The sequence below is a fragment of the Pseudoteredinibacter isoporae genome (genome assembly GCF_011602085.1).
Classification (GTDB): Bacteria; Pseudomonadota; Gammaproteobacteria; order Pseudomonadales; family Cellvibrionaceae; genus Pseudoteredinibacter; species Pseudoteredinibacter isoporae.
This window is the reverse complement of sequence record NZ_JAAONY010000002.1, coordinates 1,496,937-1,727,622: the sequence shown is the minus strand read 5'-3', so window position 1 is coordinate 1,727,622 and position 230,686 is coordinate 1,496,937. Positions and strand designations below refer to the sequence as shown.

General features: G+C 50.6%; 203 protein-coding genes and 2 tRNA genes (2 of these 205 only partly in view). 122 read left to right on the top strand and 83 right to left on the bottom strand.

The annotated features are described in order from the left end of the window. The 6 genes from mltB to lipA all read left to right on the top strand — a co-directional run. A protein-coding gene (gene mltB, locus G8768_RS16015) for a lytic murein transglycosylase B (RefSeq protein WP_166843237.1) crosses the window boundary here: on the top strand, positions 1 to 23 show its 3' portion. It extends 994 nt beyond the left edge of the window; only the last 23 of its 1,017 coding nucleotides appear in the window; its start codon lies off the left edge, out of view; its stop codon occupies positions 21 to 23. 9 nt (positions 24 to 32) lie between these two features. Beyond that, positions 33 to 893, top strand: a complete 861-nt coding sequence (locus G8768_RS16010) for a septal ring lytic transglycosylase RlpA family protein (protein ID WP_184679389.1) — start codon at positions 33 to 35, stop codon at positions 891 to 893. A 24-nt stretch (positions 894 to 917) separates the two neighbouring features. After that, positions 918 to 2,060, top strand: coding sequence for a D-alanyl-D-alanine carboxypeptidase family protein (locus tag G8768_RS16005; RefSeq protein ID WP_166843238.1), 1,143 nt, complete (start codon positions 918 to 920; stop codon positions 2,058 to 2,060). Between the two features lie 124 nt (positions 2,061 to 2,184). Next, the gene (locus tag G8768_RS20865; RefSeq protein WP_166843239.1) at positions 2,185 to 2,457 is read left to right on the top strand and encodes a YbeD family protein; all 273 of its coding nucleotides are present in this window, start codon (positions 2,185 to 2,187) and stop codon (positions 2,455 to 2,457) included. Further along, positions 2,458 to 3,120, top strand: a complete 663-nt coding sequence (lipB, locus tag G8768_RS16000) for a lipoyl(octanoyl) transferase LipB (RefSeq protein ID WP_166843240.1) — start codon at positions 2,458 to 2,460, stop codon at positions 3,118 to 3,120. It abuts the gene before it with no gap. A gap of 7 nt (positions 3,121 to 3,127) precedes the next feature. Further along, positions 3,128 to 4,111 (top strand): lipoyl synthase, encoded by a 984-nt coding sequence (gene lipA, locus G8768_RS15995; RefSeq protein ID WP_166843241.1) that lies wholly within the window; start codon positions 3,128 to 3,130, stop codon positions 4,109 to 4,111. Between the two features lie 27 nt (positions 4,112 to 4,138). On the opposite strand, the gene G8768_RS15990 is transcribed toward lipA, so the two are convergent. After that, the gene (locus tag G8768_RS15990; protein ID WP_243749511.1) at positions 4,139 to 4,918 is read right to left on the bottom strand and encodes a glycerophosphodiester phosphodiesterase; all 780 of its coding nucleotides are present in this window, start codon (positions 4,916 to 4,918) and stop codon (positions 4,139 to 4,141) included. A 296-nt stretch (positions 4,919 to 5,214) separates the two neighbouring features. Here G8768_RS15990 and G8768_RS15985 point away from each other — a divergent pair, with 296 nt between their 5' ends. The 3 genes from G8768_RS15985 (at position 5,215) to G8768_RS15975 (ending at position 9,933) form a co-directional block, all read left to right on the top strand. Next, positions 5,215 to 6,129, top strand: coding sequence for a hypothetical protein (locus G8768_RS15985; RefSeq protein WP_166843242.1), 915 nt, complete (start codon positions 5,215 to 5,217; stop codon positions 6,127 to 6,129). A gap of 17 nt (positions 6,130 to 6,146) precedes the next feature. Continuing rightward, a complete protein-coding gene (locus tag G8768_RS15980; protein ID WP_166843243.1) occupies positions 6,147 to 7,565 on the top strand; it encodes an SLC13 family permease in 1,419 nt (472 codons plus the stop codon). 88 nt (positions 7,566 to 7,653) lie between these two features. Next, positions 7,654 to 9,933, top strand: a complete 2,280-nt coding sequence (locus G8768_RS15975) for a putative bifunctional diguanylate cyclase/phosphodiesterase (protein WP_166843244.1) — start codon at positions 7,654 to 7,656, stop codon at positions 9,931 to 9,933. 50 nt (positions 9,934 to 9,983) lie between these two features. Here G8768_RS15975 and G8768_RS15970 read toward each other — a convergent pair whose 3' ends face one another. The 6 genes from G8768_RS15970 to G8768_RS15945 form a co-directional block, all read right to left on the bottom strand. Beyond that, positions 9,984 to 11,126 (bottom strand): methyltransferase, encoded by a 1,143-nt coding sequence (locus G8768_RS15970; RefSeq protein ID WP_166843245.1) that lies wholly within the window; start codon positions 11,124 to 11,126, stop codon positions 9,984 to 9,986. A gap of 21 nt (positions 11,127 to 11,147) precedes the next feature. Beyond that, positions 11,148 to 12,197 (bottom strand): DNA polymerase III subunit delta, encoded by a 1,050-nt coding sequence (gene holA, locus G8768_RS15965; protein WP_166843246.1) that lies wholly within the window; start codon positions 12,195 to 12,197, stop codon positions 11,148 to 11,150. A gap of 3 nt (positions 12,198 to 12,200) precedes the next feature. Continuing rightward, positions 12,201 to 12,716 carry an LPS-assembly lipoprotein LptE gene (locus G8768_RS15960; RefSeq protein ID WP_166843247.1) on the bottom strand — a complete coding sequence of 172 codons (516 nt, stop codon included), beginning with the start codon at positions 12,714 to 12,716 and terminating at the stop codon, positions 12,201 to 12,203. 21 nt (positions 12,717 to 12,737) lie between these two features. Beyond that, on the bottom strand, positions 12,738 to 15,362 hold the full coding sequence (leuS, locus tag G8768_RS15955) for a leucine--tRNA ligase (RefSeq protein WP_166843248.1): 2,625 nt from the start codon (positions 15,360 to 15,362) through the stop codon (positions 12,738 to 12,740). Positions 15,363 to 15,469: 107 nt separating this feature from the next. Next, positions 15,470 to 16,393: an LpxL/LpxP family acyltransferase gene (locus tag G8768_RS15950; RefSeq protein WP_166843249.1), complete on the bottom strand. Its 924-nt coding sequence runs from the start codon at positions 16,391 to 16,393 to the stop codon at positions 15,470 to 15,472. A gap of 155 nt (positions 16,394 to 16,548) precedes the next feature. Beyond that, a complete protein-coding gene (locus G8768_RS15945) occupies positions 16,549 to 17,604 on the bottom strand; it encodes a methyltransferase domain-containing protein (RefSeq protein ID WP_166843250.1) in 1,056 nt (351 codons plus the stop codon). A 136-nt stretch (positions 17,605 to 17,740) separates the two neighbouring features. Here G8768_RS15945 and G8768_RS15940 point away from each other — a divergent pair, with 136 nt between their 5' ends. From G8768_RS15940 to G8768_RS15905, 8 genes are all read left to right on the top strand, one after another. Beyond that, positions 17,741 to 18,874 (top strand): MalY/PatB family protein, encoded by a 1,134-nt coding sequence (locus tag G8768_RS15940; RefSeq protein ID WP_166843251.1) that lies wholly within the window; start codon positions 17,741 to 17,743, stop codon positions 18,872 to 18,874. A 705-nt stretch (positions 18,875 to 19,579) separates the two neighbouring features. Then, on the top strand, positions 19,580 to 32,821 hold the full coding sequence (locus G8768_RS15935) for a retention module-containing protein (protein WP_167202786.1): 13,242 nt from the start codon (positions 19,580 to 19,582) through the stop codon (positions 32,819 to 32,821). A gap of 167 nt (positions 32,822 to 32,988) precedes the next feature. Beyond that, entirely contained in the window at positions 32,989 to 33,468 is a 480-nt protein-coding gene (locus tag G8768_RS15930) for a glutathione peroxidase (RefSeq protein ID WP_166844919.1), read from the top strand. Positions 33,469 to 33,500: 32 nt separating this feature from the next. Beyond that, positions 33,501 to 33,959, top strand: coding sequence for a MarR family winged helix-turn-helix transcriptional regulator (locus G8768_RS15925; protein WP_166844921.1), 459 nt, complete (start codon positions 33,501 to 33,503; stop codon positions 33,957 to 33,959). Positions 33,960 to 34,305: 346 nt separating this feature from the next. Continuing rightward, complete coding sequence (locus G8768_RS15920) at positions 34,306 to 35,841, top strand: 2-isopropylmalate synthase (protein WP_166844923.1); 1,536 nt, start codon at positions 34,306 to 34,308, stop codon at positions 35,839 to 35,841. Positions 35,842 to 35,985: 144 nt separating this feature from the next. Beyond that, positions 35,986 to 36,879, top strand: coding sequence for a hypothetical protein (locus G8768_RS15915; RefSeq protein WP_166844925.1), 894 nt, complete (start codon positions 35,986 to 35,988; stop codon positions 36,877 to 36,879). Positions 36,880 to 36,891: 12 nt separating this feature from the next. Further along, positions 36,892 to 37,347, top strand: coding sequence for a ribosomal protein S18-alanine N-acetyltransferase (gene rimI / locus G8768_RS15910; RefSeq protein WP_166844927.1), 456 nt, complete (start codon positions 36,892 to 36,894; stop codon positions 37,345 to 37,347). Positions 37,348 to 37,514: 167 nt separating this feature from the next. Further along, entirely contained in the window at positions 37,515 to 38,741 is a 1,227-nt protein-coding gene (locus G8768_RS15905; RefSeq protein ID WP_166844929.1) for an acetyl-CoA acetyltransferase, read from the top strand. 126 nt (positions 38,742 to 38,867) lie between these two features. On the opposite strand, the gene G8768_RS15900 is transcribed toward G8768_RS15905, so the two are convergent. From G8768_RS15900 to mobA, 9 genes are all read right to left on the bottom strand, one after another. Then, entirely contained in the window at positions 38,868 to 40,055 is a 1,188-nt protein-coding gene (locus tag G8768_RS15900) for a pyridoxal-phosphate-dependent aminotransferase family protein (RefSeq protein ID WP_208020191.1), read from the bottom strand. Positions 40,056 to 40,114: 59 nt separating this feature from the next. Next, the gene (locus G8768_RS15895; RefSeq protein WP_166844931.1) at positions 40,115 to 41,080 is read right to left on the bottom strand and encodes an asparaginase; all 966 of its coding nucleotides are present in this window, start codon (positions 41,078 to 41,080) and stop codon (positions 40,115 to 40,117) included. Positions 41,081 to 41,288: 208 nt separating this feature from the next. Further along, the gene (locus G8768_RS15890) at positions 41,289 to 42,704 is read right to left on the bottom strand and encodes an aldehyde dehydrogenase family protein (RefSeq protein WP_166844933.1); all 1,416 of its coding nucleotides are present in this window, start codon (positions 42,702 to 42,704) and stop codon (positions 41,289 to 41,291) included. 134 nt (positions 42,705 to 42,838) lie between these two features. Next, positions 42,839 to 43,711 carry an MOSC domain-containing protein gene (locus tag G8768_RS15885; RefSeq protein ID WP_166844936.1) on the bottom strand — a complete coding sequence of 291 codons (873 nt, stop codon included), beginning with the start codon at positions 43,709 to 43,711 and terminating at the stop codon, positions 42,839 to 42,841. Between the two features lie 26 nt (positions 43,712 to 43,737). Further along, positions 43,738 to 44,031, bottom strand: a complete 294-nt coding sequence (locus G8768_RS15880; RefSeq protein ID WP_166844938.1) for a DUF1244 domain-containing protein — start codon at positions 44,029 to 44,031, stop codon at positions 43,738 to 43,740. A 53-nt stretch (positions 44,032 to 44,084) separates the two neighbouring features. After that, positions 44,085 to 44,459 carry a VOC family protein gene (locus G8768_RS15875; RefSeq protein ID WP_166844940.1) on the bottom strand — a complete coding sequence of 125 codons (375 nt, stop codon included), beginning with the start codon at positions 44,457 to 44,459 and terminating at the stop codon, positions 44,085 to 44,087. 39 nt (positions 44,460 to 44,498) lie between these two features. Next, positions 44,499 to 45,014: a molybdenum cofactor biosynthesis protein B gene (gene moaB, locus G8768_RS15870; RefSeq protein ID WP_166844942.1), complete on the bottom strand. Its 516-nt coding sequence runs from the start codon at positions 45,012 to 45,014 to the stop codon at positions 44,499 to 44,501. A gap of 29 nt (positions 45,015 to 45,043) precedes the next feature. Then, positions 45,044 to 46,021: a GTP 3',8-cyclase MoaA gene (gene moaA / locus G8768_RS15865; RefSeq protein ID WP_166844944.1), complete on the bottom strand. Its 978-nt coding sequence runs from the start codon at positions 46,019 to 46,021 to the stop codon at positions 45,044 to 45,046. Between the two features lie 63 nt (positions 46,022 to 46,084). Then, on the bottom strand, positions 46,085 to 46,723 hold the full coding sequence (gene mobA, locus G8768_RS15860; RefSeq protein WP_166844946.1) for a molybdenum cofactor guanylyltransferase: 639 nt from the start codon (positions 46,721 to 46,723) through the stop codon (positions 46,085 to 46,087). A gap of 111 nt (positions 46,724 to 46,834) precedes the next feature. Between mobA and pdxH the strand changes: the two genes are divergently transcribed. Next, the gene (pdxH, locus tag G8768_RS15855) at positions 46,835 to 47,482 is read left to right on the top strand and encodes a pyridoxamine 5'-phosphate oxidase (protein ID WP_166844948.1); all 648 of its coding nucleotides are present in this window, start codon (positions 46,835 to 46,837) and stop codon (positions 47,480 to 47,482) included. 21 nt (positions 47,483 to 47,503) lie between these two features. Here the strand turns inward: pdxH and G8768_RS15850 are convergent, their stop codons facing one another. Then, positions 47,504 to 49,024 carry an FMN-binding glutamate synthase family protein gene (locus tag G8768_RS15850; RefSeq protein ID WP_166844950.1) on the bottom strand — a complete coding sequence of 507 codons (1,521 nt, stop codon included), beginning with the start codon at positions 49,022 to 49,024 and terminating at the stop codon, positions 47,504 to 47,506. A 150-nt stretch (positions 49,025 to 49,174) separates the two neighbouring features. On the opposite strand from G8768_RS15850, the gene G8768_RS15845 reads away from it, so the two are divergent. From G8768_RS15845 to G8768_RS15835, 3 genes are read left to right on the top strand one after another with little or no spacing between them, the layout of a single operon-like run. Then, on the top strand, positions 49,175 to 50,161 hold the full coding sequence (locus tag G8768_RS15845) for an NAD(P)H-quinone oxidoreductase (protein WP_166844952.1): 987 nt from the start codon (positions 49,175 to 49,177) through the stop codon (positions 50,159 to 50,161). Positions 50,162 to 50,185: 24 nt separating this feature from the next. Next, the gene (locus G8768_RS15840) at positions 50,186 to 51,271 is read left to right on the top strand and encodes a rhomboid family intramembrane serine protease (RefSeq protein WP_166844962.1); all 1,086 of its coding nucleotides are present in this window, start codon (positions 50,186 to 50,188) and stop codon (positions 51,269 to 51,271) included. 17 nt (positions 51,272 to 51,288) lie between these two features. After that, complete coding sequence (locus tag G8768_RS15835) at positions 51,289 to 52,473, top strand: CaiB/BaiF CoA transferase family protein (RefSeq protein WP_166844964.1); 1,185 nt, start codon at positions 51,289 to 51,291, stop codon at positions 52,471 to 52,473. Positions 52,474 to 52,610: 137 nt separating this feature from the next. Here G8768_RS15835 and G8768_RS15830 read toward each other — a convergent pair whose 3' ends face one another. Continuing rightward, complete coding sequence (locus G8768_RS15830) at positions 52,611 to 53,087, bottom strand: Dps family protein (RefSeq protein ID WP_166844967.1); 477 nt, start codon at positions 53,085 to 53,087, stop codon at positions 52,611 to 52,613. A 368-nt stretch (positions 53,088 to 53,455) separates the two neighbouring features. On the opposite strand from G8768_RS15830, the gene G8768_RS15825 reads away from it, so the two are divergent. Then, positions 53,456 to 54,919: an NAD-dependent succinate-semialdehyde dehydrogenase gene (locus G8768_RS15825; protein WP_166844969.1), complete on the top strand. Its 1,464-nt coding sequence runs from the start codon at positions 53,456 to 53,458 to the stop codon at positions 54,917 to 54,919. Positions 54,920 to 55,016: 97 nt separating this feature from the next. Here G8768_RS15825 and G8768_RS15820 read toward each other — a convergent pair whose 3' ends face one another. Further along, positions 55,017 to 55,940 carry a LysR family transcriptional regulator gene (locus G8768_RS15820; protein ID WP_166844970.1) on the bottom strand — a complete coding sequence of 308 codons (924 nt, stop codon included), beginning with the start codon at positions 55,938 to 55,940 and terminating at the stop codon, positions 55,017 to 55,019. After that, positions 55,918 to 56,826, bottom strand: coding sequence for a LysR family transcriptional regulator (locus G8768_RS15815; RefSeq protein ID WP_166844972.1), 909 nt, complete (start codon positions 56,824 to 56,826; stop codon positions 55,918 to 55,920). The genes G8768_RS15820 and G8768_RS15815 overlap by 23 nt, the downstream gene beginning before the upstream one ends. Positions 56,827 to 57,015: 189 nt before the next feature. On the opposite strand from G8768_RS15815, the gene speB reads away from it, so the two are divergent. The 3 genes from speB (at position 57,016) to G8768_RS15800 (ending at position 59,290) form a co-directional block, all read left to right on the top strand. Then, the gene (gene speB, locus G8768_RS15810) at positions 57,016 to 57,978 is read left to right on the top strand and encodes an agmatinase (protein WP_166844974.1); all 963 of its coding nucleotides are present in this window, start codon (positions 57,016 to 57,018) and stop codon (positions 57,976 to 57,978) included. Between the two features lie 102 nt (positions 57,979 to 58,080). After that, positions 58,081 to 58,587: a shikimate kinase gene (locus G8768_RS15805; RefSeq protein ID WP_166847386.1), complete on the top strand. Its 507-nt coding sequence runs from the start codon at positions 58,081 to 58,083 to the stop codon at positions 58,585 to 58,587. 91 nt (positions 58,588 to 58,678) lie between these two features. Then, positions 58,679 to 59,290 (top strand): DUF2799 domain-containing protein, encoded by a 612-nt coding sequence (locus G8768_RS15800; protein ID WP_166844976.1) that lies wholly within the window; start codon positions 58,679 to 58,681, stop codon positions 59,288 to 59,290. A gap of 78 nt (positions 59,291 to 59,368) precedes the next feature. Here G8768_RS15800 and G8768_RS15795 read toward each other — a convergent pair whose 3' ends face one another. Then, a complete protein-coding gene (locus G8768_RS15795) occupies positions 59,369 to 59,749 on the bottom strand; it encodes an HU family DNA-binding protein (protein WP_166844978.1) in 381 nt (126 codons plus the stop codon). 408 nt (positions 59,750 to 60,157) lie between these two features. On the opposite strand from G8768_RS15795, the gene G8768_RS15790 reads away from it, so the two are divergent. The 26 genes from G8768_RS15790 to minE all read left to right on the top strand — a co-directional run bounded on the left by G8768_RS15790 (position 60,158) and on the right by minE (position 84,120). Next, positions 60,158 to 60,400 (top strand): FmdB family zinc ribbon protein, encoded by a 243-nt coding sequence (locus G8768_RS15790; RefSeq protein ID WP_166847390.1) that lies wholly within the window; start codon positions 60,158 to 60,160, stop codon positions 60,398 to 60,400. 58 nt (positions 60,401 to 60,458) lie between these two features. Next, complete coding sequence (aspS, locus tag G8768_RS15785) at positions 60,459 to 62,234, top strand: aspartate--tRNA ligase (protein ID WP_166844980.1); 1,776 nt, start codon at positions 60,459 to 60,461, stop codon at positions 62,232 to 62,234. Positions 62,235 to 62,486: 252 nt separating this feature from the next. Further along, on the top strand, positions 62,487 to 63,230 hold the full coding sequence (locus G8768_RS15780; protein ID WP_166844982.1) for a YebC/PmpR family DNA-binding transcriptional regulator: 744 nt from the start codon (positions 62,487 to 62,489) through the stop codon (positions 63,228 to 63,230). Between the two features lie 142 nt (positions 63,231 to 63,372). After that, a complete protein-coding gene (ruvC, locus tag G8768_RS15775) occupies positions 63,373 to 63,903 on the top strand; it encodes a crossover junction endodeoxyribonuclease RuvC (RefSeq protein ID WP_166844984.1) in 531 nt (176 codons plus the stop codon). A 50-nt stretch (positions 63,904 to 63,953) separates the two neighbouring features. Then, positions 63,954 to 64,586, top strand: coding sequence for a Holliday junction branch migration protein RuvA (gene ruvA / locus G8768_RS15770; protein ID WP_166844986.1), 633 nt, complete (start codon positions 63,954 to 63,956; stop codon positions 64,584 to 64,586). 12 nt (positions 64,587 to 64,598) lie between these two features. Further along, positions 64,599 to 65,621 (top strand): Holliday junction branch migration DNA helicase RuvB, encoded by a 1,023-nt coding sequence (gene ruvB, locus G8768_RS15765; RefSeq protein WP_166844988.1) that lies wholly within the window; start codon positions 64,599 to 64,601, stop codon positions 65,619 to 65,621. A 156-nt stretch (positions 65,622 to 65,777) separates the two neighbouring features. Further along, on the top strand, positions 65,778 to 66,200 hold the full coding sequence (ybgC, locus tag G8768_RS15760; RefSeq protein ID WP_279546033.1) for a tol-pal system-associated acyl-CoA thioesterase: 423 nt from the start codon (positions 65,778 to 65,780) through the stop codon (positions 66,198 to 66,200). Positions 66,201 to 66,277: 77 nt separating this feature from the next. Further along, complete coding sequence (gene tolQ, locus G8768_RS15755; RefSeq protein WP_166844990.1) at positions 66,278 to 66,967, top strand: protein TolQ; 690 nt, start codon at positions 66,278 to 66,280, stop codon at positions 66,965 to 66,967. 9 nt (positions 66,968 to 66,976) lie between these two features. Beyond that, entirely contained in the window at positions 66,977 to 67,417 is a 441-nt protein-coding gene (gene tolR, locus G8768_RS15750; protein ID WP_166844992.1) for a protein TolR, read from the top strand. After that, complete coding sequence (tolA, locus tag G8768_RS15745; RefSeq protein ID WP_166844994.1) at positions 67,407 to 68,240, top strand: cell envelope integrity protein TolA; 834 nt, start codon at positions 67,407 to 67,409, stop codon at positions 68,238 to 68,240. The genes tolR and tolA overlap by 11 nt, the downstream gene beginning before the upstream one ends. Beyond that, the gene (tolB, locus tag G8768_RS15740) at positions 68,240 to 69,556 is read left to right on the top strand and encodes a Tol-Pal system beta propeller repeat protein TolB (RefSeq protein ID WP_166847396.1); all 1,317 of its coding nucleotides are present in this window, start codon (positions 68,240 to 68,242) and stop codon (positions 69,554 to 69,556) included. The genes tolA and tolB overlap by 1 nt, the downstream gene beginning before the upstream one ends. A 265-nt stretch (positions 69,557 to 69,821) precedes the next feature. Further along, positions 69,822 to 70,340, top strand: a complete 519-nt coding sequence (locus G8768_RS15735) for an OmpA family protein (protein ID WP_166844998.1) — start codon at positions 69,822 to 69,824, stop codon at positions 70,338 to 70,340. Positions 70,341 to 70,349: 9 nt separating this feature from the next. Then, complete coding sequence (locus G8768_RS15730) at positions 70,350 to 71,120, top strand: YbgF trimerization domain-containing protein (RefSeq protein WP_166845001.1); 771 nt, start codon at positions 70,350 to 70,352, stop codon at positions 71,118 to 71,120. 100 nt (positions 71,121 to 71,220) lie between these two features. Next, a complete protein-coding gene (gene queE / locus G8768_RS15725; RefSeq protein ID WP_166845005.1) occupies positions 71,221 to 71,871 on the top strand; it encodes a 7-carboxy-7-deazaguanine synthase QueE in 651 nt (216 codons plus the stop codon). A gap of 104 nt (positions 71,872 to 71,975) precedes the next feature. Continuing rightward, positions 71,976 to 72,788 (top strand): hypothetical protein, encoded by an 813-nt coding sequence (locus tag G8768_RS15720; RefSeq protein ID WP_166845009.1) that lies wholly within the window; start codon positions 71,976 to 71,978, stop codon positions 72,786 to 72,788. 31 nt (positions 72,789 to 72,819) lie between these two features. Continuing rightward, positions 72,820 to 73,497: a 7-cyano-7-deazaguanine synthase QueC gene (queC, locus tag G8768_RS15715; protein WP_166845023.1), complete on the top strand. Its 678-nt coding sequence runs from the start codon at positions 72,820 to 72,822 to the stop codon at positions 73,495 to 73,497. 107 nt (positions 73,498 to 73,604) lie between these two features. Next, positions 73,605 to 73,680, top strand: a tRNA-Lys gene (locus G8768_RS15710). Positions 73,681 to 73,746: 66 nt separating this feature from the next. Then, positions 73,747 to 73,822 (top strand) — tRNA-Lys (locus tag G8768_RS15705). 280 nt (positions 73,823 to 74,102) lie between these two features. Next, positions 74,103 to 75,035 (top strand): alpha/beta fold hydrolase, encoded by a 933-nt coding sequence (locus tag G8768_RS15700; RefSeq protein WP_166845025.1) that lies wholly within the window; start codon positions 74,103 to 74,105, stop codon positions 75,033 to 75,035. Positions 75,036 to 75,181: 146 nt separating this feature from the next. Continuing rightward, positions 75,182 to 76,240, top strand: a complete 1,059-nt coding sequence (nadA, locus tag G8768_RS15695) for a quinolinate synthase NadA (protein ID WP_166845027.1) — start codon at positions 75,182 to 75,184, stop codon at positions 76,238 to 76,240. Positions 76,241 to 76,419: 179 nt separating this feature from the next. Then, positions 76,420 to 80,043, top strand: a complete 3,624-nt coding sequence (dnaE, locus tag G8768_RS15690) for a DNA polymerase III subunit alpha (protein ID WP_166845029.1) — start codon at positions 76,420 to 76,422, stop codon at positions 80,041 to 80,043. Positions 80,044 to 80,304: 261 nt separating this feature from the next. Then, a complete protein-coding gene (locus tag G8768_RS15685) occupies positions 80,305 to 81,261 on the top strand; it encodes an acetyl-CoA carboxylase carboxyltransferase subunit alpha (protein WP_166845031.1) in 957 nt (318 codons plus the stop codon). A 67-nt stretch (positions 81,262 to 81,328) separates the two neighbouring features. Further along, the gene (locus G8768_RS15680) at positions 81,329 to 82,060 is read left to right on the top strand and encodes an SDR family oxidoreductase (RefSeq protein ID WP_166845033.1); all 732 of its coding nucleotides are present in this window, start codon (positions 81,329 to 81,331) and stop codon (positions 82,058 to 82,060) included. Between the two features lie 158 nt (positions 82,061 to 82,218). Beyond that, positions 82,219 to 83,052: a septum site-determining protein MinC gene (gene minC / locus G8768_RS15675; protein WP_166845035.1), complete on the top strand. Its 834-nt coding sequence runs from the start codon at positions 82,219 to 82,221 to the stop codon at positions 83,050 to 83,052. Between the two features lie 8 nt (positions 83,053 to 83,060). Further along, positions 83,061 to 83,867, top strand: coding sequence for a septum site-determining protein MinD (gene minD, locus G8768_RS15670; RefSeq protein WP_166845037.1), 807 nt, complete (start codon positions 83,061 to 83,063; stop codon positions 83,865 to 83,867). Between the two features lies 1 nt (position 83,868). Continuing rightward, entirely contained in the window at positions 83,869 to 84,120 is a 252-nt protein-coding gene (gene minE, locus G8768_RS15665; protein ID WP_166845039.1) for a cell division topological specificity factor MinE, read from the top strand. 71 nt (positions 84,121 to 84,191) lie between these two features. Here minE and G8768_RS15660 read toward each other — a convergent pair whose 3' ends face one another. The 4 genes from G8768_RS15660 to G8768_RS15645 form a co-directional block, all read right to left on the bottom strand. After that, positions 84,192 to 85,697 carry a parallel beta-helix domain-containing protein gene (locus G8768_RS15660; RefSeq protein WP_166845042.1) on the bottom strand — a complete coding sequence of 502 codons (1,506 nt, stop codon included), beginning with the start codon at positions 85,695 to 85,697 and terminating at the stop codon, positions 84,192 to 84,194. A 2-nt stretch (positions 85,698 to 85,699) separates the two neighbouring features. Then, entirely contained in the window at positions 85,700 to 86,908 is a 1,209-nt protein-coding gene (locus tag G8768_RS15655) for a cytochrome-c peroxidase (RefSeq protein WP_166845044.1), read from the bottom strand. Between the two features lie 9 nt (positions 86,909 to 86,917). Beyond that, positions 86,918 to 87,544, bottom strand: a complete 627-nt coding sequence (locus G8768_RS15650) for a c-type cytochrome (RefSeq protein WP_166845046.1) — start codon at positions 87,542 to 87,544, stop codon at positions 86,918 to 86,920. 137 nt (positions 87,545 to 87,681) lie between these two features. After that, positions 87,682 to 88,764, bottom strand: a complete 1,083-nt coding sequence (locus tag G8768_RS15645; protein WP_166845048.1) for a helix-turn-helix domain-containing protein — start codon at positions 88,762 to 88,764, stop codon at positions 87,682 to 87,684. A 397-nt stretch (positions 88,765 to 89,161) separates the two neighbouring features. Here G8768_RS15645 and G8768_RS15640 point away from each other — a divergent pair, with 397 nt between their 5' ends. The 6 genes from G8768_RS15640 (at position 89,162) to G8768_RS15615 (ending at position 96,152) form a co-directional block, all read left to right on the top strand. After that, on the top strand, positions 89,162 to 91,708 hold the full coding sequence (locus tag G8768_RS15640; RefSeq protein ID WP_166845050.1) for a TonB-dependent receptor: 2,547 nt from the start codon (positions 89,162 to 89,164) through the stop codon (positions 91,706 to 91,708). A gap of 206 nt (positions 91,709 to 91,914) precedes the next feature. Continuing rightward, entirely contained in the window at positions 91,915 to 93,519 is a 1,605-nt protein-coding gene (locus G8768_RS15635; protein WP_243749510.1) for an alanine/glycine:cation symporter family protein, read from the top strand. Between the two features lie 77 nt (positions 93,520 to 93,596). Continuing rightward, on the top strand, positions 93,597 to 94,010 hold the full coding sequence (locus tag G8768_RS15630) for a GFA family protein (protein ID WP_208020190.1): 414 nt from the start codon (positions 93,597 to 93,599) through the stop codon (positions 94,008 to 94,010). Positions 94,011 to 94,029: 19 nt separating this feature from the next. Continuing rightward, a complete protein-coding gene (locus G8768_RS15625) occupies positions 94,030 to 94,389 on the top strand; it encodes an MmcQ/YjbR family DNA-binding protein (RefSeq protein ID WP_166845054.1) in 360 nt (119 codons plus the stop codon). A 122-nt stretch (positions 94,390 to 94,511) separates the two neighbouring features. Beyond that, positions 94,512 to 94,937: a helix-turn-helix transcriptional regulator gene (locus G8768_RS15620; RefSeq protein WP_166845056.1), complete on the top strand. Its 426-nt coding sequence runs from the start codon at positions 94,512 to 94,514 to the stop codon at positions 94,935 to 94,937. Between the two features lie 60 nt (positions 94,938 to 94,997). Further along, positions 94,998 to 96,152 carry an RDD family protein gene (locus tag G8768_RS15615; protein ID WP_166845059.1) on the top strand — a complete coding sequence of 385 codons (1,155 nt, stop codon included), beginning with the start codon at positions 94,998 to 95,000 and terminating at the stop codon, positions 96,150 to 96,152. Between the two features lie 34 nt (positions 96,153 to 96,186). Here the strand turns inward: G8768_RS15615 and G8768_RS15610 are convergent, their stop codons facing one another. Together G8768_RS15610 and G8768_RS15605 are read right to left on the bottom strand one after the other, a co-directional pair. Next, positions 96,187 to 97,761: a transglycosylase domain-containing protein gene (locus G8768_RS15610; protein ID WP_166845061.1), complete on the bottom strand. Its 1,575-nt coding sequence runs from the start codon at positions 97,759 to 97,761 to the stop codon at positions 96,187 to 96,189. 16 nt (positions 97,762 to 97,777) lie between these two features. Then, positions 97,778 to 98,176 carry a BlaI/MecI/CopY family transcriptional regulator gene (locus G8768_RS15605; RefSeq protein WP_166845063.1) on the bottom strand — a complete coding sequence of 133 codons (399 nt, stop codon included), beginning with the start codon at positions 98,174 to 98,176 and terminating at the stop codon, positions 97,778 to 97,780. 173 nt (positions 98,177 to 98,349) lie between these two features. On the opposite strand from G8768_RS15605, the gene G8768_RS15600 reads away from it, so the two are divergent. Then, positions 98,350 to 98,745: a hypothetical protein gene (locus G8768_RS15600; protein WP_166845065.1), complete on the top strand. Its 396-nt coding sequence runs from the start codon at positions 98,350 to 98,352 to the stop codon at positions 98,743 to 98,745. Positions 98,746 to 98,882: 137 nt separating this feature from the next. Here G8768_RS15600 and G8768_RS15595 read toward each other — a convergent pair whose 3' ends face one another. The 4 genes from G8768_RS15595 to G8768_RS15580 all read right to left on the bottom strand — a co-directional run bounded on the left by G8768_RS15595 (position 98,883) and on the right by G8768_RS15580 (position 103,102). Next, a complete protein-coding gene (locus tag G8768_RS15595) occupies positions 98,883 to 99,989 on the bottom strand; it encodes a phosphoribosylaminoimidazolesuccinocarboxamide synthase (protein WP_166845068.1) in 1,107 nt (368 codons plus the stop codon). Positions 99,990 to 100,228: 239 nt separating this feature from the next. Continuing rightward, positions 100,229 to 100,468 (bottom strand): HP1242/YdcH family protein, encoded by a 240-nt coding sequence (locus G8768_RS15590; protein WP_166845070.1) that lies wholly within the window; start codon positions 100,466 to 100,468, stop codon positions 100,229 to 100,231. Between the two features lie 219 nt (positions 100,469 to 100,687). Further along, positions 100,688 to 102,184, bottom strand: coding sequence for a Na+/H+ antiporter NhaC (gene nhaC / locus G8768_RS15585; protein WP_184679387.1), 1,497 nt, complete (start codon positions 102,182 to 102,184; stop codon positions 100,688 to 100,690). A gap of 81 nt (positions 102,185 to 102,265) precedes the next feature. Beyond that, the gene (locus G8768_RS15580) at positions 102,266 to 103,102 is read right to left on the bottom strand and encodes a 6-carboxytetrahydropterin synthase (protein ID WP_166845072.1); all 837 of its coding nucleotides are present in this window, start codon (positions 103,100 to 103,102) and stop codon (positions 102,266 to 102,268) included. 97 nt (positions 103,103 to 103,199) lie between these two features. Between G8768_RS15580 and G8768_RS15575 the strand changes: the two genes are divergently transcribed. Next, on the top strand, positions 103,200 to 103,520 hold the full coding sequence (locus G8768_RS15575; RefSeq protein ID WP_166845074.1) for a YqfO family protein: 321 nt from the start codon (positions 103,200 to 103,202) through the stop codon (positions 103,518 to 103,520). 1 nt (position 103,521) lies between these two features. On the opposite strand, the gene G8768_RS15570 is transcribed toward G8768_RS15575, so the two are convergent. Together G8768_RS15570 and G8768_RS15565 are read right to left on the bottom strand one after the other, a co-directional pair. Next, on the bottom strand, positions 103,522 to 104,142 hold the full coding sequence (locus G8768_RS15570) for an NUDIX hydrolase (RefSeq protein ID WP_166845076.1): 621 nt from the start codon (positions 104,140 to 104,142) through the stop codon (positions 103,522 to 103,524). 139 nt (positions 104,143 to 104,281) lie between these two features. Then, positions 104,282 to 104,629 (bottom strand): DUF3135 domain-containing protein, encoded by a 348-nt coding sequence (locus G8768_RS15565; protein WP_166845079.1) that lies wholly within the window; start codon positions 104,627 to 104,629, stop codon positions 104,282 to 104,284. Positions 104,630 to 104,983: 354 nt separating this feature from the next. On the opposite strand from G8768_RS15565, the gene G8768_RS15560 reads away from it, so the two are divergent. Beyond that, the gene (locus G8768_RS15560; RefSeq protein ID WP_166845081.1) at positions 104,984 to 105,586 is read left to right on the top strand and encodes a CoA pyrophosphatase; all 603 of its coding nucleotides are present in this window, start codon (positions 104,984 to 104,986) and stop codon (positions 105,584 to 105,586) included. A gap of 56 nt (positions 105,587 to 105,642) precedes the next feature. Here the strand turns inward: G8768_RS15560 and G8768_RS15555 are convergent, their stop codons facing one another. Further along, on the bottom strand, positions 105,643 to 106,389 hold the full coding sequence (locus G8768_RS15555) for a hypothetical protein (protein WP_166845083.1): 747 nt from the start codon (positions 106,387 to 106,389) through the stop codon (positions 105,643 to 105,645). Positions 106,390 to 106,607: 218 nt separating this feature from the next. Here G8768_RS15555 and G8768_RS15550 point away from each other — a divergent pair, with 218 nt between their 5' ends. The 11 genes from G8768_RS15550 to G8768_RS15500 all read left to right on the top strand — a co-directional run bounded on the left by G8768_RS15550 (position 106,608) and on the right by G8768_RS15500 (position 120,504). Next, on the top strand, positions 106,608 to 107,132 hold the full coding sequence (locus G8768_RS15550) for a gamma carbonic anhydrase family protein (RefSeq protein WP_166845085.1): 525 nt from the start codon (positions 106,608 to 106,610) through the stop codon (positions 107,130 to 107,132). Beyond that, the gene (locus G8768_RS15545) at positions 107,132 to 107,335 is read left to right on the top strand and encodes a DUF1289 domain-containing protein (RefSeq protein WP_166845088.1); all 204 of its coding nucleotides are present in this window, start codon (positions 107,132 to 107,134) and stop codon (positions 107,333 to 107,335) included. The genes G8768_RS15550 and G8768_RS15545 overlap by 1 nt, the downstream gene beginning before the upstream one ends. Before the next feature lie 24 nt (positions 107,336 to 107,359). Continuing rightward, positions 107,360 to 108,562 carry a formate-dependent phosphoribosylglycinamide formyltransferase gene (purT, locus tag G8768_RS15540; RefSeq protein WP_166845090.1) on the top strand — a complete coding sequence of 401 codons (1,203 nt, stop codon included), beginning with the start codon at positions 107,360 to 107,362 and terminating at the stop codon, positions 108,560 to 108,562. A gap of 101 nt (positions 108,563 to 108,663) precedes the next feature. Continuing rightward, entirely contained in the window at positions 108,664 to 110,793 is a 2,130-nt protein-coding gene (locus G8768_RS15535; protein ID WP_166845092.1) for a TonB-dependent receptor, read from the top strand. Positions 110,794 to 110,932: 139 nt separating this feature from the next. Beyond that, positions 110,933 to 114,865, top strand: a complete 3,933-nt coding sequence (gene hrpA / locus G8768_RS15530) for an ATP-dependent RNA helicase HrpA (RefSeq protein ID WP_166845094.1) — start codon at positions 110,933 to 110,935, stop codon at positions 114,863 to 114,865. A 425-nt stretch (positions 114,866 to 115,290) separates the two neighbouring features. Then, a complete protein-coding gene (locus G8768_RS15525; RefSeq protein ID WP_208020189.1) occupies positions 115,291 to 115,785 on the top strand; it encodes an HvfA family oxazolone/thioamide-modified RiPP metallophore in 495 nt (164 codons plus the stop codon). Between the two features lie 168 nt (positions 115,786 to 115,953). Next, positions 115,954 to 116,844: an HvfB family MNIO-type RiPP peptide maturase gene (locus G8768_RS15520; RefSeq protein WP_166845096.1), complete on the top strand. Its 891-nt coding sequence runs from the start codon at positions 115,954 to 115,956 to the stop codon at positions 116,842 to 116,844. Then, positions 116,837 to 117,592, top strand: coding sequence for an HvfC family RiPP maturation protein (locus tag G8768_RS15515; RefSeq protein ID WP_166845098.1), 756 nt, complete (start codon positions 116,837 to 116,839; stop codon positions 117,590 to 117,592). Before G8768_RS15520 ends, G8768_RS15515 begins: the two co-directional genes overlap by 8 nt. Positions 117,593 to 118,125: 533 nt before the next feature. Beyond that, positions 118,126 to 119,052 carry a porin gene (locus tag G8768_RS15510; RefSeq protein ID WP_166845100.1) on the top strand — a complete coding sequence of 309 codons (927 nt, stop codon included), beginning with the start codon at positions 118,126 to 118,128 and terminating at the stop codon, positions 119,050 to 119,052. A 129-nt stretch (positions 119,053 to 119,181) separates the two neighbouring features. After that, positions 119,182 to 119,595, top strand: coding sequence for a hypothetical protein (locus G8768_RS15505; protein ID WP_166845102.1), 414 nt, complete (start codon positions 119,182 to 119,184; stop codon positions 119,593 to 119,595). A 177-nt stretch (positions 119,596 to 119,772) separates the two neighbouring features. Then, entirely contained in the window at positions 119,773 to 120,504 is a 732-nt protein-coding gene (locus tag G8768_RS15500; protein WP_166845104.1) for an MlaA family lipoprotein, read from the top strand. 80 nt (positions 120,505 to 120,584) lie between these two features. Here G8768_RS15500 and G8768_RS15495 read toward each other — a convergent pair whose 3' ends face one another. After that, positions 120,585 to 122,231, bottom strand: a complete 1,647-nt coding sequence (locus G8768_RS15495; RefSeq protein WP_166845106.1) for a dipeptidyl-peptidase 3 family protein — start codon at positions 122,229 to 122,231, stop codon at positions 120,585 to 120,587. A 191-nt stretch (positions 122,232 to 122,422) separates the two neighbouring features. After that, positions 122,423 to 123,700, bottom strand: a complete 1,278-nt coding sequence (locus tag G8768_RS15490) for an aspartate aminotransferase type Ic (protein ID WP_166845108.1) — start codon at positions 123,698 to 123,700, stop codon at positions 122,423 to 122,425. 127 nt (positions 123,701 to 123,827) lie between these two features. Between G8768_RS15490 and G8768_RS15485 the strand changes: the two genes are divergently transcribed. Beyond that, the gene (locus G8768_RS15485) at positions 123,828 to 124,100 is read left to right on the top strand and encodes a TMEM165/GDT1 family protein (protein WP_166845110.1); all 273 of its coding nucleotides are present in this window, start codon (positions 123,828 to 123,830) and stop codon (positions 124,098 to 124,100) included. Between the two features lie 13 nt (positions 124,101 to 124,113). Here the strand turns inward: G8768_RS15485 and G8768_RS15480 are convergent, their stop codons facing one another. The 4 genes from G8768_RS15480 to pdxR all read right to left on the bottom strand — a co-directional run bounded on the left by G8768_RS15480 (position 124,114) and on the right by pdxR (position 128,388). After that, the gene (locus G8768_RS15480) at positions 124,114 to 124,536 is read right to left on the bottom strand and encodes a GFA family protein (protein ID WP_279546007.1); all 423 of its coding nucleotides are present in this window, start codon (positions 124,534 to 124,536) and stop codon (positions 124,114 to 124,116) included. A 334-nt stretch (positions 124,537 to 124,870) separates the two neighbouring features. Next, positions 124,871 to 125,410, bottom strand: a complete 540-nt coding sequence (locus G8768_RS15475) for a response regulator transcription factor (protein ID WP_166845114.1) — start codon at positions 125,408 to 125,410, stop codon at positions 124,871 to 124,873. Then, a complete protein-coding gene (locus G8768_RS15470; RefSeq protein WP_166845116.1) occupies positions 125,407 to 126,732 on the bottom strand; it encodes an ATP-binding protein in 1,326 nt (441 codons plus the stop codon). The genes G8768_RS15475 and G8768_RS15470 overlap by 4 nt, the downstream gene beginning before the upstream one ends. A gap of 213 nt (positions 126,733 to 126,945) precedes the next feature. After that, positions 126,946 to 128,388, bottom strand: a complete 1,443-nt coding sequence (pdxR, locus tag G8768_RS15465) for a MocR-like pyridoxine biosynthesis transcription factor PdxR (RefSeq protein WP_166845118.1) — start codon at positions 128,386 to 128,388, stop codon at positions 126,946 to 126,948. A 147-nt stretch (positions 128,389 to 128,535) separates the two neighbouring features. Here pdxR and G8768_RS15460 point away from each other — a divergent pair, with 147 nt between their 5' ends. Further along, a complete protein-coding gene (locus G8768_RS15460; protein ID WP_166845121.1) occupies positions 128,536 to 129,210 on the top strand; it encodes a pyridoxamine 5'-phosphate oxidase family protein in 675 nt (224 codons plus the stop codon). A gap of 58 nt (positions 129,211 to 129,268) precedes the next feature. On the opposite strand, the gene G8768_RS15455 is transcribed toward G8768_RS15460, so the two are convergent. Beyond that, complete coding sequence (locus G8768_RS15455; protein WP_166845123.1) at positions 129,269 to 130,189, bottom strand: LysR family transcriptional regulator; 921 nt, start codon at positions 130,187 to 130,189, stop codon at positions 129,269 to 129,271. Positions 130,190 to 130,477: 288 nt separating this feature from the next. On the opposite strand from G8768_RS15455, the gene G8768_RS15450 reads away from it, so the two are divergent. Further along, positions 130,478 to 130,762 (top strand): hypothetical protein, encoded by a 285-nt coding sequence (locus G8768_RS15450; protein WP_166845125.1) that lies wholly within the window; start codon positions 130,478 to 130,480, stop codon positions 130,760 to 130,762. 99 nt (positions 130,763 to 130,861) lie between these two features. Here the strand turns inward: G8768_RS15450 and G8768_RS15445 are convergent, their stop codons facing one another. Together G8768_RS15445 and G8768_RS15440 are read right to left on the bottom strand one after the other, a co-directional pair. Continuing rightward, positions 130,862 to 131,764 carry an alpha/beta hydrolase gene (locus tag G8768_RS15445; protein WP_166845127.1) on the bottom strand — a complete coding sequence of 301 codons (903 nt, stop codon included), beginning with the start codon at positions 131,762 to 131,764 and terminating at the stop codon, positions 130,862 to 130,864. A 194-nt stretch (positions 131,765 to 131,958) separates the two neighbouring features. Next, on the bottom strand, positions 131,959 to 132,591 hold the full coding sequence (locus G8768_RS15440) for a thiopurine S-methyltransferase (protein WP_166845129.1): 633 nt from the start codon (positions 132,589 to 132,591) through the stop codon (positions 131,959 to 131,961). A gap of 133 nt (positions 132,592 to 132,724) precedes the next feature. On the opposite strand from G8768_RS15440, the gene G8768_RS15435 reads away from it, so the two are divergent. Together G8768_RS15435 and G8768_RS15430 are read left to right on the top strand one after the other, a co-directional pair. After that, entirely contained in the window at positions 132,725 to 134,086 is a 1,362-nt protein-coding gene (locus G8768_RS15435; protein ID WP_166845131.1) for an MATE family efflux transporter, read from the top strand. A 67-nt stretch (positions 134,087 to 134,153) separates the two neighbouring features. Further along, positions 134,154 to 134,516, top strand: coding sequence for a YbaN family protein (locus G8768_RS15430; RefSeq protein WP_166845133.1), 363 nt, complete (start codon positions 134,154 to 134,156; stop codon positions 134,514 to 134,516). A 51-nt stretch (positions 134,517 to 134,567) separates the two neighbouring features. On the opposite strand, the gene G8768_RS15425 is transcribed toward G8768_RS15430, so the two are convergent. The 4 genes from G8768_RS15425 to G8768_RS15410 form a co-directional block, all read right to left on the bottom strand. After that, complete coding sequence (locus G8768_RS15425; RefSeq protein WP_166845136.1) at positions 134,568 to 137,660, bottom strand: efflux RND transporter permease subunit; 3,093 nt, start codon at positions 137,658 to 137,660, stop codon at positions 134,568 to 134,570. Further along, positions 137,657 to 138,784 carry an efflux RND transporter periplasmic adaptor subunit gene (locus G8768_RS15420; RefSeq protein ID WP_166845138.1) on the bottom strand — a complete coding sequence of 376 codons (1,128 nt, stop codon included), beginning with the start codon at positions 138,782 to 138,784 and terminating at the stop codon, positions 137,657 to 137,659. The genes G8768_RS15425 and G8768_RS15420 overlap by 4 nt, the downstream gene beginning before the upstream one ends. A 30-nt stretch (positions 138,785 to 138,814) precedes the next feature. Next, the gene (locus tag G8768_RS15415) at positions 138,815 to 139,537 is read right to left on the bottom strand and encodes a TetR/AcrR family transcriptional regulator (protein ID WP_166845140.1); all 723 of its coding nucleotides are present in this window, start codon (positions 139,535 to 139,537) and stop codon (positions 138,815 to 138,817) included. Between the two features lie 239 nt (positions 139,538 to 139,776). Continuing rightward, a complete protein-coding gene (locus G8768_RS15410) occupies positions 139,777 to 140,877 on the bottom strand; it encodes a helix-turn-helix domain-containing protein (RefSeq protein ID WP_166845142.1) in 1,101 nt (366 codons plus the stop codon). A gap of 186 nt (positions 140,878 to 141,063) precedes the next feature. Between G8768_RS15410 and G8768_RS15405 the strand changes: the two genes are divergently transcribed. The 12 genes from G8768_RS15405 to G8768_RS15350 all read left to right on the top strand — a co-directional run bounded on the left by G8768_RS15405 (position 141,064) and on the right by G8768_RS15350 (position 157,588). After that, the gene (locus G8768_RS15405; protein WP_166845143.1) at positions 141,064 to 142,509 is read left to right on the top strand and encodes an NAD(P)-binding domain-containing protein; all 1,446 of its coding nucleotides are present in this window, start codon (positions 141,064 to 141,066) and stop codon (positions 142,507 to 142,509) included. A gap of 316 nt (positions 142,510 to 142,825) precedes the next feature. Beyond that, on the top strand, positions 142,826 to 143,257 hold the full coding sequence (locus G8768_RS15400; RefSeq protein ID WP_166845145.1) for a hypothetical protein: 432 nt from the start codon (positions 142,826 to 142,828) through the stop codon (positions 143,255 to 143,257). A 155-nt stretch (positions 143,258 to 143,412) separates the two neighbouring features. Continuing rightward, complete coding sequence (locus G8768_RS15395) at positions 143,413 to 148,614, top strand: RHS repeat-associated core domain-containing protein (RefSeq protein ID WP_166845147.1); 5,202 nt, start codon at positions 143,413 to 143,415, stop codon at positions 148,612 to 148,614. Between the two features lie 14 nt (positions 148,615 to 148,628). After that, entirely contained in the window at positions 148,629 to 148,841 is a 213-nt protein-coding gene (locus tag G8768_RS15390; protein WP_166845149.1) for a DUF871 domain-containing protein, read from the top strand. 326 nt (positions 148,842 to 149,167) lie between these two features. Then, positions 149,168 to 149,401 carry a hypothetical protein gene (locus tag G8768_RS15385; protein WP_166845151.1) on the top strand — a complete coding sequence of 78 codons (234 nt, stop codon included), beginning with the start codon at positions 149,168 to 149,170 and terminating at the stop codon, positions 149,399 to 149,401. A 645-nt stretch (positions 149,402 to 150,046) separates the two neighbouring features. Then, positions 150,047 to 150,370, top strand: a complete 324-nt coding sequence (locus G8768_RS15380) for a hypothetical protein (protein ID WP_166845153.1) — start codon at positions 150,047 to 150,049, stop codon at positions 150,368 to 150,370. A gap of 475 nt (positions 150,371 to 150,845) precedes the next feature. Further along, positions 150,846 to 152,003, top strand: coding sequence for an acyl-CoA dehydrogenase family protein (locus G8768_RS15375; protein ID WP_166845154.1), 1,158 nt, complete (start codon positions 150,846 to 150,848; stop codon positions 152,001 to 152,003). A gap of 74 nt (positions 152,004 to 152,077) precedes the next feature. Next, positions 152,078 to 153,277, top strand: a complete 1,200-nt coding sequence (locus G8768_RS15370) for an acyl-CoA dehydrogenase family protein (RefSeq protein ID WP_166845156.1) — start codon at positions 152,078 to 152,080, stop codon at positions 153,275 to 153,277. Positions 153,278 to 153,287: 10 nt separating this feature from the next. Further along, entirely contained in the window at positions 153,288 to 154,418 is a 1,131-nt protein-coding gene (locus G8768_RS15365) for an acyl-CoA dehydrogenase family protein (protein WP_166845158.1), read from the top strand. Between the two features lie 181 nt (positions 154,419 to 154,599). Beyond that, positions 154,600 to 156,288 carry a peptide chain release factor 3 gene (locus tag G8768_RS15360; protein ID WP_371315443.1) on the top strand — a complete coding sequence of 563 codons (1,689 nt, stop codon included), beginning with the start codon at positions 154,600 to 154,602 and terminating at the stop codon, positions 156,286 to 156,288. 47 nt (positions 156,289 to 156,335) lie between these two features. Further along, positions 156,336 to 156,929, top strand: coding sequence for a 1-acyl-sn-glycerol-3-phosphate acyltransferase (locus G8768_RS15355; protein WP_243749508.1), 594 nt, complete (start codon positions 156,336 to 156,338; stop codon positions 156,927 to 156,929). 23 nt (positions 156,930 to 156,952) lie between these two features. Continuing rightward, positions 156,953 to 157,588 (top strand): TetR/AcrR family transcriptional regulator, encoded by a 636-nt coding sequence (locus G8768_RS15350; RefSeq protein ID WP_166845162.1) that lies wholly within the window; start codon positions 156,953 to 156,955, stop codon positions 157,586 to 157,588. Here the strand turns inward: G8768_RS15350 and G8768_RS15345 are convergent. Next, on the bottom strand, positions 157,585 to 158,433 hold the full coding sequence (locus G8768_RS15345) for a DUF6279 family lipoprotein (protein ID WP_166845164.1): 849 nt from the start codon (positions 158,431 to 158,433) through the stop codon (positions 157,585 to 157,587). The two genes, G8768_RS15350 and G8768_RS15345, sit on opposite strands and share 4 nt — an antisense overlap. Positions 158,434 to 158,724: 291 nt before the next feature. On the opposite strand from G8768_RS15345, the gene G8768_RS15340 reads away from it, so the two are divergent. After that, positions 158,725 to 159,120: a hypothetical protein gene (locus tag G8768_RS15340; protein WP_166845166.1), complete on the top strand. Its 396-nt coding sequence runs from the start codon at positions 158,725 to 158,727 to the stop codon at positions 159,118 to 159,120. Here G8768_RS15340 and lnt read toward each other — a convergent pair. The 3 genes from lnt to G8768_RS15325 are packed head-to-tail and all read right to left on the bottom strand — an operon-like array spanning position 159,106 to position 161,342. Then, positions 159,106 to 160,626 (bottom strand): apolipoprotein N-acyltransferase, encoded by a 1,521-nt coding sequence (gene lnt / locus G8768_RS15335; protein WP_166845168.1) that lies wholly within the window; start codon positions 160,624 to 160,626, stop codon positions 159,106 to 159,108. The two genes, G8768_RS15340 and lnt, sit on opposite strands and share 15 nt — an antisense overlap. Before the next feature lie 6 nt (positions 160,627 to 160,632). Then, complete coding sequence (gene yciH, locus G8768_RS15330; RefSeq protein ID WP_166845170.1) at positions 160,633 to 160,956, bottom strand: stress response translation initiation inhibitor YciH; 324 nt, start codon at positions 160,954 to 160,956, stop codon at positions 160,633 to 160,635. 2 nt (positions 160,957 to 160,958) lie between these two features. Beyond that, positions 160,959 to 161,342 (bottom strand): hypothetical protein, encoded by a 384-nt coding sequence (locus G8768_RS15325; RefSeq protein WP_166845172.1) that lies wholly within the window; start codon positions 161,340 to 161,342, stop codon positions 160,959 to 160,961. A 167-nt stretch (positions 161,343 to 161,509) separates the two neighbouring features. On the opposite strand from G8768_RS15325, the gene G8768_RS15320 reads away from it, so the two are divergent. Next, positions 161,510 to 162,361, top strand: coding sequence for an ion transporter (locus tag G8768_RS15320; RefSeq protein ID WP_184679392.1), 852 nt, complete (start codon positions 161,510 to 161,512; stop codon positions 162,359 to 162,361). A 21-nt stretch (positions 162,362 to 162,382) separates the two neighbouring features. On the opposite strand, the gene G8768_RS15315 is transcribed toward G8768_RS15320, so the two are convergent. Beyond that, a complete protein-coding gene (locus G8768_RS15315; protein WP_166845174.1) occupies positions 162,383 to 163,201 on the bottom strand; it encodes a UDP-2,3-diacylglucosamine diphosphatase in 819 nt (272 codons plus the stop codon). Between the two features lie 195 nt (positions 163,202 to 163,396). Here G8768_RS15315 and G8768_RS15310 point away from each other — a divergent pair, with 195 nt between their 5' ends. Both G8768_RS15310 and G8768_RS15305 read left to right on the top strand, forming a co-directional pair. After that, positions 163,397 to 164,551, top strand: a complete 1,155-nt coding sequence (locus G8768_RS15310; protein WP_166845176.1) for a serine hydrolase — start codon at positions 163,397 to 163,399, stop codon at positions 164,549 to 164,551. 16 nt (positions 164,552 to 164,567) lie between these two features. Continuing rightward, positions 164,568 to 164,813 carry a SlyX family protein gene (locus tag G8768_RS15305; protein WP_208020187.1) on the top strand — a complete coding sequence of 82 codons (246 nt, stop codon included), beginning with the start codon at positions 164,568 to 164,570 and terminating at the stop codon, positions 164,811 to 164,813. Between the two features lie 66 nt (positions 164,814 to 164,879). Here the strand turns inward: G8768_RS15305 and G8768_RS15300 are convergent, their stop codons facing one another. Beyond that, positions 164,880 to 166,334, bottom strand: coding sequence for a M48 family metalloprotease (locus tag G8768_RS15300; RefSeq protein WP_166845178.1), 1,455 nt, complete (start codon positions 166,332 to 166,334; stop codon positions 164,880 to 164,882). 167 nt (positions 166,335 to 166,501) lie between these two features. Here G8768_RS15300 and G8768_RS15295 point away from each other — a divergent pair, with 167 nt between their 5' ends. The 5 genes from G8768_RS15295 to G8768_RS15275 all read left to right on the top strand — a co-directional run bounded on the left by G8768_RS15295 (position 166,502) and on the right by G8768_RS15275 (position 173,314). Further along, positions 166,502 to 166,747, top strand: a complete 246-nt coding sequence (locus tag G8768_RS15295) for a sulfurtransferase TusA family protein (RefSeq protein ID WP_166845180.1) — start codon at positions 166,502 to 166,504, stop codon at positions 166,745 to 166,747. 50 nt (positions 166,748 to 166,797) lie between these two features. Next, positions 166,798 to 167,886, top strand: a complete 1,089-nt coding sequence (locus G8768_RS15290; RefSeq protein WP_166845182.1) for an AI-2E family transporter — start codon at positions 166,798 to 166,800, stop codon at positions 167,884 to 167,886. A gap of 272 nt (positions 167,887 to 168,158) precedes the next feature. Beyond that, entirely contained in the window at positions 168,159 to 170,822 is a 2,664-nt protein-coding gene (gene aceE, locus G8768_RS15285) for a pyruvate dehydrogenase (acetyl-transferring), homodimeric type (RefSeq protein WP_166845184.1), read from the top strand. Positions 170,823 to 170,834: 12 nt separating this feature from the next. Then, on the top strand, positions 170,835 to 172,472 hold the full coding sequence (aceF, locus tag G8768_RS15280; RefSeq protein ID WP_166845186.1) for a dihydrolipoyllysine-residue acetyltransferase: 1,638 nt from the start codon (positions 170,835 to 170,837) through the stop codon (positions 172,470 to 172,472). 155 nt (positions 172,473 to 172,627) lie between these two features. Then, a complete protein-coding gene (locus G8768_RS15275; protein WP_166845188.1) occupies positions 172,628 to 173,314 on the top strand; it encodes an SIMPL domain-containing protein in 687 nt (228 codons plus the stop codon). A gap of 32 nt (positions 173,315 to 173,346) precedes the next feature. On the opposite strand, the gene G8768_RS15270 is transcribed toward G8768_RS15275, so the two are convergent. From G8768_RS15270 to G8768_RS15260, 3 genes are all read right to left on the bottom strand, one after another. Further along, on the bottom strand, positions 173,347 to 173,967 hold the full coding sequence (locus tag G8768_RS15270) for a class I SAM-dependent methyltransferase (protein WP_166845190.1): 621 nt from the start codon (positions 173,965 to 173,967) through the stop codon (positions 173,347 to 173,349). 119 nt (positions 173,968 to 174,086) lie between these two features. Next, on the bottom strand, positions 174,087 to 175,361 hold the full coding sequence (locus G8768_RS15265; RefSeq protein ID WP_166845192.1) for a DUF3383 domain-containing protein: 1,275 nt from the start codon (positions 175,359 to 175,361) through the stop codon (positions 174,087 to 174,089). A 16-nt stretch (positions 175,362 to 175,377) separates the two neighbouring features. Next, a complete protein-coding gene (locus G8768_RS15260) occupies positions 175,378 to 175,950 on the bottom strand; it encodes a MiaE family protein (RefSeq protein WP_166845193.1) in 573 nt (190 codons plus the stop codon). Positions 175,951 to 176,178: 228 nt separating this feature from the next. On the opposite strand from G8768_RS15260, the gene fabV reads away from it, so the two are divergent. From fabV to G8768_RS15210, 10 genes are all read left to right on the top strand, one after another. Then, entirely contained in the window at positions 176,179 to 177,366 is a 1,188-nt protein-coding gene (gene fabV, locus G8768_RS15255; protein ID WP_166845195.1) for an enoyl-ACP reductase FabV, read from the top strand. Between the two features lie 110 nt (positions 177,367 to 177,476). Next, positions 177,477 to 178,364, top strand: a complete 888-nt coding sequence (locus tag G8768_RS15250; RefSeq protein ID WP_243749506.1) for an MBL fold metallo-hydrolase — start codon at positions 177,477 to 177,479, stop codon at positions 178,362 to 178,364. A gap of 51 nt (positions 178,365 to 178,415) precedes the next feature. After that, on the top strand, positions 178,416 to 179,462 hold the full coding sequence (locus tag G8768_RS15245) for an NADP(H)-dependent aldo-keto reductase (RefSeq protein WP_166845197.1): 1,047 nt from the start codon (positions 178,416 to 178,418) through the stop codon (positions 179,460 to 179,462). Between the two features lie 261 nt (positions 179,463 to 179,723). Continuing rightward, positions 179,724 to 180,593 (top strand): 4-hydroxy-tetrahydrodipicolinate synthase, encoded by an 870-nt coding sequence (gene dapA, locus G8768_RS15240; RefSeq protein WP_166845198.1) that lies wholly within the window; start codon positions 179,724 to 179,726, stop codon positions 180,591 to 180,593. Between the two features lie 123 nt (positions 180,594 to 180,716). Beyond that, positions 180,717 to 181,940, top strand: coding sequence for an outer membrane protein assembly factor BamC (gene bamC, locus G8768_RS15235; protein WP_166845200.1), 1,224 nt, complete (start codon positions 180,717 to 180,719; stop codon positions 181,938 to 181,940). Positions 181,941 to 181,953: 13 nt separating this feature from the next. Then, entirely contained in the window at positions 181,954 to 182,763 is an 810-nt protein-coding gene (locus G8768_RS15230; protein ID WP_166845203.1) for an MBL fold metallo-hydrolase, read from the top strand. Between the two features lie 109 nt (positions 182,764 to 182,872). Then, complete coding sequence (locus tag G8768_RS15225; protein ID WP_166845205.1) at positions 182,873 to 185,458, top strand: intermembrane phospholipid transport protein YdbH family protein; 2,586 nt, start codon at positions 182,873 to 182,875, stop codon at positions 185,456 to 185,458. Positions 185,459 to 185,556: 98 nt separating this feature from the next. Beyond that, complete coding sequence (locus G8768_RS15220) at positions 185,557 to 185,742, top strand: YnbE family lipoprotein (protein ID WP_166845207.1); 186 nt, start codon at positions 185,557 to 185,559, stop codon at positions 185,740 to 185,742. A gap of 10 nt (positions 185,743 to 185,752) precedes the next feature. Further along, positions 185,753 to 186,076 (top strand): YdbL family probable chaperone protein, encoded by a 324-nt coding sequence (locus tag G8768_RS15215; protein WP_166845210.1) that lies wholly within the window; start codon positions 185,753 to 185,755, stop codon positions 186,074 to 186,076. Between the two features lie 295 nt (positions 186,077 to 186,371). Then, a complete protein-coding gene (locus G8768_RS15210; protein ID WP_166845212.1) occupies positions 186,372 to 186,647 on the top strand; it encodes a PilZ domain-containing protein in 276 nt (91 codons plus the stop codon). Between the two features lie 8 nt (positions 186,648 to 186,655). Here the strand turns inward: G8768_RS15210 and G8768_RS15205 are convergent, their stop codons facing one another. After that, positions 186,656 to 187,102, bottom strand: coding sequence for a hypothetical protein (locus tag G8768_RS15205; protein WP_166845214.1), 447 nt, complete (start codon positions 187,100 to 187,102; stop codon positions 186,656 to 186,658). Between the two features lie 161 nt (positions 187,103 to 187,263). Here G8768_RS15205 and G8768_RS15200 point away from each other — a divergent pair, with 161 nt between their 5' ends. Next, entirely contained in the window at positions 187,264 to 188,529 is a 1,266-nt protein-coding gene (locus G8768_RS15200; protein ID WP_166845216.1) for an HDOD domain-containing protein, read from the top strand. Positions 188,530 to 188,575: 46 nt separating this feature from the next. On the opposite strand, the gene G8768_RS15195 is transcribed toward G8768_RS15200, so the two are convergent. Further along, the gene (locus tag G8768_RS15195) at positions 188,576 to 189,970 is read right to left on the bottom strand and encodes a substrate-binding domain-containing protein (protein WP_166845218.1); all 1,395 of its coding nucleotides are present in this window, start codon (positions 189,968 to 189,970) and stop codon (positions 188,576 to 188,578) included. 188 nt (positions 189,971 to 190,158) lie between these two features. On the opposite strand from G8768_RS15195, the gene G8768_RS15190 reads away from it, so the two are divergent. Beyond that, positions 190,159 to 191,088, top strand: a complete 930-nt coding sequence (locus G8768_RS15190; protein WP_166845220.1) for a class I SAM-dependent methyltransferase — start codon at positions 190,159 to 190,161, stop codon at positions 191,086 to 191,088. A 33-nt stretch (positions 191,089 to 191,121) separates the two neighbouring features. Here the strand turns inward: G8768_RS15190 and G8768_RS15185 are convergent, their stop codons facing one another. After that, positions 191,122 to 191,418, bottom strand: a complete 297-nt coding sequence (locus tag G8768_RS15185; protein ID WP_166845222.1) for a hypothetical protein — start codon at positions 191,416 to 191,418, stop codon at positions 191,122 to 191,124. 261 nt (positions 191,419 to 191,679) lie between these two features. On the opposite strand from G8768_RS15185, the gene G8768_RS15180 reads away from it, so the two are divergent. Beyond that, positions 191,680 to 192,258 (top strand): hemerythrin domain-containing protein, encoded by a 579-nt coding sequence (locus G8768_RS15180; RefSeq protein WP_166845224.1) that lies wholly within the window; start codon positions 191,680 to 191,682, stop codon positions 192,256 to 192,258. Here the strand turns inward: G8768_RS15180 and moaE are convergent. The 8 genes from moaE to G8768_RS15140 form a co-directional block, all read right to left on the bottom strand. Beyond that, entirely contained in the window at positions 192,255 to 192,731 is a 477-nt protein-coding gene (gene moaE, locus G8768_RS15175) for a molybdopterin synthase catalytic subunit MoaE (protein WP_166845226.1), read from the bottom strand. The two genes, G8768_RS15180 and moaE, sit on opposite strands and share 4 nt — an antisense overlap. Positions 192,732 to 192,733: 2 nt before the next feature. Continuing rightward, the gene (gene moaD, locus G8768_RS15170) at positions 192,734 to 192,982 is read right to left on the bottom strand and encodes a molybdopterin converting factor subunit 1 (RefSeq protein ID WP_166845228.1); all 249 of its coding nucleotides are present in this window, start codon (positions 192,980 to 192,982) and stop codon (positions 192,734 to 192,736) included. Next, a complete protein-coding gene (moaC, locus tag G8768_RS15165; protein ID WP_166845230.1) occupies positions 192,979 to 193,482 on the bottom strand; it encodes a cyclic pyranopterin monophosphate synthase MoaC in 504 nt (167 codons plus the stop codon). The genes moaD and moaC overlap by 4 nt, the downstream gene beginning before the upstream one ends. A 107-nt stretch (positions 193,483 to 193,589) precedes the next feature. Beyond that, a complete protein-coding gene (gene hemN, locus G8768_RS15160; RefSeq protein ID WP_166845232.1) occupies positions 193,590 to 194,993 on the bottom strand; it encodes an oxygen-independent coproporphyrinogen III oxidase in 1,404 nt (467 codons plus the stop codon). A gap of 491 nt (positions 194,994 to 195,484) precedes the next feature. Continuing rightward, positions 195,485 to 196,687 carry a TonB-dependent receptor gene (locus tag G8768_RS15155; RefSeq protein WP_166845234.1) on the bottom strand — a complete coding sequence of 401 codons (1,203 nt, stop codon included), beginning with the start codon at positions 196,685 to 196,687 and terminating at the stop codon, positions 195,485 to 195,487. After that, positions 196,684 to 197,169 carry a type 2 periplasmic-binding domain-containing protein gene (locus G8768_RS15150; protein WP_166845236.1) on the bottom strand — a complete coding sequence of 162 codons (486 nt, stop codon included), beginning with the start codon at positions 197,167 to 197,169 and terminating at the stop codon, positions 196,684 to 196,686. Before G8768_RS15150 ends, G8768_RS15155 begins: the two co-directional genes overlap by 4 nt. Beyond that, entirely contained in the window at positions 197,144 to 200,089 is a 2,946-nt protein-coding gene (locus G8768_RS15145) for a bifunctional diguanylate cyclase/phosphodiesterase (RefSeq protein ID WP_166845239.1), read from the bottom strand. Before G8768_RS15145 ends, G8768_RS15150 begins: the two co-directional genes overlap by 26 nt. 364 nt (positions 200,090 to 200,453) lie before the next feature. Next, entirely contained in the window at positions 200,454 to 201,314 is an 861-nt protein-coding gene (locus G8768_RS15140; RefSeq protein ID WP_166845241.1) for a methyltransferase domain-containing protein, read from the bottom strand. An 88-nt stretch (positions 201,315 to 201,402) separates the two neighbouring features. On the opposite strand from G8768_RS15140, the gene G8768_RS15135 reads away from it, so the two are divergent. Beyond that, complete coding sequence (locus tag G8768_RS15135; RefSeq protein ID WP_166845243.1) at positions 201,403 to 202,149, top strand: PEP-CTERM/exosortase system-associated acyltransferase; 747 nt, start codon at positions 201,403 to 201,405, stop codon at positions 202,147 to 202,149. 83 nt (positions 202,150 to 202,232) lie between these two features. On the opposite strand, the gene G8768_RS15130 is transcribed toward G8768_RS15135, so the two are convergent. Beyond that, positions 202,233 to 202,751: a TrmH family RNA methyltransferase gene (locus G8768_RS15130; protein WP_166845245.1), complete on the bottom strand. Its 519-nt coding sequence runs from the start codon at positions 202,749 to 202,751 to the stop codon at positions 202,233 to 202,235. Further along, on the bottom strand, positions 202,748 to 203,713 hold the full coding sequence (locus G8768_RS15125; RefSeq protein WP_166845247.1) for a tRNA dihydrouridine synthase: 966 nt from the start codon (positions 203,711 to 203,713) through the stop codon (positions 202,748 to 202,750). The genes G8768_RS15130 and G8768_RS15125 overlap by 4 nt, the downstream gene beginning before the upstream one ends. Positions 203,714 to 204,081: 368 nt before the next feature. Between G8768_RS15125 and G8768_RS15120 the strand changes: the two genes are divergently transcribed. The 3 genes from G8768_RS15120 to G8768_RS15110 are packed head-to-tail and all read left to right on the top strand — an operon-like array spanning position 204,082 to position 207,508. Continuing rightward, the gene (locus G8768_RS15120; RefSeq protein ID WP_166845249.1) at positions 204,082 to 204,324 is read left to right on the top strand and encodes an OadG family protein; all 243 of its coding nucleotides are present in this window, start codon (positions 204,082 to 204,084) and stop codon (positions 204,322 to 204,324) included. A gap of 59 nt (positions 204,325 to 204,383) precedes the next feature. Further along, entirely contained in the window at positions 204,384 to 206,174 is a 1,791-nt protein-coding gene (gene oadA / locus G8768_RS15115; RefSeq protein WP_166845251.1) for a sodium-extruding oxaloacetate decarboxylase subunit alpha, read from the top strand. A gap of 17 nt (positions 206,175 to 206,191) precedes the next feature. Continuing rightward, positions 206,192 to 207,508 carry a sodium ion-translocating decarboxylase subunit beta gene (locus tag G8768_RS15110; RefSeq protein WP_166845253.1) on the top strand — a complete coding sequence of 439 codons (1,317 nt, stop codon included), beginning with the start codon at positions 206,192 to 206,194 and terminating at the stop codon, positions 207,506 to 207,508. A gap of 77 nt (positions 207,509 to 207,585) precedes the next feature. On the opposite strand, the gene G8768_RS15105 is transcribed toward G8768_RS15110, so the two are convergent. Both G8768_RS15105 and G8768_RS15100 read right to left on the bottom strand, forming a co-directional pair. Beyond that, positions 207,586 to 208,851, bottom strand: a complete 1,266-nt coding sequence (locus G8768_RS15105; protein WP_166845255.1) for a sensor domain-containing diguanylate cyclase — start codon at positions 208,849 to 208,851, stop codon at positions 207,586 to 207,588. Positions 208,852 to 209,024: 173 nt separating this feature from the next. Beyond that, positions 209,025 to 210,038: an isoaspartyl peptidase/L-asparaginase family protein gene (locus G8768_RS15100; RefSeq protein ID WP_166845257.1), complete on the bottom strand. Its 1,014-nt coding sequence runs from the start codon at positions 210,036 to 210,038 to the stop codon at positions 209,025 to 209,027. Between the two features lie 138 nt (positions 210,039 to 210,176). Here G8768_RS15100 and G8768_RS21300 point away from each other — a divergent pair, with 138 nt between their 5' ends. Next, on the top strand, positions 210,177 to 211,769 hold the full coding sequence (locus G8768_RS21300; protein WP_166845259.1) for a methyl-accepting chemotaxis protein: 1,593 nt from the start codon (positions 210,177 to 210,179) through the stop codon (positions 211,767 to 211,769). Positions 211,770 to 211,853: 84 nt separating this feature from the next. Here G8768_RS21300 and nadC read toward each other — a convergent pair whose 3' ends face one another. Together nadC and G8768_RS15085 are read right to left on the bottom strand one after the other, a co-directional pair. After that, a complete protein-coding gene (gene nadC / locus G8768_RS15090) occupies positions 211,854 to 212,705 on the bottom strand; it encodes a carboxylating nicotinate-nucleotide diphosphorylase (RefSeq protein ID WP_166845261.1) in 852 nt (283 codons plus the stop codon). 130 nt (positions 212,706 to 212,835) lie between these two features. After that, positions 212,836 to 213,354 (bottom strand): retropepsin-like aspartic protease family protein, encoded by a 519-nt coding sequence (locus G8768_RS15085; protein ID WP_208020186.1) that lies wholly within the window; start codon positions 213,352 to 213,354, stop codon positions 212,836 to 212,838. A gap of 304 nt (positions 213,355 to 213,658) precedes the next feature. Here G8768_RS15085 and G8768_RS15080 point away from each other — a divergent pair, with 304 nt between their 5' ends. Then, on the top strand, positions 213,659 to 215,920 hold the full coding sequence (locus tag G8768_RS15080) for a DUF1631 family protein (RefSeq protein WP_166845263.1): 2,262 nt from the start codon (positions 213,659 to 213,661) through the stop codon (positions 215,918 to 215,920). A gap of 44 nt (positions 215,921 to 215,964) precedes the next feature. Here the strand turns inward: G8768_RS15080 and G8768_RS15075 are convergent, their stop codons facing one another. Then, positions 215,965 to 216,441 carry a peroxiredoxin gene (locus G8768_RS15075; RefSeq protein ID WP_166845265.1) on the bottom strand — a complete coding sequence of 159 codons (477 nt, stop codon included), beginning with the start codon at positions 216,439 to 216,441 and terminating at the stop codon, positions 215,965 to 215,967. Between the two features lie 136 nt (positions 216,442 to 216,577). Here G8768_RS15075 and G8768_RS15070 point away from each other — a divergent pair, with 136 nt between their 5' ends. Then, positions 216,578 to 217,765 carry a sterol desaturase family protein gene (locus G8768_RS15070; RefSeq protein ID WP_166845267.1) on the top strand — a complete coding sequence of 396 codons (1,188 nt, stop codon included), beginning with the start codon at positions 216,578 to 216,580 and terminating at the stop codon, positions 217,763 to 217,765. Between the two features lie 485 nt (positions 217,766 to 218,250). Here G8768_RS15070 and G8768_RS15065 read toward each other — a convergent pair whose 3' ends face one another. The 4 genes from G8768_RS15065 to G8768_RS15050 all read right to left on the bottom strand — a co-directional run bounded on the left by G8768_RS15065 (position 218,251) and on the right by G8768_RS15050 (position 221,257). Next, positions 218,251 to 218,856 (bottom strand): NADPH-dependent FMN reductase, encoded by a 606-nt coding sequence (locus tag G8768_RS15065; protein ID WP_166845269.1) that lies wholly within the window; start codon positions 218,854 to 218,856, stop codon positions 218,251 to 218,253. Between the two features lie 84 nt (positions 218,857 to 218,940). Next, positions 218,941 to 220,155, bottom strand: coding sequence for a BaiN/RdsA family NAD(P)/FAD-dependent oxidoreductase (locus G8768_RS15060; protein ID WP_166845271.1), 1,215 nt, complete (start codon positions 220,153 to 220,155; stop codon positions 218,941 to 218,943). 34 nt (positions 220,156 to 220,189) lie between these two features. Then, the gene (locus tag G8768_RS15055) at positions 220,190 to 220,459 is read right to left on the bottom strand and encodes a GNAT family N-acetyltransferase (RefSeq protein ID WP_166845274.1); all 270 of its coding nucleotides are present in this window, start codon (positions 220,457 to 220,459) and stop codon (positions 220,190 to 220,192) included. Positions 220,460 to 220,564: 105 nt separating this feature from the next. Beyond that, positions 220,565 to 221,257, bottom strand: a complete 693-nt coding sequence (locus G8768_RS15050; protein ID WP_166845276.1) for a Crp/Fnr family transcriptional regulator — start codon at positions 221,255 to 221,257, stop codon at positions 220,565 to 220,567. 175 nt (positions 221,258 to 221,432) lie between these two features. Here G8768_RS15050 and G8768_RS15045 point away from each other — a divergent pair, with 175 nt between their 5' ends. Next, complete coding sequence (locus tag G8768_RS15045; RefSeq protein WP_243749505.1) at positions 221,433 to 222,980, top strand: acetolactate synthase large subunit; 1,548 nt, start codon at positions 221,433 to 221,435, stop codon at positions 222,978 to 222,980. A gap of 58 nt (positions 222,981 to 223,038) precedes the next feature. On the opposite strand, the gene G8768_RS15040 is transcribed toward G8768_RS15045, so the two are convergent. Next, on the bottom strand, positions 223,039 to 223,854 hold the full coding sequence (locus G8768_RS15040) for an HDOD domain-containing protein (protein ID WP_166845278.1): 816 nt from the start codon (positions 223,852 to 223,854) through the stop codon (positions 223,039 to 223,041). A gap of 169 nt (positions 223,855 to 224,023) precedes the next feature. Between G8768_RS15040 and G8768_RS15035 the strand changes: the two genes are divergently transcribed. The 4 genes from G8768_RS15035 to G8768_RS15020 all read left to right on the top strand — a co-directional run bounded on the left by G8768_RS15035 (position 224,024) and on the right by G8768_RS15020 (position 227,155). Continuing rightward, the gene (locus G8768_RS15035) at positions 224,024 to 224,872 is read left to right on the top strand and encodes a TSUP family transporter (protein WP_166845280.1); all 849 of its coding nucleotides are present in this window, start codon (positions 224,024 to 224,026) and stop codon (positions 224,870 to 224,872) included. Between the two features lie 81 nt (positions 224,873 to 224,953). Continuing rightward, entirely contained in the window at positions 224,954 to 225,292 is a 339-nt protein-coding gene (locus G8768_RS15030; protein ID WP_166845282.1) for a hypothetical protein, read from the top strand. Between the two features lie 24 nt (positions 225,293 to 225,316). Then, positions 225,317 to 226,417: an AI-2E family transporter gene (locus G8768_RS15025; protein ID WP_166845284.1), complete on the top strand. Its 1,101-nt coding sequence runs from the start codon at positions 225,317 to 225,319 to the stop codon at positions 226,415 to 226,417. Between the two features lie 57 nt (positions 226,418 to 226,474). Beyond that, on the top strand, positions 226,475 to 227,155 hold the full coding sequence (locus tag G8768_RS15020) for a class I SAM-dependent methyltransferase (protein WP_166845286.1): 681 nt from the start codon (positions 226,475 to 226,477) through the stop codon (positions 227,153 to 227,155). Between the two features lie 63 nt (positions 227,156 to 227,218). On the opposite strand, the gene G8768_RS15015 is transcribed toward G8768_RS15020, so the two are convergent. From G8768_RS15015 to G8768_RS15000, 4 genes are all read right to left on the bottom strand, one after another. Then, positions 227,219 to 228,313, bottom strand: a complete 1,095-nt coding sequence (locus G8768_RS15015) for an aminotransferase class V-fold PLP-dependent enzyme (RefSeq protein ID WP_166845288.1) — start codon at positions 228,311 to 228,313, stop codon at positions 227,219 to 227,221. Positions 228,314 to 228,315: 2 nt separating this feature from the next. Continuing rightward, entirely contained in the window at positions 228,316 to 229,488 is a 1,173-nt protein-coding gene (locus tag G8768_RS15010; RefSeq protein WP_166845290.1) for a monodechloroaminopyrrolnitrin synthase PrnB family protein, read from the bottom strand. Positions 229,489 to 229,633: 145 nt separating this feature from the next. After that, positions 229,634 to 230,218, bottom strand: coding sequence for a BON domain-containing protein (locus G8768_RS15005; RefSeq protein ID WP_166845292.1), 585 nt, complete (start codon positions 230,216 to 230,218; stop codon positions 229,634 to 229,636). After that, a protein-coding gene (locus G8768_RS15000; RefSeq protein ID WP_166845294.1) for an SIS domain-containing protein crosses the window boundary here: on the bottom strand, positions 230,211 to 230,686 show its 3' portion. Its footprint extends 121 nt past the window's final position; only the last 476 of its 597 coding nucleotides appear in the window; the start codon falls outside the window, past its right edge; the stop codon is at positions 230,211 to 230,213. The genes G8768_RS15005 and G8768_RS15000 overlap by 8 nt, the downstream gene beginning before the upstream one ends.

Here is a 230,686-nt window from a genome sequence, read left to right as displayed (position 1 = left end):
ATGCGGCCAATAAGCAAGCATAAGGCCTAATGATGATGCACGGTTTTCAGGGCAAGTATTTCACAAGAGTTGCGCAGCTGCTTATGGTGCTTGGCCTGTGTGCCTGCAGTCAGCAGGAAATCAAAGACAGTGGCCCTTCGCGTCCACTGGATTTTTCCGGCTCACCTGATGCTATTCCCAAACAGGAAAACCGGACCCGTGCTGGTAATAAAAGCCCCTACGTTATTTTTGGCAAAACTTATCGTGTTCTGTCGGATTCCCGGGGCTTTCGCCAGCAGGGTGAAGCTTCCTGGTACGGGAAAAAATTCCATGGACGTAACACCTCCAATGGTGAGGTTTATGATATGTACGCCATGACGGCGGCCCACAAAACCTTGCCGATTCCCAGCTATGTCCGCGTTACCAATCACAGTAACGGTCGTTCCGTTGTTGTGCGAGTGAACGATCGAGGGCCATTTCATGGCAATCGGATAATCGATTTAAGCTATGCGGCAGCGAGTAAACTGGGTTTTGCTGAGAGAGGAACGGCTCCGGTTTCTGTTGAAGCTATTGATACTGGAAACCCGCCATTGCGTCACGCGGGTGTGGTACATCCTGGCACCGCAGAGCCGACACAGGAAATCGTGCGGGCTCCAAGCCCGTCATCGGGGAATCGCAATGCCCACCTCGGTAAACAATCGTATTTGCAAGTGGCGGCCTTCAGTCAGCGCCAATCCGCCGAGCAGTTGCTGGCACGTTTGCGCAGCAGCATCAGTGAGCCTATGCGTTTAAACCAGGCCAAGGGTTTATTCCGGGTTCATATTGGCCCACTGACCAAAGTGAATGATATCGCGGCGGTACGAAAGACTTTGCAAGCTTTGAGCCTGGGCTCGGGCTTTGTAGTGAATGAATAATTTTACATAGGACAGTCCAGACTCATGAGAGCTATCGTTTCCTTTTTCATTTTGTGCCTAACGGTGACCTCGGCTTTTGCCCAGCAATTGATTCCGGCACCACCACAGTTAGCTGCGACCGCCTACTTGCTGTTGGATGCCGAAACCGGTGAAGTTCTTGTTGAACACAATGCCGATGAAATGTTGCCGCCGGCCAGTCTGACCAAAATGATGACCAGCTATATCGTGTCCAGTGAAATGGAACGAGGCAATGTTGGAGCCGATGACGAGGTAAACATTTCTGTACGGGCCTGGAAGATGGGTGGCTCGAAAATGTTTATTCGCGAGGGTACTCAGGTCAGCGTAAAAGACCTGTTGCGCGGTGTGATTATCCAATCTGGTAACGATGCGAGTGTGGCATTGGCGGAACATATTGCTGGCAGCGAGGAAGCTTTTGCCGATGTTATGAATCAGCAGGCGGCAATTCTGGGTATGACCAGTACGCAATACCTCAACGCAACTGGCTGGCCTGCGGAAGGGCATTACACCACGGCTCGTGATCTGGCGATTTTGGCAAAAGCCATCATTAACGATTACCCGGAACACTATAAAATTTATGCGGAGCGTTCCTTTACTTACAACGGCATCGATCAAATGAATCGCAACCGTTTGCTGTTTTTGGACAAGTCCATTGACGGTTTGAAAACCGGGCACACAGAAGAAGCCGGTTTCTGTCTGGTGGCTTCGGGCGTTAAGCGTGGTATGCGTTTGATCTCTGTGGTTATGGGCACCAAATCCGATAAAGCCCGCGCCGCAGAATCTCAAAAGTTGCTGGCTTATGGTTTCCGTTACTATGAAACTCATCAGGCTCTGGAGGCCGGTCAGCAATTGGCGACTCAGCGCGTGTGGGGTGGTCAGGTTAAGGAAGTGGCCGTTGGCGTAGACAAAGCCTTGTCGCTCACCATTCCTCGCCGGGGCGAAGAACGTATTAAACAAACTGTGAAGTTGGATGATGTTCTGGAAGCGCCAATTTCAGAAGGCCAGGAGTTGGGCCGTTTGAGTCTGGAACTGGATGGCAAGCAGATTGCTGAGGTGCCCCTGGTGGCGCTGGAGCCTGTACAGGAAGCAGGTTTCTTCGCCCGCCTGTGGGACACAATTAAGCTATTTGTCTTCAATCTCTTCGCTTAACTCCCATTTCAAGCAGTTTTTGCGGCGAATTTGGTACATATCGCTGAATTCGCCAGCTGCTCTCTCTCCGGCTGGCTTTGCGGTATAATGCCGCCATTCCATGAGTGAGACCGGTACCGCAAACATGAGCCAGCCAGACGCCCCTAAAATTGAATTCCCCTGTGAAAATTACCCCATTAAAGTTATGGGTGATTCAGGTGATGAGCTGCAGGCTTTGGTAATGGAAGTCTTTTCCAAGCATGCTCCGGGTTTTGATCCCGAGCGCATTCGTCTGAAGGACAGCAGCAAAGGCAGCTTTCAATCTATTACGGTATTTATTACGGCAACTGGCGTGGATCAGTTGGAAGCCCTGCACAATGATTTGCGCAGCAGTTCTCTGGTAAAAATGGTTCTGTAAATGGCAGCCATCAATATTCGTGATTTGGGATTGATGGAGTATGAGCCGGTTTGGCAATCCATGTCCCACTACACCGACCAGCGTGACGCCGACAGTCCCGATGAATTCTGGTTGGTGCAACATCCCCCGGTGTTTACTCAAGGTCAGGCTGGCAAAGCTGAGCACCTTCTCATGCCGGGTGATATTCCTGTCGTTCAGGTGGATCGAGGTGGCCAGGTGACTTATCACGGTCCGGGGCAGCTGGTGTTGTACCCCTTAATCAATCTGCGTCGTTTGGGCATTGGTGTCAGAGACTTGGTGACGGCCATTGAAACTGCCTTGGTGAATACCCTGGCGAGTTTTGGTTTGGACGCCTATCCCAAAGCTGACGCACCGGGCGTTTATGTGAATGACGCCAAGATTGCCTCGCTGGGTTTGCGCGTGCGTAAGGGCTGCAGTTTCCACGGTTTGAGTTTGAATGTGGACATGTCCCTTGAGCCTTTCTTGCGAATCAATCCCTGTGGCTATCAGGGATTGCAGATGGTGCAAATGGTGGATTTGTTGGACGAGAGTCCCGATTACAAAAAAGTAGAAACAGAGTTAGTTCGTTGCTTAATGGCGCAACTGGGCTACGATATTAAAAATGAAGTGGCAGGCCTGCCTTCTGTAGAGACCTGCGAGTGAGAACAACGTGAGCGAAAGACCTGAGAACATTCCTGTAAAGCGCACCCGTCGCCATAAGGCCGGTGAAAAACTTCGCGACGCCGATAAAGTCGAACGTATTCCCGTTAAAGTCATAGCCAGCGATGAAGTGAAGCGTAAACCTGATTGGATTCGTGTGCGTATGAGTGCGTCTCCGGAAGTGGATCGCATCAAAAAAATTCTTCGCAAAAATGGTTTGGCCAGTGTCTGTGAAGAGGCCAGTTGCCCGAATCTGGGGGAGTGCTTCGCCGGTGGCACGGCAACCTTTATGATCATGGGTGAGATTTGTACTCGTCGCTGCCCGTTCTGTGATGTTGGCCACGGTAAACCATTGCCTCTTGATCAGAGTGAACCCCGTAATCTGGCAGAGGCTATTGCGGAAATGCGTTTGAAGTATGTGGTGATTACTTCGGTAGATCGTGATGATTTGCGCGATGGTGGCGCCCAACACTTTGCCGATTGTATTCGCGAAGCGCGTGAATTGTCCCCTACATTGCAGGTTGAAATTCTGACGCCGGATTTCCGTGGTCGCATGGACAAAGCTTTGGATATTCTGGAAGCCGAAGCGCCGGATGTTTTTAATCACAATCTGGAAACGGTGCCGCGTTTGTATCGTCAGTCACGCCCCGGCGCCAATTACGCCTGGTCGCTGAAATTATTGAAAGAATATAAAAAGCGTCGCCCGGATGTTTTGACCAAGTCGGGTCTGATGGTGGGGCTGGGTGAGAACAAAGAGGAAATCTTTGAGGTCATGCGCGATATGCGAGAGCACGATATCGACATGCTAACCATCGGTCAGTACCTGCAACCCTCCAAAAGCCATCTGGCCGTGGACCGCTATGTGCATCCGGATGAGTTCGATGAATACACTGAGATGGCCAAAGAGCTGGGTTTTACCCATTCCGCTTGTGGTCCTCTGGTTCGGTCTTCTTATCATGCCGACAAGCAGGCACACGGTGAGAGCGTAAACTGAGTTTGTAATCTGCAGGGTTGGGCCATATTAGAAGTGGCCACCTTCAACCTTGGGGTGGCGTTGACGAAATTCCTCGTTCAGCGCCAATACCTTTTCTGGAAAGTCGGTAAACACACCGTCGACCCCCATTGCGGCCAGATGGCCCATGTCCTCTTCGTGATTCACTGTATACACCCAGGTTTTGAATCCTCTCGCGCTGGCGTCATCGATTAGGCCCTGGCGCAAAAAGCCGATGCAGGCGTGCAGGGAATAGGCATTGAGTTGCTCACAACAAGCGGCATAGTCCAGGGGCACGCCGGCAAACAATGCGCCGCGTTTGACTTCGGGCAGGCGCTGACTGAGCTTGTGCAACTGGACATGATCGAAGCTTGAGATCAAATAGGACTCGTAGCTTCCCTGGCCATATTGCACATATTCTTCGATCTGATGACTCACCGCTTTCACGCATCCGGGGCCCTTTAGCTCAATGTTCAGCAATGCGCGATCTCCAATCAGTTCCATTACCTCCAGGAGGGTGGGAATGTGTTCGCCACAGGGCAAGGCGGTTTGCCGAAGGAGTTTGGGGTCCTGCTGGACGAGCAGGGCATCCTGAAAGGGGGCATGGGACAGCCGGCGGTCATGAAAGACCAGCAGTTCCCCACGGACATTCCAGACATCGATTTCAATGGCATCGACGCCAAGCTTGAGTGCTCGTTCAATGGCGCGCAAGGTGTTCTCATATCGCTGAGAGCCTCCGCGATGGGCAATACAAAATAGTGGCTTATCCAGTTCCATAAGTGCCTGTCGCTGCTGACGATAAATGCCCATATTTTAATCGTTGTCGGCCAATTCGTGAGCAGATTGTTAAGGTAAAGTGTGACATTTATATGTATTAGAGTAATAAGGGGCTACCCCTTTACCTAGATTATTTATTTCTAACAGCGGTTTCAGGGGTGGAATATTACCATGTTTGTAAGTGCTTGCTATTTATAAAGGTCTTGTGCCAAGGTGGGCGGGCTGAAAAGAAGACCTGTTTGACGCGCCAATTACTAAATTAACGGATTTTTTCATAAGCATTGATAGCCAGCATCAGCTGGGTAGAATAGAGGGCTCGATTTCACGATATGGATGCGCATTGGATGTTGCAAGGCATAGGTAAATTAAAAACCTTACTGATGGTGGCGGTTCTATTGCCCCTTTCAGTGCTATGCCTGCCGGCCCACGCTGATGGCACGACCGTCATTCTGGCGCCCGCGCCCGTCGTCACAGGTTTCAGGGATTTTACAGCTGGCCGCCAATTGAGCGATATCAGAGATTACCGTTTCAACTCCGAATACACCGCCAAGCATCAAGACCCGTTTACCAACCTCGAAGTGATTGAACTGGTTCTGTTGGTGCAGGCTCTGCAACTGGGTGGTGTGAAAGGTGAGATCAAAATCAAATCCGCTCCCAGTTTCAGTATTCTCTCCAAGGTAGAAAAAGGCGAGGCATTGTTGGGTGGTGTTTCCATCTGGCGAGAGCGAACGCAAAGCCGAGCCAAATCCCTTTGGGTGAGTGACCCGATCATTCGCCAAGGGGAATTTCAACTGGGTTTGTATAGCTGTGGTCGTCCGATGTCGATTATCGACTTGTCCGGTTTGCAACAATTCAGATTAAGCTCCCACGCCAATTGGCCAATGGTAACTGAATTACTGCAATCCCTTGAGGTGGCCGATCTTTCCCTGAGCAACGACTGGAATCAAATTGCCAAGCAATCCTGTGCGGGTGCCAGTGATTTGATTGCCGCGCCGTTTACCGCGTCGGCCGATCGCCCACTGCAATACCTTGAAAAGTTGTTATCGCCAGTCCCAGGCGTGAAGCTGAAAGTCAGCGGGACGAGACATTTTATTATCAGTCGTCTGCACCCAAAGGGTAAGCGCACCTATTTCTCGCTCCAGAGAGGTATGCGCAAATTGCGAGTCAAAGGCAATATTGCCCGTGCCATGCGACAATCCGGTTTCCTCCCCCAGGCAACCGCAAATTGGACCTTCCTCAACTAAATCAAGAATAAAAATCTATGTCTGAAACGACGCAGTCCGTTCCGGTCTTGGCACTGGTCAAGCGTAATATGATTTGGCTGGCTCCGGTGCTGGCTTGTATTTTGGGTGTGTTGATGTGGCAGAGTGGCTGGCCTGTCAATGCGGCTATGACGGCAGCGCTTACCTTGCTCTGTGCTCTATGGTGGATGTTTGAACCCATTCCGATTCCAGCAACGTCCTTGATTCCGTTAGGTGTGTTTCCCTTGCTGGGTATTCTGAGCCCTAAAGATGTGGCGCTGGCCTATGGCAGTCCGTTGATTATTCTTCTGATGGGCGGTGCGATGTTGTCCAAGGCGATGGAAAAAAGCGGGGCTCATCGCCGGGTTGCTCTGGGCATGGTGGGTTTGTTTGGTGGTGGCTCCCAGCGTCGTTTGGTGTTGGGTTTTATGGCGGCTTCCGCCTTGCTCTCCATGTGGATTTCCAATACCGCAACAACCTTGATGTTGTTGCCAGTCGCTCTGGCGGTTCTCGAAAAGAGCGATGATCGTAAATTGATGATCGCCTTGCTTCTCGGGATCGCCTATGCCGCCAGCATTGGCGGTTTGGGCACGCCGATTGGAACCCCGGCTAATGTGATTATGATGCAGGCTTATCAGGACGCTACCGGGGTTGAGCTGACGTTTGTGGATTGGATGCAGTGGTCCTTGCCGGTGGTGATACTTCTGGTGCCTTTGGCCGGTTTTTGGCTAAGCCGAAAGCTGGGTACCGATACCAGTATGCTGGAATTGCCCGAGCTGGGCGGCTGGCGCAAGGCTGAGCGTCGAGTGATGCTGATCTTTGCTCTCACGGCTCTGGCCTGGATTACGCTGAAAGGCCCGTCCGGTGGTTGGGGGCAGTGGCTGCCAACGGCGAACTACGGCTCTGTGGCTCTGTTTGCTGTATTGGTTCTGTTTATTATTCCGGACGGAGAAGGTGGGCGTCTGTTGGATTGGCAAAGCGCCAACCAGATTCATTGGGGTGTTCTGCTGTTGTTTGCAGGTGGTATTGCCATTGCCAAAGCGTTTACCGCGACTGGCTTGAGCCAGGCCATTGGTGAAGCGTTGGCGGGCTTTAATCAATTGCCGGTTTTGCTGCTACTGGTTTTGCTGGGTCTGGGGGTGGCCTTCCTAACAGAAGTCACCAGTAACACCGCAACAGCCACACTATTGATGCCGATTCTTGCGGCCACGGCAATCGCCGCAGAAATGGAGCCCGCATTAATTATGTTGCCTGCCGCGCTGGCATCGAGCTGTGCCTTTATGTTGCCAGTGGCAACTGCGCCCAATGCGATCGTTTTTGGAACCGGCCAGGTGCGTATTGCCGACATGGTGAGCAACGGTTTTGCCATCAACCTGATTGCAGTGCTCGTCATCAGTGGCTGCAGTTTCGTGCTGTTGACGCTGGGCGCCTTCGGCTAACAAATTAAAGTTTAAGCGCCACACGCCGCTAGCCTATCTACTGTGTTATTCCCCAATGAATGGGGAAGTAGTGGTTTAGGATGGTGAGATGTCTAAGCAGTTAGCCGCCGTTGATCTCATGCGGCGCTTTTATCAGCTGGTGGTCAGCAAACCACATCGAGAACTGGTTCTGTGGCTGCTGAAAAGCTGGAGCGAGCTGCCCTCGGTTGCCCGAGTTGTGCTGCTGACTTGCGAGTCTGGGCAACATTGGGTGCGCGGCACCGCGATTAATGACAGTGTCACTGTCCTGAATACCGACCTTCTGCATTTCCGTAAAATCTCCCCTGAACTGGTACAGCAGTGTCACAGCTCGGCAAGCGCCCGACTGTGCAAGGCTGACGATCCTGTGGTGCAGGATAAAATTCTGCGGGACGAGTGCCAGAGTATTGCCTGTATCCCCATCGGTGAAGAGTCAGACCCCATTGGGCTGATATACCTGGAACTGAGCCTCTCGAAAAAAGAAGCCAAAAAACTGTTGGGCGATTGCCAGCAGCTTGAGGTGTTTTGTGGTTTGGTGTTGCAGCACCTGACCATCACCTGGCGGCATCATCAGCAGTTGGAAAAAGCCAAGGTGGCTGAGCAGGCTCTGTGGGCCAGTGAGGTGTATTTACGTTCCATTCTTGATCATTCCCCGGTATTTATTTCCGTGGTGGATTTGGATGGCAATGTCATTTTAAGCAGTGATCATCACCTCAATGATGAATTATCTGAAGCCGCAAATACCCGCTACAACGGGCATCATGTTTACTCTCTGTTCCCAGATACCATTGCACAGGCCCTCTGGCAGGGTCGCCCGGAATCGGAAGATGAAGTGAATGCGGATTGGGAGTTCTCATTCGAATCATCCGAGGGCAAAAGCCAATACTATTGGATCAATCGTTTTCCTTTGCTTGATCAACAGGGGAAACTGTTTGCCAGTTGTGCGATCTGTACGGATATTACCGAACGCAAAGAATCCGAAATTGCCATGCAGGAACAGCAAAAGCGACTGAACCATCTGGCATTTCATGATGAGCTTACCGGCCTGCCCAATCGAACACTTTTTCACGAACGCCTGTTGCACAGTCTGGCGAGGGCACGACGCAATCATTCTCAAGTGGCGATTATGCTGCTGGACGTGGATCGTTTTAAATACGTAAACGATAGCTTTGGCCATGATGCGGGTGATGCTCTGCTGAAAATTATCGCAGAACGTTTAGTTTCTTGTGTGCGCCAGGTCGATACCGTTGCTCGTCTCGGGGGGGATGAGTTTGTACTGGTGATTGAAGATATTCACAGTCATGAAGACGTTACACTGGTGACAGAAAAGATCCTTGCGATTGGGGCAACACCTTGCGAGTTGCGCGGTTATGACATTACCAGCACATTAAGCATTGGGGTAAGTGTTTATCCCGAGGATGGTGACGATAGCGAAACCCTTCTCAAACATGCGGATGTGGCAATGTACCGCGCAAAAGCAGAAGGCAAAAATACCTATCGCCTGTTCAATCACTCCATGAACGATAAAGCGGTTGAATCCTTGTTGATTGAAAATGATCTGCGCAAGGCCATTAAATATGACAAGCTACGCTTGGTGTATCAGCCTAAGATCGATTTGCACGATGGCCGAATTATTGGTGTGGAAGCTTTGGTGAGATGGGATCTGGATAACGGCGAAGTGATGTCGCCTGGTGAATTTATTCCTATGGCTGAAGAAACCGGTCTCATTGTTCCTCTGGGAAAATGGGTTCTGGATGAGGCCTGTCGACAACAGCGTCTTTGGTTGGATCGCGGCTTCAAAGTGGGCTCGGTAGCCGTCAACCTGTCACCGCGACAGTTTCTCCAGATAGAGTTTCCTGATTTCATTCAATCTGTATTGGATAAGCATCAATTGGAACCTTCCTGTTTGGAGTTGGAAATCACAGAGTCCTCAGCCATGGAAAATGCCCAGCAATCCGTGCAAATGTTGAAACGTTTGCATTCCATGGGGGTTGCTTTGGCTATGGATGATTTTGGGACGGGCTATTCTTCACTCGCCTATTTGAAACGTTTCCCGATTGATACGCTCAAAATTGATCGCAGTTTTATTCGCGATATTTATCACGATTCCAATGACGCTGCGATAGCCAAATCGATTATCGACCTTGGCCACAATATGGGGTTGAAAGTGGTGGCAGAAGGCATCGAAAGCAGTGATCAGAAACAATGGTTGAAAAAACAGGGCTGTGATTATGCCCAGGGCTTTTTCTTTTCCAAACCAATTTCGGCAAACGAAGTTGAAGAGAGTTTTTGTCATATCCGAAGAAAGCTCGAATTGGTCGCCTCCAATGATATCGGTCATGGCATTTAAAGCTCTTATTCAGAGCTTTACTCCATGAATTCTTTTGGCCTCAATTCGGTTTAGCGATTTTTTCGTGCTTTTAATATGACAAACTTGCTGTTGCTGTGAGCGACCTTCTGATTGCCAAACAAGGCTTGTAAGTCCTTGTGGTAGCCAAGGTGTCGATTGGCAACGACCCATAACTCTCCCCCTTTTCTTAGCGTCTTCCAGCTTTGACGAAACATCTGTTTGGCTATGTGGCTGGAAATGCTGTGTTGTTGGTGAAAAGGAGGGTTGTTTAAGATCAAATCGGCGCTGTTAGGTGTTGCTTGTTCCAAACAGTCGCCGTGAACAAAGCGTAAGCGCTCGTTGCTCAATTGGTTCTTCTCAGCGTTCAGCTGAGCACTGGCGATGGCCGAGTGGGATTCGTCGTAAAACTCAAGCTTTGCCTCGGGGTACAATTGTGCGGCTCGCAGGCCCAGCAATCCATTGCCACAGCCGAGGTCAATAATTGTCTCGCAATCTTCTTTCTCCGGAAAATGCTCAAGCAGGAAAGCGGTGCCGATGTCCAGTTTTTGTTGGGAAAACACAGCGGCGTGATTAAAAACATCCAGTTGATATTCACTCAGAGAGTAGTGTTTAGGGTAGGGTGAGGCGGCTGGTGTCAGATGCTCAGCTTTGGCAAACAGCAGGCGAGCTTTCTTTTTGGCCAGCGATGTGTGGCTCTCACCAATCAGTTTTTCAAACAGTTTGATCGTTTGGCGGTGCAGATTTTTGGTCATGGCACTGGCAACGATTTTGCTCTCGGAATGCAGACAGCTTTTCAGACGATAGAGTTGGTCTTCGAGTTGGGCATGACTTTTAGGAAGTTTGATCAGCACCCAGTCGAAGGTGATGTCTGGCCAGCTCAGGCTGTTGTGGCAGTTTAATGTGGCTTCTACGCCATGATTTTCTTGCACGTTCTGTCGGCAAGCTTGTTCGCTGATAAAGGAGTCGTTGATCCAATGCACGTTATGGTCGGCAAGTACAGTGGCTAATGCACCAAAGCCATCGTTTAGAATCAGAACTGTCTCATTTTGCTTAATACTGCCAGCAACTTCTTGCAGCAATAATTCATCGGCGGCATCCCAGGCGCGTAGAGTCTCGTGTTTGCGAAAGGGAAAGCGTTTTAGGCTCCAGCTTTTGTCGTGGAGGCTGAATTGGGTTTCGGCGACTTGGGGCATGTGCTGTTGTGGTTTTGAGAACTAAAGACTGAGTGACAAACGTTGCAAACTGGGGTGCAGGCTGTTTTGGCCACAGAGGCAAAGACATAAATCCATCAGCTCACTCCAGGCATCGGCTTTGCGCATGCCTTTCGCCGCTTTATCAATGCCGTTGGCCTTGCGCAGCAGTAATTCCAGTTGAGCTTTGTTGAGACGTCTCAGAGCGGCGCCGACTAAAGGTTTACGTTTGTCCCACACACCTGCATTTTTTGCGGCCCAATCAAAATTTTGACCTTGATCCTGAGCATGGGCTATTTGATTCAAGCTGCGGATTTCGCGCGCTAATGCCCACAGCACGGGAATGGCATCAGTACCTTCGCTTTTTAAGCCTTGCAAGGTTCGGGTGCAGGCTTGGGCGTCGCCCATCAATGCCTTGTCGGCGAGATCAAAAATATCATAGCGTGCGCTATTGGCGACAACGCTGTTCATCAGGTCGCTGCTGATGTGTTGCTCTTCAGCAAGCAGCTTAAGCTTTTCAATTTCCTGCGCGGCGGCGAGCAAGTTGCCTTCCACTCGGGCACAGAGAATTTCAATGGCCTGCGGATCGGCGCTAAGTTGTGCCTGCTGTAAACGCTGTTTGATCCAATGGGGTAATTGAGCGGCTTTGATGGGCCAGATTTGAACACAGTGCCCCAGCTTTTCCAGGGCTTTGAACCATTTACTGCGCTGCTGGCTTTGATCGAGTTTGCCGCTGTGGATCAGCAGAATATTATCGTCGTTGGCGTTGTCGCAAAACTGAACCAGCGCCTTGCTGCCTTCAGTGCCAGGTTTGCCGCCGGGCATATTGAGTTCGATAATTTTCTTTTCGGCAAACAGCGACATGGCATTGGCGCTGTCGAGAAGAAGGTTCCAGTCGAAACTGCGGTCAACATGCAACACTTCACGTTCCGTAAAACCCTGCTTTCGCGCGCTGGCTCGCACTTCGTCAGCGAGTTCCTGAGCCAGCAGAGGTTCTTCTCCGCTGATCAGGTATACCGGCTTAAGTTCTTTTTTTAAGCTGGCTTGCAGTTGCTCGGCGCGCAGTTTGGCCATGGCCTAGTCTTCGTTGCTCTGGCTGATCAGGGCCAGGCGGCGCAAAATTTGTTGCACGATTTCGCTGCGCATTTCACGGCGTAGCTGGCGTTCTTCCTGATCTTTGCCCAGGGTGTTGTTTGGATCGTAGGCGTAGCTGCGAATGGTGCTGGCACGAGCGCCGTCTACATAAGGCTTTTTGCCTTCTTCCGTTTTCAATTGCGCGATTTGGTAATCGACCTGCATATTCAGCTCGTATTCGGCGGCCAGAATCTGGCTGCCGACAGCGGCTGTGCGACGGTCAAAGCGCATGGTTTGCAGGCTGAGATTGTAGTCAGCCTCGGCGTTGCTGTCGCTCAAGGCAATATCGTTGCGGCGCAGGGCTTGTTTCAGATCTCGCAGGAGCTCGGCGTCGGGCGAGCTGACATACAGCGTGCCAATATCTTTCCCAAGCTCAACCTGACCGCGCAGTTGCCAGCCGCAGGCGGCCATTAACAATACCAGTCCGGTGATCATGCTGACTTGCACAAAGCTTTTCATTGTAATTATTCCTGTGAACGCTTATTTAACGGCAAAAGTGACCAGTTTGTTGGGGATCACTTTGCACATTTTGATTTCTTTATCTGCCAAAAACTTCGCGACATTGGAATCGGCTTTGGCGGTTTCGATAATGCTGCTTTCTTCGGCGTCGGCGGCGACGGTAATTTTGCTGCGCACTTTACCATTTACCTGAACAACCAACATGATATTGGATTGTACCAGCGCACTTTCATCTGCCTGAGGCCAGCTTGCGTCAATCACATCGTCGCCGTTACCCATGGCAGCCCACAAGTGCTGAGAGATATGCGGCGTTACCGGGGCCAGCAAGAGTACTGCGGCTTCCAGAGCTTCACGTTCTACCGCTAAGTGCTCAGGTGTTGAACGGTCGGCTTGACGGGTTACTTCATTCATCATTTCCATTACCGCTGCAATCGCGGTGTTGAAAGTTTGGCGGCGACCATAGTCATCGCTGACTTTCTTGATGGTACTGTGAACTTTGTGGCGCAGGGCTTCCTGTTGTTCATTTAAACCGCTGCCTGGAATCTTACCAGCTTCACCGGCTTGCAGATGCGAATAGACCGTCTTCCAGAGACGACGCAGGAAGCGGCTGGCACCTTCTACACCGGCGTCGCTCCATTCCAGAGTCTGTTCCGGTGGCGCGGCAAACATGGTGAACAAGCGCACGGTATCGGCACCGTACTGATCCACAGCGGTTTGTGGATCTATGCCGTTGTTTTTGGACTTGGACATTTTGGTCATGCCGCCAGCGATCAGGCTTTCACCTGAGTCAGACTTGGCAGAAATCACTTTGCCTTTCTCGTCTTTTTCCAATTGAACATCAGCCGGGTTAAACCAGATTTTGCTGCCGTCTTCATTTTGCTGATAGAAGGAGTCGGCCAGAACCATGCCCTGACACAGCAGGCGCTTGAAAGGTTCGTCGGAATTAACCAGACCTTCATCGCGCATCAGCTTGTGGAAGAAGCGCGCGTATAAAAGGTGAAGAATTGCGTGCTCGATACCCCCCACATACTGATCCACTGGCAGCCAGTAATCTGCTTTGGCGGGATCCAGCATGGCATCTTCCAGATTCGCGCAGGTGTAGCGAGCGTAATACCAGGAAGACTCCATAAAGGTGTCAAAGGTATCGGTTTCGTGTTCCACCGCTTGACCATCGTGTTCGGCTTTGCGCCATTCCGGGTCGGCTTTAATCGGGCTTTGAACGCCATCCATCTGTACGTCTTCCGGCAGTAATACAGGAAGCTTTTCCAGAGGTACCGGGATTTCACCGCCTTCAGGCAAGTTAAACATCGGGATGGGAGCGCCCCAGTAACGCTGACGGGAAACCCCCCAGTCGCGCAGGCGGAAATTGGTTTTCAGTGTACCTTTGCCCAGCTCAACCAGCTTGTCAGCGGCAGCATCGAAGGCCGCCTGAAAATCCAAGCCGTCAAGTTCGCCGAAGTGTTCGCCTGAGTTCACGGTACGGGTATCGTTTTTGCGTGCGTACCATTCCTGCCAGTTGCTGCTGTCAAAGGCGGGATCATCCGCCAGGGTGCTGGCGATAACTTGCTTGATGGGCAATTGGTAGCTGTTGGCAAAGGCGAAGTCGCGCTCATCATGACCCGGTACGGCCATTACCGCGCCGGAACCGTAATCCATCAGCACGTAGTTCGCGACCCAGATGGAAACTTCCTCACCGCTGATCGGGTGAATGGCTTTCAGGCCGGTATCCAGGCCTTTTTTCTCCATGGTTGCCATATCGGCTTCGGCCACAGAGTTGCTTTTGCATTCCTGGATAAAAGCGGCAAGCTCGCTGTTACGCTCTGCCAGCGCCAAGCTGATGGGGTGTTCGGCGGCAATGCTCACATAGGTTACGCCCATGATGGTATCCGGACGAGTGGTGTACACGTCAATATCGCTTAAACCGGCAACCTCGTTCTGGAGGGCAAAGCTCATTTCCACACCGGTGCTCTTGCCGATCCAGTTGCGTTGCATGGTTTTTACCTGCTCTGGCCAGTCAGGTAACTGATCCAGACTGCTCAGCAATTCTTCGGCGTAGTCGGTGATTTTGATAAACCACTGCGGGATTTCCTTACGCTCTACCAAGGCGCCGGAACGCCAGCCACGACCATCGACAACTTGCTCATTCGCCAGTACGGTCTGGTCAACGGGGTCCCAGTTCACGGTGGCCATTTTCTTGTAGACCAGGCCTTTCTCGTACAAGCGGGTAAAGAACCACTGTTCCCACTTGTAGTAGTCGTTGCGACAGGTTGCCAGTTCACGGCTCCAGTCAAAGCCAAAACCGAGAGATTTCAGCTGACCTTTCATGTATTCGATATTGCTGTAGGTCCACTTGGCGGGTGCCGTCTTGTTCTGAATGGCGGCATTTTCAGCGGGCAGGCCGAAAGCATCCCAGCCCATCGGGTGCAGAACGTTCTTGCCCTGCATGCGCTGATAGCGGGAAATGACATCGGTAATGGTGTAGTTGCGCACATGCCCCATATGCAGTTTGCCACTGGGGTAGGGAAACATCGCCAGGCAGTAAAATTTCTCTTTGTTCGGGTCTTCGCTTACTTCGAAGCTTTGCTTGGACTCCCAATGCGTTTGGGCGTGTTGTTCGATGTCTCGTGGGAGGTATTGCTCTTCCATATCTCTCTATCAACCGGGGTGGCAAAAAGGACAGATTATACTGCCCCAACGCCCCGGCTGTCAGGTGATTTTGGCTCAGCAATAGCAGGCGATTGGGCCTGGGAAGCTTATTTTTTCTTGTACAGGCACTCTTCACCTTCGGGGCGGGTCTTAAATCGGCGATGCATCCAAATATACTCGCCCGGGTGCTCGCGAACATGGGCTTCTACCAGTGCGCTGAAACGTACGATATCGGCTTCGATATCGTCGCTGGGGAAGTTGTCGAGGGGCTTGATCTCGATGGTGTAACCCGTCTCTGTACGATAACCACAACTGAAGACAACTTTAGCGTCACTTGCGCTGGCCAGGGTGCTTGGCGTCGTGACAGTGGCGGTTTGAATACCAAAGAAAGGGACGAAGATACTGTTTTTGCGCCCCAGGTCGTGATCAGCAGCAATCAAGCCGGTTTCGCCTTCGCTTAGGTGCTGAACAAATTGCCCAACCCGCTTGTTGGAGATTAGAGTCAGGTTATAGCGATTACGGCCTTTCTGGGCGACATATTCCCAAAACGGGTTGTTATGAACTCGAAACAGAATCTTCATGCGGTGTTGCAAGGCGAGGGGGCCATAGGTCATCTCGAGACAGGCGTTGTGCATGCCCAGCATGAGAATGGCCTGGCCGGGCTCACGTTCCAGATGCTCCAGGCCAATAATCTTGTGCATTTTGCGCATACGCGAATGGCTGCCAAACCAAATCAAGCCGGACTCCCAAAGTGCCATGCCGCCACTGGCGAAGCTGTCTTTGGCAATTTGTTCACGTTCCTGCCCGGACTTTTCCGGGAAGCACAATTCCAGATTACGCAGGGTGACCCGGCGTCGGCTTTTCGCGACTTTGTACACCAGCAGACCGGTGCCGGTGCCCAGTGCGCGAATTGCCACCAGGGGCAAACGTCCAACCAGCCACAGCAGGCTAAACCAAAGCCACAGGGGCCAGAACTTGGGGTGTAGGTAATACCCGCGAAATTGATCCAGATTTTCGTGTCGACGTGACATGTTGGCGATACCGGCGCTAGCAAAAGGCAGCGATGGTACCCCAGACGCCACCTGATGTGGAGTGGCGTGCCAGGGGAATAGGCCAAAACACCTTGCGGCTTTGACCGTTACAGGAAGTCTTTGCTGGAAGTGTTAACTGCGTCTAAGCGCCGGGCCTAGCAGCAACCGCCTCCCGAATCGCTTTCATTGGGGGCCGCGACCCGATCATAGGGCAGGCTGCTTCCGCAACCTTCGAAAATGCCGAAGTGCTGATCCCAGCTGCCATAGAACTCAAAGTACTTGGCGAAACGGCTTTCATTGAGCATTCGATAGGTGTTTCCGCAAACCGGGAACAGTCGACCTTTTTCAATAAGGTGGTGCTTGTCCAGTGTGAACTGTTGCTCCTGTTCCTCAATACCACCGAGGTATTTTACGGCCTGGCCGTAATCTTCGCAGGCGGGCTCCAAGTCATCGATCTTAAACAGGCGATAGGTTGCTGAGTAAAAGCCAATGTGGCCAATACGCTCGATTACGGAGTCGTTGTTGAGGCCTAATGGTCGATCTTCAACCAAGCGGGGGTCAGCAAAACCGCAGTTTTTAGCGAGGTTATGGAAATCATTCCAGTACAGAGCACCGCTCAGGCATTCGCCATACAGCTCCGGGTCCTGCCGCAGGGATTCTGGCACGCGACGGTCGCTGTAGACATCCGAGAAATACATTTCGCCGCCTTCCTTGAGCAGGCGATGGCAGTGTTTCAAAACCGCTTCTTTGTCCTGACAGAGATTGATCACACAGTTTGATACGATCAAATCAAAACTGCCGGGCTCCAGATTCAGCTCGTCGAGTTGCTCTAGATAGCCTTTGTGGAATTCTACGTTGGATTGCTCATAGCCAAAGGCTTCGGCATGGTATTCGCGATGGCGGCGAGCGATGGCCAATTGCTCGTCGGTCATGTCAACGCCGACAATATAGCCGCTTTTGCCCACCATAGCGGACAGCGTGTACACGTCCATGCCCGAGCCCGAACCCAGGTCGAGAATTCTAAGGCCATTGATTTCCTGGGGAATAATCAGGCCACAGCCGTAATAATGGCCTGAAACCTCAGGGTGGATCTTCTTTTGAATCTCCCGGATATTTTGAGGGGGAGCTTCCAGGGTGCAGCAGGCATCGGTTTTCAAATCCTCGCTGCCAGCCAGAGTTTTTCCGTAATACTCTTTAACGTCTTCGCGCATTGGTGCATACCTTTCGCATTCTGCAATAATGGCAGGCACCATAGCCCTACTGCTTGCCCTGTGCAAGACGGTAGCCCTATGATTTGTGTCATTCTTTACTCACAAAATTATCACTGGCATCGCTATAAGGCTCGTAATGACTTCAGTATTTGATACCCGGATTGAAAGAGACCCAAAACATTCCATGAAGTGGAAACGCTACGACGGCAGAGACATTATTCCCTGTTGGGTCGCCGACATGGATTTCGCCGTCCCGGCTTCTGTTCAGGAAGCAATGATGGATTTTAATCAACATGGGGTATATGGCTATTTAAATCCGGAGGATTATGAAGAGGGGCGGGCGGCTATTGTGGATTGGTTGGAATATCGCCACGGTTGCCGAATACCGGAAGAATGGATCGTCTGGATGCCGGGTGTGGTTCCGGGCTTTAATATTGCCTGCCGAGCATTCACCGAAGCCGGAGAGGGAATTGTCGTGCAGACGCCTAATTACCCGCCCATTTTAAACGTTCATAAAAACCATCAGCTTGAGAGTCTGACGGTTCCTGTTGTGCAAGATGAACATGGGCCAGCATTGGATTTTGAGCGGCTATCGCAACAGGCGGCGAGCAAGCACTGCAAGATGATGATTTTGTGTAATCCAATGAATCCCAATGGCAAAGTGCTGAGCAAGGAGAGTTTGCAGCAGCTTGCTGACATTTGTGAAAAAAACGATTTGGTTTTAGTCAGTGATGAAATTCATTGTGACTTAATTCTTGAGCCGGACGTACAACACACACCCGCGTTCAGTCTGGACTCTTTACAAGAGTGTTCGGTAACTTTGATGTCCGCAGCTAAGACATTCAATATTGCCGGTTTGGGCGTGTCCTTCGGGATTATTCCAAATGCACGTTTGCGCCGACGCTTTTTGCAGGCAGCTAATGGCTTGGCGCCCTGGGCAAATGTATTAGGGCTGTTGGCGACAACGGCGGCCTTTAATGGCGGGCGTGAATGGCATGCCGAGCTGATCAATTATTTACGTGTAAATCGCGATTATTTGTTCGATGCCGTTGGACAACTTCCTGGATTATCAATGCAAAAATCGGAGGCAACCTTCCTGGCTTGGTTGGACGCCCGAGGTCTGAATGCCGATAACAATCAGCAATGGTTTGAAGAGCGGGGTGTTGGACCTTCTCCCGGTGTGGATTTTGGTGCCGCCGGATTTGCCCGAATTAATTTTGCCTGTCCTAAAAGCCAGCTTGAAAGGATTGTGGAAAGGTTGCAGCCTTAAAACCAATGGTCTCTAATTGGAAAATTTTGTCTTTTAATGTGCAGTGATTGCTCTGAAATCACTGCATGTTTTTCTCGATCTACTAACGGCAACTATTGTTGTAGCATTTAAAATCCACACTCCAAACTCTAGTCAAAAGTGCTAACTCAATTCGTCGCTTTGGTCCTTTCGCCTTGTCCAAATCTACCATTTATATTTAGCTCTGGTAGCTTCGTATGGTTTTCATGCGGAGCTACTTGAACCTGTCCGGCCACTTAATATGATTCGATTGCCGGCGTGGTACATATCACGTTCGCGGTTGGTCCAAGGAGTTAAAACAGCATGGAATTTTGCAGTAAAAGAAGCCCTTAACATGCAGTGTTATCAAGTCTCGTTTCTTTTAGTGCAACAAGTGGATAGTTCTCGTTAGTCATCCAGCCTTTCCCCTTTCCTTGCTGGCTTTTATTCAGTTTATGTTCATCAGCCGATCCGGTTTCCGGTGCGCAGAAATTACGAATCCGCACAAATTATTTCAGCTTTGCCCAATGTTGGTGCAAGGGCTGTTGGAGTTGCTGCAAGGCCATTGTTGAAATTCGGTCGACACAAACCGTTTGTCAGCTCGCTTTGCTCAGGGAGTGCAGTTGCCAGAAAAAAGCAACTGCTTTTGGCTGTACCGCACTATGCGGGCAGAGAGTAAATCATTATTAGAGCATTCAGGAAGCTGTCATGGTTGATCTATCCATTGGGGTTAGCGCCCAAAACCTTTCATCAGCAGGCGTTGTTGTTGCCATTCAAGGAGCTGTCGACAACCTGACAAATGGAGAGTCTCTGCAACTGGGTGTACCGATACACCTTGGTGATTCGCTGCACACTTCCGACAATGCCAGCGTTGTCGTGCGTTTTCTTACCGGTGGCGCTTTAGCGCTGGGGGCCAACCAGTCGGTATTGATTGATGAGAGCTTAATCGAACGGCTGAAGCAACAAGGCAGCCAAACGCCTGATCAAGAAGAAAGTATCGACTTTGCGAGTTTGATTGAAGCAATCGAACGTGGCGAGAGTATTGAAGAACTGCTTCCTCCGACAGCTGCGGGTGATGATGGCGGGGCGGGTGGCAGCGCTTTGGCTGGCGGTGTACGTTTTGAATATACCGGTGGCCAGGTTTTACCCGTAACTGGGTTCGATTCATCTTCGGCTTCCCAGTTCGACAGCAATGCGGCAACGAGTATTGATAACTCAACGGATGATTTGGGTATTCCGGCGCCGGGTGCATTGGGTTTTATTACCGTTGTGCAGGATATCAATGGCGACGGCTTTATCAACGTAACTGAAAATGATGGCCAAGTAACGGTAACTATCGAATTGCCAGATAATTTGTTCCCTGGTTCGACGGTTGTTGTAAATGGTGTTGAAGCCGATATCACACAGGCGGATATTGACGCTGGAAGCATATCGGTCAATCTGCCGCTCCCTGCAGATGGCGAGACGATCGATATTATTGCGACGCCATTCAATCCTGCGGGCACTGCCGGTGACTCGGTCAGTACCACTATCACTATTGATATTTCTGAGCCGCTGCTCACTATTGATCCGCTTCCACCAGGAAATGACACGGCGCCAACAATCAGTGGTACCGGAGAGCCGGGGAATGTCGTAACGGTAACGGACCCGGATGGTAATGTGATTGGAACCACTACGGTTGATCCTGAGGGTGGCTGGCAGGTAACACCTGCGAATCCGATTGAAGAGCCTGGAACTCAAATTACCGTTACAACCGAAGATCCTGCGGGTAATTCAACCACCTTGGTTGAAGACATCGTAATTGATACCACCGCTCCAGGAGGCGGTACCGAAAAGCCAACCGTCTCAATTCCCGAAGCGCAAGACGGCGTGAATAAAGAAGAGTTTGATGATGGCATTCAGGTCCAGGTTGGATTGCCTTCAGGTACTGAGCCCGGTGATGAAATTATTGTCACCGTAACGACTCCAGATGGCGAAACTACCGAAATGACGTTTCCGGTAAACCCTGACGGGGCTGGCAATCAGGAAATTACCATTCCAGTGAACGCGTTGCCGTCACCTCCTGATGGGAATTACACGATTGAAGTCACAGTGGTTGACCCAGTTGGCAACGAAAGTTTGCCGAGCGATCCGGTCAGTATTTCAGTGGATACCACTGCCCCTGGAGAAATAGCCCCTGGCGTGCCTGGAGACATTCCAGCGCCAATCGTAACAATTCCAGAAGCTGTTGATTCGGTTGATGAACAAGAGCTGGCAGATGGCGTACAGGTGCAAGTGGTACTGCCAACGGGTACCGAACCCGGTGATACCGTCACTGTTTCTGTGAGTTTGCCCGACGGCAGTACAGAAACCATTGACTATGCGGTCAGTCCAAATGATGGGGCATCGGTTGAAATTACCGTTCCTACAAATATTCTCCCCGAACCCCCGGATGGTGATTATCAGGTTACGGTAGTTGTTACTGATCAGTCGGGTAATGTGGGGGAAAGCAGTGATACTGTTCCTTTCACTGTAGATACTGTCGATCTCACGGCACCGCCATCGCCGCAAATTTCTTTTGTGGAAGACACCAATAAAGACGGTTACGTCAACTTCGAAGAATCAAGTGCAAATACAGATGGTGAGGTAGACGTTGTTATTACCTTGGCTTCGGGGACTCCGCTTGGAAGCACATTGTTGGTCATCATTGATGGCAATGAAGCCTCCATTCCCGTAACGGCTGTGATTTTATCGCAAGGGCAAACGACGATAACGGTTCCCCAGCCTGATGATGGTAGCGAGTTAACAGTATCAGCCCGCGTTACAGCTCCCAACGGTGTTGATAGTCCTGAGGTTGAAGGCTCCCTTCTGATTGACGTCACGGACTTTAAAGGTGCGAGTCCCGCCTTGTCGGTGGAATTGCTTACAGATGCGAATGATGATGGTTCAATCACATCGAGTGAACTTCTGTCTTCAAATCAGACGGGTACTGTTGAAGTTCTCATTAATTTACCCGAGGGCAGTCGTGCTGGTGACAAATTAATTATCTCAGCAACTGGGCAGTCGCCACGAGAAATTATTGTTTCCGATGCAGATATCAGTGCCGGGCGTGTTGAGATTGCTGTCGATGCTTTAGATCATGGTCAAACTTTAGAAGTTACCGCTCAAATTTTTGATGCGGCAGGTAATCAAAGTGATGAGGTTCGCGATTCAGCGACCATGGACTTGCAGCCAATGGGTGCTCCGCTCGTTGTTTTTGTGGATGACAGCAGCGGCAATGGTGAAGTGAATAATGACGAGGTCGCCGGAAAAACTGAGCTCACCGTTGATATTATTCTGCCTTCGGATGTGGAGCCGGGCGATAAAGTTATTGTTGATGTTAATGGCGTTGAGACAGAAGTTCCGCTGACGCAGCAAATGGTCGATGATAAAAAAATCACGGTTATGGTGCCGACACCTGATGATGGTGAAACTGTAACAGTTAAAGCGAAAGTGGAAGATGCAGCGGGTGAGCAGGGCCCTGAAGGGGAAAATGAAGTCACCGCTAAAACACCGGATCTTAATACTGGTTTGTCAGTTTCGGTCGTTGAAGACAGCGATGACGACGGTGTTTTAACTCAGGCAGAGTTAGGTGGAGCAAGCATCATTACAGCAGACGTTCAATTGCCACCGGATGCAAGCGAAGGCGATACGCTGGTTCTTGAGGTCAATGGTAATCCTCGCACGATTACACTCACCAACAATGATATTCAAAATGGCTCGGTAGCGGTTGAAGTACCTGCACCAGCACCAAATCAAACGGTAGAGTTTTCTGCTGAAATTCATGACGACGCAGGCAACAGCTCGGATCCTGTCAGCGATAGTGTGAATATGGAATCTGTTACTGTCGCAGGTGCACCATCGATTAAGTTTATCGATGACAGCGATGGTGATGGTTATTTGAATGAAGACGAAGCCAATGGGCTTAGTGACTTGAGTGTTGAGTTCACATTACCTTCGGGTTTGTCAGCCGGTGATGAGCTTGTGCATCAGGTGGATGGCGGCACTGAAGTGAGAACAACGCTGACTCAAGCAGATATTGATGCGGGTCTAGTGAGTGTTTCCATTCCTGTTCCTCAGGATGGTCAGACCTTGGAGGTTGCTGCTTACGTCGAGCAGTCAGGTGTAGCAGGCCCAAGCACTGAAGCGTCGATCAGCGTTGATACTTCTGATTTGTCGAACGGCCTTGATGTGACCATTGTTGAAGACAGCAACAATGATGGCCGACTGAGTGCTAGCGAGGCACAGGGTTCGCTCAGCGTTCGAGTTGAATTGCCTGCCGATGCTGAAGCTGGCGATACATTAGTGCTCAATGATAACAACGGTGCTCCGCGTGTTGTGACAGTGAGTGATGCGCAGATTGCCGCAGGAGAGGTACTGGTTGACTACCCGATGCCTGCAGAAGGCACTTTGTTTGAAGTGACTGCGAAACTCAATGATGCGGCTGGTAACACCTCCCTTGAAGTAAATGATTCGGTTGAGGTGGATACCAATGGTTTGTCTGCACCACAAATCCGTATTGTCGATGATAATGCGCCTGACGACGGTGTATTGAATGATGCGGAGTTAAGCGGAAAGAGTGATATTACCGTTGAAGTCACTCTGCCTATCGGTGTAGAAGTTGGTGATACCTTGGTGTATCAGGTCGATGGAGGGCCAGAACAGAGTCAGGTGATTACCCAGGATCAAATTGATGCAGGTCTTGTTGAAGTCAGCTTGCCGGTGCCACCTGATGGTTCCACTCTGGAGCTTGAAGCTTCGGTCACAGATTCAGCCGGGAACCCGGGTGAAAAAAGTAATTTGGAAGTGACAACCGATACCAGTGATCTAAATACCAATTTGTCGCTCACTATTCTTGAAGACACTAACAATAACGGTGTGATCAGTATTCAAGAGCAAAATGGTGCCATCGATGTTCGAGTTAATCTGCCGCTTGGCGCGCAAGCGGGCGATAGCCTTCGAGTGGAAGCTGCCGCAAATACACCGACGCTGGTCACATTAACGGCGGAACACATTGCGGATGGCTATGTCGATCTCGCCTTGAACTCAGTGAGTCAGGGCAACGATTTTGTGGTGTCAGCGAGTGTGAGTGATGCCGCAGGTAATGTTTCTGACCCGGTTACGGCTACAGCACTTGTCGAAGGGCAAACGCAAGCGAAGCCCAGTATTCGCATTGTTGAAGATGCCGATGGCGACGGCAAGATTACATTGAATGAAATTCAAGGGCAGGTCGATGTAGAGGTTACGCTTCCAGCGACCGTGCGAGTTGGTGATTCAGTTGTTCTTAAAGCGAGTAACGGTGAAGAGTTTTCAGAGGTGGTCTCTCAGGCGGACCTTGATCGTGGCTCCATCACCTTTGAAGTAAGTCCTGTTGCGGACGGTGAAACCTTAAGTCTTGAATCCTATATTGAAGATGCCAACGGCAGTGCTGGGGAATCAGCAAACGAGTCTGTTGAGTTTGCTACGTCTGCCAGCGCTGCTCCCGTTGTTACCGGTATTGTTGATGACGTGGAACCTGTGGCAGGAACATTACAGAGTGGTGAGACAAGTAATGACAGCCGTCCCGTATTGGAAGGCTTGGGAGAGAGCGGCGATACCATTAATGTATTCCAAGATGGGAACCTTATTGGCAAAACAACCGTTCAACCGAATGGGACGTGGCAATTCGAAGTGCCTGAACTCAGCGACGGTGATTTTGTATTTACGGCGAGCAGTACTGATCAGAATGGCAATGAAAGTTCGCAGACCGCACCGTTTGAATTTACTCTGGATACTAGAACTCCAAGCGTAATTGAAAACTTTGTTGGTACCGATGATGTCGGCCGAGTGACGGGCCCGATTGCAAACGGCAGCACAATCGATGATGCCGCACCAACCTTCAGCGGTGAAGTACAAGCGTCCGAACAAACCGCTGGTTCTACGGTGACCCTGATCGTTCGTGATGAGAACGACAATATTGTTCAGACCATTGAAGATATTCCATTAACTCAAGGTGCGAATCCAGGCGATCCTGCAACGTGGGAAGCCACGCCTGAGCCTGCTTTGGCCAATGGCAATTATAAAGTCTCCGCTGAAGTGGTTGACCCAGCGGGCAATACTTCTTCGGAAACCGCCCCGATTGAATTTACAGTGGATACTACAACGCCGGGTGCGCCGAGCATTGTTCGAGTTATCGATAACGAACCGACGGGCGAAGAAGAGATCAGCCATCAGGGTATCACCAATGATACTACTCCGACCGTTGAAGGTACCGGCCCCAATAATGCCAAAGTGACCTTGTACAGTGCAGACCCAAGTGGTTTGACCGACGCCGAAAAAGCCGCGATTACCTTGGGCAGTTTCGACACCGGTTCAGATGGCAACTGGTCGATCACCCCATCAGCATTGCCGGATGGTAACCACACCTTCTACGCCGATGCCGAAGCGGCCAACGGAGAAATCAGCCCGGCTACCGGTCCGTATTCAATCGAGATTGATAGCAGCATACCGACCCCGCCCGATGTGGGGGCTCCAGGTGTGTTAATTGCCGAAGACGACCAAGGTGCTGTCACCGGCCCAATCAACAATGGCGACACCACCGACGATTCCAATCCACGTTTGCACGGTCAGGTGTCTGAACCAAACGGTCAGGTCACAATCATTATTGATGGGGGTACCCCGAACGAAACAACGGCGACCGTTGATGCCGATGATCAAGGCAACTGGGAGTACACACCGAGTCTCGGTGATGGTGAACATACTGTTCAAATCGCGGTGACCGATGAAGCGGGCAACGGCCCCAGTGCGCCAAGTGATCCATTGACGTTTACGGTTGATACCAGCGGCGTAACGGTCAGCATTGATAAAGCCGTTGATGATGTGCCGACACCAGGTGCACCGGCCAACAGCACGGAAGACATAAGCGACGGTGGTCTCACAAACGACAACATGCCGATGATTGTGGGCTCCGCCAAAGTGGGCGCCGAAGTGACCTTGGAAGTAAATGGCCAAACTTATGGCCCGGTTACCGCTGATGGTAATGGTCAGTGGCAAATTCAAATCACCGATGCATTACCGGAGGGGCAAGTTACTTTCACCGCAACCGCTCAAGATGCAACGGGCAACGACGTTATTGATACGTTTGTTTTGGATGTCGATACTACGGCGAGTGCAGAACCGATCATCAACAATGCACAAGATAACGTCGGTGAAGTACAGGGCGTACTTAACGATGGCGATTCCACCGACGATAACGTTCCTCAATTAAACGGTACCGGCACGCCGGGTGAAACCATCCGTATCCACCAAGACGGCAACGTAGTCGATGAAGTGACAGTTCAGCCGGATGGTTCCTGGACGTACACACCAACCACCGCATTGCCCGAAGGCGAGTATGAGTTTACCGCCACCACGGTTGATGAAGCGGGTAACGAATCGAACCCAAGTGATGGTTTCACTGTTATTGTGGATCGTACTGCACCGGAGCCGATTGAAAACTTTGTCGGTACCGATGATGTGGGTCGAGTGACCGGCCCAATTGCTAACGGCAGCACAATCGATGATGCGGCGCCAACGTTCAGTGGCGAGGTTCAGGCTTCTGAAGCGGATGCAGGCTCGACAATTACTTTGATCGTTCGCGATGAGAACGACAATATTGTTCAGACCATCGAAGACATTCCATTAACTCAAGGCGTGAATCCAGGCGATCCTGCAACCTGGGAAGCCACGCCCGAACCGGCACTCACCAATGGTGGCTACAAAGTCTCCGCCGAGATTGTTGATCCAGCGGGCAACACTTCTTCGGAAACCAGCCCGATTGAATTTACAGTGGATACTACCACGCCGGGTGCCCCGAGCATTGTTCGTGTCATCGATAACGAGCCGACGGGCGAAGAAGAGATCAGTCACCTCGGCATCACCAATGACACCACACCAACGGTTGAAGGTACTGGCCCGAATAATGCCAAGGTTACGCTGTATAGCGCAGACCCAAGTGGTTTGACCGACGCCGAAAAAACCGCGATTACCTTAGGCACTTTCGATACCGGAAGTGATGGCAACTGGTCGATCACCCCGTCAGCATTGCCGGACGGTGATTACACCTTCTACGCCGATGCCGAAGCGGCTAATGGTGAGATCAGCCCATCAACGGGACCTTACAGCATTACTGTGGACAGCAGTGTTCCGACGCCACCAGACGTAGGTACGCCCGGTGTGTTAATTGCCGAGGATGATCAAGGTGCTGTCACCGGCCCAATCAACAATGGCGACACGACCGACGATTCCAATCCACGTTTGCACGGTCAGGTGTCTGAACCAAACGGTCAGGTCACAATCATTATTGATGAAGGCACGCCGAACGAAACAACGGCCACCGTTGATGCCGACGATCAAGGCAACTGGGAGTACACACCGAGTCTCGGTGATGGTGAACATACTGTTCAAATCGCGGTTACTGATGAAGCGGGCAACGGCCCGAGTGCACCAAGTGATCCATTGACGTTTACGGTTGATACCAGTGGTGTAACGGTCAGCATTGATAAAGCGGTGGATGATGTGCCGGCGCCAGGAGAGCCTGCCAACAGCACCAGCGATATCAGTGATGGTGGCTTGACCAATGACAATATGCCATTGATCGTGGGCTCAGCGAAGATCGGTTCGGAAGTGACCTTGGAAGTGAATGGCCAAACCTACGGTCCGGTCACCGCGGATGGTAATGGTCAGTGGCAAATCCAAATTACCGATGCATTACCAGAGGGTCAGGTTACCTTCACCGCAACTGCTCAAGATGCAACCGGTAACGACGTTACTGATACGTTTGTTTTAGATGTCGATACCACTGCAAGCACTCAGCCTGTTATCAACAATGCACAAGACAATGTCGGTGAAGTGCAAGGCGTTTTAAATGACGGTGACTCCACCGATGATAATGTGCCTCAGTTAAACGGTACCGGTACGCCGGGCGAAACCATCCGTATTCACCAAGATGGCAATGTTGTGGATGAAGTCACGGTTCAACCGGATGGGTCTTGGACCTACACACCGACAACGGCGCTACCTGAAGGTGAGTACGAGTTTACCGCCACCACTGTAGATGAAGCGGGTAATGAATCGGACCCAAGTGACGGTTTCACCGTTATTGTGGATCGTACTGCACCGGAACCAATCGAGAACTTTGTCGGCACCGATGATGTCGGTCGAGTGACTGGCCCCATCGCAAACGGCAGCACAATCGATGATGCGGCCCCAACCTTCAGTGGTGAAGTGCAGGCTTCTGAGGCGGATGCGGGATCGACGATTACTCTGATCGTTCGCGATGAGAACGACAATATTGTTCAGACCATTGAAGATATTCCGCTTGTTGCCGGTCCGACTTCTGGTGATCCCGCAACTTGGGAAGCAACGCCTGAGCCGGCTCTGACCAATGGCAATTATAAAGTGTCTGCCGAAGTGGTTGACCCAGCGGGCAACACCTCTTCGGAAACCGCCCCGATTGAATTTACGGTGGATACCACCACACCGGGTGCGCCGAGCATCGTTCGAGTTATCGATAACGAACCGACGGGTGAAGAAGAGATCAGTCACCTCGGCATCACCAATGATACTACTCCGACCGTTGAGGGTACCGGGCCTAATAATGCCAAAGTGACGCTTTATAGTGCCGATCCGTCAGGACTCAGTGATGCCGAAAAAGCCGCGATTACCTTGGGCACTTTCGACACCGGTTCAGATGGCAACTGGTCGATCACTCCGTCAGCATTGCCGGACGGTGATTACACCTTCTATGCCGATGCCGAAGCAGCTAATGGTGAGATCAGCCCATCAACGGGACCTTACAGTATTACTGTGGACAGCAGTGTTCCGACGCCACCAGACGTAGGTAGTCCCGGTGTGTTAATTGCCGAAGACGACCAAGGCGCCGTCACCGGCCCAATCAATAATGGCGACACCACAGACGATTCCAATCCGCGTTTGCACGGTCAGGTGTCTGAACCAAACGGTCAGGTCACGATTATTATTGATGGGGGTACCCCGAACGAAACAACGGCCACCGTTGATGCCGATGATCAAGGTAACTGGGAATACACACCGAGTTTGGGCGATGGCCCTCACACCGTTCAAATTGCGGTGACCGATGAAGCGGGCAATGGTCCGAGTGCACCAAGTGATCCATTGACGTTTACGGTTGATACCAGTGGTGTAACGGTCAGCATTGATAAAGCGGTGGATGATGTGCCGGCGCCAGGAGAGCCTGCCAACAGCACCAGCGATATCAGTGATGGTGGCTTGACCAATGACAATATGCCATTGATCGTGGGCTCAGCGAAGATCGGTTCGGAAGTGACCTTGGAAGTGAATGGCCAAACCTACGGTCCGGTCACCGCGGATGGTAATGGTCAGTGGCAAATCCAAATTACCGATGCATTACCAGAGGGTCAGGTTACCTTCACCGCAACTGCTCAAGATGCAACCGGTAACGATGTAACCGACACCTTTACGCTGGAAATCGATACCACTGCAAGCACTCAACCTGTTATCAACAATGCGCAAGATAACGTCGGTGAGGTGCAAGGCGTTTTAAATGATGGTGATTCCACCGACGACAACGTGCCTCAGTTAAACGGTACCGGTACGCCGGGCGAAACCATTCGTATCCATCAAGACGGCAACGTAGTCGATGAAGTCACGGTTCAACCGGATGGGTCTTGGACCTACACACCGACAACGGCGCTTCCCGAAGGCGAGTATGAATTTACCGCCACCACGGTTGATGACGCCGGTAACGAATCGGCCCCAAGTGATGGCTTCACCATTATTGTGGATCGTACGGCACCGGAGCCGATTGAGAACTTTATCGGTACGGACGACGTGGGTCAGGTTACGGGTCCGATTGCGGACAACAGTACTATTGATGATGTAACGCCAACGTTCAGTGGTGAAGTGCAGGCTTCTGAAGCGGATGCGGGATCGACGGTGACCCTGATTGTTCGTGATGAGAACGACAATATCATTCAAACCATCGAAGATATTCCATTAACTCAGGGGGCGAATCCAGGTGATCCGGCAACTTGGGAGGCGACACCTAATCCGGCATTAGATAGTGGCAGCTATAAAGTGTCCGCCGAAATTGTTGATTCAGCCGGTAATGTTTCGCCTGAAACGGCACCGCTGAATTTCACTGTGGATATCAGCAGTGTCAGTGTGAACATTGAGAAAGCGGTTGATGATGTTCCAGCGTCGGGTCAGCCAGCTGGCAGTACGGAAGACATCGGTGATGGTGGTTTGACGAATGACTCGACGCCATTGATTGTTGGTACAGCAAAAGCGAACTCCGAAGTTACCTTATTGGTGGATGGTGTCAGCTACGGTCCGGTAACGGCCGATAGTAATGGGCAGTGGCAGATTCCGGTGACGACGGCATTGCCAGACGGTACTGCAACATTTACCGCAACCGCGAGAGACAGCGCGGGCAATGAAGCGAGTGATACCTTTACCTTGGAAATTGATACCACTACGCCTGCTGCGCCGCTTACTTTGCAAGGATACGATGATCAAGGTGTGGTGACCGGCAATATCGTTCAAGGAAGTACTATCGATGATGCCGCCCCGGTTTTCAGCGGCCAAGCCGAACCGGGTGCCACCGTTCATATTTACAACAATGATCAAAATGGGAATCAAGTTCGACTGGGCACAACAACGGCCGATGCGAATGGTGATTGGTCCTTGGAAGTTCCATTGCATTTTGAAGCCAATGTTGAAATTCCTTACAGCATCACCGTTACGCAAGTTGATGAAGCGGGTAACGGAGAAAGTGATCCGAGTGCTGCGCTTAACTTCATTCTGAAAGGTGAAATCGATATTGGCATTGGTGGAGACTTTGGTGTTAATGATATCGACAATGACGAGAACACGGTCAGCAGTGAAGGTGTTAGTGGTGATAACGTTGGTATTACCGCGGCACCCGAGAACCTGGGGACGGGTGATGTTGTCATCCAATACTCATTGACGGCGGGCAATACTAACGGCTTGTTCCAGATTCATAATCCGACGGGCGTTGTCAGTTTGGCTCGTGATGCAACTGATGCCGATATTGGTACTTATGAGGTGAGCATCACGGCGCTTACCTTGCAAGGAGAAACGGCAACCGACACCTTTACGATTAATGTAACTGGTAACACCGTTATTGATATTATCGGAGCGTTGGAGCTTAGAGATCGTGATGACACGGCAAATGTCATTACGGATGCTGAAAACGCCGGTGATGGGGTGGGCATTACCGCGACGGTTGATCGGGTGCAAAACGGCGAAGTGCCGATTGGCTATACCTTGACATCGAATCCGAATAACCTCTTTGAAATTGCGCCTAACGGCGAAATAACGTTGGCACGCGATGTGAGCGCTTCGGATGTGGGCAGTTACGACATCGAAGTTAATGTCATCACCAATCAGGGGCGTCAGGCGAGCGAAACCTTCACCGTAACCGTTAATGGTAATACGACGTTAGAACCACTCAGCGATAACGATACTGACAGTAATGCGGTCTATAGTAATGCCGCTGCCGGTTCTCTGGTTGGCTTGACGGCCATCGCTAATGACCCGGATAGCAATCACACTGTGAGTTACCAGCTTGGTGACAATGCAAACGGTCTGTTCGAAATCGATAGCGAAACCGGTGTGGTGACGTTGAGCCGCAGTGTGGAAAGCTCGGACTTGGGTGATCAGGTCATTACTGTCATTGCGGAGTCTTCCGATGGCAGTTCCCAGCAGGAAGATTTCACGATCAACGTTGCAGACCCAACGTATGAAACTTCCAGTAATGTGCTCAGTGGACAGTGGAGTGGGGATGCTGTTGCAAATGGCAGTGCCCAAACTCTTGCCGGCGGTAGTGAAACTTCTGGAACAACAAGCTTCACGGCTGTCGCTGGTCAAAACTATGATCTCAGCGCAACACTTTCCGTGAATGAACAGACGGGGGCGATCGATGTTGCACAGGTTGAGGTTCTTGATCCAGACGGAAATGTTGTTGAAAGCCAGGCTTTGCAATTTAACGGCAATGCCGAGAGTACGGTAAACATTTCAATTGCAGCTGACAGCGCGGGTGAGTACACCGTTCGCGTCAGAAATACCGCTGCTAACAACGGGCTTGATCGTGATCTTTCGATCGACACCATCGCTGTTGCTGGGGCGGATGCAAGCAGATTGATTACACCTCTGGTTCTTGATTTGGATGGAGACGGCACAGAAACCTTATCCATGGCAGAAGGCGTTCGCTTCGATATGAATGCGGATGGCAAACTGGACGCGACAGGTTGGGTGGCCAGTGATGATGCTCTACTGGTTTACGATCGTAATGGCGACCAGATGATTAATGATGGATCGGAATTGTTCGGTGCCGCCACACGCAAAGCAGACGGCTCATTGGCTCGCGATGGTTTTGAGGCGTTGCGAGAATTGGATTCCAATGCAGATGGTGTTTTTGATGCTGCCGATGATCATTATTCCAAACTTCAGCTTTGGCAAGATCTGAACAGTGATGGTCAGGTTCAAAATGGTGAGTTGTTGGCTCTGGAAGACGCTGGTGTGATTAGCATAAACCTGGATGCGAACAGTAACGGTACTGTAGATCACGGCAATATCATTGGTTTGAGTTCAAGTTACCGCGATGCAGATGGTAATGAGCATCGTGTGGATGATGTCTGGTTTGCCTATGATTCCGGGATTTCTGATTCCGTGGTCTCTCCGGGGGCAGGGAGCCTCGATATTCAGGATCTGGTGGCTAACGGTGACAGCGATATTCTCCCAGAGAGCCATAATTCTATTGCTGATATCGAAAATGCAGGCTTCATAGCTCCTCAAGAATCGGCAGATATAGAAGGGCTGATGACTATGGAAGGCTTCGATTCCACAGTGTCAAATCTGGAGGACGCACAAAAAATATTGCTAGATTTCTGATGTTCAGACCCGCGCTCCATGGGTCTGAAGAAAGCAGCTTAGCCCGGCATGCTGGTGTCGGGCATTTTTATGTGATTTAATATTGTGAACAATATAATTGTTGGCTATTTAGTTTTATGCGGAATCGTTGAGATTCACAGAATTATTACGAGTTGGAGGAATTTGCAATGTCTGAGGTTTATCAACACAGTCTGGAAGTCGCGGGTGGTGAAGCCCTGAAACTGTCTGACTATGAAGGAAAAGTTTTGCTGATTGTTAACACCGCAAGTAAATGCGGTTTTACCCCCCAATATAAGGGACTGGAAGCTTTACATCAGGAATATAAAGATAAGGGCTTGGTGATTATTGGTTGTCCGTGTAATCAATTCGCCGGTCAGGAACCCGCCTCAGATCAGCAGATCAATGAATTCTGTGAGTTGAATTTTGGTGTTAGTTTTCCGCTTGTGGCCAAGCTGGACGTCAATGGTGAGCAGGCGCATCCTCTATTCAATGATTTAAAACAAGCTGCACCGGGCATTCTGGGCACTAAAAAGATAAAATGGAATTTTACCAAATTCCTCGTTTCAAAAGATGGCAAAACCGTAAAACGCTTTGCCCCCAAAGATAAGCCTGAATCCATGCGTACAGCTATTGAGGCCCTTTTGTAATGGGGCTACATGCCTCCTGAATAACTACGTTTATGTCCGATTCAATACAAGATGCCGAGCTGCTTTATCTTGATCAGCAGCTTTGCTTTCGCTTATACACCGCCTCCCGCTTGGTGATTAGGGCGTATCAACCCTTGCTCAGGGAGTTGGATATTACCTATCCGCAATATCTGGTTCTGATGCTGATGTGGGAGTGGCGTGACAAAGACCAGAGCTCTGGCACAGTTGGCCAACTGGGGAAACGCCTTCAACTCGATTCCGGTACGCTGACGCCGTTACTGAAAAGAATGGAAAGTCGTGGCCTGGTTCAGCGTCGCCGTGGTGAAGACGATGAACGTGAACGTCATATTGAGCTTACCGATAAAGCCATTGTCATGCGCAAGCAGGCATCTGACTGGATGAGACTTGCCAAAGAGAGTGGCAAGGCTGGGGGTATCGACCTTGAGAGCTTATCCCGAAACCTGGACCTTCTTGTGGAATCATTTTCCTAGAAAATGCTATTTTTTGTGATGTGTATTTTGCGTTAAGCCTTTTTTGTGTATCTTTTTGCAAAATTATCCTAAATTAACTCAATATTTAGGATGGCTATTGATGTGTTTGTGGGCGGCTTGTACTATAAGTGGCAGCTGCAATGGGCAGCCTACAAATTCTATATTAGCCATGAATAGCATTGACCATCCTACAGTTCGCCAAAGCTCCCTGAAGCTATCTTCTCTGCACCTATGGCTGCAGCGACTGCCGCTGCGCGGCTAATATTCTCTCCCCCCGACGTTTACAACATATTTGATCTATTATTTTATTTGGCCCAAGGCCAGGATTTCTTTGGAGTGATTTGCCATGTCTAAGGACAAGTTGGTTATATTTGATACGACCTTGCGCGATGGGGAGCAGAGCCCAGGCGCATCCATGACAAAAGATGAAAAAATTCGTATCGCTAAAATGCTGGAAAAGATGCGAGTTGATGTAATTGAGGCCGGTTTTGCGATTGCCAGCCCCGGTGATTTTGAAGCCGTAAAGGCCGTTGCAGAAACCGTAAAAGATTCCACAGTGTGCAGCTTGGCTCGAGCCATGGGGCCGGACATTTTGCGTGCCGGTGAGGCGCTTAAGAACGCTAACGCTGGGCGCATTCACACCTTCATTGCCACTTCGCCCATCCATATGAAATACAAATTGCAGATGGAGCCCGAAGAGGTGCTGGCCCAGGCGATTGATGCCGTAAAGCGCGCTCGCCAGTTTACCGACGATGTGGAATTCTCTCTGGAAGACGGTTCCCGAACCGAGTTTGAATTTGCCAGCCGTATTATCGAAGCGGTAATCGATGCAGGGGCGAGCACCATCAATATTCCCGATACCGTTGGTTACGGTGAGCCAGCGGAGTATGGTTTGATGTTTAAGCGTCTGATTGAAAATGTGCCGAATTCCGACAAGGCCATTTTTTCCACCCACTGTCACAATGACTTGGGACTCGCGGTCGCCAACTCATTATCTGCCGTCATGAACGGTGTGCGTCAGGTTGAATGTACCATCAATGGATTGGGTGAGCGCGCAGGTAATGCTTCATTGGAAGAGTTGGTGATGGCGGTACAAACCCGACACGATGTTATGCCAGTGCATACCGATATCGACCCGGTTCACATCGTGCCAACCTCCCGCCTGGTTTCAAGTATTACCGGTTTCCCTGTGCAGCCGAACAAAGCCATTGTGGGTGCTAATGCTTTTGCCCACGAGTCGGGTATCCATCAGGACGGTGTTTTGAAGCATCGTGAAACCTACGAAATCATGAAAGCTGAAGATGTTGGCTGGAACACCAATAAGCTGGTGCTTGGCAAGCACTCCGGTCGTGCAGCCGTAAAAGCGCGCTATGAGGAATTGGGCATTCAGTTTGAGGAGCATGGCGAGTTCAATCAGATCTTTCAGGCCTTTAAGCAGTTGGCGGACAAGAAACACGAAATTTTCGATGAAGATTTGCAGGCGCTTGTAGGTGAAGCCCAGGAAGTGGAAGAAACCTATGGCTTCGAAGCGATGGAAATTAGCTGTAAAACCGGGCAAGCACCTCATGCCAAATTGGCAATCCGTGTGGGGGAGCAGGTGATTGAAACCGATTCTGAAGGCAGCGGCCCGGTGGATGCCGTATTTAAAGCCATCGAGAAACAATTCCAGAGCGGTGCCGATTTATTGCTGTACTCGGTAAACGCTATCACCCAGGGTACCGAGGCGGTAGGTGATGTGACCGTCCGACTGGAGCGCAATGGCCAGCTGGTCAATGGGGTCGGCGCGGATACCGACGTGGTGGCCGCGTCGGCCAAAGCTTATCTGCAGGCCTTGAATATGCTGGAGTCCGGTGTTCGTTCTCACCCTCAGCACGGCGTTTGATCGTTAAGCGTCCACTGTTCAAAAGGCTTGGGTCCGGGCCTTTTCCGATAAACCCCGGCATGGAACTCTGTCGGGGTTTTTTCTTGGTTTTCGTCGATTACGGATCGAGTTAGAATAGCGGCTACGAAAATAATCTGTGTTGTTATGTTTGAAACCACCCGCCACCAATACCTCTCTGCTATGGGGATCGACAGCTATATGCCACGCTGTCTGTTACCTAATGCGCCTGTTCCTCAGGAGTGCGAGTGGCCTGTTTCTGTAATAGGTGCAGGAGTGGAACCTGTAGCCGCGGGGGCGCCAGAACAGGCATCACCAATGCCTCAGCTGCAGCAGGCTCCGAGAATGGCTGCGGCTTCAGATCCTGCAACCCAGATGGCCCCAGCAAATCCAACCGCCATTGACGCACCTTCGGATCGAAGGGCAGCTGCGGTAGGGGCGGCAGAGTTATTGGCGGATTTTGAGCCGGAAAAAGCTGCGAAAAAATCTCGACCAGCGCCTGCGGACAAGGCTTCCCTTGATGAAGAAACAAATGCCGAGCCAGTTGAAGCTCTGAATTTCAGTTTGAGTGTCTGGCGTTTTGACGACCTGCTTGTTGTCGACAGCCGTCATAGCGAAAAAGCCCTGCCAACAGAAAAGCTTCTCTTGAGTATGTTGCAAGCTTACGGCTTAAAGCTTGGCAATCTATCCAAAGCACAAGTGTTGCAGTGGCCAATGTTCGACATGCCCCAGGCCGATACCGGTGCTGAGGCGGCCCGTGAAATGCTGGGGGCTTTTCTGGAAACACTGCTCGAACGCCCCGTCGCTAGCTGGTGGTTGATGGGTGAGGATGCGTTTCACTTGTTGCCTGCGGGTATTGTGCCTGAACAGAACAATGGCTTTGGGCACCTGATCAAAACTGAACAGCTGGCGTCGGCCAGTGTGAGTCCGGCCGAACAGCTGATTACCATGCCGAGTTTGGCAGAGATGTTGGAGCGTCCTCGGCTCAAGGCCAGTGCCTGGCGTGCTATGCGCCAGACATTAGCCCGTCACACTGAGTAACGTACTGAGCAAATGTCTGAATTAATTCGTCCGATTCTTGAAAGTGATCTGGCCTCTTTAATTCAGATCGAGCAGCAGGCCCACAGCCACCCTTGGCCAGTGAATCAGTTTTCCAGACGCCTCAATTGCGAACGCCATCTACACGCCTCGCTCGAAATTGGTGGTCAGCTAGCCGGCTACTATGTGGCTTCCCAAATAGCCGATCAGGCTGAGTTATTGAATATTGCTGTGTCGCCTGAGCACCAGGGAAAAGCTTATGGCGCACGTTTGCTGAAACATCTCATTGCGCAGCTTGATCCCAGCATTCAGGAAATTTTTCTTGAGGTGCGGGCGTCAAATGGTTCCGCGATCGGGCTTTATGAAAAGCTTGGCTTCCATCAGCTGGGTTGTCGCCCAAACTATTACCCTTGTCAGAAGAATGGGCGTGAAGACGCTTTACTCTACGCACTGACGTTGAACGTTTCCTGATCGCTGCTGGCTACTCTGAGAAAACTCGACGAATAAAGCCACCTTTTTGTCATCAGATGGTGCTTGCTGGCGTGGCGGCTTTCCGATAATCTTAAGTCTCATAATAAAAGTTATTACTTGGAAGCCTTTTTCAGCCCTTGGGGAACTGAACAATCGGGAGATACAAAATGCCAAACGATGTTTTTATTCTAGGTGGAGCCCAGAGCGACTTTGCCCGCAACTGGTCACGCCAGGGCTTGGAAATTGGTGACATGATGGAGGAGGTGGTGCGCGATGGTCTCAGCGACAGCCAGCTCAATGCTGAGGATATTCAGTGTGCCCATGTCGGTAATTTTGTGGGTGAGCTGTTTTGTGGCCAGGGAATGCTCGGTGGCGTTCTCGCACAAAAAATTCCCGAATTTCGAGGGTTGCCCATTTCTCGCCATGAAGCCGCCTGCGCCTCAGGCAGTATGGCCATTCTTGCCGCAATGGCAGATATCGAATCCGGTCGTTACGAGAGCGCCTGTGTGCTCGGTGTCGAATACATGCGAAATGTCCCCGGTGATAAGGGCGCTGAGTACCTTGGTTCCGCAGCATGGACTGGGCATGAAGGACAGGGGGTCACTTTTATGTGGCCGCATATGTTCAGCGAATTGACGCTGGAATATGAAAAGCGTTATGGCATTGATTACGCGCACTTGGGTGAAATTGCCCGAATCAATTATGACAATGCACGGCTCAACCCCAATTCACAATCTCGCGCCTGGGAATTTGCGGAAGGTGCCTTCGGTGAAAACGATGAATTAAACCCTGTTATCAGTGGTCGTGTTCGCCGAAATGACTGTGGGCAAATTACCGATGGTGCGGCGGTGGTATTTTTGGCCTCAAAAGGTTTCGCTGAAGATTATGCAAAACGAAACGGCTTGGCTCTGGATTCCATTCCGCGTATTAAAGGTTGGGGGCATACGACGGCAGGCATTGCATACGCTGACAAGATTACTGCCAGTGCAGAGCAACAATTGGTATTCCCCCATGTGAATCAGGCCATCCAGCAAGCGTTTAAGCGCGCGAATGTTGAGCTTGAAGCGATCGATGCAATTGAAACTCACGATTGCTTTGCTATGACCGAATATATGGCCATTGATCACTTTGGTATTACCCCTCCGGGTGAATCCTGGAAGGTCATTGAAGCTGGTGATATTGCTATGGGTGGTCGTTTACCGATAAACCCGAGTGGTGGATTAATTGGTTTGGGGCATCCGGTTGGCGCAACCGGTGTGCGCATGATGTTGGATGCCTACAAACAAAGCAGCAATCAGGCCGACAGCTACCAGGTAGCAAACGCAAAAAATATTGCCACGCTAAATATCGGCGGCAGTGCGACAACAACGGCGAGTTTTGTGGTGGGGGTCTAACTCAAGTAAAAGCATTTAGATGAATACGCTTTTTCTTGTTTTTGATGCTTGCTTGTTTTGAAGCTTATGAGTTAAACAGTTTCAAAGCCTCGGATGCGCCCGAGGCTTTGAGGGCACAGCGTTACGTTACTGCTGAACTGTATCGTAGTGTGCCATAGCGGCTGCAACGGCGGCACCGCGCTCATGATTCGCTCCTTGTGCTGCCAGTACATTGTCCAATGCGCTCAAGCACAACAAAACATTTTCCTGGTAACAGGCTTGGCCCATGAGGCCGATGCGCCATGCTTTGCCAACGAAGGCACCAAGGCCAGCACCGATTTCCAGATCGTATTGCGACAGCAGTGCTGAACGTACTGCAGCGTCTTCAATGCCCTCTGGAATTTGTACCAAATTCAATTGTGGTAAACGGCAAGACTGGTCAACCAGCATGTTCAGGCCCATGGCCTCCAGCCCTTTTACCAAAGCTTCATGGTGGAACATATGGCGTTCAAAGGCTAAATCCAGGCCTTCTTCCTCCAGCATCAGCAGTGATTCGTGCAGGGCATACATCGCATTTACCGGTGCGGTATGGTGATAAGCACGTTTGCTATCGCCACCCCAATAGCCCATAACCAATTGCATATCCAGGAACCAGCTCTGCACCTTGTGCTGACGGTTTTGAATGGCTTCAACGGCTTTCGGGCTGAAAGTTACCGGTGAAATACCGGGTACACAGGACAAGCATTTTTGTGAGCCAGAATAGACGGCATCTGCGCCCCACTCATCCACTTTTAATTCGATACCACCCAAAGATGTTACGGCATCCATAATGCTCAGCGCATTGTTATCGGCGGCAATTTTACACAAAGCCGCCGCGTCACTTTCAACGCCGGTTGAGGTTTCCGCGTGAACAAATGCCAGAACTTTGGCATCCGGATGTGCAGCAAAAGCGGCGCTAACTTTATCGACACTGACTGGTGTGCCCCAGTCGTCTTCCACCATGATGGCGGTAGCACCACAACGCTCTACATTTTCTTTCATACGGCCGCCAAACACACCGTTTTGGCAAACGATGGCTTTATCGCCAGGGGCCAGCAGATTGACAAAACAGGCTTCCATACCGGCTGAACCCGGTGCGGAAATGGGGATGGTGAGTTGATTGTCCGTTTGAAAAGCCATTTGCAAAAGGCCTTTGATTTCGTCCATAAGCGTGACGAATTCCGGGTCGAGATGGCCAATGGTTGGGCGGCCAAGTGCCGCTAAAACTCGAGGGCTAACATCGGAAGGGCCTGGGCCCATCAAGGTTCTTTGCGGAGGATAAAAGGTTGTTGCCATGGTGTTTCCTATTGTCTTTATCGTACTTGATGTATTCAGTTCTTTTTATGGCAGCGGCATTATTCGCTGCGTATTTCGCCGGCCAGATTTTCGCACATCGCGTCACCCAGCGTTTCACCTTCAAGCCCTTGCGCCAGAAGGATATGGGCCTTCGCAAAGGCGGCTTCCAGATTGATATCGCCAGCGTGTCTCACGCCGCAACGACTGAGAATACTGCCTGTGGCATAGCAATCCTGTTGCACACCTCCGTGACGGCATTGGCTGATATTGAACAGGCAAATGCCTCGCGCTTTGGCGCTCTCCAGTTCGTTCACCAGTGCCGCGTCGGCGGCGGGTATATTACCTGCCCCAAAGCTCAGCAACAAAACTAATTTGAGCTTGTCTGTGGCCAGGCTTTGGCGGATAGCCTGTGCACTAATACCGGGGTAGAAATAAATAATACCAACGCTTTCGTGTTGCTCCTGGGAAATGGAGCCGGTGTATTGAAAGGCTTTGTTGGGAGCTTGTCCTTTGCCGTTATCATTCACAAAAGCGTGAAAATCCCGACTGCTGGCTTTGTGGCAGCGGTTTGCAGGTAACAGTTCGCCACCAAAATACAGGCCGACTCCTGAGTAGCCCGCATCCCGGCTGCGCAATGCACCGATAAAGTTATCGACAGCATCGTTTTCCGGCAGTAGTAAAGGAACTTGTGATCCGGTAAAAACAATGGCCTTGTCACTGCCCGCGAACATATAGGACAGGGCGGCTGCCGAGAAAGCCATGGTGTCAGTGCCATGAAGAACAATATAGGACTGATAGTCGCGATGCTGGCTAATCGTATCGGCCAGTCGCTGCCAGTCACTGGGGGTGGCGTCTGAGCTGTCGATCAGTGGTCGCAGGCTCAGAAAGTCGAAATCGGCCATTTGTTCATGGGATGCCAGAGCGTGACGCAAATTGCTTTCCAGTTCCTCGTTCGGCGCTAAGCCGTCGGGTCCCGGCGCCATACCAATGGTGCCGCCAGCGTAGATTACAAGCGTATGGTGCATAGTCAGATTCCTAATGTAGGCCGGGTTTGGGAAGTGCATTTAAACAAGGCAGATTTTAGCATTGCTGGCGCAAGCTTGCCGTTACTCAGATCAGCGAAAGATTAAAAAAAGAGACAAGGAAGAGGAGGGGAGGAAAATCAGGCCACAGGCAGACGCCGTGGCCCGAACTTACAACATAAGTGCACCAGGGACGGTGCAGTAGAGAAACTTACAACTGAATCGCCTTGGTTTCTACGAACTCATGCAGACCTTCGTCACCCCATTCACGGCCATTACCGGACTGCTTGTAGCCACCAAACGGAGCATCGTAGTTAAAGCCGCCACCATTCACATAGCACTGGCCGGCACGCATGCGGCGAGCGATGGCAATTCCATCTTCCTTGGTTTTGGCGTATACGCCGCTGGACAGGCCGTAAGGTGTGTCATTCGCAATGGCAACGGCATCTTCCAGATCCTGATACGGGATCATGACCAGAACCGGGCCGAAGATCTCTTCGCGAGCGATGCGCATGTCATTGTTCGCATCACTGAAGATGGTTGGTTTAACGTAAAAGCCTTTCTCCAGGCCTTCCGGTGCGCCCAAGCCGCCGGTCAAGAGGGTGGCTTCTTCCATGCCAATTTCGATGTAGCGCTGAACGGTGTCACGCTGACGGGCAGAAGACATTGGGCCAACATAGACCTCTTCATTGTCATAGCCGACAGTGAGAGATTCAGTATGAGCTTTCGCTATTTGAGTCGCTTCCTCGTAGCGGCTGGCAGGTACCAACATGCGGGTCAGGGCGGTGCAGGTTTGACCGGTGTTGATCATAACGTCGTCAACACCGCAGCGTACCGCCGCGTCCAGATCGGCATCTTCAGTGATGATAAAGGCCGATTTGCCGCCAAGTTCCTGGGTGACACGCTTTACGGTCGGAGCTGCCGCTTCGGCCACCAGAATGCCGGCGCGGGTTGAGCCGGTGAAGGACACCACATCCACTTCCGGATGGCTGGAAAGGGCTGCTCCCACTTCATGACCCAAGCCAATAACCAAATTGAACACACCAGCGGGGAAGCCAACTTCATCCAGCACTTCAGCAACGATAATGTCTTGCAGAGGGGTTTGCTCGGAAGGCTTAACCACCATGGTGCAACCCGCTGCGAGGGCCGGGGCGATCTTGCCCATCAATTGGTTTAGGGGGTAGTTCCATGGGTTAATGAAAGCGCAGACGCCGGCCGCTTCTTTTACTACCAAAGAGTTGTTCACTTCTCTGACTTTTTCCATATCGACACAGCGATCAGCGTAGCCTTCAAAGGCGCTAACAGGGCCGTCGATTTGCAGCCAGGGTGTGATGTGCGGAGGGCAGCCCATGGACTGGGATACCGCAGTAACCAATTCTTCGCGGCGCTCGCGCAGACGGGCAGCGGCTTTGCGAATCAGTTCTGCGCGGAACTCAGCACTGCTGGTGCTCCAGCTGTCAAAGGCGGCGCGTGCGGCGCTGATGGCGGCATCGACATCATCTTGATTGCCCAGGGCAACTGTGGCGACCACTTCTTCTGTGGCGGGGTGGATCACGTCGTGGCGACCCTGGCCCTTGGCGTTTTGCCACTGGCCATTGATGTAAAACTTGTCGTGTAATTTGCTCATTATTTTCTCCTCGTCTGCAGCGCAGAAAAGCTATGCGGTGCCCAGGGGGTAGACCTCAAAACTGGTAGATTTGTTCACAGTGGCGGGCACAGTACGACAGAATGTGCGGGGCGTATATACCCTATTAGGGTTGGTTATTCCGACAGTTCCCGGTCGATCGAGAGCCAGTCTCCAACACCGATATTCTGTCCATCTCCACGCAGAAGGCTGGCGTTTTCGCCAAAGGCTGCGGCTTGGGGTTTGTCGGGCATGTGGTTGAACAGGGCAAGGGTACGATAGGGCTCCTGTTCGGCGTATTTCTCGGCGGTATCCGGATTAATGCCAATCATGGTGCAGCGCTCGCAGCGATCGTGTAGCTGCAGAGTGTATTCACCTCCGGAGCTGTGCAGACGCACATAATCGTGTTCGCTGAAGGGCTCCAGGCCGGCGACCACAATATTGGGGCGGAACTGTTCGATGCAGGCCGTGGCCTTGTCTTCGGCGACCAGCCTTTGGTTGAGGACTTCCAGCGAATCACGATTAGCAATCAGGTAAGGTGCGGCATCGGCAAAGATGGCCGCTTGATCCCCGAAACGGTCGGTCTTGCTTTGCAGACGTTTAAAATCCGGCGCCATAGCAACCAGGCGCAGGGGTTTGGGGCTGTTGAGAGCTTCTGTCAGCCATTGCCCGGCTTCATCGCCTGCATCCAGAACCCGGCATTCGTCGCTCCAGACCTGAGCTTTCATTTCGTTCTCGACGGGGAGGTTGAAAGGAATGTGAATCTCGGGATTCCCGGGCATCAGTGGCTGGCTCTTCAGGCTCAGGTGATGCTCGCCAATGCCGGTGCTGACTAGGCACATCTTGGGCAGCTGACGCTGGGAGACAAACTGCCCATTATCAGCGCGAACCACCATCCAGCTCCGATCATGCAGCAGACCGGTATAGGTCAAACTGGACTGGCTCAAAGCAATACCGCGCAGGGATTTAACCGGGTAAATAAAAATGTCGGTGACTCTAACGCGTGGCATGCACTTTCCTTATTCGCCGGAGGGGTTTATTTGTTTTGCAGTTTAGCAAAAGCGGCCAGTTGCTCGGGAGTGGCTTCCTGTTGATGATTGGCCTTCCACTCAGCATAGGGCATACCGTAGACAATGTCTCGCGCTTGTTCAGCATCAAGCTCGATATCCCGCTCATCGGCAGCGGCCTTATACCATTTGCCGAGGCAATTGCGACAAAAGCCCGCAAGGATCATGAGGTCAATGTTTTGTACATCTTTGCGTTCGTCGAGGTGTTTGAGCAGACGACGAAACGTCGCAGCTTCAAGCTCGGTTTGGGTTTGCTTGTCCATGGTGGTCTCTTTGTGTTCAGTGTCGTGGGGAGCAGGGCTTCCCGCAAAGCTTGTCAGTTTACCCGCCAGGGAGGATTTTTGCGATTCTCACCACCCCAGAATAAGCAAACCTGATTGTCACTTGGGTCGTAAAGGCGAGCTTCCCGCCACAGCCAGCGTTGGTCAGTTGGCGCCTGAATAAAATCGATGCCGGCATCAAGCAAACGTTGGTACTCGCGATCAAGTCCGGCGCACTCAAAATAAATAATGGTGTCGTTAATCGGCGGTTTTTGATCCACTTTGTGCAATGAGAACGTCGATTCACCGTCCGGGCATTCGAAGCGGGCGTAGTGGGGCGTATCTACAATCAGTGTCAGCCCGAGCTTTTGGTAAAAGGCTACGGACTTGGGCATGTCATGGGCAGCAACGGTTACTTGATTTAAGTTCATGGCTCTGCCCTCCGGGAAAGTAAATGTATCGGGCGCCGTTTAGCTGAGCAGCCCAACAAAGTTGCAGGGTTTTTGGCGGCTGTCGAGCTGCTCACGAAGGATGCCTTCCCAGGCTGTTCGACAGGCGTTATTGGAACCTGGTAAGCAAAAGATCAGAGTTTTGTTTACCAAGCCGCCCATGGCGCGAGATTGAATCGTCGAGCTGCCAACTTGCTCCAGAGAAATATAACGAAACATTTCTCCGAAGCCGATGACTTCTTTATCGAGCAAGGGGCGCACGGCTTCGGGTGTGCTGTCGCGGCCAGAAAAACCGGTGCCGCCGGTTATTAACACTACCTGCACTTCAGGGTCGGCAATCCATTGAGAGCAGACCGCACGAATCTGGTAAATGTCGTCTTTGACCAAATCTCTCTGTTGTAGCTGGTGACCAGCTTCTTGCAAAAGTTCAGTCAGTAAATCACCAGAGGTATCATTGCTGCTGCCGCGGGTGTCAGAAACAGTAAGTACAGCGATGCGTAGCGGGATGGCTTCACTGCTGGGTGTTGGTTTGCTCATGATGCTGTCTGTCTTTTCCTTGGCTGTTACTAACCGCCCGTGGTATTCATAAAACGGACGATTTGAGTTTCATTGATGTCGAAGTGATGGCGCTCGGGTTTATTACTCATGGCGGCTTCAATGCTGTCTCGCAAGCGAGCGTGATCACCTGGGTAACGTCGCATGATGGCTTTTAAATCCAGGGAATGTTCGTTGCCCAGACAGAGTAACAGGCGCCCCTCGGCTGTCACGCGCAAACGATTACAACTCGCGCAAAAATTATTACTGTGCGGTGAAATAAATCCAATCTGACTGTTGCCGATTTTCCAATAGCGCGATGGGCCACCGGTTTGGTATTGACTCGATTCCAGTGTCCAACGCTGCGCAAGCCGGGTTTGAATATCAGCCGAACTGATAAATTCTTCGCCGCGTTGGTGGTCATCGATATGGCCAAGAGGCATGGCTTCGATAAAGGAAAGGTCGAAACCTTCGCTGAGTGCGAAGTGCACCAGATCTTCCACTTCGTCGGCGTTGCGATTTTTGAGAATAACGCTATTGAGCTTAATCCGCTTAAAGCCAGCAGCTTTGGCGGCTTGCAAGCCGGCAAGCACTTTTTCAAGTTTCCCCGTGCGGCTGAGTTCTTTGAAACGGATAGGGTCAAGGGTATCCAAGCTGACATTAATGCGATCGAGTCCGGCGCTTTTTAATTTCGGAGCCAACTCTTCCAGTCGCGAGCCATTGGTCGTCAACAGTAACTCTTCGAGACCGGGAATTTTCTTCAGTGTGGCCATGAGTTCAACGGCGCCGTTACGCACCAATGGCTCGCCGCCAGTAAGGCGAACTTTCTTTACCCCCAGTTTTACGAAGGCTTTTACCAGCGTTTCACACTCTTCCAGGCTGAGTACCTGGGCGCGGGGTAAAAACTGCATATCCTCGGCCATACAATAGACACAGCGGAAGTCACAGCGATCTGTCAGGGAAAGCCGCAAATAATCAATATGTCTGCCAAAGGAATCTACAAGTGCCATGCTGGGATATTAACCCAAGTGGCCGAAGCTTCCAGTGCTGAAATGGTCAAAAAGTGTTAATCCTCAGGAAGACAGGTCTTCGGGGCTATTGATATTTCGGAACGCTTCTGAATCGGGAAAGGCCAACCGTTGAACGCCAAAGTGTTCGATAAAACCCATGACCCGGCGTTCACCCCTGTCTAAATATCGTCCAAGGCTATGATGGGCGCGGACCGGCCAGAGGCTGTGCAGAGGATGCGTACGCCCCCTGCATTCGCTGACGATGATTTGATCGCCCTGGGCATGGACGGCATTCAGGAGTTGAAGGCCCAGATCAGGAGGTTGTTTGGGGGTGTCGACCGGGGACACCAATAGGTACTGGCAGTCGGGTCTGTGCTGGATGCAATATTCCAGTCCACTCAAAATACCCGCCAGTGGCCCAAGGTGCTGTTCCGACCCATCGTTTAAGGGTTTACAGGCAATCGGACTATTGTCCAGAACGGTCTGTATGGCGTGTTGTGGTGCTTTTGAATGGGACTCGCTATGGGGTGGGCCGCAGCTGATCAGGACAGCATCGTTCTGGGGGATTTGCTTGTCCAGAGCGTGCTCGATCAGGGGCCGCCCATTAAATATTGCCAGCGCTTTTTGGGAATACGCAGGCGCCATTCGGCGGCCTTCACCACCGCATAAAATCAATTGGGCGTAGTTCGAGTTCTGTCGCATTTCTTGCTCTTTAGGGCTAGGCCGCGCAATCCGGTATGGCTCTGGTTTGCTCTGGTTTATACTAGGGCCTGATGTTTTCAGAAGTTTAAAAGAGTTGCGGAGATTAGCACAGTGTCAGAATTATCCATTGATCAGCTCAGACGGGAGTACTTGCAGGGCGGTTTGCACCGTGAGCATTTAAAGGACTGTCCGATTGCTCAATTTGAACACTGGTTAAAACAAGCGGTTGATGCCGGCTTGCAAGATCCTACAGCAATGACGGTCGCCACGGTGGATGCCAGTGGGCAACCGAGCCAGCGTATAGTATTGCTAAAAGCGGTTGATAAAGACGGTTTTGTTTTCTACACCAATTACGGTTCACGCAAAGCTCAGGATATAGCGGCCAATTCAAAAGTCAGTTTGCATTTTCCCTGGCATGCGCTGGAGCGCCAGGTGAAGATTGCTGGCGTTGCTGAAAAAGTCAGTCAAAAAGAATCCCTGCAGTATTTTCTCTCCAGACCTGAAGAAAGTCAGTTGGCTGCCTGGGCTTCGGAACAGAGTCGACCGGTTTCATCGCGTGAGCTGTTAATGCAACAGTTTGCATCAATGAAACAAAAATTCTCAGCAGGCAAAATTCCACTGCCGGATTTTTGGGGCGGTTTTCGAATTAAACCGGTACGTATCGAGTTTTGGCAAGGTGGTGCCAATCGTTTGCACGATCGCTTTGAATACCAATTGCAGGACGATGGCGACTGGGATACTCAGCGCTTGGCGCCGTAGCGCCAACGCTGTGTCGAACGATCATTTCTGATATTCAGATTTGGGCGTGGCTTCCGGGAACACCAGCTCCATGGGCTCGGGTAAACCGTGTTCATTAATAATTTGCGCATGACTGCGATTTAAATGCCGAACATTTTCAACACCGCAGGAATGTGCAATCACATCCAGTTCTTTCAACATGTTTTTTGCGAAGTGAGCAACGCGATTGGCTTTGTTATGGGGGTCCAGTCCTTCCTGTAAATCCGGGTCATGGGTGGTGATGCCGGTGGGGCAGGTATTTTTGTTGCACTGTAAGGCCTGAATACAACCCAGGGAAAACATAAACCCTCGGGCAGAAACGACGACATCGGCGCCCACGCATAAAGCCCAGGCGACATTGGCCGGGTTGATCAGCTTGCCCGAAGTGATGACACGTATGCGTTCGCGCAATCCATACTCCAGCAGTGTGTTGACTACTATAGGCAAGCTGCGTTTGATAGGCAGCCCCATAAAATCAATCAAGGATTGCGGCGCGGCGCCGGTACCGCCATCGCCACTGTCGATGGTGATAAAATCCGGAGCGTAATCCAGGCCCTTTGCTTGAATCAATTCGCAGAGTTCACGTAACCAGTGACTTTGACCGATAACGGTTTTAAATCCTACGGGCAGGCCGCTCACGGATCTAATGTGATGAATTTTATCCAGCAGTTGTTCCAGACTTTCAATGTCGGTGTGACCGTTGGGGCTTAGCGATGCTTTACCTTCTGGAATGCCTCGAATGGCGGCAATTTCAGCGGTTACCTTTTCGGCGGGTAGAATGCCGCCCTTGCCGGGTTTTGCACCTTGAGCCAGCTTCAGCTCAATCATTTTGACTTCCTGATGAGCCGCGATTTCCTGAAGTTTATCGTCGCTGAGATTTCCTTCTTCGTCACGCACTCCGTATTTGGCGGTGCCGATTTGAAAGACAATATCGCAGCCGCCAGACAAGTGGTAAGGCGAGAGGCCACCTTCGCCTGTGTTCATCCAAATGCCGGCTTGCTTCGCGCCGTTTGATAATGCGCGTACCGCCACAGAAGACAGTGAGCCAAAGCTCATCGCCGAGATATTAAAAACACTGGCAGCGGCATAGGGTTCTCTGGCATAACCTTCGCCGAAACGCACCGGCTCTGCATTTTTGAATTCATGTTTCAGTTTTGGGAACAGGGCATTGAGGAAAACGATATCGCCGGCCTGATTGAGAGGGCGAGTTGAACCGAAAGCGGTCGTGGTATCAATATTTTTGGCAGCTTGATACACCCAGCTGCGTTGAGCCCGGTTGAAGGGCAATTCTTCGCGATCCATTGCGAAAAAGTATTGCCTGAAGAATTCACCCAGATGCTCGAACCAATAGCGAAACCGCCCTATTACCGGGTAATTGCGTCGAATAGCATGACGTGTTTGGCGTACATCGACGATGTACATATAGATAATGACGCCGATCAGAGTAAGCAGTAAAAGCAACAAGAGCAGGGCGGCGTAATCAATAATTAGCGCGGCCGTGCCGTGCAGAATATCGCTGAGCATCGTGATTTTCCTTCAGGCTGTTATACGTTAGGATGCAATTCATTATAAACCTCGTCTTATACAGGGCTACTGTTAAAATTCAGTGGCGTGATAGCGCTGGATAGGATTCATTCCAGCCCGACGAGACACTTATTCCGGGAGAGCAATAATATGAGTGTATGGGGTATCGGCTTAACAGAAGCTGGCGCAGCTGAAAATATGGTTTGGCAGGAAATCGGCGAAGTCGTCCCCAAGCCCGGAGAAGTCCTTATTCAAGTTGCCTATGCCGGGGTTAATCGCCCGGATGTCTTCCAGCGCATGGGTTTGTATCCGCCACCGCCGGGAGCCAGCCCGATTATGGGACTGGAGGTGTCCGGCGAAATCATTGCCCTTGGGGACGGAGTGAGTGACTGGCAAGTCGGCGATAAGGTTTGTGCTCTCTGTAATGGCGGAGCCTATGCACAGCAGGTGGTCGTGCCAGCGGGTCAGTGCTTGCCGATTCCAGAAGGACTAGGCATGGCGGAGGCCGCCGCATTGCCGGAAACCTGTTTCACGGTGTGGACCAATGTCTTTGATCGCGGTCGGCTGCAGGCCGGTGAACGTTTTCTGGTCCATGGTGGTGCCAGCGGCATTGGTACCACAGCCATCCAAATGGCCAAAGCCATGGGTGCTGAGGTTTATGCCACTGTCGGCAGCGAAGCCAAGCAGAAAGCCTGCCTGGAGTTAGGGGCTGAGCAAGTGTGGAATTATCAGCAGGATGATTTTGAAACGGCCTCCTTCGAAGCCAGTGGGGGCAATGGAGTCGATGTTATTCTGGATATGGTGGGTGGAGACTACATTCAGAAGAACCTCAAAATGGCCGCCAAAGACGGTCGAATTGTAAGTATTGCCTTTTTACGTGGTGCGAAAACAGAAGTCGATTTCCGGGCAATGATGATTAAACGCTTGACGCTGACGGGTTCGACGCTAAGACCTCAGAGCGATGAAGAAAAATCAGCGATCGCTCAAAACTTGCAGAAGCACATCTGGCCACTTATCTCAGCGGGTAAATTCAGGCCGAAGATGGCAGCAGAGTTTTCCATCAAAGATGTTGCCGACGCGCACAAGCTGATGGAATCCCATGATTTGATCGGCAAAATTGTTCTGGCTCTGGATTAACCGGATTGAATCCGAGAGATGCCCATGGCTGATAAAAAATGCCCGCGCTGCCCTGAGGAAGTACTGATACAGCATCGCTATGAGCGACAGGAGCTGGACTTGTGTCGCACTTGTGGCGGCCTCTGGTTTGACAAGGACGAAGTTAATGCGGTGATACGGGCCAAGAATCCTGATATTGAACTCAGTTGTTTCAAGGAAAGCTTCGGACAGAGTTTGGGTGAATCGGATATAGAATGTCCGACTTGCCAGCTCAATATGCAGCGTCACCACCTTCTGGAGCACTTTCATCTGGAAATCGATATTTGCCTTCACTGTGAAGGCAGTTGGCTGGATCGAGGGGAGTTGCCTCCTGTTGAACAAAGCCCCGAGCTGGAATCTCATCTCCAGGAATTAAATAAAGGCTTGAGTTGGAAAACCTATTTTTTCCAGCTGCTGCTGCAAATGCCCGTCGAGTTCAATGCCAAGGCAAAGTGTATCCCCTGGGTGAATTACAGTTTGCTTGCCTTAAATATTCTGATTTTCCTGGCCTACTTTTTTAACGATACCAGTTATAACTGGGTTTTGAATAATTTTGCGATGACGCCCTCAGTTGTCGCGGAGGGCAACCAATTGTGGGCGCTAATGAGCTGTGTTTTTTTGCACGGCTCGGTCTGGCATTTGGGTGCGAACATGTATTTTCTCGCCATCATTGGAGACAACCTTGAAGATACTTTAGGGCATATTTCCTATTTACTGCTGTATTTGGCTTGCGGCCTGTTGGCATCGTTGGGCACGATGATATGGCGTCTGGGGTCCGATATTCCATCCATTGGCGCCAGTGGTGCGATTGCCGGATTGTTTGCGATGTATATGATCTGGTTTCGCCACGCCAGCCTGAGTTTTATGTTTATTCTTTATCAGAAAAAGCTTTCAGTGGTTTGGTTTTTCGCCCTGTGGGTAGGCTTGAATATTTTCGGTTTATTTTTTCTCGATGATGGTATGGATTATCCTGCGCACATCGCGGGTTTTGTGGCGGGGCTAATGTTCGCTTTTCTCTTGAAAGACTGGATACACAGAAAGAATCCTTTGCTGAGCATATTGAGGCACGAATCCATCCAGCTAAAGCGCTAGTTTTATCGGAGTTGATTATGGCAAAACCTCTCGATGGTTTGCGGGTTATTGAAGTTGGCCAATTGCTGGCAGGGCCCTTCGCGGGTTCCATGTTGGCGTACTTTGGTGCAGAGGTCATTAAAGTTGAACCTCCTGGGGGAGACCCTATTCGCGGTTGGCGTGAACTCAATCAGGGCACATCCTTTTGGTGGTATAGCCTGGCGCGCAATAAGAAAAGTGTTTGTATCGATTTAAAACAGGAAGATGGCCGAGCCATTTTGAAAGAACTGCTGGGCGATGCTGATGTTCTGGTGGAAAACTTTCGTCCTGGTGTAATGGAAGATTGGGGGCTCGGCCCGGACGACATCAAATCCATCAATCCTGGCTTGGTATACGCGCGCATTTCTGGTTATGGGCAAGACGGCCCTAATGCGACGAAGCCGGGGTTTGCGTCGGTGTGCGAAGCTTACTCAGGCTTTCGCCACGTGAACGGTTTTCCCAACGAAGCACCAGTACGTCCTAACCTGAGTATTGGCGACACCATTGCAGGAATTCATGCGGCATTGGGTATTGCCTTGGCTTTGTTGGAGAGGCAAAAATCGGGTGAAGGCCAGACCATCGATGTGGCATTGTATGAAGCCATGTTTAATCTGCTTGAGGCCGTTGTGCCGGAATACTCGGGTGCGGGTGCCGTGCGAGAAGCCTCGGGTACAACAGTCACTGGTATTGTACCGACCAATACCTACCGCTGTGGTGATGGAAAGTTTGTGGTGATTGGTGGCAATGGTGATTCTATTTTCAAACGCTTGATGACCGGAATCGGTCACTCGGATCTCGCGGAAGATCCTCGTTTGGCGAATAATGCCGGCCGTGTGGAACATGAAGAAGAGATTGATCAAATTCTTTCCGGTTGGTGCTCCGCACGGCCCATTGCCGATGTGCTTTCTGTGATGGCGGAGCAACGGGTACCCGCAGGGCCAATCTACAATGTAGAAGATATGTTGGAAGATCCTCACTATCAGGCACGTGGTATGTTTGAGCGCGTGGAAATCGACGGCAAACCATTGGATATCCCGGCCATATTGCCCAAGCTTGGACGTACTCCCGGTCGCACGGAATGGGTGGGCCCTGAATTGGGGGCTCATAATCAGGAAGTGTTGCAGGGGCTTGGGAAGAGTGCTGACGATATTACGCGCTTGCAAAGCGAAGGCGTTGTCGGCTAGAAATAGTTAAAGTGGCTGTGTCGTTTGTTTTTAATTTCTTCTGAAAAGTAGTCAGAACTTCAAAAGAAAATAGATCGAAGAAACGGGCGCTTTCTTTCCGTGAAAGCACCCGTTTGAGGGGATTTTTTAAGTCCTGCTTACAACATGCTGCGCAGCATCCAGGCGGTTTTTTCGTGAATCACCATGCGATCAGAAATCAGCGACGCGCTGGATTCATCATCGGCTTCCTGAGCCTTGCCCAAAACCTCACGGCAGGTACGTACCACCTGTTCATGGGCTTCGGTTAACAGCACCAGCATTTCGGTCGGGGCCGGTACACCATCAACTTCCTTGATCGAGCTCAGCTCCGCAAAGGCTTTGTATGTCCCTGGGGCCGGGTAGCCTAAGGTGCGAATACGCTCGGCAATTTCATCCACGGCGGTGGCAAGTTCGGTGTAGTGTTCTTCGAACATCAAATGCAGCTCGCGGAACTGGGGGCCGGTCACATTCCAGTGGAAGTTATGGGTTTGCAGATAAAGAGTGTAGCTATCCGCCAGCAAATGGCTGAGGCCTTGTGCAATGGACGCTCTGTCTTGATCGCTGATACCGATATTGATGGTTCTGTTCTGGCTCATAATCCTTTCCTTAACGAGTTCAGTGGAATGGTTCAATATATGTGCTTCAATGTGTGTTGTTCAATGAAGTATGGTGTAACTATAGTCGGGTCATGTGGTTAGTTAAAATTAATTAAATGAATCGGGCTTATAGTTTTTGGATATCTTTGTTTGTGGAATACTGGGGCAAGCTACTTAGGTTGGACTTTTCTAACCTTAAGTCTAATAAATTAGACTTTTACGAACATAGCCTTTGGTGCAAACTAGGCTTATCTTCACAATTTAGCAAAATCTCTGCGGGATTGGCGGTTTAAGTCTCCCGTTATGCTGAAATTGCCTATTATAGTAGTACGGCTTTGCCGACACTCAGCAACTTTAAGGAGACACCTATGCTTGAGCTCAAGCGTCCCGATTTACTGCGTACCCAATCTTATATTAATGGTCAGTGGGTCGATGCCGACAATGGCGCGACTGTTGAAGTTCGCAATCCCTCTACCGGTGATGTTGTTGCAACCGTTGCCAGTTTAAGTGAGGTCGAAACTCGCCGTGCTATCGAGTGCGCTGAGGAGGCAATGAAAGCCTGGCAGAAGGCGAGCTGTAAAGAGCGTGCCAAAGTTCTGCGTACCTGGTATGACCTGATCATGGCCAACCAGGAAGATCTGGCGAAAATCCTGACGGCTGAGCAGGGCAAACCACTGGCAGAATCAATGGGTGAGATTGCCTATGGTGCTTCTTATATGGAATGGTTTGCTGAAGAAGCCAAGCGTATTGACGGTGATGTGATCCCCGCGCCTTCCAACGACAAGCGCATTGTGATCATTAAACAGCCGGTAGGTGTGGTGGCGTCCATTACGCCATGGAACTTCCCGAATGCCATGATTACCCGAAAAGTTGCGCCGGCCATTGCAGCAGGTTGTACGGTTGTTGGTAAACCGGCTACGGAAACTCCGCTGTCTGCTCTGGCCTTATGTGTGCTTGCCGAAGAAGCGGGTGTACCGGCGGGCGTTATGAATATGGTTGTGGGTTCAAGCTCACGTGCGATCGGCGGCGAAATGACGTCCAACCCGATCGTCAAAAAAGTTACCTTCACGGGTTCTACCCCGGTGGGCAAAGTGTTGATGGAACAGTGTGCCGGCACGGTTAAGAAGACCTCGATGGAGCTGGGTGGTAACGCGCCGTTTATTGTTTTTGATGATGCGGATTTGGATGCGGCTGTGGCAGGTGCTGTTGCATCCAAGTATCGCAATGCGGGTCAAACCTGTGTGTGTTCAAACCGTATGCTGGTGCAGGAAGGTATTTACGATGCCTTTGTTGAAAAACTGGCGGCGGCGGTTGCTGAATTCAATGTGGGCGACGGTTTTGGTGATGGCGTTACCATGGGTCCATTGGTAAATGCCAAAGCGGTAAACGATGTCGATGCTATGGTACAGGATGCTGTTGATAAAGGTGCAACACTGGCTGCGGGTGGTCAGCGTTCCGATTTGGGCGATTGCTACTACGAGCCAACCATTCTGACTCAGGTAAGTCAGGACATGCGCGTGTTCAGTGAAGAGATCTTTGGCCCGGTGGCTCCGATATTCAAGTTCAGCACCGAAGAAGAAGCTATCGCGATGGCGAATGACACTGAGTTCGGTTTGGCCGCGTATTTCTATACTCGCGATGTCGGCCGAGTATGGCGTGTGGGTGAAGGCCTGGAGTACGGTATTGTTGGCATCAACGAAGGCATTATTTCTAACGAAATGGCGCCATTCGGTGGTGTGAAAGAATCCGGTTCCGGTCGTGAAGGTTCCAAGTACGGTATGGACGATTACCTGGAATTGAAGTACATGTGCATGGGCGGCATCGACAAGTAATCCTTATCCGAAAGCAGTGTTGAGCTGTTGAATAAAAAAGGCCGAGCATTTACATGTTCGGCCTTTTTTATTGTTCCTTTTTTCGTTTCTGTTTATTTTATTCTGCACTTTTTAAATTGTAGGCTTCCTGCAGATGCTGACAAAAAACGGACAGAGCTTTGTTGCCACTGTTGTTTTTAAAGCAGGCAGCAATGTTTGCCTGGTAGCCGAAACGCTGTGCATTTAAGCGTTTTAGCTCCCCTTGTTCTACCAGTTCGCTGGCATAGTGTTCCGGGAAATAACCAATGTATAAGCCGGTCTGCAGTAAGGCAAGGCGGGCCTCATAGTGGTAAGCCGTCGCACGGCGTTGCAGTTTGTTGATGACCTGGCTGGCTTGAGGATTGGTTTGGATGCCCGGGTGAACAAAGCGTTGTTGTTTGATGGTGTCTTCGCTGATGGCGTCGCTTGCGGTTTCAAAAAGCGGATGTTCTTTGCCACAGTACAATTGATATTGTTCCTGATAAAGTGGCAGATAACTCACGGAACCGAGTTCGCGATGACAGGGAATAAAGCCGATATCGGCACGTCCGGCCAAGAGTGCACGTTCAATTTCTGGCAGTACTTCCGTTGCGATAGAAATTTCCACATCCGGTGCTTGTTCGGCGAAGCGACGTAAAATTTCAGTGAGCAAAAAGTTTTCTTTGTCTCCGAGAATTGCATCACTGCAGAGAATTTTCAGTTCACCACTCAATTGATTGTGCAGAGCGCTGATCTGGCTGCGAAAACCTTCGAGAGCAGACAGAAGTTGCAAGCAGGCCTGGTACACCTGTTTGCCATCGTCGGTCAGTGCAAATCCGCTGCGCCCTCGACGGCAAAGAATCAGGCCTAAACGCGCTTCCAGATCAGCCATGTGCGTACTGATGGTCGAGCGGGCGATATTCAATTCGGTTTCGGCGGCGCTAAAGCCTCCGCACTCGGCGACGGCCTTAAAAATTCTTAATAAGCGAACATCGACATCATTAATTTTTCTTTGCAGGGGCATGGTATTGCTCTTTCAATAAGGCCAAAAACAAAGCCAGTAAACGATCGCTCAGGGCGTCTTTGCGGTGAACTGCACTGATATCGCTGTGATAAAATTTATTGCGGGCTTTGAGTGTACGAAGTTTTCCCGCCTCAACCAAGGGGGCGGCAAAGTGTTCGGGTAAAAATCCGATATAAGCGCCCGACAAAATTAATTGGGCTCGGGATTCCATATGGCCTGCGCTCGCCCGGCCATTAAAATTCTGGGTCAGTTTTTGAATCTCGGGGTTAAGCTGATAGCCGGCGTGTACAAAAGCCTGCTCGGCCAGTTGTTCTTCCGTAATATGGCGGTCATTTTTTTCAAACAGAAAGTGATTTTCAGCGCAGTAAAGGAGATGTTGTTCTTGATATAAGCGGTGGTACTGAAAATCCGGCAGGCTGCGGTGGTGAGCGATAATACCGAGGTCGATTTCCTTTTTGGCGAGCTGGTGTTCAATGTCTCGCTGGCTTGCGCTACTGAGTTTCAGGAATACATTTTTGGCTTTGTTCTGAAACTGGGCGAGGGTTTTATTGAGTTTCAGGTTTTTATCGTAGAGCGTGCCATCGGTAATGGTCAGCCGCAACTCACCACTCATATCGGCATGCTTGAGGCTGTCGATATGGCGATCAAAGGCCTCGGCGCTGGCCAGTAAGTTCAGGGCTTCGCGATAGACAGACTCACCCGCGCTCGTCAGTGCAAAGCCGGCCCGGCCCCGGCGGCACAAGCTCGTCCCCAAGCGGTGTTCCAGTTCCGCCATATGGTTGCTGATGGTGGATCTGGCGAGGTTCAATTCCCTCTCCGCTGCGGAAAAACCACCGTTGTCCACCACAGTGACGAAGATTTTCAGTAATTTGATGTCGGCGTTCATGGTGATCTGGGCTTGATGTTAATGATTTTTTAGTTCGAAAATATCAACCTATGTGTTGAATTGTAGGGGTTTATCGAATTGATGTCTCGTTTAAACTACAGGTCCTGAAGATGAATTTGAACGCCCCCGCAGTGGTGGCGAAAAACATCGATCCCCGTCGATTGATTACGATAAAGAAACAGGTGAGATATGACTGATAAGGTTTTGTACGAGCCACTGGGTGGCAATGATATGCCCCGTTTTGGTGGCCCTGCGACGTTTATGCGTTTGCCCGCCGTAGATCTGGATGAGCATCTGGATGTGGCCTTTCTGGGGGTGCCGTTGGATATTGGCACTTCAAACCGTCCAGGTGCACGCCTGGGGCCTCGTGAAATTCGCGATGAGTCTCGTATGTTGCGTCCGTTTAACGTGTCTACCGGTGCCGCACCTTTCGACAGTTTAACCATCGCTGACAGCGGTGACGTGCCGATTAATACATTCAACTTGCAGAAAAGTATCGACATTATCGAAAACTTTTACGATGAGGTGATGGCCAAAGACATTATGCCGCTCACTATGGGTGGTGATCACACGATTGCTTTGCCGATTCTCCGCGCCCTGAAAAAGAAACATGGTCCGGTTGGCTTGGTGCATGTGGATGCTCATGCGGACATTAATGACCATATGTTTGGTGAGCGCATTGCCCATGGCACGCCTTTTCGTCGCGCAATGGAAGAGGGCTTACTGGATGGTGAGCGCGTTGTGCAAATTGGATTGCGTGGCACGGGTTATTCTCCGGATGAGTATCAGTGGTCTCGCGATCAGGGATTCCGGGTGGTGCAGGCCGAAGAGTGCTGGCACAAGAGTCTGGACCCATTGATGGCGGACGTTCGCGAGCAGTTGGGTGATGGTCCGGTCTATATCAGTTTTGATATTGATGGTCTGGATCCGGCCTATGCACCGGGTACTGGAACCGCTGAGGTCGGCGGTCTGACGGTGCACCAGGGTTTAGAGATTGTGCGTGGTTGTAAAGGTCTGAATGTCGTAGGTGGTGATTTGGTTGAGGTTTCACCGCCGTTTGATACCACTCACAATACATCGGTTGTTGCTGCGAATCTGCTGTATGAAATGCTTTGTGTCCTGCCAGGTGTGGAATACCACGAGTACAGCTAAGCCTTTTTATTGCCGGCTTTTATCTTTTGCCGGTGGCTCTGGCATAATGCCCCTTTTTTACTGCGGTCAACGATCCGCAGCAGTCGTGAAGGGGCCATTATGCTGGACGGTAAGAGCGTTGTTTTAATCGGTATGCCTGGCGCAGGCAAGAGCACTATTGGCGTGATGCTGGCGAAAGAGCTGGCAAAAGATTTTATCGATACCGATATTCTTATCCAATCCAGTGAAAATGCCACATTGCAGGAAATCATGGACGAAGGTGGTTATCTGCATCTCCGCGACATCGAAGCCGATGTCATTCAAAATGCCCATTATCACAATCACGTGATTGCCACTGGTGGCAGTGCGGTCTACAGCGAGGAGGCGATGAAGCATTTGGCCACTTTGGGACCGATTGTGTACCTGGAAGCGAGCCTGGCTGAATTGCGTCGTCGTATTCACAACTATGAAAGCCGTGGCATCGCTCGACGTGAAGACCAGAGCTTCGAGGATGTCTTCGACGAACGCACTTTGCTGTATCGACGTTATGCCGACATCACCATAGATGGTGATGGCCGCAGCCAGGGCGCTGTGCTAAAAACGACCGTTGAAAAGTTATTGGCCCTGTAGCTGAGGCGAGGTATTCGTTTTACCCTCGTCTAAGCTATTGTCTTGATTATTGTGGTAAATGTTACCGCTACAACACGATAAGGAATCTTATATGGCGCGAATTCTGTTGATCTGCAGTGTATTGGTCCTGGCGTCTTGTTCGGGTTTGTCGAAAGAAGAGTGCCAAACCGCGGATTGGGAAGCACTGGGCTTTGAAGATGGTGTCGTGGGCAAAAGCCTGGAAACCATCGGCGATTATCGGGAAAGCTGTGCCAAACATGGTGTGCGTATTGATCTGGAGCGCTACAAGTACGGGCGTACTGTCGGTCTTAAGGACTTCTGTCAGCCAAGCTCTGCTTACCAGGCCGGGCGACGCGGTTACGTTTATAAAGGCGTCTGTCCGAGCGATCTTGAGGATGCGTTTGTAGGGCCTTATGAAGAGGGCCGTACTGTTTATCTGGCGGAATCCCGACTGCGCAGGGCAGAATCCGACTTAAATTCAGCGGAAAACACCATCGATCGTATTGAGCGCGATATTCGCAACCGCGAGAAGGTGTTGTTGGATGACAAAACCGAGGGTGATAAGCGTCGTCAGATTTACAATCAGATTGAAGATTTGAAGCGTGATCTGTATCGGGAAAAACAGAAGATTCGCGATTTGCACGAAGAGGTGTATCAGGCACGTCGTGATTTCGAGGATGTGCAGGCCCAATACGGACGGTAAGCCTGAAGAGAGAAGGCTCTATTGAGCTGGATCAGGAAACAAAAAACCCGGCCTTGGCCGGGTTTTTTAATGAGTGGCTTATTCGGCCATCTCTTTCAGCTTCTTCAATGGGCGAATCTTCACCTGAATTGAAGCGGGCTTGGCTTTGAACATGGTCTCTTCACCAGTGAACGGGTTGATACCCTTGCGCGCTTTTTTCGCAGGCTTTTTCACAGTGGTGATTTTCATCAGGCCAGGCAGAACGAATTCGCCACAGGCACGCTTTTTGATGTGGCCTTCGATAACCGCTGATAGCTCTTCCAGTACAGCAGATACCTGTTTTTTGCTCAGCTCGGTATTTTCGGCGATCTGATTCAGCATTTGAGTTTTATTGTAGCGTTCCTTCACCGCTTTAATTTTACGCTCTGGCGCTGCAGCTTTTTTCGCTGGAGCCTTCTTAGCAGGTTTACGAGCAGCCATAATCCGTTCCTTTATAATATTTGGGTATCGTGTTTATCAATAAGGTTCTCCGCTCTTCTAAGAAAAGTCTCAGTGAGCAAAAAAACCTATATATACAGTCTTTCAAGCACCGCTTAAACGGCTGAGCCTATGTATATAGTATTTAAACGACCCTAGCAACCAAAAATGTGCTTAAAATCCCAATTATTTGTGATTCCTTGATTTCCTCCAAAACCCGGATTGAGCCGCCTGAACCAAGGGTGAATATTTCCCCCAAATGAGTGCATTTGGGTGTTTGTCAGCGGGCGAGGCTGGGGTATAATTGCCGGCTTTTTGAGCGGGGCAGGCCAAGGCTGAGCCCGGCCGATGAAAACACCGCGAGATAGCAATGAAGAGGAAGTCGGCCCCGGCGCCGATGAAGACGATTTTATGCCGATTTATGAATACCAGTGCCAGGATTGCGGCCACCAGATGGAAGCATTGCAGAAAATTAGCGATGAACCATTACAAGACTGCCCCGCCTGCAATCAACCCCAGCTGCAGAAGCTGATCTCAGCCGCAGGTTTCCGCCTGAAAGGCAGTGGTTGGTACGAAACGGATTTTAAATCGGGCAATAAAAAGAACCTGGCCGGCGATAGTGCCCAGTCCTCCGGTTCTAACAGCGGCAGCTAAACCGCCAAGTTCACAGCAATTTAACGTAGGCCAAAAGCCGAATTAACAGGAAAGCAACATGCGTTCTATCTACGGAGGCACTTTAAACGCCTCACACATTGACCAAGAAGTAACCTTGTGTGGCTGGGTAGATACCCGCCGTGACCACGGTGGCGTTATCTTTATCGACCTGCGTGATCGCGAAGGTATCGTTCAGGTTGTATTTGATCCGGATGGCCAGGATGATTTCAGCCGTGCCGAGCGTGTTCGCAGTGAGTTTGTTCTGCAGGTGAAAGGCAAGGTTCGCGCTCGTAGCGCCGAAACCGTAAACAGCAATATGGCGACCGGTGAGATCGAGGTTTATGGCACAGAGCTGGAAATCCTCAACGAATCCGCACCGGTACCTTTCCAGATGGACGAATATACCAATGTGGGTGAAGACGTTCGTTTGAAGTATCGCTACCTGGATTTACGTCGTGATGAAATGCAGAACAATCTGCGTCTGCGTTCAAAGGTCACCACGGCGATTCGTAACTATCTGGATGACAACGGTTTCCTGGATATAGAAACCCCGATTCTGACTCGTGCTACGCCTGAAGGTGCCCGTGATTATCTGGTGCCATCACGTACTCACGACGGTAAGTTCTTTGCTCTGCCGCAATCACCTCAGTTGTTCAAGCAGTTGCTGATGGTATCCGGTTTTGACCGTTATTATCAGATCGCCAAGTGCTTTCGTGATGAAGATCTGCGTGCTGATCGTCAGCCAGAATTTACCCAGATCGATTTGGAAACCTCTTTCATGAGTGAAGAGGAAATCATGGCGGTTACCGAAGGCATGATTCGCAAGTTGTTCCAGGAAATTAAAGGTGTGGATCTGGGTGACTTCCCGCGTATGCCGTTTGCCGAAGCCATGGAAAAATACGGTTCCGACAAGCCAGACTTGCGTCTTCCCCAGCAGTTGGTCGAAATCAAAGACCTGCTGAAAGACATCGAGTTTAAAGTCTTCGCTGGCCCGGCTAATGATCCGAGCTGCCGCGTAACTGCATTGAAAGTTGACGGTGGTGCTCAGCTGTCTCGCAAGCAAATCGACGAATACACCAAGTTCGTCAGCATCTACGGTGCGAAAGGTTTGGCCTGGATCAAGGTTAACGAGATTGAAAAGGGCATCGAAGGTCTGCAATCCCCAATCATTAAATTCCTGGGCGACGAAGTGACCATGGCGGTTATGGAGCGCACCGGTGCGAAGAATGGCGACATCGTGTTCTTCGGTGCTGACAAGGCCAAGGTCGTGAGTGAAGCGCTGGGTGCTTTGCGTTGTAAGCTGGGTGAAGATCTGGATCTGTACACCTCTGAGTGGGCGCCATTGTGGGTGGTTGATTTCCCGATGTTCGAAGAGATCGACGGCGGTTGGACGGCATTACATCACCCGTTTACCGCACCTTCTTGTACGCCGGAAGAGCTGAAGGCCAACCCGGGTACAGCTTTGTCCCAAGCCTACGATATGGTACTGAATGGTACCGAGCTGGGTGGTGGTTCTGTTCGTATTCACCGCCAGGACATGCAACAAACGGTATTCGAAATTTTGGGTATTGAAGAAGCTGAGCAGGAAGAGAAGTTTGGCTTCCTGTTGGATGCACTGAAGTATGGTGCGCCGCCGCATGGTGGTTTGGCATTTGGTTTGGATCGTCTGATCATGTTGATGACCGACTCAAGCTCCATCCGTGATGTCATTGCTTTCCCGAAAACCCAGACAGCGGCCTGTGTCATGACTGATGCCCCGGGCGCAGTAAATACCCTTCAGCTCAATGAATTGAACATTCGTTTGAAGCAGAAAGAAAAGCCTGCTGAAGAATAAGCGGATATTACAGCCCATGGTATCTGCGATGGGCTGTTTTCTTTGGCTGATTTTTCTTGTTGCTTTGCAGTGGCCATACCTTTATTTAAGGTCATAATAACTGTACAAAGATCCTCTCTTGTCAGTCATCTCTTTATTTCTCGTTATAATAATTTCTATATTTTGATCAAATCCAGCCTCTCTGGCGCTATGTTATAGTGCAATCCAAGCAAGTCTTTTGACATATCTCTTTCGAGCAACATCGGAGTTTTTATGGCCGGTCACAGTAAGTGGGCGAATATTCGTCATCGTAAAGCGGCTCAGGATGCCAAGCGTGGCAAGGTGTTTACCAAGCTGATTCGCGAGCTGGTGGTCGCTGCCAAGGGTGGGCCAAACCCGGAAGACAACCCCCGTTTGCGAGCGGCTGTTGATAAAGCTCTGGGCGCAAACATGAAACGCGACACCATCGACAAAGCTATTGCACGTGGTGCAGGCAATGCCGACGGCGATAATTATGAAGAGCTTACCTATGAAGGTTACGGTGTATCCGGGGTGGCGATTCTCGTTGAATGCATGACTGACAATAAAAACCGTACAGTCGCTGAGGTGCGTCATGCGTTCACTAAGCGCGGCGGAACATTGGGAACTGATGGTTCTGTGGCCTATTTGTTTTCACGCACTGGGCAGATCCATTTCCCGGCCGGGGTTGATGAGGAAGATTTGATTGATGCGGCTCTGGAAGCTGGTGCGGAAGATGTGCAAACCCACGATGATGGTTCTTTCGAAGTGCTGACTTCCTTCGAAGATTATCTCCAGGTCAAAGACAGCTTGCTTGCCGCCGGATTTGAGCCTGAGCATGCTGAAGTGGCCATGGTGCCATCCACTACCGTACCTCTGGATAAGGGTGCCGCTGAAAAGACGCTGGCCCTGATTGATATGCTGGAAGAGCTGGATGATGTTCAGAATGTCTATTCAAACGCAGAATTCTCAGCGGAAGTGATGGAATCCCTGGGCTAGCCCTTTGCTTCAAGAGCTTTGGCTCTGGGGCTATGGAAAGGCCTGACTTGGTAGGGATTGGCCCCTTGACCCCGGGGCTGGCATCGGCCAAACTACTGGATAAATTCACAGTTGTTTGATTTGTTCGATATTCTGGCAGGCTATGACCGACACTCTACGGGTTCTGGGGATCGACCCCGGTTCATTAAAGACAGGCTTTGGCGTGATCGATGTGCATCGTTCGCGTAATGCCTATGTTGCCTCCGGTGTTATTCGCCTGCCGTCTGAGCGCCCCCTGCCTGAACGTTTGAAAATTATCTTTGATTCCATGCTGGAGGTGATTGATGAATATCGCCCCCACGAGATTGCGGTCGAGCAGGTCTTTATGTCCAAGAGCGCCGGGTCCGCGTTAAAGCTGGGCCAGGCCCGTGGTGCTGCTATTGTGGCAGGCACGTTTCGAGATATCCCCATTGCTGAATATGAAGCCAAGAAGGTTAAGCAGTCGGTAGTGGGCAGTGGCGCCGCCGATAAACAACAGATGCAACAGATGACCAAGACCCTGTTGAAGCTATCGGATGTCCCTCAGGAGGATGCGGCCGATGCTTTGGCGGTCGCGCTATGCCATATCAATTCACGTCGGCACTTCTCCCAGTTGGGGGATGTGCGCCAGTATCGACGTGGCCGGGTAGTGTAAGCGACCCTGTACAAACAAACTCTCTATAAAGAACGAAGAAAGGAAAGATTATGATTGGTCGCTTGAGTGGGCGAATTCTGGAAAAGCAGCTGCCCATCGTGCTGTTGGATGTGCAGGGCGTTGCCTATGAAGTCCAGGTTCCCATGACCAGCATTTATCGCCTGGGTGCAGTGGGTGACTCCGCCGTGCTGCATACGCATTTGTCGGTCAGCGAAACCGCACAGCAGCTGTTTGGTTTTGCCGAGAAAAAAGACCGTGAGCTGTTCCGGATTCTGATCAAAATTAACGGCGTTGGCCCCAAGATGGCGCTGGCTATTCTCTCCGGTATGGAAGCCAGTGATCTGGTGAATTGCGTGATGAGTGACAATGTGACGGCCTTGGTTAAAGTGCCGGGTGTGGGCAAGAAAACCGCCGAGCGTTTAATCATCGAACTGCGCGATAAACTCAAGGATTGGGAGTTGCCCAGCATGCCGTTGGCCGAACTGGAAGCGGCCAGCGCAGCCAAGGTGTCCAATGCGGCTCAGGAAGAGGCCGAAAGCGCCCTCGTTGCTCTCGGTTACAAACCAGCCGATGCGAGCAAAATGATATTGGCAACCAGCAAACAGTTTGCCGAGGAAATTTCCGGCGCCGAGGATTTGATTCGTCTGGCTCTGAAACGTACCTTGAATCTACCCGCTGCCTAACAGGTTGTAGCCATGATCGAAAAAGACGACTTACAGGCTGAACGCATCATTTCTCCTCAAGCTCGTGTGCAGGAAGAGGTGGTTGACCGCGCTGTGCGCCCCAAAGCTTTGGCGGATTATGTGGGGCAGCCGGTGGTGCGAGAGCAGATGGAGATCTTTATCGGCGCCGCCAAAAAGCGCGGTGAAGCTCTCGATCATACGTTGGTGTTTGGTCCGCCTGGCCTGGGTAAAACCACATTGGCCAACATTATTGCCAATGAAATGCAGGTCGACCTGAAAACCACCTCTGGCCCTGTGCTGGAAAAGGCGGGCGATTTGGCGGCATTGATGACCAATCTTGAACCCGGCGATGTGCTCTTTATTGATGAGATTCACCGATTGAGCCCTATGGTAGAGGAAGTGCTTTATCCGGCGATGGAAGACTATCAGCTGGACATTATGATCGGTGAAGGTCCGGCGGCGCGCTCCATTAAACTGGATTTGCCGCCGTTTACGCTTGTGGGAGCGACGACACGAGCAGGCTTGCTGACTTCGCCCTTGCGCGATCGCTTTGGCATTGTTCAGCGCTTGGAGTTTTACAGTGTTGAAGACCTTAGCAGCATCGTTGCGCGCTCGGCTCGCTTGATGGGTATTGAGATGGATTCAGAGGGTGCCCATGAAGTGGCTCGCCGCAGCCGTGGTACGCCGCGTATTGCCAATCGCCTGCTGCGCAGGGTGAGAGACTATGCCGAGGTACGTGGTGATGGTCGAGTGAGCAAGGACATGGCCGACAAGGCATTGAACATGTTGAATGTTGACCATCATGGCTTTGATCATATGGATCGACGTTTACTGCTCACCATGATCGAAAAATTCACCGGCGGACCGGTTGGGGTCGATAATCTGGCGGCTGCGATTAGTGAGGAGCGGGACACCATTGAAGATGTTCTTGAGCCTTACCTGATTCAGCAGGGCTATATGGTGCGCACGCCACGAGGTCGAATGGTAACCGACCTTGCCTACAAGCACTTTTCTATTGCACCTCCCGAGCGCTAAGACGCATTTTTCGAATCTGTCGGGCGGCCCGCGCAGGCTGCCCGTTGAATCAAACGGCTAGACCTCAATAACACTTTTCTCCCCTACTCAGAGCCTTCCCATTGGGCTACACTGCGGCCTTTTGCTTTGGCTTTTGCCCAACAACGTGGAGGCATTTTGAAAGAAGCCCAAAAAGGGGAATTTTCCCTGTCCGTACGCGTCTATATCGAAGATACCGACGCCGGTGGCATTGTCTATTACGTCAATTACCTGAAATTTATGGAGCGCGCCCGTACTGAGATGATGCGTTCTTTAGGCTTTGACAAGGCCGCTGTTGGGGGTGATGGCCAGCTAATGGTGGTACACTCGGCGGCGGTGAATTATCGCAAGCCCGCGCGTTTGGATGACGAGCTTCGAGTGAGTGCCAAAGTAATTCAGTGCCGCCGCAGTTATCTGGTGTTTCGCCAGGAAGTTCGTCGAGCGGGCAGCGAAGAATTGCTTTGCGAGGGTGAGATTAAAGTGGCCTGTGTCGATGGTCAGACCATGAAGCCCAAAGCCATGCCAAAGGCCATTACTGAAGCACTGAATACAGAGGAGTGATTGTCCGTCTCACGATGGTAATCTCTGACACTCAAACTATTGCACGTTTACATAAGAAATAAGGAAACTGAAACAAGATGCATAATGCCGAACCCTTATCCATTTGGGGCCTGATTGCCAATGCCAGCTTATTGGTTCAGCTAGTAATGGCGCTATTGTTTTTAGCCTCTGTTGTGTCCTGGGCCATGATTGTTCAGCGCGGTCTTTATCAGAGCAAAGCTAAAAAAGCCCTGGTTCAGTTTGAGCGCGAATTCTGGTCCGGTGTCGATCTCAATCAATTGTTCCGCCAGAGCAACAGCCGTTCTGCCAATGGCAAAGTGGATGGTGTTGAAAGCATTTTTCGCGCGGGCTTTAAAGAATTTACTCGATTACGCCAGCAGGTCAGTGCTGACCCGGATGCGGTGATGGAGGGTACCCAGCGTGCCATGCGCGTTGCCCTGGCTCGTGAAGAAGAAAAACTCGAACAGAGCCTGCCGTTTCTGGCCAGTGTGGCTTCGGTGAGTCCGTATATCGGCTTGTTCGGTACGGTTTGGGGCATTATGAATTCCTTCCGGGGCTTGGCCAATGTCCATCAGGCGACTTTGGCGACCGTTGCACCGGGTATTTCCGAGGCGCTGGTTGCGACCGCCATGGGCCTGTTTGCAGCGATTCCGGCGGTACTGGCTTACAACCGTTATTCGGCTCGTGCTGAAACCCTGAGCAATAGTTATGAAACTTTTGCGGAAGAGTTTTCTTCCATTCTGCATCGCCAAGTTCACGCCAAATAGGTATTGCCCATGAGTTGGAAACGCAGGGTAAAAAAGAAACCCATGGCGGAAATCAACGTTGTACCTTATATCGATGTGATGTTGGTGTTGTTGGTGGTGTTCATGGTGACGGCGCCTTTGTTGATGCAAGGTGTAAAAGTCGATCTTCCCCAGGCGCCATCTGCCCCGTTGGATGAAAAACAGGATGAGCCTTTAATTGTCTCTGTCGACAAAGCGGGTCTCTATTACCTGAATCTTGGAAAAGACGAAAAGGTCGCCAAGCCGATTGCTGAAATCACCGATACCGTTGCGAAGGTTTTGCGCCAAAAACCAACAACGCCTGTACTGGTGTGGGGTGACCACAGTGTTGATTATGGTCTGGTTGTTGGTCTGATGACCCAGCTACAAGCTGCCGGTGCGCCATCGGTGGGATTGGTGACCGAAGCCCCAAGGGAGAGCAATGCGCGCTAATCAAAAGGGCTTGGATAACCATCAGGCAGGTTTTGGTGGCGTTGGTATTTTGGTCAGCGTGCTGCTGCACGCCCTGTTGCTTGTGGCCGTGCTTTGCGGCTGGGAGAGCAGCGAAGAACCTCAAAAACGCCGGGTAACGCCAAAATATGTTCAGGCCAAGCTGGTTGAGGTAAAGCCGAAAAGCAAACCCAAGCCAGCCGCTAAGCCCAAACAAAAAATTATTGATCTGACGAAAAAGCGCAAAGAGGCGGAACGTCGCAAGCGCCTTGAGCAGGAAAAAGCCAAAAAACTCGCACGTGAAAAGGCCGAGAAGGATCGTAAGGCTAAAGCGGCTCGTGAAAAGGCGGCCAAGGATAAGGCCGCGCGAGAAAAGGCTGCACGGGAGAAGGCGGCAAGAGAAAAAGCCGCCAAAGAAAAGGCTGAGCAAGTTGCCCGCGAACAGGAATTGCAGCGTCAGATTGATCAGGAAATGCAGGCCGAACGTGAAGCTCTTCTGGCCGAACAGCAAGCCGAAGAAGACCAAATGGTGGCCCAGAGTTTTATCGGTTTGATTGCTCAGCGCGTTGAAAACAATTGGTCGCGCCCGGCTTCTGCCCGTAAAGGTATGCAGGTCGAATTGCGCATTCAGTTAGTGCCTACCGGGCGAGTCATTAATGTGACCGTTGTAAAATCCAGCGGTAATGCGGCTTTTGATCGCTCTGCCGAACAAGCGGTTAAAAAAGCCGAGCAGTTTCCTGAGTTGAAAAAATTACCGCCTGCGGTTTTTGAACGTAATTTCCGCCAGCTGCGTCTGGTGTTTAACCCTAAGGACTTGAGATTGTGATGACCATCCATCAACACATTAAATCATTGGCTTTGCTGTTGTTGCTGAGTGTCAGCAGTATGGTGAAAGCCGAATTGACCATTGAGATTACCCAAGGGGTAGACAACCCGGCGAAAATCGCGATTGTGCCGTTTTCCTGGTCGGGCAGTGGTCCCTTGCCTGAAAATGTTGCGGGAATTGTGGCTGCGGATTTGCTGCGCAGTGGTCAGTTCGAACCTATTCCGGAAGAAGATATGTTGTCTTTTCCGCAGGATGAATCGGAAGTGTTGTTTCGTGATTGGGCGCGCCTAGGAACTGAGTTCCTACTAATCGGCTCGATCAAACCCAGTTTATCTGCCATGGGCACCAGCGGTTATCGCCTCGACTTTCAATTGTTTGATGTGCTTGGCCAGCGCCGTATGCTGAATAAAAATGTCGTGGTGACTTCCAAAGGTTTACGCGATATGGCGCATTTTGCCAGTGATGAAGTTTACCAGGCGGTTACCGGAATTCGCGGTGCTTTCTCTACCAAGATGATTTACGTTGAAGCCAATCGCAATAGCCAGGGTAAATTGATTTATCGCCTGAATCGCGCTGATGTTGATGGTGCTCGCCCAAGCTTGCTATTGGAATCTGATGATCCTCTGTTGTCTCCAGCCTGGTCACCGGATGGCCAGCAGGTTGCTTATGTTTCTTTTGAAACCGGTCGCCCGGCGATTTTCCGTCAGGAGTTGGCCACCTCAAAGCGTGAACAGCTGACAAACTTTAAAGGTTTGAATGGTGCACCAGCCTGGTCACCGGATGGCAAAAGGCTGGCCATTACCTTGTCGAAAGACGGCAACCCTGAAATTTATATTCTGGAAATCGCCAGTCGTCGACTGACCCGTGTAACCAACCATTTTGCAATTGATACCGAGCCGAGCTGGACAGCGGATGGCAAGGGCATCATCTTTACGTCCAATCGCGGTGGCAAACCCCAGATTTATCAGAAGACTCTAGCGTCCGGTCGTGTTGAGCGTTTGACCTTCCTCGGAGATTATAATGCCCGTGCGCGTTTGTCGCCGGATGGCAAAACGCTGGTGGTAGTGAATCGCCAAAACGGTGTATTCCACATTGCGGCTCAGGATCTGGAAACGGGCGACCTAAGAATTTTGACGGAAACTCGTCTGGATGAATCTCCAACGATTGCACCAAATGGCGCCATGCTGATGTACGCGACCCGACATCGTGGCAAGGGAATATTGGCAGCTGTTTCTCTCGATGCCGGGGTGAAGTTCAGGTTGCCATCCCAGCGTGGTGATGTTCGAGAGCCGGCCTGGTCGCCATATTTTAATTAATATCGACACCTTTATGGTCGCTTTATGCTCCAGACCTTGACCTAGGCCCGCGAAGCCGGTATTCATAGGAAGATTTGGAAGCTATAATCGAATCGTAATAGTGGCGGGGTTTAATATCCAATTGTCTGATATCTGACAAATGGGGCGCCTCGCCAAGATTGAGCGGCTTGAGCCCGATTGCAAGACAATATTTTGTAGTATTTTGCGGTACCTAAATTGACTGATTTTTGCGCAGCGAGCGTATAAAGATTATTGGGAGTTAACTATGACACTTAAAACAATTAAAAATAGCTTGGGCTTGGCCTTTATTCTGGCAGCTATGGCCGGCTGTAGCAGCACAGGCACCAGCGAAGACGCTAATGCCAATGCCAACGGCTCTGCCAATGGTGCTGATTCCGGCGTTGCCACAGGTACTGCTGACAGTAACGGTTTAAGCAGCGGCGACAACAGCGATGCTTACGCTGAGTTAGACACCGTATTTTACTTCGATTTCGATCAAAGCCTGCTGCGTCCTGAGTCTCGCACCGCGTTGACTGGCCACGCCGCTCGTTTGAAAGCATCTGGCGACAACGTTCGTCTGGAAGGTCACGCTGATGACCGTGGTACCCGTGAATACAACATGGCTCTGGGTGAGCGTCGTGCCAACGCCGTACGTGACTTCCTGTTGCTGCAAGGCGTAAACGCCAGCCAACTGGAAACTGTCAGCTACGGTGAAGAGCGTCCAGCTCAAGACGGCACCAGCGATTACGCTCGTGGCCAAAACCGTCGTGTTGAATTGAAGTAAGTTATTTCAATGAAAGCTCCATTTTATACCGCTGCTTTTGCAGCGGTTTCTTTATCTGCTTCCCAACTGGCCTTCGCTCAGGCTCAGGTTGTTGATACCCAGCCGATTGTTGATAATCGCAGCCCAGCCATTTCCCAGGCGGCGCCTGCCACGGCGAACAGCCAGGCCCAGGTTTTTTATCAACTGCAGCAGCTACAGCAGGAAGTTCTTCAGCTGAGAGGTTTGGTTGAAGAGCAGGCTTTTGAAATCAAGCGTTTGAAGCAGCAACGCATGGACGACTATCTGGATCTGGATCGTCGCCTGGCGGCAGTATCGAAAACGGTCCCCAGTGCATCTCCAGGTGCAGCCATTAACCCGGCGGCAACCGTTGCCAACACGGTTTCAGCCGCGACTCAGCCTGCGTCCGCAGGAGATCTACAAGATTACCGCACCGCGATTGATCTGGTTTTGCATAAGCAAGACTACGATCAGGGCGAACAACTCCTGCTGCAACACATCAGTAACTATCCCAACAGTAAGTTCTTGCCGAACTCACAGTACTGGTTGGGCCAAATCTATCTGATCAAGCGTGATTATGAACAAGCGAAGCAGCGCTTCCTGATCGTAAAAGAGCAGTTCCCCAATCACGATAAGCATATCGATGCTGTATTCAAGCTGGGCAAGGCATATCACCTGCTGGGTGACAACGCCAACGCTATGCCTAATCTTCAAGAGGCCGCTAAAGACCCTGGTTCGGTAGGGAATTTGGCGAAGAAATACCTCGATAAGAACTTTCGCTAGTACTCGCTTCATTTAGCCAAGCGGCTCTGGAATAGGGGCGCCGAATTCTGTAGAATCGGCGCCCTTTGTTTGTCTGGCCAAAAAATGCACAGTGAGAAGTATGGACTCCAAGCAGCTTAGAATCACCGAAATCTTCCACTCTCTACAGGGGGAGGCGATCAGTGCGGGATTGCGCACGGTATTCGTTCGCCTGACCGGCTGTCCGCTGCGCTGTAACTATTGTGATTCGGAGTATGCTTTTTTTGGCGGCGAAAAAATGAGCCTGAAGGCTATTGTTGAAAAGGTGACATCCTACGACGCCGAGCATGTCTGCGTTACGGGTGGAGAACCCTTGTCTCAGCCGAACTGCCTTCCTCTGCTAAGTGCGCTGTGCGATGAAGGATTTGCGGTATCACTGGAGACCAGCGGTGCGATGCCGATAGATAGTGTAGATTCTCGCGTATCGAGGGTGATGGATCTGAAAACTCCGGATTCCGGCGAGGCTCACCGCAACCGCTATGAAAACATCGAATTGCTCAATCAGCACGACCAGCTCAAATTCGTGATTTGCAGCCGAGCGGATTACGAGTGGGCTCGATTTAAATTAGAAGAGTATAATTTAACCCAGAGGGTCGCTGAAGTGCTGTTTTCAGCGAGCCATGAAGAGTTACCGCATCGGGATTTGGCCGACTGGATTGTGGCAGATCGATTGCCCGTACGCTTTCAAATGCAATTGCATAAGATTTTGTGGGGGGATCAGCCGGGATTCTAAGCCCTGTCCCCCTGCCGGAAGCCAGATGATTTATTGGCGCTGGATGAGTGCGGTTTGCTGCCTTATTCGGCCTGTCGATGCCCACGCTTCAGGTTAAACGTAGTATGAAGATCAAGCTCACACGAATCATTGTCGCCAGTTGTTTCCTTCTTATGGCCATGAAGGCCTGGTCTCAGGATTCCAAAGACACACCGCAAGGCCATGAGCTGTTGCAAATGGTGGTGACCAATATCGCCCCTTGGGGTTCCTTGAACAAAGGCATGCCCGAAGGTCTGTACGTAAATTTACTCCAGGACATTGGACGAGAGTGGGGCAAAGCCTACCAGTTGAAAGTCATGCCTTATGCGCGGGTGGTGCGCGATATTGAAATGGGCAAGGCGGATCTCAGTGTATTGTTTGACTCGCCCGGAGCAGAAGCAGCGGGGCATCGTATTCTTCCTCTGCCGCCCGTCGATGTCATCGTCGTTATGCGTGATGACCTGGAGTTGAAAGATCTTGAAACCCGTCCGGAAATTAAAATTGGCCGCTTGCGCTTGGGTTTTTATGGTGAGAAGAGCTTGCGGGTCAGAGAAGAGCAATGGTTGAGCATTAACTCCATCGCCCAAGGTGTTGGAATGCTTGAGCGTAAAAGGTTGCATATGTTGGTGACGACGGCGCCGGCCTATAAATACGCGTTGAGAAGATTGAACATAGACGGTGTCGATGGGGTGAGAGCTGTTCACGTCGACAGTGTGCGCGGCTCAATATTTCTGTCGCGCTTGAGTGAACTGCCTCTTGAGAGGGTAAAAGCGGCGGCGAAACGGGCAATGGTGAGGCATTGGGATGAGTTGCAAGCCATCAGCCAGCTTCACAATGCCAGCAATGTTTTGCATGATGCTTCGCTGGATTATGAGACGCCGACATTGGCTGGCCGTTAAGGCCATTTAAATAAAAGAACTAAGGTTTGTTATGACTGCAAAAAAGGCCGTGATTCTTGTATCCGGTGGCCTGGATTCCACAACGGTTTTAGCGATTGCGAAAAGCCAGGGGTATGAATGCTATACCCTGAGTTTTGATTACGGTCAGCGTCACCGTGCAGAGTTGGACGCAGCTGAGCGCACTTCCCGGCTGATGGGTGCAGCCGAGCACAAGGTGGTGAGCCTGGACCTTGGGACAATTGGTGGCTCGGCGTTGACCGATACGTCCATCGATGTACCGGAGGATGAAAGCGAGGGGATTCCGGTCACTTATGTGCCTGCGCGCAACACCGTGTTTTTATCCATTGCACTGGGCTGGGCCGAAGTGTTGGGTGCTCAGGATATCTTTATCGGTGTCAACGCCGTGGATTATTCGGGGTATCCCGATTGTCGTGGCGAATACATTCAGGCCTTCGAGCAGATGGCCAACCTGGCAACCAAAGCGGCGGTGGAAGGTCAGCAGGTTCGAATTCAGACACCATTATTGGAGCTGACTAAGGCTGAAATTATCCAGCAGGGCACGGAACTTGGGGTGGATTATCGCACTACAGTATCCTGTTATCAGGCAGACGAGCGGGGACATGCCTGCGCGGTATGTGACAGTTGCCGCTTGCGTCGACAAGGTTTTGAAGACGCCGGCGTTGAGGACGCCACACTCTATCAGGCCTGAAGTCGAGGTTTTGTATAAGCAGTTGTTTTGTGGTGAAAAAAATCTCAATTTTCTCAAAAAAAGGCCTTGTCTTTTGCCATTAAATCATTAAGATATGCGCCTCTTTTGGGTCGTTAGCTCAGTTGGTAGAGCAGTTGGCTTTTAACCAATTGGTCACTGGTTCGAATCCAGTACGACCCACCATATTCAGATTTGAAGTTTTAACTGAGCGGCTTTAAATCAAACAGAACTTATATACCACGAGTTTACGGGTCGTTAGCTCAGTTGGTAGAGCAGTTGGCTTTTAACCAATTGGTCACTGGTTCGAATCCAGTACGACCCACCATATACAAAAAAAGCCACCCAGTCGGGTGGCTTTTTTTGTATGGGTCGGGCCACATTAAAACAAGGTATCTCAGGTCGCTTTGGCTGAATTTTAATAAATATTCGTCCAGACTTTTCTCACGGCGGAGAGCAGCTCCAGTAGCCTCATTCCCTAAATACAATCCTGCCCCTGATCAAAACCGCCTCGGCTCGGGATCGGGAATCCGCCTCTTCCCCCTGCCGCAACAGCCCTTTATAGTATGCTTCTCATTTCGTCTGCAATAACAATAAAAGGCATATCAGTGAGCCAAGAAACTCTGTTTGAAGAATGGCAAAAGGAAATCCCCGGCGACAAACTTTACCGCTGCAGTTGGCGCATAGAAAAGCCAAAAGCGATTGTTCAACTCGCCCACGGCATGGGGGAGCATATCGGCCGCTATGATGGCTTTGCCCGCTTCCTCAATGCGCAGGGTTATAGCGTATACGGTGCTGACCACCGTGGCCACGGGAAAAGCTCGATCCCAAGCAGCTATGGCCATATGGGTAAAAAGGGCTGGGAAGGCTGTCTTGACGATATGGCGGAAATCGCGGACAAGGCGCGAGAGCAAAACCCGGATATCCCATTGTTTCTCTTTGGCCACAGCATGGGAGCGGCGTTATCCCAGCAGTTAATTACCGATATTGAGATTCCTTACGATGGGGTGATCCTGTCTGGTTCTCCAGGTTTTGTGAGCCCCTTGCTGGCTAAGCTTGGGCGCGCGGTGTCGCGCTTTGAAAGCTGGCGCAGAACCGACGCTGGCAACAGTGGTGTGCTGAAGGCGCTGGTGTTCGATGGCAATAATAAGGCGTTTAAAAATGATGGCGACAGCGGCTATGAATGGCTGAGCCGGGACGAGGCCCAGGTTCAAGCTTATGTGGATGATCCTGCTTGTGGGTTTGTCTTAAGCAATGGCAGCATGGCGGAGTTCTTTAATGGACTGCTGGAAGGTCAAAAAGCGGAAGCGGTAAGGGCCATCCCGACAAGTATGGCTATGCTGATTTTGTCGGGCAGTGCCGACCCGGTTCACCAGGACACCAAAAACCTGCGTACTATGCGCCTGGCCTATGAGCAGCAAGGCTTGAACCCCGACTACACCCTCTATCGTGGCGGCCGCCATGAAATGCTCAATGAAAGCAATTCGGAGCAGGTTTACAGCGACATTTTGTCCTGGTTAGACGCTAAAGTTGACGCCTAAAGCATTAAGTTTGTATGTGCTTACTATCGTAGTAAGGTCTTATATATAAGACCTTACGATTCTTCATTTTCTAAGTCAGACAGTGTTGCTGGGCCTAAGGCGATTTATGGTAGAATCGCCCTCCGATTAGCCAGTTGGATAAATGCATGACCATTGTGAGCGATAGACATTCCAAGGATGTCTATGACTTAGTTAAAGACCATATCGCCAACCTTAGCCAGACCCCCAAGTATACTCCCGAGCAGCAAGCGGCCTATAAAGAAAAAATCAAAGCCAAGCTAGAGGAGCACAATGCGGTGCTGGTGGCCCACTATTACACCGATCCCATAGTGCAGGCCCTGGCGGAGGAAACCGGTGGCTGTGTCTCCGATTCCCTGGAGATGGCCCGTTTTGGTCGCGACCATGATGCCGACACCTTGATTGTGGCGGGCGTTAAGTTCATGGGTGAGACGGCAAAAATCCTCACACCCCACAAGCGCGTATTAATGCCAACTCTGGAAGCGACCTGTTCGCTGGATCTGGGCTGCCCGATTGACGAGTTTTCCGACTTTTGTGATCAGCACCCGGATCGCACCGTTGTTGTGTACGCCAATACCTCGGCGGCGGTAAAAGCACGTGCTGACTGGGTAGTGACCTCTTCCATTGCTCTGGATGTTGTTGATCATCTGGATGCCGAAGGTGAGAAAATTATCTGGGCACCGGATAAACACTTGGGGACGTATGTCGCCGATCAAACCGGTGCGGACATCATTCTGTGGGACAGTGCCTGCATTGTGCACGAAGAGTTCAAGGCCAAGGGTATTGAAGACCTGAAAGCCTTGTATCCTGATGCGGCAGTATTGGTGCACCCCGAATCACCGAAAGCGGTGGTCGATCTGGCCGATGTTGCGGGTTCAACTTCACAGCTGATTAATGCCTCGCAAACCCTGCCGAACCAGCAGTTTATCGTGGCGACCGATCAGGGCATCTTCTACAAGATGCAGCAGCTGAGTCCCGAGAAGGAATTTTACATTGCGCCGACTGCCGGTTCAGGTGCCACTTGCCGCAGTTGCGCCAACTGTCCATGGATGGCAATGAACGAACTGGATGCGCTGGCGTCCGTGTTCGACAAGCCGGAAAATGAAATCTTTGTGGATGAGGCCCTGATTCCAGCGGCCATGAAACCACTGCAGCGTATGCTGGATTTCGCCAAGGCAAATCAATAAGAAAAACACCTGTATCACTCAAACGCCCGCTGTTGCGGGCGTTTTTGTTTTTAGACATTAAAGCGCTTGCCATTCAGGGCCAGTAATGTCTGAATATGGGATGCTTCGGTTAGCCGTCACTTAAATGTGTTAACTGGAACATCCAATCGAAAAGCTCTTAAGAAAAACAGCGAGACTCCATGTCCACCTCATTTATTCACTTGCGTCTACACACGGAATACTCCCTGGTAGACAGTATCGTACGCATTAAGCCCCTGGTTGCGAAAGTTGCCGAAATGGGAATGCCTGCGGTCGCGGTAACCGACCATTGCAACTTTTATGGTTTGATCAAGTTTTATAATGCTTGTCATGGAGCTGGTGTGAAGCCAATTGCTGGAGCGGATTTCTGGGTGGCACCGGAAGATGGCGAGGGCAAGCCGACCTTGCTGACCTTATTGGCGATGGGGCCGAAAGGCTATCGCAACATTACCGAGTTGATTTCCAAGGCTTATCAGGAAGGCCAGGTGCATGCGCACCCCTATCTCAAGCGCGAATGGCTGAGCGAAAAAAATGAAGACATTATTGCTTTGTCGGGAGGCCGGCTGGGTGATATTGGATTATCACTGGTAGCGGAACGACGTGCTCAGGCAGAAGCGTCCCTGCAACGCTGGATGCAGGATTTCCCCGATCGTTTTTATCTTGAGTTACAGCGCACCGGGCGCGAAAACGAAGAAGATTACCTGCATGCCGCTGTTGATTTAGCAACGGCGGCTCAATGCCCGGTTGTCGCCACCAACGATGTTCGTTTTTTGGATGCTGAAGAGTTTGAAGTGCATGAAGCACGAGTTTGTATCGGTGAAGGTATGGCTCTGGACGACAAACGTCGCGAGCGTAAATATTCCGACCAGCAATACCTGCGCAGCCCGGCTGAGATGGAAGAATTGTTCAGCGATATTCCTGAAGCTCTGCAGAACTCGGTAGAAATTGCCAAGCGTTGCAGTGTGGATATTGAATTGGGTACCTATTACTTACCGGATTACCCAATCCCCGATGATTTTGAATCGGATCCATTTTTCAAAGAACGCATTCCCTACGACACCCTTCAGGGATGGGCGGCGAAAGCCATGCAGGAAAAATGGGCTGGACGTGAAGGCGAAGCTGAATATGCCGCGATGCTGCAGACCAACGTCTTCTTTGAAAAAATTTCTTACGAAGGTTTATTTGAACGTCTGGATATTATTCTGCCCGATACGGAAGCGGATGATTACCCGGCGCGTTTGAAGGAATACACAGATCGCCTGCAGTTCGAACTCGATATTATTATGCAGATGGGATTCCCAGGGTACTTCCTCATCGTAATGGACTTTATCCAGTGGGCGAAAGATCACGATATTCCCGTGGGGCCGGGGCGTGGTTCTGGTGCGGGGTCTTTGGTGGCCTATGCCCAGAAAATTACCGACCTCGATCCATTGGAATACGATCTGCTGTTCGAGCGATTCCTGAACCCGGAACGGGTTTCGATGCCCGACTTCGACGTTGACTTCTGCATGGACAACCGAGATCAGGTGATCAGCTATGTGGCCGACACCTATGGTCGTGATGCGGTAAGTCAGATTATTACCTTCGGTACCATGGCCGCAAAAGCTGTGGTGCGCGACGTGGCTCGTGCCCAGGGCAAGTCCTACGGCTTGGCCGACAAACTCTCGAAACTGATTCCGGCCGATCCGGGGATGACTCTCGCTAAAGCCTATGACGGCGAAGAAGCCCTGAGAGAATTTTTGGCGGACGATGCTGATGGTCAGGAAATCTGGGACATGGCCAAGCAGCTCGAAGGTGTGGCCCGTAACGTGGGTAAGCACGCCGGTGGTGTTGTTATTGCGCCCACCAAACTGACCGACTTTGCGCCGCTGTACTGTGATGAAAGCGGTGCGGGCCTGGTAACCCAGTACGATAAAAACGATGTGGAATCAGCGGGTCTGGTGAAGTTTGACTTCCTGGGGTTGCGTACCCTGACCATCATCGACTGGGCGAAAAAAATGATCGACAAGCGACTGCTGGCCAAAGGCGAGCCCGAGCTTGATATTGCGGCCATCCCCCTAGACGATGACGAAACCTTTAAGCTGCTGAAAAGAGCCGAAACCACAGCGGTATTCCAGTTGGAATCCCGAGGTATGAAGGATCTGATTAAACGCCTCCAGCCCGATAATATTGAAGACATGATCGCACTGGTGGCGCTGTTCCGTCCGGGCCCTTTGGATTCGGGCATGGTTGATGACTTCGTAAACCGTAAGCACGGTCGAGCGGAAGTGGCTTACCCGGATGCAAAATATCAGCACGAAAAACTGGAACCGATTCTGAAGCCCACCTACGGGGTTATCGTTTACCAGGAGCAGGTCATGCAGATCGCTCAGGAACTCGCGGGTTACACCCTTGGTGGTGCGGACATGCTGCGTCGAGCCATGGGTAAGAAAAAACCCGAGGAAATGGCCAAGCAGCGTTCAACCTTTGAGGCAGGCGCCATCGAACAGGGCATTGATGGCACCCTGGCGATGAAAATTTTCGACCTGGTGGAAAAATTCGCGGGTTACGGTTTTAACAAATCCCACTCGGCTGCCTATGCGGTAGTGTCTTATCAAACGGCCTGGTTAAAGGCCCATTACCCCGCCCAGTTTATGGCGGCCACCATGTCTTCGGATATGGATAAAACCGAAAAGGTGGTGACCTTTATCGAGGAGTGTCGGGAGATGAAGCTGAAGCTTCTGCCGCCTGATGTCAACCTCGGAGAGTTCCAGTTCTCGGTCAATGATGAAGATGCGGTTGTTTATGGTTTGGGCGCGATTAAAGGTTTGGGTGAAGGCCCGGTAGAAGCCATTTTGAAAGCCCGCGAAGAAGGGCCTTTCAGCGATTTGTTTGACTTCTGTGCCCGAGTCGATTCACGCAAGGTAAACAAACGCGCGTTGGAAGCTCTGGTCAGTTGTGGCGCATTAGACAGCATCGGTCCGCAAGCCGATCTTGATTTATCCCGATCGATTTTGATGGATGCTATTCCGGAAGCGGTTAAAGCGGCTGAGCAGGCAAACGCGAATGCTAATGCTGGCATGGTCGATTTGTTTGGCGAAGTGGTTCCCCAGGCGTCTGCGGGTGATGTTTATGAAGAATTTGTCGAGCGTACCCGTCGCTGGAGTTTGAAAGAACGTTTGGAAGGCGAGCGTTCTACTCTGGGGCTCTATCTCACCGGCCACCCGATTGATGAATACCACGCCGAGATGAAGCACCTGGTCAGCTCGCGCATCAGTGAGTTACGCGCGGACAAGGAATCCCAACAAGTGGGTGGTCTGGTTGTCGACATGCGAGTGATGAAAACCAAGAAGGGCGCTTCCATGGCCATCGTGTCGCTGGATGATCGTACCGGTCGTATTGATGTGGCGATCTTTCCCGAGGCCTTTGAAAAATTCAAAGATCTACTGGCGAAAGACAATTTGCTGATTCTTACCGGCAAGGTCAGTCATGACGATTATTCCGGTGGTTTGAAGATGAGCACCGACGCCGTATCGAGCTTGACTCAGGCCCGCCAGCAACGTGCCAGGGGTTTAAAATTACAGATCGATAACACCAGCATGCCGAAAGACTTCATATCCCAGCTTGCAGGCGTTTTCAACCCGCATCTCAATGAGCAAGGTTGTCCATTGTTGGTGGAGTACAGTCGTCAGGACGCCCAGGCCGAGCTGGTTTTGGGGTCTCGCTGGCGAGTCGCTCCGAATGATGAGTTAATTGATGAGCTGAAGGCCAGTCTGGGCAGTGAGCGAGTCAGCCTGGTGTATTGATCGACGAGTGTGGATGCTGCGGACTGTAGGGGATCAACACGGGCAAATTGGCGCCTTAATTGGCGAGTTTGTCCGTCTCTCAAGACTGATTTATAGTCGACTCGGAAGGCGCTTTCGCGTATCGTTACGCCTATTTAAATGGTAGCGGAGTCACCGGCATTTGCGCGCTAAAGCTAGCTGTACAGGCGCTGAATATTTGCTGGTTTTTTGTACAGAGCTCCGTTCGGACCCCCATTAGAGAGCAAAGGCGCCCAAGCACCTATGAACCCAAATTACCTGGATTTTGAGCAGCCCATTGCCGACCTGGAAGCCAAGATTGAAGAGCTTCAGTTGGTAAGTGCGGATAACGATCTCAATATTACTGAAGAAATCAGCAAGCTCCGCGAAAAGAGCAATAAGCTGACCGAGAGTCTGTATTCCAATTTGAGTCCTTGGGACATCGTAAAGGTCGCTCGCCATCCACAGCGCCCTTACAGCTCAGATTATATTGCTCGAATTTTTGATGATTGGGATGAGTTGCACGGTGATCGTCACTTCGGAGATGACAAGGCCATCATTGGTGGTGTTGCTCGTCTGGAAGGCAAGCCGGTTATGGTTATCGGTGAAGAGAAAGGCCGCAGCGTAACCGAAAAAGTAAGCCGTAACTTTGGTATGCCCCGTCCAGAGGGTTATCGTAAAGCTCTGCGTTTGATGGAAATGGCCGAGCGTTTCAAAATGCCGGTTCTGACGTTGATCGACACTCCGGGGGCCTATCCGGGTATCGATTCGGAAGAGCGCGGTATTTCTGAAGCTATTGCCCAGAACCTGGCTGTCATGTCTCGCCTGCGTACGCCCATTATCTGCACCGTGATCGGTGAAGGTTCTTCCGGTGGTGCCTTGGCGATTGGTGTGGGTGATCAACTGAATATGTTGCAGTACTCCACTTATTTTGTAATTTCTCCGGAAGGCTGTGCCAACATTATCTGGAAAACCGTTGAGAAAGCGCCGCTGGCTGCCGAAGCCATGGGGGTGACTTCTGATAATCTGGAAAATCTGGGCATTGTCGATACGACAATTCCAGAACCACTGGGCGGTGCTCACCGGGATATCGATACCATGGCCGCGAGCTTAAAAACTCATTTGGTCGAGCAGGTGGATCGTCTGGCAGAGGTGCCCATCGAAGAGCTTCTGGAAAAACGCTACGAGCGTTTAATGAGCTACGGCAACCCGGACGCCTAAAACAAAAAGCCCGCGCAAGCGGGTTTTTTTATGCCTGAAAAAACATTCAACTCGCAATGAGGTGACGATGGACAAGCTGGTTTTAATCACGGGCGCTGGTCGAGGAATCGGTGCGGCAACGGCGAAACATTTGGCTGGCCAGGGGTATCGGGTCATTATTAATTATCGCCGCGATATACACAGTGCCGAAACCCTGCGTGACAACATCCTTGCCGGAGGAGGTCAGGCATATATCGCGCAGGCCGATATTGCCGATCAAACTCAGGTGAAAGATCTTTTCGAAATCATCGATCAGGAACACGGCCAACTCAGTCACCTCGTTAACAATGCTGGAATTCTGTTTAAGCAATGTGGCTTTGGGGATATTGACGCCGATCGTTTTAAAACCATTCTGAACACCAATGTGCTGGGCAGTTTCTATTGCTTGCAGGAGGCCATTAAGCGCATGGCGTCGGGGGCGGCTATTGTGAACGTCTCCTCTCTGGCGGCGATAACGGGTTCACCTTTTGAGTACATCGACTACGCCGCTTCAAAAGGTGCTCTGGATTCCATGACGGTAGGGCTGGCCAAAGAATTGGCGGGAAAAAATATTCGTGTGAACGGTGTGCGTCCGGGTTTAATTTATACCGAGATGCATGCCGACGGCGGTGAACCCGGGCGGGTTGATCGCCTTGCGGATCAGATCCCCTTACAGCGTGGCGGTGAGCCGGAAGAGGTGGCTCAGGCGATTGCCTGGTTGTTGTCTGAAGAGGCTTCGTTTGTCACTGGAAGCTTTATTGATGTCGCAGGTGGGAAGTAATCAGTATTTCGATCTGGTTGAAAATTGATCGTTTTAATCTTCCTGCTCCGCTCAATACGTAGCCTTGCCTTTTCTCTCGACTTTTCCGCTACCTTTTCCTCCCAAAGGCGGTAAACTAGGCACTTTGGCGAGTTTTTATATAAGGCCCATTGGCAGTAATGAGTTCATCTGAAGTGTGCTTCCAACTGAAAGGAAGCAATATCACCTCCATCGTGCTGGAGTTGAAGCAGTACCCCTCCACGGAATTTTTATCCCAATTGCAGGACAAAGTATCGCAGGCCCCGCAATTATTTGCGGATTCGGCTGTGGTCATCAGTCTTGAAAAATTCAGCCCTGAACATACCCACGTCGATTTTAAGCCGCTGATTGCCGATTGCTTTGAGGCCGGTTTGCATCCAATGGCATTTCGTTCTGTCGATGAAGCGTTGCTGGAATCGGTGAAAACTACGGGATTGCCGGCTTTGCCGGGGGCTGCACGCTCAGCGTCTGTTCATGCGGTTGAAGCAGATAATACCCCTGCCGCGGAATTGCTTCCCAATGGCGACGGTGAGCAGGTGGAGATGACACTTGAATCCCCGCGTGAGGAAGAGGCGGTAGAAGAAGCGGTCACAACGATTATTGAAACTCGTGTTGAAATTCAGGAAAAGCTGGTACATAGACCCGCAAAAATCATCGAGCGACCAGTACGTGGCGGCCAGCAAATTTACGCCGAAGGTTGCGATTTGATTGTGTTGGCCCAGGTGAGTGAAGGTGCCGAGGTGCTGGCGGACGGGAACATTCATATTTATGCGCCTTTACGCGGCCGTGCTCTGGCCGGTGTGAAAGGCGACAGCAATGCGCGAATTTTCTGCCAGCAGCTTGAAGCTGAATTGGTTTCAGTGGCGGGCATATTTATTTTAAGTGATGAGCTGAAGGACAAAGCCTGGAAGCAGGCAGCTCATATTCAATTAAAAGACGAGCGATTGACCATCGCTCAGATTAATGACAAGTAGGTGAACGAGTGGCAAAAATTATCGTAGTAACTTCAGGAAAAGGCGGTGTGGGTAAAACCACCACCAGTGCTTCCATTGGAACCGGCCTGGCCCAGCGCGGCCACAAAACCGTCATTATCGATTTCGATGTGGGCCTGCGTAATCTGGATTTGATTATGGGTTGTGAGCGTCGTGTGGTTTACGATTTTGTTAATGTAATTAATGGCGAAGCCAATCTGAAGCAGACCCTGATCAAGGATAAGCGCGTCGACAATCTGTACATCCTGCCGGCGTCCCAGACTCGCGATAAAGATGCCTTGACCCAGGAAGGCGTTGAAAAAGTTCTGGATGAGCTGAGCGAAGATTTCGACTTCATTGTTTGTGATTCCCCTGCCGGTATTGAGCGTGGTGCACAAATGGCCTTGTATTTTGCCGACATGGCAGTGGTTGTGACCAATCCTGAAGTCTCCTCCGTGCGTGACTCCGATCGTATTCTGGGTATTTTGCAGAGCAAATCCCGTAAGGCGGAAAAGGGCGAAGTGGTGGAAGAAAAACTGCTGTTGACCCGCTATAACCCAGAGCGTGTTGAAGAAGGCGAAATGCTCAGTGTTGAAGATGTGAAAGAAATTCTGGCCATTGAGCTTCTGGGTGTGATTCCTGAAAGTGAAGCCGTTTTGAAAGCCTCTAACCAGGGTAGCCCGGTAATTCTGGATTCGGATTCCAATTCCGGTCAGGCCTATGCTGATGCGGTTGGTCGTCTGTTCGGAGAAGAAATTGAGCACCGTTTCCTGGATGTCGAGAAGAAAGGATTCTTCAAGCGTTTGATGGGAGCGTAAGATGAGTATTTTTAGTTATTTCAGGTCTCAGAAAAAGCCGAGTTCGGCTTCCGTAGCGAAGGAACGTTTGCAGATTATTGTGGCCCACGAGCGCAATAAACGCGAGCAGCCTGAATACATCGAAAAAATGCAGCAGGAAATTCTCGCTGTTATCCGCAAGTATGTGGAAATCGATGATGAGCAAGTGAAGGTGAATCTGGACAATAATGACGAGTGTTCAATTCTGGAGTTGAATGTTACGCTACCAGAATAAACTTCTTTTCGACTTGCAACAAAAAAGGGCAGAGTTTTTACTCTGCCCTTTTTTGTTGGGTCCTGCTAATTCTAGTTGGTTCGGCTAAGCATGTACTCCGCTACGGCCAGACGAGTTTCTTCATCCAGATAATTTTGTGGCGGCATTTCCGGATAGTCGTCACGCTTTTTCACAGGGTTGGCAATGTAATCGGCCAGACCTTGAGGATTTTCCATGTACAGTGCTTGAATCAGCTGTACTGGTGGCCCAACGATGCGACCAGTGTAGCTGTGACAGCCGGTGCAGATACCCAGGTAAGCAATTTTACCTTTGTTCTCCGCAGTGATTTCACGCGGTGGCACAGGTTCGTCCAGTAGGTAAGTCACAACATCTTTGGTGTTGTTAAATTCACAGTCTTTGAAGTCATTAATGCCAACGGTGATGTAACGGTGACGGTTGTAAATGCAGCTATCGTTACTTTTACCAGCGCGAACAATATCCGGGTTGCCGGTTTTTAATTCGGTCAACATCAGGGCTTTTACTTCATCGATGGTGTCGTAACCGTTGCGCAGCATCAGGTTATCCAAAATAGCAACCTGATCGGGGTAGGGGTCAGAGCCTTCATCGATGGTTGTGTTCGGCGCATTGTAGTGATCGGTAATCATAATGCCGGCGGTTTTATTATCGGTGATGATGTTGTTTTCAATCACAACTTCATCGGCCGCCATTACCAGAATACCAGTGCCAGGTGGAATGCCTGCTACAGTCGAGCCAGGTGCACCAAAGTTTTTATGGTTGTTGCCCACAACAAAGTTGTTACGAATGATGACATCGTAGGTGGTTTTGATGGGCAGGCCCGGAGTAATAAAGGCCAGGATGCCGCCGGTGTTATTGTGAACATAGTTGTTTTCAACAATGCTGTGGCGACTGTTTTCAATTTCAATGCCGGCAACGGAGTCGAATACCTCATTGTGCGCAACGTGAATATTATCGCTCATGCCCACATAAATAGCGGCATCTTCAATGCCGGAAATAATATTGTGAGACACAATGCCATTCTTACCGAGCTGGGGGAAAATGCCGTAAACGCCGGTATCAACAATCACATTACCGCGGATCTCAAAATTGTTACCGGCCTGGCCCATAATGCCATTGCCTTTGTATTTTGTGATCAGAAAGTTTTCGACGGTGATGTTGTTACCAGAATACAAAATCGCATCGTTGAGTTCGCCTCGACCGTTCAGTTCGGCACGTTGACCTTCCTGAATCACACCGATTAAACGAATACTGTCTTTATCAATGTAAATAGTTTCTTCATATTTTCCGGGCATGACCATGATGGTATCGCCAGGCTTGGCGGCAATAACCGCATCCTGGATTTTCTGGCCGGGGTTCACCGTAATGGTGTCGCCGCTGCCGGGTAAAACCACATCGGCATTGCTCTTCAGTGTGTCGTCTTGCTTGGCTTCATAACCGCCAGCAAAACTTTTATCGGGTTTGTTGGCTTTAATGACAGGGGCATTGTCCTTGGCCAGGTATTGGCCGAGTCCAAAGCCAACTGCTAAGGTGATGGCCGCAAGTAAAAGGCTTTTGTTCATTGTTATCGTCTCATGGCTGTCTTCGGGATGGATTGATCAGATTTACTATGCTTTGCCTGCATTTCGCTCTTGCTCTTTGCGTCCAGTGCGGGTGAGGATTCCTGCACATCGGCAAGCACTGCAAGGCCAGAGGGCACTTGCTTGGGTGTTTCAGGTTTAAAGGTTTCGTCGCTCAGGGTTTTCATAAAGCTGACAATTAAATCCAGCTCTTCTTCTTTCAGATCGGGTTCCCAAATGTGCCAGTGGATTTGCATCTCCACGCCATTGGGTACCGCATGACCCCGGCCTTTGTTGTAAAATTCGGTCGCTTCACGCAACGTTGGAAAAACCCCTGAATGCATGTACGGGCCGGTAAATTCAATGTTTCTCAAAGTGGGGACTTTGAAGCCACCTTTCAGTACCGACGTGCCGAAAGTTTTTTCCGCGCCGATATCCAGCTCCATGCCCTCCGGTTCCGGCGTGCCGATGACGGCAATTTGATTGTTGGTAAACAGCGGCGGGGTGTGGCACTCACTGCAGCGAGCGACGAAGGAACGAAAAACGTTCATGCCTGCGATTTCTTCTTCATTCAGGGCGCTGTGGTCACCATGGGCGTAACGGTCATAGCGACTGTTTAGGGAAATCAATGAAGCCTGGAAGGCGGCCAGGACCGTTAAAACATTGGATTCGACGATTTCCTTGCTTCCCGGAAAGGCCTCTGAAAACAAACGACGATAATTGTCATTGGCGTTCAACCGTTGCAACAGTGCTTCGGGTGTGTTGTTCATTTCCGCGGCGGCGTACAGCGGCCCTTTAGCTTGCTCTTCCAGGGTTTTTGCTCGGCCGTCCCAAAAGAAACGATCCAAAAAAGCGCTGTTCCACAAGGTAGGTGCAGAGCGCGGCAATAGCTCGCCATCAAAGCCCACCGAGCGACCGTGGCCATCACTGAAGCCTTTGTCGGGTTGGTGGCAGCTGGCACAGGACTGCACCTGATTGGCCGACAGAATCGGATCAAAAAACAAATAGCGTCCCAAGTCGATTTGCTGCGGGCTGTAACCGTCGACGTGGGCAGGCAAGCTGGTTTGCGTACCCCCTACGCCCCGGTTTTGCAGTGAATCGTAGAACTGGTATACGGTACGCAGTTCACAACGGCTGCCACCGACAAGCTCAAAGCCTCTGGGGCATTCGGCACTCAGGGTAATTCCTGCGGCTAGGATAAGACTGCTAATCATCGTAACGCTCTACAGGGTTGAAATAAATTTGCTCACCAGAGCGATGTCATCGGCATTTTTTAGCGTGTTGGCCATCATCTGCATTTGCTTTGCGTAGCGACTGCTGCCACCGCGTTTACCGCTTTTGAAGTGTTCCAACTGGCGCTGCAGATAAGCGGCGTCCATGCCCGCAAGGCGAGGTGAATTAAGTGCTTTATTGCCTTCCGCTTTTACGCCATGGCAGCCGCCGCAATTGGCTTGGTAGAGACGATAGGCTGCGTCGCTGCTGCGGTTGGGCACCTGGATATCTTTGGTTTTCAGACTGCTGAGATAAGTCACAATGGCGTTGCGTTGTGCTTCGTTTTGCAACAAGCCAGACATGGCAGACATTTGCTGGGCATAGTGATCTTCTTTGCCTCGTTTGCCGCTCGCGAACTCCGTCATGGCGCGTTCGAGGTAAGAGGGTAATTGGCCGGCCAGGGGTGGAGCGCCGAGTGCTTTCTGGCCCTCTGCATCCTGACCATGGCAGCTGGCACAACTCTGAAAAAGCTGCTTGCCCTGTTCAATGGAATGGGCGTTTGGGGTTGAGTCCTGGGCATGTATTGGCCCGCTCATCATGCTGGCAATTAGGCCGCTCAGAAAAAAACGCTTTATCATGGCTGATCACTCACTGCTGTTATTGTTGTAACAGCTTGAGAATGCCGCCATTAAAAGGCTAAATCTCAGTGATTTTAAAATTCGGCAGCGAAAGCTATTCGGGATATTGCCTCAGTTGAGAATATTTCAGCCTGGAGTTATTGGGCTTGTTCCAGCCGACTTTTGCGAAACGCCGTAGGGGTTAGGTTTTGGCTGTCTTTGAAGGCCTTATTGAATGAGCTTAATGAGCGAAAACCGGCATCCAGTGCGATATTCAACACGGCGGTTTCTTGTTCCGCAGGGTTGGAAAGACGCTCGCAGGCTTCGCGTACGCGATAGCGATTGAGGAAGTCGTTGAAGTTTCTGTGGCCCAGACCGGCATTAATAATGCGTCGCAAGCGATATTCCTGAATATCGACCTTCTCGGCAAGCTGTCCGATGGTTAATCCCATTTCACGATAGATTTTTTCATTTTCCATCAGCTCCGAAATGGTTTCCAACACCTCTTCGGGAATTTCTTCTTGCTCTTTTGTCTCAGTTTCCGGGGCTTTATGGTCTTCTGCGCTGGCCTCTTGTTGTTGCTGTTCAGCGGCGGGGTGGGTGGCTTGCAGAAAGATGTCGGGCTTGAATTCCAATAACACGCAATTGCACAGGAACAGCATCAGGCCAGCTGGCGCATACTGCCATATTTCCAGCCACTCGGCGCTGGGGAAAAGCAGTTGCTGGGCAGCAATCAGCGCAAAGATATAGAAGCCAATAAAAGCTGAGAACCAAATCCTCAGGTTCCGGCGATTCTCCAGTAGATCATCCTGCCAGTGTTGCAAAATAACCCGCAGGGCCCAAGTAAGCAGAACAAATTCACTGAATTGGGGAATTTTAAACCAGAACATTCCTGATAAACCTGAATCGCTCATGTCCAGTGCTGACCCCAAGGTCGGTAGCAGCACCGTAATAATGAAGGGGATGGCCTGCCAGGGGCGCAAACGAAAATGGTCATCAAACAAGCTGTAACTGAACAACCAGAACAGGGCGGGTACCATGGTTTGCGCTGGATAAAGAATAGCCTTGGCCCAATCAGCGCTGACCCAGGGAATAATCAAGTACGCCGCATCGGCGAGCAACAGGGCGATAAATAATTTTTCACTTAAGGAATGTGCCTGGGGCCGGCGAAGCAGTAATACGGTACACAGTAATAACTGGGAAAGGGAAAAGCTGATAAAGATATCAATCAGATTATTCACGGCTAAAACGGTGTCCTCGCGCCTGTTTTTGCAGGTCGGCGTTTATTCTTGTTCGAGCTGGACAGTTGCGGCGTCGCTTATAGCAATGGCCATAACTAACGCTGTCTCAGCTGTGCGGGTTTTCCCGCTTTTAAGGCTAGTCTACCGGCTTGTTTCTCATGGCGCCAGATTTCACCATTATTCAGAAATCAGCCCCGGCAGGCTTCCGAATTTCAAAAAGGCTCAACACCGGAGTGAATTCACTATTCATCATGTGCAGTGGCTAACGTTATTTTTCAACAATCAATGACGATTTTTGAAAACGCTAAGCAAGTGATTTAAGAATCTGGCAGATTGCTCTCTCAAAGCTATAACAACAAGTGATAACTATAATAAATGTCATAAGACGGAGAGCGTTATGTCGCAATACTCACCATACAAGCCGGCTATTCTCAGTCTGGCTATTAGTCAGATATTAATTTCCAATGCTACGGCGCAAAGCAGCGAACCCAAGTTCGCCCTGGAAGAAATCGTCGTTACTGCTCAGAAGCGTGAGCAGAATGTGATGGATGTCCCCATTGCCATCGACAACTATTCCTCCAAAGACATCGAGAACACCGGTGCCTTATTGCTGGAGGATATCGCGGACTACATTCCGGGCTTTGAAGCCGGTGGCGCCTTAACCCAGAGCACGCTGACCATTCGTGGTGTCGCCAGCTCCAATATCAGTTCCGGGGGGGACGCATCGGTTGCGACCTTCTATGACGGCGTTTATCTGCCCCGTTCAGCGACCACGATCTCCTTTTCGGATATGGCTCGAATTGAAGTTTTGAAAGGCCCTCAAGGAACTCTGGCTGGCCGCAACGCTGCTGCGGGTGCGGTGAACATTGTGCCTAACCGTCCTCAGCTGGATGAGCAGGAAGGCTTTATTAAGCTGAAAGCGGGTAATTATGACTTCCAGCGTTGGGAGGCCATGGTTAACCAGCCCTTATCGGATAAGGTCGCGGTGCGTGCCAACCTGATGCTGAACAAGCGCGATGGCTATATTGATAATGTGCACACTGGCGGTGCGGATGTTGACGCCAAGGACATGCTCACCGGTCGTGTAGCCTTGTTGTGGGAAGTCAGCGATGACACCCGCTTGCAATTGAACGCGGATTTTGACGATTCCGATAATGGTCCAGCGCCTTCGATTGGCTACAGTGATTTTTCACACAACCGCCTGCCAACCAGCGGTGTGATTGCCAATGACGTAATCAATGGCCAGGAAACTCGCGATATGTATTCCGTAGGCTATCGCCTGGAACACGATATTAATGAGGATTGGTCGCTGGCCTGGTGGACAAACTATCGTGATCTGGACACCACCAATCGCCAGGACGAGGACGGTACCAATCATATTAATCGCTATCTGGATACCGATAACATCGAAACCAGTGAGCTGCTCTATACCGAGTTGCAGGTGAACTTTGCCAATGATCGTTTCAAATACGTAGGTGGCTTTACCTACTCCAGCGAAGATAAGAGCCAAGTTACCCAAATTAACACCAACGCTGATACCGGTGCGAATTTGGCCACCCAGGTGTCCAATGGTCTGCTTGCTGCCGCCGGCGCGGGTTTCAGCATTGACAGCATTTGGGATCCGCAGGGCTGGGCGATGCTAACCGGTGCCCTGAACCAGCTATCAGGCGGCGCACTGGGTGGCCCGCTGGACCAGTCTTCCGCATCCTACAACGGTGTGCTGGGCTTTTTGTACGCCAGCCCCTTTGCAGCACAGATTCAGCCTTTCAGTCCTATTCTGGCCGCAGGATTCGTTGCGCCGAGTTATTCCGGTCAGCTGTTTACCGAGGAGGTGCGTAACACGGGCGAATTTGTGAACTGGGGCATCTACAGTGATATCGACATCAGCGTTACGGATAACTTCAATCTGATTTTCGGTCTGCGCTACAGTAAAGATGAGAAAGATTTCACCTGGTTTAACGGCACGGCACCGCTGGCCACGGCTCTGAATCAGGAACGTGCCGCCCTCGCAGCAGCGGGCTTGCCGGTTGCAGCCTTGATTCCCCAGGCGACCAACTTCCTCAGCCCATTGAGCCAGCAGGGCGTAGGTCTGGTGACCGATCGCGTTGTGCAGGCTAATGACAGCTGGAGCAAAACCACTGGTCGTGCCATTGCGCAATATCGCCTGACAGACAAAGCCATGGTGTTTGCATCCTACTCGACGGGCTACACATCGGGTGGCTTCGACAGCTTTGTTGTAAACACTGCCAGCCAACCTCTGGCACCGGAAGAGGTCAGTAATATCGAACTGGGTGTCAAGGCCGACTGGTTAAATGATCGCCTGCGTACCCGTCTGAACTTCTTCGACATGAGCTTTGATAATCGTCAACGCTCGGTTTTCTCGGCTGATCCAAACATTCCGGGCTTTTCAGCACCGATCATTATTTCCGGCGATGAAGACATTGATGGTTGGGAGTTGGTGATGCAGTGGCTGCCAACGGACAACCTCCAGCTAGGCTTGGTAACCACGCAGCGCGAAACCAGCAGCCGTTATGCTGAGTACATCGATGCCAACGGGAATACTCGTGGCGGCGATCAGGAAACCGCAGATACCCTGGATGAATACACCTTCACCTTGGACTGGGCTTGGGATCTCGCCGAGGGCCAGATGAATCTGCACGTTGATTATGTCTTCAAGGAGCAGCAATTCGACGCCAATGACCCGGGTTATCTACCTGAATATGAAATGATCGAAAACTTCGGGGATGATCGTAAATTCCTGAATGCCCGCATTGCTTGGCGTAGCCAGGATGACCGTTACGGCATCGCATTGTGGGGACAAAATCTGCTGGATAACCGTTACACCAGTATCCCGGGCGGCCTGGCGGCTTCAAGCCTGGCGGCACCAACCGTTTCCCTGACTGAGCCGAGAACTTACGGCATTGACCTGGAATACCGCTTTTAAGCGGGAGTAGGACCCGATTGGCATCCGTCATGGGATGCCAATCGGTTATTTTGATTTCATATCCTCTATCTCCTTTGATTACGGGGCCCCAGCCCCTCTTTTTTCGGGTTTTTCCCACCCCACTCGTTCTTTATAGTGATATTTGAGGTCAGAGCCGTTACCCTGACCACCCGCTATTCCCTATAAATCATAAGAAAGGTTTCCTCATGTCAGAGACCCCAGAAACTGTAGCCGAACAGGCGGCTCAGGCAGCGGAAGCTGCTGTTGCAGCCACTGCTGATTCCGGCACTTCCTTGCAGACCATTGTTGATGCCATTAATGGCGTTGTGTGGAGTCCCGCTTTGATTTACACCTGCCTGGCTGCAGGTTTGTTTTTCAGCATCATGACGCGCTTTGCCCAGCTGCGACTGTTTAAAGAAATGATCCGCTTGTTGTTTTCCGGCGGAGCCTCAGATCGGGGAGTGTCTTCCTTCCAGGCACTGGCGGTTTCCCTGTCGGGACGCGTAGGTACCGGTAACATTGCCGGTGTTGCTGCGGCGATCGGTTTTGGTGGCCCGAGTGCGGTGTTCTGGATGTGGGTGGTGGCCTTTCTTGGAGCCTCGACCGCCTACGTAGAATCCACTCTGGCACAGATTTATAAAGAAGAGCACGAAGGCCAGTATCGTGGCGGTCCGGCTTTTTATATTGAGAAAGCCACTGGCCAGAAATGGTATGGCATTCTGTTCGCTACCGCGACGATTCTGGCGTGTGGTGTATTGCTGCCAACCGTTCAATCGAATGCTATTGGCAATGCAGTTGATGTGGCTTTTGGTAGTGGAACAATGCTGGATACAGCCCTTGGGCATATTAGTTCCACTAAGGTCATTGTCGGCGCAGTAGTGGTCATGATTCTAGGTTTCATTATCTTTGGAGGTCTCAAGCGAATAGCAAAGTTTGCGGAGTTTGTGGTCCCATTTATGGCCCTGTCTTATATTATCGTTGCCTGCGTAGTATTAGTGCTCAATGTCGACAAGGTGCCGGCAGTCTTTAGTCTGATTATGTCGGATATTTTTAGTCCGATGGCAGCGTTTGGTGCGGCAATTGGCTGGGGGGTTAAACGTGGTGTTTACTCTAATGAGGCAGGTCAGGGTACAGGGCCACATGCTGCTGCGGCAGCGGAAGTTCAGCATCCGGCTCAGCAAGGATTGGTACAAGCATTTTCGGTCTACATCGATACGTTGTTTGTATGTTCTGCCACCGCGTTTATGATTTTGATTACTGGAATGTATGATGTGATGGATGAAAATACCGTCAAATTGGGTTTTGAAAACATCGATTACATGGTTCGCAATTTCCCAGCCGAAATGGCTTATGTAGATCCAAATAGTCCCGCATTTACGCAGCATGCTATTGAATCAGCATTTCCAGGTATTGGTAAACCGTTTGTAGCCATTGCCCTGTTCTTCTTTGCCTTCACCACCATTTTGGCGTACTACTACATCGCCGAAACCAATGTGTCTTATGTTCTGCGTACCATCAAAATCCCGGGTGCTTTCTTTATCTTGAAAGTGATCATGATGTTTGCCGTGTTCTACGGCAGTGTGAAAGCTGCGACACTCGCTTGGGGTCTTGGTGATATTGGTGTTGGTCTGATGGCCTGGTTGAACATCGTAGGTATCATCATTATCTTCTTTATCGCAAAACCGGCGATTAAAGCATTGCGTGACTATGAAGCACAGCGCAAAGCCGGTGTTGAAGAATACAGCTTTGATCCAGAAGCGCTGGAGATTAAAAACGCCGATCTCTGGGAAAAGAAAAAAGCAGAATCCTGAGATTCTGATTGACTCAAAACGGCCACCATTGTGTGGCCGTTTTTGTCTGTGAATATTGCCAGTAAGAAAATACCTGAATGGTGAAGTCAATGATAAAAGGGCACTGCAACTGCGAGTCTGTTCGCTTTCAGGCAGAGGATTCCACTAAGGACGTTTATGTCTGTCACTGTCCAATTTGCCGTCGTGCTACCGCAAGTGGTGGTATTGCTGTCGCTATCGTGGCGCGCGACAGCTTTCAGTGGCTCAATGGAGAAGAGCATATCAAAACCTGGCACAAGCCCGGACACGATTGGCAAACCTCTTTTTGTCGTATTTGCGGCTCCAATCTGCCCGGACCAAACGATTCCAACAGTCTGTATATTCCGGTAGGCTTGATCAGCGAAGGTGATGAGCAAATGACTTTGCGCCATCATTTGTATACGGATTCCAAGGCGAACTGGGAGCCTCTCAGTGACGAAGCAGAAATACATGTCTCCGTTCGCCAAGCGTAATTGAGGGAGGTAGCTCGCAATGACCCATGAAGAGTTTAATCAGTACTGTGCGTCTTTTAAGGCCGCGGAACATGTGGTGCAATGGGGCGGTGCCGACGTCTGGAAAGTGGGCGGCAAGGTTTTCGCCATCGGCGGTTGGACAAAAGAGAAGCAAACGGGCTTCACCTTTAAAACCTCGGATAACAATTACCACTTTCTTGAGAATAAAGAAGGGTATCGTCCAGCGCCTTATCTCGCTTCTCGTGGTATGAAATGGATTCAGCAGTTTGATGCCGATGACAGTGAAGATGAAGAACTGCGTTATTACATCAGTGAATCTTATAAGATGATCTCTACGGCACTGTCCAAGAAAAAACAGCGGGAACTGGGACTGTTATAGGTTCTAAAGCCACGACAGTTACTTCTGTCGTGGCTTTGTCGTGCTGTGTCGCCGGTTTGACGTGTTCAAAAAATAGCGGTCCTGAGAAGCTTTTGTTTTTCAAAAGCACAAGGGATCCAACGATGGAATATATGATTAATCATCAGCTTGTAAAAACGCTGCGCCAGCAAAAGGCCTGGTCTCAGGAACAATTGGCCGACATAGCCGGCATCAGTTATCGCACGGTTCAGCGTGTGGAGCGCGATGGGCGAGCGTCGCTGGAAACCCAAAAAGCCCTGGCGTCAGCCTTTGACATTGAGCTTGAGCAGCTGCGAATTGCAGAGTCTGAAGAGGGTACTGCCCCGATTGTCGCTGGCAGGGCGAAAGGTCTTGCCTGGGGCTTTGCAGGTATTGCGGTGGGCGGACTCTGTGCGTTTATTGCCGTTTTTCTCGATATGAGAGCGGGAGGCATAAGCCCCTTCCAGGCGGGGACTTCCCTGGGTTTACTGGGCGCGATCTGTGGTTTAAGCTGCGCGGCGCTGGGTGCCTATTCCCGTCGTAAAGCCTGAGCGGTAATGCGCTTTCCTCCAAAACACAAAATTCGATTTATTCACATCAGGTAGGGGTGAATGACTGAAGACCTTGCAGCGGTAACGCAAAGCTCAAAAGACTCAAAGAAATTCATTACCCCTTATGCCTTCAGTGTATCGCCTGAGCTATACGGTACCGCATTGGCATCACCGTTGAAGCGGTTGATGGCAATTCTCATTGATTTAACCATTGTTCTCCTGCTCGCCGAGCTCAGCAGTATGCTGTTGGCTGGTTTGATGGCGATATTATTTTGGCAAATCAGCCGACGCTTTGCCTTGGCCGATGAGCGTCCGGTCTTAAGGGTTTCTTTGCGGGTATTGGCAAGTCTGATTTTATTCAGCATGGCAGCACTGTATTTTGCTGAGAAGGATTTGCAAGGTGGCGTTTCTGAACGAGGCTGGGATGTGGAATTCGGTGATGCTCAGGATTTATCTCTGGCAGAAAGTGTAGCTTATACCAGTGTGGCCATTCAGCAACGTCAACGCATCAGCGAAAAGCGTGAATCCATCAACTCTGAACACTGCCCATCCTTGATCGCCTGTTGGCAGCCGATGCTTGACGAGTTCGCGGGACAGCTGGTGGAAATGAATGCGCCTGCAGCGGTTGCAGAGCAACTGATGGGCGTGGCGTTGGAGGAAACCGGTGTAAGCCCAGAACAGGCAGAAACCCTCCGAAACAGCCTGCCAGTGTCGTATCAAACGTTATTGACAGATACGACAATTGATAAATCGATTGAAACGTCCGGTTCTGAACGGCAAAAGAAAACAGCCGACACTCAGGAACAAGTCCAGACAGCCTCAGAAGAAAGTGAGGTTACCAATACGGCACCAGAAGAAAGTTCTTCCACGTACAATGGCCATTCCATTATGGGCTTTATTCATGCCTTGCTGGCGGATCTGGGTTTGGGCTTTGGCTGGGCTGCTTTTTACTTCAGTGTCATGAATACCCGCTTTACCGGACAAACCGTCGGCAAGTATTTACTGGGTTTGAAAGTGATCAAGCTGAATGGCGACCAGATGGGCTTGTGGGAGAGCTTTGGTCGATATGGTGGCTATGGCGCCGGTTTGGCGACAGGCCTCATGGGCTTTGTTCAAATTTTCTGGGACCCGAATCGTCAGGCCATTCAAGATAAAATTTCTGAAACCCTGGTGGTTGATATGCGCAAGCCCAAATACCAATGGCCTGTAGAGTAGGACATGGTATTTGGCCTGGTAACAGGGTTGCTGTTTACTGCTCCAGTTTGCGCAGTAAGTTCAACTGGCGGGAACTGGCCAGTTGGGGGTTTTTAATCATATTGTATTGTGTTGGCGCTTCCAGAAACGGAATCAACATCGCAGCTTCCGATAGATTCAATTTTTGGTAGGGTTTTGAAAAATACCTGTGAGAAGCTGAAGCCAATCCCCAGGCATTGTTTCCAAAGTAAACCCGGTTGAGGTACATTTCCAGAATCTCTTCTTTGCTGAAGTTCGCCTCAATAATGCGAGCCAGCTTTGCTTCTCTCATTTTTCTGGACAGCGAACGTTTTTCTTTCAAAAATGATTTTGCGAGTTGCTGCGTAATGGTTGAGCCGCCAGACACAAATCGGCCCTCTCCGCTGAGCCAGGCGGAGAAGTTGCTCAACATGGCCCGGCTTGTGGCTTTCAGGCTGATGCCATTGTGGTTAAAGAAATCCTGATCCTCATGTTTTAACAGGGCTTGAGTTAAGCTCTGGGGAACTTCGGCATACTTAACAGCCGGGTGCTTTTTCAGGCTGATTTGATATTCATGTTCGATATGATTAAGGGCAAGCTCTTCAAGATAGTGGTCCTGATTTTGCCATTGAGCCGTTGCCAGCAAAACAAAGCTAATCAGCAGGATTCCGCCCGGTATCAAAATAAGCTTTTTATTAAACGATTGCGCTTTGAGTAGCATTTGAAGTCTCCGTTTAAGAGTTTTTTTATGCAGCCAGTGTTGGGTTCCAGGGCTGCGCTTTGCTTCGCCTTGTACTCGCTGAGCACTACTTAACAGCAGTTTGCTGTAGTGAAGCGGGCTGCTTTTGCATACGGTGATTTGATCGCACTGCAGCTCTCTAAGTAGTTCGCCACGGCGGTGAAAGTGATGCATAAGAGGGTTAAACCAAAAAACATGTCTCAAACACTGCTCGGCCAGGGTCCAGTAGTGGTGCCGGCAGTTAAAATGGGTTTTCTCGTGTTCGATAATAAGCGCTTCTTCTGCGCTGCCCTTTAATAAACTGGCCGGGAGAAAGACTCTCTTTTTGAGAAAGCCAATGGAAAATGCCGAGCGAATGGAGTTTGATCGAACAATACAAAAGGAACCCTGTTTGACAGTAGTGTTGGCTTGTCTGAAGAGACCACGCAGATAGAAATGATTGATCAGCAGGCGAACGACGAACAACATCAGCCCCAGGCTGCTTGCAAACAGCAGTAGGCCACTCAGAAAATAAAGAAAATCGTCTGGCCGTAAACTAAAGTCTTGGTGGCTGAGTAAGCCCGGGCTCTCATATATTGTCTGTGTCTCGGATTGTTTTATGCCAGTAATGAGCGGGTGATCGTTTGAAAGCGGGGTTGAACGATGCGCTTCCTGGACCGTATTCCAACCTTTGACAGAGTGCCAATCCAACAGTGATAAAGGAAGCAGTAGCATGCCAATCAACAGTGCTTGGTGAATGCGCAGGTTCCAGCTTAAGGGCAGTCGGGCTGGGTTGATCAGCAAGACAGAGGTCAGCAGGGGGAATAAAAACAGTTGCCCCCAAGTGAACGATCTATAGGCCTGATGAATTATCTCGGTAATATCAAGTGGCATCGTTGGCTCCAGACGATTACTTGTGACCGTTTTTACGGCCACCTTCTTTCTCTTCGATCAGCGCTTTCAGTTCATCCAGCTCGCTTTGGCTGAATTCATTTTCTTGCAGAAAATATTCGGCAAAGGACAATTTGTTTCCCGAAAAGAGGCGTTTGATGATGGTGCCGAGCCTTCCGGCGGTAACTTCTTCTCGGTTTACCAATGAGAAGTAGGCGTGTTGTTTTCCTTGCTTTTGATGATCGACCAGAGACTTGCTTTCCATTTTTTGCAGGGTTTTCAAAACGGTGGTGTAGCCGGGTGCGTCGGCGTCGGGCCAGTGCTCAATAATGCTGTTGACTGTCGCCAGATTATCCAGCTGCCAAATGCACTGAAATATGCGCAGTTCCAGTTCAGTCACTTTAATATTGTCATTCATAATATGAGGTCGCTGAGTGTTAATCGTTCGAGCTTTATTACGATGTTTGTCGTATTTAATGAATCTTAGTACGACGCTTGTCGTACATCAAGCGTTTTATTCGCTATGTCACGCTCTTGAAAAGCACTTTTTTGCCCTCAGTAATAGAGTAAGTTAAAAAATGTGACTCAATTATGTTGTTAGTTCGCTTGGTGCTACTGGTACTTTCCCTGGGTTTTGTGGGCTACGGAGTGTTTGCAATGTTGGCAGCAGAGCTGATTGTGCCCACCTTCAGCGGGGTGGAGAATGGTCGCTTTGTTCAGATTACAGGTTTAACTGCATTGTTCTCCGGCGCCTGCCTGGCATCGCTTGGGGCAATGCTGGCCGCGAACATGTTTGCAGCATTGAGCCGACACCCTTTGCGGGAAATGCGTTGGCAGGCCGCATCCAATTCTGCACTTTGGCTTGCACTTACCGCCTTTGTTTTTGCTTTGCTGAGTGCGGTGATGGGCTGGGAATCCATCTACAGCGGATTTATTGCTGCCAGTGAGCCTGTGGATATTTACCTGCACCCAAGCGCTATTGAATGAGGCCCGAACTCATCAAAATCATGTTGAACATGGAAGCTGAAACCAGTTATGAGCTGGCTAAGCGTTCGTGAAGAGACAAGGTGGGGAAGGGAAAGCTGGCGCTATGGTTTATAGCGCCAGCTGAATTCAATCTGCGGTTAGGCGTCAATCAAACCGTAGTCATTGCGCAGGATTTCGATAATCTCCGCTTTTGGATTGGCCGATAGCTCAATCTTTTCACCGGTAATTTTCTCGGCGATGCCTCGATAAGTTTCAGACACCTGCATCAAAATTGCTTCAGGCAGTGCGTTGTCACGTGCCAGAGCAGAGCGCTCATCCATACGATCTTTGTTTAGCAGAATGTCAGGGTCCGGGAAATGGTTCAGCAGCAGCTGACGGAATTCTTCTTTGGAGTTTTCAACCACTTTACCGTCACGATAGGAAGGGCCGTCCCAGATACGGGAAGAATCCGGTGTTCCGACTTCATCCATATAGATCAGTTTTTCCTGACCGTCTTTGTCCGCGACATAGCCAAACTCGAATTTGGTATCGACAAAAATTTGATCCAGTTTTTCCAGCTCGGCGCTGATTACATCAAAACCTTCACGCAACAGCTTTTCGTAAAGATCGATGTCATCTTTGCCCTTGAAGTTAAACGCTTCAACATTGTCATCGATGTTCTGGCGGGTAATGTTCACATCGTCCTGCTCAGGTACACCGGGTATGCCCTTCAGGATACCTTTTGTGGATGGTGTGATTAACAGCTCGGGCAGTTTGCTGTCTTTTTGCAGGTCGTCGGCAATCTGGATGCCACAGAACTCGCGCTCGCCTTTGTCGTAGCTGCGCCACATAGAGCCCGTAATGTACTGACGACAAATGGCTTCAATCATTACCGGCTTGGCTTTTTGTACAATCCAAACAAAGGGGTGTGGAATGTCGAGAATGTGGCTATCAGCCAGGCCTTGCTCTTTAAACAGTTTGAACCAGTGATTGGAAATCGCGTTCAGCGCGGCACCTTTGCCAGGTACGCCGTTCATGCCGCCTTCACCGTGCCATACACATTCAAATGCTGAAATCCGGTCGCTGATCACCATGATCGCCAATGGCGAGTCAGGCGCTACATCGTAGCCTTTTTCTTCAATCAGACGACGGCTGTCGGCTTCGGTTAACCAGTATACAGAGCGAACTTTACCGCTGTGTACAGGGGCATCGGTACGGATAGGAAGGTCGTTATTTACGGCCAATACTTTATCGGCAAGACTCATGGCGTTGTCCTGTGCATTGCTAGCTAAATCAAAAATAAATGGGGTCGGCAGCTGCCGGTTCAGCTCTAGAAGCGCCAAAGGCAAATGGGCGGGATTTCTAGAAAGGGGATTCTACCAGAACTCTAGGCAGTTGCCAGAATTTCCGGGACGAGGCCGGTAATAGGGAGAGAAAGAAGGGGTGGCCGGGGCTAACCCCGGCCGGTAGGGCTGACTGTTAAACAGAAAGCCCCTAGGGGAAATCAGGCTTTTTGCAGCATGGAAAACATTTCGTCTTTCAGGTGCAGGCGCTGCTTTTTCAGCTCTTCCATATGCTCGTCGGTAGTAGGCGAGTCGTTCTGCTCCAGATTGCGAACATTGTGATCCAACTCGTGGTACTCCTTGAACAGTTTGGCAAAGTGACGATCGTTCATTTTTAAGTTATGAATTTGCTCGCGGAATTCAGGCAGCTCGTGAACCAGATCGTGCTTCTCAATATTCATCATATGTCCTCAGCTAGTGGGTAAAAAAGAAAGCTCTTTGTTTGTTTTTATTATCGGCCTGTGAGGCCTGGGGGTATTGATATGGGTCAACAAGTGATGGGGATAAAACCAGAAGTTTATCAAGGAGCCATGCTGGGATAAGGGGGCTCAAGAGACGCTTTGTAAAAACAAAAAAGCCGCTGTCTCAGCGGCTTTTTTGTTGATTGGAACAGCTTGGGTTCAGGATTGGGTTTGAGCCTCTTCAAGCGGGGTGATCTTGAAGTTAGTGAAACCGTACAGGGTGGTCATCAAGGGGCTGATCAAGTTAAAGAAACAGAAAGGCAGATAGGCGAATGTTGCTACCCCCAGAGTGCCGGCCATAAATACACCACAGGTATTCCAGGGCACTAGAGGAGACGTGATGGTGGCACTGTCTTCGATGGCGCGAGACAGGTTCTGCGGCGCCAGACCGCGCTTTTCAAATTCCAGTTGATACATGCGGCCAGGGATCACCACGGCGATGTATTGATCCGAAGACACCAGGTTGACGCCAATGCCGGTACAGACGGTGGTAAAGATCAGGCTGCCGGTGCTGGAGGCCAGGTTGATCAAACCGCTGACCAGACGGGCCAGGATGCCGGTCTTTTCCATAATGGCGGAGAAGATCATGGCGCAAATAATCAACCAAACCGTATTGAGCATGGAGCTCATGCCACCGCGGGTCAGCAGGTCGTCAATATTGCTGTCACCGGTTCCAGATTTATAACCATCGAACAATACGGTCCAGCTGCCCTTGACCATTTGCAGTGCGCTGCCCAAATCTTCGGTGGCACCCATAGCAATCACGCTCTTGGTTTGGAAGATCACGGCGAAGATAAGGCCAAGCATAATGCCCGTCCAGATGCTCGGCAGTACCGGGAACTGCTTATAAGCCATCACAAAAACCACTACCAAGGGCAGCAGCAGGTAGATGCCGATGTCGAATTGGCCCTGTAGGGCCTGAAGGGTGTTGTTCAAAGTATCGAGTTCACCACTGCTGCTGTGCTGAATACCCACCCAGGTGAACAGAATCAAGGCAATGACAAAACTCGGTGTTGTGGTCCACATCATATGACGGATGTGGGTGAACAAATCGGTGTTGGCGGCGGCAGAGGCCAGATTAGTAGTGTCTGACAGGGGGGACATTTTATCGCCGAAGTACGCACCGGAGATAACCGCACCAGCTGTCGCAGCCAGAGACAGGTCGAGAACCGTGGCGGCGCCAATGAAGCCGATGCCGATTGTACCGGCAACCGTCCAGGAGCTGCCAATACACAGGGCCACGATGGCGCAGATCAAACAGGCTGCCGGGTAAAACCAGGAAGGGTCGAGCAGCTGCACCGCGTAGTAAATCATTGATGGCACGGTGCCCGACATGATCCAGGCGCCGATCAGGCTGCCCACCGAAAACAAGATCATAATCGCCTTCAGGGCAATGACAATGCCCGATTTAATACCGTCTTCGATTTCATCCCAGCTAAAACCGTTCTTGATGCCAATGATGGCGGCCACCGCGGCGGTCAAAATAAGGGCCATTTGGTTGGCACCACCGGAGGAGTTGTCACCGTAAAAATATACAGAGGCCGATAACAGGCACATCAGGACAACGGCGGGAATGATGGCATCTAACAGACTGGGGGTGCGACTGTCGTCGCTGCTGATAATGGTCTCTTCTCTGGAATCGCTCAATTCGCTCATAATTTGGAACTCTTTGTTTTTATTGTCTGGCACTGCGACTTTCGTCGCAGTCCGTCACGCAGCGTGTTTTCACCGGCGGGCTTATACTTGATAGACGGCACCCTTACCGATGCCCTCAAAGGCGCGCACTTTAAAGCTGGCATCAGGTTCGGCTTTTTGCAGTTGCCCGGCGATATAGCAGGCGATCCATTCGACCGTGGTGTCGGTGGGCAGAAGCTCGCAGCATTTGGCGGGTAGGGAAATGTCAAAGTGGCCCTGGTCGCTCTGGTAGGCAAAACTGAGTTGCCCGTTCTGGTCTCCGCTCAGATCAAAGTCACTGCCCAAATAGATATCGTACCAACGCTGGGCCCACGACTGTTCCAGGGATTTATCGCGTATCCCGTTTCGCCAAATCTGAATACGGGAGCGGTGTCCATGGGCGATACGCTGGCAATTGCCGGCGTGCTTTTTAAGGCCATGGCTGTAGTGGTAAAAGGCGTCGTCTCCCAAAGCTTCCGTGCTGAAATCCAGGCTCAAGCGTTCAATGGTATTGGGCAGCAGGGCTCGCAGCTGTTGGATACTCCATTCAGCGACACTTTCAGCATTGATCTCTGTGGCGTCGATCAAGGTAATCGCCTGGGCTGGCGAGCGACAGCTCAATTCCTGATCGCCAAAACGCCAGCGCAAGCTGATGTATTCGTCTTCTTCCAACAAGGTCAGCTTCGGGCTGTGACGGGGGACCAGCAGGCAGTGATCGAGGGTCTCATCCAGCCAGTTGCGCAGGGTTTTCTTGACGATGCCAAAATCACAGACCATGCCCTGTTCGTCGAGGGCGCCATCCAGCTCAGTACTGGCTAGCCAGGTTTCGCCTAAAAGGCCGCGATCAGGGTGAAGGAAACTGAAATCGACATTGGTCAATTCATCGACAAATAACAACATGGGGCTTAGGACTCGATCAAAAGGCCGCCTATGATATAACAGCCAATGCAGGCGAGCCATCGCCCGGCCAATGTTCAGCACAATTGACGGAATCTTTATGAGCGAGAACTATAAACTCAGTTTTTATGTGCCCGAGACTCATCTCAGTGCGGTGAAAGACGCGATATTTGAAGCGGGTGCCGGACAACAGGGGGATTATGAGCACTGTTGCTGGCAAACTCCGGGGCAAGGGCAGTTTCGACCGAATGCTCGGGCTGTGCCATTCATAGGCCAGGCCAATGAACTCAGCGAGGTGCTTGAGTACAAGGTTGAGGTGTTGTGTAAAGCGACAAAAATCCAAGCCGTGGTGGCGGCATTAAGGGCTGCCCATCCTTATGAAGAGCCGGCCTATGATGTGATGGCTCTGCTCGATATCTAGCTCAGCTTTTTTTATCGCCTGGTTCGTCGACCGGACCGGTGTTACCCAGGGTATAACGCGCGGGTTTGGGTGGTTTCCAGTCTCGCCCTTTGGGATGAACCAGATCCTCGCTACGCATTGGAAAGTGACCGCTTTGGCGGTCAGCAAAGTAATGTTTGAGGGTTTTTCCCACCACCATAAAGGCGAGATCGTCCCAGGGTATTTCTTCTTCGGTGAACAATCGAACTTCCAGAGATTCCGGGCCGGGTTCAAAATCCAGTGCGCTTAAATGACCGCGATAAAACAGATGCACCTGATTAATCTGGGGCAGGCTGAATAAGGTGTACAAACCTTCGACGTCGATCTTCGCGCGGGCTTCTTCCCAGGCTTCTCTGAGTGCGCCTTCTTCGGTGGTTTCTCCGTTTTCCATAAAGCCCGCGGGCAGTGTCCATTTGTCATAACGCGGCTCGATGGCTCGGCGGCAGAGCAGTACTTTATCTTCGTGAATGGGCAAACAGCCCGCAATAATACGTGGGTTGCTGTAGTGAATGGTTTCACAACTGCTGCAGACATAGCGTTCGCGATCGTCCCCGGGTGGAACAATCAAAGTGACTTTTTCGCCGCAGTGGCTGCAATAATTCATAACAGGCTCTCTAACATTCAACTGGGGAGATTATACCGAAGAGTGGAGCCAAGTTTAGGGTTGAAAGGGGCGAATATTGGGCGGGGGGAGTGTTGATCTGGTGATCGGGGAAGGCCCGATCACCATTTTGAAACGGGAATTAACGGGTAAAGCTCAGTACCTTGGCGTTTTCTACCGTGGGTGCCGGACTGATTTCAACCTTGCCAGTTTGCTCGTTCAATACCTGGCTCAGTTCACCCAGAGATTTCTGCATCATTTCGTACACCTTGACGCAGGAACCCATTGGGTTGTTGTGCAGTTCACGCTGTGCATCGACCTGGAATTGAATGCCTCGCAGGCGACGCTGCATGTGGCTGGGCGCATTGCTGATAGCGGCTTCAATCTGGCTGCTGCGATAGGCCTCAAACGCGGCAGGGTCGTTAACGGCCAGATCTTTCAATTCGTCGAAGCTGAGCTCCGTGCTCGCTGTATTCGTATGGCTACTCATAAGCTAACTCCTGTGCTAAGCGTTTGCAGATCGCTCGTACCCCGTCAAAAAATCGCGCTTGCAAACCAATGGTCTTGGGTGTTTTTGATATTGTTGTTTTTTTGACGCTGGCTGCATGGTAGCAAGGCCATTTTGGGCTGTGTAGCCTGGCGCCTATATCTTCTTTTTATAAAAATATGTCTCCCTTAGTTGATTTTCAGTCATTTTGAACTAAGGCGTAAGGGAAAAAATCCCTGTTCCGACCTGCGGTAATTTCACAGAATTTTGTCTCGAAGCCCGAAATCATGCGGATTTAGAGCATATTCAGGTAAATGGGTTTATACTCAAATACAGTATTTCATCCATGAGGACACTATGCTTAAGCGCCTGCGCTCTGGCCTTGAACAGAGCCCCATCAGCCAGGAAACGGGGACAACTAACCGACAAGCGGCAGTCTTGTTGGCGCTTACTGACCACCCCAGTGAGCCGGAAATCGTTTTAACCAAACGCGCAGAGCATCTCAACAGTCACTCAGGACAGGTCGCTTTTCCCGGTGGAAAATGGGACGAAACCGATAAGAGTTTGATGGAAACCGCGTTGCGGGAAAGCCATGAAGAAATCGGTTTGCCGCCCGAACACGTTGAAGTGCTGGCTAGTTTACCTTCCGCAGAAACCCGTTTTGGTATTCACGTGACCCCATTTGTGGGGGTGGTTCCGAAAGATTTGCAACTTGAGCCCAACTTCGATGAGCTGGATGCGATCTTCAATGTGCCGGTGAGTTATTTCCTTGATGATAGCAACCGCAGCCGCACAGATATTTTTGAAGGTTCCATGGGGCGCTTCTGGGCGCCGGTCTGGCATTACGAAGGTTTTGAAATCTGGGGATTTACCGCCGGCATTCTTGCGAACTTTCTGAATCAAACCTTGAATGCAGGCCTGGGTGAAGAAAGCCAGGCTCCGGTCAAGATCTTCGCCTGAGGCAAGGCCTTCATTCTCAGCGTTCTGTGCCTCTTCTACTGTTCAGCCTCACCAGCCTATGGACCGAGAATTCTCATGCGCAGACTGCGCCAGCGAAGTGAGGTTAGAAACCATAATCCATAGCCGGAAAAGAGGGTGATCAATCCCAAAATAGACAGTACCCTGAGTGCCCAGTTATTGAAGTTCTCACGCTCGTTAAAATCCAGGATGTGCAGCATCCATAAGAAGTCGAAGCCCCGCCACACCCAATTACGCCTGGCGGTAACCCGACCGCTGTTTTCATGTACATATAAATGACTGTTTTTGGGATGATCGAATTTTACCTGGTAGGCCGGCAGCGGGCCTTTGTACTCGCCGTTGTGCTCGCTCAGGCGATTCACCTCCAGTACCGGGCTGTCATGGGCGAAATCTTCCTGGGCAATGGCGATGGCCGCTGTCTCATCGATTGGGCTCAGTAAGGCACCGGTCTGGGCATGGATCAACTGACTTTGATTCCTGTCCTGTTTGAACCAGTAAGCCCATTGGCCCCGCCAGTTGATCAATTCTACAGAATGAATTGCGTCCAGTTTCACCGCCGGGCTGAGTTCCGAAATAGTTAATAAGGGTTTGTCGCCAAGAGCACTCTGATTCAGGGGGATTTTTGATGGGCCAGCTTTGCGCTCGTACTGGCCGCGAACATTATCAATATGAAACCAGGCGAAGTAGGCCCCGCCCAATGTCCAGGCCAAAAACTGCAGGCCGATCACAATGGCTAAGCGGCGATGCCAGCGACGCATAAAACTCTGAAGTGCTCTTTGTCCCATCCTTATCCCCTTGTTTTTATAAATTACATCACAGCAGTGTTCTTGTGGGGCTGTGGCAAACCGTCGCAGCTTAAAGAAGCCTTTGGCGATCGTCCATGGGCAATTTTTCATCAGTGAATAATGGTTATTTGTTCAGTAAATGCTCAATCTGTGGTGCTGGAAAGTGGAAAGCCTCATAATGCAGCCGTGATTGACCTGAAGCAGCGGATAAAAAAACCATGAAATATCGATTAGGCGATAAGGCCCCCCAACTGCGCGGCGAGAAGCATTTTATTGCTGACAGCGCCGATGTCATTGGTGATGTGATTCTAGAAAACAACAGCAGTATCTGGTTTAACGCCGTGCTGCGTGGTGACAATGACACAATCACCATTGGTGAAAACAGCAATGTTCAGGATGGCGCGGTTTTGCACACTGACCCGGGCGTAAAGCTGACCTTGGGCAAGGGTGTTATTGTGGGTCACAATGTGATGCTCCATGGATGTGAGGTCGGCGATAACAGCCTGATTGGCATTGGTGCCGTAGTACTCAACCGAGTGGTTATCGGCAAAAACTGCATCATTGGTGCAAATGCTTTGGTGACCGAGGGTACAGAAATTCCGGACAACTCCATGGTGCTGGGTTCTCCGGCGAAAGTAGTTAAGCAAATTGATGATGCAACCGCAGAATTCCTGAAGCTCAATGCACAGGTTTATGTGGATAATCTGGAGCGTTTTAATGAACAGTTGGAGCCGATTGACTGATGGTTAACATTATCAGTGAAACGGAAACGCCATTACCTTCCCCTTGTGTTTCCATCTGTGTGCTGAATGATGAGGATATCTGTGTCGGTTGCTACCGCAGTGGCGAGGAAATCAGTCGCTGGGGTGCTTACAACAATGACCAGAAGCGCGCCGTCTATGAGGCTATGCAAGAGCGCGCCAAAAAGCTCAATCCATTTTTATAAGTTGTTATTTCCCCGGGGACATTTATGAGTTCGACGAATCAAAGTGCTACGGTTTTCGGCACGCCGTTTTCCAGCGCGGCCACCAAAGTTTTGTTGTGCGGCAGTGGTGAATTGGGAAAGGAAGTTGCGATTGAATTGCAACGCCTGGGTTGTGAGGTCATCGCCTGTGATCGCTACCCCAACGCGCCTGCCATGCAGGTGGCCGATCGCAGCCATTGCTTTTCCATGTTGGATGATGCTGAACTGCGTCGCGTTATCGAACTCGAAAAACCGGATTATATTGTCCCTGAAATTGAAGCCATCGCCACTGACACATTGGTGGAGCTGGAGAACGAAGGATTTACGGTGGTGCCTACCGCCAAAGCGGCTCAGCTCACGATGAATCGCGAAGGCATTCGCCGATTGGCGGCCGAAACTCTGGGTTTGCCAACATCTGATTTTCGATTTGCCGATACTCTGGAATCCTATCAGGCGGCGGTTCAGGAAATCGGTTTGCCCTGTGTAGTGAAACCGATCATGAGTTCCTCTGGTAAGGGCCAGAGCTTGCTGAAAACAGAGGCCGATATTGTCCCGGCTTGGGATTATGCCCAAGAAGGTGGGCGTGCTGGAGCGGGTCGTGTCATCGTGGAAGGCTTTGTGGATTTTGATTACGAGATTACCTTGCTGACCGTGCGTCATCGTGGCGGTACCAGTTTTTGTCCCGCTATCGGTCATCGACAGGAAGGAGGCGATTACCGCGAATCCTGGCAGCCCCAGCAAATGTCGGAAGCGGCGCTCACAGCCTCCAAGCAAGTTGCTGCTGCGGTCACCGATGCTCTGGGTGGTTGGGGAATCTTTGGTGTTGAACTGTTTATTAAAGGCGATGAGGTTTATTTCAGTGAAGTGTCTCCGCGCCCTCACGATACCGGTATGGTGACCTTGATCTCTCAGAACCTGTCTGAATTTGCCTTGCACGCCCGGGCAATTCTGGGTTTACCGATTCCGGACATCGAGTTTTACGGACCATCGGCGTCAGCGGTATTGCTGGTTGAAGGTGAATCCCGAAATTGCCGCTTCCATAATCTGCAGCAGGCGCTGGCCGAGCCGGGAACGGATTTTCGTTTATTCGGTAAGCCAGAGGTTGTCGGTCAGCGCCGGATGGGTGTTGCCCTTGCTCGCGATAAGGATACCGAGTCGGCGGTTGAGAAAGCGCTGCGCGCCAGTCGTGCGGTTCATGTCCAATTATAAATTTGACTAAATACGCCTGATTGCTATTGTGGCTTGCATGTTGGCAGGGGGATACAAATAATCCTGCCAATATAATAATCATCAACACTAAGTCCAATACTATGTCGACATTTCGCAAAGACCCTTTTTCTCTTTCACGTTCTCGCGTTTTGAATACACTGAAAACCTCAGGGGTTTTTGTGCTATCCGGTTTATCTCTGGCGATTGTTGCTCAGGTTCAGGCCGAGAATGAGCACATCGAGCAAATCATTGTAACGGCTGAAAAAACACCGCGCCCCGTCTCAGAATTGCCTCTGACGGTGAGCCAGGTTGATCAAGAGCAGTTGAAACTGATTGATGCCGTGCATCTCAACGAAGCGTTGGCGAGAGTGCCTGGCGCCTGGATCAGTCGTGGTAATGGTCAGGAGCAACTGACCTCGCTTCGATCACCGGTATTAACTGGAGCCGGAAGTTGCGGAGAGTTCTTTATTGCGGAGGATGGTATCGCCAGTCGGCCCAGTGGCTTTTGCAATGTAAACCAGCTGTTTGAATTGAATACCGAACAAGCGGGCGCAATCGAAGTTATTAAAGGTCCGGGTACGGTTTACTACGGCGGCAATGCTTTGCACGGTGTGATTAATGTGTTGTCTCCTGAACCCAGGCAGGGCGGAGAGATAAAATTGGAAGCGGGCCCCGATGATTTCAGTCGAGCCCAATTGCGCATTGGGCACAAATCTGACCAGCACGCCACCGAGTTGCGTTTTAGCGGCAGCCATGACGGCGGCTATAAAGATGACTCCGGTTATGATCAGCAAAAGTTGGCATTACGACACGATTTTTCCGGGGAGCAATGGTCTTCCAAAACCCTGTTTTCGGCGAGTAATTTGAATCAAGAGACTGCCGGGTTTATTTTGGGTAAAGACAGTTTTAAAAATCCTGCATTAAAGCGCAGCAACCCCAACCCCGAAGCGTATCGTGATGCCAGTTCATGGCGTTTGAGCAGTGAGTGGCGTCGAGAATTCGGGGAAGATGCGAGCCTCAGCATCACACCTTATGCACGTCACAGTGAGATGGAATTCATTCAGCATTTTTTACCCGGGCAAGCTTTGGAAGAAAATGAACAAAGCAGCTTTGGTTTACAAGGCAAGTGGCGCCAATCGTTGAGCGATTCGCTCGAATGGACCTTGGGAGCTGAACTGGAAGTGGCGGATATGGAGTTGCGAGAGTTTCAGGAAAACGAAACCGACAGCCCCAGCGCCTTTTTGCGAGCCACTATTCCAGCGGGCCTGCATTATGATTATCAAGTCGACAGTAATATGTTGGCGCTGTTCAGCCAGTGGCGTTTGCAGTTAAGTGAATCGACTTTGCTGGATGCCGGTTTGCGTTATGAGCGTCTGGAATACGATTATGATAACCGCACAACCGACGGCACCTTAAAGGTTGATGGCACACCTTGTACGTTGTTTGGCAACGTCAGAACCTGTCGCCATGCTCGTCCGGCGGACCGAGAAGACAGCTTTGACAATGTCAGTTATCAGTTGGGTTTACAGCAGAATTTCACCGAGCAGCTCAGCGCTTATGTGCGCTTGGCAAACAGCTTTCGTGCACCGCAAAATTCGGAGTTGTATCGATTGCAAAAAGGTCAGATCCAAGCCGATCTGGATTCCGAATCCCTGCAAAATCTGGAATTGGGCCTGCGATACTTCTCTGAGCAAATGAGCGTGCAGCTTGCTGCGTTCGCCATGCAGAAAGACGATTTTATTTTCCGCGATGGCGACGGTTTTTACATTGATGAGGGTGAAACCAAACATCGTGGTATCGAGTTGGACGCCAATTATGCATTGAGTGAACAATGGCAATTGGCGGTTGCTGCAAGTTGGGCCGAACATCTTTACGACAATAACCCGGATCCCAGCCTGGGCGATATCGATGGCAATGATATCGACACCGCACCTAACTTGCAGGCGAACACCCGCTTGCGCTGGCAGGCCAATGAGCAGTTGTTGGCGGAGTTGGAATGGCATTATTTGGGGGATTATTATCTGGACCCTCAAAATCTCCATAAATATAGCGGTCATTCTTTGCTGAACTTGCGTCTTGCCTGGCAGCGGGACAGTTGGCGACTGGCGGCTCGTATGACGAATCTGACTGATCGTGATTATGCTGAGCGCGCAGATTTTGCTTTTGGTAACTACCGTTACTTTGTCGGGCAGGGGCGCGGTTTGTATTTGAGCGCGGCTTACAGCTGGTAGACATCGGCTCGTAAAAATTCAACGTTAAACAACCAAATTTTGCGGGCGAAGGGTCGCTTAAGCCCGCTTGGCGGTTGTGTCATCAAGCTGCGCTGGCGGGCGCAGCTGTAGTATACTTCCCGTTTTGCCAGTTTCCGCTATGAGTCAGTCCCCCAGCCAGAATCCTGAGCTGCAATCCCTTTTTGAACAGCTTCCTAATACCATGGGGCGTGATGTGCACCGCCTGCGTCGGCAGTTGCGTGATTTACAGTCCCGCCTGGGCGAAGGTAAAGCAATTGATCAGGGGCTGGAAAAACTGCAGAAGGCCGTGCTCGCTTCCTGTGAATTACGTCAACGACGTCAGGACGCGGTGCCTACGATTGAATTTCCTGAAAACCTGCCCATTGCCGAGAAGCGCGCCGATATCGCCAAGGCCATTGCTGAGCACCAAGTCGTGGTGATTGCCGGTGAAACCGGCTCTGGTAAAACCACGCAACTGCCTAAAATCTGTCTCGAATTAGGTCGTGGTGTGAAGGGTCTGATTGGCCACACTCAACCCCGCCGAATCGCCGCGCGTACGGTGGCGAATCGAATCGCTGAAGAGCTTCATACCCCGCTGGGTGACAAAGTGGGTTATCAGGTGCGCTTTAATGATCACTCCGGCCCTGAAACCTACATCAAGCTGATGACCGATGGTATTTTGCTTGCCGAAATCCAACATGATCGCTTTTTGAATAAATACGATACGCTGATTATTGATGAAGCCCATGAACGCAGCCTCAATATTGATTTCCTGCTCGGTTATATCAAAACCATTTTACCGAAACGGCCGGACCTGAAAGTTATTATTACCTCGGCGACCATTGATGTTGAGAGGTTCAGCAAGCACTTTAATGAAGCCCCCGTGATCGAAGTGTCTGGCCGGACTTTCCCGGTGGAGGTTTTGTATCGCCCGATGGGCGAGCGGGAAGTGGATGACCTGGATTTAAACAGCGCGATTATTGAAGCCATTGAAGAGATTCAGGCCATAGAGCGAAGTGGCGAAAAGCGCGGTGGGGATATCCTGGTATTTATGAGCGGTGAGCGCGAGATTCGAGAAGCCGCTCTGGCGATTCGCAAAGCCAACATTCCCCATTTTGATGTCTTGCCCTTATACGCACGCTTGAGCCTGGCTGAACAAAACAAGGTTTTTCAAAACCATAAAGGCCGTCGAATTGTGCTGGCCACGAATGTGGCTGAAACGTCGATTACCGTGCCGGGCATTCGTTATGTGATTGATCCTGGAACGGCTCGCGTTTCTCGATACAGCTACAAAACCAAAGTGCAGCGCCTGCCTATTGAAGCGGTTTCCCAGGCCAGTGCCAATCAGCGCAAAGGGCGATGTGGTCGTGTCAGTGAAGGTTTGTGTATTCGTCTGTACAGCGAAGAGGATTTTCTGGCGCGTCCGGAGTTTACCGATGCTGAAATTCTGCGAACGAATCTTGCCGCCGTTATCTTGCAGATGTTGCAAATGCGTATCGGTGATGTCCGACATTTCCCATTTGTGGACAAGCCCGACTCACGACTGATCAACGACGGCTTTAAACTTCTGCAGGAATTGCAGGCCATAGATGGCAAGGGCAAACTGAACCCAATGGGGCGGCAGATTGCCAAGCTGAATGTCGATCCGAGTCTTGCTCGAATGGTGTTAGCGGCAGGTAATTTGGACTGCCTGGAAGAAGTACTGATCATCGTCAGTGCTTTGTCTATTCAGGATCCCCGTGAGCGCCCGGCAGAAAAAAAACAGCAGTCCGATGAAAAACACCGCAGATTTGCCGATGAACATTCTGATTTTATCAGTTTGATAAATCTCTGGAAGTACGCGGAAGAGCAACGACAGGAATTGTCACAGAACCAATGGCGAAAGCAGTGTAAAAAAGAGTTTCTTTCCTACTTGAGATTGCGTGAGTGGCGAGATATTCATCATCAACTGCGCTTAGCAGTGAAAGATTTAAAGCTCAAGAGTAATGGTGAACAGGCCGCGAGCTATGAAAATGTCCATCGCGCATTGATCAGTGGTTTGCTCGGGCGCGTCGGTTTTCACGATGAAGAGCGTACCTATCTTGGTGCTCGAAATCGTCGATTCAGTATTTTTCCAGGCTCGGGGCAATACAAAAAACGTCCGAAATGGTTGCTCGCCGCTGAGCTGATTGAGACCTCCCAGCTGTTTGCCCACACAGTCGCCAAAATTGAGCCCGAGTGGGTGTTGGCCGCAGCGAAACATCTGGTGAAACGCAGTCATTCCGAGCCTCATTATGCCGGACGCAGTGGCCAGGTTATGGCCTTCGAAAAGGTCAGCTTGTATGGCCTGGTATTGGTTGAGAAGCAGCGAGTCAATTACAGCCAGATTGATCCCAAACTCAGTCGCGATATTTTTATTCGCGAAGCACTGGTCGAAGGTAAGTATCCCCAAAACCGAAAAGCTCAGGGGCAGAAAGCCAAATTCTATCAGCACAATCAACGTTTGATCGGCGAATTGCACGAGCTGGAAGCCAAAAGTCGTCGACGGGATCTGCTGGTGGATGATGAGGTCATCTACGATTTTTACCAGCAGCGCATTCCCGCGTCGGTGGTTAATCTGGCCGGCTTTGAACATTGGCGAAAAGGCATTGAAAACGAGCAACCGGAATGCCTGTTCCTGGTTCGTGAAAGTATCATGAGGCACAGCGCCGAAGGCATTACCGAAGCGCAATTCCCCGATGAGCTGAACTGGGAAGGCATGGGCTTTCTGCTGACGTACCATTTTGATCCCAAGGCGCCTGACGATGGCGTGAGCTTGCACGTACCTGTGGGTGCCCTGCATCTGGTGCCGGAAGCGCGTCTGGATTGGTTGGTACCCGGTTTGTTGCGTGAGAAATGTATTGCTTTGGTAAAAAACTTGCCGAAAGCCATGCGTAAACATTTCGTTCCAGTGCCCAATTTTGTTGATAAAGCCTTGATGGGCATGGAGCCTCAGAATCGTCCTCTGAGCGATGTTTTGGGTGAACAGCTGAAACGCCATACCGCAGTGGAGGTTCCAAAAGATGACTGGAACAGCGCCGCCTTGGATGCCTATTACCGCCTCAACATCAAAGTCGAGGATGAGCGCGGCAAGCTGATCGAGCAGGGACGTGACTTGCTTGAATTGCGCGAGCGTTACAAAGGCCAAGTACAGGAGCGTTTGGCGGATGCCGGCAGCAGTATCGAGCGTGATTCAATCCAGCAGTGGGATTTCGGTGAATTGGCCAAAAGCTGCGATCTGAAGCGCGCGGGTGTCAGCATTCGTGCTTATCCTGCGTTGGTCGATGAAGGCAAGGAAACCGCTTTGCGCCTGCAAGATAACCCTGTGGAGGCTGAAGTTCTGAGCCGCAAAGGCATCCTGCGCCTGGCGTTGCTCAATATGTCGAGCACTGTGAAATATCTGCACAAGAACACTCTGAAGCAGGGTAAAGATATCGGTTTGAGTGTTGCCAATATGGGCTCTCGCGATGCGGTGATTGATGATCTCTTGCTCAGTGCGCTTGCCGAACTGCTGCCAGCCGAATTGCCGAGGCAGGAAGAGGCCTTCAATTCCTGGTTGAACGAGGCAGAATCCCAACTGACCGATAAAACCAATGAACTCGCCCATTTGCTGGAGCGAGTGTTAAAGGCGTTGGTCGATGTCAAAAAGACCCTCAAACAGCACAAATCCCAGCTGACCATGGCCTACGTAACGGCCGATATCAATGAGCAACTGGGTGGTTTGTTTTATCCGGGTTGCCTGTACCTGCATGGAGCGGAGCGTATGGGTGATTATCTGCGTTATTTGAAGGCGATGAGTCTGCGACTGGAAAAAGCGCCCTTGAATGTCCAACGTGATCGTATGCATATCGCTGAATTGCAGCCGCTTTGGCAGCAACATCAGGAGCGACTGGAGAAACTGGGCACGGCCATGTACGGTCAGGATCAGCAATGGCAGGAATATCGTTGGTTGTTCGAAGAGTTGCGTATCTCCCTGTTTGCGCAAAGTTTGAAGACTCGCGTACCCGTCTCGGCCAAGCGCCTGAATAAACTGTGGCTTGAGGTTACCCAGTAGCCTTGAGCCCCACTATCTGTGGGTTTGCCTAAGTTTTGTCACTTTATGTTTTTAGTGAATTGGGTGTCACTTGCTCCGGTTTTTGCTCTAATCGACGCCTGAAAGTGAGGCCTCACAAGAACTTTCTTAAATAGACTGCCTTTGTTAGGGGTTTTTCCCCTATTCGTTAGTGCAACGTTATAAAACTGTGACAACTTCCCGCTCCGCACTGAGTCATAATTCTCACATCGCAAGTTTTTGCAATCGCAATGCAGTTCAAGTCGTTATAAAGTCACTTGGCGTTGTAAAAGCTTTTACTTATGCTGGATTTGTTCTACTCTTTCAGGGCTGTTTTATCCAGTAATGATGTGTAATTTCAATCACATGCGGCTTGTCGCATAACAGTACTAGACAGTAAGTACTACGCATAACAGAGGAAATGAAATATGTCTAAAAAAACTACAATGACTCCTATCGCAGCGGCTGTTGGTGCGGCAATGTTAGCATCTGCTTCCATGAGCACCATGGCAGCGAGTGAAAACCCATTTGCCGCAACTGAATTGAGCAGTGGCTACCAGTTGGCAGCAGCCGACCAGGAAGGCAAGTGCGGTGAAGGCAAATGTGGCGAGAAAAAGGGTGATAAAGAAGGTAAGTGCGGCGAAGGCAAGTGCGGCGGCGACAAAAAAGCTTCTAAAGAAGGTAAGTGCGGCGAAGGCAAGTGCGGCGGCGACAAGAAAGCTTCTAAAGAAGGTAAATGTGGCGAAGGCAAGTGCGGCGGCGACAAGAAAGCTCACAAAGAAGGTAAGTGTGGCGAAGGCAAATGCGGCGGCGACAAGAAAGCTTCTAAAGAAGGTAAGTGCGGCGAAGGCAAATGCGGCGGCGACAAAAAATCTTCTAAAGAAGGTAAGTGTGGCGAAGGCAAGTGCGGTGGTGCTGCCTAAGCTGGTGTAAACACTCATTCCTAGAGAGTGTTTAACGCACGAAAAGCGCCGCAACCGCGGCGTTTTTTGTATCTAAAAATGACAAAACAAAATCAAATTATCTAGCACGTGATAGACGAGCGCTGATTCAAGCGCGAAGTTTCCAGTCAGAATTTCAGGAGAAAAACAATGCCAGTAACTGATACGTTTCCTGTTCAAGGCGTTGGCGTCGGTTTGCGTCGCAGTATGCTAGATGATGCACGTTCATTAACGTTGGACGATGTGCAATTTATGGAAGTGGCACCGGAAAACTGGATCGGTGTTGGTGGCCGTTATGGTCGTCAATTCAAAGAATACAGCGAGCGGTTTCCAATTATTTGTCACGGTTTATCCTTATCCATTGGTTCTCCAGACCCGGTTGATGTCGATTTGGTAAAGTCCATTCGCCAATTTATGGATGAGCATAAGGTACCCTATTATTCAGAGCATTTGACCTATTGCAGTGAGCAAGGTCATTTGTATGATTTGCTTCCGATTCCGTTTACGGAAGAGGCCGTACATTACACGGCTGAACGTATCCGCCAGGTGCAGGACATTCTTGGTGAGCGTATTGCGATGGAGAATGCCTCTTACTATTGCGCGCCTGGTCAGGAGATGAGTGAAATTGAATTTATTCGCGCCGTGTTGGAGGAAGCCGACTGTGATCTCTTGCTGGACGTTAATAATATTTACGTAAACAGTATTAACCACGGTTACGATCCTCATCAGTTCCTTGATCAATTACCGGGCGAGCGTGCCAAGTATATCCATATCGCGGGTCATTATGACGAAGCGGAAGATCTGAAAGTGGATACCCACGGTGCCGATGTGATTGATCCAGTATGGACTCTGTTAGCCAGAGCCTATAAAAACTTTGGTGTCTTGCCGACGCTGTTGGAACGAGATTTCAATATTCCTCCGGTGAACGAACTTATGCTGGAAGTGGATAAGATCAAAGCGATCCAAAAGGACGCACAACTTCAGGCTGTAGCGGCTTCCGCTTCCGAGCAAAATAGTCCTGGAGTGTCGCAGCATGTCTAAATCGAATTTGCAGCAGCTGCAACATTCTATGGCGTCTCACCTGCGTGACCCAGCCAACGTGGCTGGCCCCGCTGATATTGAACGTCGTCGTTTAAAGATCTATCAGGACTTAATTTTCAATAATATTGAAGGCTTTATCTCCGGGGCCTTTCCGGTTTTGCGGGATCTTTACAGTGATGAGCATTGGTTGGCTCTGGTGCGAACTTTTGTGATTCAGCACGAAAGTCATTCACCGTATTTTCTGCATATCAGTCAGGAGTTTCTTCAGTTCCTGCAAAATGAATATGAAATGGGACCGAATGATCCGATGTTCATGCTGGAGCTGGCGCATTACGAATGGACGGAACTGGCGCTGGATGTTTCAGAAGAAAAGGAACCTGATACGACGGAACTGCAGTCTTTGGATGATGCCAGTTTATTGGAACAAAGCCTGCGTTTGTCACCATTGGCTTGGCCATTGTCGTATCAATTTCCTGTGCATGAAATTGGTCCTGACTTTCAGCCTGAAGAAGCGCCAGAGCAAAACACTTTCCTGGTGGTCTATCGACAGGATGAAGACGTTAAATTCATTCAATCCAATGCGGTAACGATTAGACTGCTTTTGCTTTTGGCAGAACAGGACCAGCGTTCTCTTAAAGAGGTACTGCTGCAATTAGCGGAAGAGATGCAGCACCCGGAACCCGAGCAGATTCTCAGTTTCGGTTTGGGATTGGTGCGCGATATGTTGTCAAAATTGATTCTTTATTAAGTCGAATATTATCCCGGGCAAGAGACATTATTGAGCTGATTGTTTCCTGATCAGCTTGCCTTGCCTGGGTGAAAAGCCTTTTCTTTTCGTTCTCCCCGACCAGTGGCGGCTCGGTGTATTTATTTCAGCTTGGCGTGTCCTTTATTTCTTTAAAATGAAAAGAGCGCCACTTTACCGGTTCATTTTTCTGACGCTTTCCTGATCGAAAATTGATCGCGTTATATAAACCTCTGATTTTCCTAACGATTTAATTTATCTGAAATCCTGCCGCAAATCCTTCATACGGTCATATAACTGAAATATTTCGCCGGTAGATTAGCTGCATTCGTTTTTTGCGTCAGAGCCTGGCTTTAAAAAAACTGTAATGTTTCTGTCACATACGCCGATAGCGGGCTTAAATGATAGGTAAGTGGGCTCTGGAAGTGGTTTTTGAAGTACCGGGTGCCATTACTGAGATGGCGCTTAAAAATATAAAAGCGCGTTAACTAGCGTTTGAACAGATAGCTGAAATAATCGATATAGGGGACTACTCCATGAAAAAAGCACTTTTGCCTCTGGCTATTGCTGCTGTACTGCCAATGTCAGCGTTTGCTGACGTAACCGTTTACGGTAAAGCCAACGTTTCTCTGCAGTCTACCGATGAGGGTGGCGATCGCATCACTGAATTAGTAAGCAATGCATCTCGCATTGGTTTCAAAGGCAAAGAAGACCTGGGTAACGGTCTGAAAGCTATCTACAAGTTTGAGTACGAAACTCAAATCGATGACGGCGACAAGAGTGGCCAGACTTTCACTCAGCGTAACATCTACGTTGGTTTGGAAGGTGGTTTCGGTCAGGTTATCGCGGGTAAGTTCGATACTCCCCTGAAAAAAGCTCAGAAGAAAGTTGATCTGTTCAACGATCTGGAAGGTGATATCAAATCCATCATCACCAAGAGCGACAATCGCACCAGCAACACTGTTCAGTACACCACGCCTAAGTCTTGGGGCCCAATCCAGGCGAAAGTCGCCTACGTTGCTTCTGAAGACGACGATGTAGATAACGGTGTTTCTTCTTCTGTTGCTTATAACGACAAAGACGCTGGCGTTTACCTGGCGGTAGCTTACGATCAGGACGTTGAAAAAGAAGGCGCTGATGTTGTTCGTGCTGTAGGTCAGTTCAAGCTGAGCTCTTTGCAGTTGGGTGTGTTGTGGGAAGATCAGGACGCTGGTACGTCTTCTCTGCGTGACGGTGACGGCTGGGTAGTTTCTGCCAAGCTGAAAGCTTCCAAGACTGTTGCTCTGAAAGCGCAATACGGTCAGTCTGACATCGTTAAAGAAGACGGTAAGACCTGGAGCCTGGGCATGGACTACAAACTGTCCAAGAAAACCAAGCTGTACGGCTTCTACACTCATGAAGAAGCTGACAACCTGACCGAAGACAACGATTACGCTGGCATCGGCATCGAAATGAAGTTCTAAGATCGCTCGCGATCAGCCCGGTATTCCATGCCGGGTGCTTCATTTAAAAATGCCACTTGGAGACAAGTGGCATTTTAGTATCTGGGCTACAATGCCCCTTTTTCCAAATTCTTCACCCGGAGTATCAACATGAAGCCATTTTTGATCAGCAGCTTGCTCGCCTTTTTCTTGGCCTTTCCGACTTGGGCTTACGCGCAAGAGGACGATGAAGACTGCGTATATGCCGTTGATATCGAGGATGAGGATATGTCGGATTACAACATCTGTGGCAAGAACAGCGGCATCAACAAAATCCTGAACGATCTAATGGACGATAGCGCGAAGGGTTCTACCGCCTCTAAAGAGTTCAAAGAGAACGTGGAAAAGGTTGCTGAAGTGAAGGTCGACTGGCTGAAAAGTCCTGAGGCTCTGTCCAAGCGTCGCTTTGAACTGCTGCAACTGATTGCCCGGGAATGCCCAAAGGGCTTTGAGGTGAAAGGTGAGAAATACGCTGTTGGTCCGAACAATGCCCTCGATCTGCAGTTCGATTACCGCTGTAACTGATTTCCGGCATATTGCTGCCTTTTTTGAGGGGAGGGATTGAGTGTTTTTTAACCAGCCTGCCTCGCCGGGCTATTAACAAATCTTATTAGAGCTATAGCTGAATCCTTTGCCATTGCAATTGTCCAAAGCCGCTAAGCAACCTACAATAGTTTAACGGTAAAAATCAGGTGAAATGACGTGACAATTCGCAAATTAGCCGTTGCAGCAGTGCTCAGCGTGGGCCTGGCTGCCGGTGCAGTGGCTGAAGAAGCCAAGCAAGAGAAAAATCCAGCAGACCCATGGGAAGGCTTTAACCGAGGTGTATTCGCCTTCAACGATGCTGTTGATGGTGTGGTCCTCAAGCCAATCGCCAAGGGTTATAAAGCCGTTACTCCGGACGTTGTTGAGACCGGTGTAAGCAATGTCTTCAGTAATCTGGGGGAAGTCGGCAATATCGTTAATGGCTTACTCCAGTTCAAAATTGGTCAGGCCAGCAACGATACCGGTCGCCTGTTGATCAACTCCACTCTGGGTCTGGCAGGCATTTTTGATGTTGCCAAACACATGGGGCTGGAGAAGGGCACCGGTGAAGACTTCGGTCAGACACTGGCGACTTGGGGTGTAGATTCCGGCCCTTATGTTGTCCTGCCTTTCCTTGGCCCAACCACTCTTCGCGACGGCGTAGGTCTTCCGGCCGACAGCTACCTTAATCCTGTGACTCATATCGATCACGTACCAACCCGCAACACTATGTTTGGTACTGATCTGGTTGATACCCGAGCTTCACTTCTCGGAGCGGAAAGCACGATTTCAGGTGACAAATACACCTTTATCCGTGATGCCTATCTGCAGCGTCGCGAATATCTGATCAGCGATGGTCAGGTGGAAGATGATTTTGGTGCTGATCTGGATGAGGAAGAAGACTTTTAATCTCTGAACCGAATCTGGACGCCACAAAAAAGCCCGCAATTGCGGGCTTTTTTGTGGCTCATTGAAAGTGCTTTGAAGCTTTACAGACCCAATACAGATTTACCTTGCTTAAAGGTGATGTCGACGGGAATCCTGGCTTCTTGGAGGCGAGCCAAATCGGCCGCAAGGGTTTTACCGATTTTGCCTTTCTCTTCAAACAGCTCTCCAACGCCTTCGTAGTCCCCTTCGCCCTGCAGACGCAGAATCAACTCAGACAATGAGGCCATGGCTTTGCTCATATTGTCCATGTCCACGCCGTACTGGCCTTTATCATTGCGAAAGAAAGCGCCTTTCTCTTCAAAATAATTGAAGCGAATCATGTTGGCTTTCCCGTGTGCCGAGCTGGCGCCAAAACGAACCGAGCGGAAAATACCCGCCAGGAAGGTGGTGTAGTAGTCTTCCAGTTGGCCTTCGGTGATCGTACCGTCTTTGAGGAGTTGACTGACCATATACAGGCCCAGAATATCGGCCTTGCCTTCTTCGAGAGCGGATGCATGCTCTTTCAAGGCCTGGCGAACAGTACCTTTGTCGTTCACGGTGTTTTTGATGCCCAGGCCGTGGGCAACTTCATGGAACATGGTGTTACTGAAGAAGGCGTTGAACGTGATGTGCTTACGCTGCTCAGGAACAATCAACACTTCCGCGATGGGCTTCAATGTGTAGTCAAACTTGGCGCGCATGGCGTTTTTCAATTGCAGGCGGCGAGTGCCCTTGGACAGCTGGACTTCTTCATCATTGGGCAGATTGATAGCAATGGTTTTCCCGCCCGCATTGGAGTGGCCGGCGTAATAAATCACATCGTAGGCGTTCAAATCGGCGTTGCTCCCGGGCATTTCCTGTTTGTAGTTATCCGCAACGGGCAGACCTTTTTGAAGGGCAGGTAGAGTGCTGGCAAACTTTTCCAGTCGCTTGCTCCAATCCATGTCTTTGACCAGCACATAGGCTTCATAGGCGGCGCGATAGCCATAGAGCTGATCTTCATAGGTCTCAATGGCACCAATGACAACATCAATCGGATTATTCTTCATGTCCATCCAGGCCATATCGGAAGGTTGGTAATCATCGCTGGTGATGGCCGTGGCGCGCAGACGGAGGTAGTTGGCAAAGTCCTTGTCCTCGGCCAGTTCTGCGGCGCGATTCAACAGCTTCGCCGCTTTGGCGAGAGGTTTGGCATAGGCTTCGCTGTAGGGAACGGAGATGAGTTTGCCGTCTTTCTCTTTTACCAGAGAGTAGAGGCCTTTTTTGTCAGCGAATTCGGCTTTTTCAAAGCCTTCTTTGCTCATTTTGTGGGGGTAAAACTCAGCGCCCGGTGCTTTGGCTTTGTAGCCGCTCAGGAAAGGTTGGTCGGCTTGCAGGCGGTCCCAAGGCCCGTAGTTAATGTCGGCGAATTGGCGAACCTTTGGATCTTTAATGCTGGCCAGGAAACGGTTTTTATCCTGGTAGAAGGCCTGCTGCCAGAAAAGGTCGTCCATAATTTTTGAGGCATCGATCAATACCGCCAGCATCTTCTTTTGGTTGGCGGAAAGGTGGCTCAAATCGCTGTTCAGGGTGACTTCCTGATAGATGTCCAGGCGATCCTTGAATTCGGGGAGTAGTTGGGGCTCTGCTGCCAGAGTACTTTGGCTGATGGCCAAGCTCAGTAAGGCGGCTCCGCTCAAGCCACGGGTGAGTTTTGCAAAAGGATTCATCATCTACTCCTGTTGTGTCTTAATTAATTCGTTCTCAAGAATAAGACGCCTCAACTCCAATTGCCCTGAAGTTTTGGCCAGTTTTGTGTGGGTATTTTCAGGGGCGGTAAGGCGGTGTAAATCTGGGGAGGGCATGAACAAACAAAAGCCAGGCGCAACGTTGCTTCGCCTGGCTTTCGGTGGAATTGGGATTACTGGGCCAATGCCTGCTCAACCGAGGCCAGTTTGACGGCACAGACAAACACCTGCATCGCCAGATCCACTTCTTCCACCTTGGGAACACTTGGGGCAATGCGGATATTGCGGTTCTCAGGGTCATTGCCATAGGGGTAGGTTGCGCCTGCGGGCGTCAATTTAACTCCGGCCTCAGCAGCCAGCTCTACCACGCGTTTTGCCAGGCCAGGGCGAGTGTCGAAGGAAACGAAGTAGCCTCCTTCTGCTGATTGCCATTGGCCCAGATCATTGTCACCGAAGGCATCCTGGAGTTGCTGTAACACCACGTCAAAGCGGGGGCGCAGCAGCTCGGCGTGTTTAGCCATATGTGCTTTCAAGCTTGCCATGTTCGGGAACAGCTTGGTGTGGCGCAGCTGATTGACCTTGTCCGGGCCGATGCTGGCGATGGACAGGGTTTTCTTGAAGGCTGCCAGATTGGCAGGACTGGCGGCCATAAAGGCTACGCCGGCGCCTGCAAAACTCACCTTGGAGGTGGAGGCAAACTGCAGCACAGAGTCTTCGGTTCCATGTCGCTGGCAATAGTCAGCAATGGATGGCAAGGCCGGGGCGTCGGTGTTCAGATCATGCAACACGTAAGCATTGTCCCAGAATACCCGGAAACCTTCGCCGGCAATAGCGCCCAACTTGGCAATGCGTTCGATGGTCTCAGCGCTGTATACCGTACCAGTGGGGTTGGAATATTTGGGAACACACCACATACCCTTAATGCTCGGGTCGGCTTTGATCATGGCTTCGGCCTGATCCATATCCGGGCCATCGTCATTCATGGGAACGGTCAGCATATCGATTCCGAAATGCTCGCATATGGCAAAGTGGCGATCGTAACCTGGCACAGGGCAAAGGAATTTCACGGTGCCCTGATTCTGCCAGGCGCTTTCTGCGCCGGCGTAACCGAAGAAGTAAGCCTGCATCATTGCCTGAAACATCAGGGTCAGGCTCGAGTTACCACCAACCAGAATCATATCCTGCGGTACTGACAGGATTTCGGCACCCAGCTGTTTCATTTCCGGTAAACCGTCAAGACCACCATAGTTGCGTACATCGGTGCCGTTAGCACTGTTATAATCTCCGCCCAAAATGCCGTCCAGTTGATTGGAAAGATCGAGCTGGGAACTGGAAGGTTTGCCGCGGGTAATGTCGAGCTGCAAACCTTGGGTTTTAAAGTTTTCAAATTCCTGCTGCAGTTGTGCTTGCCACTGTTGCAGTTGCTCTTGACTGGCTTGATTGAGATCCACGGGCGGCTCCTTAAATTAGATGCTTTGCTGTGCTTTTAGGCTTGGTGCTATGCCTCGAAAAAGGCGGCCGCATTATAGCCCAAAGGCCGCAACAAAACCTTGATAATCATCAGTAAGGTAGACGATAGTGGATGTAAAAGTTTTTGCCACAGTATTTATTACGATTTTTCTGGCTGAGTTGGGAGACAAGACTCAATTGGCCACGCTGCTCTTTGCGGCTGACAAAGAAGTGAACAAATGGACTGTGTTTTTGGGGGCTTCATTGGCGCTGGTTGCCTGTGCAGGGATTGGCGTATTGTTAGGGCAATACGCTTCACAGTACATCAATGAAAAATGGTTGAACCTTATTGCCGGCGGTGGATTTATTCTCGTTGGTGCCTGGACCCTTTGGCGAGCCTGAGTGAAGCTCGGGCTCACTTCGCCAGATAGGGCATCATCTGCATTGGGGGGCCGGCCTGCTGTTCCAGATCGTCGTTAATCTCAAATCTCGGATCTCGGCTACTGACCCATAAATGACCTTCGGGTTTAAAATCTTCGGGCTTTTCCAGCGTCGATGCCAGACAAACAATTACATCATCAAGGACCTTCAGGTCTGAGTAAATAGCGTCCCCGCAATCCTGACAGCGATGCTCAATCATTTCCTTGCCGGAGCCGCCGATGATACTGAAGCAGCTGGTTTTCCCGCTGAAGTCGATCTCTTTTTTCTGAATCAGAAACAAACTGACACAGGGTGAACTGTTTCTTTTCTGGCAGGCATGGCAATGACAATAACCTGAATACAAAGGCAGGCTTTTTAGTTGATATCTGACTTGGCCGCAGCGGCAGGCTCCATGCATGATTCTGTTCACTCAGTTTGAAAGGAATAGGAATTATAAACTTGCGTTAGTGGATGTACATTGCCGAACGGAACATTTTTGGGGTGCGCATTGGCCTTCGTATTGCGAGGGCCAATGAAGATGAAGAAGGCATGGTGGCCAGACTAGTTGCCATGCCAGATCGAGTAGGCCATGCGTTGAATATGGGCGGGCAGGTTCTGCTCGTAACCTCGCCAATGTTTAAAAGCAGGTAGTTTGAGGGTGCTGGCGAGTTCTTCTGGATTTTCACGGTTCTGTAAACCAATCCATAGCAAGCAGAACTTTTATCCTGAATCCAGCTCTTTCAGCCATCGACCTATTGTCGTACCGGTCGCTTTTGTAATTTACGTTGCAGGGTTCTTCTGTGCATTCCCAAGGCTCGGGCGGTGGCGGAGATGTTGCCGTCGTGCTCATTCAGTACTCGCTGAATGTGCTCCCACTCCAGACGGTTGACCGAGGGTGGCTGGCTGTTGATTTCTACGTCGGCATTGCCCTGGGCTTGTTCAAAGGCGTGCAGGATATCGTCGGCGTCTGCGGGTTTGCAGAGATAGTTAAGCGCGCCCAGTTTAATCGCTTCCACGGCGGTGCTGATGCTGGAGTAACCTGTCAACATCACGATATTTAAGTCAGGCTGTTTGTGCTTCAGTTTTTCGATCAAATGCAGGCCGGATTCCTCCGCCAGTTTTAAATCGACCACGGCGCGTGAAAAAATGTGATCTTCGCAGAGAGACAAGGCTTCGCCAATGGTGCTGGCAGTTTGAACATCAAAGTTTCGCTTTTTGAATGCTCGTTGCAGGACATGCAAAAAAATATCGTCGTCATCGACGAGTAACAATTTTTCAGGCTGCTCACTCATGAGATTTCCTTGGACAATGGCAAGCGAAGCTCGGTATGGGTGCCCGCATTATCGCGATTATACAGTTTGATTTCTCCGCCGTGCCGGCTGATGCTGGCATGACTTAGGAACAGCCCCAGGCCAAATCCTTTGCCTTTTGTACTGACAAAAGGTTTGCCCAGTTGTTCGGCAATCTCCAGTGGAATTCCAGGACCATTGTCGTCAATTGTGAGAATGAATTCATCCCTGGTCCAGCAAATATCCACATCGATACCAGTAGGGCAGGCGTCGGCAGCATTGTTCAGGAGGTTTAAAATGGATTGGCCGATGGTGGCATCGAAACTGACTTGACGCTCCGGGCAGCTTTCGGCGAGTTGAATATTGGCTTCAACCTCCGGACGCATAATCAGCCACTGCTCAATAATGTCTTCGCAGTATTGATGCAGATCCTGTTTGCTTTGGTTGCCGGCCTGACTTTGCTCCGCTCGATTAATCAGATTTTTCAGGGTGTGGTCGCACTGCACAAGTTGCGATTGTAAAAGTTTCAGGTCTTCCTGCAGCTCGGGTTTATCTGGATAGTCGTCTTGCATTTCGCTGAGCAGGGTTTTGATGGTCGACAGTGGTGTACCCAATTCGTGGGCGGTACCGGCGGCCAGAGTGGCTACGGCCATCAGCTGCTGGTTGAGCATTTCCTCTTCGCGCAAGCGGGTAAGGGCCTGATCTTGACCGCGAATGTTCCGGGCCATCTGTACCACAAAATAGCTGATCAGCAGGGCACTGGCCATAAAGTTTATCCACATGCCCAGAGTGTGCATATTCCATTGGGAAGCACCGTGGTTCATGCCATGCGATGTTCCTTCTTGCACCATGGTCAGTTGATGGTGATGGCTCATCGGCGAGAGTTCTTCAATGGGAATATGGTACACCAGCAAAATGGTATAGGCGGCGACGCTGATTGCCGTGAGCAGGGCGGCATAATTCCAGCTTAGAGTTGCAGCGGCGATGCACAGGGGCACCAGATAATAAGACACAAAGGGGTTATTGGCGCCGCCGGAAAAGTACAGCATCAAACTGATGCACAGGGCATCCAGTAACAGCTGAGAAAAAAATTCCAGCTCGGTGACTGGCCAGGGTTTTTGTAATCGTAGCCAGGTTAATAAATTAATGGCGGTGATACCGGTTAAAATCAAACCGAGAACGGAATAGGGCAGCACCAGGTGCAGAGCAAAATAGCTGCTGATCAAGGCAATGCAAAGCGCACTGATTAACAGTCCCCGAATCACCATCAGGCGACGTAAATTGTTGGTTGGGGCGGCCAGGCTAAAAGAACGATCTTCGGTCATGGTTTGATGATGTTTTGGGCTACGCTCAGCAGCAAAAGTGGGTGGCTCTACGCCTCGAAAGGCACCACTGCATTGGGGGTTAGCAGGAGAGCCACCGTTAAGCTATGAGTAGATAGAGTAAGACAGCGCAGCTCATTTGCATACTGCTTACAGGATTTAATTTAATCCTGAATAAACCATGGAACAATGTGGCATGATGTCGCACAGCATGACCTAGAGCGATTCTAGAGTGCTTTTGATAACCCCCACTTTGCTGTGCATCTTCTCAATGGGGGTATTGGCAAAGCCCAGCACCAGACCTTTCAGGTTTTCACCGCCGTGGCAGTATTCGCTGAGGGCGCTGGAAAAAATCCCTTGTGCTTCCAGCTTGCTTACGAGCATTTCATCGTCGATGGTTTTGTGGCAAACGAACACAATGTGCATACCCGCGTGTCGTTGCAGGGTCTTTCCCCAAGGCTCAAGCATTTTCATTGCGTGCTGGAGGGTGTTGAGCTTTTCTTTGTAAGCCAGACGCATACGGCGCAGGTGACGATTGAAATGCCCTTCTTCCATAAAACTGGCCACTTGAGCCTGGGTCATCAGAGGTGGCTGGCCGTAGCTGGCACCCCGGGCAATGGTAAAACGCTCCATCAAACTGTCGGGTAACACCAGATAGCCCAATCGTAAGCCCGGGTAAAGGGTCTTACTGAAGGAACCGAGATAGATAACGCGCTGGTACCGGTCGAGCCCCTGCATACTGGCCAAAGGGCGATGCTGGTAGTGGTATTCACTGTCGTAATCGTCTTCGATGATCCAGCTTTGCTGTTCCCTGGCCCAATTCAGCAGGGCCATTTTTTTCTCAAGGGAAAGAACGGCACCCATCGGATATTGGTTCGCGGGTGTTGTGTAAACCAGATTCGGGGGCGTTTGGGCTTCTTTTAGGGCTTGCAGGCTGATGCCATCCTGATCAACCGGGCAAGGCAGGTAGTTTTTGCCGCACAGTTTTAATGCGCGCATCACGCCGCGATAACCTGGACTTTCGATCGCCATCACGTCGTCGGGTCCCAGCAGCAAACGGACGCATAAGTCGAGCCCTTGTTGGGCCCCGGCGGTAATCAGTACCTGCCCTCCGTGACAGTCGACGGCGCGTGATTGTTGCAGGTACTGGGCTATGGCCCGCCGCAGAGGCCAGAAGCCGGCTTCATCGCCATAGCCCATAAAGTCAGCGCTGCGCTTTTGGAGTTGCTGTTGTGTTCGTTGCCAGTGCTTATGCGGGAATGCCGACAGGTCGGGCACGCCGACAAAAAAGCTGCTATTGAAGCTTCTGTGAGCTCGTGGATTGCCAGGAGCTGGGGCTGTGCTTGTCCCGGCGCCGGGCTTGTCCGCGGGGCTGTGAAGCTGGTCGGGAAGAGGGCTGGCCACAAAGCTGCCGGAGCCACGTTTACTGAAAATATAGCCCTCGGCCTGCAATTGTTCATAGGCCGCAATCACCGTATTACGGCCTAAATTGAGTTGCTCTGCGAGCCTGCGACTGGACGGCAGCTGGCTGCCTGCGGGTAATTGCCCCCCCAGCATCATGGTGCGCAAACCCCTATACAACTGCTGGTTGAGGTTCTGTTCCTGGCTGCGATCCAGTTCGAGCTGACGGATTTCTTGCAAGCTAGTAGCGATGGCCATTATTAACGTCTCGTTCGAATAAAGTGGTTCCATTAAATAATTAAAATTGGATCTAAACAAGGGGCCAATCATTCAATAAGCTTCCTGGCAATGATTAGCCGAAGCTACAGAAAGACCACTGTGGTGAACAACAAAAAAGGAGTACCTATGAGCAATAGTGAACCATTGGCCCCATTGCAACAGAGTGAAAAGACCCGACTGCGTCGTTCGCCCAAACGAGCGGTATTTGACCGTGAGGCGCTGTATCAGATTTTTGACGAGGCGATGGTGGCTCACGTGGGCTTTGTTCAGGATCAGCAAAGTTATGTGATCCCCATGCTGGTGTGGCGCTGGGAAAACCGTTTAATGATTCACGGCAGCAATGGCAGTCGAATGATCAAAGCACTGTGTGGGGATCAATCCATTTGCATCACGGCGACGCATCTGGATGGCATGGTGCTGGCCAAGTCCGCTTTTCACCACAGCAGTAATTACCGCAGCGCGATGGTAATGGGCTCCTGTTATGTGCTGGAAGATGAGCGGGAAATCGAGCAGAGCCTGGAGGTTTTTATGGAGTTAATTGCACCGGGCCGCTGGCCGCAGCTTCGTCCTCCCCACGCGAATGAGTTAGCGGCAACCACGGTTCTGGCCATTGATATTGAAGAAGCGTCCGTGAAAATCCGTACCGGTGGGCCGGTCGAAGATGAAGGTGATCTGGATTGGCCTGTGTGGACGGGGGAGTTGCAGCTGCGTCAATCTCTCACGGCAGCCGTGCCCGATACCCACAGTGTTGGCGACATGGCCGATTACCGTTCGGCATGGGGGGAGCGGTGGGGCCTATAAGGCTCTGCCCTGAGCTGTTTTTCCAAGCTGCGAACTCAGGGCGTATTTTTCGTACGGCCTAGAGCTGACGATGATAATCCTGGCTTTTCCAGTAATTTTCACACTGCCCTTCCATTAAGGGCAATTCCTTCTCCAGGCGCTCGACCACAAAATCCCGCAGCACTTTGATGCGCGCTGTATTGCGCAAATCAATGTGGCTCAACACCCAAAGCCCCATGCCCTGATACAGGGGAATGCCGGGTACGCGCATCAACTCCGGGGTGGAGTCTCCCAAACCACAGGGCAATCGGGCGATACCACAACCGGCCCGAGTAAGTTCATAGACACCATTAAACGTTGAACAATAATGGCGCACTCGCAGGTCGGGCATGTAGTCTTCAATCCACTCGGGCGTGTTGGGTCCATTTTCTGTCCAGTCAATTCCGTAAACGGAAGTTGGGTCTTGTTGATATTGCTGCCATAACTCCTCAGTGCAATAAACGGTCATGGCGAAACGCCCAAGACGTTTGCCAACAAGATCCGGGGCGGGGTTGTCGGTTGCGCGAAAAGCGAGATCTGCTTCACGGGCAGCCAGGTCGACATTTTCATCCTGCAGAATTAATTCAAGATCAATGTTGGGGTAGAGATCGAGAAATTCTTTTAGCACTGGCGCTAAAACCCGACGACCAAACATGTCGATTGCTGTGACTTTAATGGTGCCTGCCAACTCCTGCTTGTCTGCGGTTACGAGTCTATCCATGGCATTAACCGAGTCGCGCATATTTTCCGCATACGGAATCATACTTTCCCCAAGTGGAGTAATACTAAGTCCTGTGGCGGTGCGTTCAAAAAGTGGCGCGCCCAACTGTTGTTCCAGTGCGGAGATGCGGCGTGACACGGTAGTATGATTGACTTTTAATTGTTTAGCTGCTGCTGCCATGGAGCCGTTTTGCACCGTGGCTAAAAAATAATTAAGATCGTTCCAGTCAATATTTTTCATGCTGGTTTCCTGGGCGACGGGCGTTTTTTATTCGTGTTAACAGGTTTTTGTTTGTAGAAAATTTGCGCATTGTGTGTTTTTATTGCCCGGTTTCTTATCTCGGCGTTTCGACCAGTTTAGCCTTGCTGGCCTTTTCGGTTTAGTCATTTTGGGGCTACTTATCGTATCTTTACGCAGCTTATCCATTATTAACTGTGCAAATATGCAAACCATATTTGCCGTTTCTGTCATTGTTGGGTTTCTTCCCAGGCATTAGCATGACCTTGCTTATTTTTGGAGGAGATAATTATGAATCGTTTAGTGAAAGTCGCTGCCTTTGTTGCAGCTGCACAACTGGCTCTTGTTCCTGTTGCCAGCGCTGGTAAGAAACAAGAGTACATCAAACTGGCCGAAGAAACCGCTGCCAGCCAATTCAATGTTGGTGAAGACAAGGTACGTTTCAAGCAGATCAGCACTACCGGTGGTTTTGCGCGTGTTTATCTGAAGGTTCATACTTCAGACACTGAAAAAACAACAGTATTCTGCAAAATTCGCAAGAAGAACAAGAACGTAGAATTCTGCAAAGAGAAGTAATTTCTTTATATTTCCTTTGACTCGGGGCTGCGTAGTGTCGCCCCATTTTTCCTTTTCCCTTTCTTTCCCCGAGCCCTGAAAACGTTTAACTCTCTGAAATTATTTTTGGTACTTTTCGCCAGGAAAAAGCCAATATAGACCATGGGTCAATGTCGTTGGGAAAACCAGTTCATGATGAGCTTCCTGAACCTCGAATTTTTTCAGGCGTAACGATGGGTAGTCTCTTTGTTCCAGCTGTTGATACAGTTGATGGAAGTCTTTCACCATATTGATTGGAGTAGGCTTGCGGTAGTTCTCGTTTGTACGCGCCGGTCTTTCGTAAACACCAATACCCAAAAACAATTCCGCATTGATGTCCTTGGTTTCTTTTGCCAGGCGTTTTTCAGTTTCCAGAATCCAACGATTTTCAAACCAGAGCGATGGGCTTGAAATCAGGTAGTAACGAAAACTGTCGCTGTGCTCTAACAAAGCGTACAAACCAAACAAGCCCCCCAGAGAATACCCGGCATAGGCTCTTCGTAAACTGTTTATGCGGTAACGCTTTTCCACTAAGGGAAACAACTCCTTGCGCAAAAAATTGAGATACTGCTGCGCTTCACCGTTGGGGTTTTCTGCGGTTTTAGGAGTGTAGTCTCGGCGACGGCTTTCAAACGGACGGTCAAGAGGGGAGAAGGATATGCCCACCAGAATATGGTGTTCCATTGCTTTATTGATCATGGCCGAATGGGTGACACCAGAGGCAAGCTGAAAGGCATAAAGCCCGTCGTTCAAATAAACCACCGGGTATTTTCGGCGTTGATTGCCTTCGTCAAAATAACTGGGCGGCAGTTTGATGTAGATCTCATAAGGGCGGTTGAGGCGTTGGGAGTCCAGATGCAGAACATCCGAGTTTGGAATCACAAACCCCCCGTCATTTTGTTGGGCCCAGCTGGCAGGCACAAACAGCAAAAATATAAGGCCGACAAGGCCGCGCAAACCCCTTATCCATAGAAGAGATGTCATTGGTAACCCTTGCCCCGTTTTTATCATCGAATGGTCGAGCGGCTTATTCTGCCTGTTTCATTCAGGTCTTTGCTTCGCCGAAAAGCACTATTTTATTTCAGGGCCAAGGTGTGTATCTCCCCTGATTCCTGTCTTTTTTGTCAATTTATTGTAATGGACTGGGATCAGGGGGTAAAACCGGCGGGTAATCTCGACTAGCGATACGTAAGAGCAAAGCTGTGTTCGATGGCGGAAATGCCTTTCACCTCTTCAGTACAGTTACCGAGAGTTTCGATTTCAGCGATTTCGCAATACAGCTCTGACAGACTATCGGGGCTAATGCTAAATGGAGGCCCGGCTTTCAAGCCCTGGTCATACTCCAGGGTGATCACCAGGCTTCGGCAAGGCCGGGGCAGGATATTGGCGAGTTGCCGGCAGTAATGTGAACGCATGGATTCGGGCAGGGCAATCAGGGCCGCTCGATCATAGACCCAATGGCAATCTTTCAAGTGCTCATGATGCAAGGCAAACACATCGCCGCAATAAAGAGTATACGGTCCGGCACGGTAGCATTGCAGTTCATCTTCCTGAGAGATATCGGGGGTGAGATCCTGTTCCTGAAAAAAAGCCTCGACAGCGAGTGCGCTGAGTTCGATGCCAATGACATGCATACCTTGTTCGGCAAAGAACACCATATCCTGGCTTTTGCCGCACAGAGGGACAAATACACAGGCGGCTTTCGGGGTTTTTAGCTGTGGCCAATACTGCACTAAGCTGTTGTTGAAGCGTCCTTCGTGAAAGCCAATTTGCTGCTCCTGCCAGCGCTGCAACCAGAATTCTTTTTCCATTTATGTCCCCTTGCTTGAATCCGGCAATGTATCAGATGAAACGTTAGAAATCAGGTATGGAATTGCAAAGCGAAGGGCTTTCGGCGCAGTTGCGGTGCTATAATGCGCGGCTTGAATTTAAATAGGAATCTCCATGTCTTCAGCAATGCAAGCCACACTGACCCAAGGCTCCGTAGGGAAAACCCTGCGGGAAATGGCCGCACCTATGGTGATTGGTTTGCTGGCGATGATGTCCTTCAATGCCGTTGATACCTTCTTTGTGGGTCAGCTGGGTGAAGATGCCCTGGCGGCAATGAGCTTTACCTTTCCTGTAGTGATGGTTTACACCAGTCTGGCGATTGGCCTCGGCGCAGGTACCTCGTCCTGCGTCGCACGCGCGATTGGTACCGGTGATCAAGACACGGCAAAACGACTGCTGACGGATGTGCTCACGATAGCCTTTTTATTATCGGTGGTATTCGGGTTTCTGGGTTGGTGGTTTATGGAACCGACCTTTTACGCTCTGGGGGCCTCCGAGCAATTAATGCCACTGATTCGTGAATATATGGACATCTGGTTTTTGGGTGTCCCGATGGTGATCATGCCCATGGCGGCCATGGCCGGTTTACGAGCGATGGGGCTGAGTAAGTTGCAAGGTGTGCTGATGGGCGTTTCCGCGCTGGCCAATGGCTTGCTCGATCCGCTGCTGATTTTTGGTTTGTGGGGCTTTCCCCGTTTGGAATTGGCCGGTGCGGCCTGGGCCAGTTTTATCGTGCGCATCGGCGTGCTGTTGGCTGTCGCCTATATTTTGATTGTACGTCTGCAGGTGTTGGCAAGCCCCTTTGTGGCAATGCCAAAGCTGATCGCCTCCTGGCGGCAGGTTTTTCATGTGGCAATTCCGGCTATGGGCACCAATGTCATTATTCCCCTGGCCAGCGCCATCGTAGTGGCTATGGTGGCGGGTTACGGCGAAGCGGCGGTAGCGGGTCTTGGTGTGGCATTGCGCGTTGAGCCGATTGTCTTGATTTGTTTTTATGCGCTATCGGCGGTGATGGGGCCTTTCTTTGGCCAGAACCTTTCTGCATCGGCAATTGATCGTGTGCGCGAAGCGCAAAGTGTTGCTATGCGTTTCTGCCTGGCGATGGGCTTGGCGGTTGCGGCCTTGTTGTTCGTGGGTGGTGAATGGTTGGCGGGCCTGTTCAGTGATTCGCCTGAAGTGATTGCGGTCGCAAAAGATTATCTCTTGTTGGTTCCCATCAGTTACGGCTGTTACGGCATGGTGATGTACATCAATGCAGCCTTCAATGGCATTGGTAAACCGATGCCTGGGTTGGTGATTTCGAGCCTGCGAGTATTGGGTTTGTATCTGCCCATCGCCTGGGTGGCGATGGAGTTTTGGGGCTTGATTGGATTGTTTGTTGCCACCGCTGTTACCAACATTCTGGTTGGTTTGATTGGTTACTTTTGGCTGCGCCGCCATGTCGAAGATATCGCCCGGGTAGAATGTCCGGCTTAGGACCTCTTTCCTAAGGGGCTGAATTGCCATAGCATAGACCCTGTCGATTTTTTTCTTGGGTTGCGGGATGCGGCTACTGTATATGGCCCTGGCCTACTTCTGTGTTGGCTTGGGCGTGCTGGGTATTTTCTTGCCGGTTTTACCAACAACACCGTTTCTTTTGCTGGCGCTTTGGGCGGGCAGCAAAGGGTCTCGGCGTTTTAAGTGGTGGTTATTGCGCCATCCCAGGTTGGGGCCGGGTCTGCGGCTTTGGTACCGGGAGGGCTCGATCCCTCTGATGGGGAAATGTCTGGCCGTGGTATTTATCTCAGCCAGCTGGGTAATGATTTATTTACGGGATACCAGCACGACATTATTGCTTGTGTTGTCGATTATTCTTTTGGGGTCGGCAACATTTATCCTGACTCGTCCCACCGCCAGGCGGGCATAAAAAAGGGCTTTTGAAAAATTCAAAAGCCCTTTTTCTTTCCTTGGCGTTTGCTTAAGCGGCGACTTCCTGGCTGTTTGCCTGCGCTTTCTCCTCGGCAATTTCCTTGCTGAGATCTTTCCCGAGATAGTGGTAAATCACTGGTAGGACCACCAGAGTAAACACAGTACCAATCAGCATACCGGCAACCAGAATGATACCGATACTGTTACGAGCTTCTGCACCGGCACCGGTTACCAGTACCAGAGGGAAGTGACCCAAAACCGTCGCAGCGGTTGTCATCAATACCGGGCGCAGTCGAGTGGTTGCGGCTTCCTTGATCGCTTCAATCTTGCTCCAGCCATCTTCCTGGAGTTGCTTGGCGAATTCCACAATCAAAATTCCATTTTTGGCGATAAGGCCGATCAGAGTCACCAATCCAATCTGGGAATAGATATTGACCGTTGTTAGGCTCAGGAACGGGAACATCATTGCGCCAGCCAATGCCAGTGGCACTGAGCCCAGCAGAATCACCAGTGGGTCGCGGAAGTTGTTGAACTGAATCGTCAGCACCAGGTACACAACAATCAATGCAATCAGCAGAACCCCCATCAGGGTGTTGCCTTCATTGCGCAGCTGACGGGACTCGCCAGCATAATCCAGATTGAAGTTGTCCGGCAGAACTTCCTGGGCAATACCTTCCAACGCGCTCAGGCCCTGTTCGCGAGTAGTACCGGGCAAGACGCCACCAAAAATCCGGAAAGATTTCTGTTGATCGAATTTTCCTAGCAGGCGAGGGCCGGTTGTCTTTTCCAAGCTGGCAATACTGGATACCGGAATCATGTCACCGGCAGGTGTGCGCAGTTGCAGATTCAGGAAGGCTTCCGGATTGCCGCGATCGGCATCTTTCAGCATTGGGATTACGCGGAAAGCTTTGCCATTGCCGTCAAAACGATTGCTGTAGTTGGAAGACAGTAAAACACTCAGCTGTTCACTGACTGAAGCCAGGCTCATGCCCAGGTCGGCAATGCGATCGCGATTCAGCTTAAAGCGTACCTGGGGCAAATCGATATGCAAGTCAGTATCGACGAACATAAACTTACCGCTTTGGTACGCTTTTGCCATCATCTGTTCGGCATAGCCACGCATGGTTTCATAACTGGCAGGGCCCTGTACGACTAATTCAACATCGAAGTTACCAGCGGTTGGCAGCGAAGCAGACAGCACTGGCAGCACTTTCAGCTCTGATATGCCGCCTAATTTGGCGAATACTTCCGGCAATAATTCTTGAGTGCTTTTTTCACGGCTATCCACTTCGCCCAGCAGAATGCCGCCAACACCCCCGCTGGCTCGCAGAACTTGCCACATACCATGAGCGGTTTCTGTGGTTAGCAAGGTATCTACGACCTGGTGCATATTTTCCGTTGTGTACTCCAGCGAAGATTCCGGCGGAGAGGTTACGATCATGGTGATGCTGCTATCGTCCTCAACCGGCGCCAGTTCTTTTTGGGAGAACATGTAAAACGGAACCGTTAGCAAGGCGATAAAGATAGCGGCAAACACAATTTGACCGCGCCAGTTGAAAACCCCGCCCAGAAAGTGGCGGTACCATTGCTGTGCTTTTTCAAACTGGCGATTTACCCAAACCGTCAGCGGGCTTTCTTTACCTCCTTCCGGGCAGACCTTGGCGCTCATAATTGGAGAGAGCGTTACCGCAACCAGGCCGGAAATCAGTACTGCAATCGCGAGCGTAAAGGCGAACTCTTTAAACAGTACGCCGGTTAAACCCGAGAGAAAACCAATCGGTGCATACACCGCCGCAAGCGTAATAGTCATTGCCGTAACCGGCGCGAGAAGTTGTCGCGAACTGGTTAAGGCCGCCTGGGCACGGCTCATGCCGTTGCGCATATGGCGGGCCACGTTTTCAACCACGACAATCGCATCGTCGACCACCAAACCTACCGAGAGCACAACCGCCAGAACAGTCAGCAGGTTCAAGGTAAAGCCCATAATGGCCATGGCCGCAACGGCACCCAAAATAGAAATTGGAATGGTGATCAACGGGACCAATGCAGTACGGAAGGAACCCATCAAGGCAATAACCACGATGCCGACCAGAAAAACCGTTTCCAGTAAAGTGGTGAAAATTTCTTTCAGGGCAGCGCGCATATAAAGGGTGCCGTCATAGCCCATGTCGATGGTGACACCATCAGGCAACGTCGGACGAATATTGTCGAGCTGGCGATAAACTTCATCACCAATTTCAATTTCATTGGCACCAGGTAACGGCCAAATGGAAATGAAGATCGTGGAACTCTGGGTGTAGCGGCCGTTTACTTCACCTTCCACTTCGCCCAGTTCAACGTTGGCAACGTCTTGCAGATAAATTAAACCATCGCCTGTGTCGCGAACCACCAATTGTTCAAAATCACTGACGTCTTTTAAAGTGGTATCGGCCAGGAGATTGATGCGGTGACGAGCGTTTTCACTTTGTCCAATGGTGGCGATGATATTGTTATCGCGCAATGCGTCGAGTACTTCATTCGCGCCGATGTTATAGGCGGCCAGTCGATTTGGGTCCAGCCAGACACGCATGGCTGGGTTGCGGCCGCCTTCCAAGCCAATGCGTTGCACACCGTCAATCGACGACAGAATAGGATTTACTCGACGAACCAGATAGTCGTTAAGCTCAGCTCGGGAATAATCTTCCGCGTACACGGGCAGGTAGAATACCGCAGCGGTTCGGTCCGCTCGACTGACCGAAACGGCGGGATCTTCCGCACCTGTTGGTAACTCAAAACGAATCTGGCTCAGGCGCGCATTCAGTTCGGCCAAAGCATCGGTACTGTTTTCATTGAGTTTTAGCCAGCCGGTCACGGTACTCGATCCAGCTACGGTATTGGAATCTACATAATCAATACCGGGTACAGTGGCGACGGCACGCTCAACCGGGTCTGTGATAAAACCTTGAACGGTTTCAGCGTCTGCACCGGTGTAAATGGTGCTCACCACCAGCGAAGCGCTTTCAATTTTCGGGTACTGCAATACAGAGATTTCCTGAGCGGCACGAATACCGGCCAGCAGTAAAATCAGTGAAACGACAACCGCAAGGACAGGCTTTTTAACAAAGATGTCCATGAAGTTGGCGCGCTCATGAGCCTGACTCATTGGGCGCCTCCTTGCACACCGGCGTTTTGTGCTGCGCTTTCTTGTACGGTGGTTTCTTGAACATAGACTTTCAGGCCCTGGCGCAGCTTAAAGGTACCGATGCTGGAAATCATAGTGCCTTCGGTTAAACCTTCGCTCAACATAAAGCCATCGTCCTGGCGAGGGCCAAGTTCAATACGTACACGTTCGGCGCGGTAATTATCGGTGCCTGGCTCAGGCTGTAATACATAGACATAGTTGGCAAACTGATCACGGCTGATGCTGACATCTGGCACCCATACTGCGGCTCGGGTCTGGCCGGCATTCAGGTGAACTTCCACAATGCTATTGCTGTTCAATTTGCTGCCTTGGGGAATGTCGATGCGTGCACGATAGCGCAGTTGACGAGAGCGGCTGTCGACTTCCGCATCGCTGGCCATCAGTGTGGCGTTCAAGGTTTCCTGATTGGCCAATTTCACTTCGATGTTGCTATTGGCATCCAGGGCAGGGAAATCCTGCGGTACGGAAAAATCGACCCAGATGTAATCGTTGTTTCCAATTAACTGAGTGATCAAAGTATTTGGATTCAGATATTGGCCTTCTTCCAGAGTGTGCAAACCTACACGGCCGCTAAACGGTGCGCGAATGGTTTTCTTGTTAATGACGGCTTCCTGCGCTGCGATTTCAGCGAGTCGGGTTTGGTAATCGGCTTCAGCCTGATCCAGTGATTCAGCGCTGACGCGATTTTGTTTACGCAATTTTTTGTTGCGGTCCAGTGTGAGCTTGGACAGTCTCGCGCTGGCCTTGGCTGCACGCAGGCGCGCCTGTTCTTCGCTGACATCCAGTTGCAGTAAAATCTGATCTTCGGAAACCTCGCCACCGGATGGCAAATTCAGTTTCTGAATTTTTCCACCAAGTTCGGTGCGCAGCTCCAATTGCTGGGGCGCAGTTAACTCACCACTGACATGCAGCTGCTGGCGAAATTCTGCAGCGCTTGCGCGAACCGCCTGTACCGTTGCTGACGGCTCAGGAAAGGACTCGCCCATGGCAATGGCTTCCTTGATTTGAAAAAACTTTATGCTGCCGAGGCCAACAAGCACCAGCAGGCACATAAAGACGGTAATTATCCAACGGCGTAGAGTCATGGTATTAATCCAATTCAAAATAAAAATAAATCAACGTAAATCGGCCGCAATTACGGCGGCCAGGGCGCGATCAATGCCAGCTTGGTCAACGGGTTGTCGCCATTGATAGCTGTTGAGCAGACGCTTGGAATTTCGAATCAACAAATCATCGGCTGGTAAGGGGTAAGGCAAGGGCTCGGTCATCTCTTTTGCAGTACGACTGTGGTGACGTAACACCACCTGAGTGTAGCCAACGTGCATTGACCAACAGGCGGTATTGATTTCGTCCAGCGTGGCATCACTGGCGTCCAGATCAAGCTCTCCGTTATCCATCGCGTATTGCCAATGGCTGGCAAACAACTGGCTGATTGCATCGATGCTCTGTGACATGTTTTCCAGCCAGCGAGGGGAAGCACGACGCAAAATTGCCTCGCAGTTCACCAGGGCATCGAGGTGACTATCAAACATGTAGCACTGGGTTTTATTCGGATTGATCAGGGCAACTGCGATGATCTTTTCCGGGGTCGTCAGGGGTAAATCCAGCGCCTTGGCAAAGGTCTGGTGCAATTGTTGGAACATGCGAACGGCCAGTGCCACCAAAACATCCTCTTTGCTTTGTACATGCTTGTATAGAGTACCAATGGATACACCGGCTTCTTTGGCAATCGCCGACATGGTGAAATCCAGCAATGAGGTTTTTGCGATGCAGCTGGCGGCGGCGCAGAGGATCATATCCTCCTGTTCCGCAGGGCTGTGCTTGGGAGCCGGTGCCATAACAATGAGTCCCGTTCTTTAAGTGGATTTGTGATTCAGTGTGATTACATTATTCGAATGTCATTCGAATGAGGTTGTAGATTCTACTCCAAACCGTTTAACTGTCAATCAACCGCCGGCTATGGGGGCAATAAGAATTGTTAATAATGTGTCTGAACTTATGGGGAGGAGGCCGGTTGAGAAGCCATATATCCGGTGAGGTGCAGTAAAGGAGAGTGCCGTAGAAAGAGCGTTGAGAGCTACAGGTTTGTAAGTATTTGCTTTCTCCATTCGCTAGGCGCTACGCCTGTCCAACTTTTAAACGCTCGACTAAATGCCGCTGAGTCAGCAAAGCCAAGCTGCTCGGCCAGAGCACCCATCGACAGTTCTCCTTTGCTTAGGGCCTGTTCCGCCCGGCTTTGCTGCACTTCCTGGCGCAGCTGTTTGAAGCTGATGCCTTCCGCCTCCAGCTTCCTGGCCAGGGTACGGGGGCTCACATTAAGTGCCTGGGCCAGGGTGTCCCGGTCGGGAATTACGGCCTGAAGTTGCAATTGCCGTTTGACCAGCTCGCCATAACGACTCTGCCGTCGCAAATCGGCCGCGACTCTCTGTGCCAGCTTGAGGTAAGCGCGGTAGATGGCTGGATTTTGCCTCAGGGGAGGACGATCGAAATAGCCGTATTCAAAACACAGGCTGGCGCGCGCCTGCCCAAACAGCACTTTGCCATTGAAATGTTCCTGTAATTGGCTGGCTTCTGCACCGGCTGGAAAAGGCAAATGCACGGCGACCGGGGCACTGTCGGGGCCGGCGATATCCTGAATCAGTGTGGATGAGGAAACCAGATCCCGCAGCAGGCAAAACTCCTGCAGTTGCCGACCGCGTTGACCAAGCCGGGTTTCAGCGGAAAGCTCAAAGTGGCAGTAGTCATGATGTTTGTTGCGCCCAAGTTCAATCTGGCTTTGTCCCCAGGTGAGTTCGGGAAAGCTCAGAATGGTTTGCACGGCGTGAAGGATGCTGTCGGCATGCATCGCCGTAAGCCCAAGCAGGCCAAACAAAGTAATGGAAGCGTTGGCACCGGCCTCCAACGCCAGAGATATATGACTGTTGGGCTGATTAGCTTCAATCAAGCGCAGCAGAACTGCCTGCTCTTGTTCTTGTTCAATCGGGTAGTCAGGGTCTTCAAGAGCGATGGGTGGAATACCGCAGGCGAGAATTTCCGCTGTGCCATCAAAGCCCATTTCCTCAAGTTGTTGTCTTTCCAGATGAACGCCAAAGGCATTTCGCTGGCCCACCAGCAAATCGCCACGAGCCAGTAATTGCTGCTTCTCGTTTTGGTCGGCTGTTGTGTGGGGTGCAGGCATGGTCAATGGGCCAATTGATTGTAAAGTTTGGCAAATCGTACCACTTTGGCCTGAATTATCAAAAGCCTGGCAGCGGCTATCATCGCTAAGCCAAAAGCCCTATGGCACAGTTAAATGGTCAAATAGGCGGCAGGCACTTATAGAGACGCCGCAAATGCAACCCATAACAATAATTGAGAGGCGATTGTGGAAGAACTCGATGTGCTCATTATAGGTGCCGGTATTTCTGGTATTGGCATGGCTTGTCACCTGAAGCAGAAATGTCCTGACCAGCGCTACGCGATTCTTGAGGGGCGTGAGAACTTTGGCGGTACCTGGGATCTGTTTCGCTATCCGGGGATCCGTTCGGATTCCGATATGTATACCTTCGGTTACAGTTTTCGCCCCTGGACCAATGGCGCTGACATCGCCTCGGCGGACGCCATTCGTGAATACCTGGACGACACCGCTAAAGAATATGATGTGCATGACAATATTCGCTATCAACATCGTGTTGAGAAACTGCAGTGGAATTCGGAAGAGGCCTGCTGGTTTGTGCACTACCGTCATAAAGGCGGCGATGTGCAAATTCTCAAAACCCGTTTTCTGGTGACTTGTACCGGTTACTACAATTATGAAAAAGGCTACCTGCCGGAATTTCCCGGCTATGATCGTTTCGCGGGCCAGAAAATTCATCCGCAGCAATGGCCTGAAGACCTGGACTACCAGGACAAGCGCGTATTGATTATTGGCAGCGGCGCCACCGCTGTGACCTTGGTGCCTTCCATGGCTGACAAAGCGGCTCACGTCACCATGCTGCAACGTTCACCGACTTATGTGTTTACTCGCCCTGCGCGTGACCCTATCGCAAAATGGCTGCATAAATTCATGCCGGACAGCTGGGCGCACTATTTAACCCGCGCCAAGAATATCTTTTTGAGCTGGTATATCTTCACCAAATCAAAACGCAGCCCGGACAAAGTGCGTGAGTTTTTGCGCGATATGGTGAAGGGTGAGATTGGCGAGTCCGTTGATGTCGATGTGCATTTTAACCCCGACTATAAACCCTGGGATCAACGCATGTGCCTGGTGCCGGACAGTGATCTGTTTAAGTGCCTGAAAGAAGGACGCGCGTCCATCGTTACTGATCATATCGAAACCTTTACGGAAACCGGAGTGACCTTAAAATCCGGTGACAGTATCGACGCTGATATCATCGTACCCGCCACCGGTCTTGATCTGCAATTCCTGGGTGGCATCGAACTGTATAAAGACGATGAACAGTTACAGCCCGGTCAGTTGGTCAACTACAAAGGTATGATGTTCGGTAACCTGCCAAATATGGTTTCGATATTCGGTTACACTAATGCCTCATGGACATTAAAGGCGGATTTAACATCCGATTACGTGTGCCGTTTACTCAAGCATATGAAAACCACCGGCCGCCGGCAGGTTACCGCCAAACTGGATCTAAACGGTTTCGAACAAAGTCCAATGATCGATTCCCTGAAGTCCGGTTACATTGCCCGAGCCGAAAGCATCATGCCCAAACAAGGCGAAGCCTATCCCTGGAGAAATCAGGACAACTACTACCGCGATTACTTCGCAATTCGTCACGGCAAACTGGAGGATGGCGTGTTAGAGTTTGCTTAGTGGAGTTTTGTCGCAATTCCTTAAAAAGCCGCAGAGCATTGCTCTGCGGCTTTTTTGTTTGCGGTTAGAGCTTTTAAGAGTGTATCGGTACTATTTAATGAAATCTCTTCTGTTTGTTTGATTTTTGATCGATGAAAAATATTTTTCTAGTTCTTTTTTATTAATTTCTTCAAACGTTTCAAATGCTGTCACGTCATTCTTCATTCTGGTTCTGGTTTTGTTAAATACATGACCGTTGTCATGCTTCTTTCATGGTTTATCGAGTAGATTTAACGATCTCCGAATTACCAAAGCAAAGGGATAGGGTGCTGACGTTATGGTTCGATGTCTATTTTTTGTTTTTTCACTCGCTTTTCTTTCCTCAATTTCCGTCGCTAAGGATGTGTCCGAAGACCAGCTTGTACGCGAAATCCAATCCATTAAACCTGCCTTTGATGGTTTCTCGGCAAGAGAGAACCGTGAGCCAACGGTTCAGGACATTATGGCCATGGGCCAACTTGGCGGTACCTTGGTGCCCGATGAAGATGTCAGTTTCCATAAAAAGCGTAAAACCGCACGATCATTTGAGTTATCAAAATCCTCTCGTTCAAAAAACGATGCTATTGATCAACACATTATGTTTGGCGAGGCTATGAATGAGTGGAATCAGCATAACTATGATCACGCCTATGACATGCTAGGCGAGTACGTCAAAGCTTTTCAAAACGGCATCTGGTGGACGGGCAGCCATTCTGCGCCAGGGCTGTGATGCTTGCTATAAAGGGCGTTATAACTAATCGAGCAAAAAATTCAGTGATTTAATCAGTAGGTACAAGCACGGTTGCGATGTGGAGGCGGTCTGTGTACTGCAAGCCTCTTTAAGCTAGGCCGGGTAGATGTTGTTGTCATTTTTGGAGGTAGCAAATGCGTGTCCTGTTTTTATTATTTTTACTCTTTATAGGGGCGAACGTTTTCGCTTATAAAGAATACTCAGGGCCTACTCTTGAAGGCAGTGCCGAGTTTTGTAAGTCTTTCTGCCAAGGTGGAGATGCTTGGACAGACGTATTTCAACACTGTCTGAAAAAGGAATACGAGGTAGACGAGGATTCCCAGAAGCTTATTTCCATAACTACCAGCATGTGCAAGTATCGAAATCACTGCCCAAATGGCAGTTGGGGATCTGGCCAGTGTTTGTCCGATTCACAAACTGGCATGCGGCCAAAAGATGATTTGGGGGCACCAGGTGACTCATGTAAAAGTCAGGGTTGTCCAGATTGGGCCGTAAATAAGAAAAACCTCAACCTCTATGTGACAGATACACCGCTGTGGTACGACGCACCATACGGTCCGGATTTGAGTCTGGATTTGAGTTACAACTCGCAGTCCTCCATTGCGCAGAATGAAATCTTCGGCAACAAATGGACGTTTAACTACGGTACGTATTTGGTTGAGGACCCTGGTGTTACGGCGACGATTTTTATGCCGGACGGAAAACGTTCGGTATTTGTGTACAATAGCGCGGGTGAGTTTGAAGCGCCTTATGGCGAGACCGAAAATTTGGTTAAGGTGAGTGGCTCACACTATGTGCTAAACGCTCAAAACGGTACGGAATACACCTACAGCTCACCATCGAATACTAATTCACAACAGGTCTTTTTAACCCAAGTAAAAGGCGTTGATGGATTCAGCTTAACACTGACCTACGATAGTAACGCACGTTTAATTAGTATCAGCGATGCTCAGAGTCGGGTAACGACCTTTACCTACGATGCGAACGACCTGGTATCCAAGGTTGCTGATCCGTTTGGGCGAGAAGCCAATTTTACCTACGATGCCCAAAGGAACTTGGTCTCCATTCAGGACATGGGCGGCTATACGAGCCACATAGCATATGATAGTGATGTTTACATCACTGAAATCGATAAGCCTAATGAGGGCAAGTGGCTGTTTTCCATTGAGCCTGCGGACGGGGTCAATATCGGCAGCATTGCCTATTCAGCGCCTGGTAGTCCTATGTGGGAAAACTACCGAGTTACGATAACTAGCCCCTTGGGACACAAGACTGAACATTATTACAATGGCCTTGATGGGCGTTCATGGACGGTAAAACCTAATGAATATGTTGACTACCAAAGTCAACAGCATAGTAACTATACGCATGCTTCTAAGACGGAATATCGTTTCCTGCGTGGGCCAGGGGGTAAATCCCGCTTCACCAGTAAAACCTATCCAGACGGTTCCAGCAGAAGTTACAAGTATGATTCTCATGGCAACCAAACGGAGCGCTCCGGTCAAGCATCAGCGAAAACAACCGTAGTTTATAATGCGAACCATCAGGTGACGTCTCGTACGGAAGCGGTGGGTACACCTGTAGCAAGAACAACCACCTATGAGTATCTGAGCAATCAACTTTTGCTGCCGACAAAAACTATCTATCCAAGTTTGTCTAATGGTCGACATAAAGAGCAATTGATCAGTTACAACAGTCAGAACCTGCCGCTTACCGTTACCGATCGAGAAATGGATGGTAGTGCTGTAGTCTCCCAACGTGTCACAAGCTACCAATACAATAGTCAAGGTTTGGTCACACAGATTGATGGCCCTCGAACGGATGTGAATGATGTCACCTCGATCACGTACCACAGTTGCAGTTTGGGAACGAGCTACTGTGGCAAGGTGGCTACCGTTACCAATGCCCTTGGTCAAGTGACCGAGTACAAGCAATACGTTCTTGACGGAAAAGTGTCTTTACAGGAAAACCCCAACGGTTTAACCATCGAAACAACCTACGATGGCTTGGGGCGTCCTCTAACGGTTAAAGAGTACGATAAGTTGAGCCCGGCCAATTTTCGGGAAACAGTTTATACCTATGAAGGGCCCAAGCGTAAAAAATCAGTAAGCCACGCTGACGGCAGTACCTTTACTTATGCGTACAGCGGTGAGGGCTTGCTGTTATCAATCACAGATAAGTCAGGCTATAAAATTCAGTATGAACGTGATAAAAATGGCAATGTAATCTCCGAAAAGATTGTCACAGCTGGTGGTGCGGTCAGCAAGAAATCGTTTTCCTCGTTTGATAAGCTGGACAGACTCTTGAGTTCAGGTGATGCCTACAACGCTAATCAAAACTTTCAATACGACAACTATGGAAACCTCACGCAGGTAACCGATGAGCAGTCGAAAGTCACTCAGCGTTATTACGATCAGCTAAACCGATTGACCAAGCAGACCAATACTGAAAACAAGCATACGCTTTACACATATGACGCCTTTGATAATGTCATCAAAGTGACTGACCCTCTGGGGCGAGCAACTCACTATGAGTACAATGTTTTTGGGGAAAAGGTATCTCAAAATAGCCCGGATACTGGAGTTTCTACCTATCAATATGATGTTGCTGGCAATTTAGTGAGCAAAACTGACGCGCGTGGCATTGTCGTCAATTATCAATGGGATGCGTTGAATCGCTTGCTGAGTACCCAATACCCAGACGTTCAAGAAAACATCACTTACTCTTATGACGACGCTGCCCAAGGCGGTAAAGGGCAACTAACCGGTATCAATGATCACTCGGGAGGCACACAGCGGCATTACAACGCCTTTGGGGAGTTGAGCCAAGAAGTCTTCACCATCGGCAGTGTGAGCTTTACCGTGTCGTACCAATACGATGCCGGCCAAGTGACGGCTATGACTTACCCCGATGGCAGTGTGGTCAGTAATCTGTTCGATACACAGGGCCGCGTGATCGATAAAGATTTACAAACCTCTTCTGGCACTACGTCATTGGTATCCAATGTCGCTTATCACCCCTTCGGAGAAGAATCCAGCTGGTGGTACGGCAATAATTTACAGTTGTCCCGCCAATTTGATTTAAACCATCGACTGATCGAGCACAGTGTCACGGGCATTAATGATGTTTCTTTGGCGTACACCAATCGTGGAAACATCAGTTCAGTTACAGACCTGTTGGATGCAGCCAATGATCATAACTACTCGTACGACTCAGAGCAGCGTCTATCACTGGCAGAAAATCAGGGAGTCAATACGGGTTATTACTACGATGCGTTGGGCAATCGCCTCTTTAAGTCCGAAGATGGCGCAATTGAAGAGCGGTATCAATATGTAAATGGGCGGCTCACTTCCGTCAATCCTGAACACAGTGAGATTCTCAAAGGTTACGAGCAAGCCGTCAATTATCGTGGGCGAAATGGACTCAAGCGAGACTTTTACTGCTGGCCTACCGCCTCATTTCAAGAAATCTGGGGCACTGATATTTACACTGATACCTCACCCATTTGTAGTGCTGCTGCTCATATGGGTTTGATCAACTATTCTCAAGGCGGATCTGTTGCGCTTGAGGTCTTACCAGGTCAAAACAGCTATATTGGCACGACCAGAAATGGACACACCTCAAGAGAATATGGCAGTTGGCATGGCAGTTTCAGGCTCAGTCCGGTAACTGGGCAAATGCCTCCGGCCAAGGTGTCCGTTATTGAAGCAGGTTCATCAACGAGAGCTATTAGTCATAGAGGTCATAATGGTAAAGTGCTCTATTACGCTTGTAAGCCTGGAACCTTTACTGGGAACTCTTGGGGAACAAACACCTATTCAGATACCTCAGCCGTCTGTAAGGCAGGCGGCCATGCCGGTGTTGTGTCGAGCACTGAAGGTGGTGTGGTTAAGGTAGTTATTCAGCCGGGCATATCGTCTTACCCCGGTGGGATGCAAAATGGACTCTATTCCAACAGTTGGGGAAGCCCTACGCCCGGAAGTTATACCGTGCACTCCACGGGCATTGGTTATGCGAACTGGTCGTCCACGGCTGATTCATTAGGTTTGCAAAACGGTCAGGAACACTCGTTCTATTGCCCCGCTTCTGGGAGCCTTAACAATGTGAAGGGGAGCAGTATCTATACGGCAGATTCGTCGATTTGCTCGGCCGCCGTTCATGCAGGAGTGATTAGCACATCTTCTGGTGGTGTAGTCAAAATCGCCATGAAAGCCGGTAGGGGTCAGTATTACGGAACCTCATCCAATGGGGTGAACAGCGCTACTCACGGACAACACCCCGCTAGCTTTGTGATGAAAGATCACATGAGCTATGACGCAATCGGGAATATGGTGTACAAAGGTTCTGGCCCCGTTCTGGAATATAACCAGGCCGGGCGCCTTAGCGAGTCGAACAACTCGGGAACTTCGGCCAGCTATCACTATAACTACCGTGGGCAACGCGTTAAGAAAACGGTCAATGGGGTCACCCGATATTTTATTTATGATAAAAATGGAAACGTGATTGCCGAAGCGAATGCTTCAGGAAATGTGGTTCGACAATACGTTTACCTTAACGGTCGTCGATTGGCGCAGTTAGAAAATGGCTCCACCTACTTTATTCATACGGATCATCAGGATAATTCCGTCGCCCTTACTGACGGTTCGGCCAATGTGGTGTGGAAAGGCAAACGTGATCCGTTTGGGGAAGTGGATGTCACGACGCAAACTATCACCCATAACTTGCGACTACCTGGTCAGTATTACGACTTGGAGTCTGGGTTACACTATAATTATTTTAGGGATTATGACCCCAGTCTTGGACGGTATATTCAGTCGGATCCGATTGGTTTGTCTGGTGGAATCAACACTTATGGGTATGTGGGGCAAAACCCTTTGAGGTTTGTTGATCCCGATGGACGAATAGCTTGCGGAGGAGTATGTGTTGGTATTGCAGTGTTTACTGTTTATCAAGGGTGTCGTTGGTTGCTAGTGAGAGGTACTCTGCTTCTAGCTGGCGGATATGTTATTCATGAAATAATTGATGAAGGCGAAACAGGAGAGTGTGACAATGGACAGTGTCCGGCTGCTGAAGATAATGATGATTGGGTTAGTCCTATAGATGATGTCGGTCCAGATCCGTTAGACTACCCCGATGAATCAGATGCAGATAGAGATCCAGATAAAAATAATGGCAGGTGCGATCAAATGTATAAAATTGATACCGCGACGTGCAAAGGTATTTCGCGGGTTCGCGGAAAGAAAGCCGGTGCCGCATGTCATGCATCTGCTGCGCAAAGGTATGGGGCTTGCTTGGCGGGTGAACCAATACCACCTTTAAATACTTGGAATAATTAAGCGAGGATTGAGTGATGTTTGATCATATTATAAGAGTTTCAGAAGAAGACCTGAAACTTTATATTTATAGGGCTTATAATTGTGGTCGACAAGAGCTTTTCACTTCTGTCGACCTACCAAAACTTAACATTGAATCCGATAAAGCAATCTTTCAAGATTTCTCACAACAACTTGGTGAAAATATTTTATTAGATTCGCCTATAGCAAGGAAAATACTAGGTATTTGAAGTTTTCATTTATGTCGGTAATGGAAATTTTCACCCGAGTTGTCATTTCCATCATCATGACAAAACTCTAGATTAAAGAACGGAAAACGCCAAACAAGCACACAGGTTTCTGATAAGCTAAAGAAATCAGGCCACAGGCAGTTGTTATGCCAACTGGTCGTCCACGGCTGATTCATTAGGTTTGCAAAACGGTCAGGAACATTCGTTCTATTGCCCCGCCTCTGGGAGCCTTAACAATGAGGCTGTATGCCACATTGTTGTAGAGGCTTCAAAGTTTCTTGCATGCGTTGACGAATGTAAAAAGGAAGGCTGTAGGGGTAAATGATATGTTTGGTGATTCTTTTGATTTTGACGATCAATCTCCAAAATTTAAATGTCCGTCATGTGGGATGTTAACTAGCGTAGATGAAAATGAATGTGATCATTGTTGCGTAGAGTTTGGGGCGGGTGATTTGTTAAGAGTTAATAAAGAATTGAAATCTAATATGACAGGCGGAGTGATTAAAGGCATGATTATTTCAGTTGTAGTGATAGTTGTGTGCGTACTTTTTAACAATTGATTATAGTTGTGTAAAATCCGGCTGATACTAATAATAATTCCCGTCCGATAAGATTTTTCTTTTTGTATGACAATACAAGGTGGTTGCGTGAAAGCTACTAAACAAGCAAAAATTAAGCCCGTGAGTCTTGTAGGAAATCTGATTGTTTTGGGGCGAGCTATGTTCTGGTAAGTAAATCGAAACTCAGTTGTGAGTGCTGAAAGTTCAGTGTGCTAGTGTTTGGCGATGCAACAATAGGCGTTATGAAGGATGTGGCAAATGAAGCTTCGCAAGAATTGTCCGGCATGTGGCAATGAAATATCTTTACTATGGATTTTTTTGGTAATGTGAAGAAGTTTGATTGTTCGAGATGCGGTTCTAAGCTGACTTTAAGTGGCGGAATGAGGTCGATAATATTGTTGGCAGGGATTCCGTACTTACTGCCATACCCCAATGTGAGTGGTTATCTTGGTCTCGCAATTTACATTTTTGTGTTTAGTGTTTTAGCATTTTTTGTATTGCTGGTTTCGTTCAATGCTTTTTGTGAGATTGAGTTGAGAGGTGGGGGGTGAGAACGTTGATTTTGGCGTCGACATTTATCGCGTTTAGTTGCGGCTTTGTTAGGCGTGGCTGTGACCTAAAGACTTGGACTGGAATAATTTTGGTATGAGTAAGGTTATTGCTAAACGAGAGCTTTTGTATTCTCTAAAAGGAGAAAGCCTCAAGAAAAAAATCAAGGTGTTGATTCATGAACCTCGAGATGTCTCCAGCGAAGAGCTTGGATTTGCTGTTCATTCCGGCGCGTCGGTTTGCAAAGTGGAAATTGTAGGATTGCCAGAAAAGTTCTCCGATGAGGTTCACGGAGCTGACTCTATTCAGGCTTTGTCCATGGCTTCTGATGTGGAGGGTTATTTAAAGTACTTTCAGAGGAAGTATGATTTGTATTGGGGTTGTGGCGAGTCTTACTTCGATAATGAGGATTCCCTGTAGGCACTTAAAATAAGAAGGCGGGATGGGTTTGCAGGCTTGCTTATTTCTCCTATGTTCTGACAATCTGGAACCGTAATAAGACAGCTAAATCAAGAAGACTTGCAATCACTTTCCGAGCGCGAAAAGAAGGTGCTTGGTAGGGTTTTCGGTGCCCCTAAAGGCCGGTTGGGCGGTGGTGGAATCTCTGAATCACCATGAAGTGCTCGGTAAAAGGCATCCAAGAGATGAAAGCTCGAATGACCAAAAAAATCCAAGATCAGCTCAAATAGCACCTTGCCTTCCAAGCTAATACGCCTCCAATTTCCCGCTCTGGCTGTAACTGATATCCGGTTTTCAACGTTGTCTCAGTTTTCTCAAATTAGCCCTTTATTTTTTGGGGCATACTCCTGTCAATATCGTACCCCTGGTATACGGTGTTCCGCACTGCGGAATATGCTGCTACTATTGCGGAACACTCTGTGAATAGGAATGCCCCGTGATAAGAGATATCAAGAGTCATCAGGCCTTGTTGGATGTGTTGCAGCGCTATGTGAATGAGCGGTTGCGGCCTTTGGAAGATCAGGTTGCGGAGGAGGATGATATTCCTGAAGAGGTGGTCCAGGAGATGCGGGAGATGGGGTTGTTTGGTCTGACCATTCCTGAGGCCTACGGCGGTTTGGGTATGACCATGGAAGAGGAGGTTGAGGCCGCTATGACGCTGGGGGGCACTTCTCCAGCCTTTCGTTCTCTCGTGGGGACCAATAATGGCATTGGTTCCGCAGCGTTGGTGTTTGACGGCACCGATGAGCAGCGCGAGCGTTTTCTGCCAAAACTGGCCAGTGGGGAATGCATCGCGTCCTTCTGTCTTACCGAGCCGGATGCAGGCTCGGATTCCGCCTCTCTGACTACTCGCGCTCGTCTGGAGGGTGATCACTACATTCTCAACGGAACCAAGCGTTTTATTACCAATGCGCCGAGAGCTGACTTGTTTACGGTATTGGCTCGTACAGACCCGGAGCAGCCTGGAGCGCGCGGTATTTCGGCATTCGTGGTTGAGGCGAATTCGGAAGGGATCAGTCTCGGGGCCAAAGACAAAAAAATGGGACACGCGGGCTCTCTAACCTGCGATGTAAACTTCGACGAGGTTGCGGTTCCCAAGGCCAACTTAATTGGTGGTGAGGAAGGCAAGGGCTTTTACACCGCGATGAAGGTAGTCAACCGGGGACGTTTGCACATTGCGGCTCTGAGCGTGGGCATTGCTCAGCGATTGCTGGATGACTCGCTTCGCTATGCGACCGAGCGCAAACAGTTTGGCAAGGCGATTGCCGAGCATCAGTTAATTCAGGCGATGTTGGCAGACAGCAAGATGGAAATCTATGCCGGCCAGTCCATGGTGTTGGACTGCGCGCGCAAGCGAGACGATGGTTTGCCCCACGGTACAGAAGCCTCGTGCAGTAAATTGTTTTGCACCGAAATGGTTGGGCGAGTTGCTGATCGGGCCGTACAGGTTCATGGTGGCAGTGGTTACATTGCCGATTACGGTGTCGAGCGTTTTTATCGCGATGTACGTTTGTTCCGCCTGTATGAGGGCACCAGCCAGATTCAACAAATGGTTATTGCCAAAAACCTGGTAAAAGAATTTCAGTCAGTTTAAAACCCGGAAATACAGAAAAATTAATCATCATATGTCGGCAGCTTGTATCGCCGCGTACAGCAAGAGGAATAATAATGAATATCGATTTTTCCGCTGAGGAGAAAGCCTTTGAAGCTGAGGTGCGTCAGTTTCTTGAGGAACAGTTACCTCAGGAAATCAGTCGCAAGGTCCTGGCAGGCACGCCCACCAGTAAAGACGATCATGTACGTTGGCAGAAGATCCTGGCCGAAAAAGGTTGGGCTGCGGTGAACTGGCCTGTTGAGTACGGGGGCACCGGTTGGACCCCAACTCAAAAATACATTTGGGCCAATGAATGCGCCAAAGCGGGAGCACCTGATGTGGTGCCGTTTGGTATGAAAATGGTCGCGCCGGTTATCTATACCTATGGTAACGAAGAGCAAAAACAACGCTTTTTGCCGGATATTCTCAACAGTAATGTGTGGTGGTGTCAGGGTTACTCTGAACCCAATGCCGGTTCAGATTTGGCGTCGCTGAAAACCAGCGCTGTTCGCGATGGCGACCACTATGTGATTAACGGCACCAAAACCTGGACGACCTTGGGGCACTATGCAGACTGGATTTTCTGTCTGGTTCGCACGGGCGATGCGAACACCAAAAATCAGGAAGCCATCAGTTTTGTTCTGGTGGACATGGATGATCCCGGTATTACGGTATCGCCCATTATCACTCTGGATGGTCACCGTGAAGTGAATGAAATCCACTTTGATAATGTACGTGTGCCCGTGGAAAACCGTATCGGTGAAGAGGGCAAGGGTTGGACCTACGCCAAGGTATTGCTGACCCATGAACGTACGGGTATTGCACGAGTGGCGCATTCGAAAGTGCGCTTGGAAAAACTGAAAAAGCTGGCTACAGAGGCGTCTACGGGCATGGGCAGTTTGGCGGAAGATTCTCGTTTCCAGTCTAAGTTGCTGGATGCAGAAATTGAATTGCAAGCTTTGGAATTTACCGAGCTGCGTACATTGGCAGCGGTGAGCACAGGTAAAGCACCGGGCCCGGAATCCTCCATTTTGAAAATCAAAGGCACTGAGGTGGCTCAGGCAATTGATGAACTTTATATGGATGTGGCCGGTTACTACAGTTTGCCGTTTGTGAAAGAACAATTTTTGCCCGACTTCGAGGGTGAGCATGTCGGCCCGGATACGGCGGCAAATTCAGCTCCAAAGTACTTTAATAATCGCAAGGCCTCCATCTACGGTGGCAGCAACGAAATTCAAAAAAATATCATCTGCAAAGCGGTTTTAGGTTTATAAGGAGCGCGACATGGATTTTTCTTTATCTCAAGAGCAGCAAATGCTGCAAGACAGTGTCGCTAAATTCGTGCAGAACGATTACGACTTTGATACTCGCATGGCCACGGTGAACAGCGAAGCTAATTTCAATCAGGATTTCTGGAATTTGTTTGCAGAGCTTGGTTGGTTGATGGTGCCTTTTTCCGAAGAAGATGGAGGCATGGGCGGTGGTGCTGCTGACGTGATGGTGTTGATGGAAGAATTTGGCAAGGGCTTGCTCATGGAACCCTATGTGGCCAATGTCATTCTATCGGGTGGTTTGATTTCTCGTCTGGGTAGCGATGAGCAGAAAGCGGAGTTGCTGGGCGAGCTGATGGCTGGCCAGTGTCAGTGGGCGTTTGCATTTACCGAAGCGGATAGCCGTTACTGCCTGCACAAAGTGAACGCGGCGGCAGAGAAAACCGCCTCAACCTACCAATTGAATGGCCAAAAGGCGGTCGTCATGAACGGTGCGGCTGCAGACAAGCTGCTGGTGTTGGCAAGAACCTCGGGTGCTTCTGCGGATCGCGATGGTTTGAGTCTGTTTATGGTGGATGCCAATGCGGGGGGCGTAAAACGTCAGGGTTATAAGCTTCAGGATGGCAGTAACGCGGCCGAAGTAAGCTTTGACAAAGTTGAGCTGGAAGCCTCGGCGTTGTTGGGCGAAGAAGGCCAGGCGCTGTCGGCGGTTGAAGCGGTCATCGACAATGCCTGTCTGGCGGCTTGTGCTGAAGCGGTTGGTGCCATGGGTGTCAGTCTGGAAAAAACCGTTGAATACACCAAGACCCGTGTGCAGTTTGGTGTGCCAATCTCGAAATTCCAGGCGCTCCAGCATCGCATGGCGGATATGTTTGTTGAGCATCAGCAGGCGAAATCCATGCTGCTGCGAGCGGTTCTGCTCAGCGAGCAGGACCCGGCTGAGTCGGCCAAGGCCATTTCGGCGGCAAAATACCGTATTGGACAGGCTGCACGCCGTATCGGACAGGAGTCGGTGCAGATCCACGGCGGCATTGCGGTGACGGATGAGCTGGATGTGGGGCACTATTTCAAGCGCCTGACCATGCTGGAAATGCTGTTTGGAAACAGCGATTACCATGCCCAGCGTTATCAGGAGCTGAGTTAGGGCCCGGTTCTTCTGTCGAGATATTGGCAAGTGCTCGCCAGGGGGCGTTCCGGCGGGCACTTGTTTAAAACGCTTATCCCCATGGATTGGCGGGCCTTAGGGCGCCTCACCTGAGGAGATTCATCGGAATTTAGAGATCGGAATTTAGAGAAAAGTGCCCGCAGGAAAGACGCTGGGCGGAATCCCTGCTAAATCGCGGTATTTGGCTGGGGTTTTGGTGACAAGCCGTTATAATGCTCGGTTTTTTACGCCAACGTGCGAGCGACAGCAGCTGAGAGCCGACTTAATGACTACCGAAATCACCGATGCTATCCAACAGCGTCGCAGCTTTGCCATTATTTCTCACCCGGATGCGGGTAAAACCACCATTACCGAGAAGCTGTTGCTGCTGGGCCAGCTGATTCAGGTTGCGGGCTCGGTAAAGGGCAAGAAGGCCGATCGGCACGCCACTTCGGATTGGATGGGCATGGAGCAGGAGCGCGGTATCTCGGTCACCTCATCGGTGATGCAGTTCCCGTATCGTGGCCGTATGGTCAACTTGCTCGATACCCCCGGGCACGAAGATTTCTCTGAAGATACCTATCGTACTCTGACGGCGGTGGATTCCGCGTTGATGGTGATTGACGGCGCGAAGGGTGTGGAAGACCGCACCATCAAGCTGATGAACGTCTGTCGACTGCGCGATACCCCTATCGTTGGCTTTGTGAACAAGATGGACCGCGATATTCGTGATCCGATTGAGCTGCTGGACGAGATCGAAGAGGTCCTGAAGATTGAGGCCGCGCCTATCAACTGGCCGATTGGCATGGGTAAGGAGTTTAAAGGGGTTTATAACCTGTACACCGATACCATCCATGTCTTTGAACAAGGCAAGAACTACGTTCTGACGGATGATATTCGTATCGAAGGGCTGGATTCTGATGAAGCTCGTGAGTTGCTCGGTGTGTACTACGACGATTATGTTGATGAAATCGAATTGGTCCGCGGTGCCAGCCATGAATGGGATCAGGACGCTTTTCTTGCGGGCAAGTTGACTCCGGTCTTTTTCGGAACCGCTCTGGCGAATTTTGGTGTCCGTGAAATGTTGGACGACTTTGTGGAGTGGGCCCCGGCTCCCCTGGCTCGCAATACCGAAACTCGTGAAGTGGATCCGGTTGAAGAAAAATTCAGTGGTTTTGTTTTTAAAATTCAAGCCAATATGGACCCTAAGCATCGCGACCGCATTGCGTTTATGCGCATCTGCTCCGGCCGTTACACTAAAGGCATGAAAATGCGTCATGTGCGTCTGGGCAAAGACGTCAAAATCGCGGACGCCGTCAGTTTTAAAGCCGGTGAGCGTGAGCTTCTGGAAGAGGCGATGTCGGGTGATATCATCGGCCTGCACAATCACGGTACCATTCAGATCGGCGATACCTTTACCGAAGGTGAGGTCTTGAAGTTTACCGGTATTCCACACTTTGCGCCGGAAATGTTCCGCCGCATCCGCTTGAAAGATCCTTTGAAAACCAAACAGCTGCAAAAAGGTTTGCAGCAACTTTCCGAAGAAGGTTCTACCCAGGTTTTCTTCCCGATGAACAGCAACGATATTATTGTAGGCGCTGTGGGTGTACTGCAATTTGAAGTGGTCGCGTATCGCTTGAAAGATGAATATAAAGTCGATGCCATTTACGAATCGGTCAATGTGAATACGGCTCGTTGGGTTGAGTCGGAAGACGATAAAAAATTCGAAGAGTTTAAACGCAAGTGCTCGGATAATCTGGCATTGGATGGTGGTGGCCATCTGACCTATCTGGCGCCAACTCGAGTGAATTTATCCTTGAGTGAAGAACGTTACCCTGAAGTGGCATTCCGCTCCACTCGGGAACACTGATAATTCGATCGTCTGTGATTAGTAAGTAAGAGTAGATAGGTGACATCATGGGACCAATCCACACTAAGGCTCCAGAAAATATGCCGCGCTTGGGTAACCGCTTCAGTCGCTGGTTAGGCCGCACTTTATTGCGATTGTTTGGCTGGACCCTGGAAGGTGAGTTGCCCAATGAAAAGAAAATCATGGTGGCTCTGGCTCCGCACACCTCGAATTGGGATTTCGTCGTCGCGATGCCGGCCATTATGGGCCTTGGTGTGAAAATTTCTTATCTTATGAAAAAAGAAGCTTTTTTCTGGCCGGTAGCGGGTGCCTGGAAATGGCTGGGCGGTATTCCTACAGACCGCTCCGCTGCCGGTGGTATTGTCGAGCAGGTCGCGAGCTATTATGCTGACCACGATAAATGCTGGGTGGCGATAACTCCTGAAGGTACTCGTTCCAAAGTCTCGAAGTGGAAGACCGGTTTTCTGAGAATTGCCCACCGCAGCAATGTGCCCGTGGTTGTCATCGGTTTTGATGGTCCGGGTAAACGTATCGTGATCGACAAAAAGTTTTACAGCGAAGGTAATTTTGAGGCAGAGGCCGATGAGTTGCGTGATTATGTGAACGAAAAATTTGTCGGCATTTCTCCCAAGCGGCAGTAAACGGGCGGGAATAGGGACAAGGTATGGTAGATCAAACCGAGCCTTCCAAAACAGGGGAAGACGGTGCGGACAGGCGACTGATTTCAGCTGAAGCGTTGGAAAAATTGCGCAATGTGCTGATTCATCTGTTTTCCGAAGGTATGTTCCACGAAGTGGGTATTCGGGATATCTGCACGCAAGCGAAGGTCAGCCCAAAGACCGTCTACAAATATTTTGGCAATAAAGAGCAGTTGTTAGCGGCCTGTGTCGAGCAGGATTTGCAGGCGCTGGCCGAGCTGACCGCCGAAAAAGTCGATGAGATGAGCAGCGTCAAGGACAAAATCCGCGCGCAGGTCGATGTCATTCTTGGCTTTTATCAACAACGCCCCGCTGTTGCCCGCATGGTATTTCTGAATATTCCCATTGTGTATTGGCTGCAGAGCGCTTCTCCTGCGCATTATCAGCATCGCCAGATTGGTCGTGAAGTGTATAAGCTGGCGATTGAGCAAAACCTGATTAAGCCCGGCTTGCAGGAAGATGTTGTCTCGGAAATGATTGCGGGTGGGATCAATCGTGTGATCAGCTCTTGCCTCTATGAAGACAAGGCTGATCGTATGTCGGAGTACGCCGATGGCTGCTTTGAATTTATCTGGGCTGCGCTCAGCCGGAACGAGACCTAAAGTTTCTGTTTGGCCATCTTTTCAAGCAAGTCCTGGTATTTACTGATTTGCTTGTGCAAGCGTTTCTTCTGTTTTTCATCGCTTAACTGAAAGAGATCACTCAAGAGCTGGCGTTGCAAAATCCGGTTGTGGTCCTCGAGTTCCAGCTTTTCTTTTGACCATTCGCTACGCGGGTTTTCAAACAGAGCCAGTAATTGAGTTTGGCTGTCCTCGGTTCTTGGGCCTTCCAGAATGTCCCTGAAGCGCTCCTGCCAGTGCAGGCGTTGAGCCAGTTCGATTTCGGCGCCCAGCATAAAGGTTTCGGACCACTGCTGAATCTTCTGCTTTTGAGCGTCGTTGAGTTTGCCTAAGGTTTCGCGTACCTGTTTCTCCATGCCTTCCCGGCCGCGCTCCCGGCGTTCCTGTTCGCTACGGTCGCTGAATTTCTCCCGCAATTCGTCGTTATTGGCTTCAATTTGCTTGTACAGGTACTGTCTTTGTTTCTGGTCCTGGGCCAGTGTCAGCTCGGCCAATAGAGGGCCGCCTTTGTGCAGCAGACGTTTCCACACTGCTGTGGCATCTTCTTCAAAGGCCGCGATTTGTTCAGTGCTGATGCTGTCCTGGTTGAGGGCCTGCTGGAGATTGTCGAGAAGGCTTCGGTAGCGGGGTAATTCTTCTTTCTGATGCCAAACATGCCATTCATCAATGGCATTGCTGAGCTGCTTCTGCTGCTCGCGATTCAGGTCCAGGTATTCCTCCACTTGATTTTCCAGCCACCAATCGGCTAAACGATAGGCATATTGAGTACTGCATGCGCTGAGCAGGAGGAGGGCGCTCAGCAGAATAAGACGTCGACTGATGGTCATAGTTTGTTCCGTTCAGCTCTTGTTAAGTTTCGCGTTAGTCAGTAACATGCGGTTATATCCGCCATTCGTTTAGACGATACTTTATTTAATAAGTGCAATTTATTAATTATTGGCAATTCAAATCTAATGCGTTTTGGTGGGTGTGGGTTGAGTGAATCTGGTAAATACCAAGAAAAAAGCCAGTTTTTCACGAAGCCACCAACAACAAAATCGTGCCCATGCAACGTAACGCATAGAGAAGCACGATAGAGGGTGGAGTGACAACGCTTTATTTGTCTAGGGGGACAATAAGTGAAAGCAGATATTCTTCCAAACCTGGGGGATGTTGAGCTCTTAGATCGAATGGAACAGGCAGCTACGATTCAAGTCGGGCTGTACGATAATAACGGCCGTCAAATGGTATTCATGGCCGAGCACAACCGACATGGTCAACAGGCAATTGCCGCAAACAGCCTGACGTATATCCAGCAATTGCTGGATAAGTTCGAGTTAGTTGCTGAAGAGTGCGATTTTTTCCGTTATGTGTTTTCTCCAACAAGCGGCCCTATTTTGGGGCGTTTTGCATTAAAGCTGTCTGGAGACAAGCCGGTGAGTTATTCGATGAAAATGCTCAGCCAGCTTGAAGTCGAACATATGGCAAATTTGCTTGAAGCATTGCCTAGTAGCGAGATGCTACAAGCGGTTTGAGTAAAAACGCGCTAGTAGCAACGGCACTAGCGCAATTGCACAGCACAGTAATGCCAGCAGATTGCCCATCTGGGCAAATGGTGTGCTGCCCGTCATTTTATAAATCTCACCCTGCAAGCTGGTTTGGACAAATTGTTCGGCCTGCTTAATCATTTTTCCATCCGGTCCAACAATGGCCGTTACGCCGGTGTTGGTTGCCCGCAATAAATACCGTTGATTTTCCAAAGCCCGCATCTGAGCGATTTGCATGTGTTGCAAAGGGCCGATAGAGCGGCCAAACCAGGCGTCGTTACTCAGTGTGATCAATACGGGGTGTTCATCTCCCTTGGCCCGCGCGAGTTCCGGATACACAATCTCATAGCAAATCAATGGCGTCACTTGCATGGAGGGTTGCAGGTGATTGCTTAAGCGACTGTAGTTTTTCGGACCGGGTTTGATGATGGACGTTGGCAGATTGAAAAAGCTGATGGTGCCTCGTAGCCATTCTTCCAGAGGCACATATTCACCGAAGGGTACCAGCTTGCGTTTGTGATAAACGCCTTCGCCCTGTCCCAGGGCAATTGCTGAGTTGTGGTAGCGCCCGTTTTCGCGAACCAGGCTGCCGCTGATAAAAAAGGTATGGCTGTCTTTTGCTCGCGCATTAACGAAATCATAGACAGTCTGGGCGCGATGAAAGGGCAGAGGGATGGCCGCTTCAGGCCATATGACCCAGTCGTTCTTGTCCCACAGATCTTCACTGAGCGAGAGGTAGCGATCAATGGTGGTTTGTAAGAAATGGCGTTCCCATTTTAATTCCTGTGGAATGTTCGCCTGTACCATGGCGACTTTGATTGGGTGGCCATCGCGTTCAGTCCACTGAATGGTGCTCAGTGCCGCGCCAGCAAGCCAGGGAGCTGCAGCCAGCAGTAACCAGTATGCAGCGCTCTTCTGTTTGATATTGATTGAAGCCAGGGCGAGTGCGGCGGCGGACACAACCAAAGCGATATCGATCAGTAGGACACCCCCCATAGGCGCCCAGCCAGCCATAACAGTGTTGATCTGACTGTAACCCACATACAGCCAGGGGAATCCAGTCAATAACCAGCTGCGAGTCCATTCGCCCAACACATAGCTTGCCGCCAGTGCAAAGACAAAAGCCGCACCACGTTTATGTCCCTGATGATCCATCAGTCGGTTTAACAGGATGAAGGGAATGCAAAACAAGGCGGCCAGGCCCAGAACAAAAATTCCGGTCAGTGTGCTGGCCAGTGGGGCCGAGGACAGTCCAAAATCATGAATGCTGGTGTACACCCATGAGGCACCCACCGCGAACAAGCCCGTGCCAAAGGCAAAGCTGTGCCAGCCGGGCGAATAACGATCATTCAGCATCAGACGGAACCACAGGGTTAATGCAATAAGTGCAATGGGCCAGACATCAAAGGGCGCCATGGAAAATGGCACGCTTGCACCCAGTAGCAATGAAAACAGATAGGGCAGTTTAGATTTTATTCCGGCAGCCGCTTCCATGGATGTTTATCCGCCAGCCAATTTTACGGTATGGCCTTGTTTTTCCAGCTCCGCTTTAATGGTTTCGCGTTGGTCACCTTGAATTTCAATCACAAAATCCTTGACGCTGCCGCCGGTGCCACAGAGTTGTTTCAGTCGCTTAGCCAGTTTTTTGAATTCGGCGGGCTCCAGCTGCAAACCTTTGACGAGAGTTACCCCTTTGCCTTTTCGGCCCTTGGTCTCGCGCATGATGCGCACGATGCCATCACCTTCCGGTGCGCTTGTCGTTTCATCCTCGGGCTTGATGCGCCCCTGATCGGTGGAATAGACGAGGCGTGAATTTTTGCTCATGGTTACGGCTCTTTTGAAGAGTGATTGTTGCTGTGTTCAGGTGACTGGGTTGGCTCGTCACCGTTCCCTTCGGTTTCGATGGCTTGCAATTGTTGTTTAGCCGCACCCATCACAATCGATACTGCGCCGAAGGCAAAGATCAGCAGGGCCAGCCATTTTTCCATATCCCAGTACACCAGCAGTGGTGCCACAATCAAGCTCGCCAACAAGCCAACAGAAATCAGCTTTTCGGCTTGCTCGGGCAGTCGGCTCAATTGCTGGCATTTAGGACAGCTGACGGCTTCCCGTGCGAGCAAGGGCTTTCGCCATTGTTCCTCAGCCTGTTCGGCTTTGCTGGGCTGGTATTGGCAGTGTGGGCAGCGCAGTGGCTGCAAGTGAAGCGGCACGTGCTTATCCTTCTTGTGAAAAGCGTATTGTATGAATTCCGCCGGCCAATTCCTAGTTGCGCTGGCTCGCTGATCTGGGCAATTTTGTCCGTACCTGCCCCGTGAAAGCTGACGATTCATTGGGTACACTGTGCTGATTTGTCAGCTTAGGAACCCCTATTGTGCCCATTCAAGATCCCGCACAAGGTCCACAGCAAGAGCCGGAAGCGGAAAGCCTGAAGCTCAAGTTGCGCCGTATCATCTTCGGAACCGCCAGTCCGGCGGGCAAGACTTTTGATATCGTTCTGATTTACATCATTCTGCTGAGCGTGCTGGTGGTCATGCTGGATTCCGTCAGTTGGATTGGTGAGGCTTACAAAGACGTCTTTTGGGGATTGGAATGGGTTTTCACGGCGATCTTCACCGCTGAGTATGTTGCGCGCTTGTATTGCGCCAACAGTCGCTGGGCGTATGCGCGCAGTTTCTATGGCATTGTGGATCTGTTATCGATTCTGCCGATGTATTTGTCGCTGGTCAGCGGCGATGCGACCTATCTGTTGATGATTCGAATTCTGCGTGTGTTGCGGATATTCCGGGTTTTGAAACTGGCGAATTATCTTTCCGAAGCCAATGTGCTGATTCGAGCGCTACTGGCTTCGCGGCAAAAAATCTTTGTCTTTTTTGCCACAGTACTGGTGTTGGCCATGATCTTCGGTTCGTTGATGTATGTTGTCGAAGGGCCGGCTCATGGGTTTACTTCAATTCCCAAAAGTATTTACTGGTGCATCGTTACCATTACTACGGTGGGCTATGGGGATATCACCCCCCAGACAACTGGCGGACAAATGGTGGCCGGTTTTGTGATGCTGACAGGTTATTCCATTATTGCGGTGCCGACGGGAATTTTGACCGCAGAATTATCGCGGGAGATTCAAACGCACCGTGACCATCGTTTCTGCGAGGCCTGTGGTAAATCCGGCCATGAGCAGGATGCGAAACACTGTAAGGCTTGCGGGCAGGAATTACTGCCGCCGAGCTAGTGTCGCCCCAGCAAATCGGGTTCAGGCCGCGCTGGCCTGAGCCAGTTGTTCGGTCTCTTCGTTGTGCAGGCTTTTCAGTTCCGGCCAATGCAGCAAATGTATCTGGCCTTGATGATCTTCCGCCAACGCTGTGCAGGACTCCACCCAGTCGCCGGTGTTGTAATACTCGATGCCGTTGATGTCTTTGATGGCCGCATGGTGGATGTGGCCGCAGATCACGCCATCAAAACCCTGTTTGCCAGCGGCGTAGGCAACACCGTTTTCATATTCTTCGATGTAGATTTTCGCACGTTTGATGCGCGATTTAATAAAGCTGGCCAGTGACCAGTAACCCAAGCCGTACTTGGCGCGCCAGCGGTTATAGCTGCGGTTAAGGAACATCAGCAAATCGTAGCCTTTGTCGCCGAGATACTTTAACCAGCGTTGGGCGCGTGCAACGCCATCAAATTGATCGCCGTGAATCACCAGCAGGCGTCGACCATCTTTGGTGGTGTGTACGCAGCGATTGATCAGGCGAATATTATCCAGGGCGTTGTTGGCGTATTTGCGCAGGAATTCATCATGATTGCCGGTGATGTAGTGAATCGGCACGCCTTGTTTGGAGAGCTTTAAAATACGTCGAATCAGGCGGGTGAATGAGCGCTGCCAGTAAACACCATTTTGCATGCGCCAACCATCCAGAATATCGCCGACCAGATACAGCTCTTCAGCTTGGTGGTGCTTTAAAAAATTATTGAGCAATTCGGCTTTGCAGTCTTTGGTCCCCAGGTGGACGTCTGAAATCCAAAGCGTCCGCCATTGAATTGGGTTCATGCTGGGGCTGTGATTGCTTGTGGGCATGTGGCTCACCTTAAGTAATCAGTAATCGACACTGCGATCTGGATTGCTGTTCATTAGGCGGCAGCATGCGGTTTGAATATGACTGCAACGTGATGGAAATATGAACAGTTGATGACCGGCTTGGCAATTTCATCTTGGCGGTGGCTGTGAAATAATTCACCTATCCCAGCAGCACCTTTAACAATGGAGATCCCGGTGTCAGAAAAAGTACAGGTTTCAGGTGAATACAGCAGTCGCTTCGCCGCTTTGGCGACGGCCTTTGCTGACAGCTTTCGCGATCATGGGGATACCGGTGCGGCATTGTCGCTGTATTACCGTGGCGAATTACAGCTTGATATCTGGGCCGGCAAGCGCGACAAAAAAGACGTCGATGACTGGCAGGCCGATACTCGGGTAAATGTTTTCTCTGCGGGTAAAGCCCTGGTAGCGGTCAGCTTGTTGCAGCAAATGGAGTTGGCTGGTTTGAGCCTGGATACGCCGGTGAAAGAAATTTGGCCGGAATTTCAAAACAGTCAGGTGAATGTGCGTCAGGTACTTTGCCATCGTTCCGGTTTCAGTGCCTTTCAGAAAAAGGTGCCTGATGAGGTCATTTATGACTGGCGGAGAGTCACGGAGCAGCTCGCAGGAGAAACTCCCTGGTGGGAGCCGAATCAGGCGCAGGGGTATTCACCGATGTTGTTCGGTTGGCTCGGTGGTGAGTTGTGTCGCCGTCTTGCCGGTGCGGCGCGATTTAATGATGTGGTACAGAAAACCATATCACAGCCTTTGGGCATCAGTGCAGGCTTCGGCTTAAGTGAAGAAGAGCAGCAAACTCTTGCTGACGTTCGAGCTCTGGATAGCCGCTATGTGCCAAAAGATGCCGCCAAACTGATGACGATCTTTAAAGACGAGCCGGGTGGTGTGACTCAGAAAGCGTTTACCAATCCTATGTCGATTATGGTGGGGACCAATTCTCAGGCTTGGCGACAAGCGCAAATCCCCGGTGGAAATGCCTGCACCAATGCCCGCAGTCTCGCGACGTTTTATCAGGCCTTGTTGGAGCCTGGGAAGTTGCTGGGTGAAGCGTTTACGACGGCGTTACGTCAGCAGCAAAGCTACAGTGAGTGCGATAATGTGCTTAAAACTTCATTGGGTTTTGGTTTGGGCTTTATGTTGAGCGATGAGCGTGATGAGTTGCGATTAGGTTCTGCGCAAAACAGTTTTGGACACCCGGGGGCGGGAGGTTGTGTTGGTTTTGCTGACCCGAATACTGATATCGCCTTTGCGTACACTACTCGGGATATGGGACAGAGTTTATTGCTCGACCCTCGTGCAATTCGATTAATTGATGCGGCTTACGCTTGCTTGTAAAACTTGGGTGAACACCATGACATCAGAAAATACGCTTTTAATGGAAGCTCAGGCTGAACGTTTGGCGGAACTGGAAAGCCGGCAGGCTTACGCCGAAGACACGATCAATCAGTTAAACGATGTGATTGCCCAGCAGGATAAGGAAATTGCTGCCTTGCAAATACAGCTTACGCATTTGGCAAAAAAGTTGGACGACATGCAATATGCAGTAGAGCAGGGCAGCCCTGCTAATGTTGCCCAGGAGCGCCCGCCGCACTATTAATCTCAGGGTAATATCGAGATGATATTGAGGGTAATGTTGAGATAGAAAAAGAAAACGTTCTCGCGCTTAGCCCTTTTGATCTTCGATCATATTGTAAACTTGACGCGTCTTCTCCTCTAAAATGGTACTCAATCGGTAATTGCCGCGCGCCATTTTCTGGGCCAGTTTTAAATGATGTAAGGCCTTGTCGTAAATACCATTCAAAATAAAATATTCCGCACGAGCCTGGTGCAAATTCAGAATGTCGCCGGTCAGGCCATGAATTTCGGCCAGCAGATACCAAACGTAAGTATCGTGAGGGCGTTGTCGGGAATGTTTAACCAGTAATTGTTCGCCGCGATGGTATTGACCAGACTCCATATACAACTCTGCCAATCGCACACTGATTGGATGATTGTGGGGATTCTTTTTTAGCGCCAGTCGCAAATCCATCAAGGCGCCATCGAAATTCCCGGCTGCGGCCGCGAGGTCAGCTTTAGCAATGATGTAGCTGACATGATCTGGCTTACCTTCCAGTAAAATATCGAGCTGCTCTTTGGCTTTTTTAATTTCTTTCATCTCAATGTATGAAAGCAGTAGGCCGTAGCGGCTGGCTTCCGGCAGTAAGCTATGACCTTCCAGTTCGCTGGCAAAGGCCTTGGCCGCCTGGCTGGGTGTTTCCGACAGCGAGAGGCGGACGCGCGAGCGCATTAGGTGAAAATCAAGCGACGGTGGTAGTGGTCTTTCGACATAACGGCGCGCACGGTTACGAGTGTCGGCAATACGCTTTTCGGTCACTGGGTGGGTCAGTAAAAATTCGGGGGGACGTCGACTGAACTGAGTGGCCTTAAGCATTTGCTCAAACATTTCCGGAGCCTGATATGGATCGAGACCCGCAGCGGCCATGGTTTGAATGCCGATGCGATCCGCTTCCTGTTCGTTTTGCCGACTGAAGCGCAGCTTGGCATCAATGGCCGCTGCCTGTGTCGCCGACAGAGCCGCAAGACCGGCATCGCCACTGGTGGTGGCAGCGATAACCAGGCTGGTCATGAGTGCGGCCAGCATGGGCAAAGTATTGCGTTGCTGTTGCTCAACGCCTCGGGCGAAATGCCGTTGACTCAAGTGAGCCAGTTCGTGTGCCAGTACAGCGGCGATCTGTCCTTCACTTTGCGCGTAGTTAAACAAGCCGGTGTGCACGCCCACCACACCACCGGGAACCGCAAAGGCGTTCAGGGTTGGGTTTTCCACCATGATAATGTCGAGCTGTTTGCTGTGCAGTTCACTGTGTTCCGCAAGCTTGGCCATCAGTTTTTCAGTGTAGTCGGCCAGTTGGGCGTCAACCGATGTGGGAACCTGGGCACGAAAGGAGCGAGCCCAGGCTTGTCCGAGCTTGTATTCCTGTTGCGGGGAAACAATGCCGGAAGTGGCATCGCCAAGGCTGGGCAGTTGAATTTCCTTTTTCTGTGCGCTGATTGGGTTGGCGGCCAGGGCCAGGCTAATACTGAGTGCCAGGCAGGCAATAGGCTTGCTCGAAATACCCATAATTCTCTCTAATTACTGTCGGCTCATACTTTGGTTTTTGACTATACCAAATATCCTAGAGTGACAGTGCTAAGAAAAGTTCGCGTTTCCTAATCAATGAAAAAAGGGTGTCACTTCAGGGCAATGCTTGATATAACAGCGTACCGTTTGTCCTGGAGCTATAACCAATGGCTTATTCCCAATTTACGCAACTGGCGACCGAGGTTGATGCCAGGGGGCTGGATTGTCCATTGCCATTGCTTAAAATGAAGTTAGCCTTGAACGGCCTGTCCAGTGGTGAGTCGCTGGGGCTGTTAGCGACTGATCCGGGCTCCATGCGAGACATCAAGGCCTTTGCGGATATTGCCGGTCATACACTGCTGCTGGCTGAACAGGAAGGCAGTGACTATTGTTATGTCATTCAAAAGTCCTAATGCCCTTATATTCCGCGTATCGATAGACTGAGTGGTTTTTAGAGAAAGCTATGATTCGAATTTTTCAAAACTGGATGGAGCGTTATCTCGCCAGTGAAGAGGCAGTGCTGCTGCTGATTATTCTCGGCCTGGGCCTGCTGGTCGTCGTGACTATGGGGGGCATTTTGGCACCCATGATCGCCAGCTTGATCATTGCCTTCTTGTTGCAGGGCGTTGTTCAGCGCTTGGCCAACTGGGGGGTGCCTCATATCGTTGCCGTTAATATCGCTTTCCTGCTGTTGGTGGGCTTGTTGCTGGCCGGTATTTTTATTCTTTTTCCTTTGATCTGGCATCAAACGGCGACTCTCTTTTCTGAGGTGCCAGGTATGTTGGCTGACTGGCAGAAAATCATGCTGGCTCTGCCGGAGAAATACCCGCAGTTTATCAGTGAAGAGCAGGTTGCTCAGATCGTAGCGGCGCTGGGCAGTAAGCTGGGCGGCTTTGGGCAGAGCGTGTTGTCCTTCTCGCTGGCCAAGGCGCCGGTGCTGATTGCCGTATTGGTCTACCTGATTCTGGTGCCGATTCTGGTGTTTTTCTTCCTGAAGGACGCGGGTGAGATTCGCTTCTGGATGTCTTCCTTTCTGCCCCGCAAGCGCCCGGTGATGAGCCGCATCTGGCATGAGATGAACATCCAAGTGGCCAATTATGTGCGCGGCAAGGTCATTGAGATTCTGATTGTGGGTAGTGTGAGTTTTGTCTGCTTTCAGTTTCTGGGTTTGAACTACGCGCTATTGCTCGCGCTGGGGGTGGGGCTCTCGGTGCTGGTGCCGTATATTGGCGCCGCAGTCATTACCTTGCCGGTCGCCATGATCGGTTTTCTGCAATGGGGCTGGAGCAGTGAATTCTACTATCTGATGATAGCCTACGGCATTATTCAGGCTCTGGATGGCAATGTACTGGTGCCTTTGTTGTTCTCAGAGGCGGTGAATCTGCATCCGGTGGCAATCATTCTGGCCGTGCTGGTGTTTGGTGGTATCTGGGGCTTTTGGGGTGTGTTCTTCGCGATTCCACTGGCCACTTTGATTAAGGCCGTTCTGAACGCCTGGCCGGTGGCTAATGCTGAGTTGCAGAGTCAGGAAGAGGTTTCTGAGGCCTCTTAATCTTTGTAGTTTATTTACACAGGGGTTTTGGTCGTCTTGGCCAAAACCTCCGGTTTTTCGGCTTTTTTCTGGCCAGATCAACGATCAATCTTTAAATTTCCGCCTTATTTTTGTAGTATTGCTACATTAAATTAGTGTTGCGCACAGAATACCAGCTTTGTGTGCCATTTTTTAGGCTGTTCGCTGCAAATTTCGTCAAGCAGCGAACGATTTTTTGCCTATACTCTGTTCACCTCGACATATATTTGCCCAAAAGGCCAAGGGAGACATAGATGCAAGAAGATATCGATGCCCTCGAAACCAAAGAGTGGCTGGATGCTTTGCACTCAGTAATTCGTCATGGCGGTAAAGAGCGCGCCTCTTTTCTGTTACGACAGCTCGCCGAGCGTGCCAGTGAGCACGACGTAAAATTGCCTCACGCAATTGTTACCCCTTACCGCAATACCATATCACCGGCCAAAGAAAAGCGTATGCCCGGTGATTTGTTTATGGAGCGTCGAATCCGTTCCTTGATCCGCTGGAACGCCATGGCCATGGTGATGCGTGCGAACGATAACGACGACGGTTTGGGCGGGCACATCTCTTCCTTTGCCTCTGCGGCAACCCTTTATGATGTTGGCTTTAACTACTTCTTCCACGGCGGTGACGGTGAGGAAGAGGGTGATCTGATTTATTTCCAGGGCCACTCGGCACCGGGTATGTATGCCCGTTCATACCTGGAAGGTCGCTTCAATGAAGATCAGTTGGATAACTTCCGTCGTGAAGTTGATGGTGCTGGTTTGTCGTCCTATCCGCATCCCTGGTTGATGCCGGATTACTGGCAGTTCCCTACCGTCTCCATGGGCTTGGGCCCGATTCAGGCGATTTATCAGGCGCACATTATGCGCTACTTGTCAGCGCGTGATCTGGCCAAGCGTGGCAATCGTAAAGTCTGGGCCTTCCTGGGTGATGGCGAAACCGATGAACCGGAATCTCTGGGCGCGATTTCCCTGGCCGGTCGTGAAAAACTCGAAAACCTGATCTTTGTGATCAACTGTAACCTTCAGCGCCTTGATGGCCCGGTTCGTGGTAACGGAAAAATTATCCAGGAACTGGAAGGTGTTTTCCGCGGTGCCGGTTGGAACGTTATTAAAGTGGTTTGGGGTCGCTTGTGGGATCAGTTGCTGGAAAAAGATACCAGCGGCCTGCTGCAAAAACGTATGGACGAAGTTTGCGACGGTGAGTTGCAAAACTATAAGGCCAACGGCGGTGCTTATACCCGCGAGCATTTCTTCGGTAAATATCCGGAGTTGCTGGAACTGGTTAAAGATCTCTCCGACGATGACATCATGAATCTGAACCGTGGCGGTCACGATCCGTTTAAAGTTTACGCGGCCTACAAACAAGCGGTTGAACATAAAGGCCAGCCAACCGTGATTTTGGCGCAGACCGTAAAAGGTTACGGTATGGGTGCTTCCGGTGAGGCGGCCAACGAAACTCACTCGGTTAAAAAGCTGGATATCGACAGCTTGAAGCGTTTCCGCGATCGCTTTGGTATTCCAATTTCCGATGAAGAATTAAAGCACGTTCCTTACTATCGCCCGGCGCCAGATTCGCCAGAAATGGTGTACATGCGCAAGCGCCGTGAGGAACTGGGTGGTCAGCTGCCACGCCGCCGCCCGACCTTTGAAGGTTTGGATGTGCCAAGCCTGGATGCGTTTAAAGCCCAGTTGAAAGGCACTGGTGAGCGCCAGATCTCAACCACTATGGCCTTTGTTCGAATCCTGTCTTCTCTGGTGAAAGACAAAAATATGGGCCAGCGTGTTGTCCCGATTGTTCCGGATGAAGCTCGTACCTTTGGTATGGAAGGTATGTTCCGTCAGTTGGGCATCTACTCTTCGGCGGGTCAGAAATACACGCCGCATGATCACGATCAGATCATGTACTACAAGGAAGACAAGAAAGGCCAGATTCTGGAAGAGGGCATCAACGAAGCGGGCGCGATGTCGGCGTGGATTGCAGCGGCAACCGCCTACAGCAACAGCAACTGCCCGATGGTGCCGTTCTATATTTTCTATTCCATGTTTGGTTTCCAGCGCATTGGCGATTTGGCCTGGGCGGCGGGTGATTCCCAGGCTCGCGGTTTCCTGATTGGTGCGACGGCGGGTCGTACTACCTTGAACGGTGAAGGTTTGCAGCATCAGGATGGCCACTCTCATGTGCTGGCCAATACCATTCCAAACTGTAAGAGCTACGACCCCGCTTATTCCTACGAGCTGGCGGTGATTGTTCAGGACGGTTTGAAGCGCATGTTTGCCGACAAGGAAAACTGCTTCTACTACATCACCACCATGAATGAAAACTACGCTCACCCGGATATGCCCGCCGGTGCCGAAGAAGGCATTATCAAAGGTGCTTACCTGCTGAGCGAAGGCAAATTGCCGAAGGGCAAAAAGCAGAAGCCGCGTGTTCAACTAATGGGTGCCGGTTCGATTTTGGGCGAAGTTCGTGAAGCAGCCACACTGCTGAAGGATGACTTTGGTGTAGAGGCGGATATCTGGAGCTTAACCAGCATCAACGAGCTGACCCGCGATGGTCAGGCGGCGGAGCGCTGGAACATGTTGCATCCCGAAGAAGAAGCCAAGCAGCCTTTCATTACCCAGCAACTGAAAGATCGACAGGGACCTATCGTCGTTGCTACAGATTACCTGAAAACCTATGCCGAGCAATTGCGCGCTTATATTCCGGGTGATTACAAAGTTCTGGGTACTGAAGGTTTTGGTCGCAGTGATACTCGCGCGAAGCTGCGTCACTTCTTTGAAGTAGACCGCTACTTTGTCACGGTTGCCGCACTGAAATCCCTGGCTGATCGCGGTGATATAGATGCCGCGTTGGTGACAAAAGCCATTAAGAAATATGGTATCGACCCGAACAAAGTCGACCCGTGTTTGGTTTAAGGAGGTGTGGATATGAGCATTGAAACTTTATCTGTACCTGACCTGGGTGGTGCCAATGATGTTGAGGTCATCGAAGTCTGTATTGCAGTCGGTGATGATCTTGAACTGGAGCAATCCATTGTTGTTCTGGAAACCGACAAAGCCACTATGGAAGTGCCTTGTACCAAAGCGGGCAAGGTGACGGCGGTGCACATTGCCGAAGGCGCCAAGTTGAACGAGGGCGAAGCCCTAGTTGATATTGAGATCGCCGCCGGTGATTCAGCAGAAAGTAGCGCTGAAGAAGTGGTTGCTGAGCCAGAGCCTGTTGCGGAAGAACCCTCCGCGGCTCCGGTGCCTGAAGCACCTGCTGACGCTGCGGTTGAGAGCGAAGTGGACATTATTGTCCCCGATCTCGGTGGTGCTGAAGATGTCGATGTTATCGAAGTCTGTGTCTCGGCCGGCGACGAAGTGGCCGAGGGCGATTCGCTGATCGTGCTGGAAACTGACAAGGCATCCATGGAAGTGCCGGCAGAGCATGCTGGCACCATTGTGTCCATTTCTGTGAGCGAAGGTGGCAAGGTTAACAAGGGCCAAAGCATTGGCCGCATGAAAACAATCGCAACGGCTCCTGCCGTCAGTGCGGCCAGTCCAGAGCCTGTTGCAGCACCGGCAGCCGCAAGCCCGGCGCCTGAAGCAAGTCGTTCCGGTGAGGCTAAACTTGCACCGCCTCCAGCAAAAATAGCAACCATCGAAGACGGTCCTGAAACCGCCTTTTACGCGGGTCCGGCGGTACGTCAGTTAGCCCGTCAATTGGGTGTGGAGCTGACCGAAGTTAAAGCCAGCGGCCCTCGTGGTCGCCTGAGCAAAGAGGATGTGCGTAACCACGCCAAGACCATCATCGAAGATGTGAAGTCTGGCAAGTTGTCATCCGGTGCGGGCATCCCGGCCATTCCGGATGTCGATCACAGCCAGTTCGGTCCAATCACGATCGAGCCGTTGAGCAAGATTGCCAAGATCACCGCTGAGAATATGAGCCGCAACTGGCTGAATGTTCCCCACGTGACGCAATTTGATGATGCCGATATCACTGAACTCGAAGCGTTCCGCAAGAGCATGAAAGCGGAAGCGGAAAAACGTGGCAGCAAGCTGACGCCACTGCCGTTTTTAATCAAGGCGGTAGCGGCCACTTTGCGCGCCGAGCCAAGCTTTAACGTTTCTCTGCACAGCGACGGCGAAAATCTGGTTCGCAAGGACTATGTGCATATTGGTATCGCCGCCGATACGCCGCGAGGTTTGCTGGTGCCGGTGTTACGTGATGCCGATAAAAAAGGTCTATGGCAGATTGCCGATGAAGTGAATGAGCTGATTGGCAAAGCTCGCGACGGCAAGCTGATGCCGAAGGATATGCAGGGCGCCTGCTTTACCATCTCCAGTCTGGGTGCCATGGGCGGTAAAGGCTTTACGCCTATCGTCAATGCTCCGCAGGTGGCGATTATGGGAGTTTCCAAAGCCTCTATTCAGCCGGTATGGGATGGTAAAGAGTTCCAGCCAAGGCAAATGCTGCCTCTGTCGCTAAGCTACGATCATCGTGCCATTAATGGCGCGGATTGTGGTCGCTTCTTTACTCATTTAGTTGCGACCCTGAGCGATATCAGACGCTTGTTGCTGTAACTTTGTATTGAATTCTCTTTTGCACTTTGAAACCAGGCCTGGGCCTGGTTTTTTTATGGGTCCGTTTTTACGCTTTTCTGAGGATTGGGGAATTCAGTCGCCATTAAGTGGTCTGACAGGATTATGGGATTTATTAATTTTGGAAGGAGTGTTCAATGAGAGTTTTATTGAGCTTGTTATGTGTATGTTTGGCATCGGCCGTATCGGCCGAAGAGCTGAATTACAATGTGGTTAATATCAACGCCAGTGCAAAAACGGAATTGGCCAATGATCTGATGGAGGTGACTCTGAGCAGTTTTCATCAGGATGATAAGTCTGAACGTGCCGCCAGTCAGGTGAATCGTGATATGTCCTGGGCCATCGATCTGTTGAAACGCAGCTCGGCGGTGAAATACAAAACCAGTGGTTACAATACTTACCCGAATTACAGCCGAAATAATCGCATTACCTCCTGGACCGCTAGCCAGCGTGTGGTCATTGAAAGTGCAGACTTTGATGCGTTGGGTGATTTGCTGAGCAAGTTGCAGGAGCGTTTGAAAATGGAATCCATGCGCTTCACTACCAAAGATGAAACCCGCGACAATGTTCAGGATGAGTTAACCGTAAAGGCACTCGACGCGTTTAAGCACAAAGCCAAGCTGGTTCAAAACGCTATGGATGCCAAAAGCTACCGTATTGTAAAGATGTCGATTGATCAACAGGGTCATCACAATCCACCCGTGGCGTACGCACGCGCTGAAATGAAATCGATGGCCATGTCTGATGTTGCGCCCGTCGCAATGGAAGCTGGTGAATCAACCATCAGTACCCACGTTCGGGGTTCCATTCAGCTGGTCTACTGATTCTTGTTCGAACGGGAAAAGGGAGGTGCGCGCTAACGGATAACGGCGCGCCCCCAATAATTGAAACCCAGAACCTTGGGTGTGGATGGCAAGTAGGCGCTGTCCAGCTGTTTAATTTGAAAGCCACTGTCGCTGATCATTTCAACAATCGGGCGATTCATATTGCAACCGCCGGCAAATTTTTTCCATGTGGGATTATAGCGATCCTGTCGCGCCCGAACTTTATGGTCAGGTGCGCGGCCGTGTTCGGCAAACAGTAAGTCGCCACCGGGCTTTAACACTCGACGCATTTGTTCCAGGGCTTGCTGCCAGCCGGGAATCGTACACAGGGTAAACGTCAAAACAATAGAGTCTGCGCTATTGTCTTCCAGAGGAATTTCTTCTCCAGGCAGATCCAGCCATTCAACATTGAGGGGAGAGTGGGCAAGGTTTTTCTGCGCCTTTTCACGCATGCCTTCCGAGGGTTCCAATCCCCAGATCATCTCCACATTATCTGCATTGTAATAGGGCAGGTTGAGCCCGGAGCCCATGCCAATTTCCAGCACTCGGCCGTGTGCCTGGGGTACCACTTTACGACGCTGATAGCGTACAGGTTTGGTATTGCAGGCCAGGTCCAGAAGGTGGGGGAGTAAGTACCGATCGTAAATGCTCATGCTACCGCCTTTATTATTTGTTTTAGGTATCGGGCTGTGTTTGATCTATCGTCGAATCAAGGCGGTAAACGCCTTTTACTAATATAGCATAGCTGGCGAAGACTACAGTGACATGACGTTTACCTTTCGGTGACGCTTTTTTGCCATTGCTGCAATTGTTGTATGCCCTGCGCCATTGGAATTGAAGGGTAATAGTGGTCACGCAAATAATGAACGAATTTCAGCGTTCGGAAGCCATCAAACCAGGTGTGGAATTCTCGGCTAAACTGTTCAGGCTTGCTGTTCTGCAGCTCCAGATGTCGCCTGAATTTTTGTACGCCCAGTGCATTCAGTGCAGACCGAATGGTTTCCTCGCCTTGCTGATTAATGATGAAATCAGCACTGTTTTCCATCAGTGTTTTTAGATCGGCAAAACATTGGGGGTGATAAGACGGGTAGTTTTTTTCATCGAGTTGTTTTTCGAGAATATCCGTAACGGCTGGGCCGGTGCCAAAAGGCGCGCGCTGGGACAAACGGGATTCGATAGTAATCAGCTGTGAATCCAAATAACAAACGTGACCGAGTTTGGCGAGTTTATTTAAGAGGTAAAAATCTTCACCTGCAGCGCGACAAGGGAAGCCGCGTACTTCGCAATATGCATCGACTCTAAAGGCTAAACAGGAACCTATGGTATAAAAATTGTAGGGTGAGCCTGCCCAGCTAAGGCCGTTGCGATAATAGTGCAGGCTCTGTTCATAAAGTTCGGTTGCTGCTTGAACATTGAGTTGGGCGTCCTGTAGGACTCTCTCATTTTGCTCAGGGCCATGGGTAAACGCAAAGTGCGCGGCAACAATTTTTTCATTCAGTGATGAATCGCTTACCTGTCCTAAACCTGAAAGTTGGTTGCGATGCGAAGCCGTAGGTTTTTTAAAATAATTTTCTGGCCAGGTGCAGTCCGCATCGCTGCTGTAAATCCAGGGGTTGCTGATAAAGCCTTTATTAATCAGTTTGGCCAATACGTCCGCAGCAATTTTTCGCGCCAGCCCCACGCCTTCTTTGGCCGGTATTTGTAATCCAGAACTGAATCGGTCTATCAATAGCAGTGCGCTGTTATTTTGCCACTGAATCAATTTCAGATGGTCTTGCTGCCAGATTGTTGTGCCGCTGTTTAGTCCTCTTTGCCACAGCGTGGTGTTGGTGTCGCTGGGGGCGGTACCTTCAGCTTGGTTGATGATCAATAACAGTAAGGTATTGGTCTGCCGTTCGCAGAATGACTGGATGCGTTCGATCAGTTGCGGATCTTCATTTTTAGCGGGAATCAGCATGGCCTGCTGAAATTCAGCAGGCCAGTTGGTCAATATTTGAGTTTCGATTTCGGCGTATCGTTCCAGATATTGCCGTACACTTTTTTTCATTGTACGAGAAAGAAACTCAGTGCAGCGCCGAACGAATGGGAAGCCGGGAGACGATCTCTGCTTCAATGTCCAGCAATTCGTCCAGCCTTTGCATTACGGTGTCCTGAGGAAAATACAAACACGCCAAGTCTTCAAACAGAGTGTCATGTTTGGCTTCACTGGCGGCGATGTTGCGATAGAATTTTTTCAGGTTGCCCTCCGGCAGGGCTTCTGCAACCAGGCCGAAACGTTCACAGCCTCGGGCTTCGATAACACTGCCCAGTAATAGGCGATCCAGAAAATAGGCCTCGCTGCCTTTGCGAATCGATTTACGAAACTCATTAACATAAGCGTCTTTGCTGTCAGCCTGCAAGGTCAGGCCGCGTTCGTGCATGATTTTGACGACTTGTTTGAAATGCACCATTTCTTCGATGCTCAGGTCAATCATAGCATTTACCAGCTCGACCCGATCCGGGTAGTGGCTGAGCATGGAGTTGGCCATGCCTGCGGCTTTTTTCTCAGCGGCGGCATGGTCAATTAAAAAGCTGTCCAGATCCTGCATGACCGCGTCGGTCCAGGCGCTGGAAGTGGCAAAGCGCAGTTTGCTCATAAGGCTTGAATATCCTTGGGGCTAAAAGGGGGCATTATAGCCAGTTGCCGGGTAAATTTGCGCTGGCTTGAATGGCCGATCTGCCGAAATGGCTGCTTTATCGACCCTCTGGCTCTATAATGGGCGGCAATTCAGTGGGCTTGTACAGGATTGCGGAGGATGCAATCCGCTTGGTGGCCCTCGAGATTTATCCAATTGTGCATAATCTGTACTGTTAAAGGTGAAATAATGATTATCAAACCCAAAGTTCGCGGCTTTATTTGCACCAATGCTCATCCGAAAGGCTGTGCGGCCCATGTGAATCAGCAGATCGAATACATGAAGGTCCAGGGCCCCATCGACGGTGCGGCAAAAAAGGTTCTCGTGATTGGCTGTTCTACAGGCTACGGTCTGGCTTCTCGTATCGCTGCTACCTTTGGTTCCGGTGCTGACACCTTGGGTGTTTGTTTTGAAAAACCACCGACCGAGCGCAAAACTGCCTCTGCCGGTTATTACAATACCGCAGCTTTTCATCAGGCCGCAAAAGACGCGGGTGTTTACTGCGAGACCATTAATGGCGACGCCTTTTCCAATGAGTGTAAGACGCAAACCATCGACATGATCAAAGCCGACCTCGGTAAAGTGGATCTGGTGGTGTACAGCCTCGCGTCTCCGCGTCGTACTGATCCGACTACCGGTGTGACTCATAATTCCACCCTGAAACCTGTTGGCCAAAGCTACACCGCCAAAAACCTGAATACCGATACGCTGAAAATTTCCGATATTACTCTGGAGCCAGCGAACGAAGAAGAAATCGCTAACACCGTAAAAGTAATGGGCGGTGAAGATTGGGAACTGTGGATGCAAGCGTTGGCGGATGCCGATGTGCTCGCCGATGGCGCAAAAACCGTTGCTTACACTTACCTGGGTGAAAAACTGACCTGGCCAATTTATGGTCATGCCACCATCGGTAAGGCGAAAGAAGATCTGGATCGTGCAGCCAGCGCCATTATTGAACAACACAACGGTTTGTCTGTTCAGGCGAATGTTGCTGTGTTGAAAGCCGTAGTGACCCAGGCAAGTTCAGCCATTCCTATTATGCCTTTGTACATTTCCCTGATGGCGAAAGTGATGAAGGAAGAAGGCAGCCACGAAGATTGCATCGAGCAAGCCTATCGCCTGTTTACCGAGTGTTTGTACAACGAGTCACCACGTCTGGATGATGGCAATCGTTTCCGTGTTGATGACAAGGAGCTGCGCCCCGAGACCCAAGCGAAAATTGAAGCGCTGTGGCCACAGGTGACCGAAGAAAACCTGTTTGAATTGACAGACTTTAAAGGTTACAACGAAAACTTCCTGCGTCTGTTTGGTTTTGGCCTGGACGGCGTTGATTATGAAGAAGATGTCAGCCCGCTTGTGGACGTAGAGCTAAAATAAGCCGCACCACTGTTGACATAAACCACTTAACGGCCGGCCATCCCGGCCGTTTTGCTGTGCGCCAGGATATTTTATGCTTGGTGAAAAGATTATTAGCCTGAGTGATTAACATGGCCCATCTGAAATCCAAACTGCTTGAGATTGATATTGAGCCCGGTGCTGTCAGCGAAGTCAGCCCCTTATTGCGTCGGGTAACCGCGCCCAACCCGAGTGTGATGACCGGCCCGGGAACCAATGCGTATATTGTTGGACGCAAAGAACTGGCGATCATCGACCCAGGCCCCAGTATCAGCAGTCATGTCTCGGCCATGCTGGAGGGCTGTAGTGGCGCTCGCCTGCGCTGGATTATCGTGACACACACTCACCCGGACCATTCCCCGGCGGCCATGTTATTGGCCGAGGCCACCGGTGCAGAACTGGTCGGTGCCATGATTGAGAACGATGGCCATCAGGACACCAGTTTCCAGGCCGATCGACAGTTACAGGATGGCGACGTCTTTGCCAACGATGAGTTCACCTTGCGCGCGGTTCATACGCCGGGTCATGTGGGCAATCATTATTGTTTTTTTCTGGAAGAAGAAAAAACTCTGTTTACCGGCGACCATATTATGCAGGGTACAACGGTTGTGGTTATTCCACCCAGTGGTGATATGGCAGATTATCTGCACTCTCTGGAAAAACTGAAAACCTTGAACGCGGAGTATCTGGCGCCGGCCCACGGCCATGTGATGTTGGATGCCGATTCAGTTATTCAGGGTTTGATTGATCACCGATTGGCGCGTGAAGCGAAAGTGGTCTCCGCTTTTGAAAAGTGCTCTTCTGGAACCTTGGATCAATTACTGCCACTGGTTTACGATGATGTTGATCCAAAAGTTTTGCCCGTTGCCAAAATTGCGCTTTGGTCGCACTTACTAAAATTGGAGACCGATGGGCGCGCTTCAAAACAGGCCGGTGCAACCATTGAACAGGAAATCTGGTCGCTTACAGGCTCAGCCTGATCACAGCCCAGCGATTAATTACAGCTCAGTGCTGTTACGGAGAACATAGCAATGAAGTATCGCAAGCTTGGAAATACTGGCATCGATGTCAGTTTAATTTGTCTCGGCACAATGACTTATGGTGAGCAAAACTCCCAGGAAGAAGCCTTTGAGCAAATGGATTACGCTTTTGAAAAAGGCGTAAACTTTTTTGATGCAGCGGAAATGTATCCGGTACCGCCAAGACCGGAAACCCAGGGCAGCACAGAAACCATCGTGGGCAACTGGCTTAAGGATCGTGGTCTGAGAGACAGCATCACGCTGGCGAGCAAAGTGACTGGCCGTGGTGACAATAACCCTGGCATGGAGCATGTGCGTGGCGGCCCTCGTTTAAGTGCCGAGCATGTTCAGCAGGCCTGTGAAGGTTCTCTTGAACGCTTGCAGACCGATGTGATCGACCTTTATCAAGTGCATTGGCCCGAGCGTCCGGCCAACTTCTTCGGCCAGCTTTGCTATCGTCATCGTGAAAGTAACGATGACATTGCGATTCATGAAACTCTGGAAGCCCTTTCCAAATTGGTCGAGCAGGGCAAGGTTCGGCACATCGGTCTGTCCAATGAAACGCCCTGGGGCATGATGGAATATTTACGTTTGGCGAAAGAATACGATTTGCCGAGCGTGGTCAGTATTCAGAACCCCTACAATTTGTTGAACCGCAGTTTTGAGGTTGGTCTGGCCGAAATGTCGATGCGCGAGAATGTCGGTTTGCTGGCCTATTCCCCGCTGGCCTTTGGTGTGTTGAGTGGCAAATATCTCGGCGGTAAGCGCCCCGACGGCGCACGCCTGACCTTGTACGAACGCTTTTCCCGCTATACCAACCCTCGTGCGACAGAAGCTACTGAAGCCTATGTAGCGCTGGCACAGGAGCTGGGTCTGGACCCGGCCCAGATGGCCCTGGCTTTTGTGAACCAGCAGCCCTTTACCCACAGCAACATCATTGGTGCGACCACAATGGAGCAATTGCGCAGCAATATCGCCAGTGTGGACGTCGAGTTGGATAAAGAGAGCCTGAAAGCACTGGACAAAATCCACGGAGATTTCCCGATTCCCGCGCCTTAACGGGGCCGAGTTTAAAAGATAAATTGTCGGAGAAAGGCGCCTTGTGCGCCTTTTCTTTTACGTTGGCAAATGGCTTTCCCGGCACCCTTGGCAAGCTGGATTCAGGGTTTCGCCCTTCGGGATTTGGCGATTGTCTCCATGCCCCTCAAATTGTGCATAAATTGCACTTACAAATTCCCCTACAAAGCGTCGCAAGTCTTGTGCCAAGGCGGGGGCACCAGTACCATTACCGCTTTGCCATTTCTGTAGCCGGAGTAAAGAATGATTCAAGGTAGTTTGGTTGCCCTCGTCACCCCAATGGATGCCGCTGGCAACTTGGATTGGGACAGCCTCGCCAAACTGGTGGAATGGCATGTCGAGCAGGGTACCAACGCCATCGTGGCGATGGGCACTACGGGTGAATCTGCAACCCTGGCGGTTAAAGAACACATGGCGGTGGTAAAAGCGGTGATTGATCAGGTGGCCGGCCGTATCCCTGTGATTGCAGGAACTGGCGCGAACAGCACCTCAGAAGCCGTTGAACTGACCAGCCAGGCGAAAGAACTTGGCGCCGATGCCTGTTTGTCGGTAACGCCGTATTACAACAAGCCCACCCAGGAAGGTTTGTATCAACATCACCGCCACATTGCAGAGGCCGTGGACATTGACCAGATCCTGTACAATGTTCCAGGTCGCACGGGTGTTGATATGCTGGCGGAAACGGCATTGCGTCTGGCCGAGATTGATAACATCGTCGGGATTAAAGAAGCCACCGGTGACATGGACCGCGCAAAGGCCATCATCGACGCGAAGCCCGAGGGCTTTGCGGTGTATTCCGGTGATGATGAAACCGCTGTAGAACTGATGCTGTTGGGCGGTCATGGTGATATCAGTGTGACGGCGAACGTTGCCCCGAATTTGCTGTCCAAACTCTGCGATTTGGCCATCAACGGCCAGACCGAAGAAGCACGCAAGTTGCAGGAAGAGCTGATGCCCCTGCACAAGGCTATGTTTGTGGAATCCAATCCGATTCCAGTGAAATGGGCGGTGGCCGAAATGGGCTTGATGCAGCACGGTCTGCGTTTGCCGATGACCCACCTGGCGGAACGTTACCACGCTCAGGTGCGTGAAGCGCTCAGTGCTCTAAAGTAAGTTTTTGGGAGTGGCTCCGATGATTGGAGCCTCCGAGCTGAACACTTTCAGCTCAAATGCAGTACAACGTGAATAGAACAATAAGCGCCTTTTAGGCCCCTAATGAAAGATAAGCAGGTAATCATGTATACAAGACCCTTTAAGCCCCTGTTAATGGCGGCGGCTATCGTAGCTATCAACGGCTGTAGTTACATCACCGGGGATGAGGGAATGTTTCGTGATCGGGCGAAGGACTACCAGGAAGCGGTGGAAATTCCGGCCATGAAAATGCCTGAGCAGGTGGATAAAGCCTCGACTCAGGAACTGTATGTGATTCCACCTCTGGCGAAAGTCAACGCCGAAGATAATGAGGAAATTACCGCTCTGGATTTTGCGGTGCCCCGTCCTCTGCCATTGGGTGCGAGTGCTTTCGGTGAGCACGTTAAAATTCAAAAACTGGCTGATCGCCGATGGATTCTGGCTGGCCTGCCGCCCAGCGAAATCTGGCCCAAGGTTCGCCACTTCCTCGGTAGTAATGGTCTGCGAGTGGTATACACCGACGCAATTAACGGTGTGATTGAAACGGGCTGGTTGCAGTTCAAGGAATCCACCGATACCAAAGACCGCTACCGTATTCAGATGGAGCAGGGGGTTCAGCCCGACAGCACCGAAATTCATATTTTACACCTGAGCGTGCCTTCCGAAGTAAAAGGCGACGGTCAAGTGAACTGGCCCAAGCGCTCCATTAACGCCGAGCGTGAAGCCTGGTTGGTGGATGAGCTGGCAGCTAATCTTGCGGCCCAGGGAGACTCCGGCGGTGCCACCTCCCTGTTGGCGCAGACCATTGGCGGCGGCGCCAAAATTGCGATTGTCGATATTGATCGCGAGCCTGTGCTGACTATGGCCCTGGGGCTGACCCGCGCCTGGGCAACTCTGGGACACGCGGTGACTCAGCAAGGCATGGTGCGCTACGACGAGAATGCCAACACCGGTGTGTACTACATCAACTTTGGCCAGACCAAAGCCGATGCTGAAGAAGAAGGCTTCTTCTCACGACTGTTTAGCTTTGGTAGTGATGACGAAGAGGCTGAGTTGCCTGTCACCAAAGAGATTGCAGCCAAGTCACCTTATACCCTGAATGAAATCCTCAGTAATCTGCCACTGCAGGATGCGGATGTTGCGGCACTGTTCCCGAAACTGGAACTGTCTGACGAAGCTCGCAAATTGGAAGAGGTGCCGGGTTATCTGCTGATCATTGCCGGTCAGGATGACGAATTGCAGGTGCATATCCGCGATGCCTATGGACACCGTCTACCGCGCAAACAGGCGAGCGACCTGCTGAAACACATTCGTCGTAACCTTATCTAATGTTGGAGCTGATGTGAGGTTTGCATCTCTCGGCAGTGGAAGCCGTGGCAATGCCACGGTTGTCCAGGCCGGTAATAGCTGTGTTCTGATGGACTGCGGCTTCACCATTAAAGAAACCGAACGACGTTTGTCCCTTCTTGGACTGACTCCCAAAGATCTTGATGCCATCGTTGTGACCCATGAGCACAGTGATCACCTGAAGGGTGTTCCCGCCTTTGCTCGACGCTATGAACTGCCGACCTATATGACCCCGGGGACTTTTCGTGCGAGGGATCTGGGCAAGTTGCCCGATCTTCAGCTGATTGAAAATTACCAGGCTTTCACGGTGGGTGATTTGCATATCGAACCGGTTGCGGTTCCTCACGATGCTCGTGAGCCGGCGCAGTTTATTTTCTGCTACGGTGAAATGCGTCTGGGGGTGTTAACCGATCTGGGGAATGTCAGTGCCCATGTGGAAAAGTGCTATCAAAACTGTGATGCCCTATTGCTGGAGGCCAATCACGATTCCATGATGCTGGCGATGGGGCCGTATCCGATGTCGTTGAAAGATCGTGTTGGTGGCCCCTGGGGGCATCTGAATAATCAGCAGGCATTGCGTTTTGTGCAATCACTGGATCTTGATCGCCTTAAGCAATTGGTGATTGCCCATATCAGTGAAAAAAACAATGCACTCAGCAAAGTGCAGGAAGTTTTTCAGGGTGTCAGCGAACAGCTTGAAGACATTCTGTACGCCAGTCAGGATGAAGGCTTTGATTGGGTGTCCATGTCGGCAGAAACTTCGCCAACTGCTGAGCTGACCGCGGTGCTTGCGCAATCCAAATAAAACTGTTGTCTAATCTAGCTAACGCCTTTGGCACGCTTGAACGACCTTTCTGTATGCGGTAAAACGCAATTCGGGCTTTTCAATAACAGGGATTAAACGAGGAATGCGAATGAGCACAGATTTGCGCCCATACCGCCTCTTGGGAACGTGTCTAAAGGTACTCTGCCTGCTGATGTTTCTGGCTGTTATTGTTTTGTTGGTCGCTCTCTACAGTGTTAACCAACGCAGCGACTGGACGACATCCCTGTTGCAACGCTGGCAGCCTGACCTCCATCAACTTCGTTATGAACCCGTCGCTTTTTCCCAACAAGATGAATTCTGGCTGCTCAGCAACAACAGTTTTTTTGTGAGCTGGCAGGCCTACAAGATTCGCGGTGAACAACTGACGATGCGTTTCCGTCCCTGGTCTTTGTGGCCAGAGGATATCAGTGTAAAAACCCTGGCGATTACCGCTGAAAAACCCTCGGGGGATACCAGCAATGTTGACGAGCCAGAGGACGCTGGCGCTCTGCCAAACATTTATCAGGAGCTGCAAACGCTTCGGGACATTCAGGCCTTTAACCTGGCCGTTCAGAGCATCAGGTTTCAGCAGGGACAGAATGTCTTTGAAGGGAATATGCAATGGCAACATCAACACAGCGATACTCTAAAAATCGCCGGCCGCAGTCAGTTACCTGAATTTTCAGAAACTCCAATCGAGTTTTCAACAGAGTTGAACATTCATTGGCAAGAAGAATACCTTTCTCTCCAGCTCGATTCGGAATTGCAACAGGCGCTGACGGTGAGTGTTGAGGGCAGCAGCGCATCAGCCGATGAAGACTGGAATTTTACATGGCAGGCGGATTGGTCAAACAAAGCGTTGCTGGCGATCATAAAAGAGATGCAGGCTTTGCCATTGGATATTCATCTTGAAGGCGACAATATCAATGCAGATGGCCAATTCAGTGTGAGTGCTGCTCTGGACCTGCTTTCTGTTCAAGCCAATCTTCATTCATTTGCCGATCAGCATATTGAACTGGAATACGGGGGCGAGCGGTTTTCTCTCGCAGCTAATATGCCCGAGCTTGCGCAGCTGGAATGGCGCAATGATCAGCTGCAGGTTCAATTGGGTGAACTGGCGTTTGAGATGGACAAGGCAGGTTGGGGCGAACATCGTTTTCAAATACAGGGCAAGCAGGCCTGTATCGCTGAATCCAGCCCCTGTGTTTTATCGGTTTCAGGTGATTCCCGAGATGTTAATCTATCGGCGTTGAACAACTTTATTTCCTTGCCTGATGCCGAGGCGGTATTGCGTAGTTTGCAATGGCAGGGCGAGTTGAGCCTGGATGTCGCTGGCCGAAAAACCAATTGGTCTGGAGGGTTTCAAGGTCAATTGGATGGCCTGCGTGTCGAAAAAAATGGCCTGGAAACGTTGGCACTTTCACTGCCTGAGGTTCGTGCCGATGTTTCCTTGGCCGACAGTTCACTCAGCATTCAGTTGGCGGCACCCACACTGACCATCGTTGCAAACACTCTGACGCTTGATGATGTTGCTGAAATTAAAACAGTGGATATCAGTCTGGAGAATATTCAGGCCGCGAGCACCAATGAGATTGCGCTTGATTTTCAGTGGCGCCTGAGCGCACAAAAAGTACGTGCCCAGGATACTGCGTTAGGAGGCGCGATGGCCCAGGGGAAAATTTCTCTTGCCGGGGAAGGTTTACAATTTTCCGGCGATGTTTTGAGCGATCTTGCTGAACCTCTGTTGGCCTTCAATGGCTTGCACCGTATGGGCGATAAACAACGGAATGGCAGTCTGGAGTGGCGTTGGAAGCTGGCCCCATTTAGCCCGGATAGCAGTCTGGAAAAACGATTTGGCCGTTGGCCTCTGGATTTTAATGCTCTTGGGGGTGAGATCAACGGCGGTGGAGAGATTTCCTGGCAATTGGGCGAGACGCTCCAGTGGCAGGCCAAAGGCCAACAGGCTTTGCTGAATATTGGCGGTGTATACAATGATATTGGCCTTGTGGATTTATCCGTTGAAAACACTTGGTCGTTCGCTTCCAATGCGGCCTTGAGGGCTGATGGCCAGGTGAGCTTGAGCAGCCTTGATGTTGGCTTGCCGGTTGAAAACATAGCCTTATCCTTCGGTTTTAAAGGCGATGCAGGTTTGACGGTCGAGGGTTTCAAAGCTGAATTGCTCGATGGGAGTGTGCACAGCCCCAGTTTGCAGTTGAGCCAGCGAGAGGGCCTGTGGGAAAGTGAGTTGGCTCTGGTCAATATTCGTGCAATAAAGCTGGAAAGTTTGCTTAAGGCTGCGGATTACGCGGGCCTGGATGCCACCGCCAATTTGAGCGGTGAGCTGCCTGTGGCGATACGCGCCAATAAACTGCACATCGAAGAGGGAAAGCTGGCGGCTACCCAGCCAGGGTACATTCGCTATGCGGGTTTGGCAGACAGTGGAAACCCTTTGATGGAAATGGTGTCTGAAGCACTAAGTAATTATCAATATGAGCATCTGACAGCCGATGTGGAGTATGATGACAGCGGTTATCTGCAAATGGCCGTTGCGCTGAAAGGCCATAACCCGGATTTTCAAAAGGGTCGTCAGGTAAACTTGAATTTGAACATCAGTGATAACGTTCCGAACTTAATGAAGAGTTTACAAGCCGGTCGTATTATTACTGATGTGATCAGCGAAAAGCTGGATCAGTAACTCGCTATAGTAAGATGTACGCGGTGCATAACAAGGAGTCAGCTGGCAGTGAATCGTTATTTACAAGGAAATTATCACCATCTCTATGGGGTCAATGAATGAAAAATATCCTGTTTGTTTTCGTTGTCGCTTTGGGGCTGTCTGCATGTACACCAACGGTACAGGTAGCGGTTCCCGACAAGCCGATTGAAATTAATCTCAATGTGAAAATTGAGCACGAGATCAAGGTCAAGGTCGATAAAGAACTTGATGGAATGTTTGAAGAAGATAGTGGATTGTTCTAAGGGGGATTCCATGAAAAGAATACTGATGGCTTTATTGTTGACAGCCTTTACTGCCCAGGCTTTTGCTATCGATCTGGCCGGTGCTAAATCCAAAGGCCTCATTGGTGAGCGCAGCGATGGGTATCTGGGTTACGTGGTCAAACCGGCTTCTGCCGATGTGCAGGCTCTGGTTAAAAGCGTAAACAACAAACGTCGTGACAAGTTTCGTCAAACCGTTGGTAAAACCGGCGCCACACTGGATCAGGTTGCCAAGCGCTTTGCTCAGCGTGCCTATGAAAAAACTGCGAAGGGTAACTATATCCAGTCCGCCAATGGCCAGTGGGTAAAAAAATAAGACCTTTCTATTTGTCCTCTCCATTTGTCTGTTCAATGTTTGCGCAGACTCTCTACGCCCCCTATATTTAAAGGGGGCTGACAAACACCCCAAAGTAGTGAACAGGTTTATCCACAGAAACTGTGCATAACTGAAGAAAGGCTTTTGTTTTGTATAGCAGCCTTTTTATCTGGTTTCACTGGACAGAAAATCTTATACTTTGTGGAATGCCAAGCAAGGGACGCGCTAAAGCAGCTGTTCGGCCCTTGCGCGTGCAGCGACTAATACAGAATAAGGTGCTAAATCAGGGGATGCTATGACCGGGGATGATCGCCGTCGTTTTGAGCGAAAACCGACTTCCATTCGTGTCGAAATTACTCATCCGGCGTTCGGTACAATTATCGGCTTCGCGCGAGATATTTCTGATGGCGGAGCGTCTGTATTAATTGAAAATCAGCCGTTACCACCTGTTGGTACTGTGGTACAGGTGCGTTTCAAAAAGTTGGTTGGCAGCATTAACAGTGAGCCCACAGACATGCGTGTGATGCACCATCATCGCAATGTTGTCGGGCTCATGTTTGCACCACAATAAGCGAACCCTTAAGGGCACTGCTTAGCTTCAATCTTTATTTCTTTTTGCAGCCGTAAGGCGTTTACCCGAGAGCAATCCAGGCCTGGATTGTTACCCAGTTTGACAAGCTTCAGCTGACTGATCTGTCCCAGCTCACTGGGGTCTTTAATGCTGTTTGAGGATAAATCAATCTGCGCCAGGCTGACAAAAACAGCCAGGCCGGTGAGGTCGCTGATCTTTTCGTGACTGCAGTTAAGATAATCCAGTTGCCCGGCGTGTTGAATGCCTTCATCTTCGAGTCTTTGGCTCACGCAGTTACGCAAATTTTTGTCAGGAATGTCATAGGCTTTGAAGATCTCTGGTTTGGGGCCAATGGCTTGCTCATTGATGCTTAAGCGATAGCCATCACAAGCTGCGATACCGGTACACAGACCCAGAATCAGTGTCGCGCGCATAAATGTTGTTTTAGGTGCCATTGGAAACTCCAGTCCAGTCAATCATGCCCCATCATAGGGGCTCTAATTCGGGAATACCATCAATTGCTGGTCTATATTAAATGCAGGTCTCTTTTTGCGCTTAAGCTATTGTCTTTGGGGCCGCTAAATAAGTGAGAAGTTAGCATCTGAAAAGCAGTTATATGTCCAACGAAATTGAAATATCCGAGTTGCGGCTGTTCGAGCCATTTAACTCAATGAGTGAAGATCAACTGGCGATTGTGAGTAACCACAGTCAACGCCGGGTTCTGCGCTCGGGTGAAGTCCTGTTCCATGCCGGTGATCGCGATGAGCTGGACTACTTTTTGTTGAGTGGCAGCTTACGCCTGGTTTCAGCGGATCAAAAAATTCGGGTCTTTGATAAGGAAGACCCTATGGCTTACCGGCAGGTATCCAAGCTGCGTCCTCGTCAATACACGGTGTCGGCCATCGAGCCTGTTGAAATGCTGGTGGTTAAGTCCTTTGACTATGAACGCCCCCGAGCCACTGCCGACACACCGGATTACCTTTGTGCCAGCGTATTGGATTACGGCGTTGATGAAGTGGATGAAAGTGATGAGCAGGAAACTGATTTACTGGAGAAAGTCCAACAAGCCCTCGACAGTGACGAACTGAAACTGCCCAGCTTGCCGCAGGTTGCAATTCGCATTGGAGAATTGGTGGAATCGGATCTGGCCAGCGCTGATTCAGTCGCGGATTTGATCAACACAGACCCGGCCATAGCGGCGAAGTTACTGCGCATTGCGAACAGTTCCTTATACGGCTCTCTAGGGCGTTGTGAAACAATTCGCGACGCGATTGTGCGTCTGGGTCTCGGCGCGACAAGGCAACTCGTGATGGGTTTTGCGCTGAGGGATTTGTTCAACAGTGAGAACAAACTGTTGCGCTCCAAATTGCGTGAAAGCTGGATAGAAAGCCTTGAAGTGGCAGCGCTTGCCATTGTGATTCGCGAGATGTTGGTTGCGCCATCCTATTCCTCGGAAGAGGCTTTGTTGGCGGGTTTGCTGCATGATATTGGTGTGGTTGGCTTACTGGGATTGTTTCTAACCCACAGTGATTTACTCGAAGAACACGATGATATTAATCCGGTGCTCAAGCGCTTTAAAGCGGATGTGGGTGCAGAAATTTTACGCAAATGGCAAATTGCCGATCAATATATTGACGTCGCACGTGACGCTGAAAACTGGCAGCGTGAGCAGGACGGCTCGGCGGATTTATGTGATCTGATTCAGGTGGCGAAGCTACACCGTTATTTGAACAATCGGGTTCCCTTGCCGATGGCTCGTTTGACTGATGTGCCGGCCGTGCAACATTTGCCTCTTCAGGAAGCCTATTCCCCGGAAACTTCCCTTGCGATATTGCAGCAAGCAAAACAAAAAATTCTTGAGATCAAAGGCCTGTTTGATTAGGCCTTTGTCCATATAATTTCCTCGTTCCCCTCGCATTGTGCATCGTTTAGCGTTGCGCCAGGCTCAACTCGATGCTGTCTGTTCCCTCGGGAATCAACCAGACTTCAACGCGGCGGTTTTTAATGCGTTTTGAGCCGCTGTTGGTGGCGACGGGTTTATACGCCCCGAAGCCTGCAACCGGCAGGGTACTGATGCCTTCGTGACGCAGCGCGGACTTGACCGCAGACGCTCGCAGCTTGGACAAAATATGCGAACGGCTCTGGCTTTGCTTTTCATCACCGAAACCGATCAAGAGCAAACGCATATTGCGATTTTCTTCGAGCTGTAAAAATTGGCTCAGTCGAACAATGTCCTGGCGAGCTTTGTTATCCAGAGAGGCGCTGCTGGGTTTGAAGCGGAAGTTCAAGCTCAGTCGCTTGCCATTGCGTGTCATTTCCAGATATTCGTTCGGGCCTTCACGATTTTCCTGGCTTTGTACCGCAACAGGGTTTTGGGAGATAAAGCCAACTTGTTCCACCACTTCCTGCCCTGAGCGACCGTGAACAAACGCCAGAAAATCCTTAACCGGTTCTCGATTGCTGGAGGGCGCTGTATACAGATGCAGGCGGCGGGCCAGGGGGTAATCTTCGGTCGCGACGGTCATGTGCAAAGGTTGCAGGGCTGTCGTGTTATCGTCCGAGACAGACAGGGGTTTTGCTTGCCGTACCGAGGCCAGGCCGACAAAGCCAATGCCTTTGGGGTCACTACTCACGGTATCGGACAGCAGATCGTTGGATTCAAAGCGCTTGGCGGATTCCGAAAGCGGGATCTTTTTCCCGAGTACCAGGTTTTTAAAGGTATCCCAGGTGCCTGAATTATTGTCGCGCGCGTAAATATTAATCGGGCCGCTGTATTGAGTGCTGAGCTGGCTCCAGTCATTGATTTCGCCGGAGAACACCTTGGCGATTTGTTGAACACTCAGTTTTTCGACGGGGTTATCCGGATTCACCAATACGGCGATACCGTCGATGGCGATAACATGTTCGGCTTTCAGGTCCAGCATGTCGCCCAGCTCGATCAGCTTTTTGACTTCTTTCCCTTTAATTGGACGCGAGGACATGGCAATGTCGGCGCTGTCACTGTGCAGGGCTCGAAAGCCTGTGCTGGAACCGTGTGCGGCGATATCGATAAAAACCTCCTGGCCATCGAGTTCTCCAGCGATTTTATATTCATTTTCAACCCGACTCGGTAGAATACGTACGTTTTCTACGCCATTGTGTTCCAAATAGAGCTTTGCCAGATTGGGCCCTAAGGCGGCACCGATGGTGTTGGAGCCTTTCATAGTGAACAGGGGTTGCCCCGTGCCGATGGCTGCCCACTGATCATTCGCCAAGAGCGTCGGGCTGAAACTGCACGAAACAATAAAGCAAAAACTGAAAAACAGTGCGCGTAAAGCATTCATAGTGTGTATCTACATCTGGAAGTGTATGGAGGCTTTCAGTGAAATAGTCCATGCTAAAGCATTGGTGCATTCCACTTTAAACTCATTACTTTTTGTGGCAGCTGCTAACTTAAGCATCAAAAATGACAGTTTTATGAAAGTTAGATGAACGAATGCTGCAGTTTGGAAGATTGGACAAATTACGAACTATGTCACAGGAAAATTTGCACAAGCTTTGTGCATCACCCCAAAAAAACCTTCAAGGGATCATGGTATTTGATTCAGGTCTCGTAGAAAAAGCGACAGCTTTTTCGCGGGAATTTGATATTCCTTTGTTGGAGCGTTGTGATCTTTTTCGTGAAAAAAATAAAACCCGAATGCAGTTTTTTAAGCAGCGGCTCAGTGAGGATCCTGAGCGAGGCTTTGCGTTTTTGCTCGAAAGCGAGGGCCTGCAGCTTTTGGATTTGAGCAATGGCGTTAGCATTCTCGTGGATTTTTGTCATGGCAAGGCCAATCACCGTCGAATTTACGGCGGCGGTACCGGGCAAATGATTGCTAAAGCTGTGGGTCTGAAAGGTGCGTTGCGCCCAAGAGTTTTGGATGCCACTGCTGGTCTGGGACAGGACAGCTTTGTGCTGGCAAGCTTGGGGTGTGAGGTGACGATGCTGGAGCGTTCTGAAATCGTGCAAGGTTTACTGCGCGATGGTCTGTTTCGAGCCCATCAGGGAGGTGAATCGAATCCTGAGCTTGCTGAAGTCATTGCGCGTATGCGTTTATTGACGTGCGACGCACGAGAATTCTTACTCCGTTCACTAACCTCTGATGAGGGCTCGCCCGACGAAGTGTTCGGCCCACATGAAGTGCTCCGCCCCCATGTGGTGTATTTGGACCCTATGTTTCCGGTGCGCAAAAAGTCAGCTCAGGTCAAAAAGGAAATGCAGAGTTTTCATCACATTGTCGGCAGCGATTTGGATGCCGATGAGTTACTCGCACCCGCACGGGAGCTGGCTTTGGCCAGAGTTGTTGTAAAACGCCCGAAAGTTGCCCCCTTTTTGGCGGACTGTGAGCCGGATCACCAGATAATGGGTAAAAGCAGCCGCTATGATCTGTATATTAATCGCGCTCTGGAGAAGTGTTAGAGGCCGTTCTCAGGCAGTGCCAACAGGTCATGCTCAGTGGTAGATAAAGTGCAGGATGCGTCCTATCAGGAGGCGGATCTGGGCCAGCATGGCAATCATGAAGCCGCTGAGTACAATCATCAGGCTGATCAGGATACCGACTTCCCGTCCCAGCGATGCTTCCAGTAGCTGATAGCAGCCGTAGATCGACACCATTCCCAAGAAGAACAAACCACTACCCAGGCGGAACTGCTTGAAAATCTGTCGCTGAGAAGCCGTATAGTGCTGATACAGGGCTGCTTTGAGTGCAAACCAGTAGTTCTTGAGCTGCTTCAGGTTTTCGTCGTTCATTGGCGTAGCCTTGATCTTCGGCTGGCAGAGCGTTGATACACATCAACGCCTGTTTGCACATTTAGTAATAATCTGGCTTTCATCGAGTCGGTCAGGGATGGCGGTCTGGCTTTACAGGGAGCTGAAACAAGCCCGTGGACGTGCTGATAAAGGCCCCCAGTCTCCTTCATCCCGCCCCTGATGCTTTCGGCGATAGTCAAAGCCTGTTGTATATAGCATCGGTCACCGACGGAAAAACTTGAACAGCCTGGAGGATTAGCCATGCATCCCGTTTATCGGCAGTTGTGTTCGGACCATCGACATATTCAACGGCTTCTGCGTTGTATGCGTACCATTGTGAATCCTCTGGGTGACGAAGGTATCAGCCCTGAGCGGTTGGATCTCCTGCTCGACATCGTTGAGTACATCAAGACCTATCCAGAGTATTGGCATCATCCGATTGAGGACCAGGTGTTTTCTCTCTTATTGTTGAAGAGAGTGCCTGAAAGTGATCTGCTGAGGGAAATCATCTGCGATCATGGCCGCATGGAAAAGCAGACTCTGGAGTTGGAGCAGATTCTTCGAAGCATTGCCCAAGGCTGTGTGGTTCCAATGAAAAACCTGCGCACTCAAGCTGAGTTGTACATCCATAATCAAGCGGACCACGTCGAGAAAGAAAACAAATGGGTGTACCCGCTAATGGAACAACATCTGAATAACAGCGACTGGGATTGGATTGCTGAAAAGCTTCCCGCGATTGATGACCCTCTATTCGGACAGCAGAGGCGGGAAGACTATGAAACGCTTTATGGCAATATCGTAGCGGGTGAAGAAGATCTGTTACGCATCGGTAGCCATTAACTATCGTCGTTTGCCATCCATTGCCGGGCTTTATCCTGATCACTATCACGTGCGTCCAGCCAGCGTTCTCCTTGTGAGCTGCGTTCTTTTTTCCAAAACGGCGCCTGGGTTTTCAAGGCGTCGATCAGAAATTCACAGGCTTTGAATGCATCACCCCGGTGGGCAGAAGCTACCGCAACCCATACGATTTTGTCGCTGGCGCCTAAGGCACCGACGCGGTGAATTATTTTTGCCCGATTGATTACCCAGCGTTTGTCCGCTTCTTCCAGGAGTTTTTGTAACACGGATTCGGTCATGCCGGGGTAGTGTTCAAGCTCCAGTTCACTCACATCCTCACCCAGATTGAAATCCCTTACCTGTCCGAGAAAGGTAACCACTGCTCCGCTTTCGCTGTTGTTGTTTCGCAGGTAGCGGTACTCTTCTTCAATGTCGAAGTCTTGAGCTTGAACACTGAGTTGCAATCTTCCGGTCATTATCAACCCCCGGTTACCGGCGGGAAAAGTGCCACTTCATCGCCGTCATTGATCAGTTGATTGGGAGGGGCAATGGTTTGATTGATGGCCATCAGTAATTTGCTGTCATTCAATGTGCTTGCCCAAGGCTCGCCTCGATCACGCAGAGTATTGAGCAGGTCTTGCAGGCTGCAGGGTGAATCCAGTTCCAGTTGTTCTTTTTCCTGGCCCAAGGCTTCGCGATAGCGGGCAAAATACAAAAGGGTAATCATGATGTGTGCTCGCTTTCTGTCAGCTGTTCACTTTTCCAGTGACCGGATTTACCACCCAGTTTTTCCAGCAGTTTAACTTCTTCAATTACCATGCCTTTATCAAGTGCCTTGCACATATCGTAGAGCGTTAAGGCTGCAACCGAAGCGGCACTGAGTGCTTCCATTTCAACGCCGGTTTTGCCACTGACCTTGCACAGACTGTATATATGCACGCAGTTGTTTGGTTCATCCAATTCAATGTCGATACCGACTTTGTTCAGCATTAAAGGGTGGCATAGTGGAATCATGTCTGAACATTTTTTGGCGGCCTGGATACCGGCAATGCGCATGGTCGCGAGAACATCACCTTTAGCAAGGCTTTGGTCTTGCAAGGCTTTCAGTATGGCGGCGGTGCATTGAACTCTGGCATAGGCGCGAGCTTCGCGCTGGCTGTCGGCTTTATCGCCAACATCCACCATATGGGCTTCGCCCTGATCATTCAGGTGGCTGAAGGTAGACATTCGTTTTCTCGTGGAATCACTCGGGCAGACATTATTCAATAGTCTGCCCGGTGAGTCCATGTTCAAAAATGCCTATGCGGGCGCCATTTTCCGGGCTTTGAATGGCTCTAGATGATTTTTGAATAGCGCGGTTGAGTGCTGCTGGCAATCAGTGCTTGGTCTTGCAGCGCTGGCAAGTATGCATCAAACACCATGCAGACTCGACGAATGATCAGGCGGCCCGCGGGGCTCACTTGCAAGCTGTTGTGATCCAACTGGCTCAAGAGACCATCCTCAAGCAGGGGCTGTAGAGCAAGCAACTCTTTGGCGAAGTAGCTTTGGAAATCAATGCTGAAGCGTTGGCCAATGGTGTTGAAATCCAGCTCGAACTGGCAGATCAGGCGGTTGATAATATGCTGCCGAAGAAGGTCGTCCTGGCTCAACTGCAAACCCTTGCTGATCGGAAGCCGCTCTTGTTCAAGCGCTTTACTGTAGCTGGGAATATCCTTGTGGTTTTGTACAAAGATATTGTCGATGGCGCTGATGGAAGACACTCCAAAGGCAAACATATCGCAGCCGCCATAGGTGGCATATCCCTGGAAGTTACGTTGCAGGCTGCCGTTGTACTGGGCTTTACACAGCTCGTCATCGGGCTTGGCGAAATGATCCATGCCAATGTATTGATAGCCACTACGAGTCAGGGTGTCGATGGCCAAATGCAGCATGGCCAGCTTTTCTTCCGCAGGAGGGAGTGCCTCGGCGTCCATTTGCCGCTGGGTTTTAAACAAGTGGGGCAAGTGGGCATAGTTAAACAGTGACAGGCGATCAGGGCCGAGCTGAATGACTTTATCCAGAGTCTCTGCCAGCGTGCGGCAATTCTGAAACGGCAAACCGTAGATCAAGTCCATGCTGATGGAATCGAAATCATCCTGCCGAGCCTGGTCCACCAGCGCCTGCACTTCTTCGACACTGTTAAAGCGATTGACCGCCGTTTGTACCTTCGGGTCGAAGTCCTGCACTCCCATGCTCAATCGGTTAAAGCCGATGTCTTTCAACAGGCTGATGGTTTCCTGATTGGTTGTACCCGGGTGCAGTTCAATGGAATATTCGCCATCTTCACTGAATTCAAACAAGGATTGGCTATGGGTCATCAGCTCGCGCATCTGTTGATGGCTGATGTAGGTGGGCGTACCTCCACCCCAATGCAGCTGTTTCACCTTGCGTCCGGAATCCACCCATTGGGCAACGCGGCTGATTTCCTGATGCAGTTTGTCCAGATAAGGTTGGGCCCGTTTCTTGTTGGCGGTCACGATTTTGTTGCAACCGCAGTAATAGCAAATGGTGTCGCAAAAGGGGATGTGCATATACAACGACAGCGGGCGTGCGGCTTCGTTGCTGCGGTCAATAGCGGCCTTCAGTTCCTGTGGGCCAAACTCGTCATGGAATTGGGGGGCCGTTGGGTAAGAGGTATAGCGCGGTCCGGCCAAATCATGGCGCTTAATCAGCGACTCATCCCAGCTAATATCGGTCATGGTATTTCACTTGCTCAGAGATCATAGGTAATGCCAGCTCAAGCTGGTCTATTGAGTCGTGAATTGTAGAGAGGCTGTGGCAAGCATGTGCTGATGTATATCAACAGATCTTGCGCTGGACGGTTTAAATTTGTCCCGCAAATGGCCGATAAAAGGAATGAGATGTCAAATTGGCGCTGGTTTTTTAGTCACCAAACATTATAATGCGCGGGCTTTTAATTCGGCTGAGCAATATTCAGCCACGTTTTTTGAGGGTTTGTCGATGAAGCGTATGGGACGCAAGCTTAAGCTGTTAATTACCCACCACCGAGTTATTACTCAGGGGCGTTTGGGCGGCAGGTTGAAGCAGGAAGGCCTCAACAATCAAGGGCGCTGGTTCTAATCGACAGGGGCGGCCATCTCGAGCTGCATTGTATTCCCGCTCTTAGCCTGACCGATTCCCGGTTTTCCAGTGGCCAGCGATTGTGTTTGGGATGGTTCCTCAAACCGCTTTAGAAGCGGTATGAGGCCGACAGCGCAAACAGTTTCCAGTTTTCCTTGGTCGCCAGAGGGTTGGCGTTTTCCAAGCTTGATAACCAGCCCGTGCCTTTCACATCGTGCATCTCCGCACGCAGCATAAATTTGTCCGTCACGTCCCAGCGCAAGCCAACCGCCCAGTCTTTGGCGTAGCGGGAATGAGCCGGTAAACCGGTGGCGGCGGAGAACAGCTTGCCGTCTTTATCATCATTGTTCCAGGTCAGGTCATCGTAGCGGATAAATGCTTCCCAGCCCGGAGCCAGACGATAATCGTATTGCAGGAAATAGCTGTGGCCAGTGGTTTTGATATCCGCTGGCAATACTGAGGCATACACCTGCAAGCGACGAACGGCGAATTCACCGGTAATGCTCCATTTTTCAGAGTTGTATTGACCAAAGACCAGCAGAGGTTTGAAGTTAAAACCGGCGGACTGAATCGGATCGTTCATGCCGGGTTCGTACTTAACATCAATGGAGCCGGCGGCAATACCCGCTCGAACTCGATCAAGATCGTAGCTGTATACTCCGCGAGCAAACCATGTGCTCTTTTCGCCTTCCAGCTGACCGGGGTTGTCGCTGAAGAAAATGGCGGGTTCGAGATCCGGATCTCGCGTTCGGGGTTTTACCGACAGCAATTCAAAATTGAAACCGTTGTTGCCAAGATCCTGTTGGAAATACAGGCTGCCACCGTCCGAGCTTAATGCCAGATTTCGGTTCACATCGAAATAGATGGACTGAGGCAACAATATACTCGGGCGAGTATGAACCACGTCTCGAGTATCGTTATACATCCCGTAAGGGTTAATCAAGCGCCCAAGGCGTATGCCGGCACTGTTGGTTTCACCTTGCCAGAAATTGTAATCCAAAAAGGCGTAGTCCACCCGCAGATCACCATCGTCAGTGGCGCCGGCATCGCGTGCCAGTATCTGGGCGGCGAACTTCAATCTGGGGTTAATTTGCCATAGGCCGTTCAGCCCCAGCTCACGAAAATCAAAACTGACATCCTGGGAATCCCCGAAGAAATTATTTTCGTCGCTATAGAGTACGGTTTGGGTGGCAAAGCCGTGTACTTGAATGTTTCCTAACTCAGTATCGAAATTCACCGCCCTAGCCGGAGCGGTTGCGATCTGTGCCAGTACTGATATGGCCGCAATGGCTGCAGTTTGCAATCCTTTCATCGAATTTCTAATACCTTAACGTTTTGGTCAATATTGTGATGCTGAATGTAGCCGATAGCATTGTCCGTTTCGGCGATAAGTTTGAGCATCTCTCCTTCTGAATTTACGACGGTGGGGGCCAGCCCTGTTCCTGAATAGACCCGTCTCTCCCAAATCCGTCGCAGGTTGTAGGGATAAGTTTGCAAGACGTCTTTGGTAAAACGCACGTGCAGTGGATTGTTGTCTTTAAGAACAAAAACTCTGATCGGTTGGCCGTTTTTCCAAGTCGTGGTACGCATACCAAAAATGGATTTGAGGCGCGTAGGAGATAAACTCGCGGCATCGACCTGTTGATTTGCAATAACTGCAATACCATGGTCGCTGGAAGCCGCATGACTCACTATGCACAGTAAGGCCAGGAAAAAACTGGTGGCGCTTAGCCTTAGCCATCGCTGAAACCCGCCGGGGAAATCAGGATCAACCTTTGTTGATATTTTTTGCATAATCCTTGTTTTTTTGAATTGCCGTAACATTGTTAGTGGCGTCTGTCGTGCCATCCAGATGACTGATGTCACCATCCTTAAGGAGTTGCTCTGCCGGTTTGCCGATGTAGTAACCCTGGGCGTAGTCGATACCCAGTTCTTCAATCAGCGCCAGGGATTCAGCATCTTCAACGAATTCGGCGACGGTCTTTTTGCCAAGGCCCTGGGCGACGTTGTTGATGGCTTGTACAAAGAGATAGTCCTCTTTACTGGAGGCCAGATTGTGTACAAAGGAGCCGTCAATTTTCACGTAATCCACTGGTAGCTCGCGCAAATAAAACCAGGAGGCGTAGCCTTTACCAAAGTCATCGATTGAGAAGTGGTATCCCATCCGTTTACAACTGTTGATGATATCGGCGGTTGCGCGAACATCTTCAACGGCAGCGGTCTCTGTCAGCTCAAAAATGATCTTTCCGTGAAGGCTTTCACGGTTCAACGTGATTTGCGTCAGGCTCTGGATAAATTCTGCGCTAGCCAGGGCATTTGCAGAAATGTTGATGGCAATATGGATATCCTGTCCCTGGCTTTGGAAACCCAGCAAATCACGAATGGCTTGCTGCACCACATATTGATCCAGCTCCATGATCAAGCCGGTCTGTTCCGCAATGGGTATGAATTGCCCGGGCGAAATTATGTTGCCTTCCTCATCCAGCATTCGAAGCAGGGCTTCATAGTGGGATATGGTTTTATTTTTAATGTCGTAAATTGGCTGGTAGTACAGCGTCAGACGTTGAAGATCCAGGGCATTGCGGATCTTTGCCTGCCAATCCATGGTTTTCACCAATTCGCCTTTCTTGCTGCTGGAAGCGGAATACATCTGCCAGTTGCTGCGGCCATTGTTGTTGGCCTTCGCTTTATACATGGCCAGATCCACATTGGCCATCAGCTCGTCCACTTCCTTACCGTGGGCCGGGAATTTAACAATACCGATACTGATTGAAATCTTGTGTTTTAAACCTTCCAGGTTCACTTCGATATTGCCGACGATATCGCAGAGCTTCTGGGCGAGAATAATAATGCCTTCGTCATTGATTTCTTCGACCAATAAACCAAATTCATCGCCTCCGAGGCGAGCGAAGACATCAATGTTTCGAATGCCCAGTGAGAGATGATTAGCGACTTCACACAGCAGGCGGTCGCCGGCCGGGTGGCCAGAGGTGTCATTGATGATTTTGAATTGGTCGATGTCAAAAAAGAACAGGGCGCCTGAACGCTTATTGCGATGGCTGCGTTTCAGTATCTGCTCAAATTCACGTTGGAAGTGGCGGCGGTTGAAAAGCTTGGTGAGATGATCGTGATCGGCCAGCCAGGCGAGATTATCCTCGGCGGCTTTGCGACCGCTCAGATCAATACCCACGGTCAGTATCATTTCATCTTTTCCGGGCAGTAAGCTGTGCTTCCATTGCATATAGTAATTCTGGCCGCGCAGTTCCAGTTCGCCTTCATGCTGAAAGCTGTTGCCGTGGTTCTGGCTTTGGCAGAGCGATGTAATACCTTGGGTGACCACATCATTATCACTGAAACCAAAACTGGAGAAATAATTCAGCTGTTCCTTGGTTTTGTTGTCGGCGGTCATGGGGGTGCCGAGCAACATACAGCCTTCATTATTGATCAGGTGGATGTTGCCTTCTTTGTCCTGGGTCAGAATGATCGCTTGTACATTGTTGATCAACGTGGTGGCAAAGTTCTTTTCGGCCAGCAGTTCTCGGCTGCGAATCTTCAGGCCCCGGGTGCGCAGTTTGATTTGCTCATCCATTTCTGCGAGTTTTTCGGCCAGGTCAATACTGGAGTCTTGCAGATTGTGGATCTCATTGCGCAGTAGGCCATCTTTCTTCGGAAGCTGTGGCAGCAGATCAAGGCGATTGCGATCGTTTCGAGCCAATTCCGGCAGTACTGTGGCCACTTTTCGAAGCTGGCTCATCGGGCTCCAGAGCATACTGAGCAAGGCGATCTCGGCACTGATTAAAATCACCAAGGCCGAGAGCAGTAAAGCCTTGATCGTCGAATGCAGTTCATTGAGCTGGGCGCTGACATCTTCAATAATTAACACGGATGCCTGTTCGGCCGGGCTTTGGGCACTCAGACTGACAATCGCGAGCTCAAGGTTTTGCTGTTTGAAGGGCAGAACCTTTCGCTGATTGACCAGATTGTCCAAGGCAACTTCCTGGCTGAGTGTCTGCAGCGCTTCATGAGCGCTGGCTCCGCCGGTCAATGCAACAATGTCCCGCTGCCAGTTAGGGATACGACGAAGGGGGTTTTGCAATGCGTTTTCGGAGTTGCCCGGAGGAATCAGGATGCCAACATCGGCGGCGGTGGATTGCTGGAATTCAATCACCGCATCCACCAGGGATTTAACCAGAATCATCACACCGTTTTGATTGGTATCGATCAATACCGGAACGGCGACAACCTGCCAGCAGGAGTGACGACAGAAAATTTTATCCAGTGGGGATTCCGAACGGTAAACGGCATTCAGCCATTCTTTGGGCAGCAGCGATTGCATGCTGGGCAGGCCCAATTGCAGCCAGGCTTCCTGATCACTGCCGTATAACAACACGGCATCGACTTCCCACTCGAAGTTCAGTTGATCCCAATTGGAATGTACGGTTTGGCTTAATCGTTTTCGCAGGCTGAGATCGGGATCGAGTTGTGCGGCTTGGCCTTGAAGGTGACCTGCGATGTGAAGCAGTTGTCTTTGGATTGAAAACAAAGCGGTGTTAATCGAGCGCTGGCGATCTTTCAAAATACGATCGCGCTCTTGAATAAACGTCTGTTCAAGATTGTTTTGGCCAAAAATGGTGATCAGGCCGATTCCCAAAAAGAGAATCAAGCTAACGCTGATCGCTACCTGCCATTTAAGACTTAAAAAAACCGAGCGCATTTAGCCCTTTCCGCTTCTGCCTATATATTGCTGTCGATGTAAATCAGTCCAACGGATGGCACCTAAGGCCTTTTAGGGACTTCCGTTGATCTTTGAAGCAAACTGCAAAGCGTGGAAAGACTTTACTTTCCGAATGTTGGTATTGGCCTACGTAGCATCCTTTTGTTTGTCCTTAAACTTACGTCATTTTTTTGACGCCCAAGCCGTACCTCTGCTTGATTCACCGAGACTTTGTTGCTCCGTAAAGTATATCTGAGAACTCTACTTTAGGCCCGCCGCAGCCGGCCCTTCGGCAAAAAAAGTGGCGCCGTTTTTATTGTCACCAAACAAACAATGCATTCGGTGACAAACTGGTTCTAAATAACTAAATCGTGCAACAGAAAGTCATTATGTTTATGGTGCTAAAGAATGACTCACTTGCTTTGCTTTCTTCCAATTGTTGATTCCAGTCTTGATATTCCTTTGGGTTAATAAAACTATTCTCCAAAGCTTTATCCATCATCGCTGCGTGCTGAGATAAAAGCTGCCACAAATGATGATCCCTGGACTGCAAACTGCTAATGTCTATATCCACATCCTTAACGCCAAGCGCGGTAAGTTGCGCAGGCAGTCGTCTGGCCGAATAACCGTTGTGTAAGAATTCGCTCGCAAAGTAGTGACTGAGGCGGCGTTCCAACTCATCCATATTGTTGTTGACGGACATGCTCGCCCAATCCGTTTCAACAATGACCAACTTTGAACCAGGTTTAGCGACCCGAATCATTTCCTTTAAAGCAAGTTCGGGTTTTTCCAAATGCATAAAGAGGCGTTCTGCGCGAACGGCATCGAAGCGATTGTCGGGAAAAGGTAACTCGTAAGTGCTGGCGTGTTGGTGTCTAATCCTGTCGCTGCATTCCTTTTGCTTAGCTAGGGTATCGGCCTGTTGCACCATTTCTTTATCAAAATCCACGCCAATAATTTCATTTAGTTCAGGATAGAGCTGTGCGATGGTGGTGGTGTCGATACCTGGTCCGCAGCCTATGTCAATCAAGGATTGGGCAGATTGCGCCTGTAATTTTTCATAACTCCCCGTCTTTATTGGAGCAAACATCTGAGCTGCCTGGCTTAAGTAGTCTTGGTTTACATAACCTTTGTTTTTGTTCATCATGAAATCTGCTTGGTGAATGATAGGGGAAAAAGATAAACCATAAACAAAAAAAATAATATTACTTTGATGTGAGTTCACAGAAATGCTGTTAACTGAGTCTATATAATGAAGTCGCCTTAGGGATGTAAATGGTGTTTATTTTCACAGTCCGGTGGGAGGGAGTGTTATGACTTTACTAGACCATTTTGAAAAATTTTATGATGTTAAACGTGCATATAGTGATCACGATTTAGAGCGTTGTTATCGAATTCGTCATCGTGTTTTTTGTCGTGAACTTAATTATTTTGACGCCGACGATTACGAGATGGAGGTTGATGAGTACGATGCGCACTCTGAGCACGCATTATTGTTACACAAACCCAGTGGTCAGGCCGTCGCTTGTGCAAGAATCATTGGTGGCGATTTAAAAAATCCAGAAAAACCTTTGCCTTACGAAGAAGTCTTTAAAGACAGTCTCAACCGAGAGATGTTCGATCCCGATGTGTTTTTACCTGGGAAAATTATCGAGTTTTCTCGCCTGGCGGTGTTGCCGGAGTTTCGCGGGCAGGTCAAGCGTGATGCGGCTTTGCCGGAAAATGCAGACTTGTTGGAGAGTTGCAAAGCGCCTGTTGTGTTGTTGGGGTTGTTCTCTATTTGTGTATCTCTCTTCGTTAATTCTGAAGCCGAGTACGGCGCGGCGATGATGGAGCCCCGACTCGCCCAGCTGATCAAGCAATCCGGTTTTCGCTTTGAAGAAATTGGCGACCCTGTGAAACACTGTGGATGGCGCTCACCGTTCTTGTTTGAACGGGAAATATTTATGCGCAACATCAATACGCAGGTTTCTGATTTGTTTCGTGAGATCAATGCCCGATTGTGCGAAGACAAGGCGAACTTCCAAGCCGGTGACGAAACGGTTCGTTGCTATGCCTGATAGAAATATCGACCTGCAGACGTACAGGTCTATTTGAAATATGCGCCGAAGTGAACCTTATGAAGGTGTGATGCGTGTTTATGCTACCCCTGCTGCAATCGGTAGGCTGCAATTGCACAGGCGGTAGCAATATTCATAGAAGAATTGTGCCCTCGCATGGGAATGTAAACGGCCTGTTCACAGGCGTTTAATAATTTTTCGTCGAGGCCATGATTTTCGGAGCCTGGAACAAGGCATATTGATTGGTATTTTTTATCCAGTACAAAGTTTTCCAGTGCAATGCTGTTTACGCTTAATTCAAGTGCGAGCGTAAGAACCCTGTTTTCTTTTAGTGTGTCCAGCAGATCTTCGAAATGGTTATGTTTGCTATAACTTACATAGAGTTCGGCAGATCGAGAGGCTTTACGCAATTTTCGGTTTGGCGGGGCAGCTGTCGAGCCACTGAGATAAATGTGTTCGCAACCCAAAGCATCTGCGCAGCGAAACAGGGCGCCGACATTACTGGGTGATTCAATGTTATGCAGTAGAAAGCTTAGGCCGGGACCCAGCGTGGATTCGGCCCGATGTTCGTGGTGCTCCAGTTGTCGATCAGAAGATGTCATGAGGCCAGTTCTATTCTCTGTTCTTTAGCATGCTGGGCGAACAGCGTTTCAATTTCATCACGCCCACGCAAGCGTTTTAAGGAATTAAAAAACCGTTCCGCTTCAGGGTAGCTGCGTTGCAGATACATAAACCATTGCTTGAGCCGATTGCCGCAGTACTTTTCAGGGTATTGTTCGATGCCCTTACGGAAGAAGTCCAGCAACAGGGGGAGAATATCCTGCCAGTCCCAGGCCAGGTGCGTGTCCGGGTGCTTGATGGCGAGCGCCAGGTCTGGTCTCGCCAGCAGGCCACGGCCGATCATGAAATCTTCACAGCCACTTTGCTCCGCGCAGCGTTTCAAATCTTCTGCACTCCAGATTTCACCATTGGCGATAACCGGGATGCCAAGTTGCTCGCGAATCGGTTGTAACTCGTTCCAATACGCTGGTGGGCGGTAGGCGTCGCTTTTGCTGCGGGCGTGAACGACCAACCGCTGAGCGCCTGCGTCGGCAATGGCGTGGGCGTTTTCCAGGCCCATGCTGCGATCCTGGAAGCCCAGGCGAATTTTTGCGGTAACATCAATATCGTTGGGCACCGCTTCGCGAACGGCCCTGACGATAGTATGAATGCGATTGGGTTCCTGCAGCAGTTTGGCGCCGCCGTCATTACGGTTCACGGTTTTGGCTGGACAGCCGAAATTCAGGTCGATGCTGTCGGCACCCAAACTGGCCGCCTTGGCGGCGTTAAAAGCCATGGCTTCGGCATTGCCTCCAAGTAACTGGAAGGCCACAGGAGTACCTGATTGGGTGTGGCTTTGTTGCAGGAGTTCAGGGCAGAGCTTAGTGAACACTCGCCGGGGCAGGCGTTGATCGCAGATACGCAGAAATTCGGTGACACAGCCGTCCAGACCGCCAATGCTGGTGAGCAATTGGCGCATCTGAAAATCGACGACGCCCTCCATTGGGGCCAGAAAAATTCGCATAAAATCCGCTAAAAAGCGGGCATTCTACTGCAAAGCGAAGGGAAACCCTAAATCCACTCTTTTACGGGTTCGTGATTCTTGTAGTTTTTTCGGCTTTTTGAGGGTCTATACGGTGTGTGGGGTTTTTTAAGTATTTGATTTATATGATGTTTGTGTTTTGTAGTATCTTTGTAGTTTTGTAGTAAGAGGGAAAATTTGCTTACCTTGACCGATCAAGATACATTCTCCAAGCTCGCTCATTTAGCCCGGGAGTGAGTTCTGATCAGGGCTGTAAACAAGAAAGGCTCAATCACGCGCCACTGCGGTGTGAGATAGAACGTATAAAAGTGAAACATACAAATGGTTTGTATGATTTCGAGGAGACCACCATGTCAGCAAGCCTAATGCAACAGGGGACCGACCTGATGCTATTCGGGATGGGGACCGTATTCGTGTTCCTGACCCTGCTCGTTATTGCCGTCAACATCATGTCAGCGGTGATTCAGAAATATTTCCCCGAAGCTGAGCCCGAAGCGACACCAACTCCGGCCGCTCAGGCTCCTGCCCAGGTGAACGATCCGAAGTTGATCGCCATCATCCAGGCCGCGATAGAGCAGCATCGAAACAAATAAAAAGCCCATTTGATATTAGGACGCCTGTTTAGCCCCAGGCACCAGTTAAAGGCACCATTATGAGCGAAAACAAAAAACCACTTGGCATTACCGACGTTGTTTTGCGTGATGCCCACCAATCCCTATTTGCCACCCGTATGCGTATCGACGATATGCTGCCAATTGCCGAGAAGCTTGATCAAGTTGGCTTCTGGTCATTGGAGACTTGGGGTGGCGCCACTTTTGACGCCTGTATTCGTTATCTCGGTGAAGATCCTTGGGAGCGCATTCGTGAATTGAAAAAAGCGATGCCAAATACCCCAATGCAGATGTTGTTCCGTGGCCAGAATATTCTTGGTTATCGTCACTACGCTGACGATGTGGTGGACAAGTTTGTTGAGCGCTGCGCGGTCAACGGTGTTGATGTATTCCGCGTATTTGATGCGATGAACGATATGCGCAATATCGAAACCGCATTGAAAGCTGTGAAAAAACAGGGCAAGCACGCCCAGGGCACCATTGCTTACACCCTCAGCCCCGTGCACACCATCGATATGTGGGTGGAGCAGGGCAAACTGATTGAAGACATGGGCGCCGACTCCATTGCAATTAAAGATATGGCCGGCCTGTTGACCCCTTATGCGGGCTACGAGCTGGTGAGCAAGCTGAAAGCGGCATGTGATATTCCAATCCACATGCAATGTCACGCCACCACTGGCCTGTCAACGGCCACTGCACTGAAATGTGTTGAAGCGGGCATCGACAATATCGACACGGCGATTTCCTCTATGTCGATGACCTACGGTCACAGCCCTACAGAATCTGTTGTTGCGATCTTGAAAGATCAGGAGCGCGACACGGGGCTGGATCTGGCTCTGCTGGAAGAAATTGCCAATTACTTCCGTGAAGTGCGTAAAAAGTACGCCAAGTTTGAAGGTTCACTGCGCGGCATTGACGGCCGCATTCTGACCGCTCAAGTGCCTGGCGGCATGCTGACCAATATGGAAAACCAGCTGCGCGATCAGGGTGCCGAAGATAAATTTGCGGACGTGCTGGATGAGATTCCGCGTGTACGTGAAGATCTGGGCTTTATCCCTCTGGTAACCCCTACCTCGCAAATTGTAGGCACCCAGGCGGTTCTGAACGTGCTGACCGGCGAACGTTACAAGTCCATCTCAAAAGAAACTCAAGGTGTTCTTAAAGGTGAATACGGCGCCGCGCCAGCCGCTTACAACAAAGAGCTGCAAGAGCGTGTTCTGGATGGTGGTGAAGCAATTACCTGTCGCCCTGCCGATCTGCTCGAACCTGAGTTGGACAAATTGACCGCTGAACTGCGCGATTTGTCTAAAGAGAAGGGCGTTAAGCTGGAAGACGGTGATCGCGAAATTGACGACGTACTGACTTACGCGCTGTTCCCGCAAATCGGTTTGAAGTTCCTGGAAAACCGAGGTGATGCGTCTGCCTTTGAGCCTGCACCGACCGGTAAAGAAAGTTCGGTTGTGACCAACGATGCGGGCGAAGAAGTGTACACCGTGAACGTTGAAGGTGCTTCGTATACCGTAACGGTATCTAACGGCGGCGACCTGACGGGCATTGCGCCAGTTGGTGGCGCAGCTGCGGCGGCGCCTGCAGCCGCTGGTGGAGCGGTTCCAACAGGCGGTGACCCTGTACCCGCACCTCTGGCCGGTAATATCTTCAAGGTATTGGTCAGCCCAGGGCAGCAGGTTAATGAAGGTGACACCATTATTATTTTGGAAGCCATGAAAATGGAAACCGAAGTAAGTGCGCCTAAATCCGGCACCATTGGCAGCATCAATATCAAAGAGGGCGACTCTGTTGCCGTTGGCGATAGCCTGCTGACCATCGCTTAAGTCCGGGGGTATTCTAAATGGAAAGCTTAATCGGACTTTGGAACGATTCTGGCTTGGCCCAATTTCAGGGACCGGGTCAGGTCATCATGATCTGTATCGGTCTGCTGTTGTTGTGGTTGGCCATTAGCAAAAACTTTGAGCCTCTGCTGCTGGTGCCCATCGGCTTCGGTGGTATTCTGGCGAACATTCCTGGTGCGGGTCTGGCCTATTCTGCCGTACAGAATGCGCTGATCTCCGGTGGCCCTGAATTGGTGGCGGCGATAGCTGATGCGCTTCAAGTCGCGAGCTATGAGAGCTACGCTGATGTGAAAGCGGCGATGTCGGATGCCACGGCCCAGCAGGTTCTCGCAGCTCAGCAAATTGCCGCGAACGCCGGCTATGAAAGTGGCATGCTGTACAAGTTCTACTCGGTGGCTATTGGTTCTACGATCGCACCCTTGTTGATCTTTATGGGTGTTGGTGCGATGACGGATTTTGGGCCTCTGCTGGCTAACCCGCGCACCATCTTTCTGGGGGCGGCAGCGCAGTTTGGTATCTTCGCAACCGTTATGGGTGCGGTTGGCATGAGTGCACTGGGTTGGATGGATTTCTCCATCGCAGATGCGGCAGCCATCGGTATCATTGGTGGTGCGGACGGTCCTACAGCAATTTATGTAGCGTCTTTGCTGTCACCTGAATTGCTCGGTGCGATCGCGGTAGCGGCCTACTCCTATATGGCATTGGTGCCGATGATTCAGCCACCGATTATGAAGGCGCTGACTACCGAGGAAGAGCGCAAGATTAAAATGACTCAGTTGCGTCATGTGTCCAAGCGCGAAAAAATTGTCTTCCCGATTATCGTTTTGATCGCAGTGGCTATTTTCCTGCCATCGGCAGCACCTCTGCTGGGTATGTTCTGCTTCGGTAACCTGATGAAAGAGTGTGGCGTTGTTGATCGCTTGTCAGACACTGCTCAAAACGCGCTGATCAATATCACTACCATTTTCCTCGGCTTGTCCGTGGGTTCCAAGTTGGCAGCGGATGTTTTCCTGGATGCCAAGACTTTGGGCATTATGGCTCTGGGTGTGGTGGCATTTGGTATCGGTACCGCGATGGGTGTTTTGATGGCCAAGCTGATGAACAAGTTCAGCACCAACAAAATCAATCCACTGATTGGTTCAGCCGGGGTATCGGCGGTGCCAATGGCCGCGCGCGTTTCTAACAAGGTGGGTTTGGAGTACAACTCCCAGAACTTCCTGTTGATGCACGCCATGGGCCCGAACGTCGCCGGTGTAATCGGCTCTGCGGTAGCGGCTGGTGTGATGATCTCCATTGTTCAAGGCATGGGCGGTTAAGTTGAGCCCCAAGCTTTAACAAGGAGCGCATTAATAGATGTGCCAAAAAAGCCCAGTGCATATTGCCCTGGGCTTTTTTATTGCCTGTTGCTCTCGGACGCTACAACCTGATTTCGCCCCGCTTTTTTGGCGGTGTACATTAGGCTGTCGACATCATCCAAAATATCACAGCTGCTTTGTTCGCCATCGGTGCTGACAACACCAAGGCTGAGGCTGATGGGAAAGGCGGGGAGTGATACCGACGTGCTGATCTTTTTGGCGACTTCACTTGCTGCGTGAAGTCCGGTCTCGGGTAATAGGATAATAAATTCGTCACCGCCCCAGCGGGCAAATATGTCCACATCCCGCAGTTGGGCCCCTACAGCCTCGCTGATTTCCTTGAGCAACCGATCGCCTTCACTGTGGCCATGCTCATCGTTGATGGATTTAAAATGATCCACATCGAACATGATCAAGGACATATTGTGGCCAAATCGTTGGCAGCGTTTGCGTTCTACCTTCAGTTGCTTGGAAAAATAACGACGATTAAAAATGCCCGTGAGTGGGTCTATGGTTGCAGCTTGACGCAGTTCCTCGATCAGCAGCGCGCGTTCCGAAATATCCCGCAGAACTGCGGTCATTTCGCTATTGCTGCCTACCTGTATTTTGGAAATGGTAATCTCCAGCGGGAACTCGCTGCCGTCCCGGCGCAGTCCCATAACCGAAGCGCGGGTATGCATCGGGCGGGACAAGGTCGGCGATTGACTGAAACCTTCAACGTGTCCGCTGTGATTGCCTCGATACCGTTCAGGCATGAGCTGTGTGAGAGACATGCCCAGAGCGGCTTCCGGATCGTGATCAAACATTTCTCCGGCGGCCTTGTTAAACATTTTGATATTTTGTTCATCATCAATGGTAATGATGCCGTCGTAGGCGGTGTTGATGACGGCTTCAAAGCGACGCATGCTGGTTTGCAGATTGTGTTCGAGGCGTTTCTTCTCACTGATATCGATACAGGTATTGAGGACTCGAATATTTTCCGGGCCGTTGAGTGGGGCGTATATGAATCGCCACCAGCAGGTTTGTCCATGGCGTTCGATTGCGACTTCCACCTCCCGAGCTTCCATATCATCGCAACAGGATGCGATGGCGGATTTGATGTCGGCCATGATGTAACGGGGCAGGATTGTCTGCAGGTCTTTACCAAGTTGCCTTTCGATGCTGCCATCGAGAACCTGTTGGTAGAGATTGTTGGCGCTGATCAGGGTATAGCTGCCCTGATCACTCTGTTGCCAGATGGCCACTGGAGTCCCAATGGCATCCAATTGTTTGTTGATATCGCTGTGCGAACCCAGAAAAATCATGTTTAACCCTCAAGCCTGCCGTTGTAAAACGGCCAGTGAGCTTGTGCTGCGACCTGCTCCACCGGTGCCTCATGGCACCGAAGAGTTGTTTTATATTTCTACAATTTATCGGCAGGGAGGGTTTATCTTTACCTTAAACTTTTCAGGGATACTGGTGGTTTGTTCGCGGTGGCCTAGTAAATACCTACGTGCTGATCTGTATCGTTGCGCTTGTAGGCGCGATACATGCCCTTGCTGTTATAGGAATAGGCGACGTTACCTTGACTGTCGAGAACAATGACTCCGCCGCTGCCGTTGATATCAGCCAGCTCTTTTCTCACCACTTGATCAGCGGCTTCCTGGATGGAAAGGCCCTGATATTTTACTCGAGCGCAGATATCAGCGGCGACATTAAAGCGAATGAAATATTCACCATGACCCGTTGCCGAGACGCCGCAGCTGTTATTGTCGGCCCAGGTACCCGCGCCAATAACGGGAGAATCACCAATGCGCCCAAAGCGTTTGGCCGTGCGCCCCCCGGTTGAGGTGCCAGCGACAATGTTGCCGTATTTATCGAGGGCAACAGCACCTACAGTACCCATCTTGTAGTCGATTTCCGGGTTCTGATCCATTTCATGCCAACTGGTTTTCAACAGGGCTTTTTTGGCTTTTTGCAGGGATTTATAGCGTCCTTCTGTATTGAAATAGCGGTTGTCTACCAGCTCGAGTTGTTCCTGTTTGGCAAAGGCTTCAGCGCCACGGCCAGAGAGAAACACATGTTCGGATTTCTCCATCACCGCTCGGGCCAGTTTGATCGGGTTTTTAACGGTCTGAACGCCAGCAACGGCTCCCGCCTGTTGCTGTTTGCCTTCCATGATCGATGCATCCAGATCGTGCTCGCCTTCAAAGTTGTAAACCGCCCCTTTTCCCGCGTTAAACAAGGGAGAGTCTTCCAGAATGGTGATGGCCAAAATCACGGCATCGATACTTTTGCCGCCGTTGGCCAGCAGTTCATAAGCGCGATCGCGTGCTTCCTGGAGCTTTTCCTTGTATCTGGCTTCCTGTTCAGGGCTCAAATTGGCGGCTTTGATATTGCCAGCACCGCCATGAATAACAATGGCGACATTGGTGTCGGCTGTCGCGGGGTTCGTTGCGAAGCCTAAGGTGAGAACGAGGCAAAACAGGGCGTGGCGAATGGTTTTGAACATGTGGAATTTAACCCTTAAATCATCAATTGAACTTCAGAAAATCCACTCGAAGCCGATACTGCCTGCGAGGGATGTTTGGGGCGATGAGTAAAACACCCGTAGCCAAAAGGAAGGCTGACGTTATATTAGGAGTCTATTGTGAATTCGATCAGTATGAAAGCCTTGCTAGGGTATCTGGCGGTGTTGTTGGTGAGTGCAGTTGCTGCTATTTTTCTTTTCTCCAATGCCAACAATGTCGGAATGCGTACCGAGCGCTTTGTGGATGAAACTCTGCCGGCAGTGTCGGCAATTGAGCAATTGGGGCAGCAGGTGGATAAGCTGATGATTGCTTCCTACGCCTTTTACAGCACCAGTATCGACAGTGGCCAGTTTCAATCCCAACTTGCTGAAAGCACTCGTGCGATTGAAAAAGCCCTGGGTATTCCTGCCTTGCGCAAAGACAGCAAAGCGATGCTTCAGCGAGTGGCAACGCTGGATAATATCTCCAGACAATTGCTGGACACTATGTCCGCAGAGAGCATCGATTGGGATGGCGCTCGTGAGACTTTGGCAGATATGCAGTCTGAGAGAGATGCGACCCACACAGATTTACAAACCATAAAAAACACTCTGGAACGCGATGCAAATGAAAGCGCAGCGATGATCCGTGATGACATCAGCGCAATCACCAGTCTGGTCTTGCTGATGTTGCTTGCCATTTCGGGTGTGGCCATTGGTGCGTTCTGGTTCAGTCGCCGAACCATCTCTCAACCCATTTCGAATTTGGCCAATAGATTAACCCTTGTAGCGGAAGAGCTAGATTTACGTACGCAGCTGTCGGTGTCGGGTTCCGATGAAATCAGTACCGCTTCATCGAGTGTGAACAATCTGTTGAGCAGCGTGAAATCGGCGCTGGCCGATGTGCAGAATGTCAGTCGCGGTGTAGCTTCGGCCTCGGAAGATATGCAAAGTCATTCTGGCAATACCGATCAACAAGTTGTGCAACTGAACGCTGAAATCGAACAGTTAAATGGCCGCATGCGCGACCTGCACAGTTCGGTGGAGCAGGGCTTGCATCGCTCGGAGGAAAGTTACAAGGCGGCTCAAAATGGTTCGAAAGCCGTGGAGAACGGGGCAGAGCAAGTGCGTCAAACTGCGGGCAGTGTGGTGCGTCTGGCTCAGGATATTGAAGTGTCTTCCCAGCAACTTTCCGAATTGCGCAGCACCGGCGATCAGGTTTCCAGTGTGGTGGGAACCATTGCTGAAATTGCCGAGCAAACCAATCTACTGGCTTTGAACGCTGCCATTGAAGCAGCACGTGCGGGAGAATCCGGTCGCGGTTTTGCTGTCGTTGCGGATGAGGTTCGTACTCTGGCAAATCGCACCCAACAGTCAACGGAAGAAATCAACAATATGTTGACGGCTCTCGTGAACGCCATCAGTGGTGTCGTGCATTCCATGGAGAACAATTCCAAGCAAGCGGAACAATCAGCGCAAATGGCTCAGCAAACGGTCTCAACATTAAATCAGATTCAGGAAACCATATTGGATCTCAGCGAGTCCAGTCGTGTGGTCGCTGAGTTGAATACCGGGGCGAGCGAGAACGCGAGCCGTATTCAAGGGCAGGTTGAAGAGTTTTCGACACTGGGTTCGGCGGTGCAGCAGGGCTCGGCGGAAACCAAGCAAACCGCATCGGATTTAAGCTGTTCAGTGTCGAGGCTCAACGAGCTGGTCGGCCGTTTTACGCTCTAGCAAAAGAGCGAACACAATGTGAAACAAAACGGGCGACCTTGGGTCGCCCTTTTTGTTGGTATCTTTTTTGAATTTGGCGAACTATTACGCCATGGTCAGGCGCATCGATAAATCGACGGCTTTGCAGTCCTTGGTAAGCGCACCGATGGAAATATAATCCACGCCGGTTTCAGCGATGGGAACCAGGGTTGTTTGATTGACGTTGCCGGAAGCTTCCAGTTTCGCTGGCTGCTCATGCTTTTTATTCAAGGCAACTGCGTCGCGCAACATGTCATTATCAAAGTTATCCAGCATCACAATATCGGCACCGGCATCGAGCGCCTGTTGAAATTCATCCATGGATTCCACTTCAACTTCGACGGCTTTACCAGGCTGATTGGTTTGTGCCTGTTGAATGGCTTGGGCAATGCCACCGCAGGCAGCAATGTGATTTTCTTTGATCAGATAAGCGTCGTATAAACCAATACGATGATTGTGACAGCCGCCCTGGCTGACCGCATATTTTTGCGCCAGGCGTAAGCCGGGAATGGTTTTGCGGGTGTCCAGAATATTGACGCGGGTGTGTGCCACCAGGTTCGCGTAGCTCTGGCAGGCGGTTGCCGTACCGGACAACAGTTGAAGAAAGTTCAAGGCGGCCCGTTCACCGGTCAGCAGGCTGCGTGCTGAACCGCTCAGGGTATACAGCACACTGTCGGCTTTTACGAAATCGCCATCCTTTACCTGCCATTCGATGCTGACGTTTGGATCCAGCTGATGGAAGACTTCGTTCACCCAGGCGACGCCGCAGATGACGCAATCTTCGCGTGTGATCACACGGGCATTGGCTTGTTGGGATTCGGGAATCAGGGCAGCGGTGATATCACCATCGCCAATGTCTTCTTTGAGGGCCGCTGCGACGTTGCGGCTAATTTCGTCAGTGAGCGCAGATAGCTCCATGGGGGCTTCTCTTTAACAGTCCAAAGCCGGCAATTGTACCATAGCTGAAGCGCTAAGATGCCCCATGGTCGCCGTCTCGGTTCGAGGGTGGGAGGGTAAAAATGCGAGGACCGATACGTGGCGGGGCAGGCTAATTTCCAGTCCGGTGCTGGCGCAGGCTCAGGGTTCTGCCGCGTTGAGTGAACTCCAACTGGCCCAGGGCGCTCATACCGAGGAGAATTTCATCGCCTTCCATGCCGGTTGAGATACTCGCAGCGACGTTTTGCAAGCGTATATCACCCAGCTCCAAACGATCGATTCGGCTCATATACACTCGCGAGCGGCCGTTTGCGGTATTGGCGTAGCCGGGCTGCCCTTTGGGCATGCCCAACTTGCGAGCGAGGGCTTCGGGAACCGCTACCAGGGTCGCGCCGGTGTCCAATAGAAAGCGCACCGGCTTGCCGTTGACGTAGCCTTGACTCAGGTAATGGCCCTGGCGATTGCCTTCGATATCGACACGGATGACTTCACCCTCTCGCTCACTGTAGGGCTGATAACGTTCTTCATCGCGTTTTTCGAGCCAGGCGTTAAAACCAAAGGCGAGCAATGCCAGCGCTGTTATCCAGGCCAGGTACATCATGCCACGTCCCATTTTCGCGCTGTCGTCCATTTTGATGTCCTCCGGAGTAAAAAAACATCCTAAAAGCAAAGGGTGGCTTGCAGGTGGTTTGTTGAATAAGCCGCCAGCGATAAAGCAGCTGCCAGCAAAGTGTGATCTTATAGCGCCGAAAGCGTGCTTTACATCAAATTATTATCAATCATTCTAACAGTACGTCGTTTTTATGCCCAATTGAGAATAAATTAAGACTATTATCTTAGTTGGTGGGGCACAGGAAGCTTCTGCTGATTCGTCTGAACATACTGACAGACGACGTTGTATTCACTCATGGACTGCCTACCAGGTTCAGTGATTTATGGTTAACAGCAAAGACAATGTCATTCCTCTCAAGGCGGCTAAACCCAGCACGGCCCCGCCGAAGCTGCGCAATAAGCAAGCCCTTGATGAGCCGGTACACAAGCCGGTAAGCCAATTGCCCCGGGGAATCCAGGCTGTTCATCTGTTATTGTCCAAAGTGCTCCAGCAGGGCATGAGCCAATTTTTCAATCAGTCCGATGATGCGCTGTTCGAGCGGGCGGAAATCGCTGGCAATAATCAGGAGCAAAGTCAGTATTTTGAAGCCATGCGAGCGCTTCGTATGTCCAAGGCCACATTGGCCCAATCCCTCTTTGAAACCTTGCGCAATTCCTTTGTTGAATTGCAGCGTACGTCGTCGACTCAGCCCGGCACCTTAAGTGTTTACGATAATGAAGATTTATGTGCCGATGATGTGCAGCTTGTGTCCGAAGAGGCTTTCGAAGAAGAGGTGGCGATCAAGTCCATGGTGACTGCCCATCGCCAACAACATCAACAGAATCTCGATCATTTATGGCGCCGTTGTTTCCATCTGTTGGGCAAGAAAGGCGAAGACAATGCCAATCGTTTGCCCTGTGATGTTGAAAAGCTGACCCAGTGTTTCGCTGGGCAACTCGACGCGCTTTCAGTCGCCATCAGTATCAAATTACTGTTATTGAAAATTTTCGAACGCAGTGTGTTGCAACAGTTGGGGAATGCTTACGCCTTGTTGAATCAGCGAATGGCTGAGCAGGGGGTATTGCCGGACTTACAACGCCAGATCAGTCGCGAGCGCCGCGCCAAACTCAATACTCGCCGCACCCGTGTGCGTCACGACACTCAGGTGCAGGGACACGCCTTGGGTGATTTGCATCAGTTGATGGACGATGACACATCGTTGATCCCTACGCTCAACAACAAGATTGAGGAAAGCAGTCTGAGCACTCAGCAGTTGGGCCAGATTCTGGCAGGCTTTCAAGGCCAGCAAGCTTCGATGGCCTTGCAGACTCAGGAAGATTCCCGAGCATTAAGTGAAAAACTGTCCCAGCTGTTAATGAGCCAGGGCCATGTTTCTCAACTGGATCGCAATATCATTAATCTTGTCCATATGTTGTTTGAATACATATGGGAAGATCCAAATCTGGCGGCTCCAATGCGTGCGGTGTTGTCTCGTATGCAGATTCCTTTGCTCAAAGTTGCTTTGGCTGATGCGGCGTTTTTGCAAGCTGGCAGCCACCCCGCCAGACAATTGCTGAATGAAATGGCACGTTGCGCACTGGGTTGGGAAGAGCCCGAAGACGCCGAACGTCGCAAACAGGATGCTCTGTTGCAGCAACTCGAAATGATCGTGCAGCGCGTGCAGGACGAATTTGTTGATGATGTGTCGATCTTTACGGAACTGCATCAGCAGTTGCGTAAGTTTTTGGATCGCGAACAGCGTCGAGCGGAACTGGTTGCCCAGAGAACCGTGGATCAGGTTCGCGGTGAAGCACTCACAACCCAAGCGAAAGCGGCGGTCAGTGACGTCTTGAATAAGGCCTGCGAAGGGCTGCCCGGTGTGGGGCAAGCCTTGCTCCGTGAGGCCTGGGCGCGTGTTCTTCAAATGGTGTATCTAAAGCAGGGTGCCGACAGTGTTGCCTGGAGCGAAAAGCTTGATATGGCGGAACAGTTAGCCACTTTGTTGCGCAATTGTACCCAGAGCAACAGTGAAGCCGAGCTGGCGTTACTGGTACAGAAAATGGAAGGCGATCTGGCCGATGTTGGTTTGGACAGCTTTCAAAGTCGGGCCTGGTTTGAAGCCGTCGAAAACCATGTTCGTGAACAACGCCCCAGAAGGGATGTCAGCGCGGATCTGGACTTTGCCTGTGCCGAGAATGCAGAGAGTGGAATCCTGCTCGCAGAAGATGATGTGTCTCTTAATCCGGAAGCGCCATCTTCTGAAGCTTCAGAGGCCCCCGAGGAAACCCAGGAAGAGCACGTTGTTGCAAGAGAAAGTTTATCACCCGGTGATCCTGCCATGCGTCAAGCTCGACGTTTGAGCCAGGGAGCATGGTTGCAATGGGTTGAAGACGGCAACAGCCAGCGTTGTCGTTTGGCGGCAATTTTGCCTTCGGTGGGGCGCTATGTATTTGTCAGTCGACAGGGCAAAAAAGTATTGGAACTGGGTTTGGATGATTTGGCCTGGGCTATTAAGGATGGAAAGTTATCGGTTCTGAACGACGGCCAGTTATTTGATCGTGCCTTGCAAACCGTGATCGGAGACATGCGCCGTCGCAAACAATAAACGGCGCAGGTTCCAGGTCTTTTTTATTAAACCCGATTCAGGGTTTACAGTTTTGCCAAAATGGCTTCAACACTGCTCAAATCCAGGCCTTTGTTATCGACGGCAACATGCTGTACAACACCATTTTCAATAATCATGGCATAGCGCTTGGAACGCAGGCTGCCCATCTTGAATCCACTCGCATCCATCGTCAGTCCGAGGGCTTCGGCAAATTCACCGTTGCCATCAGCCAGCATTACAACGTCTTCACTGCCATTGGCTAATCCCCAGGCGTGCATGACGAAAACATCGTTGACCGAAGTGCAGATAATCGAGTCGACGCCTTTGGCTTTCAGAGCCTCAGCCGAAGCGGCAAAACCTGGCAAATGAGCCGCACTGCAGGTTGGGGTGAACGCACCCGGTACGGCGAACAGGACCACCTTCTTGTCTTTACACAGCTCGGCGCTGTTGACGGTTTCCGGGCCGCTATCGCCCATTATCTGTAGCTCAACTGCGGGTATCGTATCTTGTGCTTGAATCATCATCGGGCTCCGTGAATTGTGATGGTTATTTTGCAGGCCATTCATAGTATAGTGTGCCAAAAATAATGATAACTAACTTTAGGAGTTCAGGCCTGTGGGAATCTTGAATTATGCAACGCCTGCATTTGTGTTGCTAATGCTATTTGAGATTTGGTACGACCGACGTACCGGAGCCGGATACTATCGCTTGAATGATACCGTTGGTAGCCTCGCCACGGGTGTTTTGAGCCAGACCACTCGCCTGGTGACTTTTTCTCTCGGTATCTGGGCGATGTCTGGCCTTAACGGTCTTCTTTTTCCGTTGTGGTCAATGGAATCCATATTAGCTTGGTGCGCCGCGTTAGTTATCAACGACTTTTTCTATTATTGGAAGCATCGCTTCAGCCATGAGATTAATTTCTTATGGGCTGGCCACGCTGTGCATCACCAGAGTGAAGAGTACAATCTCAGCACGGCACTGCGCCAACCGAGCACGCACATTCTCACCTGGGTGTTTTCCATCCCCATGTTATTGATGGGTATTCCCTGGCAGATGATTGTAGTGTGCGCGGCCTGGAATTTAATTTATCAATTTTGGGTGCATACGCGCCATATTCATCGTTTACCCCGCTGGTTCGAAGCGCTCATGGTAACGCCCTCCCATCATCGTGTTCATCATGCGCAAAACCCGGAATACATTGATAAAAACCACGGTGGAGTGTTTATTATTTGGGATAAGTGGTTTGGTACCTTTCAGGAAGAGAAAGATGCAACACCTCCTATCTATGGCGTGCGCCGCCCTTTGTTAAGTTTTAATCCCTGGCGAGCCAATCTTCAGCTTTGGTGGCAAATGGCCCAGGATGCTTTTTACACCGCAAGTTGGAAAGATAAATTGCGAGTCTGGTTTATGCCGACTGGCTGGCGACCCGAGGACGTGGAGAAATCTCGTCCCATCAAAAAATACCCTTTGGAAACGTTTGAAAAATACAATCCGCCTGCGCCAATGTGGATGAAGTTCTATGCTGGATTGCAAATTACGTTGGCGGCCCTAGCCTCTTTGTATCTCGCCACGGAAGCTAAAAGCTTTGATATGGCCCAACTGTATTTGCTATGGACGGTAATGAGTTTACCGCTGGTGACGGTTGGCATCATGCTCGATAAACAGGATCTGCGTTGGGAACTGTTGCGCCTGGTATTCAGTTGGCTGTGTCTGATTTGGTTGGGAGGCTATTTTGCCGATGTTTTATGGTGGGTAGCGTTACTGAGTCAGGGTGTGTTTTCGGCCATTATGCTGTGGGCAGTGTGGCCACTTGCCAATCCTGTGGCGTCTTCCCAAGCGGATTAATTGCCTGCCCAATTTCACGCACTTTTCGACAGGCATAAAAAAAGCCCCGGGAGTTATGGGGCTTAAGCGTCGCAGAGTAAATGCACCTAGGTGCAGGGGGTATGAAACTTAATTGCTGAAGGAGTTACTTAAATCGTCCTTCGCAATCAGACCCAGTAGGGTAAAGACCACTGGAAACACAATAGAAGTAACAAGCATCTGACTGTCCTCAAAAATTTGGTTTGGGCTCTGTTGTGAGCCATTCGACAACGGTTTCTAGTATAAGGATGTCGACCTAAAGTAGGTTCAAGCTGGGTAAAGAAACGTATTGCTTGGTTGGGGCTGAGTTAAGTGTGGGGTTTTTGAGGGCGCTTGGAATAAGTTAATGCGATTTGGGTCTGGAAAATAGGTCTGGAAAACGAAACACTGGAAGGAAGCCGGTCGGAAAGGAACAAGTCTGGAAGGAAACAAGCCCAGGCGGAGCTGGGCTTTGGAGCAGCTCTTGTTTACATGCCATTGCGCCAGGTTTTGAGATCGATAACGCCACTTTCTCGAATTCCTTGATAAGCTTTACTGTATTCGGAAAGTAAGCTCAGGCTGTAATCGATACGGCTACGCAGTTTTTTATCGTCTTCGCCGCCAATGTCTTCATTTAAAACCTTGCTAGCATTTCGCACGATTAAATGCTCGGGCATATAGCTGATGCGATTGTTCTTATAACTGCTCATGCGCAGCTCCGCGATTGGGTACGCGCCGCCAACGGACGCCGATACCGCAACGAGTAAAGCGGGCTTATGAGCCAGCTCACCGCCACCCCACATCAAAAAGAAGTTCTTCAATGCGGCTGGCACCATGCCGTGATACTCCGGAGAGATTACGATAAAAGCATCCGCAGCCTTTAATGTCTCACCAATCGGAGTGAGGATCGCTTTCCATTCCGGATTGCCTTGCCAGATGCTGGGGTCCCAAAGCGCTAATGGCTGTTCGCCCAAATCAATTACTGAGCACTGCTCGCTGAGTGAGAGCGCTTCCAGGCGTTGCTTCAGAAAATGGGCAACTTTCAGGCTCTGGGAGTCAGGCTGCTGGCTCCCGCAAATAATGGCTAGATTCATATCAATGGCTCGCTATTGTCTTTGAATGAACGGCAGCATAGACCAGTATGGCTGCGAAAACATGTCCGAACTTACGATGACGCTTTATTGTTTGGCTTCGGAAGCCGGCTTTAGGGCTTGGGCACAGGCGTAAGCGGAGCTCCAGGCCCATTGAAAGTTAAAACCTCCCAGGTGGCCGGTAACATCCACTACCTCGCCGATAAAGAACAGGCCGGACTGGGTTTCGGCTTCCATCGTTTTGGAAGACAGTTGCCGGCAATCGACCCCCCCCAGAGTAACTTCTGCTGTGCGATAGCCTTCGGTGCCCGAGGGTTTTAACACCCAGTTATTCAGTTGGCGGGCAATTTCCTCAAGGCGCTGATTACTGAACTCGGCCATGGCCCGATCGGATTCCGTCGGCCACCAGAGTTGTTCAAGATGCTTGATCAATGCCTTCGGCAGAAGGTCTCTTAACAGACTGCGCAATTTGGCTTTTGCCTGCTGCTGTTTTTGTTCCAGCAGGAATGCCCGGGCGTCCAGACTGGGCAGCAGATCCATATGGATAGTTTCACCACTGTGCCAGTAGTTGGAGAGCTGCAAGCTCGCCGGGCCACTGAGCCCACGATGGGTAAATAATACCGCTTCGCTGAAGCTGGCTCGCTCATTGGACAGGGTGACGTCGATGGCGATGCCCGCCAGGGATTCAAAGATCTTGCCCGCGGCATCACTGAACGTAAATGGCACCAGGCCCGCTCGGGTGGGCAAAAGGGTGAGACCAAACTGTTCCGCAATTTGATAGCCAAACTCGCCTCCGCCCATGCTCGGAATTGATAGGCCTCCTGTGGCGACCACCAGTTGTGGGGCACTGAACTGGCCTTTATTGCTTTGCAGCAGGAAGTCGTCTTTGGGCTTGTCGACGGTTTGCACATCGCACTGGCTGATGAGGTTTACCCGGGTTGTAGCCTCACATTCCAGCAGCAGCATATTGAGAATATCTTTCGCGCTGTCATCGCAAAACAGTTTGCCGAGATCCCGCTCATGGTAGGGAATCTCGTGTTCGATTACCTTGCCAATAAAATCCCAATTGCTGTATTGCTTAAGTGCAGATTTTACAAAATGAGGGTTTTCACAGAGAAAATGACGGGCTTCGACGTCGAGATTCGTGAAGTTACAGCGACCGCCACCGGACATCAGGATTTTTCGGCCGGGGCGCTTGGCACGCTCCAGAACTGTGACCTTAAGTCCGCGAGCGGCTGCTTGCCAGGCACACATCAGACCAGCAGCGCCGGCCCCCAAAATAATAAGGTCAGTGTTTACCATCGAGTTTTGTGCTGCCCACGGTTAAGGGTGATGCTCACGGCTTTTTTCGCCTCAAAAACTTCTCGACGTACCAACAGCTGGCTTCAATGGAAAGCTCTTCATCTCGCGCCCAGCGCAAACCTGCGCTGACTAAGGCCTGGGCAGCACCGCTACCGCGCAGGTCCTGAGGAACAAAAGTACGGCTGAAGTCGACACGATTCTGTTTTGAATCAAGTTGGTATTCCAATACGGCCTGGCTGTTGGGAATGATAAAACGGCAACTGTCGACTTGATGATCGACAATAAAAGATTCGTTACTGGTCATAATAATGCTTTGCTAATGGCTATGGTTGTTGTGTCTCGTTGGCTGCTGGCGATTGTTTTTGTATAGGTTTGTCGGTGTAAATGGCCAGTCAGCGGCGCAAGCATATCAGGTAATTGCGTTTAATGCCGCAGGGTCGAGAATGCAGATTCCATCCCGGCTCTTATCCACTATGCCTTCTTTTTCCAGGTAGCTGAGCTCTTTATTGATGGATTGCCGTGAGGCACCAAGCATTTTGCCCAATTCTTCCTGGGAGAGGGTCAGTTTGATAAAAATTTGTTCACCTTTCTGGGCGCCCATCATGGTGGCCATTAACACCAGGCGCCGTGCGAGGCGCTGGCGCAGGGGACGAAGAGCGCTGTCTTCGATAAACATAAAAACCATGCGCAGGCGGGTACACTGCATCTGCAAAATAGCTTCATTGATTTCAGGGTGGCGCTTTCTGAGTTCATTGAACTCTTTTTTGTTCATGGCCGCCAGTTCGCAATCTTCTCTGGCTTCGGCGTTCTGTGCCCTTGGTGAGCCCTCAATAATGCCGATTTCCCCAAAACACTCCCCGGGTTGCATGATATGCAAAAGAATTTCCTTGCCTTCGGCGGTGACATTACTGGTCTGCACGCTGCCCGAGATAACCTGGTAAAGGGCATCGGCTTCTTCGCCGAAGTGGTAGATGGATTCCCCGGCTTTCAGGGGTTTGGGTTTCATGGCCGCCCGTACCTCGGCTTCTACAGCCGCAGGCAATTGCGCAATCCAGTTCAGGGTACTGTCGCGATTTTCTCCGTTCGGGGGATTATCGATCATGGGCATGCTCTGGGATGATGGTTTTTCAGGGTTGTCGCCTAAACGACAGTGCCACAAGGCTGCTTATTCTAAACTAGAATGCTTCACTGTCTACTTGCGGGATATGCAAGGCAAGACAGAAAACAATAATACAAGCCGCGCTAAGCAAAAGCTCAATAATAATCAGGAGACAGCCATGTCGATGAACGGTGCCGAAGCCTTATTGAAAACCATGATTGATGCCGGGGTAGAGGTGTGTTTTGCCAACCCGGGAACGTCGGAAATGCAATTAGTGGCGGCCATCGACAAGATTCCCGGCATGCGTCCGATTCTTGGCTTGTTTGAAGGTGTGGTAACCGGTGCCGCGGATGGCTATGGCCGGATGGCGGATAAACCCGCCGCCACATTGCTGCATCTGGGCTCAGGCTATTCCAATGGCATGGCCAATCTGCACAACGCCAAACGCGCCTTTTCGCCCATCGTCAACATTATCGGTGAGCACGCTGTTGATCATATTCCTCTTGATGCTCCGTTGACCTCGGATATCGAAGGTCATGCCAGTCTGCACACCAATTGGCTGCGCACCTGTCAAAGTGCCGATGAGATGCCAAAAGACGGCGCGGATGCGGTTGCTGCCGCCCATGCGGGCCGTATCACCAATTTGATCGTGCCCGCCAATTATGCCTGGACGGAATCTCAAGGAGCCGTGCCACCGGTGGCACCGGAGACGCGCCCCAGGGTGAGCGACGACAGTATTGCCCAAGCGGCTGAGGCGCTGAAGAAAGGGCAGGAGTGTTGCCTGTTTCTAGGCGGTCGTGCATTACGTGAAGAGGGCCTGGTCCTCGCCCGCCGCATTGAGCAAGCAACCGGCGCCAAAATAGTGTGTGAGGTTTTTCCCGCTCGAATTCAGCGTGGCCGTGGTCGGGTGTCCGTTGAGCGGCTGCCATACCTCGGTGAGTTTGCTGCCGAGGTGCTGAAAGACGTTAAGCATATGGTCGTACTTGGTACGAAAGCCCCGGTGTCATTCTTTGCCTATCCAGGCAAGCCCAGTGTGCTGACGCCAGAGGATTGTCAGATTCACAGTGTCGCGACTGCGCAGGATGATCAATTGGATGCCTTGCAGCGTCTTGCGGATAGCTTGGGCGCTCCTGAACTGGAGATGCCTGAAGACCCCGCTCTTCCAGCAATACCTGGCAAGGAAGAAGCGTTTACCGCTGAGGCAGTGGGTGCGGTGGTTGCCAATTATCTTCCTGAGAACGCGATTGTTTCTGATGAGGCCAATACCTCGGGCATCTTTTCCTACGCCATGTATGAAGGTGCGGCGCCACATGATTGGCTGACGCTCACTGGGGGCGCGATTGGCCAGGGCCTGCCCGTTGCTGTGGGTGCCGCTGTGGCCTGCCCGGAGCGTAAGGTGATTAATCTCCAGGCAGATGGCTCGGCGATGTACACCAATCAGGCTCTGTGGACGATGGCGCGTGAACAGTTGGATGTGGTTACGGTGATTTACAACAATTCCAGCTATGCGATTTTGAATCTGGAGTTGATGCGAGTCGGTGTTGAAAATCCGGGCGAGCGTGCGAAATCCATGTTGGATCTCTCCAATCCTAGCCTGGACTGGGTGAAAATTGCTGAAGGTCAGGGAGTTACTGCGTCACGGGCGACCAATGTGGAGGAATTTGAAGCTCAGTTCAAAGCGGCTGTTGAGGGGAAAGGGCCCCGCCTGATTGAAGTGGTGTTATAAACGCACCCCGGTTCAGCCTGAAAAGAAGCCCCCTTCCGGGGGCAAGACTGACCGTCACTTAAGCGAACAAATCATCAAAGTTGTCATCACAGGCGTTGTCGACGTCTTCCAGCATCGCAACCAGATCAATATCGATGCCTTCCGCAATGGCGCTTGGGAAGTTCGCCATCATGCTTTCCTTATTCTCAGAGGCGTTCATGGCAACCACATAGTGAGCCAGATGCAGAACGGCGGCGTACTCGGATTCACTGTCCGCCGGGTTGTATTGGTAGCGCAGTGCATCTCCCATCGCGGTAGGGAAACGCCAGCGTTCAGATAGCTCGGCGCCGGCTTCTACGTTGGTAAAGCCAAGGCGGCTTTGCTCCAAGTCTTCGCGATTGGCACCCTGGCTAACCAGATGATGGATTTCCAAGGCGTCTTCCGGGCACAGAATGCTGATCAAAATGGTGCCGACGTTATGCATCATTCCGCAGGTGAAGGCCAGCTCCCGGTCCAGTTCACGTTGGCTGAATTGACATACCCAGCGGCAGGCTCCGGCCATGGCAAAGCTGTCACGCCAGAATTGTTTAATGTCGATATGCTCCGGGGCCTTAAAGGAGGACGCGATGCCCGAAGCGAGCACCAGTGTACGGAGGCTGTTTAAGCCCAGGAAAACGACGGCATCGTTAACGCTGCCGATTTTGCGGGCGCCACCAAAGTGGGAAGAGTTCGCCATACGCAGTACTTTGGCCGTGAGCGATTGATCCTGACTTAATTGCTCGGCAATAGAGTCGGCATCAGATTCGGCGCTGTTGAAGCTATCCAACAATTTTTGTACGACTTCCGGTATCTTAGGGAGGTCGGTTGCATTATTGATCAGTTGACTTAGTTCCATAGTAAAACCTCTTAACACGGTGGATAAGCGCCGATAGACCACCGTGGTTGCGTATCTGCGCTGGGAGTGTTCTTGTTTCCTTTCGCCTTTGTGGCCATGTCGGCCATCAATCCTGTTGTGGGGGCTGAAATTCGGGGGCGATGCCTCTATTATCGGCAGAGCCTGGCAAATGATTAGGCAACAAACGAGGAAGAGCGCGCCGGATTTGAACCTCAAGACGGCGTTGCCAGATGTATGTGAGAGTTGGACAGACGTGGATTGGGGACTGGATTTTCCGCTGTGGGTGAGCCTGTTTTTAGCAGCCATTGCTTTCCTGGCAGGGTTTATAAGCGCTATCGCTGGTGGTGGCGGGATGATCGTATTGCCGGTGTTGCTGTGGCTGGGGGTGCCGCCTCTGAACGCTCTCGCCACCAATAAGTTCCAGAGTGTCTTTGGAACCTTATCGTCCACCATTAACTTTTTTCGCAAGGGGCAAATTGAACGGGAAGGCCTGATGGGCGGGCTGGTCTGTGCGTTTGTTGCCGCTATTCTCGGTTCGATTCTGGTACAGCTGATTCCGAGCCAGTGGCTGTCGGCTGTGATTCCTTACCTGTTGCTGTTGCTGGCGGCCTATATGTTGTTTTCGCCTTCATTGAGCGATGAAGATCGTCCAGCGAAGTTGAGCAAGCCACTGTTTAACGGACTGTGCATCAATGGAATCAGTTTCTATGGAGGAGTGTTCGGTCCGGGGATCGGCTCTTTTTTTGCCGTGGCGTTTGCCAGTCTTCGCGGTTATAACCTGCGTAAAGCGACGGCGCATACCAAGCCCCTGGTACTCACCGTCAATATGACCTCTATGATAGTATTTATTTTTGCTGGCCAGATGCTCTGGGGATTGGCGATTATTATGGCCGTCGCCCAGTTTATCGGTGCGCGTTTGGGCTCAAATCTGGTCATCAGCAAGGGGGCAGCATTGATTAAACCGGTGATGATTGCGATTACCGTTTTGCTGGCCTTGAGGATGATTTTTAGCGCCTGAGGCGGTCAGTGGAATTGGGGCGGATTCACTCAATGAGCTTCTGGTTCGTCTAATTGATACCATGTTCGTCGGTGGGGATCTATGGAGTTTTTGATCTTAATTGTTCTGAGCACTGTGATTCTGGCATCGGTTATTGTGGTGTTAAGTCTGGTCAAAACACCACACTATCGACTCGATGCGCTGTCGGTGGAAAATTTTCTACTGCTGGTGATTAATGGGCAGGCGACGGAAAATGACTGGTCGGTATTCACTTCGGTACCGATTCGACACAACCCGGAACTGGAAGCCATTCGATTACGTTGTGTTGAATTGGAAGAACATTATTATCTGGGCCAGACCCGCAGTGGACATTTATTATCCCAAGCGGGCATTCAGGTTATTGAACAGCTGTTACAGGAACTGCGTGAGAAAAAGGCGTAATTCTCTTTAAAAGGAAGACCATTAATGCAAATACACAATCCGGCACCGGGTGAATTTTCCGGCGTTTCGCGTTTTATTCTCGTTTCCGCAGCTTTTGTTGTCGTCGTCGCCGGTATGCGAGCGGCGGAATCCATTCTGGTTCCGTTTTTACTGTCCCTGTTCATTGCTGTGGTGTGTTCACCCTTATTACTGTGGCTGAAAAAACGCGGTTTACCCAACGGCTTGGCAATTGTTTCCATTATTGTATTGATCATCGCCATTGGCGGCGCTATCAGTGCGGTGGTGGGCAGTTCGGTCGCTGAGTTTCGTCAGGATATTCCGGTCTATCAGGAACGCCTTACGACTATGTTTCAGGGGCTGATTACTCGATTGCAGGGCTATGGCATTGATCTTGAAACGACCATCCTGACAGACAATATTGATCCGGGTGCCGCCTTGAGAATCGCGGGTAATACGCTGGCTTCTTTTGGCAGCATGATGACCGAAGCGTTTCTGATTTTGTTAACCGTGATTTTTATTATGGCGGAAGAGGTCGGGTTTTCTGACAAGCTCAAAGCCGCCAAGAAAAATTTCGGTGTCGGTGCTATCGCGCGGTTTACCGAATCGGTGAATCACTATATGGCCATTAAGATGTGGATCAGCCTGCTCACGGCGGTGTTGGTTTTTGTTTGGTTGTTGATCCTGGGTGTTGACTACCCGGTCATGTGGTCATTGCTGGCCTTTTTGCTCAACTTTGTTCCCAGCTTGGGCTCGATTCTTGCCGCTGTACCCGCCGTGCTTTTGGCATTGGTTCAGTTGGGGCCCATGAGTGCTCTACTCACGGGCGCGGGTTATTTGGCCGTGAATACCGTTGTGGGTAATGGCATTGAACCTCGGGTGATGGGTAAAGGTTTGAATCTTTCCGCCCTGGTGGTGTTTTTGTCTTTGGTGTTCTGGGGGTGGGTACTTGGCCCGGTGGGAATGTTGCTCTCGGTTCCGCTCACAATGACCGTTAAGATTGCCCTGGAAAGCAATGAAGACACCCATTGGATTGGTGTGCTGCTGGGTTCCGGGGAAGCAGCAGATGCGCCCGATAGCATCGATTTGCTTGAGCCTGTTGAAGACGAAGAAGAAAACAAGTCCTGATACATTGGTAATTTGAAATACCGTCAAGGCCCAATCAAGACGAAAAGAGAAGACGCTATGCCCAGTGCGATAAGTGCGCCGAAAGAACTGTTGCAACACTTTCGGCAAACCTTGCCTCACGCAGAACTGCTGCCGACGACATTGCCCGATGTTCCCGATATTTCTCTGTGGCTGGTTAACCCGGCCATTATGGATGCGCGTTTAAGTGAAGAAACTATCGCGGCAGTATTCGATAAACCCGCCTACTGGTCATTCTGTTGGGCCAGTGGTCAGGCCATGGCGGCCATGATTCTGGAACAGGCTGAACTGGTGCGAGACAAAGTCATTGTTGATTTTGGAACGGGTTCCGGCATCGTCGCAATTGCTGCCTTAATGGCAGGGGCTAAAACGGTCTACGCCAGTGATCTTGATGAAGGTGCACTGCTGTCGGTTCAGGCGAATGCAGAACTCAATGGCTTTGCTCATGATGATCGTTTGATCATTAATCGCGATTGTTTCGGTCTTGCCGATGCGTCGGTGGACCTGGTGATGGCGGCTGATGTGCTCTACGATTGGGAGAACAAACCCCTGCTGGAAAAGTTTCGCAGGTGTTTTAAAAAAACACTGATCGCGGATTCACGGGTGAAAAACTTTAGTGAGCCGGGATACGAAGCCATCGCCGTAAAACGTTCGGTCACCTTTCCTGATCTGGGTGAATTTGAAGAATTTAAAACGGTTAACTTCTATCAGAGCCTTTAGGCTCTGATAGCGTTTTTCAGAAATTTCTTTTTCGACGAATCCTTTTACATTCCCGACTCAATATCAGCTGTTGGGGTAGCAGGCGATGACCGAATCGATATCACTTTGATCATTGTAGATGTGCGGGGAGATTCGAACCCCTGTCGGGCGTTGATCAAACTGAATGTCAGCTTCACCCAATGCATTCACAAAGGCGTCCTGCTGATTAAATCGTAACACAATGGTGCCGCCACGATATGCCGGAGTGACACAGGCTTCCCTGGCTGCAATGCGCAGTTGTTCGGTGAGAGTCTGATTGTGTTGCCAGCACTTTTCCACACCATAATGTTGAAAATACTCAATGCTGTGTTGTGCCAGCGCATAGGGCTGCACGGAAGGTGTACCCCCCCAAAAACGCAGAGCGCTTTCATGGTAGCGAAAATCATGCACATCAAACTCAAACGGATCCTGATGTGAAAACCAGCCCACATCTTTAGGTTGACAGAGACTCAGCTTTTCAGGGTTAACCCACATAAAGCCGGCGCCCGGGCCGCCGCACAACCATTTTACGCAGGAGCCCAACACAAAATCTGCTTGCCACTGTTGCAAGTCAATGGGGACAACTCCGATAGACTGGGCGATGTCGACAACGGAAAAAATATCCTGCTGTCGACACTGTTCAAGGAGTTCGCTTATCGGTAAGCGCAAACTGGAATTGGAATACACATGGGTAAGCAGCACCAGGCCGACATCGTCTTTCAACTGCGTTTGCCATTGCTCCAGGTTTTGCAAATCCATGGTGTCGGGTAAAAATCGGACCTCCCAACCAAATGCCTTGGCCTGTTGAGCCACAAAGCTCATGCTGGGAAAATCTTCCTCACTCAGTAAGATAATGTTGCGATTGGCCGGAGCTGGCACGGCTTGGAGGATCTTGCTGAAGCCACTGGATAAATTGCTTTGCGGACAAAAATCTTCAGTATTGCCATTGAGCAGTTCTCCGAGTGCTGAGCGAAAACCATCAATGGCTTGTAGCCAGTTTGGCCAGGCCTGTTCCGGGTTTTCCTGCCAGGGTTGCAAGAAAGCTTTTTGCCATTGTTGCTGGCTGCTGCGTAATGCCAAGCCTACCGAGTGGCTCAGCATATAACGTTGAGTGGGCAGCAGAAAGTCGTCTCGACCCATAGTTACCTCAAGCTGTTTCGAATGGTCTCGATATCGCGATATCGGCTCGGAATATCATCGCGTTCGGCCGCCAGGCGTAGATCCCGCAGCTTGGCCAGGGAGCGCAGCAAGACGGGCAGTGGTGGACCACTGGCGGTTAACTTATTGGCATAGACCTCGTCCATACCTTGTGACGGTTTGGTAATAAACTTTTCAACCAGATTGTTGTGGTGTTGTGCAGCGGTACGCCCGTGGGCATCACACACTTTTAGAAACTTGCTGGCCACCAACTGGAACCATTCACTGTCTTGCTCGCTGTCCGGGCTTTGCAGTAATTGATCCATCAGGCTGGGGCGACGCATGCAGTCCATCAAACAGCGCTGGTCTTCCGGCATCATATAAAGCATTTTGTCGACGAGCAATTGTGAGTAATAGGAATCATCAGCGCGACACAGGCCCAGCATCAGATCGATAATGTTGATGCCGGCAAAATCACCCGCATTGGCACCGCGATAAATCTCGCGACCCACGCGATAGGGTTTGTAGTAAGGACGTACCAGATAGAAGAATGCGTTGACATCGAGTTTTTCAAAGAGAATGTCGTTGAGTCGAATAACATCTTCCAGAGCATCGTAAGCCGCGTCCAGCAGATCGGGCACAGATACATTCGACATGCCCAGTGGCACGGTACGGAACAATGCATCGGCCGCACGCTTATAGGCTAACACGGCACGCGTGTTGTACTCATTGAAAATAAATTCATCTTCTAAAGAGGTAAAGCTTTTGGCTACGCCATTAATAGCTCGATTGTGTGTGGTCAGGTGGGCGGTTGCAAAGCGCGGTGTCACACCCAGAGAGGCCCCCAATTGCAAGGCCAGGGCCGAAGCTTCTTTCAAGGGCGACGTGTCTTCTCGAGAAGGCTCGGTAATTTCATGGCGTCGACAGGCTGCCATATAAAAGCCAACATTGCCTAAAAGATCAAAACCGGCATCAAAGCCTTCATCGGTATTGCCCTCTCTGAGCAGCTCGGCAATCAGGGAGCGGCCTTCTTCTTCCAGCTGACGCTTCAGGGAATCGCCAATGCCCACAACATTCGCTTTGTCGTCCTGCTGTTGATACAGCTTTTCCAGCTCGGTATTGATTTCGATAAAGCTGCTGCGAATCCAGCGGTCGAAATTTTCAACATTGGCGGTCACGGCTTGCTCCTTTATTGTTTATTTGTAAAGTATAGCTATTCTAGCAATCAATACGGAGCAAATTCGGGCAAAACAGGGCTTGGGAATGGGTTTGGCTAGCAGAATCTGCTAGCCAGGGGGGATTTGTTAGTGCTGCATATTGGGCTTAATCAATGTATTCGAAGGTGCGAACAACCTTTTGAACGCCACCAATGCGACTCACTACATTGGCAATCTTATTGGCCTGAGTCCGGGAAACGGTTCCCATTAAATAGACAATACCATTTTCAGTAACCACTTTTACGCGGCCGCTGTCGATGTCCTCATGAGCCAGCAATTGGGTTTTGACCTTGGAGCTGATCCAGGAATCGTTGGTGCGTCCAAGAAAAGAACTGTTGCCCTGAATTTTCAGTTCATTGAAGACCTGGCGCACCTTGTGCAGCTTGCGCAAAGTTGCCGTGGCGAGCTCACGGGCTTCTTGGTTGGGCACTTCACCGGTGACCAATACCACGCCATTGAAGGCGTTCACATTGATGTGAGAAGAATCCAGCGAAGGGCTGGCCTTGGTCAAATTAACTTCCGCAATGGTTTCCAGCTGCTCGTCATCAATATAGGTGCCGAAGGTCCGCTTGCTCGGGTCCGGCTGAATCGGTTTATCAGTGGTCGCGCTGATGATCGAGGTACAGGCGCTTATGCTTAGTACACAACCCGCAATCAGGGCTGCTTTGAAAAGTCCGGATGCTTTATTCATCTGGGCTACTAACTCCGAATAGTTGTTGGTCAATTAAATCACAGAGGCAGAATACGGTGAGTAAATGAACCTCGTGAATTCTCGGCCTTGAATGCAGTTGAGCCTGCAATTCAATATCGTTGACATCGAGAAGGGCAGAAATATCCCCACCATCGTGACCGGTTAAGGCAATCACCGACATATCGCGATCGTGGGCAGCTTGTACCGCCTGAATCAGATTGCCAGGTTTTCCACTGCTGGAAATCAACACCAGAATATCGCCCGGCTGACCGAGGGCGCGAACTTGCTTGGCGTAGACGTCGTTGTAACTGGCAACATCCGCAATCGCCGATAGAGAGGTCGCGTCGGTACCCAGGGCGATGGCGGGCAGGCTGGGGCGCTCATTCTCAAAGCGATTGATCAGGCTGGCCGAAAATATCTGGGTGATAGCGCAGCTGCTGCCGTTGCCGCAGAGTAAAATTTTATTGT

What these genes read in the sequence shown, in the direction of transcription:
- G8768_RS16010 (WP_184679389.1), top strand. Translation starts at nt 33, where the DNA reads ATGATGCACGGTTTTCAGGGCAAGTATTTCACAAGAGTTGCGCAGCTG.
- G8768_RS16005 (WP_166843238.1), top strand. Translation starts at nt 918, where the DNA reads ATGAGAGCTATCGTTTCCTTTTTCATTTTGTGCCTAACGGTGACCTCG.
- G8768_RS20865 (WP_166843239.1), top strand. Translation starts at nt 2,185, where the DNA reads ATGAGCCAGCCAGACGCCCCTAAAATTGAATTCCCCTGTGAAAATTAC.
- lipB (WP_166843240.1), top strand. Translation starts at nt 2,458, where the DNA reads ATGGCAGCCATCAATATTCGTGATTTGGGATTGATGGAGTATGAGCCG.
- G8768_RS15990 (WP_243749511.1), bottom strand. Translation starts at nt 4,918, where the DNA reads ATGGGCATTTATCGTCAGCAGCGACAGGCACTTATGGAACTGGATAAG.
- G8768_RS15985 (WP_166843242.1), top strand. Translation starts at nt 5,215, where the DNA reads ATGGATGCGCATTGGATGTTGCAAGGCATAGGTAAATTAAAAACCTTA.
- G8768_RS15980 (WP_166843243.1), top strand. Translation starts at nt 6,147, where the DNA reads ATGTCTGAAACGACGCAGTCCGTTCCGGTCTTGGCACTGGTCAAGCGT.
- G8768_RS15975 (WP_166843244.1), top strand. Translation starts at nt 7,654, where the DNA reads ATGTCTAAGCAGTTAGCCGCCGTTGATCTCATGCGGCGCTTTTATCAG.
- G8768_RS15970 (WP_166843245.1), bottom strand. Translation starts at nt 11,126, where the DNA reads ATGCCCCAAGTCGCCGAAACCCAATTCAGCCTCCACGACAAAAGCTGG.
- holA (WP_166843246.1), bottom strand. Translation starts at nt 12,197, where the DNA reads ATGGCCAAACTGCGCGCCGAGCAACTGCAAGCCAGCTTAAAAAAAGAA.
- G8768_RS15960 (WP_166843247.1), bottom strand. Translation starts at nt 12,716, where the DNA reads ATGAAAAGCTTTGTGCAAGTCAGCATGATCACCGGACTGGTATTGTTA.
- leuS (WP_166843248.1), bottom strand. Translation starts at nt 15,362, where the DNA reads ATGGAAGAGCAATACCTCCCACGAGACATCGAACAACACGCCCAAACG.
- G8768_RS15950 (WP_166843249.1), bottom strand. Translation starts at nt 16,393, where the DNA reads ATGTCACGTCGACACGAAAATCTGGATCAATTTCGCGGGTATTACCTA.
- G8768_RS15945 (WP_166843250.1), bottom strand. Translation starts at nt 17,604, where the DNA reads ATGCGCGAAGACGTTAAAGAGTATTACGGAAAAACTCTGGCTGGCAGC.
- G8768_RS15940 (WP_166843251.1), top strand. Translation starts at nt 17,741, where the DNA reads ATGACTTCAGTATTTGATACCCGGATTGAAAGAGACCCAAAACATTCC.
- G8768_RS15935 (WP_167202786.1), top strand. Translation starts at nt 19,580, where the DNA reads ATGGTTGATCTATCCATTGGGGTTAGCGCCCAAAACCTTTCATCAGCA.
- G8768_RS15930 (WP_166844919.1), top strand. Translation starts at nt 32,989, where the DNA reads ATGTCTGAGGTTTATCAACACAGTCTGGAAGTCGCGGGTGGTGAAGCC.
- G8768_RS15925 (WP_166844921.1), top strand. Translation starts at nt 33,501, where the DNA reads ATGTCCGATTCAATACAAGATGCCGAGCTGCTTTATCTTGATCAGCAG.
- G8768_RS15920 (WP_166844923.1), top strand. Translation starts at nt 34,306, where the DNA reads ATGTCTAAGGACAAGTTGGTTATATTTGATACGACCTTGCGCGATGGG.
- G8768_RS15915 (WP_166844925.1), top strand. Translation starts at nt 35,986, where the DNA reads ATGTTTGAAACCACCCGCCACCAATACCTCTCTGCTATGGGGATCGAC.
- rimI (WP_166844927.1), top strand. Translation starts at nt 36,892, where the DNA reads ATGTCTGAATTAATTCGTCCGATTCTTGAAAGTGATCTGGCCTCTTTA.
- G8768_RS15905 (WP_166844929.1), top strand. Translation starts at nt 37,515, where the DNA reads ATGCCAAACGATGTTTTTATTCTAGGTGGAGCCCAGAGCGACTTTGCC.
- G8768_RS15900 (WP_208020191.1), bottom strand. Translation starts at nt 40,055, where the DNA reads ATGGCAACAACCTTTTATCCTCCGCAAAGAACCTTGATGGGCCCAGGC.
- G8768_RS15895 (WP_166844931.1), bottom strand. Translation starts at nt 41,080, where the DNA reads ATGCACCATACGCTTGTAATCTACGCTGGCGGCACCATTGGTATGGCG.
- G8768_RS15890 (WP_166844933.1), bottom strand. Translation starts at nt 42,704, where the DNA reads ATGAGCAAATTACACGACAAGTTTTACATCAATGGCCAGTGGCAAAAC.
- G8768_RS15885 (WP_166844936.1), bottom strand. Translation starts at nt 43,711, where the DNA reads ATGCCACGCGTTAGAGTCACCGACATTTTTATTTACCCGGTTAAATCC.
- G8768_RS15880 (WP_166844938.1), bottom strand. Translation starts at nt 44,031, where the DNA reads ATGGACAAGCAAACCCAAACCGAGCTTGAAGCTGCGACGTTTCGTCGT.
- G8768_RS15875 (WP_166844940.1), bottom strand. Translation starts at nt 44,459, where the DNA reads ATGAACTTAAATCAAGTAACCGTTGCTGCCCATGACATGCCCAAGTCC.
- moaB (WP_166844942.1), bottom strand. Translation starts at nt 45,014, where the DNA reads ATGAGCAAACCAACACCCAGCAGTGAAGCCATCCCGCTACGCATCGCT.
- moaA (WP_166844944.1), bottom strand. Translation starts at nt 46,021, where the DNA reads ATGGCACTTGTAGATTCCTTTGGCAGACATATTGATTATTTGCGGCTT.
- mobA (WP_166844946.1), bottom strand. Translation starts at nt 46,723, where the DNA reads ATGCGACAGAACTCGAACTACGCCCAATTGATTTTATGCGGTGGTGAA.
- G8768_RS15850 (WP_166844950.1), bottom strand. Translation starts at nt 49,024, where the DNA reads ATGCTCAGCGATATTCTGCACGGCACGGCCGCGCTAATTATTGATTAC.
- G8768_RS15845 (WP_166844952.1), top strand. Translation starts at nt 49,175, where the DNA reads ATGAGTGTATGGGGTATCGGCTTAACAGAAGCTGGCGCAGCTGAAAAT.
- G8768_RS15840 (WP_166844962.1), top strand. Translation starts at nt 50,186, where the DNA reads ATGGCTGATAAAAAATGCCCGCGCTGCCCTGAGGAAGTACTGATACAG.
- G8768_RS15835 (WP_166844964.1), top strand. Translation starts at nt 51,289, where the DNA reads ATGGCAAAACCTCTCGATGGTTTGCGGGTTATTGAAGTTGGCCAATTG.
- G8768_RS15830 (WP_166844967.1), bottom strand. Translation starts at nt 53,087, where the DNA reads ATGAGCCAGAACAGAACCATCAATATCGGTATCAGCGATCAAGACAGA.
- G8768_RS15825 (WP_166844969.1), top strand. Translation starts at nt 53,456, where the DNA reads ATGCTTGAGCTCAAGCGTCCCGATTTACTGCGTACCCAATCTTATATT.
- G8768_RS15820 (WP_166844970.1), bottom strand. Translation starts at nt 55,940, where the DNA reads ATGCCCCTGCAAAGAAAAATTAATGATGTCGATGTTCGCTTATTAAGA.
- G8768_RS15815 (WP_166844972.1), bottom strand. Translation starts at nt 56,826, where the DNA reads ATGAACGCCGACATCAAATTACTGAAAATCTTCGTCACTGTGGTGGAC.
- speB (WP_166844974.1), top strand. Translation starts at nt 57,016, where the DNA reads ATGACTGATAAGGTTTTGTACGAGCCACTGGGTGGCAATGATATGCCC.
- G8768_RS15800 (WP_166844976.1), top strand. Translation starts at nt 58,679, where the DNA reads ATGGCGCGAATTCTGTTGATCTGCAGTGTATTGGTCCTGGCGTCTTGT.
- G8768_RS15795 (WP_166844978.1), bottom strand. Translation starts at nt 59,749, where the DNA reads ATGGCTGCTCGTAAACCTGCTAAGAAGGCTCCAGCGAAAAAAGCTGCA.
- G8768_RS15790 (WP_166847390.1), top strand. Translation starts at nt 60,158, where the DNA reads ATGCCGATTTATGAATACCAGTGCCAGGATTGCGGCCACCAGATGGAA.
- aspS (WP_166844980.1), top strand. Translation starts at nt 60,459, where the DNA reads ATGCGTTCTATCTACGGAGGCACTTTAAACGCCTCACACATTGACCAA.
- G8768_RS15780 (WP_166844982.1), top strand. Translation starts at nt 62,487, where the DNA reads ATGGCCGGTCACAGTAAGTGGGCGAATATTCGTCATCGTAAAGCGGCT.
- ruvC (WP_166844984.1), top strand. Translation starts at nt 63,373, where the DNA reads ATGACCGACACTCTACGGGTTCTGGGGATCGACCCCGGTTCATTAAAG.
- ruvA (WP_166844986.1), top strand. Translation starts at nt 63,954, where the DNA reads ATGATTGGTCGCTTGAGTGGGCGAATTCTGGAAAAGCAGCTGCCCATC.
- ruvB (WP_166844988.1), top strand. Translation starts at nt 64,599, where the DNA reads ATGATCGAAAAAGACGACTTACAGGCTGAACGCATCATTTCTCCTCAA.
- tolQ (WP_166844990.1), top strand. Translation starts at nt 66,278, where the DNA reads ATGCATAATGCCGAACCCTTATCCATTTGGGGCCTGATTGCCAATGCC.
- tolR (WP_166844992.1), top strand. Translation starts at nt 66,977, where the DNA reads ATGAGTTGGAAACGCAGGGTAAAAAAGAAACCCATGGCGGAAATCAAC.
- tolA (WP_166844994.1), top strand. Translation starts at nt 67,407, where the DNA reads ATGCGCGCTAATCAAAAGGGCTTGGATAACCATCAGGCAGGTTTTGGT.
- tolB (WP_166847396.1), top strand. Translation starts at nt 68,240, where the DNA reads ATGACCATCCATCAACACATTAAATCATTGGCTTTGCTGTTGTTGCTG.
- G8768_RS15735 (WP_166844998.1), top strand. Translation starts at nt 69,822, where the DNA reads ATGACACTTAAAACAATTAAAAATAGCTTGGGCTTGGCCTTTATTCTG.
- G8768_RS15730 (WP_166845001.1), top strand. Translation starts at nt 70,350, where the DNA reads ATGAAAGCTCCATTTTATACCGCTGCTTTTGCAGCGGTTTCTTTATCT.
- queE (WP_166845005.1), top strand. Translation starts at nt 71,221, where the DNA reads ATGGACTCCAAGCAGCTTAGAATCACCGAAATCTTCCACTCTCTACAG.
- G8768_RS15720 (WP_166845009.1), top strand. Translation starts at nt 71,976, where the DNA reads ATGAAGATCAAGCTCACACGAATCATTGTCGCCAGTTGTTTCCTTCTT.
- queC (WP_166845023.1), top strand. Translation starts at nt 72,820, where the DNA reads ATGACTGCAAAAAAGGCCGTGATTCTTGTATCCGGTGGCCTGGATTCC.
- nadA (WP_166845027.1), top strand. Translation starts at nt 75,182, where the DNA reads ATGACCATTGTGAGCGATAGACATTCCAAGGATGTCTATGACTTAGTT.
- dnaE (WP_166845029.1), top strand. Translation starts at nt 76,420, where the DNA reads ATGTCCACCTCATTTATTCACTTGCGTCTACACACGGAATACTCCCTG.
- G8768_RS15685 (WP_166845031.1), top strand. Translation starts at nt 80,305, where the DNA reads ATGAACCCAAATTACCTGGATTTTGAGCAGCCCATTGCCGACCTGGAA.
- G8768_RS15680 (WP_166845033.1), top strand. Translation starts at nt 81,329, where the DNA reads ATGGACAAGCTGGTTTTAATCACGGGCGCTGGTCGAGGAATCGGTGCG.
- minC (WP_166845035.1), top strand. Translation starts at nt 82,219, where the DNA reads ATGAGTTCATCTGAAGTGTGCTTCCAACTGAAAGGAAGCAATATCACC.
- minE (WP_166845039.1), top strand. Translation starts at nt 83,869, where the DNA reads ATGAGTATTTTTAGTTATTTCAGGTCTCAGAAAAAGCCGAGTTCGGCT.
- G8768_RS15660 (WP_166845042.1), bottom strand. Translation starts at nt 85,697, where the DNA reads ATGAACAAAAGCCTTTTACTTGCGGCCATCACCTTAGCAGTTGGCTTT.
- G8768_RS15655 (WP_166845044.1), bottom strand. Translation starts at nt 86,908, where the DNA reads ATGATTAGCAGTCTTATCCTAGCCGCAGGAATTACCCTGAGTGCCGAA.
- G8768_RS15650 (WP_166845046.1), bottom strand. Translation starts at nt 87,544, where the DNA reads ATGATAAAGCGTTTTTTTCTGAGCGGCCTAATTGCCAGCATGATGAGC.
- G8768_RS15640 (WP_166845050.1), top strand. Translation starts at nt 89,162, where the DNA reads ATGTCGCAATACTCACCATACAAGCCGGCTATTCTCAGTCTGGCTATT.
- G8768_RS15635 (WP_243749510.1), top strand. Translation starts at nt 91,915, where the DNA reads ATGTCAGAGACCCCAGAAACTGTAGCCGAACAGGCGGCTCAGGCAGCG.
- G8768_RS15630 (WP_208020190.1), top strand. Translation starts at nt 93,597, where the DNA reads ATGGTGAAGTCAATGATAAAAGGGCACTGCAACTGCGAGTCTGTTCGC.
- G8768_RS15625 (WP_166845054.1), top strand. Translation starts at nt 94,030, where the DNA reads ATGACCCATGAAGAGTTTAATCAGTACTGTGCGTCTTTTAAGGCCGCG.
- G8768_RS15620 (WP_166845056.1), top strand. Translation starts at nt 94,512, where the DNA reads ATGGAATATATGATTAATCATCAGCTTGTAAAAACGCTGCGCCAGCAA.
- G8768_RS15615 (WP_166845059.1), top strand. Translation starts at nt 94,998, where the DNA reads ATGACTGAAGACCTTGCAGCGGTAACGCAAAGCTCAAAAGACTCAAAG.
- G8768_RS15610 (WP_166845061.1), bottom strand. Translation starts at nt 97,761, where the DNA reads ATGCCACTTGATATTACCGAGATAATTCATCAGGCCTATAGATCGTTC.
- G8768_RS15605 (WP_166845063.1), bottom strand. Translation starts at nt 98,176, where the DNA reads ATGAATGACAATATTAAAGTGACTGAACTGGAACTGCGCATATTTCAG.
- G8768_RS15600 (WP_166845065.1), top strand. Translation starts at nt 98,350, where the DNA reads ATGTTGTTAGTTCGCTTGGTGCTACTGGTACTTTCCCTGGGTTTTGTG.
- G8768_RS15595 (WP_166845068.1), bottom strand. Translation starts at nt 99,989, where the DNA reads ATGAGTCTTGCCGATAAAGTATTGGCCGTAAATAACGACCTTCCTATC.
- G8768_RS15590 (WP_166845070.1), bottom strand. Translation starts at nt 100,468, where the DNA reads ATGAATATTGAGAAGCACGATCTGGTTCACGAGCTGCCTGAATTCCGC.
- nhaC (WP_184679387.1), bottom strand. Translation starts at nt 102,184, where the DNA reads ATGAGCGAATTGAGCGATTCCAGAGAAGAGACCATTATCAGCAGCGAC.
- G8768_RS15580 (WP_166845072.1), bottom strand. Translation starts at nt 103,102, where the DNA reads ATGTTGTTATTTGTCGATGAATTGACCAATGTCGATTTCAGTTTCCTT.
- G8768_RS15575 (WP_166845074.1), top strand. Translation starts at nt 103,200, where the DNA reads ATGAGCGAGAACTATAAACTCAGTTTTTATGTGCCCGAGACTCATCTC.
- G8768_RS15570 (WP_166845076.1), bottom strand. Translation starts at nt 104,142, where the DNA reads ATGAATTATTGCAGCCACTGCGGCGAAAAAGTCACTTTGATTGTTCCA.
- G8768_RS15565 (WP_166845079.1), bottom strand. Translation starts at nt 104,629, where the DNA reads ATGAGTAGCCATACGAATACAGCGAGCACGGAGCTCAGCTTCGACGAA.
- G8768_RS15560 (WP_166845081.1), top strand. Translation starts at nt 104,984, where the DNA reads ATGCTTAAGCGCCTGCGCTCTGGCCTTGAACAGAGCCCCATCAGCCAG.
- G8768_RS15555 (WP_166845083.1), bottom strand. Translation starts at nt 106,389, where the DNA reads ATGGGACAAAGAGCACTTCAGAGTTTTATGCGTCGCTGGCATCGCCGC.
- G8768_RS15550 (WP_166845085.1), top strand. Translation starts at nt 106,608, where the DNA reads ATGAAATATCGATTAGGCGATAAGGCCCCCCAACTGCGCGGCGAGAAG.
- G8768_RS15545 (WP_166845088.1), top strand. Translation starts at nt 107,132, where the DNA reads ATGGTTAACATTATCAGTGAAACGGAAACGCCATTACCTTCCCCTTGT.
- purT (WP_166845090.1), top strand. Translation starts at nt 107,360, where the DNA reads ATGAGTTCGACGAATCAAAGTGCTACGGTTTTCGGCACGCCGTTTTCC.
- G8768_RS15535 (WP_166845092.1), top strand. Translation starts at nt 108,664, where the DNA reads ATGTCGACATTTCGCAAAGACCCTTTTTCTCTTTCACGTTCTCGCGTT.
- hrpA (WP_166845094.1), top strand. Translation starts at nt 110,933, where the DNA reads ATGAGTCAGTCCCCCAGCCAGAATCCTGAGCTGCAATCCCTTTTTGAA.
- G8768_RS15525 (WP_208020189.1), top strand. Translation starts at nt 115,291, where the DNA reads ATGTCTAAAAAAACTACAATGACTCCTATCGCAGCGGCTGTTGGTGCG.
- G8768_RS15520 (WP_166845096.1), top strand. Translation starts at nt 115,954, where the DNA reads ATGCCAGTAACTGATACGTTTCCTGTTCAAGGCGTTGGCGTCGGTTTG.
- G8768_RS15515 (WP_166845098.1), top strand. Translation starts at nt 116,837, where the DNA reads ATGTCTAAATCGAATTTGCAGCAGCTGCAACATTCTATGGCGTCTCAC.
- G8768_RS15510 (WP_166845100.1), top strand. Translation starts at nt 118,126, where the DNA reads ATGAAAAAAGCACTTTTGCCTCTGGCTATTGCTGCTGTACTGCCAATG.
- G8768_RS15505 (WP_166845102.1), top strand. Translation starts at nt 119,182, where the DNA reads ATGAAGCCATTTTTGATCAGCAGCTTGCTCGCCTTTTTCTTGGCCTTT.
- G8768_RS15495 (WP_166845106.1), bottom strand. Translation starts at nt 122,231, where the DNA reads ATGAATCCTTTTGCAAAACTCACCCGTGGCTTGAGCGGAGCCGCCTTA.
- G8768_RS15480 (WP_279546007.1), bottom strand. Translation starts at nt 124,536, where the DNA reads ATGCATGGAGCCTGCCGCTGCGGCCAAGTCAGATATCAACTAAAAAGC.
- G8768_RS15475 (WP_166845114.1), bottom strand. Translation starts at nt 125,410, where the DNA reads ATGAGTGAGCAGCCTGAAAAATTGTTACTCGTCGATGACGACGATATT.
- G8768_RS15470 (WP_166845116.1), bottom strand. Translation starts at nt 126,732, where the DNA reads ATGACCGAAGATCGTTCTTTTAGCCTGGCCGCCCCAACCAACAATTTA.
- pdxR (WP_166845118.1), bottom strand. Translation starts at nt 128,388, where the DNA reads ATGGCCATCGCTACTAGCTTGCAAGAAATCCGTCAGCTCGAACTGGAT.
- G8768_RS15460 (WP_166845121.1), top strand. Translation starts at nt 128,536, where the DNA reads ATGAGCAATAGTGAACCATTGGCCCCATTGCAACAGAGTGAAAAGACC.
- G8768_RS15455 (WP_166845123.1), bottom strand. Translation starts at nt 130,189, where the DNA reads ATGAAAAATATTGACTGGAACGATCTTAATTATTTTTTAGCCACGGTG.
- G8768_RS15450 (WP_166845125.1), top strand. Translation starts at nt 130,478, where the DNA reads ATGAATCGTTTAGTGAAAGTCGCTGCCTTTGTTGCAGCTGCACAACTG.
- G8768_RS15445 (WP_166845127.1), bottom strand. Translation starts at nt 131,764, where the DNA reads ATGACATCTCTTCTATGGATAAGGGGTTTGCGCGGCCTTGTCGGCCTT.
- G8768_RS15440 (WP_166845129.1), bottom strand. Translation starts at nt 132,591, where the DNA reads ATGGAAAAAGAATTCTGGTTGCAGCGCTGGCAGGAGCAGCAAATTGGC.
- G8768_RS15435 (WP_166845131.1), top strand. Translation starts at nt 132,725, where the DNA reads ATGTCTTCAGCAATGCAAGCCACACTGACCCAAGGCTCCGTAGGGAAA.
- G8768_RS15430 (WP_166845133.1), top strand. Translation starts at nt 134,154, where the DNA reads ATGCGGCTACTGTATATGGCCCTGGCCTACTTCTGTGTTGGCTTGGGC.
- G8768_RS15425 (WP_166845136.1), bottom strand. Translation starts at nt 137,660, where the DNA reads ATGAGTCAGGCTCATGAGCGCGCCAACTTCATGGACATCTTTGTTAAA.
- G8768_RS15420 (WP_166845138.1), bottom strand. Translation starts at nt 138,784, where the DNA reads ATGACTCTACGCCGTTGGATAATTACCGTCTTTATGTGCCTGCTGGTG.
- G8768_RS15415 (WP_166845140.1), bottom strand. Translation starts at nt 139,537, where the DNA reads ATGGCACCGGCTCCCAAGCACAGCCCTGCGGAACAGGAGGATATGATC.
- G8768_RS15410 (WP_166845142.1), bottom strand. Translation starts at nt 140,877, where the DNA reads ATGCCTGCACCCCACACAACAGCCGACCAAAACGAGAAGCAGCAATTA.
- G8768_RS15400 (WP_166845145.1), top strand. Translation starts at nt 142,826, where the DNA reads ATGGTTCGATGTCTATTTTTTGTTTTTTCACTCGCTTTTCTTTCCTCA.
- G8768_RS15395 (WP_166845147.1), top strand. Translation starts at nt 143,413, where the DNA reads ATGCGTGTCCTGTTTTTATTATTTTTACTCTTTATAGGGGCGAACGTT.
- G8768_RS15390 (WP_166845149.1), top strand. Translation starts at nt 148,629, where the DNA reads ATGTTTGATCATATTATAAGAGTTTCAGAAGAAGACCTGAAACTTTAT.
- G8768_RS15385 (WP_166845151.1), top strand. Translation starts at nt 149,168, where the DNA reads ATGTTTGGTGATTCTTTTGATTTTGACGATCAATCTCCAAAATTTAAA.
- G8768_RS15380 (WP_166845153.1), top strand. Translation starts at nt 150,047, where the DNA reads ATGAGTAAGGTTATTGCTAAACGAGAGCTTTTGTATTCTCTAAAAGGA.
- G8768_RS15370 (WP_166845156.1), top strand. Translation starts at nt 152,078, where the DNA reads ATGAATATCGATTTTTCCGCTGAGGAGAAAGCCTTTGAAGCTGAGGTG.
- G8768_RS15365 (WP_166845158.1), top strand. Translation starts at nt 153,288, where the DNA reads ATGGATTTTTCTTTATCTCAAGAGCAGCAAATGCTGCAAGACAGTGTC.
- G8768_RS15355 (WP_243749508.1), top strand. Translation starts at nt 156,336, where the DNA reads ATGGGACCAATCCACACTAAGGCTCCAGAAAATATGCCGCGCTTGGGT.
- G8768_RS15350 (WP_166845162.1), top strand. Translation starts at nt 156,953, where the DNA reads ATGGTAGATCAAACCGAGCCTTCCAAAACAGGGGAAGACGGTGCGGAC.
- G8768_RS15345 (WP_166845164.1), bottom strand. Translation starts at nt 158,433, where the DNA reads ATGACCATCAGTCGACGTCTTATTCTGCTGAGCGCCCTCCTCCTGCTC.
- lnt (WP_166845168.1), bottom strand. Translation starts at nt 160,626, where the DNA reads ATGGAAGCGGCTGCCGGAATAAAATCTAAACTGCCCTATCTGTTTTCA.
- yciH (WP_166845170.1), bottom strand. Translation starts at nt 160,956, where the DNA reads ATGAGCAAAAATTCACGCCTCGTCTATTCCACCGATCAGGGGCGCATC.
- G8768_RS15315 (WP_166845174.1), bottom strand. Translation starts at nt 163,201, where the DNA reads ATGCCCACAAGCAATCACAGCCCCAGCATGAACCCAATTCAATGGCGG.
- G8768_RS15305 (WP_208020187.1), top strand. Translation starts at nt 164,568, where the DNA reads ATGACATCAGAAAATACGCTTTTAATGGAAGCTCAGGCTGAACGTTTG.
- G8768_RS15300 (WP_166845178.1), bottom strand. Translation starts at nt 166,334, where the DNA reads ATGGGTATTTCGAGCAAGCCTATTGCCTGCCTGGCACTCAGTATTAGC.
- G8768_RS15295 (WP_166845180.1), top strand. Translation starts at nt 166,502, where the DNA reads ATGGCTTATTCCCAATTTACGCAACTGGCGACCGAGGTTGATGCCAGG.
- G8768_RS15290 (WP_166845182.1), top strand. Translation starts at nt 166,798, where the DNA reads ATGATTCGAATTTTTCAAAACTGGATGGAGCGTTATCTCGCCAGTGAA.
- aceE (WP_166845184.1), top strand. Translation starts at nt 168,159, where the DNA reads ATGCAAGAAGATATCGATGCCCTCGAAACCAAAGAGTGGCTGGATGCT.
- aceF (WP_166845186.1), top strand. Translation starts at nt 170,835, where the DNA reads ATGAGCATTGAAACTTTATCTGTACCTGACCTGGGTGGTGCCAATGAT.
- G8768_RS15275 (WP_166845188.1), top strand. Translation starts at nt 172,628, where the DNA reads ATGAGAGTTTTATTGAGCTTGTTATGTGTATGTTTGGCATCGGCCGTA.
- G8768_RS15270 (WP_166845190.1), bottom strand. Translation starts at nt 173,967, where the DNA reads ATGAGCATTTACGATCGGTACTTACTCCCCCACCTTCTGGACCTGGCC.
- G8768_RS15265 (WP_166845192.1), bottom strand. Translation starts at nt 175,361, where the DNA reads ATGAAAAAAAGTGTACGGCAATATCTGGAACGATACGCCGAAATCGAA.
- G8768_RS15260 (WP_166845193.1), bottom strand. Translation starts at nt 175,950, where the DNA reads ATGAGCAAACTGCGCTTTGCCACTTCCAGCGCCTGGACCGACGCGGTC.
- fabV (WP_166845195.1), top strand. Translation starts at nt 176,179, where the DNA reads ATGATTATCAAACCCAAAGTTCGCGGCTTTATTTGCACCAATGCTCAT.
- G8768_RS15250 (WP_243749506.1), top strand. Translation starts at nt 177,477, where the DNA reads ATGGCCCATCTGAAATCCAAACTGCTTGAGATTGATATTGAGCCCGGT.
- G8768_RS15245 (WP_166845197.1), top strand. Translation starts at nt 178,416, where the DNA reads ATGAAGTATCGCAAGCTTGGAAATACTGGCATCGATGTCAGTTTAATT.
- dapA (WP_166845198.1), top strand. Translation starts at nt 179,724, where the DNA reads ATGATTCAAGGTAGTTTGGTTGCCCTCGTCACCCCAATGGATGCCGCT.
- bamC (WP_166845200.1), top strand. Translation starts at nt 180,717, where the DNA reads ATGTATACAAGACCCTTTAAGCCCCTGTTAATGGCGGCGGCTATCGTA.
- G8768_RS15225 (WP_166845205.1), top strand. Translation starts at nt 182,873, where the DNA reads ATGAGCACAGATTTGCGCCCATACCGCCTCTTGGGAACGTGTCTAAAG.
- G8768_RS15220 (WP_166845207.1), top strand. Translation starts at nt 185,557, where the DNA reads ATGAAAAATATCCTGTTTGTTTTCGTTGTCGCTTTGGGGCTGTCTGCA.
- G8768_RS15215 (WP_166845210.1), top strand. Translation starts at nt 185,753, where the DNA reads ATGAAAAGAATACTGATGGCTTTATTGTTGACAGCCTTTACTGCCCAG.
- G8768_RS15210 (WP_166845212.1), top strand. Translation starts at nt 186,372, where the DNA reads ATGACCGGGGATGATCGCCGTCGTTTTGAGCGAAAACCGACTTCCATT.
- G8768_RS15205 (WP_166845214.1), bottom strand. Translation starts at nt 187,102, where the DNA reads ATGGCACCTAAAACAACATTTATGCGCGCGACACTGATTCTGGGTCTG.
- G8768_RS15200 (WP_166845216.1), top strand. Translation starts at nt 187,264, where the DNA reads ATGTCCAACGAAATTGAAATATCCGAGTTGCGGCTGTTCGAGCCATTT.
- G8768_RS15195 (WP_166845218.1), bottom strand. Translation starts at nt 189,970, where the DNA reads ATGAATGCTTTACGCGCACTGTTTTTCAGTTTTTGCTTTATTGTTTCG.
- G8768_RS15190 (WP_166845220.1), top strand. Translation starts at nt 190,159, where the DNA reads ATGTCACAGGAAAATTTGCACAAGCTTTGTGCATCACCCCAAAAAAAC.
- G8768_RS15185 (WP_166845222.1), bottom strand. Translation starts at nt 191,418, where the DNA reads ATGAACGACGAAAACCTGAAGCAGCTCAAGAACTACTGGTTTGCACTC.
- G8768_RS15180 (WP_166845224.1), top strand. Translation starts at nt 191,680, where the DNA reads ATGCATCCCGTTTATCGGCAGTTGTGTTCGGACCATCGACATATTCAA.
- moaE (WP_166845226.1), bottom strand. Translation starts at nt 192,731, where the DNA reads ATGACCGGAAGATTGCAACTCAGTGTTCAAGCTCAAGACTTCGACATT.
- moaD (WP_166845228.1), bottom strand. Translation starts at nt 192,982, where the DNA reads ATGATTACCCTTTTGTATTTTGCCCGCTATCGCGAAGCCTTGGGCCAG.
- moaC (WP_166845230.1), bottom strand. Translation starts at nt 193,482, where the DNA reads ATGTCTACCTTCAGCCACCTGAATGATCAGGGCGAAGCCCATATGGTG.
- hemN (WP_166845232.1), bottom strand. Translation starts at nt 194,993, where the DNA reads ATGACCGATATTAGCTGGGATGAGTCGCTGATTAAGCGCCATGATTTG.
- G8768_RS15155 (WP_166845234.1), bottom strand. Translation starts at nt 196,687, where the DNA reads ATGAAAGGATTGCAAACTGCAGCCATTGCGGCCATATCAGTACTGGCA.
- G8768_RS15150 (WP_166845236.1), bottom strand. Translation starts at nt 197,169, where the DNA reads ATGCAAAAAATATCAACAAAGGTTGATCCTGATTTCCCCGGCGGGTTT.
- G8768_RS15145 (WP_166845239.1), bottom strand. Translation starts at nt 200,089, where the DNA reads ATGCGCTCGGTTTTTTTAAGTCTTAAATGGCAGGTAGCGATCAGCGTT.
- G8768_RS15135 (WP_166845243.1), top strand. Translation starts at nt 201,403, where the DNA reads ATGACTTTACTAGACCATTTTGAAAAATTTTATGATGTTAAACGTGCA.
- G8768_RS15130 (WP_166845245.1), bottom strand. Translation starts at nt 202,751, where the DNA reads ATGACATCTTCTGATCGACAACTGGAGCACCACGAACATCGGGCCGAA.
- G8768_RS15125 (WP_166845247.1), bottom strand. Translation starts at nt 203,713, where the DNA reads ATGCGAATTTTTCTGGCCCCAATGGAGGGCGTCGTCGATTTTCAGATG.
- G8768_RS15120 (WP_166845249.1), top strand. Translation starts at nt 204,082, where the DNA reads ATGTCAGCAAGCCTAATGCAACAGGGGACCGACCTGATGCTATTCGGG.
- oadA (WP_166845251.1), top strand. Translation starts at nt 204,384, where the DNA reads ATGAGCGAAAACAAAAAACCACTTGGCATTACCGACGTTGTTTTGCGT.
- G8768_RS15110 (WP_166845253.1), top strand. Translation starts at nt 206,192, where the DNA reads ATGGAAAGCTTAATCGGACTTTGGAACGATTCTGGCTTGGCCCAATTT.
- G8768_RS15105 (WP_166845255.1), bottom strand. Translation starts at nt 208,851, where the DNA reads ATGATTTTTCTGGGTTCGCACAGCGATATCAACAAACAATTGGATGCC.
- G8768_RS15100 (WP_166845257.1), bottom strand. Translation starts at nt 210,038, where the DNA reads ATGTTCAAAACCATTCGCCACGCCCTGTTTTGCCTCGTTCTCACCTTA.
- nadC (WP_166845261.1), bottom strand. Translation starts at nt 212,705, where the DNA reads ATGGAGCTATCTGCGCTCACTGACGAAATTAGCCGCAACGTCGCAGCG.
- G8768_RS15085 (WP_208020186.1), bottom strand. Translation starts at nt 213,354, where the DNA reads ATGGACGACAGCGCGAAAATGGGACGTGGCATGATGTACCTGGCCTGG.
- G8768_RS15080 (WP_166845263.1), top strand. Translation starts at nt 213,659, where the DNA reads ATGGTTAACAGCAAAGACAATGTCATTCCTCTCAAGGCGGCTAAACCC.
- G8768_RS15075 (WP_166845265.1), bottom strand. Translation starts at nt 216,441, where the DNA reads ATGATTCAAGCACAAGATACGATACCCGCAGTTGAGCTACAGATAATG.
- G8768_RS15070 (WP_166845267.1), top strand. Translation starts at nt 216,578, where the DNA reads ATGCTATTTGAGATTTGGTACGACCGACGTACCGGAGCCGGATACTAT.
- G8768_RS15065 (WP_166845269.1), bottom strand. Translation starts at nt 218,856, where the DNA reads ATGAATCTAGCCATTATTTGCGGGAGCCAGCAGCCTGACTCCCAGAGC.
- G8768_RS15060 (WP_166845271.1), bottom strand. Translation starts at nt 220,155, where the DNA reads ATGGTAAACACTGACCTTATTATTTTGGGGGCCGGCGCTGCTGGTCTG.
- G8768_RS15055 (WP_166845274.1), bottom strand. Translation starts at nt 220,459, where the DNA reads ATGACCAGTAACGAATCTTTTATTGTCGATCATCAAGTCGACAGTTGC.
- G8768_RS15050 (WP_166845276.1), bottom strand. Translation starts at nt 221,257, where the DNA reads ATGATCGATAATCCCCCGAACGGAGAAAATCGCGACAGTACCCTGAAC.
- G8768_RS15045 (WP_243749505.1), top strand. Translation starts at nt 221,433, where the DNA reads ATGTCGATGAACGGTGCCGAAGCCTTATTGAAAACCATGATTGATGCC.
- G8768_RS15040 (WP_166845278.1), bottom strand. Translation starts at nt 223,854, where the DNA reads ATGGAACTAAGTCAACTGATCAATAATGCAACCGACCTCCCTAAGATA.
- G8768_RS15035 (WP_166845280.1), top strand. Translation starts at nt 224,024, where the DNA reads ATGATTAGGCAACAAACGAGGAAGAGCGCGCCGGATTTGAACCTCAAG.
- G8768_RS15030 (WP_166845282.1), top strand. Translation starts at nt 224,954, where the DNA reads ATGGAGTTTTTGATCTTAATTGTTCTGAGCACTGTGATTCTGGCATCG.
- G8768_RS15025 (WP_166845284.1), top strand. Translation starts at nt 225,317, where the DNA reads ATGCAAATACACAATCCGGCACCGGGTGAATTTTCCGGCGTTTCGCGT.
- G8768_RS15020 (WP_166845286.1), top strand. Translation starts at nt 226,475, where the DNA reads ATGCCCAGTGCGATAAGTGCGCCGAAAGAACTGTTGCAACACTTTCGG.
- G8768_RS15015 (WP_166845288.1), bottom strand. Translation starts at nt 228,313, where the DNA reads ATGGGTCGAGACGACTTTCTGCTGCCCACTCAACGTTATATGCTGAGC.
- G8768_RS15005 (WP_166845292.1), bottom strand. Translation starts at nt 230,218, where the DNA reads ATGAATAAAGCATCCGGACTTTTCAAAGCAGCCCTGATTGCGGGTTGT.